At 51.4% G+C, this 230,686-nt stretch carries 221 protein-coding genes, 1 tRNA gene, 5 pseudogenes and 1 other annotated feature (2 of these 228 cut by a window edge); of the genes and pseudogenes, 170 read left to right on the plus strand and 57 right to left on the minus strand.

Annotated elements, in window-relative coordinates; genetic code table 11:
* From VK70_RS07215 to VK70_RS07255, 9 genes and pseudogenes are all read left to right on the plus strand, one after another.
* Nucleotides 1-504 carry the 3' end of a cell wall-binding repeat-containing protein gene (locus tag VK70_RS07215; protein WP_046723058.1) on the plus strand. It extends 690 nt beyond the left edge of the window, so 504 of the gene's 1,194 nt are visible here — the last part of the coding sequence; its start codon lies off the left edge, out of view; its stop codon occupies nucleotides 502-504.
* Between the two features lie 69 nt (nucleotides 505-573).
* The gene (locus VK70_RS07220) at nucleotides 574-843 is read left to right on the plus strand and encodes a hypothetical protein (RefSeq protein ID WP_025698230.1); all 270 of its coding nucleotides are present in this window, start codon (nucleotides 574-576) and stop codon (nucleotides 841-843) included.
* A gap of 786 nt (nucleotides 844-1,629) precedes the next feature.
* Nucleotides 1,630-2,994 (plus strand): GBS Bsp-like repeat-containing protein, encoded by a 1,365-nt coding sequence (locus tag VK70_RS07225; protein WP_052755986.1) that lies wholly within the window; start codon nucleotides 1,630-1,632, stop codon nucleotides 2,992-2,994.
* 258 nt (nucleotides 2,995-3,252) lie between these two features.
* Nucleotides 3,253-4,614, plus strand: coding sequence for a GBS Bsp-like repeat-containing protein (locus tag VK70_RS07230; RefSeq protein ID WP_233277781.1), 1,362 nt, complete (start codon nucleotides 3,253-3,255; stop codon nucleotides 4,612-4,614).
* A 58-nt stretch (nucleotides 4,615-4,672) separates the two neighbouring features.
* The gene (locus VK70_RS07235) at nucleotides 4,673-6,733 is read left to right on the plus strand and encodes a hypothetical protein (RefSeq protein ID WP_144415197.1); all 2,061 of its coding nucleotides are present in this window, start codon (nucleotides 4,673-4,675) and stop codon (nucleotides 6,731-6,733) included.
* A 172-nt stretch (nucleotides 6,734-6,905) separates the two neighbouring features.
* Nucleotides 6,906-7,793: pseudogene (locus VK70_RS29330) on the plus strand (RICIN domain-containing protein).
* A gap of 142 nt (nucleotides 7,794-7,935) precedes the next feature.
* Nucleotides 7,936-8,190: a hypothetical protein gene (locus VK70_RS07250; protein ID WP_144415198.1), complete on the plus strand. Its 255-nt coding sequence runs from the start codon at nucleotides 7,936-7,938 to the stop codon at nucleotides 8,188-8,190.
* A gap of 12 nt (nucleotides 8,191-8,202) precedes the next feature.
* Nucleotides 8,203-8,379 (plus strand): annotated as a pseudogene (locus VK70_RS29470) (discoidin domain-containing protein); the annotation flags it as partial.
* A gap of 27 nt (nucleotides 8,380-8,406) precedes the next feature.
* Nucleotides 8,407-9,276, plus strand: coding sequence for a discoidin domain-containing protein (locus VK70_RS07255; protein ID WP_025694740.1), 870 nt, complete (start codon nucleotides 8,407-8,409; stop codon nucleotides 9,274-9,276).
* Between the two features lie 21 nt (nucleotides 9,277-9,297).
* Here VK70_RS07255 and VK70_RS28245 read toward each other — a convergent pair whose 3' ends face one another.
* A complete protein-coding gene (locus VK70_RS28245; RefSeq protein WP_025694739.1) occupies nucleotides 9,298-9,603 on the minus strand; it encodes a hypothetical protein in 306 nt (101 codons plus the stop codon).
* Between the two features lie 241 nt (nucleotides 9,604-9,844).
* Here VK70_RS28245 and VK70_RS07265 point away from each other — a divergent pair, with 241 nt between their 5' ends.
* The 4 genes from VK70_RS07265 (at nucleotide 9,845) to VK70_RS07280 (ending at nucleotide 17,237) form a co-directional block, all read left to right on the plus strand.
* Nucleotides 9,845-14,869, plus strand: coding sequence for an RHS repeat-associated core domain-containing protein (locus tag VK70_RS07265; RefSeq protein WP_025694738.1), 5,025 nt, complete (start codon nucleotides 9,845-9,847; stop codon nucleotides 14,867-14,869).
* Between the two features lie 21 nt (nucleotides 14,870-14,890).
* Complete coding sequence (locus VK70_RS07270) at nucleotides 14,891-15,445, plus strand: hypothetical protein (protein WP_025694737.1); 555 nt, start codon at nucleotides 14,891-14,893, stop codon at nucleotides 15,443-15,445.
* A 129-nt stretch (nucleotides 15,446-15,574) separates the two neighbouring features.
* Nucleotides 15,575-16,198 (plus strand): helix-turn-helix domain-containing protein, encoded by a 624-nt coding sequence (locus VK70_RS07275; RefSeq protein WP_025694736.1) that lies wholly within the window; start codon nucleotides 15,575-15,577, stop codon nucleotides 16,196-16,198.
* 133 nt (nucleotides 16,199-16,331) lie between these two features.
* Nucleotides 16,332-17,237, plus strand: coding sequence for a hypothetical protein (locus tag VK70_RS07280; protein WP_025694735.1), 906 nt, complete (start codon nucleotides 16,332-16,334; stop codon nucleotides 17,235-17,237).
* A gap of 251 nt (nucleotides 17,238-17,488) precedes the next feature.
* On the opposite strand, the gene VK70_RS07285 is transcribed toward VK70_RS07280, so the two are convergent.
* Nucleotides 17,489-17,698: a helix-turn-helix domain-containing protein gene (locus tag VK70_RS07285; RefSeq protein WP_025694734.1), complete on the minus strand. Its 210-nt coding sequence runs from the start codon at nucleotides 17,696-17,698 to the stop codon at nucleotides 17,489-17,491.
* A 183-nt stretch (nucleotides 17,699-17,881) separates the two neighbouring features.
* Here VK70_RS07285 and VK70_RS07290 point away from each other — a divergent pair, with 183 nt between their 5' ends.
* From VK70_RS07290 to VK70_RS07340, 11 genes and pseudogenes are all read left to right on the plus strand, one after another.
* A complete protein-coding gene (locus tag VK70_RS07290) occupies nucleotides 17,882-18,679 on the plus strand; it encodes a recombinase family protein (RefSeq protein ID WP_025694733.1) in 798 nt (265 codons plus the stop codon).
* Nucleotides 18,676-18,933, plus strand: coding sequence for a hypothetical protein (locus VK70_RS07295; protein WP_025694732.1), 258 nt, complete (start codon nucleotides 18,676-18,678; stop codon nucleotides 18,931-18,933). Before VK70_RS07290 ends, VK70_RS07295 begins: the two co-directional genes overlap by 4 nt.
* 217 nt (nucleotides 18,934-19,150) lie before the next feature.
* Nucleotides 19,151-20,386: an IS110 family RNA-guided transposase gene (locus VK70_RS07300; RefSeq protein WP_046724136.1), complete on the plus strand. Its 1,236-nt coding sequence runs from the start codon at nucleotides 19,151-19,153 to the stop codon at nucleotides 20,384-20,386.
* A 114-nt stretch (nucleotides 20,387-20,500) separates the two neighbouring features.
* Nucleotides 20,501-21,166, plus strand: a complete 666-nt coding sequence (locus tag VK70_RS07305) for an RHS repeat-associated core domain-containing protein (protein ID WP_025693941.1) — start codon at nucleotides 20,501-20,503, stop codon at nucleotides 21,164-21,166.
* Between the two features lie 57 nt (nucleotides 21,167-21,223).
* Nucleotides 21,224-21,625 carry a hypothetical protein gene (locus tag VK70_RS07310; RefSeq protein ID WP_025693942.1) on the plus strand — a complete coding sequence of 134 codons (402 nt, stop codon included), beginning with the start codon at nucleotides 21,224-21,226 and terminating at the stop codon, nucleotides 21,623-21,625.
* Nucleotides 21,626-21,743: 118 nt separating this feature from the next.
* Complete coding sequence (locus VK70_RS26370; protein WP_025693943.1) at nucleotides 21,744-22,418, plus strand: helix-turn-helix domain-containing protein; 675 nt, start codon at nucleotides 21,744-21,746, stop codon at nucleotides 22,416-22,418.
* Between the two features lie 333 nt (nucleotides 22,419-22,751).
* Nucleotides 22,752-23,963 (plus strand): annotated as a pseudogene (locus tag VK70_RS07320) (IS110 family RNA-guided transposase); the annotation flags it as partial.
* Between the two features lie 167 nt (nucleotides 23,964-24,130).
* Nucleotides 24,131-25,168: a polymorphic toxin-type HINT domain-containing protein gene (locus VK70_RS28865; protein ID WP_233277783.1), complete on the plus strand. Its 1,038-nt coding sequence runs from the start codon at nucleotides 24,131-24,133 to the stop codon at nucleotides 25,166-25,168.
* Nucleotides 25,169-25,184: 16 nt separating this feature from the next.
* A complete protein-coding gene (locus tag VK70_RS07330) occupies nucleotides 25,185-25,733 on the plus strand; it encodes a CPCC family cysteine-rich protein (RefSeq protein WP_025693819.1) in 549 nt (182 codons plus the stop codon).
* A gap of 230 nt (nucleotides 25,734-25,963) precedes the next feature.
* Entirely contained in the window at nucleotides 25,964-26,428 is a 465-nt protein-coding gene (locus tag VK70_RS07335; protein ID WP_233277784.1) for a polymorphic toxin-type HINT domain-containing protein, read from the plus strand.
* A 29-nt stretch (nucleotides 26,429-26,457) separates the two neighbouring features.
* Nucleotides 26,458-26,832 carry a YxiJ family protein gene (locus VK70_RS07340; RefSeq protein WP_025693817.1) on the plus strand — a complete coding sequence of 125 codons (375 nt, stop codon included), beginning with the start codon at nucleotides 26,458-26,460 and terminating at the stop codon, nucleotides 26,830-26,832.
* 387 nt (nucleotides 26,833-27,219) lie between these two features.
* Here VK70_RS07340 and VK70_RS07345 read toward each other — a convergent pair whose 3' ends face one another.
* A complete protein-coding gene (locus VK70_RS07345; protein WP_036638052.1) occupies nucleotides 27,220-27,702 on the minus strand; it encodes a hypothetical protein in 483 nt (160 codons plus the stop codon).
* 154 nt (nucleotides 27,703-27,856) lie between these two features.
* On the opposite strand from VK70_RS07345, the gene VK70_RS07350 reads away from it, so the two are divergent.
* From VK70_RS07350 to VK70_RS07415, 14 genes are all read left to right on the plus strand, one after another.
* Nucleotides 27,857-28,738 (plus strand): DMT family transporter, encoded by an 882-nt coding sequence (locus VK70_RS07350; RefSeq protein WP_025693815.1) that lies wholly within the window; start codon nucleotides 27,857-27,859, stop codon nucleotides 28,736-28,738.
* Between the two features lie 234 nt (nucleotides 28,739-28,972).
* Nucleotides 28,973-29,635, plus strand: a complete 663-nt coding sequence (locus tag VK70_RS07355) for a GntR family transcriptional regulator (RefSeq protein WP_025693814.1) — start codon at nucleotides 28,973-28,975, stop codon at nucleotides 29,633-29,635.
* A gap of 169 nt (nucleotides 29,636-29,804) precedes the next feature.
* Nucleotides 29,805-30,551, plus strand: a complete 747-nt coding sequence (locus tag VK70_RS26380; RefSeq protein ID WP_025693813.1) for a 5-deoxy-glucuronate isomerase — start codon at nucleotides 29,805-29,807, stop codon at nucleotides 30,549-30,551.
* 93 nt (nucleotides 30,552-30,644) lie between these two features.
* Nucleotides 30,645-31,121, plus strand: a complete 477-nt coding sequence (locus tag VK70_RS07365; RefSeq protein ID WP_025693812.1) for a NanQ anomerase/TabA/YiaL family protein — start codon at nucleotides 30,645-30,647, stop codon at nucleotides 31,119-31,121.
* A 25-nt stretch (nucleotides 31,122-31,146) separates the two neighbouring features.
* Nucleotides 31,147-31,623, plus strand: coding sequence for a NanQ anomerase/TabA/YiaL family protein (locus tag VK70_RS07370; RefSeq protein WP_025693811.1), 477 nt, complete (start codon nucleotides 31,147-31,149; stop codon nucleotides 31,621-31,623).
* Nucleotides 31,624-31,668: 45 nt separating this feature from the next.
* Nucleotides 31,669-32,955: an MFS transporter gene (locus VK70_RS07375; RefSeq protein WP_036638050.1), complete on the plus strand. Its 1,287-nt coding sequence runs from the start codon at nucleotides 31,669-31,671 to the stop codon at nucleotides 32,953-32,955.
* Between the two features lie 81 nt (nucleotides 32,956-33,036).
* On the plus strand, nucleotides 33,037-33,798 hold the full coding sequence (locus tag VK70_RS07380; RefSeq protein WP_025693809.1) for an SDR family oxidoreductase: 762 nt from the start codon (nucleotides 33,037-33,039) through the stop codon (nucleotides 33,796-33,798).
* A 79-nt stretch (nucleotides 33,799-33,877) separates the two neighbouring features.
* The gene (locus tag VK70_RS07385) at nucleotides 33,878-34,855 is read left to right on the plus strand and encodes a 2-hydroxyacid dehydrogenase (RefSeq protein WP_025693808.1); all 978 of its coding nucleotides are present in this window, start codon (nucleotides 33,878-33,880) and stop codon (nucleotides 34,853-34,855) included.
* A gap of 309 nt (nucleotides 34,856-35,164) precedes the next feature.
* Nucleotides 35,165-35,878: a response regulator transcription factor gene (locus VK70_RS07390; protein WP_025693807.1), complete on the plus strand. Its 714-nt coding sequence runs from the start codon at nucleotides 35,165-35,167 to the stop codon at nucleotides 35,876-35,878.
* Nucleotides 35,868-37,277 (plus strand): sensor histidine kinase, encoded by a 1,410-nt coding sequence (locus tag VK70_RS07395; RefSeq protein WP_025693806.1) that lies wholly within the window; start codon nucleotides 35,868-35,870, stop codon nucleotides 37,275-37,277. The genes VK70_RS07390 and VK70_RS07395 overlap by 11 nt, the downstream gene beginning before the upstream one ends.
* Nucleotides 37,274-37,474: a hypothetical protein gene (locus tag VK70_RS07400; RefSeq protein ID WP_025693805.1), complete on the plus strand. Its 201-nt coding sequence runs from the start codon at nucleotides 37,274-37,276 to the stop codon at nucleotides 37,472-37,474. The genes VK70_RS07395 and VK70_RS07400 overlap by 4 nt, the downstream gene beginning before the upstream one ends.
* Nucleotides 37,475-37,595: 121 nt before the next feature.
* Nucleotides 37,596-38,312: a 5-oxoprolinase subunit PxpB gene (pxpB, locus tag VK70_RS07405; RefSeq protein WP_144415331.1), complete on the plus strand. Its 717-nt coding sequence runs from the start codon at nucleotides 37,596-37,598 to the stop codon at nucleotides 38,310-38,312.
* Complete coding sequence (locus VK70_RS07410; protein WP_046723064.1) at nucleotides 38,309-39,364, plus strand: 5-oxoprolinase subunit C family protein; 1,056 nt, start codon at nucleotides 38,309-38,311, stop codon at nucleotides 39,362-39,364. Before pxpB ends, VK70_RS07410 begins: the two co-directional genes overlap by 4 nt.
* On the plus strand, nucleotides 39,357-40,115 hold the full coding sequence (locus VK70_RS07415) for a LamB/YcsF family protein (RefSeq protein WP_046723066.1): 759 nt from the start codon (nucleotides 39,357-39,359) through the stop codon (nucleotides 40,113-40,115). The genes VK70_RS07410 and VK70_RS07415 overlap by 8 nt, the downstream gene beginning before the upstream one ends.
* Nucleotides 40,116-40,118: 3 nt before the next feature.
* Here VK70_RS07415 and VK70_RS07420 read toward each other — a convergent pair whose 3' ends face one another.
* Nucleotides 40,119-40,856 carry a spermidine synthase gene (locus tag VK70_RS07420; RefSeq protein WP_025694576.1) on the minus strand — a complete coding sequence of 246 codons (738 nt, stop codon included), beginning with the start codon at nucleotides 40,854-40,856 and terminating at the stop codon, nucleotides 40,119-40,121.
* Between the two features lie 163 nt (nucleotides 40,857-41,019).
* Here VK70_RS07420 and VK70_RS28510 point away from each other — a divergent pair, with 163 nt between their 5' ends.
* From VK70_RS28510 to VK70_RS07460, 9 genes are all read left to right on the plus strand, one after another.
* Complete coding sequence (locus VK70_RS28510; protein WP_169733332.1) at nucleotides 41,020-41,193, plus strand: hypothetical protein; 174 nt, start codon at nucleotides 41,020-41,022, stop codon at nucleotides 41,191-41,193.
* A gap of 209 nt (nucleotides 41,194-41,402) precedes the next feature.
* Entirely contained in the window at nucleotides 41,403-41,588 is a 186-nt protein-coding gene (locus VK70_RS07425) for a hypothetical protein (RefSeq protein ID WP_036639040.1), read from the plus strand.
* A gap of 235 nt (nucleotides 41,589-41,823) precedes the next feature.
* Nucleotides 41,824-42,405, plus strand: a complete 582-nt coding sequence (locus VK70_RS07430; protein ID WP_046724140.1) for a putative ABC transporter permease — start codon at nucleotides 41,824-41,826, stop codon at nucleotides 42,403-42,405.
* A gap of 185 nt (nucleotides 42,406-42,590) precedes the next feature.
* On the plus strand, nucleotides 42,591-43,385 hold the full coding sequence (locus VK70_RS07435; protein WP_025694574.1) for a lipid II flippase Amj family protein: 795 nt from the start codon (nucleotides 42,591-42,593) through the stop codon (nucleotides 43,383-43,385).
* A gap of 41 nt (nucleotides 43,386-43,426) precedes the next feature.
* Nucleotides 43,427-44,284 carry an SDR family oxidoreductase gene (locus VK70_RS07440; RefSeq protein WP_025694573.1) on the plus strand — a complete coding sequence of 286 codons (858 nt, stop codon included), beginning with the start codon at nucleotides 43,427-43,429 and terminating at the stop codon, nucleotides 44,282-44,284.
* A 72-nt stretch (nucleotides 44,285-44,356) separates the two neighbouring features.
* Complete coding sequence (locus tag VK70_RS07445; RefSeq protein WP_025694572.1) at nucleotides 44,357-44,758, plus strand: DUF4265 domain-containing protein; 402 nt, start codon at nucleotides 44,357-44,359, stop codon at nucleotides 44,756-44,758.
* A gap of 16 nt (nucleotides 44,759-44,774) precedes the next feature.
* Nucleotides 44,775-45,287, plus strand: a complete 513-nt coding sequence (gene lepB, locus VK70_RS07450) for a signal peptidase I (RefSeq protein ID WP_025694571.1) — start codon at nucleotides 44,775-44,777, stop codon at nucleotides 45,285-45,287.
* Nucleotides 45,288-45,758: 471 nt separating this feature from the next.
* On the plus strand, nucleotides 45,759-46,775 hold the full coding sequence (trpS, locus tag VK70_RS07455; protein WP_025694570.1) for a tryptophan--tRNA ligase: 1,017 nt from the start codon (nucleotides 45,759-45,761) through the stop codon (nucleotides 46,773-46,775).
* Between the two features lie 144 nt (nucleotides 46,776-46,919).
* Nucleotides 46,920-47,858, plus strand: a complete 939-nt coding sequence (locus VK70_RS07460; RefSeq protein ID WP_051504991.1) for a DMT family transporter — start codon at nucleotides 46,920-46,922, stop codon at nucleotides 47,856-47,858.
* Nucleotides 47,859-47,975: 117 nt separating this feature from the next.
* On the opposite strand, the gene VK70_RS07465 is transcribed toward VK70_RS07460, so the two are convergent.
* Nucleotides 47,976-48,974, minus strand: a complete 999-nt coding sequence (locus VK70_RS07465) for an acrylyl-CoA reductase family protein (protein WP_046723068.1) — start codon at nucleotides 48,972-48,974, stop codon at nucleotides 47,976-47,978.
* Between the two features lie 157 nt (nucleotides 48,975-49,131).
* Here VK70_RS07465 and VK70_RS26385 point away from each other — a divergent pair, with 157 nt between their 5' ends.
* Both VK70_RS26385 and VK70_RS07475 read left to right on the plus strand, forming a co-directional pair.
* Entirely contained in the window at nucleotides 49,132-49,335 is a 204-nt protein-coding gene (locus tag VK70_RS26385) for a hypothetical protein (protein WP_025694372.1), read from the plus strand.
* Nucleotides 49,336-49,497: 162 nt separating this feature from the next.
* The gene (locus tag VK70_RS07475; RefSeq protein ID WP_025694371.1) at nucleotides 49,498-49,980 is read left to right on the plus strand and encodes a hypothetical protein; all 483 of its coding nucleotides are present in this window, start codon (nucleotides 49,498-49,500) and stop codon (nucleotides 49,978-49,980) included.
* Between the two features lie 128 nt (nucleotides 49,981-50,108).
* On the opposite strand, the gene VK70_RS07480 is transcribed toward VK70_RS07475, so the two are convergent.
* Complete coding sequence (locus VK70_RS07480; RefSeq protein ID WP_046723069.1) at nucleotides 50,109-51,869, minus strand: ABC transporter substrate-binding protein; 1,761 nt, start codon at nucleotides 51,867-51,869, stop codon at nucleotides 50,109-50,111.
* A gap of 110 nt (nucleotides 51,870-51,979) precedes the next feature.
* On the opposite strand from VK70_RS07480, the gene VK70_RS07485 reads away from it, so the two are divergent.
* The 3 genes from VK70_RS07485 (at nucleotide 51,980) to VK70_RS07495 (ending at nucleotide 56,476) form a co-directional block, all read left to right on the plus strand.
* Nucleotides 51,980-53,497: a DUF4153 domain-containing protein gene (locus tag VK70_RS07485; protein WP_025693777.1), complete on the plus strand. Its 1,518-nt coding sequence runs from the start codon at nucleotides 51,980-51,982 to the stop codon at nucleotides 53,495-53,497.
* A gap of 124 nt (nucleotides 53,498-53,621) precedes the next feature.
* Nucleotides 53,622-54,542, plus strand: coding sequence for a cysteine synthase A (cysK, locus tag VK70_RS07490; protein WP_025693776.1), 921 nt, complete (start codon nucleotides 53,622-53,624; stop codon nucleotides 54,540-54,542).
* Nucleotides 54,543-54,916: 374 nt separating this feature from the next.
* A complete protein-coding gene (locus tag VK70_RS07495; RefSeq protein ID WP_025695888.1) occupies nucleotides 54,917-56,476 on the plus strand; it encodes an IS1182 family transposase in 1,560 nt (519 codons plus the stop codon).
* Between the two features lie 127 nt (nucleotides 56,477-56,603).
* On the opposite strand, the gene VK70_RS07500 is transcribed toward VK70_RS07495, so the two are convergent.
* The gene (locus VK70_RS07500) at nucleotides 56,604-58,553 is read right to left on the minus strand and encodes an NAD(+) synthase (RefSeq protein WP_233277785.1); all 1,950 of its coding nucleotides are present in this window, start codon (nucleotides 58,551-58,553) and stop codon (nucleotides 56,604-56,606) included.
* 77 nt (nucleotides 58,554-58,630) lie between these two features.
* Entirely contained in the window at nucleotides 58,631-59,506 is an 876-nt protein-coding gene (locus VK70_RS07505) for a LysR family transcriptional regulator (RefSeq protein WP_025695886.1), read from the minus strand.
* Between the two features lie 153 nt (nucleotides 59,507-59,659).
* Between VK70_RS07505 and VK70_RS07510 the strand changes: the two genes are divergently transcribed.
* Together VK70_RS07510 and VK70_RS07515 are read left to right on the plus strand one after the other, a co-directional pair.
* Nucleotides 59,660-61,453, plus strand: a complete 1,794-nt coding sequence (locus VK70_RS07510; RefSeq protein WP_025695885.1) for an ABC transporter ATP-binding protein — start codon at nucleotides 59,660-59,662, stop codon at nucleotides 61,451-61,453.
* The gene (locus VK70_RS07515; RefSeq protein WP_046723071.1) at nucleotides 61,450-63,189 is read left to right on the plus strand and encodes an ABC transporter ATP-binding protein; all 1,740 of its coding nucleotides are present in this window, start codon (nucleotides 61,450-61,452) and stop codon (nucleotides 63,187-63,189) included. Before VK70_RS07510 ends, VK70_RS07515 begins: the two co-directional genes overlap by 4 nt.
* 391 nt (nucleotides 63,190-63,580) lie before the next feature.
* On the opposite strand, the pseudogene VK70_RS07520 reads toward VK70_RS07515, so the two are convergent.
* A pseudogene (locus VK70_RS07520) lies at nucleotides 63,581-64,323 on the minus strand (formylglycine-generating enzyme family protein).
* 612 nt (nucleotides 64,324-64,935) lie between these two features.
* On the opposite strand from VK70_RS07520, the gene VK70_RS07530 reads away from it, so the two are divergent.
* Nucleotides 64,936-65,226, plus strand: coding sequence for a hypothetical protein (locus VK70_RS07530; protein ID WP_025695370.1), 291 nt, complete (start codon nucleotides 64,936-64,938; stop codon nucleotides 65,224-65,226).
* Nucleotides 65,227-65,321: 95 nt separating this feature from the next.
* On the opposite strand, the gene VK70_RS07535 is transcribed toward VK70_RS07530, so the two are convergent.
* Nucleotides 65,322-65,957 (minus strand): nitroreductase family protein, encoded by a 636-nt coding sequence (locus VK70_RS07535; protein ID WP_025695369.1) that lies wholly within the window; start codon nucleotides 65,955-65,957, stop codon nucleotides 65,322-65,324.
* 190 nt (nucleotides 65,958-66,147) lie between these two features.
* Here VK70_RS07535 and VK70_RS07540 point away from each other — a divergent pair, with 190 nt between their 5' ends.
* The 4 genes from VK70_RS07540 (at nucleotide 66,148) to map (ending at nucleotide 70,072) form a co-directional block, all read left to right on the plus strand.
* Nucleotides 66,148-67,734, plus strand: coding sequence for a peptide ABC transporter substrate-binding protein (locus tag VK70_RS07540; protein WP_025695368.1), 1,587 nt, complete (start codon nucleotides 66,148-66,150; stop codon nucleotides 67,732-67,734).
* Between the two features lie 16 nt (nucleotides 67,735-67,750).
* Complete coding sequence (locus tag VK70_RS07545) at nucleotides 67,751-68,377, plus strand: SGNH/GDSL hydrolase family protein (protein ID WP_025695367.1); 627 nt, start codon at nucleotides 67,751-67,753, stop codon at nucleotides 68,375-68,377.
* A 153-nt stretch (nucleotides 68,378-68,530) separates the two neighbouring features.
* Nucleotides 68,531-69,271, plus strand: coding sequence for a metallophosphoesterase family protein (locus tag VK70_RS07550; RefSeq protein ID WP_046723073.1), 741 nt, complete (start codon nucleotides 68,531-68,533; stop codon nucleotides 69,269-69,271).
* A 54-nt stretch (nucleotides 69,272-69,325) separates the two neighbouring features.
* Nucleotides 69,326-70,072: a type I methionyl aminopeptidase gene (gene map / locus VK70_RS07555; RefSeq protein ID WP_025694778.1), complete on the plus strand. Its 747-nt coding sequence runs from the start codon at nucleotides 69,326-69,328 to the stop codon at nucleotides 70,070-70,072.
* Nucleotides 70,073-70,118: 46 nt separating this feature from the next.
* Here map and VK70_RS07560 read toward each other — a convergent pair whose 3' ends face one another.
* Nucleotides 70,119-70,571 (minus strand): aminoacyl-tRNA deacylase, encoded by a 453-nt coding sequence (locus VK70_RS07560; RefSeq protein ID WP_025694777.1) that lies wholly within the window; start codon nucleotides 70,569-70,571, stop codon nucleotides 70,119-70,121.
* 174 nt (nucleotides 70,572-70,745) lie between these two features.
* On the opposite strand from VK70_RS07560, the gene VK70_RS07565 reads away from it, so the two are divergent.
* Nucleotides 70,746-71,165 (plus strand): Rrf2 family transcriptional regulator, encoded by a 420-nt coding sequence (locus VK70_RS07565; RefSeq protein ID WP_046723075.1) that lies wholly within the window; start codon nucleotides 70,746-70,748, stop codon nucleotides 71,163-71,165.
* Between the two features lie 110 nt (nucleotides 71,166-71,275).
* Here the strand turns inward: VK70_RS07565 and VK70_RS07570 are convergent, their stop codons facing one another.
* Nucleotides 71,276-72,028 (minus strand): MBL fold metallo-hydrolase, encoded by a 753-nt coding sequence (locus VK70_RS07570; protein ID WP_046723077.1) that lies wholly within the window; start codon nucleotides 72,026-72,028, stop codon nucleotides 71,276-71,278.
* Nucleotides 72,029-72,294: 266 nt separating this feature from the next.
* Here VK70_RS07570 and VK70_RS07575 point away from each other — a divergent pair, with 266 nt between their 5' ends.
* The 3 genes from VK70_RS07575 (at nucleotide 72,295) to VK70_RS07585 (ending at nucleotide 75,789) form a co-directional block, all read left to right on the plus strand.
* Nucleotides 72,295-74,307 carry a Na+/H+ antiporter gene (locus tag VK70_RS07575; RefSeq protein ID WP_046723079.1) on the plus strand — a complete coding sequence of 671 codons (2,013 nt, stop codon included), beginning with the start codon at nucleotides 72,295-72,297 and terminating at the stop codon, nucleotides 74,305-74,307.
* A 2-nt stretch (nucleotides 74,308-74,309) separates the two neighbouring features.
* The gene (locus VK70_RS07580; RefSeq protein ID WP_025698149.1) at nucleotides 74,310-74,825 is read left to right on the plus strand and encodes a GNAT family N-acetyltransferase; all 516 of its coding nucleotides are present in this window, start codon (nucleotides 74,310-74,312) and stop codon (nucleotides 74,823-74,825) included.
* A 112-nt stretch (nucleotides 74,826-74,937) separates the two neighbouring features.
* Nucleotides 74,938-75,789, plus strand: coding sequence for a DegV family protein (locus tag VK70_RS07585; protein ID WP_025698148.1), 852 nt, complete (start codon nucleotides 74,938-74,940; stop codon nucleotides 75,787-75,789).
* Between the two features lie 120 nt (nucleotides 75,790-75,909).
* Here VK70_RS07585 and VK70_RS07590 read toward each other — a convergent pair whose 3' ends face one another.
* From VK70_RS07590 to VK70_RS07605, 4 genes are all read right to left on the minus strand, one after another.
* Entirely contained in the window at nucleotides 75,910-76,332 is a 423-nt protein-coding gene (locus tag VK70_RS07590) for a threonine/serine exporter family protein (protein ID WP_025698147.1), read from the minus strand.
* Between the two features lie 23 nt (nucleotides 76,333-76,355).
* Nucleotides 76,356-77,117: a threonine/serine exporter family protein gene (locus VK70_RS07595; RefSeq protein WP_046723082.1), complete on the minus strand. Its 762-nt coding sequence runs from the start codon at nucleotides 77,115-77,117 to the stop codon at nucleotides 76,356-76,358.
* Between the two features lie 84 nt (nucleotides 77,118-77,201).
* Nucleotides 77,202-78,470 (minus strand): DNA polymerase IV, encoded by a 1,269-nt coding sequence (locus tag VK70_RS07600; RefSeq protein ID WP_025695348.1) that lies wholly within the window; start codon nucleotides 78,468-78,470, stop codon nucleotides 77,202-77,204.
* Nucleotides 78,467-78,832, minus strand: a complete 366-nt coding sequence (locus tag VK70_RS07605) for a YhjD family protein (protein WP_144415201.1) — start codon at nucleotides 78,830-78,832, stop codon at nucleotides 78,467-78,469. The genes VK70_RS07600 and VK70_RS07605 overlap by 4 nt, the downstream gene beginning before the upstream one ends.
* A 188-nt stretch (nucleotides 78,833-79,020) precedes the next feature.
* Between VK70_RS07605 and VK70_RS07610 the strand changes: the two genes are divergently transcribed.
* The 5 genes from VK70_RS07610 (at nucleotide 79,021) to VK70_RS07630 (ending at nucleotide 85,459) form a co-directional block, all read left to right on the plus strand.
* Nucleotides 79,021-82,140: an efflux RND transporter permease subunit gene (locus VK70_RS07610; protein WP_025695346.1), complete on the plus strand. Its 3,120-nt coding sequence runs from the start codon at nucleotides 79,021-79,023 to the stop codon at nucleotides 82,138-82,140.
* A gap of 41 nt (nucleotides 82,141-82,181) precedes the next feature.
* Nucleotides 82,182-83,477, plus strand: a complete 1,296-nt coding sequence (locus VK70_RS07615; protein ID WP_025695345.1) for a bifunctional DedA family/phosphatase PAP2 family protein — start codon at nucleotides 82,182-82,184, stop codon at nucleotides 83,475-83,477.
* A 112-nt stretch (nucleotides 83,478-83,589) separates the two neighbouring features.
* Entirely contained in the window at nucleotides 83,590-84,129 is a 540-nt protein-coding gene (locus VK70_RS07620) for an RNA polymerase sigma factor (protein ID WP_051505039.1), read from the plus strand.
* Nucleotides 84,126-84,611 (plus strand): anti-sigma factor family protein, encoded by a 486-nt coding sequence (locus VK70_RS07625; protein WP_025695343.1) that lies wholly within the window; start codon nucleotides 84,126-84,128, stop codon nucleotides 84,609-84,611. The genes VK70_RS07620 and VK70_RS07625 overlap by 4 nt, the downstream gene beginning before the upstream one ends.
* A gap of 17 nt (nucleotides 84,612-84,628) precedes the next feature.
* Complete coding sequence (locus tag VK70_RS07630; protein ID WP_155986897.1) at nucleotides 84,629-85,459, plus strand: hypothetical protein; 831 nt, start codon at nucleotides 84,629-84,631, stop codon at nucleotides 85,457-85,459.
* 81 nt (nucleotides 85,460-85,540) lie between these two features.
* Here the strand turns inward: VK70_RS07630 and VK70_RS07635 are convergent, their stop codons facing one another.
* Nucleotides 85,541-87,172 (minus strand): response regulator, encoded by a 1,632-nt coding sequence (locus VK70_RS07635; protein ID WP_025695341.1) that lies wholly within the window; start codon nucleotides 87,170-87,172, stop codon nucleotides 85,541-85,543.
* 5 nt (nucleotides 87,173-87,177) lie between these two features.
* On the minus strand, nucleotides 87,178-89,016 hold the full coding sequence (locus tag VK70_RS07640; protein ID WP_025695340.1) for a sensor histidine kinase: 1,839 nt from the start codon (nucleotides 89,014-89,016) through the stop codon (nucleotides 87,178-87,180).
* Nucleotides 89,017-89,200: 184 nt separating this feature from the next.
* Between VK70_RS07640 and VK70_RS07645 the strand changes: the two genes are divergently transcribed.
* From VK70_RS07645 to VK70_RS07670, 6 genes are all read left to right on the plus strand, one after another.
* Nucleotides 89,201-90,535, plus strand: a complete 1,335-nt coding sequence (locus tag VK70_RS07645) for an ABC transporter substrate-binding protein (RefSeq protein ID WP_025695339.1) — start codon at nucleotides 89,201-89,203, stop codon at nucleotides 90,533-90,535.
* An 82-nt stretch (nucleotides 90,536-90,617) separates the two neighbouring features.
* A complete protein-coding gene (locus VK70_RS07650; protein WP_025695338.1) occupies nucleotides 90,618-91,499 on the plus strand; it encodes a carbohydrate ABC transporter permease in 882 nt (293 codons plus the stop codon).
* 11 nt (nucleotides 91,500-91,510) lie between these two features.
* Nucleotides 91,511-92,332, plus strand: coding sequence for a carbohydrate ABC transporter permease (locus tag VK70_RS07655; RefSeq protein WP_025695337.1), 822 nt, complete (start codon nucleotides 91,511-91,513; stop codon nucleotides 92,330-92,332).
* Nucleotides 92,329-94,041, plus strand: coding sequence for a glycoside hydrolase family 66 protein (locus VK70_RS07660; RefSeq protein ID WP_025695336.1), 1,713 nt, complete (start codon nucleotides 92,329-92,331; stop codon nucleotides 94,039-94,041). The genes VK70_RS07655 and VK70_RS07660 overlap by 4 nt, the downstream gene beginning before the upstream one ends.
* A gap of 52 nt (nucleotides 94,042-94,093) precedes the next feature.
* Nucleotides 94,094-94,615 carry a hypothetical protein gene (locus tag VK70_RS07665; protein WP_025695335.1) on the plus strand — a complete coding sequence of 174 codons (522 nt, stop codon included), beginning with the start codon at nucleotides 94,094-94,096 and terminating at the stop codon, nucleotides 94,613-94,615.
* A 266-nt stretch (nucleotides 94,616-94,881) separates the two neighbouring features.
* Complete coding sequence (locus VK70_RS07670) at nucleotides 94,882-95,514, plus strand: C40 family peptidase (protein ID WP_025695334.1); 633 nt, start codon at nucleotides 94,882-94,884, stop codon at nucleotides 95,512-95,514.
* 42 nt (nucleotides 95,515-95,556) lie between these two features.
* Here VK70_RS07670 and VK70_RS07675 read toward each other — a convergent pair whose 3' ends face one another.
* Nucleotides 95,557-95,973, minus strand: a complete 417-nt coding sequence (locus VK70_RS07675) for a MarR family winged helix-turn-helix transcriptional regulator (protein WP_025695333.1) — start codon at nucleotides 95,971-95,973, stop codon at nucleotides 95,557-95,559.
* A gap of 191 nt (nucleotides 95,974-96,164) precedes the next feature.
* Between VK70_RS07675 and VK70_RS07680 the strand changes: the two genes are divergently transcribed.
* The 3 genes from VK70_RS07680 (at nucleotide 96,165) to VK70_RS29210 (ending at nucleotide 98,878) form a co-directional block, all read left to right on the plus strand.
* Nucleotides 96,165-97,643: an MDR family MFS transporter gene (locus tag VK70_RS07680; RefSeq protein ID WP_025695332.1), complete on the plus strand. Its 1,479-nt coding sequence runs from the start codon at nucleotides 96,165-96,167 to the stop codon at nucleotides 97,641-97,643.
* A 115-nt stretch (nucleotides 97,644-97,758) separates the two neighbouring features.
* Nucleotides 97,759-98,358: a hypothetical protein gene (locus VK70_RS07685; protein WP_051505037.1), complete on the plus strand. Its 600-nt coding sequence runs from the start codon at nucleotides 97,759-97,761 to the stop codon at nucleotides 98,356-98,358.
* Nucleotides 98,359-98,794: 436 nt separating this feature from the next.
* The gene (locus VK70_RS29210) at nucleotides 98,795-98,878 is read left to right on the plus strand and encodes a putative holin-like toxin (protein WP_219214875.1); all 84 of its coding nucleotides are present in this window, start codon (nucleotides 98,795-98,797) and stop codon (nucleotides 98,876-98,878) included.
* A gap of 347 nt (nucleotides 98,879-99,225) precedes the next feature.
* On the opposite strand, the gene VK70_RS07690 is transcribed toward VK70_RS29210, so the two are convergent.
* A tRNA-Val gene (locus VK70_RS07690) sits at nucleotides 99,226-99,297 on the minus strand.
* Nucleotides 99,298-99,609: 312 nt separating this feature from the next.
* Between VK70_RS07690 and dcuS the strand changes: the two genes are divergently transcribed.
* The 4 genes from dcuS to VK70_RS07710 all read left to right on the plus strand — a co-directional run bounded on the left by dcuS (nucleotide 99,610) and on the right by VK70_RS07710 (nucleotide 104,885).
* Complete coding sequence (gene dcuS / locus VK70_RS07695; protein ID WP_233277786.1) at nucleotides 99,610-101,232, plus strand: DcuS/MalK family sensor histidine kinase; 1,623 nt, start codon at nucleotides 99,610-99,612, stop codon at nucleotides 101,230-101,232.
* Nucleotides 101,225-101,932 (plus strand): response regulator, encoded by a 708-nt coding sequence (locus VK70_RS07700; RefSeq protein WP_025695330.1) that lies wholly within the window; start codon nucleotides 101,225-101,227, stop codon nucleotides 101,930-101,932. The genes dcuS and VK70_RS07700 overlap by 8 nt, the downstream gene beginning before the upstream one ends.
* A gap of 206 nt (nucleotides 101,933-102,138) precedes the next feature.
* Nucleotides 102,139-103,491 carry a 2-hydroxycarboxylate transporter family protein gene (locus VK70_RS07705; protein WP_046723084.1) on the plus strand — a complete coding sequence of 451 codons (1,353 nt, stop codon included), beginning with the start codon at nucleotides 102,139-102,141 and terminating at the stop codon, nucleotides 103,489-103,491.
* A 215-nt stretch (nucleotides 103,492-103,706) separates the two neighbouring features.
* Nucleotides 103,707-104,885 (plus strand): NAD(P)-dependent malic enzyme, encoded by a 1,179-nt coding sequence (locus VK70_RS07710; RefSeq protein ID WP_025695927.1) that lies wholly within the window; start codon nucleotides 103,707-103,709, stop codon nucleotides 104,883-104,885.
* Between the two features lie 56 nt (nucleotides 104,886-104,941).
* Here VK70_RS07710 and VK70_RS07715 read toward each other — a convergent pair whose 3' ends face one another.
* From VK70_RS07715 to VK70_RS07735, 5 genes are all read right to left on the minus strand, one after another.
* Nucleotides 104,942-105,766, minus strand: coding sequence for an ATP-binding cassette domain-containing protein (locus VK70_RS07715; protein WP_046723085.1), 825 nt, complete (start codon nucleotides 105,764-105,766; stop codon nucleotides 104,942-104,944).
* 1 nt (nucleotide 105,767) lies between these two features.
* A complete protein-coding gene (locus tag VK70_RS07720) occupies nucleotides 105,768-106,478 on the minus strand; it encodes a GTP-binding protein (protein WP_025695926.1) in 711 nt (236 codons plus the stop codon).
* Nucleotides 106,479-106,481: 3 nt separating this feature from the next.
* Nucleotides 106,482-107,474 carry an ABC transporter substrate-binding protein gene (locus tag VK70_RS07725; protein ID WP_025695925.1) on the minus strand — a complete coding sequence of 331 codons (993 nt, stop codon included), beginning with the start codon at nucleotides 107,472-107,474 and terminating at the stop codon, nucleotides 106,482-106,484.
* 240 nt (nucleotides 107,475-107,714) lie between these two features.
* Nucleotides 107,715-108,305, minus strand: a complete 591-nt coding sequence (locus VK70_RS07730; RefSeq protein ID WP_025695924.1) for a P-loop nucleotide/nucleoside kinase family protein — start codon at nucleotides 108,303-108,305, stop codon at nucleotides 107,715-107,717.
* Nucleotides 108,306-108,339: 34 nt separating this feature from the next.
* Nucleotides 108,340-109,263, minus strand: coding sequence for an AEC family transporter (locus VK70_RS07735; protein WP_025695923.1), 924 nt, complete (start codon nucleotides 109,261-109,263; stop codon nucleotides 108,340-108,342).
* Nucleotides 109,264-109,444: 181 nt separating this feature from the next.
* On the opposite strand from VK70_RS07735, the gene VK70_RS07740 reads away from it, so the two are divergent.
* From VK70_RS07740 to VK70_RS07750, 3 genes are all read left to right on the plus strand, one after another.
* The gene (locus tag VK70_RS07740) at nucleotides 109,445-109,678 is read left to right on the plus strand and encodes a hypothetical protein (protein WP_025695922.1); all 234 of its coding nucleotides are present in this window, start codon (nucleotides 109,445-109,447) and stop codon (nucleotides 109,676-109,678) included.
* Between the two features lie 113 nt (nucleotides 109,679-109,791).
* On the plus strand, nucleotides 109,792-110,235 hold the full coding sequence (locus VK70_RS07745) for a GNAT family N-acetyltransferase (protein WP_025695921.1): 444 nt from the start codon (nucleotides 109,792-109,794) through the stop codon (nucleotides 110,233-110,235).
* 80 nt (nucleotides 110,236-110,315) lie between these two features.
* The gene (locus VK70_RS07750) at nucleotides 110,316-110,552 is read left to right on the plus strand and encodes a DUF3892 domain-containing protein (RefSeq protein ID WP_025695920.1); all 237 of its coding nucleotides are present in this window, start codon (nucleotides 110,316-110,318) and stop codon (nucleotides 110,550-110,552) included.
* Between the two features lie 60 nt (nucleotides 110,553-110,612).
* On the opposite strand, the gene VK70_RS07755 is transcribed toward VK70_RS07750, so the two are convergent.
* A complete protein-coding gene (locus VK70_RS07755) occupies nucleotides 110,613-111,350 on the minus strand; it encodes an MBL fold metallo-hydrolase (RefSeq protein WP_025695919.1) in 738 nt (245 codons plus the stop codon).
* Between the two features lie 203 nt (nucleotides 111,351-111,553).
* Between VK70_RS07755 and VK70_RS07760 the strand changes: the two genes are divergently transcribed.
* A complete protein-coding gene (locus tag VK70_RS07760; protein ID WP_025695918.1) occupies nucleotides 111,554-112,111 on the plus strand; it encodes a hypothetical protein in 558 nt (185 codons plus the stop codon).
* 93 nt (nucleotides 112,112-112,204) lie between these two features.
* Entirely contained in the window at nucleotides 112,205-112,567 is a 363-nt protein-coding gene (locus tag VK70_RS07765) for a DUF1292 domain-containing protein (protein WP_025695917.1), read from the plus strand.
* 96 nt (nucleotides 112,568-112,663) lie between these two features.
* On the opposite strand, the gene VK70_RS07770 is transcribed toward VK70_RS07765, so the two are convergent.
* A complete protein-coding gene (locus VK70_RS07770; RefSeq protein ID WP_046723086.1) occupies nucleotides 112,664-114,139 on the minus strand; it encodes an aminotransferase class I/II-fold pyridoxal phosphate-dependent enzyme in 1,476 nt (491 codons plus the stop codon).
* 86 nt (nucleotides 114,140-114,225) lie between these two features.
* On the opposite strand from VK70_RS07770, the gene VK70_RS07775 reads away from it, so the two are divergent.
* Nucleotides 114,226-115,509, plus strand: coding sequence for an MFS transporter (locus VK70_RS07775; protein WP_025694120.1), 1,284 nt, complete (start codon nucleotides 114,226-114,228; stop codon nucleotides 115,507-115,509).
* Between the two features lie 99 nt (nucleotides 115,510-115,608).
* On the opposite strand, the gene VK70_RS07780 is transcribed toward VK70_RS07775, so the two are convergent.
* The gene (locus VK70_RS07780; RefSeq protein WP_025694119.1) at nucleotides 115,609-116,232 is read right to left on the minus strand and encodes a DUF1054 domain-containing protein; all 624 of its coding nucleotides are present in this window, start codon (nucleotides 116,230-116,232) and stop codon (nucleotides 115,609-115,611) included.
* A 283-nt stretch (nucleotides 116,233-116,515) separates the two neighbouring features.
* Between VK70_RS07780 and VK70_RS07785 the strand changes: the two genes are divergently transcribed.
* The 3 genes from VK70_RS07785 to VK70_RS07795 all read left to right on the plus strand — a co-directional run bounded on the left by VK70_RS07785 (nucleotide 116,516) and on the right by VK70_RS07795 (nucleotide 119,468).
* Complete coding sequence (locus VK70_RS07785) at nucleotides 116,516-117,112, plus strand: hypothetical protein (RefSeq protein WP_025694118.1); 597 nt, start codon at nucleotides 116,516-116,518, stop codon at nucleotides 117,110-117,112.
* A gap of 214 nt (nucleotides 117,113-117,326) precedes the next feature.
* A complete protein-coding gene (gene gndA, locus VK70_RS07790) occupies nucleotides 117,327-118,751 on the plus strand; it encodes an NADP-dependent phosphogluconate dehydrogenase (protein WP_025694117.1) in 1,425 nt (474 codons plus the stop codon).
* A 153-nt stretch (nucleotides 118,752-118,904) separates the two neighbouring features.
* Nucleotides 118,905-119,468, plus strand: a complete 564-nt coding sequence (locus VK70_RS07795; protein WP_025694116.1) for a shikimate kinase — start codon at nucleotides 118,905-118,907, stop codon at nucleotides 119,466-119,468.
* Here VK70_RS07795 and VK70_RS07800 read toward each other — a convergent pair.
* Nucleotides 119,465-119,776, minus strand: coding sequence for a rhodanese-like domain-containing protein (locus VK70_RS07800; protein ID WP_025694115.1), 312 nt, complete (start codon nucleotides 119,774-119,776; stop codon nucleotides 119,465-119,467). The two genes, VK70_RS07795 and VK70_RS07800, sit on opposite strands and share 4 nt — an antisense overlap.
* Before the next feature lie 113 nt (nucleotides 119,777-119,889).
* Between VK70_RS07800 and aroA the strand changes: the two genes are divergently transcribed.
* The 4 genes from aroA (at nucleotide 119,890) to ptsP (ending at nucleotide 125,481) form a co-directional block, all read left to right on the plus strand.
* The gene (gene aroA, locus VK70_RS07805) at nucleotides 119,890-121,182 is read left to right on the plus strand and encodes a 3-phosphoshikimate 1-carboxyvinyltransferase (RefSeq protein ID WP_046723088.1); all 1,293 of its coding nucleotides are present in this window, start codon (nucleotides 119,890-119,892) and stop codon (nucleotides 121,180-121,182) included.
* Between the two features lie 44 nt (nucleotides 121,183-121,226).
* A complete protein-coding gene (locus VK70_RS07810; RefSeq protein ID WP_025688493.1) occupies nucleotides 121,227-121,667 on the plus strand; it encodes a CoA-binding protein in 441 nt (146 codons plus the stop codon).
* Nucleotides 121,668-121,849: 182 nt separating this feature from the next.
* Entirely contained in the window at nucleotides 121,850-123,733 is a 1,884-nt protein-coding gene (locus VK70_RS07815) for a glucose PTS transporter subunit IIA (RefSeq protein ID WP_046723090.1), read from the plus strand.
* Complete coding sequence (ptsP, locus tag VK70_RS07820) at nucleotides 123,730-125,481, plus strand: phosphoenolpyruvate--protein phosphotransferase (protein WP_025697063.1); 1,752 nt, start codon at nucleotides 123,730-123,732, stop codon at nucleotides 125,479-125,481. Before VK70_RS07815 ends, ptsP begins: the two co-directional genes overlap by 4 nt.
* Nucleotides 125,482-125,545: 64 nt before the next feature.
* On the opposite strand, the gene VK70_RS07825 is transcribed toward ptsP, so the two are convergent.
* Nucleotides 125,546-126,211: a L,D-transpeptidase family protein gene (locus VK70_RS07825; protein WP_025697061.1), complete on the minus strand. Its 666-nt coding sequence runs from the start codon at nucleotides 126,209-126,211 to the stop codon at nucleotides 125,546-125,548.
* 218 nt (nucleotides 126,212-126,429) lie between these two features.
* Here VK70_RS07825 and VK70_RS07830 point away from each other — a divergent pair, with 218 nt between their 5' ends.
* Nucleotides 126,430-126,957: a sigma-70 family RNA polymerase sigma factor gene (locus VK70_RS07830; protein WP_025697059.1), complete on the plus strand. Its 528-nt coding sequence runs from the start codon at nucleotides 126,430-126,432 to the stop codon at nucleotides 126,955-126,957.
* Nucleotides 126,950-128,380 carry a DUF4179 domain-containing protein gene (locus VK70_RS07835; protein ID WP_025697057.1) on the plus strand — a complete coding sequence of 477 codons (1,431 nt, stop codon included), beginning with the start codon at nucleotides 126,950-126,952 and terminating at the stop codon, nucleotides 128,378-128,380. The genes VK70_RS07830 and VK70_RS07835 overlap by 8 nt, the downstream gene beginning before the upstream one ends.
* 65 nt (nucleotides 128,381-128,445) lie before the next feature.
* On the opposite strand, the gene VK70_RS07840 is transcribed toward VK70_RS07835, so the two are convergent.
* Entirely contained in the window at nucleotides 128,446-128,970 is a 525-nt protein-coding gene (locus tag VK70_RS07840) for a type 1 glutamine amidotransferase domain-containing protein (protein ID WP_025697055.1), read from the minus strand.
* A gap of 200 nt (nucleotides 128,971-129,170) precedes the next feature.
* Here VK70_RS07840 and VK70_RS07845 point away from each other — a divergent pair, with 200 nt between their 5' ends.
* The 4 genes from VK70_RS07845 (at nucleotide 129,171) to acsA (ending at nucleotide 133,847) form a co-directional block, all read left to right on the plus strand.
* The gene (locus VK70_RS07845; protein WP_025697054.1) at nucleotides 129,171-129,617 is read left to right on the plus strand and encodes a hypothetical protein; all 447 of its coding nucleotides are present in this window, start codon (nucleotides 129,171-129,173) and stop codon (nucleotides 129,615-129,617) included.
* A 424-nt stretch (nucleotides 129,618-130,041) separates the two neighbouring features.
* Complete coding sequence (gene ccpA / locus VK70_RS07850) at nucleotides 130,042-131,052, plus strand: catabolite control protein A (RefSeq protein ID WP_025697052.1); 1,011 nt, start codon at nucleotides 130,042-130,044, stop codon at nucleotides 131,050-131,052.
* A gap of 133 nt (nucleotides 131,053-131,185) precedes the next feature.
* Nucleotides 131,186-131,884, plus strand: coding sequence for a 5'-methylthioadenosine/adenosylhomocysteine nucleosidase (locus VK70_RS07855; RefSeq protein WP_025697050.1), 699 nt, complete (start codon nucleotides 131,186-131,188; stop codon nucleotides 131,882-131,884).
* 238 nt (nucleotides 131,885-132,122) lie between these two features.
* A complete protein-coding gene (gene acsA / locus VK70_RS07860) occupies nucleotides 132,123-133,847 on the plus strand; it encodes an acetate--CoA ligase (protein WP_046723094.1) in 1,725 nt (574 codons plus the stop codon).
* Nucleotides 133,848-134,029: 182 nt separating this feature from the next.
* Here the strand turns inward: acsA and VK70_RS07865 are convergent, their stop codons facing one another.
* Nucleotides 134,030-136,918, minus strand: a complete 2,889-nt coding sequence (locus VK70_RS07865) for a transglycosylase domain-containing protein (protein ID WP_025697046.1) — start codon at nucleotides 136,916-136,918, stop codon at nucleotides 134,030-134,032.
* Between the two features lie 133 nt (nucleotides 136,919-137,051).
* Nucleotides 137,052-137,323, plus strand: a binding site (T-box leader).
* A 65-nt stretch (nucleotides 137,324-137,388) separates the two neighbouring features.
* Here VK70_RS07865 and tyrS point away from each other — a divergent pair.
* Nucleotides 137,389-138,642 carry a tyrosine--tRNA ligase gene (gene tyrS, locus VK70_RS07870; RefSeq protein ID WP_025697045.1) on the plus strand — a complete coding sequence of 418 codons (1,254 nt, stop codon included), beginning with the start codon at nucleotides 137,389-137,391 and terminating at the stop codon, nucleotides 138,640-138,642.
* A 212-nt stretch (nucleotides 138,643-138,854) separates the two neighbouring features.
* On the opposite strand, the gene rpsD is transcribed toward tyrS, so the two are convergent.
* The gene (gene rpsD, locus VK70_RS07875) at nucleotides 138,855-139,454 is read right to left on the minus strand and encodes a 30S ribosomal protein S4 (RefSeq protein ID WP_025697044.1); all 600 of its coding nucleotides are present in this window, start codon (nucleotides 139,452-139,454) and stop codon (nucleotides 138,855-138,857) included.
* A 387-nt stretch (nucleotides 139,455-139,841) separates the two neighbouring features.
* Here rpsD and VK70_RS07880 point away from each other — a divergent pair, with 387 nt between their 5' ends.
* From VK70_RS07880 to VK70_RS07900, 5 genes are all read left to right on the plus strand, one after another.
* Complete coding sequence (locus tag VK70_RS07880) at nucleotides 139,842-141,821, plus strand: sensor domain-containing diguanylate cyclase (protein WP_025697042.1); 1,980 nt, start codon at nucleotides 139,842-139,844, stop codon at nucleotides 141,819-141,821.
* A 127-nt stretch (nucleotides 141,822-141,948) separates the two neighbouring features.
* The gene (locus tag VK70_RS07885; RefSeq protein WP_025697040.1) at nucleotides 141,949-142,791 is read left to right on the plus strand and encodes a hypothetical protein; all 843 of its coding nucleotides are present in this window, start codon (nucleotides 141,949-141,951) and stop codon (nucleotides 142,789-142,791) included.
* Nucleotides 142,792-142,889: 98 nt separating this feature from the next.
* Nucleotides 142,890-144,005 (plus strand): aminopeptidase, encoded by a 1,116-nt coding sequence (locus VK70_RS07890; RefSeq protein ID WP_025697038.1) that lies wholly within the window; start codon nucleotides 142,890-142,892, stop codon nucleotides 144,003-144,005.
* Nucleotides 144,006-144,111: 106 nt separating this feature from the next.
* The gene (locus VK70_RS07895) at nucleotides 144,112-144,375 is read left to right on the plus strand and encodes an HPr family phosphocarrier protein (protein WP_025697036.1); all 264 of its coding nucleotides are present in this window, start codon (nucleotides 144,112-144,114) and stop codon (nucleotides 144,373-144,375) included.
* Between the two features lie 147 nt (nucleotides 144,376-144,522).
* The gene (locus VK70_RS07900; RefSeq protein WP_025697034.1) at nucleotides 144,523-144,816 is read left to right on the plus strand and encodes an Fpa/YlaN family protein; all 294 of its coding nucleotides are present in this window, start codon (nucleotides 144,523-144,525) and stop codon (nucleotides 144,814-144,816) included.
* 85 nt (nucleotides 144,817-144,901) lie between these two features.
* Here the strand turns inward: VK70_RS07900 and cax are convergent, their stop codons facing one another.
* Entirely contained in the window at nucleotides 144,902-145,972 is a 1,071-nt protein-coding gene (gene cax, locus VK70_RS07905) for a calcium/proton exchanger (protein ID WP_025697032.1), read from the minus strand.
* Nucleotides 145,973-146,120: 148 nt separating this feature from the next.
* Between cax and VK70_RS07910 the strand changes: the two genes are divergently transcribed.
* The gene (locus tag VK70_RS07910; RefSeq protein WP_025697030.1) at nucleotides 146,121-146,486 is read left to right on the plus strand and encodes an Asp23/Gls24 family envelope stress response protein; all 366 of its coding nucleotides are present in this window, start codon (nucleotides 146,121-146,123) and stop codon (nucleotides 146,484-146,486) included.
* A 161-nt stretch (nucleotides 146,487-146,647) separates the two neighbouring features.
* On the opposite strand, the gene ftsW is transcribed toward VK70_RS07910, so the two are convergent.
* Nucleotides 146,648-147,868: a putative lipid II flippase FtsW gene (ftsW, locus tag VK70_RS07915; RefSeq protein ID WP_025697028.1), complete on the minus strand. Its 1,221-nt coding sequence runs from the start codon at nucleotides 147,866-147,868 to the stop codon at nucleotides 146,648-146,650.
* Between the two features lie 13 nt (nucleotides 147,869-147,881).
* The gene (locus VK70_RS07920; protein ID WP_025697026.1) at nucleotides 147,882-148,229 is read right to left on the minus strand and encodes a YugN family protein; all 348 of its coding nucleotides are present in this window, start codon (nucleotides 148,227-148,229) and stop codon (nucleotides 147,882-147,884) included.
* Between the two features lie 233 nt (nucleotides 148,230-148,462).
* Between VK70_RS07920 and VK70_RS07925 the strand changes: the two genes are divergently transcribed.
* From VK70_RS07925 to VK70_RS07975, 11 genes are all read left to right on the plus strand, one after another.
* Complete coding sequence (locus VK70_RS07925) at nucleotides 148,463-149,644, plus strand: amidohydrolase (protein WP_411431693.1); 1,182 nt, start codon at nucleotides 148,463-148,465, stop codon at nucleotides 149,642-149,644.
* A gap of 134 nt (nucleotides 149,645-149,778) precedes the next feature.
* On the plus strand, nucleotides 149,779-150,192 hold the full coding sequence (locus VK70_RS07930; RefSeq protein ID WP_081754925.1) for a CBS domain-containing protein: 414 nt from the start codon (nucleotides 149,779-149,781) through the stop codon (nucleotides 150,190-150,192).
* 99 nt (nucleotides 150,193-150,291) lie between these two features.
* A complete protein-coding gene (locus VK70_RS07935; protein ID WP_233277787.1) occupies nucleotides 150,292-152,013 on the plus strand; it encodes a DNA repair helicase XPB in 1,722 nt (573 codons plus the stop codon).
* Complete coding sequence (locus VK70_RS07940; RefSeq protein WP_046723096.1) at nucleotides 152,013-153,962, plus strand: helicase-associated domain-containing protein; 1,950 nt, start codon at nucleotides 152,013-152,015, stop codon at nucleotides 153,960-153,962. Before VK70_RS07935 ends, VK70_RS07940 begins: the two co-directional genes overlap by 1 nt.
* A 47-nt stretch (nucleotides 153,963-154,009) precedes the next feature.
* Nucleotides 154,010-154,447: a YlbF/YmcA family competence regulator gene (locus VK70_RS07945; protein ID WP_025699153.1), complete on the plus strand. Its 438-nt coding sequence runs from the start codon at nucleotides 154,010-154,012 to the stop codon at nucleotides 154,445-154,447.
* A gap of 40 nt (nucleotides 154,448-154,487) precedes the next feature.
* Nucleotides 154,488-154,751: a YlbG family protein gene (locus VK70_RS07950; RefSeq protein WP_025692128.1), complete on the plus strand. Its 264-nt coding sequence runs from the start codon at nucleotides 154,488-154,490 to the stop codon at nucleotides 154,749-154,751.
* Between the two features lie 349 nt (nucleotides 154,752-155,100).
* Nucleotides 155,101-156,066 carry a GGDEF domain-containing protein gene (locus tag VK70_RS07955; protein WP_025699151.1) on the plus strand — a complete coding sequence of 322 codons (966 nt, stop codon included), beginning with the start codon at nucleotides 155,101-155,103 and terminating at the stop codon, nucleotides 156,064-156,066.
* Nucleotides 156,067-156,162: 96 nt separating this feature from the next.
* A complete protein-coding gene (locus tag VK70_RS07960; protein WP_025699149.1) occupies nucleotides 156,163-156,600 on the plus strand; it encodes a hypothetical protein in 438 nt (145 codons plus the stop codon).
* A 107-nt stretch (nucleotides 156,601-156,707) separates the two neighbouring features.
* Nucleotides 156,708-157,604, plus strand: coding sequence for a selenium metabolism-associated LysR family transcriptional regulator (locus tag VK70_RS07965; protein WP_025699147.1), 897 nt, complete (start codon nucleotides 156,708-156,710; stop codon nucleotides 157,602-157,604).
* A gap of 40 nt (nucleotides 157,605-157,644) precedes the next feature.
* The gene (locus VK70_RS07970; RefSeq protein WP_025699145.1) at nucleotides 157,645-158,217 is read left to right on the plus strand and encodes a GNAT family N-acetyltransferase; all 573 of its coding nucleotides are present in this window, start codon (nucleotides 157,645-157,647) and stop codon (nucleotides 158,215-158,217) included.
* A gap of 19 nt (nucleotides 158,218-158,236) precedes the next feature.
* Entirely contained in the window at nucleotides 158,237-159,106 is an 870-nt protein-coding gene (locus VK70_RS07975; protein WP_025699144.1) for a PHP domain-containing protein, read from the plus strand.
* 144 nt (nucleotides 159,107-159,250) lie between these two features.
* Here the strand turns inward: VK70_RS07975 and VK70_RS07980 are convergent, their stop codons facing one another.
* A complete protein-coding gene (locus VK70_RS07980) occupies nucleotides 159,251-161,098 on the minus strand; it encodes an Rqc2 family fibronectin-binding protein (protein ID WP_046723098.1) in 1,848 nt (615 codons plus the stop codon).
* Between the two features lie 192 nt (nucleotides 161,099-161,290).
* Here VK70_RS07980 and VK70_RS07985 point away from each other — a divergent pair, with 192 nt between their 5' ends.
* The 5 genes from VK70_RS07985 to VK70_RS08005 all read left to right on the plus strand — a co-directional run bounded on the left by VK70_RS07985 (nucleotide 161,291) and on the right by VK70_RS08005 (nucleotide 169,193).
* Entirely contained in the window at nucleotides 161,291-164,134 is a 2,844-nt protein-coding gene (locus tag VK70_RS07985; protein WP_046723100.1) for a calcium-translocating P-type ATPase, SERCA-type, read from the plus strand.
* Nucleotides 164,135-164,200: 66 nt separating this feature from the next.
* Nucleotides 164,201-165,037, plus strand: coding sequence for a diaminopimelate epimerase (dapF, locus tag VK70_RS07990; protein ID WP_025695526.1), 837 nt, complete (start codon nucleotides 164,201-164,203; stop codon nucleotides 165,035-165,037).
* 176 nt (nucleotides 165,038-165,213) lie between these two features.
* Nucleotides 165,214-166,875 (plus strand): spore germination protein, encoded by a 1,662-nt coding sequence (locus VK70_RS07995; protein ID WP_025695525.1) that lies wholly within the window; start codon nucleotides 165,214-165,216, stop codon nucleotides 166,873-166,875.
* A gap of 5 nt (nucleotides 166,876-166,880) precedes the next feature.
* Nucleotides 166,881-168,077, plus strand: coding sequence for a Ger(x)C family spore germination protein (locus VK70_RS08000; protein ID WP_158454056.1), 1,197 nt, complete (start codon nucleotides 166,881-166,883; stop codon nucleotides 168,075-168,077).
* A 15-nt stretch (nucleotides 168,078-168,092) separates the two neighbouring features.
* Nucleotides 168,093-169,193 carry a GerAB/ArcD/ProY family transporter gene (locus VK70_RS08005; RefSeq protein WP_025695523.1) on the plus strand — a complete coding sequence of 367 codons (1,101 nt, stop codon included), beginning with the start codon at nucleotides 168,093-168,095 and terminating at the stop codon, nucleotides 169,191-169,193.
* On the opposite strand, the gene VK70_RS08010 is transcribed toward VK70_RS08005, so the two are convergent.
* The gene (locus VK70_RS08010) at nucleotides 169,166-169,423 is read right to left on the minus strand and encodes a hypothetical protein (protein WP_025695522.1); all 258 of its coding nucleotides are present in this window, start codon (nucleotides 169,421-169,423) and stop codon (nucleotides 169,166-169,168) included. The two genes, VK70_RS08005 and VK70_RS08010, sit on opposite strands and share 28 nt — an antisense overlap.
* 159 nt (nucleotides 169,424-169,582) lie before the next feature.
* Here VK70_RS08010 and VK70_RS08015 point away from each other — a divergent pair, with 159 nt between their 5' ends.
* From VK70_RS08015 to spoVM, 16 genes are all read left to right on the plus strand, one after another.
* Nucleotides 169,583-171,454: a bifunctional homocysteine S-methyltransferase/methylenetetrahydrofolate reductase gene (locus tag VK70_RS08015; protein WP_025695521.1), complete on the plus strand. Its 1,872-nt coding sequence runs from the start codon at nucleotides 169,583-169,585 to the stop codon at nucleotides 171,452-171,454.
* Between the two features lie 38 nt (nucleotides 171,455-171,492).
* Entirely contained in the window at nucleotides 171,493-172,386 is an 894-nt protein-coding gene (locus VK70_RS08020; RefSeq protein WP_025695520.1) for a YicC/YloC family endoribonuclease, read from the plus strand.
* Nucleotides 172,387-172,432: 46 nt separating this feature from the next.
* Complete coding sequence (gene remA / locus VK70_RS08025; protein ID WP_006209218.1) at nucleotides 172,433-172,693, plus strand: extracellular matrix/biofilm regulator RemA; 261 nt, start codon at nucleotides 172,433-172,435, stop codon at nucleotides 172,691-172,693.
* Nucleotides 172,694-172,711: 18 nt separating this feature from the next.
* Nucleotides 172,712-173,281, plus strand: a complete 570-nt coding sequence (gene gmk / locus VK70_RS08030; RefSeq protein ID WP_025695519.1) for a guanylate kinase — start codon at nucleotides 172,712-172,714, stop codon at nucleotides 173,279-173,281.
* A gap of 43 nt (nucleotides 173,282-173,324) precedes the next feature.
* Nucleotides 173,325-173,537, plus strand: coding sequence for a DNA-directed RNA polymerase subunit omega (rpoZ, locus tag VK70_RS08035; RefSeq protein WP_025695518.1), 213 nt, complete (start codon nucleotides 173,325-173,327; stop codon nucleotides 173,535-173,537).
* 318 nt (nucleotides 173,538-173,855) lie between these two features.
* Nucleotides 173,856-175,070, plus strand: coding sequence for a bifunctional phosphopantothenoylcysteine decarboxylase/phosphopantothenate--cysteine ligase CoaBC (gene coaBC, locus VK70_RS08040; RefSeq protein WP_046723104.1), 1,215 nt, complete (start codon nucleotides 173,856-173,858; stop codon nucleotides 175,068-175,070).
* Nucleotides 175,070-177,619, plus strand: a complete 2,550-nt coding sequence (gene priA, locus VK70_RS08045) for a primosomal protein N' (RefSeq protein ID WP_025693648.1) — start codon at nucleotides 175,070-175,072, stop codon at nucleotides 177,617-177,619. Before coaBC ends, priA begins: the two co-directional genes overlap by 1 nt.
* Before the next feature lie 48 nt (nucleotides 177,620-177,667).
* Nucleotides 177,668-178,153: a peptide deformylase gene (def, locus tag VK70_RS08050; RefSeq protein WP_025693646.1), complete on the plus strand. Its 486-nt coding sequence runs from the start codon at nucleotides 177,668-177,670 to the stop codon at nucleotides 178,151-178,153.
* 5 nt (nucleotides 178,154-178,158) lie between these two features.
* The gene (fmt, locus tag VK70_RS08055) at nucleotides 178,159-179,124 is read left to right on the plus strand and encodes a methionyl-tRNA formyltransferase (RefSeq protein WP_025693645.1); all 966 of its coding nucleotides are present in this window, start codon (nucleotides 178,159-178,161) and stop codon (nucleotides 179,122-179,124) included.
* Nucleotides 179,121-180,623 carry a 16S rRNA (cytosine(967)-C(5))-methyltransferase RsmB gene (rsmB, locus tag VK70_RS08060; protein WP_025693644.1) on the plus strand — a complete coding sequence of 501 codons (1,503 nt, stop codon included), beginning with the start codon at nucleotides 179,121-179,123 and terminating at the stop codon, nucleotides 180,621-180,623. The genes fmt and rsmB overlap by 4 nt, the downstream gene beginning before the upstream one ends.
* Nucleotides 180,624-180,790: 167 nt before the next feature.
* The gene (gene rlmN, locus VK70_RS08065) at nucleotides 180,791-181,831 is read left to right on the plus strand and encodes a dual-specificity RNA methyltransferase RlmN (RefSeq protein WP_025693643.1); all 1,041 of its coding nucleotides are present in this window, start codon (nucleotides 180,791-180,793) and stop codon (nucleotides 181,829-181,831) included.
* A 6-nt stretch (nucleotides 181,832-181,837) separates the two neighbouring features.
* A complete protein-coding gene (locus VK70_RS08070; RefSeq protein ID WP_046723106.1) occupies nucleotides 181,838-182,614 on the plus strand; it encodes a Stp1/IreP family PP2C-type Ser/Thr phosphatase in 777 nt (258 codons plus the stop codon).
* On the plus strand, nucleotides 182,611-184,833 hold the full coding sequence (pknB, locus tag VK70_RS08075; RefSeq protein ID WP_025693642.1) for a Stk1 family PASTA domain-containing Ser/Thr kinase: 2,223 nt from the start codon (nucleotides 182,611-182,613) through the stop codon (nucleotides 184,831-184,833). The genes VK70_RS08070 and pknB overlap by 4 nt, the downstream gene beginning before the upstream one ends.
* 111 nt (nucleotides 184,834-184,944) lie before the next feature.
* Nucleotides 184,945-185,850: a ribosome small subunit-dependent GTPase A gene (rsgA, locus tag VK70_RS08080; RefSeq protein ID WP_025693641.1), complete on the plus strand. Its 906-nt coding sequence runs from the start codon at nucleotides 184,945-184,947 to the stop codon at nucleotides 185,848-185,850.
* Between the two features lie 3 nt (nucleotides 185,851-185,853).
* Nucleotides 185,854-186,513, plus strand: a complete 660-nt coding sequence (gene rpe / locus VK70_RS08085) for a ribulose-phosphate 3-epimerase (RefSeq protein ID WP_025693640.1) — start codon at nucleotides 185,854-185,856, stop codon at nucleotides 186,511-186,513.
* 127 nt (nucleotides 186,514-186,640) lie between these two features.
* Complete coding sequence (gene spoVM / locus VK70_RS08090; protein WP_036592208.1) at nucleotides 186,641-186,721, plus strand: stage V sporulation protein SpoVM; 81 nt, start codon at nucleotides 186,641-186,643, stop codon at nucleotides 186,719-186,721.
* 84 nt (nucleotides 186,722-186,805) lie between these two features.
* On the opposite strand, the gene rpmB is transcribed toward spoVM, so the two are convergent.
* Nucleotides 186,806-186,994 (minus strand): 50S ribosomal protein L28, encoded by a 189-nt coding sequence (gene rpmB, locus VK70_RS08095; protein ID WP_025692533.1) that lies wholly within the window; start codon nucleotides 186,992-186,994, stop codon nucleotides 186,806-186,808.
* Between the two features lie 189 nt (nucleotides 186,995-187,183).
* Between rpmB and VK70_RS08100 the strand changes: the two genes are divergently transcribed.
* The 4 genes from VK70_RS08100 (at nucleotide 187,184) to VK70_RS08115 (ending at nucleotide 192,272) form a co-directional block, all read left to right on the plus strand.
* Nucleotides 187,184-188,962, plus strand: a complete 1,779-nt coding sequence (locus tag VK70_RS08100) for a DAK2 domain-containing protein (protein WP_025693638.1) — start codon at nucleotides 187,184-187,186, stop codon at nucleotides 188,960-188,962.
* Between the two features lie 31 nt (nucleotides 188,963-188,993).
* On the plus strand, nucleotides 188,994-189,854 hold the full coding sequence (locus VK70_RS08105) for a DegV family protein (protein WP_025693637.1): 861 nt from the start codon (nucleotides 188,994-188,996) through the stop codon (nucleotides 189,852-189,854).
* Nucleotides 189,855-189,867: 13 nt separating this feature from the next.
* Nucleotides 189,868-191,919 carry an ATP-dependent DNA helicase RecG gene (recG, locus tag VK70_RS08110; RefSeq protein WP_036637857.1) on the plus strand — a complete coding sequence of 684 codons (2,052 nt, stop codon included), beginning with the start codon at nucleotides 189,868-189,870 and terminating at the stop codon, nucleotides 191,917-191,919.
* 65 nt (nucleotides 191,920-191,984) lie between these two features.
* Nucleotides 191,985-192,272, plus strand: a complete 288-nt coding sequence (locus VK70_RS08115; protein WP_025693634.1) for a stage VI sporulation protein F — start codon at nucleotides 191,985-191,987, stop codon at nucleotides 192,270-192,272.
* A 114-nt stretch (nucleotides 192,273-192,386) separates the two neighbouring features.
* Here the strand turns inward: VK70_RS08115 and VK70_RS08120 are convergent, their stop codons facing one another.
* The 3 genes from VK70_RS08120 to VK70_RS08130 form a co-directional block, all read right to left on the minus strand.
* Nucleotides 192,387-193,631 (minus strand): cation:proton antiporter, encoded by a 1,245-nt coding sequence (locus tag VK70_RS08120; protein ID WP_025693633.1) that lies wholly within the window; start codon nucleotides 193,629-193,631, stop codon nucleotides 192,387-192,389.
* Nucleotides 193,632-193,634: 3 nt separating this feature from the next.
* Complete coding sequence (locus VK70_RS08125; RefSeq protein WP_025693632.1) at nucleotides 193,635-194,129, minus strand: cation:proton antiporter regulatory subunit; 495 nt, start codon at nucleotides 194,127-194,129, stop codon at nucleotides 193,635-193,637.
* Between the two features lie 63 nt (nucleotides 194,130-194,192).
* A complete protein-coding gene (locus VK70_RS08130) occupies nucleotides 194,193-194,570 on the minus strand; it encodes a hypothetical protein (protein WP_025693631.1) in 378 nt (125 codons plus the stop codon).
* Nucleotides 194,571-194,706: 136 nt separating this feature from the next.
* On the opposite strand from VK70_RS08130, the gene VK70_RS08135 reads away from it, so the two are divergent.
* Nucleotides 194,707-195,117, plus strand: a complete 411-nt coding sequence (locus VK70_RS08135; protein ID WP_025693629.1) for a DUF2500 domain-containing protein — start codon at nucleotides 194,707-194,709, stop codon at nucleotides 195,115-195,117.
* A gap of 50 nt (nucleotides 195,118-195,167) precedes the next feature.
* Here the strand turns inward: VK70_RS08135 and VK70_RS08140 are convergent, their stop codons facing one another.
* Nucleotides 195,168-196,091, minus strand: coding sequence for a C40 family peptidase (locus VK70_RS08140; protein ID WP_025693628.1), 924 nt, complete (start codon nucleotides 196,089-196,091; stop codon nucleotides 195,168-195,170).
* Nucleotides 196,092-196,417: 326 nt separating this feature from the next.
* On the opposite strand from VK70_RS08140, the gene VK70_RS08145 reads away from it, so the two are divergent.
* The 7 genes from VK70_RS08145 (at nucleotide 196,418) to VK70_RS08170 (ending at nucleotide 202,912) form a co-directional block, all read left to right on the plus strand.
* Entirely contained in the window at nucleotides 196,418-197,470 is a 1,053-nt protein-coding gene (locus VK70_RS08145) for an ABC transporter substrate-binding protein (protein ID WP_025693627.1), read from the plus strand.
* 63 nt (nucleotides 197,471-197,533) lie between these two features.
* The gene (locus VK70_RS08150) at nucleotides 197,534-198,463 is read left to right on the plus strand and encodes an ABC transporter permease (RefSeq protein WP_046723109.1); all 930 of its coding nucleotides are present in this window, start codon (nucleotides 197,534-197,536) and stop codon (nucleotides 198,461-198,463) included.
* A complete protein-coding gene (locus VK70_RS08155) occupies nucleotides 198,447-199,241 on the plus strand; it encodes an ABC transporter ATP-binding protein (protein ID WP_025695539.1) in 795 nt (264 codons plus the stop codon). The genes VK70_RS08150 and VK70_RS08155 overlap by 17 nt, the downstream gene beginning before the upstream one ends.
* Before the next feature lie 154 nt (nucleotides 199,242-199,395).
* Complete coding sequence (locus VK70_RS28250; RefSeq protein WP_155986905.1) at nucleotides 199,396-199,536, plus strand: hypothetical protein; 141 nt, start codon at nucleotides 199,396-199,398, stop codon at nucleotides 199,534-199,536.
* A 49-nt stretch (nucleotides 199,537-199,585) separates the two neighbouring features.
* On the plus strand, nucleotides 199,586-200,584 hold the full coding sequence (locus VK70_RS08160; protein WP_025695538.1) for an aldose 1-epimerase: 999 nt from the start codon (nucleotides 199,586-199,588) through the stop codon (nucleotides 200,582-200,584).
* A 35-nt stretch (nucleotides 200,585-200,619) separates the two neighbouring features.
* On the plus strand, nucleotides 200,620-201,288 hold the full coding sequence (locus tag VK70_RS08165) for a TraX family protein (RefSeq protein WP_025695537.1): 669 nt from the start codon (nucleotides 200,620-200,622) through the stop codon (nucleotides 201,286-201,288).
* 109 nt (nucleotides 201,289-201,397) lie between these two features.
* Nucleotides 201,398-202,912: a copper amine oxidase N-terminal domain-containing protein gene (locus VK70_RS08170; RefSeq protein WP_046723111.1), complete on the plus strand. Its 1,515-nt coding sequence runs from the start codon at nucleotides 201,398-201,400 to the stop codon at nucleotides 202,910-202,912.
* Nucleotides 202,913-203,024: 112 nt separating this feature from the next.
* On the opposite strand, the gene VK70_RS08175 is transcribed toward VK70_RS08170, so the two are convergent.
* Nucleotides 203,025-204,437, minus strand: a complete 1,413-nt coding sequence (locus VK70_RS08175) for a metallophosphoesterase (protein ID WP_025695000.1) — start codon at nucleotides 204,435-204,437, stop codon at nucleotides 203,025-203,027.
* A gap of 142 nt (nucleotides 204,438-204,579) precedes the next feature.
* Between VK70_RS08175 and VK70_RS08180 the strand changes: the two genes are divergently transcribed.
* Nucleotides 204,580-205,179 (plus strand): nitroreductase family protein, encoded by a 600-nt coding sequence (locus tag VK70_RS08180; protein ID WP_025694999.1) that lies wholly within the window; start codon nucleotides 204,580-204,582, stop codon nucleotides 205,177-205,179.
* A gap of 138 nt (nucleotides 205,180-205,317) precedes the next feature.
* Here the strand turns inward: VK70_RS08180 and VK70_RS08185 are convergent, their stop codons facing one another.
* Both VK70_RS08185 and VK70_RS08190 read right to left on the minus strand, forming a co-directional pair.
* Complete coding sequence (locus VK70_RS08185; RefSeq protein ID WP_046723114.1) at nucleotides 205,318-206,412, minus strand: peptidylprolyl isomerase; 1,095 nt, start codon at nucleotides 206,410-206,412, stop codon at nucleotides 205,318-205,320.
* Nucleotides 206,413-206,608: 196 nt separating this feature from the next.
* Nucleotides 206,609-206,947 carry a hypothetical protein gene (locus VK70_RS08190; RefSeq protein ID WP_025694654.1) on the minus strand — a complete coding sequence of 113 codons (339 nt, stop codon included), beginning with the start codon at nucleotides 206,945-206,947 and terminating at the stop codon, nucleotides 206,609-206,611.
* A gap of 189 nt (nucleotides 206,948-207,136) precedes the next feature.
* Between VK70_RS08190 and VK70_RS08195 the strand changes: the two genes are divergently transcribed.
* Nucleotides 207,137-208,234: a lactonase family protein gene (locus tag VK70_RS08195; protein ID WP_025694653.1), complete on the plus strand. Its 1,098-nt coding sequence runs from the start codon at nucleotides 207,137-207,139 to the stop codon at nucleotides 208,232-208,234.
* A 123-nt stretch (nucleotides 208,235-208,357) separates the two neighbouring features.
* On the opposite strand, the gene VK70_RS08200 is transcribed toward VK70_RS08195, so the two are convergent.
* Nucleotides 208,358-208,579 carry an RNA chaperone Hfq gene (locus VK70_RS08200; RefSeq protein ID WP_025694652.1) on the minus strand — a complete coding sequence of 74 codons (222 nt, stop codon included), beginning with the start codon at nucleotides 208,577-208,579 and terminating at the stop codon, nucleotides 208,358-208,360.
* Nucleotides 208,580-208,691: 112 nt separating this feature from the next.
* Here VK70_RS08200 and VK70_RS08205 point away from each other — a divergent pair, with 112 nt between their 5' ends.
* The 4 genes from VK70_RS08205 (at nucleotide 208,692) to VK70_RS08220 (ending at nucleotide 214,506) form a co-directional block, all read left to right on the plus strand.
* On the plus strand, nucleotides 208,692-209,339 hold the full coding sequence (locus VK70_RS08205) for a phosphatase PAP2 family protein (RefSeq protein ID WP_025694651.1): 648 nt from the start codon (nucleotides 208,692-208,694) through the stop codon (nucleotides 209,337-209,339).
* Nucleotides 209,340-209,432: 93 nt separating this feature from the next.
* A complete protein-coding gene (locus VK70_RS08210; RefSeq protein ID WP_025694650.1) occupies nucleotides 209,433-210,467 on the plus strand; it encodes an FUSC family protein in 1,035 nt (344 codons plus the stop codon).
* Between the two features lie 231 nt (nucleotides 210,468-210,698).
* Nucleotides 210,699-213,047, plus strand: coding sequence for an RNA polymerase recycling motor HelD (helD, locus tag VK70_RS08215; protein WP_025694649.1), 2,349 nt, complete (start codon nucleotides 210,699-210,701; stop codon nucleotides 213,045-213,047).
* Between the two features lie 169 nt (nucleotides 213,048-213,216).
* Entirely contained in the window at nucleotides 213,217-214,506 is a 1,290-nt protein-coding gene (locus VK70_RS08220) for a bacillibactin exporter BcbE (RefSeq protein WP_025694648.1), read from the plus strand.
* A gap of 86 nt (nucleotides 214,507-214,592) precedes the next feature.
* On the opposite strand, the gene fsa is transcribed toward VK70_RS08220, so the two are convergent.
* Nucleotides 214,593-215,252, minus strand: coding sequence for a fructose-6-phosphate aldolase (gene fsa / locus VK70_RS08225; protein WP_025694647.1), 660 nt, complete (start codon nucleotides 215,250-215,252; stop codon nucleotides 214,593-214,595).
* Between the two features lie 228 nt (nucleotides 215,253-215,480).
* On the opposite strand from fsa, the gene VK70_RS08230 reads away from it, so the two are divergent.
* Nucleotides 215,481-215,999: a GNAT family N-acetyltransferase gene (locus tag VK70_RS08230; RefSeq protein ID WP_233277788.1), complete on the plus strand. Its 519-nt coding sequence runs from the start codon at nucleotides 215,481-215,483 to the stop codon at nucleotides 215,997-215,999.
* Nucleotides 216,000-216,010: 11 nt separating this feature from the next.
* Here the strand turns inward: VK70_RS08230 and VK70_RS08235 are convergent, their stop codons facing one another.
* Complete coding sequence (locus tag VK70_RS08235) at nucleotides 216,011-216,208, minus strand: hypothetical protein (protein ID WP_025694645.1); 198 nt, start codon at nucleotides 216,206-216,208, stop codon at nucleotides 216,011-216,013.
* A gap of 81 nt (nucleotides 216,209-216,289) precedes the next feature.
* Between VK70_RS08235 and rpiA the strand changes: the two genes are divergently transcribed.
* From rpiA to VK70_RS08250, 3 genes are read left to right on the plus strand one after another with little or no spacing between them, the layout of a single operon-like run.
* The gene (rpiA, locus tag VK70_RS08240; RefSeq protein WP_025694644.1) at nucleotides 216,290-216,967 is read left to right on the plus strand and encodes a ribose-5-phosphate isomerase RpiA; all 678 of its coding nucleotides are present in this window, start codon (nucleotides 216,290-216,292) and stop codon (nucleotides 216,965-216,967) included.
* Between the two features lie 2 nt (nucleotides 216,968-216,969).
* Nucleotides 216,970-217,425: a VanZ family protein gene (locus VK70_RS08245; protein ID WP_025694643.1), complete on the plus strand. Its 456-nt coding sequence runs from the start codon at nucleotides 216,970-216,972 to the stop codon at nucleotides 217,423-217,425.
* 6 nt (nucleotides 217,426-217,431) lie between these two features.
* Nucleotides 217,432-217,869, plus strand: coding sequence for a GNAT family N-acetyltransferase (locus tag VK70_RS08250; protein ID WP_046723116.1), 438 nt, complete (start codon nucleotides 217,432-217,434; stop codon nucleotides 217,867-217,869).
* A gap of 423 nt (nucleotides 217,870-218,292) precedes the next feature.
* On the opposite strand, the gene VK70_RS08255 is transcribed toward VK70_RS08250, so the two are convergent.
* The 3 genes from VK70_RS08255 to VK70_RS08260 all read right to left on the minus strand — a co-directional run bounded on the left by VK70_RS08255 (nucleotide 218,293) and on the right by VK70_RS08260 (nucleotide 220,132).
* Nucleotides 218,293-219,189, minus strand: coding sequence for an RCC1 domain-containing protein (locus tag VK70_RS08255; RefSeq protein ID WP_046723118.1), 897 nt, complete (start codon nucleotides 219,187-219,189; stop codon nucleotides 218,293-218,295).
* Nucleotides 219,137-219,343 (minus strand): putative immunity protein, encoded by a 207-nt coding sequence (locus tag VK70_RS29475; RefSeq protein ID WP_411431694.1) that lies wholly within the window; start codon nucleotides 219,341-219,343, stop codon nucleotides 219,137-219,139. The genes VK70_RS08255 and VK70_RS29475 overlap by 53 nt, the downstream gene beginning before the upstream one ends.
* A 105-nt stretch (nucleotides 219,344-219,448) precedes the next feature.
* Nucleotides 219,449-220,132: a DUF6273 domain-containing protein gene (locus VK70_RS08260; RefSeq protein ID WP_025695831.1), complete on the minus strand. Its 684-nt coding sequence runs from the start codon at nucleotides 220,130-220,132 to the stop codon at nucleotides 219,449-219,451.
* A 155-nt stretch (nucleotides 220,133-220,287) separates the two neighbouring features.
* Here VK70_RS08260 and VK70_RS08265 point away from each other — a divergent pair, with 155 nt between their 5' ends.
* The 3 genes from VK70_RS08265 to VK70_RS26390 all read left to right on the plus strand — a co-directional run bounded on the left by VK70_RS08265 (nucleotide 220,288) and on the right by VK70_RS26390 (nucleotide 222,379).
* The gene (locus VK70_RS08265; protein ID WP_025695830.1) at nucleotides 220,288-220,992 is read left to right on the plus strand and encodes a MerR family DNA-binding transcriptional regulator; all 705 of its coding nucleotides are present in this window, start codon (nucleotides 220,288-220,290) and stop codon (nucleotides 220,990-220,992) included.
* Nucleotides 220,993-221,309: 317 nt separating this feature from the next.
* Nucleotides 221,310-221,654, plus strand: a complete 345-nt coding sequence (locus VK70_RS08270; RefSeq protein WP_025695829.1) for a PadR family transcriptional regulator — start codon at nucleotides 221,310-221,312, stop codon at nucleotides 221,652-221,654.
* A complete protein-coding gene (locus VK70_RS26390) occupies nucleotides 221,651-222,379 on the plus strand; it encodes a hypothetical protein (RefSeq protein WP_052755987.1) in 729 nt (242 codons plus the stop codon). Before VK70_RS08270 ends, VK70_RS26390 begins: the two co-directional genes overlap by 4 nt.
* A gap of 89 nt (nucleotides 222,380-222,468) precedes the next feature.
* On the opposite strand, the gene VK70_RS08280 is transcribed toward VK70_RS26390, so the two are convergent.
* Complete coding sequence (locus tag VK70_RS08280; RefSeq protein WP_036639350.1) at nucleotides 222,469-223,140, minus strand: tetratricopeptide repeat protein; 672 nt, start codon at nucleotides 223,138-223,140, stop codon at nucleotides 222,469-222,471.
* Between the two features lie 361 nt (nucleotides 223,141-223,501).
* Between VK70_RS08280 and VK70_RS28875 the strand changes: the two are divergent.
* The 3 genes and pseudogenes from VK70_RS28875 to VK70_RS28515 form a co-directional block, all read left to right on the plus strand.
* Nucleotides 223,502-223,600: pseudogene (locus tag VK70_RS28875) on the plus strand (sugar ABC transporter permease); the annotation flags it as partial.
* Nucleotides 223,601-223,879: 279 nt separating this feature from the next.
* Nucleotides 223,880-224,746 carry an RCC1 domain-containing protein gene (locus VK70_RS08285; protein WP_025694767.1) on the plus strand — a complete coding sequence of 289 codons (867 nt, stop codon included), beginning with the start codon at nucleotides 223,880-223,882 and terminating at the stop codon, nucleotides 224,744-224,746.
* A gap of 105 nt (nucleotides 224,747-224,851) precedes the next feature.
* A complete protein-coding gene (locus VK70_RS28515) occupies nucleotides 224,852-225,022 on the plus strand; it encodes a hypothetical protein (protein WP_169774233.1) in 171 nt (56 codons plus the stop codon).
* Between the two features lie 99 nt (nucleotides 225,023-225,121).
* On the opposite strand, the gene VK70_RS08295 is transcribed toward VK70_RS28515, so the two are convergent.
* A complete protein-coding gene (locus VK70_RS08295) occupies nucleotides 225,122-225,331 on the minus strand; it encodes a hypothetical protein (RefSeq protein WP_025694765.1) in 210 nt (69 codons plus the stop codon).
* Nucleotides 225,332-225,564: 233 nt separating this feature from the next.
* On the opposite strand from VK70_RS08295, the gene psiE reads away from it, so the two are divergent.
* On the plus strand, nucleotides 225,565-225,972 hold the full coding sequence (gene psiE, locus VK70_RS08300; protein WP_025694764.1) for a phosphate-starvation-inducible protein PsiE: 408 nt from the start codon (nucleotides 225,565-225,567) through the stop codon (nucleotides 225,970-225,972).
* A gap of 92 nt (nucleotides 225,973-226,064) precedes the next feature.
* Here psiE and VK70_RS08305 read toward each other — a convergent pair whose 3' ends face one another.
* Nucleotides 226,065-227,396: a DUF2252 domain-containing protein gene (locus VK70_RS08305; protein ID WP_025694763.1), complete on the minus strand. Its 1,332-nt coding sequence runs from the start codon at nucleotides 227,394-227,396 to the stop codon at nucleotides 226,065-226,067.
* Nucleotides 227,397-227,643: 247 nt separating this feature from the next.
* On the opposite strand from VK70_RS08305, the gene VK70_RS08310 reads away from it, so the two are divergent.
* Together VK70_RS08310 and VK70_RS08315 are read left to right on the plus strand one after the other, a co-directional pair.
* Entirely contained in the window at nucleotides 227,644-228,588 is a 945-nt protein-coding gene (locus tag VK70_RS08310) for a nucleoside hydrolase (protein ID WP_025694762.1), read from the plus strand.
* Between the two features lie 265 nt (nucleotides 228,589-228,853).
* Nucleotides 228,854-229,804 (plus strand): methylenetetrahydrofolate reductase, encoded by a 951-nt coding sequence (locus VK70_RS08315; RefSeq protein ID WP_036639346.1) that lies wholly within the window; start codon nucleotides 228,854-228,856, stop codon nucleotides 229,802-229,804.
* Nucleotides 229,805-229,945: 141 nt separating this feature from the next.
* Here the strand turns inward: VK70_RS08315 and thiE are convergent, their stop codons facing one another.
* Both thiE and thiD read right to left on the minus strand, forming a co-directional pair.
* Nucleotides 229,946-230,629: a thiamine phosphate synthase gene (gene thiE / locus VK70_RS08320; RefSeq protein ID WP_046723121.1), complete on the minus strand. Its 684-nt coding sequence runs from the start codon at nucleotides 230,627-230,629 to the stop codon at nucleotides 229,946-229,948.
* A protein-coding gene (thiD, locus tag VK70_RS08325; RefSeq protein ID WP_046723123.1) for a bifunctional hydroxymethylpyrimidine kinase/phosphomethylpyrimidine kinase crosses the window boundary here: on the minus strand, nucleotides 230,626-230,686 show its final stretch. The gene runs 764 nt beyond the window's last position; only the last 61 of its 825 coding nucleotides appear in the window; the start codon falls outside the window, past its right edge; its stop codon occupies nucleotides 230,626-230,628. Before thiD ends, thiE begins: the two co-directional genes overlap by 4 nt.

Genomic DNA, 230,686 nt, shown 5'->3' on the forward strand with positions numbered 1-230,686 from the left:
AAGGCGCTTGAGGGACGTTCCGGCAAGGCGTCCATTTATGTGCTCGGCCCCGAATCGGCTGTATCAGCCAAGGTTGAGGATGCGCTGAAGCAGTACGGAACGGTTACACGGATTTCCGGCAGCGATCCTTATCAGAATGCGATCGCTTTTGCCAAGTTCAAGGATTCTAGCAACGGATTCGGCTGGGGAATCACGACGCCGGGGCATAATTTCTCGTTCGTAACGACGGACTCCCCGGCGCTGGCCATTGCGGCCGCTCCGTTCAGCCATCTCGGCAAGCATGCACCGCTGCTGTTCACCGAGAAATCCGGCACGCCGGATTCGGTCATGAATTACCTGATGGAAGTAATGCCGAAGTTCCAGGACTCCCCGGCGGAAGGCCCGTATAACCACGCCTGGATTACCGGCGACAGCTCGGCCATTACGGCCAAGACGCAGAGCGAAATTGACGACATGCTGGAAATCTCCCCGGCATCCGGAGAGAACCCGCATTCCGGTCATTAGATCGGCGTCGGTAAGCAGTGGAATAAGAATTGCCGAAGTGTAGTTATAGGGAAAGGAGGCGAATAAGCGATGAAAAAGAAACTATGGATCGGCATCGGAGCAATCGTGCTGACGCTCGGCATCGGTACGGCGGTTTATGCCGCTGATGCGGGAAACTCTACTTTTCAAGAGTTGCTCCCCTTTATGAAAAAAATGCATCCGAACCTGTCCGAGCAGCAACTGAATGACATGCATAAATCCTGCGAAGAGCAGAACGGCAGCATGGGCACCATGATGAAGTCCGGTTCCGGGATGATGAAGAACATGGGAAGCATGATGAGCGGAAGTTCGATGATGTAATTGGTGCTGTGACGGGTAGAAAAATGGCGTGCGAATCGAGAGATTCGGCACGCCGTTTTTTTGTTTGGTCCGGGTGAAAGAGGTTGGCCCTTATAATAATATGGTAATAGTGCAACTAAAATCAATGGGGTACGACAGTGTTACAATTTATTATGAAACCCAGACCGTAAGCATTGTGCTTCGGATTGTTTGCGATTCCGGTGCTAAAGGATCAGCTTATGTAGATAACATCTACTTAATACAAGTTCCATAAGAAGGACTTTATCCGATAGTTGAATAATAACTTTGATAGGCCGCTGCTCTTGGTTTCGTTACAAGGAGTCAGTGGCTTATTGAATTTTTATCCAAAATATTAAATTTAAGGTCCTAATTTCTATTCGACACAAAAGGTTCATCTTAATTCGACAATTTACAAGTTTATCCGACATTATCTCCTAATGAAAATCAAGAAAAAATTAAGTTATATTTTAACAATAGAGTATTAGAAACATTGTGCTTAAAAAAGAAACATTGGGGGAAGACAGTTGAAAGTACATACATATGATTGGAAGAAGTCTGCCTGTGTCTTTTTGATCAGTGCAGTATTCTTGATGGGGTTCCTTAATCATTTTGTGAATCCTACTGCATCAGTGGAGGTTTCTGTTGGAAGCGGATTGAAAGGCGCTATCTATTTTATGTGATTCCTTTCCTATCTTATGATAAATCTACTGTTTTCTGTGAATATATCTATATTTAGAAAACTGAATTTAAAAAAGCAGTTTAATCCAATATTTGGAGGTTCCCTAATTGTTATATTATTTTCGCAATAACCTTAAAATCATTTGCTGTATTACAGGCTTTTTGCTACTTCTTTTCGTAAACCCTGATGTATTACAAGCAGCTAGCTATAACTATGATTCTCAATCTGGAAGACTCAGCAGTGTGGTTAATGATGATGGATCAATTATAATATTCCATTATGATAATAATGGAAACCTCGTTTCTAAAAAAAGTATTAAGAGTCCTATGGTTCAAGCACCAACGGAGGCTAATCTTTTAGATAACTCCTACGAGGTTTACGCCTACGGAGTAAGCAAGGGGGCCATTAACGTAACGTTTCCAACGTGGACCGAACATAATGGGAATGACGATTTGGCTTATCCGTGGGTTGCGGGTCAAAAAGTAGCAGATGGAATCTGGAAAGCTGTAGTTCCCTTTAACAAACATTTTAATGAAACTGGCCTATACTACAATGATGTGTGGGTGGATGGGACCTATTTTGGGGGAAGTCAAACTGTTGTACGGAGAAATACTGTCCGCATTCCTGAAAAAGTAAGCTTAAAGGATGGTAGCTACGATATTATCGTGGAAGGTATTCCTGAGAATATTAATAAACTTACCTTCTATACATGGACAGAGGCAAATGGACAAGACGACTTAAGGCAAAGCGGAGGACAAAAATTAGACTCAAATACATGGAAGATAACCATTCCATTTAATGAACACAACAATGAAACAGGTGTTTATATTACCCATATTTACACGATTGATTCATATGGCAATAGTACGGGAATCGGAGTTAGTACAATGGCTGCTTCTTTTGTTCAAGCACCAACGGAGGCTAATCTTTTAGATAACTCCTACGAGGTTTACGCCTACGGCATAAGCAAGGAGGCCATTAATGTAACGTTTCCGACGTGGACCGAACATAATGGGAATGACGATTTGGCTTATCCGTGGGTTGCGGGTCAAAAAGTAGCAGATGGAATCTGGAAAGCTGTAGTTCCCTTTAACAAACATTTTAATGAAACCGGCCTATACTACAATGATGTGTGGGTGGATGGGACCTATTTTGGGGGAAGTCAAACTGTTGTACGGAGAAATACTGTCCGCATTCCTGAAAAAGTAAGCTTAAAGGATGGTAGCTACGATATTATCGTGGAAGGTATTCCTGAGAATATTAATAAACTTACCTTCTATACATGGACAGAGGCAAATGGACAAGACGACTTAAGGCAAAGCGGAGGACAAAAATTAGACTCAAATACATGGAAGATAACCATTCCATTTAATGAACACAACAATGAGGCAGGTGTTTATACTACTCATATTTACACGATTGATTCATTTGGCAATAGTACGGGAATCGGAGTTCAAACTACAGCGTATTAATATTGTTTTTTAGTAATCAACTACAAATCTAAACAAGGAGTAAGGAGAAAAGACTTTAAAGGGAATTAATGTTAGTAAAATAAAAATAATACTCTTAGATGACTTGTTGTACAATAATTTGCTTGATTATATTTTACAAATTCATTCTATGTTAGCTCGGGAGTCCGGCTGTTTGTAAAGACAAGCAATTAAGAGTTTTTGGGAGTGATAATATCAATGAAGAGAATTAGGCGGGGGTTTATATTCACGAGTGTACTGATGGCTGTATTATGGGGAGGAATGACCAACGCTTTAGCTCTGGAGGCCTATTCCAGCTACATTATGATTGATATGGGAGCAACCACACAGAGGCAAACCGTCTATATTTATAACCAGGGGCGTTTGGAAACGGAGATTAGGCCAGATAATTCAATGCTTCAATACACGTATGACAAAAGCGGCAACCTGCTAAAACGAAGCCGGGGCTATTCATCCGAGCCTTACCTATTCAGTACTACGGCACAATCGTATGATGTCTATCTCAAAAGTGTTCCCGAGAGTACCCAGAAGGTGGAATTCCCGACTTGGACAGCGCAAGCCGATCAAGATGACCTTGAATGGATTCCGGGAGAAAAAGTAGGGAACGGTGTCTGGAAAGCTACAGTCATGTACAGTCGGCATGGAGGACAGAAAGGCACCTATATCACCCACATCTATGCAGATGGTAAATATGTTGGTGGCACATCCGCACAAGTACAGGATAGTCAGAGAATTATTGCGCCGCAGGAGGCGTCTTTGGCGGACGGATACTATGAAGTGAGCGTTGAAGGTGTGGCTCGTACAGTGCAAGAAGTTCGTTTCCCCAGCTGGACCGCAAACAACGATCAGGATGACCTTGAAAATCCGTGGATTATCGGAGAAAAGATAGACGATACCACTTGGCGCATTCGCGTACCCTTCAGCAAACATAATTTTGAAACCGGAAATTATTTTACCCATATCTACTCTTTTGACAAGTACGGGAACATAGGAGGAGTTGGAGGTACAGTGGTTAACGTCAAAGGAGGTGCTGGTGGCTCTACGGAAACCGACCTTTCCGGCGTTTCCTATGATGTATTTATGTATGGTGTAGACCCACAGGCGCAGCATGTTTATTTTCCGACTTGGACAGCAAATCAGGATCAAGATGATATCGAATGGATCGAGGGTGTAAAGGTTGCAAATGGAGTTTGGAAAGGAACGGTTGTCTATGCCAAACACCAATCTGAGACAGGGAATTACATTACCCATATTTATACAGATGGCAAAATGATAGGATATTGGAGTTTTAACGTTACTAATACGGTAACAGTTGAAGCGCCGAAGACGGTCATGTTAGGCAGTCTGTTCTATGATGTGACCATCTCGGGAGTTCCCTCAAATGTAACTGATGTCAAGTTTCCGACGTGGACGGACAGTAATGGTCAGGATGACATTCAATGGACGAGCGGAGAGCGTATCAGCCCTACAAGCTGGCGTGTTCGAATTCCGTTCTATATTCACAATAATGAAACAGGCACCTATATTACACATATTTATGCCTATGATGCATATGGAAACCATCGTGCAGTAGGTGGGATGACGGTAAATGTAGGGAATTAAGGGAGTCAGATGTCAATTGAGGGATAATATTAACTCTTGTTTTGAAGAAAGGAAAGAGATGATTAACAAAAAATATTCTAAAGCCTATATGATAGTTTTTTTAGTAATTATAATTTCGTTAGCGACGATGTCACCCGTGTACAGCTTTTCTAATGATAATAAGAACTACACCTATGATGCAAATGGCAGACTTACGTATATCGATTCCAGAAGTGATAGACTAAGTCTCCAGTACGATCTGCAAGGAAACCTGACTTCTAAAATTAATGAAACTAATTTAAACGGAAGATACAGTATGAAGTCTACGGGCATTACCTCGTATGGAGAACAAGATTATAGCAGTGTTCAAGGTCAGGCAAACTGGTACTACCAACAGTGGGATGGATCAAATTATACGAATCTTACCTATAAAAACGGTCAGTGGGAAGGACAAACACCATTTACGATCATTTATAAAAATTTCCAACATCCGGATCAAACGGATTCTGTCCGTAAATGGGTCGCTCCCAGATCGGGAATGATTCGAATTACAGGTAATGTAGCTAAAAACAATCCCGGCGGCGGCGGCGACGGTGTAGTTGCAAGCATATTAAAGAATAAAACAAAACTATGGATCAAATCGATCGCTTACAATGACACAGCGGGGTATGATGTGGAACTAACAGTGGGAGTCAGATCCGGGGATGCCATTTATTTTATCGTTAATAAAAATAAAGAAAGCACCTATGATGGTACGGTCTGGAATCCGGCAATTGACTTTATTGAATCTTATTCGGCAGAAGAAGAATTTAGCAGCGTCCAAGGACAAAATAACTGGTACTACCAACAGTGGGACGGATCAAACTACACGGATTTAACGTATATGAACGGCCAGTGGGTAGGGAGAACCCCGACAACCATCGTTACAAAAGATTTTCAGCATCCGGATGAAACGGATTCCGTCCGAAAATGGGTAGCTCCCAAATCGGGAATGATTCGGATTGCAGGTAATGTAGGGAAGGAGAATCCCGGCGGTGGTGATGGAGTAATCGCAACCATAGTAAAGAACAAAATCAAACTGTGGACGAAAACTATTACTTACAATGACATGGTAGGTTATGAAGTGGGTTTAACCGTAGGTGTCAGCGCTGGGGATGCGATTTACTTTATCATTAACAAAAATGGGGATGGGGCTTATGACGGTACGAAATGGACACCGGTGATTGCTTACATGGGGTCACATTCGGCGGAAGAAGAATATAGCGACATTCAAGGACAAAATAACTGGTACTACCAACAGTGGGACGGATCAAACTACACGGATTTAACGTATATGAACGGTCAGTGGGAAGGAAGAACTCCGACAACTATCGTTACAAAAGACTTTCAGCATTCAGACCAAACAGATTCTGTCCGAAAATGGGTAGCTCCCAAATCGGGGATAATTCGGATTGCAGGAAATGTAGCGAAAGAGAATCCTGGCGGCGGGGATGGAGTAATTGCCAGTATAGCTAAAAACAAAGTCAAGTTATGGACTCAAACCATTGCCTATAATGACATGGCGGGCTATGAAATTGGACTGACGGTAGGAGTCAGCGCCGGGGATGCCATCTATTTTACTCTGAACAAAAATGGGGATGGGGCTTATGACGGTACGAAATGGACACCGGTGATTGCTTACATGGGGTCACATTCGGCGGAAGAAGAATATAGCGACATTCAAGGTCAAAATAACTGGTACTACCAGCAATGGGATGGATCAAACTACACGGATTTAACCTACAAGAACGGTCAGTGGGAAGGAAGAACTCCAACAACTATCGTTACAAAAGACTTTCAGCATCCGGATGAAACGGACTCAGTGCGAAAATGGGTAGCTCCCAAGTCAGGAATGATTCGGATTGCAGGAAATGTAGCGAAAGAGAATCCTGGCGGCGGGGATGGAGTGATTGCCAGTATAGCTAAAAACAAAGTCAAGTTATGGACGCAAACCATTGCCTATAATGACATGGCGGGCTATGAAATTGGACTGACGGTAGGAGTCAGCGCCGGGGATGCCATCTATTTTACTCTGAACAAAAATGGAAATGGAGCCTATGACGGTACAAAGTGGACGCCGGCAATTGCTTATATTGATTAGGGGGGGCGTTATGAAAAAATTTATTCTACTCATTCTCATTGCCGTAATAACAATTCTTCATTCTTCCACGGTAGAAGCTATGAAATACACGTATACGAAAACGGGCCAGTTAGCAATGATTACCGTTTCACCAGGAAAATACTTAAATTTTCAGTATGATCGCAACGGAAATATGATTGGCAGGAAAAACTTAACGTGTCTAAATCAAGAATACAAGCTGATTAATGTAAATAGCGGCAAAGCGTTGGATGTCAATGCGGGGAATACGGAAAACGGAACAAAAATCCAGATTGAAACCGATAATGGAACAGACGCCCAGAGGTGGTTGATCTGCAATGCTCCCAATGAATCTTATAAACTTATAAATGTAAATAGTGGCAAGGCGCTTGATGTAAGCGGCGGGAAGACGAATGAAGGTACCCCTGTGTGGCTCTGGAACGATAACGGAACGGAAGCTCAACAATGGCGTATGGTGAACAACGGCGACGAAACATACACGTTCATAAATGTACATAGCAATAAAGCCCTGGATGTAGCAGGGGGAGGGGTTACTAACGGGACACCTTTACAAATCTGGACGAATAATGGGACAACGGCGCAGAAATGGAGGTTGGTAAAATCTTTTCCGAATGGATACGAGATTAAGATTACGCATACGGTCAGCGGTAAAGCACTGGATGTCAGGTGGGGCGGTACGTCTGACGGAATGCCAATCCAATTATAGACAGATAACGGGACCACCGCACAAAGCTGGCGTATTTACGATACGGGCGGGAATCGATACAAATTGATTAACATCAACAGCGGCAAGGCTCTTGAGGTTGCGGGCGGGAACACTTCCAACGGCGCTGTCGTACAAATCTGGACAGATAATGGAACGACATCTCAACAATGGACAATAAAAGAGAATGAAGATGGTTCTTATACATTAATCAATGTGAACAGCAACAAGGCACTTGATATACCTGGTGGAAATAGTGACGATGGAACCCCATTACAAATCTGGACAGACAATGGGACAACATCGCAAAAGTGGTTCTTTATTTCTAATGGCAACTAAAAAATGCAGAGAGGAATGAGGGTGACGAAATCCATTCATGTCAGATACCTGGTTTTATTGGTCATTCTGCTTCAAGCAAGTTTAATTTATGCCACACCCGGAAATGCGGAAAATGCACCAGCAGGCAGTATTTCTTATCATTATGATCGAGCAAGCCATCGCTTGGAATATGCCATTAACCATTTTAGGAAATGTCACTTATTACCTATATGACCGTAATGGAAATCTGAAACGAAAACTTGCTTCAACAAGCTTTCCGGTCTTTGCGTCATCCAGCCTTGAAGGCTGGGAAACTTATAAATTGGGAGACAGCAATGTGGGAACGGTATGGTCTTCTGAAGCGCAAGGAACGGAGAATGATGTACAATGGATCGCCCTAGATGGCGGACATTCCTAAATCTTTGGAGGAATTACCTTAACTCCTCGGGCCCAGTTATCTTTTCCGCTAGATTTCAAGATTCAATCCAGTAGCGATGCTGTCACTTGGACCGATATTCCAGAGCAATCTTACAGCAATTATGGAAATGACGGCTCATCGCATACCTTTACGTTTAAGAAACCGGTAATTGCCAGATACATACGCGTCTATGCCACGAAATTGGGAAGAGATGATATGGGAGGATACTATTTTCAGCTAGCCGAAGTAAAGGCTCATCTTTCTGCCGCAGCTACCTCCTCCAGTTTAGACGGTTGGGAAGCGGCTAAATTGACCGACGGCAATCCGGGAACCGGCTGGTCCAGTCATGGGCATCCAGAAGAGAATGGCACCGAATGGGTAGCTTTGGATTTGGGAAGCTCACAGATGGTTGGCGGAGTTCATATGTATCCTCGGGCAACATTGGGCTTTCCCCAGGATTTTAAAATTCAATTCAGCAACGATGCATTGAACTGGAGCGATATTCCCGGACAGTCATACACCCATTATGTCAATGACGGATCGATGCATACTTTTACATTTGTTAATCCGGTTATCGCTCGTTATGTGCGAGTGTATGCGACCAAGCTAGGTGCCGATGACATGGGGAACTACTATTTCCAATTGAATGAATTACAGATTGTACCATCCAAAGTTGCGGCTTCCTCCAGTTTGGAGGGTTGGGCAGCGTCCAAGTTGATAGATGGTAATACGGGAAGCACGTGGTCCAGTCATGGGCATCCGGAAGAGATTGGCATCGAATGGATAGCCATTGATCTGGAAACCGCGAAGAACATAGAGGGAGTCCGTTTAACTCCTCGGGCGACATTGAGCTTCCCCAAGGATTTTAAAATCCAAAGCAGCAATGATGCATTAACCTGGACGGATATTCCTGAACAGTCCTACAGCAATTATGTAAACAATGGGTCTGTTCAGATTTTCAACTTTCAGACTCCGGTAAATGCCAGATACTTGCGGGTTTATGCCACAAAGTTGGGAAGAGATGATATGGGAGGTTACTATTTTCAGTTGAATGAAGTGAACATTGTGTTTCCTGCATCTCGTTAGCCGATGTATAACTATCATGAATTAACAGATAAATGAAATTAGTTTACAAAGACAGGGGAGTTTTGGTTTGAAGCAAATGAAAAAGTTAAACCCGTTCTTATCCGTCATTCTTTCTATCGCCTTATTATTCGGCTGCTTTCCCAACACGGTGGGAACTGCAACAGCCACTGGAAGCACAGGGAGCGCTTCCGCTAAATCCGCTGCAAGGACAACAGGCCTCAAACCCCATCCGACTGCGCCGTCAGACATTATACCTGAATCTGAAAACTTTCCAGAACCACCGACGGACAACGCTAAGATCAAGGCTAAAGCCTCTTTAAAACCCAATTTACCGCCTCTCGACGAAGTCGCTTCGGTAAAGGGAGCTGTATACGGTCAGAAAGACCCTTCGGTCATCCCATTCCTTAAAGCCCGAACGCTTGAAAAGCAGGGTCTTCTGGGTTCGGCATCGTCACGTCGCTCAACTGCAACTGATAAGATATTATCACAAGATCTAACTCAACCCGAAATTGAGGATCTGGCACGGGCTGGAGCATCAAAGGAAGATATATACTGGATTAACTTCCTCATGCTGGACTCGTCCAAGCGAACCCCTCTCGAGCTTCTGAAATGGAGGCAGCAAGGGAAGCTGACCTGGGAAGAGATTCAGCGCGAACTTGAAAAAGAGCTTACCGTGAAAGGGGAAGAGGCATCGGTTCAAGATTCCGTGTATGGAGAGAAGGAAGAAAGCCTCTCCCTCCATCAACGCCAAACCGTGACCTCGCAAGTATATAATGAGGAGCCGAGTACTACCAACCAACTAGAAATGGCCGCCTCCATGAATACCGCTTTTGATATGACTGTGGCCAGCGTGTTGGAGGGAGCAGTCAGAGAGGCGCAAATCAATCAAACGAATAAACCCCAGTTTGAAGACCGCAGCGCCACGAACGAAACGGTTGATCCTGTTTCCGGATCGCTAACCTGGAAGAAAAACATGATCCATTTGCCCGGACGGGATGGACTCGATCTGGATATTGGGCTGATGTACAACTCCAACGAGGTGTATCCCTTCAGAAGAGAATATAACGATTGGAGCGGCTATCATACGAGAGGGAGCTACAGCCGTCTGGGAACGGGGTGGTCCTTTCAATTTCCATCTGTACAAAGTTTTGGCGATTATCAGTATTATAATAATGGAAAAGGAAGCGTCTACCGGACAGAGAGATATTGGGGGGGGTGGGATCCGCTAGTACAGTATACCAAACTAGTGAATTACAAAGGAAAGGACATGCAGTTTGTATATGATGATTCCCATGTTTTCAGTAACGGTCAAAAGAGCTCAGACTACTATATGGAATATGCAGATCAAAAGCGTGAATATTTTTCATATAATGGCTTATTACTCGGAATCGTGGACCGCTTCGGTAATACCATCACCTTTAAATATGAAATCCAGACCATGTACGATGGGTATCAACCTGAATTACTCACGTCAATAACGGATACGTTGGGCAGAGAGGTGACGTTCACTTACGAGAACACCTTGAACATGCCAGAGCCCTTCACGGGGGAGAATGTCTACATTCGTGTCTATGAAGGAGGCAACGAAGTCCAAAAGGTGACGTTGACCAAAGGACGGGTTCAGACGACCGTTAATGAATTGCAGACGTATGTCCCTAGGCTATGGTCCATCACCGATCAGGCCGGGGAGACTACCTACTTTGACTACAGATACGAATTTGCGAGATACAATCCGCATTCTCTCTATTATGGTGAGCAAGATTATAACTATTACTCACTGCTAAAAAAGGTGATGTATCCGAATTCCACAACCGACTATGAATATAACGGGGCCATCCGTCATATCGGATATTATGAGACGGTTGAAGAATTTCAGGTGTCCTCCAGAAGTGATCATACGGGCACCAAAGCCTATAATCAAATCGGGTACAGCTATATCGGGAATTACACGGGAGAAAATCTTTGGGATTACCCAGAATTACCTGAAAGCTATCACTACAGTTCAACGGCTACACTGCAAAGCGATACGAGCACAAACGGACAGAGAACCACCCGAACCTTTGATGGTAAAGGCCGATTAATTTCTACCGATACACAGGCAGCCAACGGAGAACGGCAAGTGGTAACCAATACTGCTTTCCATGATCTCTTCCTGTATTCACCGACTAGAACGACGATATCAGATTATGGGGCCGGTGACAGCGAGGCAACGGCCAACCATTTGTATACGGAGACGAGCTATACGGACTGGGGGCTGGTGGGAACTCAAACCGAGCCGTTGACCGGTGATCAATTTAACAATCCCAATATTAAGCAGCACTATACGACCACGCTGACGTATGAACCGAACTATCGTATGCTGGAGTCGAAATCATGGTATCAAAAAGAAACGGATGCAAGCCCGTTAACGGAGCGCTATACCTATACGGGAGAAGGCCGTTTATCTACCTTTACCAACGCTAAAAATGAACAGACTTCTTACACGTACGGCTACATCAATGGCTTAAAACAGATTCATCAGGTGACTGCCGAAACCAGGGCGGATAACAAGCTGGCAGCCAAAACGGTGACCAACTATGGAGCTGACTACCAATATGCCTATCCGACGGAACAGCAGCAATGGTTTAATATCGGTACAGCGGAGCAGAAGATCGTTAAGAAGACCATGGCTTACGATCGGGGGACGGGCAGGCTGATCCGGGAAAGCGACGGCAACAATCAGTCGGTCTCTTATGAGTATGACCCAGTAGGAAGGCTAAAAAAAGAAACACATCCGGTAAGATCCAACCAAAATGGAGAATCATACAGCGAGGTTGTGGAATATAACTATTACCATATGACCTCTGGGAACTTTGATGCGGTCAATGCGGGAACCCCTGTATTAAAGGTGGATTCCATCAAAACCGTAACCCAATTGTCCAATGGCTATACCGTTAAAACGTATGCCAATACGCTCTATAACGGAATGGGACTGGCTCTTTTAGAGGAACATTGGGATGAGAATGCCGGAAAATGGATTTTCACTCAATACCACTACGACGATTTGGGACGGCCGGTCTATCAGAAAGATGGGCTGGGCAATGAAATAACAGTCGGTTATGATGCCTGGGGCAGACAAAATCGAGCGACGGATACTTACGGAAATGTCTATGTGACGGATCATGACTTGAAGCAGCGGAAATCGACGGACTACATGGTGGCTGCCGATACGCAGGAGAAGCTAAACTATCTGGAAACGGCATACGACCCTAGGGGCCGGGTCATTTCCAAGCGGACGTATAAAGATTGGCCGAGCCAGTCGCAGCCGATCGCCGAAAGCTACCAATACGACATCAGTGGCAATGTGATTGGTTACACCGACCCGATGAATCACCGGAATGACGGCGGTGTGACCACTGCCTATAGCTATGATGCCCTAAACCGGCTGATCGCCGTGCAGGATGCGCTGAACCAAACGACCCGCTACAGCTATGACGGCAACGGCCAACTGTCTAAAGTGACGGTGCAGGCCAAAGGCGGAGCGGAGCAAACGCTGAATTCGAAGAACTATAACGAAATCGGGCTGCTGGCCTCGAAGCAGGACGGCGCGTCAAGAAGCGAAAGCTTGTCTTATAATACGCTGGGTCAATTGACGGGCCGGACGGATCGCAACGGCACCGTGTTCGGATATAGCTACGACGAGAGCGGCCAACTGAAAACCAGCACGGTCAGTGGGACGATCAATAATGCGCCGCAGACGCAGGAGATCCAAACGATCTTTGGGGATGGATCCCCGCGATATCAATCGATCAAAACCTACATCAATGGAGCCGAAAAAGCCACGCAGAGGCTGCAACTGGATAGCCTGGGCCAAGTACGAAATAACTATTCCATTGCCTATTCATCCAATGGGTCGGGAAACCATTCCGCCTATATTCTGAATCAGCGAGACGCGCTCGGACGGATCACTCAGCTTAACGATAACTACCTGAACTTCTATGTGAATTACCAGTACAATAAGCAACGACTGGACAAAGTGCAGACCAACGGCAGCTCCGCCGTCAACGGCGATGCCTCGGCCAATGTACAGTACAGCTACTATGCCAATGATCTGGTGAAATCGATCACCTATCCGCCGCTGACGGACGGCAGTATCCTGAAGACAGAGTATACGTATAACAAGGCACTGGGCTGGACCGAGACTGTGAGGAATACGAAGGGCGGCAGCGTGCTTTCCAGCTATAGCTATAGTTATGATGACAACGGCAACATCACGGCTGTAAGCGAAGTCCGTAACGACGGAGTGGCGCAAACGACGAGCTATGGCTATGACGCCTTGAATCGTCTAGTGTCAATTACCCGTCCAGATGGCGGCAGCACGACGTATACGTACGATGTGCGGGGCAATCGGCTGACAATGAGTGATACGGTAAGTACCAGTATGGACCTGGCGGATACGAGCTACAGCTACGACTTACTGAACACGTTGACCTCGGTCACCAAGGACGGCAGCACGACGAGCTTTCAATATTATGCCGACGGTTTGCGCTATCTTAAAAGCACCGGCAACACCCACACCCAGGTGAACTATGATTTTAACGGCCAAGTGATTACGGAAGAGAAGCTGAACGGCGGAAGTATCGTAGAGCAATCGACGTTTGTAAGAGGCGACCGGGTACTGGTAAAGAAGGACAAGACAGCAGGAAAAGATTACTATTACTTGTACAACGGTCACGGAGACGTGGTACAGATCGTGGATACGAGCGGGAATCCCGTCAACAGTTACGCTTATGACGCCTGGGGGAACATTACGAGCCAGACCGAAGGGACATCTAACTCGTTCAAGTATGCAGGAGAAGTGTACGACGCCGAAACCGGACTTTACTATTTGCGGGCACGGTATTATGATCCAAGTATTGGGCGGTTTTTGAATGAGGATACGTATGAGGGGCAGATTGATAATCCCCTGAGTCAGAACTTGTATACGTATGTGGAGAATAATCCGTTGATTTATACAGACCCGACAGGACATTATACATTTAAAGATGACCCAAGCCAGCCAGCAGTAGTTCAGGGTTACGTAGTTAGCACAGACATGCATGCTAGTGACAAACTAGTTGAGTTTCTTAAAACATATGAAACTTTCTCTGCGCAATGGTATTATGCAACCAAGGAAGAAAAAGAGAGAAATATAAAGACGATAGGTTATGGGCATGTAATTCAACCTGGAGAGGAAAAATTACTTAAAGGAATTACCGAAGAGCAAGCACTATCTTTATTGAAGTCGGATATTCAGAACAAAGCCGAGAATTATATAAATGACTGGGCAGACCGTAATGGTATCGTTTTTACACAGCAACAGTTTGATGCTCTTGTTAGTTGGAAATTTAATGGAGGTGATTTTTTAAATCGTGATCCAGGAAAAATGCTGAAAGAAGGTGATTTTTCATCTTCTGAGTTTCAAAATGAATTTAAAAATGAAATGCTTTTATGGGTAAAAGGTAGTGGAAAGAAGCTGCCAGGATTATATATGCGTAGATATGATGAATGGGAAATGTTTGTAAATGGTGATTATACTAGAAATTACAACAGAGTGCTTCCCAAGGGGTTTTAAACTAAATTAAGTGGTGATAAAATGAGAAATTTATCAAAGGTTGTTATTTTGATTATGTATTTGCTATTGATTACAGCATGCGGAACAGAAAAAGGAAATGTTGCACAGACGGTAACTTCAGCTAAAGCTACTACTAATACTACTGTAGTTCCTGATAATTCAAACTCTCAACTAATTGAAAGTTTAATAGGGAAGTGGAAAATAGACAGTCTGTATGCATATGGAGTTGGTGGTTCAAAGAATGACGAAGCAGAAATCAAAAAGTTAATCGGAACAGAAATTATATTTTCTTCTGATTCTATTAAATTTGGTAATGAAGCTGAAGAAAAACCTATTTTCTATAAAGTAAGCAAATTTTCTGATGAAAGTTTCTTATCCGATATTGATTGGATAAAAGAAAGCACTATGGATACAGATTTAAATCCTCAAACTCTAAAAGAAATAAGCCTATATGAAGATGAACAATATGAGAATTTTTATTATGGTGATGGGAATATTACTTATTACACTGATAAGGGAGAACTTATTTTAGATCAAGATGGGGATTTGTTTTTATTGGTTAAAATGGAAAATTGAATGTGTGTACAATTAATTCAGATAGAACCACATGGCAGTTAAAAACTCCATGTGGTTTTTTCTTTGGGAAAAAAGTTTTGACATTCTGGGTATGTCAAGATATAATCAAACTAGTAAGGCATACTAAGTATGGCGGTGATTGAGATGATTGGATTACAATTTATAGCTGACACATTTCACATGGAGTACAAATCGGTAGCAGAAGCCATTGGTGTTTCGAAGCAAACATTTCAGGACTGGATCAAAGAAAGACGGAAGATACCTGAACCACGTCTTGAGCAGTTGTCTGAGTTATTCGGGATCGAGGATAAAACGTTATTTCAGAAGGAGTTGCTTCCATCCGAAAATTCGGAAGTTTTGATGATTTACTTAACCAGAACAGATGAACATGAAGAAATCGAGCTGACAGGCGTTGATGATGAAGGATATGAATATACAACAACCGAGCATTATTCGCATAATAGACAGCTCATTGACTATATCCATGAAGAGCAGAAAAAAGAACGATTGATTGAACAGTTGGAAGTATTGGTCAATAGCGAAGAAAATGAAAATTTTAAACGGCTCGAAGATGTAGTAGCGGTATTCCAAGAACAGAATCGTAATAAAAAGGCAGTATTGGAATTGGTCTTATATTATCTCGTTCACCGAGATAACGAATGGGGAGTCCATCCAGATTATGCGAAATACGAACAGAAACAGTTCTTTGAGAAGCTAGACAAGCTGCTTGAGGAAACTGGGATTAGACCTTGATAGGTGGTGAATACAATGAAAAAGATAGACACGAGTTGAACAATAAACCAACTCCAGCTGTTGATTCCCGTTCTTATAACATCTCCAATCCCATCCAATATTTTAGACTACTAGAAATGAAGGAAGGTTCCTTATGTTTGACACTATCATAATGAAAGCAAGACCTATTCCTATTGATCCAGATATAATGAATCAGTATAACGCTAAGTCAACTACATTCTATAGCGAAGAAACAGGTGTATTGAACACAAGCTATACGATAAACGATGAAAAGTTGCCATACATGAAGTATATCGAGGGTAGCCAAACACTCACAGTACAAGTATCCATGCCGAAGTTTCTATATGGAGACAACGTTACTATGCTCACAGAAGCAGACATCCCCTTGTTCTTTGAACAATTGCAAGAGAGGCTGCTCCAGCTCTTTGATGTGTATATTCCATACTCTGAATGGATAATAAGCCGATGTGATGTCTGTTGCAATTTTCAAGTAGGTAAGAAGGTCAGTGAATTTGTGCGGATGTTAAGTAGGCAGCAGCATGCTTACAAGAATACAATAGTGTACAACCAAGACCAGACCGTTGAATACCGAAACAAGAGCAGCAGAATTATGTTTTATGACAAGCACAAGCAGACCCGTAAGGAAGAAGAATCAAAAGAGATTATTGAACGTTCTAAAGGTATACTGCGACTAGAAGTCCGACCTAGCGACAATGATCTGAGAAGATTCTCGACAACGAGGAAGGCAGTAGAATTACTCCAAAAACCATTCTTTGACTTTATGATGGAGAGGACACTTGCACAGATTGAGTATCCAGAGGAAGTCAACGATATGGAGTTGTCTTGGCTAATGGAGAACAGAGAGAACTTATCCAAGATCGAAACTGTTCTTGGTTTCCAACTACTGCAAAGCATATTCGATGAGTCCGTATTAAGGCAACTTTATACTTCATCTACGTATGCCAATCGCAAAAACTTGGCAAAAAAAATAGCAATCCCCCAAGGGAACTGCCTAGATCGTCTTGCTATAAAAAGCTAAAAGACACATCCTCACCGATGGACACGTTATTTTCCCGATAACGATAAAAAGTCCAATATGCTGGATGAAATAAAAATAATATAGTCTCTATTGTAATTGAAAATAAAGAGATTTCAACCCCTACCTTCCGGGAAATGTTCACCATTACGATAGGAAAATACCCGGGGGTGGTTTACATCAAAAAGCATGATTCTTATTGAGGAATAGGGCGTAGCACATCCAGCGCCCGACCCAACTTACATTTAAGCACCTTAAGCTTCCGAATCTTCAACAATCAATTCATGGATGGAGATGTCTAGGGCTTCACATATCGCTTCCAGCGTTCGGATATAGACTCTGTCTACTGAATCGGAACAGAGATGATTGATGGTTGCGTAGCGAATGTTCATTTGCATAGAGAGTTGACGTTGAGAAATTCCTTTCTCAGCAAGTATTTCTTTCAAGCGAATCTTTAATTTCATAGGAAAATAATCCTCCAACGTAAAAACGTACTATTAACCGTACTATATCACATTGTGTCCAATTTAGCATTGATATATACGCTTAAAGGTACTATAATCACTATATACTCTTAAAGGTATATATAGGCGTGTTACAGCAATTCTAATTCATGTAACGCTAAGGTGATTGGGGGAGGTAAACCTATGAATGTCATAGGCTATGTGCGGGTCAGTACACAAGGTCAGGTGAAGGATGGCTACAGCTTATCCTACCAGCAAGACGAGATTCAGTTGTACTGTGGGCAGCAGGGATGGCATCTGGTTCATGTCTTTACAGACGAGGGTATCAGTGGAGCAAAAGTAGACGAGGAAGCCTTAGAGGTCGAACGAGAAGGCTTCCAAGACATGCTGACCTATGTATCGAGTCAGAAGGTAGATTACGTTGTTGTCCTGAACACAAGCAGATTATGGAGAAGCGATATTGTCAAAGTCCTTGTCCATCGGGAACTGAAAAAGCGCAATATTGACATTCGGAGTATTGAACAACCAACCTATAGCATTTTTAAGAAAGACCCGTCTGACTTCCTAATTAACGGTTTGATGGAATTGTTGGATGCTTATCAGCGGCTGGAGATTGCTATGAAGCTGGGACGTGGACGAAACAAAAAGGCTTCAGAAGGCAAGTTTGCAGGCGGGGGTATTCCTTATGGTTACAAAGGAAAACGGGGATCAAAGCAAATGTTCATTGACGAACAGCAGGCATCTACGGTTCAGCGGCTATTTCAATTGAAAGAGCAATACCCTATATGGTCATTGTCGGCTTTAGCCGAGAAGCTAAATGAAGAAGGATTTACAACGGAACAAGGGAAGAGGTTCACCAAAGTACAGGTGAAACGAATCTTAGACCGTAAAGCGTTTTACCAAGGAACATATCGTTATGGGCAGATCGAAGCAGACGGTAAACATCAAGCTATTCTACAGTCTGGGGGCATGTGCTTGTGACGATATTACAAGACAAATATGAGTTGGTGGTCGAGCAAGAAGCTCAGCTTCTTACAAGTCTCCGGACAACTACCGCTTATGAAAATGCCATTTTTCAAATTACACATAAACAAGCTGCGGAGATTGATTTGCCGACGGCGGAAAAAATCATAGATAAGATTCACGAGTATGCAGAAGAACTGCGGCTAGACCTGCTTTATGTACGTCTGGAGAAGTCACATGTTGCTGGGATGTTAAAACTTACAGCTTTGTAAGCACTAGGTGAACAAGAGATTGCTAACGTATCTTTGCGGCACAGACCGCTCGAACTGAGGATGCAAACTTGTTTATCTAAGATGTTTTCACCACTCGTTTGAGTGGTTACTAATGGGCTGGATAAATACAGATCAAGTGATAAGGACAGCAATGATTCTTGAATGCAACGAATCGAATCCATTAGTAACAATTCAAATACAGAGGGAGCAAAAGAGTATGATTGAACAGCAGAATCTAATCTATGTAGGGGTTGACCTGCATAAACAGCATCATACAGCCGTCATTATTGACTGCTGGAGTAAGAAGCTGGGAGAACTAAAATTCGATAACAAACCGTCTGCCTTTCCTTTGCTGCTCAAGGAACTGAAGAAGTATACCAAGAAGGGCTTGTCCGTTGTCTATGGACTGGAGGATGTTGGAGGTTACGGCAGAGGACTCGCCGTCTATCTGAAGGACAATCGTTGCTGGGTGAAGGAAGTAAACGCAAAACTCGCTAACGCCAGAAGAAAGAGCCATGTGACTGTTCAGAAGTCGGATAGCTGGGATGCGGAATGCGTTGCCAGGGTACTCAGAGACGAGTTGGAGCGACTTCCAGATGCGAAGCCCGTTGACCTGTATTGGGCGATTAGCCAGCTTGTGACGCAGCGAAGATGGTTGGCTAAGAGTTTAACAGAAACAGTGAAAAAGCTGCACCAGCAAATTAGCTATTCCTATCCCAGTTATAAAAAGTTTTTCTCCGAAGTAGAGGGCAAAACGGCACTTGCTTTCTGGAAAACATACCCATCACCCTATACCTTGAAGGACATGTCTGAGGAAGCCCTTGCTGCATTTTTACGAAAGTACAGCAACAATGGATTATCTCACAAGAAGGCAAATGAAATCCTTACTCTCATTGATGCAGATGGAGATACGTATAGAGACTTCCAGCAATCACGTGATTCAGTAGTGGTGAGTCAGGTGAAATCAGCCCGCTTTTTTCAGAAGGAAATGGCTAGAGTGGAGGACGAGATTGAGCTATTAATGAAAAAGCTTGGCTTCCAGCTTGAATCCATGACAGGTATAGATGTGGTGACAGCAGCGCAGCTTGTGGCAGAGATCGGAGATATTCACCGATTTTCATCCCCCGATAAGCTTGCCCGATTTGCTGGCATTGCTCCCGTAACGGTAGGTTCAGGAAACAAATCACGAAACTATAAGAGTAAGCAGGGCAATCGAGAATTACATGATATCATCAAGAACCTTGCGATTCGTCAGCTTGGGGTAACCCGCACCAAGAGAGAGCCGAAGAATGCCTTTTTTCATTCGTACTATGAGCAAAAGCTGGCAGAAGGAAAAACAAAACAACAAGCGGTTGTCTGTTTAATGAGGAAGCTGGTAAACATCATCTATGCCATGATGAAGACGAAATCAGCCTATGTGATGCCGAGTACACCTGTACGGCAAGCAGGATGATAGAATGGGTGGTAGCTGGGAGTGCTTTCTCAGTTGCCACCTTCTTTACTCAAACTCCGCTTTATAAACTAGGATACGTATGAGGGGCAGATTGATAATCCGCTGAGTCAGAATTTGTATACTTATACACTGAACAATCCAATTAATAGAATTGATCCTAGCGGACATGATAGTTATGTATTTTATGAACCCAAAGACTGGTCTGGTCAGGCGAAATCTGAGGAGCAACGGTTAACGAAACTTTATGGTACACCAGTTCATTTGATCCCAATATCAAATACTAAAGAATTTAAAGAAAATTGGAATCAGATGGGCTATGATTCGGATGGGAATAAAATAAAAATAGAAGGTGTATCTTTGCTTTTCCATGGGCATCCAACAACTATTATTATTAATGCAGAAACTAAACAATATGTCACTACAAATCCAGAAGGGAAAACCTATGAATCGGGAACTACAGCATTATATATCGGAAGTCTAAATTATAAGACGTTACTTGAATTGAATGTTCTAACTTGCAATGGCGGGAATATTAATTACACGAATAATACAGCAATTACTTTCTTAGAGAACAACAATATTAACAAAGTCACTGCATGGGATGGTGAGCTTGGTTATACAAAAAAAGGGAGTACGTACACCCCAAGATTAGGAGGAAATCAATGGTCATTTTTCACAAAATGGATGAAGGGTGCTATTCGGCTTCCAGTAGGAGAAGTGACATATACTAAAAATTCAAAGGGTTATATTACTGTTTATTACAATTCGCCTGAATCTTAAAGGAGCATAACGAAACGAAATAATTTAGGGGGAGTAGCTATCAAAAGAAGACTAATAATGTTAATCAGCTGTTTGGTGATTATCTCAGCAATTCTTTACTTCTACGATTATGTAAAGAAAAATTATATAGACTTAACTTTAATTAGTGAAGTGCAGACTGATGAAGAGTTACCAGGTACTTGGTGGGGGTTTGTCTTTAATGCTGAAGGGAATAGTTTGGTTGAACATTATAACTTAGTATTACCAGCAACGGACTATAATGAAAATATATTAATAGTCTCTGGAGGGAGAAAGCTGGATAGTCTTTGGTATAGGAAATATAGTAAATTACTAACAAAATCGCATCATAATAATCCTTATCTTGGAAGTGTGAAACTAAATAAATCTCTACACTCACATACCATATACATCTATAAAATAAAGAAAATAAATATTTTAGATGATGAATATGGTTACTAAGATATAATTCAAAAGAAAGTTGATAATTTTATGAAGCTACATTATCTGTAATAAAACTTTTTATTTAAGCATGTTTAAATACCATTGTATAAAAGCCACATGAGGATTATACCTTCATGTGGCTTTTTCTTTTGAAATAGCGTTTGACATCCTGAGTATGGCGGTGAGCGAGATGATAGGATTACAATTTATAGTAGATACTTTTCACATGGAGTACAAAACGGTAGCAGAAAAAATCGGTGTTTCCAAGCAAACATTTCAAGATTGGATCAAAGAAAGACGCAAGATTCCACAACCACGTCTTGAGCAGTTGTCTAAGTTATTCGGAATTGAGGATCAAACGTTATTCCAGAAGGAATTACTCCAGTCTGAAGAGTCAGAAATTCTGATGACGTATTTAACAAAAATGGATGAACACGAGGAAATAGAAATTACAGACATTGATGACCACGGCAACGAATACACAACAACGCAGCACTATTCGCAGAATAGGCAACTTATTGAGTACATTTATGAAGGACAAAAAAGGGAACGATTGATGGAACAGGTGAATGCATTGTTGAATGCTGATCCAAACGAAGAAAACGAAAATCTTAAACTGTTTGAAGATGTAGTTACGGTAATGCAAAATACGAATCGTAGTAAAAGCACAGCAATGGAAATAGTCTTATATTATCTCGTCCACCGAGTTAATGAATGGGGAATGCATCCAGATTATGCGAAATATGAACACAAACAGTTCTTTGAGAAACTTGACAAGCTGTTTGAAGAAACAGGAATTAAATCTCAATAAGGTGGTGAACACGATGAACAAGATAGACACACGGTTACACGGAAGAACTGCGGCTAGACCTGCTTTATGTGCGTCTGGAGAAGTCACACGTTGCTGGACTATTAAAACAAACAGCTTTCTAAGCGTTGAGGTAAATAAGATATTGCTTACGTATCTTTGCGGCATTGACCGCTCGAACTGAGGATGCAAACTTGTTTACCAATGATGTTTTAGCCACTTATTTGAGTGGTTACTAATGGGCTGGATACATACAGAGCAAGCGATGAGGGCAGCAATGATTCTTGAATCGAATCCATTAGTAACAATTCAAATAATAGAGGGAGCGACAGAAGCATGATAGAACAGCAGAATCTGATCTATGTAGGGGTTGATCTGCATAAACAGCATCATACAGCCGTCATTATTGACTGCTGGAGTAAGAAACTAGGAGAAATAAAATTCGATAACAAGCCGTCTGCATTTCCTTTGCTGCTCAAGGAATTAAAGAAGTACACCAAAAAGAGCTTGTCCGTAGTCTATGGGCTGGAGGATGTCGGAGGTTACGGCAGAGGACTCGCCGTCTATCTCAAGGACAATCATTGCTGGGTGAAGGAAGTGAATGCAAAGCATGCCAACGCCAGAAGACAGAGCCATGTAACGGTTCACAAGTCGGATAGCTGGGATGCGGAATGCGTTGCAAAGGTACTTAAAGACGAACTGGAGCTTCTTCCAGATGCCAAGCCTATTGACCTGTATTGGGCGATTAGCCAGCTTGTGACGCAGCGAAGATGGTTAGCTAAAAGTTTAACTGAAACGGTAAAAAAACTGCATCAGCAGATTAGCTATTCCTATCCAAGTTACAAAAAGTTCTTCTCCGAAGTGGAGGGAAAAACGGCACTCGCCTTCTGGGAAGCCTACCCTTCTCCACATACCTTGAAGGACATGTCAGAGGAAGCCCTTGCTGCATTCTTGCGAAAGTACAGCAACAATGGATTATCTCACAAGAAGGCAAATGAAATCCTTACTCTCATTGATGCAGATGGAGATACGTATAGAGACTTCCAGCAATCACGTGATTCAGTAGTGGTGAGTCAGGTGATATCAGCCCGCTTTTTTCAGAAGGAAATGGCTAGAGTGGAGGACGAGATTGAGCAATTAATGAAAAAGCTTGGCTTCCAGCTTGAATCCATGACAGGTATAGATGTGGTGACAGCAGCGCAGCTTGTGGCAGAGATCGGAGATATTCACCGATTTTCATCTCCCGATAAGCTTGCCCGATTTGCTGGCATTGCTCCCGTGACGGTAGGCTCAGGAAACAAATCACGAAACTATAAGAGTAAGCAGGGCAATCGAGAATTACATGATATCATCAAGAACCTTGCGATTCGTCAGCTTGGGGTAACCCGTACCAAGAGAGAGCCGAAGAATGCCTTTTTTTATTCGTACTATGAGCAAAAGCTGGCAGAAGGAAAAACAAAACAACAAGCGGTTGTCTGCTTAATGAGGAAGCTGGTAAACATCATCTACGCCATGATGAAGACGAAATCAGCCTATGTGATGCCAAGTACACCTGTACGGCAAAGCAGGATGATAGAATGGGTGGTAATTGGGAGTGTTTTCTCAGTTGCAACCTTCTTTGTTCAAAGCTCCGTTTTATAAACTAGGATACGGTTGAAGGGCAGATTGATAATCCGTTAACTTTAAATTTGTATACGTATGTCGGGAATAATCCGTTGATTCGTTTTGACCCAAGCGGTAATTCATGGATAAGTGACCAGTGGCATGCGTTCGTAGTTCAGATGAAGTCAGTTCACGCATCATGGGAAACAGCAATGAGTTATTGGACATTGGGTTTTACTGATCCATTTTTTACATCAGCTAAAGTTCCAATGAACTCAAAAGAATATTGGTTAGCTCAAGCAGAGGTCATTTTTAATACAGCTACATTGGGAGTCGGAACGATTGAGAAACAAGGAATTAAGCAGGCAAGTAAGGAAGTAACCTCTGTTGTAAGGTTGACCAAAAATGCATGTAACTGCTTTGTAGCAGGAACTAAGGTTCAAACAGACGAAGGGGAGAAGAATATCGAAGACATTGAGGTCGGAGATAAGGTTCTCTCGAAGAATGAAGAGACTGGTGAGCAGGCTTACAAGGAAGTAACGCATCTTTATCGAAATGATAAGGAGATCACCTATGAACTTACGGTAGGAGATCAAATTATCGAAACAACCGAAAACCATCCGTTTTGGGTTGAAGGAAATGGTTGGGTTCTCGCGGCTGATTTACAGGTGGGGGATAAGCTACAACAAAGTAACGGGAATACCTTGAAAATCGACAAAATCAACAAAGTAATACATGATGAGTTGGTTAAGGTATACAATTTTACAGTTGCTGATTTCCATACGTACTATGTAAGCAGTTTGGGAATATGGGTTCATAATATCTCATGTGCGGAGATAAACTGGAAAGGGTTTAGTAACGGACAGTTAAAAACGCATTATGAAAAGCACGTACTTAAACAGAAGGAGTTTGGTGCCATTACTCAAAATGAGTATTTAAAACTTGCTAAAGGATTTGCCGCTGAAACAAATTCTACTTTCAAAGAACAGGTAGTGGGTAATTTTCTAGTAAAATACGATCCTTCAACTGGACGTGTACTTGTAGGCCATATTAAAGATCGACAAATCAGAACGTTTTATAAAGATGACGGTAGATCTGACAATCCATTCCAAGCCGCAATAGATCTTGCAAAATCACTCGGTGGCGGTTAATAAGTGAGGTGAAAAAATGAATCGAGAAGAAGCAATATCTATTATCTTAAAATCAGCGATTGAAGATTTGTCTAAGGAAGAACGGGAAGAAATCCTGATTGATTGGTGGGGAATAGACCAAGACGATCCCGAATTTGATAAGTTGCCTGAAATATTACAATTAGAGATGCTCCAATTTGATGAACCTCAGAGAGATGCAATGGATGAAGTTTACAATGCATTGTTATTTGTAGCTTTAAGAAAAAAGTATCTTGGGGTCAGAAATGAGTATTTATCGAAGAGAGTATCAGTAATCCTGCACTTTAATCAGGAGGTTGAGGGTTTACAGGAAGAACTTTATAGTTGTCCGTGTTGTGAATTTAAGACACTTCCCACAAAAGGTGAATACTATATTTGCCCAGTATGCTTTTGGGAAGATGACGGAAACATAGATCCAAATTATTATAGTTCACCTAACCAAATGACTCTTGCTCAGGCTCGTGAGAACTTTATTGAGTTCGGTGCTGTGAATGAGTCTTCGTTACGATTCCTTACGTCAGATAGACTTGAGTTGTTTAGTAAATAAATGAGGATGTAATACATGTTTAGCCTTGAGGGATGAAACCTTCAAGGCTTTCTTTTTAAGCCACCCAGTGCCGAATGAATGGGCGGCTACGTCCATAAGAACTTAACCCTCATCACCCCCGTATGATATTCCTCCAATATGCCTGTACGCACATGCAATGTTTGAAAAATATAATCTTTTACCATAATCCTCCAACTTCGCAAAAGCCCATCACGTTGCCTTACCTATATATGTCAACTGATGGTAAGGGATGGACGTATGTCAAAGACCTCAAGGTTGGAGACTTGCTTGTTCAAAGTGACGGGAATACACTCAAGATAGACAGCATCGAACTGTTGCATAAACAGGTAACGGTTTACAATATGACGGTTGATGAGTTCCATACGTACTTTGTCAGCGACCTTGGGATTTGGGTGCATAATACAAATTGTAATTTTTCAGTATGGAATAAGGGAAGTTTTGATGATATCGAAAGTTCCGCTGAATATCATTTTAAGAAACATGGCATAGAAGTAGGGGCGGAGGATTTAGCACAGTATCTTAGGAAGGCTGAAGACTTCGCAAGAACTGTCAAAAAGGGTTCTACAAAAAGTTATGTAGATGGAGCAGTTAAGGGTACAATTCGTTATAAAAAGAACGGGAAATATGTTGATATCGCACCGGATGGGACGATAGTTTCTTTTGGTAAGTCCTAATATATTTATCTAGTTGGAGGTCTTCGGATTTGAATAAAGAAGAAATTTTATCAAAAATATCAAATATGCAAAAATTCATAATGGTAAACCCCTGTCCATATGAGGGAACAAGCAAAATAAAGATTGATTTTGAAAAGGATTTTGCAATGCTTGAAGATGAAAGTTTAAATGCTGACTTTAATGACTATTGTACTGTGATTGTTGGAACGACGAGTTATCTCTTGAAGGGTAACGTTGAAAAAATCCCAAATAGGCAAATTGAATTGTTGAATAGGGGGTTTTTTGAACGGTTTCCTCAGTACAATTTTTTTGAATCAAGTCTGGAGAAATACCCTGACTTTCAGAATGAGTACAACAATCATGAGAAATTAAGGAAGTTAGTTCTTAATTTTTTGCACAGTTAATGTAAATCAAATTCTTTTCAGACCTTGAGGATATTCTCAGGGTCTTTCTCTTCCCCACCCAGTTCCGAATGAATCGGGTGGCATGCTCTGTTAGAACTTAACCCTCATTACCCCCCCGTATGATATCAGTTTTTAATATGTCTGTGCGCACATGCATTGTGTTGAAAAATATACCCTTTTACCACATTCCTCTAACTTTATAAAAGCATCAATATCATCGGATACTATCATGTTTTACTCTAAAAACCTTATCTTCGTTTTCTCGCGGATTTCTGAAATAAGATGAAATACGCAAAATTGCATCGCAACTCTTGTTGGGTTCAATTTGAAAGGCAAAACCACATGCGGTTCAGCGTGTGGATTCTTTATGGTTCTTTTCACATATCATTAACTTATCCAAGTAGTGTCTGCTTTGGTAACTTGCCATTTTCCGTTGCTGTATTCAACAATGACTTTCATTCCGATTGCTCCGTCACCAGATCTAAACTTAGAGCCTTCGATCACCATTTGATTCTCTGAAATTTCAGTCTTTTCGACACGCAGCAGCACACCATTGAGCACCATTGTCTGGGGGTCATATAATCCCTTGTCTTTTAGCTGCTCATAACTCGCTTCCATTACCTCGACATTGTATTTATCAAAATACTTTAGAATTTGTTCCTTGTCTGTTTCATCAATATCCTTAAAATTACTCATGTCAATCGCAATAAATTTCATACCGCTGTTCAGGCCTTGATCAATGGGCATGTATGCATCTAGTGCCAGACTATACAATTCTCCCATATCTTTTGCATGATTGGTGTTCGTGCATGCGGTTATTAACATGGCGCAGAGCAGAATTAACCCCCAACACAGTTTCTTAAATTTCATTGTCATTCCCCCCTTACTTTATCAGACGGTACATATTCTGGTAATGTTTCAAGTATGATATAGAACCAATCTCGCTGCCCCTCTTGCCCCCGTATATTATAATATATGGAGGCTTTTTTTCATTTTCAAAGATAGAAAGAGGCGAGCGAGGATTATGGGCAAGTACCGTACTTATCTTTTTTTAATTATGGCTAATCTGTTCTGGGCGGGGAATTATGTGTTCGGCAAATATGTGGTGGCGGAGATGACGCCGGTGCAGATGACGTTCTCGCGGTGGCTGATCGCGGTGTTTCTGCTGTTTCCGATTGCGCATTTCGTGGAACGCCCCGACTGGAAAAGCGTCCTGAAAGAGTGGAAAATCTTGCTGCTGATGTCCATACTGGGCGTGGTTGGCTATAACTTCCTGCTGTACGAGGCGCTGAGGTTCACAACCTCCATGAATGCCGCGCTCGTCAATGCGATGAATCCGGCGCTGATCGTGCTGTTCTCTTCCTTTTTTCTTCGGGAAAAAATCTCGCTCGCCAAAGGCTTGGGCCTGCTGGTGTCGCTGCTCGGCGTGCTGCTGGTGCTGACCAAGGGGCAGCTGCAGTTAATTTTTCAGACCGAGTACAATCTCGGCGATCTGCTGATGCTGGCCGCGATTCTCGTATGGACGTTCTATTCGATCCTTGGACGGAAAATGAAGGGTTTGCCTCCAATATCGGCTACGGCGGTTTCCGCCTTGATGGGGCTGATCCTCACTCTTCCTTTCTTCCTGGCTTCGGGCATCCATCTTCCGCTTAGTCCCAAGGCGACCATGGGCATTTTGTATATCGGCATTTTTCCTTCGGTGGGGTCGTTCATTTTCTGGAACGCGTCGATCCGTGAGATCGGGGCCAGCCGGGCGGGGATTTATCTAAATCTGATCACGGTGTTCACAGCCATTCTCAGCATGCTGCTCGGCAATCCGGTCACGTTTGCGCAGGTGCTCGGCGGACTGCTTGTATTTGCGGGGGTATACATAACCGGGAAAAAAGACAAAGGGATAAGAAGCTAGCTAAATTGAATTTCGGAAGGAATGAGAGGCGGAGCGGCGAAGAGGAAGCTTGGAAGTGGAAAAAGCGGTCCTAATCCAGGAAATCTGAAAACAACAGCGACCGGAACTCCAAGCATTTCTCGTAGCCCGCGACAATCCTCATTTAGAACAAAAGCTCAGTTTATATAGCGCTTTTCTTATGCGTTGTGATACACTAAACCTGTATGTCGACATGTATTTTAAGGAGTTAATCTGATGATTGATCCGAAGCTTAACATAGGGTTGGGAGAACAACTGACCGATATTTTGCGGATGAAGATCGTTGGCGGCGGGTTGGAGAATGGGCTGAAGCTGACGGAAACCGCGATTGCAAGCGAATATGGATTAAGTCGCGCTCCGGTGCGGGAAGCGTTCCGCAATCTGGAATACGAGGGTCTGCTAGATATTACGAAGCAGGGGGCTGTTGTAAAGGTCCTTACCGAAAAAGAAGTCAGCGAGTTCTACAACGTCCGCTACATGCTGGAATCGTTTGCGCTCAGCCACATTCCGCCCGAAGCGCGGGATTCTATTATCCGCTTCCTGGAGACTTCCGTCGACAGGATGGAGCTGGCGCTGGGCCACAAGGATGCCGACGAGTTCGCGGCGCAGGATATCGCGTTCCACACCAAGGCGTTCGAGGTGATTGACCACAAGTTCATCAAGCTTTTCTGGGCGAACATAGACAGGCTGTGCCGGGCGATTCTGATTGTGGGAACGCGCCGCCAGTTCGACAAGGGAGAATTTGAATACAAGCGCCAGGTGGTCGATAAGCACCGGCAGATTGTCGCCGCGCTGAAGGAAGGCGGCAATGAGGAAATTCTGGCCGCGCTTCGCAATCACTTTCACTACAACAGCTGGATTGATAAGAAAGAATTCTGACGCAAAAAAATTCTGGCCCAAACCGTTCCCCTGAGCCGATAGTGCTTGGGGGATGTTCTTTTGTCTATCATTGTCGACAGAAATACTTGTTGACAATTATGCGCTTTCATTTTAAAATTCGGATGTAAGCAATTGCTGAGCAGTCACAAGCTTGTTCGAGGAGGAGAAGATGGAGCTGAAATTTACTGCCCCAAGCGCGCCGGGATTGCACCGGATCGTCGGACCCGGGAACAGCCAACTGGAAGTTCTGGAGCTGTTCGTGCTGAATCTGGCTTCAGGCGGGGCACAAACCATTGAGCTGGAGGGCAGCGAGGCAAGCCTGGTCTGCATCGAAGGCAAGCTGCGGATCGCGGCTGCAAGCAGTGAATACATGCTGCTGCCTGGGGACGGCCTGTATGTTCCGAGAGGTCAAACTGTGAGGATTGAGGGCGTCTCTGAACAATCCAGGCTCGTTATGGCAAAGGCGGAAGCGTGGAGCGACGGGGAGCTGATTTATGCCGATTATGGCAGTGCATACCGGGAGAAGGAAGTCCACGGGAGGTATAACTATACCCGCGATATCGTGAACCTGCTGACCCGCTCCGACCGGGCGAGCCGCATCGTAACAGGCATCACCACAGGGCAGGATGGAGCCTGGACCAGTTGGCCGCCTCATCATCATTCCGGCACACTGGAGGAAATCTACTTCTATTTTGACATTCCCGCAGACGGCTTTGGCATTCATGTGGGAATGCTGATGGACGGAACCGAGCAGGCGGAAATCGTCCGTTCGGGCGATGCGGTCATTATTCCGAATGGCTATCATCCTACGGTAGCGTCTCCGGGTACCCGGATGAAATACATCTTTTTTCTGGGAGCCAAGGGCAGCGAGGAAGATCGCCGTGCTCCGTCCGAGGATCACCCTAACTACAGGTGACGATGGTTTGGTTGAAAGTGCGAACATCAATCTTTTCCCTAACCGGCTAATTAGCAGCTCGTTAAGCTGGCGAAGGAAACGGGAGGGTCAGCCATGTATTTCGGTAGTATTGAAACATTAGAACTAACGAAGCGCCAGTATCCGCCGGCTATTGCAAGAGCTCTGCAGTATTTGAAGGACAACCGTGAGCAATTTTTGTTCATGGATGCTGGAATTTATCCTATTGAAGGACAGCAAATTTACGCTCAAGTCGTATCCTTAGAGACCAAGAAGAAGGAGGATACCCGGCCGGAGGTGCACCGGAAATACATCGACGTGCAATTTTCTGTGGAAGGCAATGAACGGATCGGGTTTGCGGCGGACACGGGAAATAATATTGTGGATGAGGATTTGGCGGAGGAGAAGGACATTATTTTTTATAAGCAGGCGGAGAATGAAATGGAGCTTCTGATGCAGCCTGGGCAGTTCGCCGTCTTTTTTCCCGAGGATGTTCATCGTCCGGGCTGTGAGAATGGAGGCGGCGCGGCATTGCGCAAGGTGATTGTAAAGGTTGATACAGCTATCTTGTGAATAATGAAGAGAGGCGTGAGCGGCCATGATCTTTTCTAACATTGAGAGCAGGGAACCGATTGAGAAAAAATATACGGAGCCTGTGATCAGGGCGGTCCGGTATTTGCAGGAGCATCAGCATGAGTTTCAGCATATGGAGACGGGCATCTATCCGATTGACGGAGACGATTTCTTCGTCCAGGTCTTCGATGTCACAACTCGGCAGAAAGAGGAGGCCAGACCGGAAGTCCACCGCAAATATGTTGAAGTACACTACTCGGTGGAAGGCAAGGAACGAATCGGCTTTGCGGTCGATTTGGGCAAGAACACGGTGACGGAGACGCTGCTAGAGACCAAGGATGCGATTTTTTATGCTGGGATCGACAGGGAGACGGAGCTTGTGCTGGAGCCGGGGGATTATGCGATTTTTTTCCCCGAGGATGTTCACCGGCCGATCTGGGAGCATGGCGGCAAGACATCGATCCGCAGGGTGGTCATTAAGATCAACGAAGCCATAATGTAGGTCTATTCGCTTGAAAACTTCTTATAACAAGGGGTGTCAGTGATAATGATCAGCGAAACTCGAAAAATACCAAACAGCCGTTGGAAACGGATTTTGCCTCCGCTGTTGATTGTCTGCATTATTTCGTTCATGGACCGTGTCAACGTGAGCTTTGCCATATCCGGCGGGATGGACAAAGAACTCGGCATGACTGCCGGCATGGCCGGATTCGCGGCGGGAATATTCTTCTTCGGGTATTTGTTTCTGCAAATCCCTGGCGGACAAATCGCCGCCAAGAGCAGCGGCAAGAAGTTCATTGCCTGGGTGATTCCCTTTTGGGCCGTTGTCTCCATATTAAGCGGCTTGGCAACAAGCACGACTGAGCTGCTGGTGCTTCGGTTCTGTCTCGGTGTTGCGGAAGGCGGCATGCTGCCGGTTGTCCTGACGATGTGCAGCAACTGGTTCCCCAATGAGGAAAGAGGCCGGGCGAACGCCATCGTGCTGATGTTTGCGCCCATTGCTGCCATCATCACCGGTCCCATTTCGGGGTTCATCATTTCCGTTGCCGGCTGGCGTGAAATGTTCATTATTGAAGGAATTGTTTCGCTGGTTGTGCTTATCCCCTGGCTGCTCATGGTCAGCGATCGCCCGCAGCAGGCCAAATGGATCAGCAAGGAAGAGCAAGCTTACATTGTCGGCAGGCTGGAAGAGGAGCAGCTGGCGATTGAGCAGGAAAATCAGGTGAAGCAGGCATCGATTAAGGATCTGCTGCCGAACAAGTCCATGTGGAAGCTTATTGCCCTAAACTTCTGCTATCAGTCGGGCGATTACGGGTTCTCCATGTGGCTGCCGACCATGCTAAAGAAATTGACCAACAGCGGAATGGGCATGGTGGGCCTGCTGTCCAGCTTGCCGTGGATCGCTTGTATTGCAGGCATGCTGCTGTTCTCGGGCCTGTCCGACCGGACTGGACGAAGAAGGGAATTCGTCATTATTCCGCTGCTTGGATTCGCGCTATGCCTGCTGCTGTCTGTAACGATACACGGGAATATCTGGTTCTCCTATGTCTTCCTCATCGGCGCGGGCTTCTTCGTTAAAGCCGCAGGGGTAGTGTTCTGGGCGATTCCACCGCGCTTATTCAGCAAGGAAGTTGCAGGCGGAGCACGGGGAGCCATCAACGCGCTCGGGAATTTGGGCGGATTCTTTGGACCCTATATTGTCGGATTTCTGATTCAAATCTTCAATTATAATGTGGGTGTCTACAGCCTTGTAGGTCTGCTGATCGTATCTGCGCTTATCACCGCCACGCTGCCGGGGTCGGTTCAAACGAGAACGAGCAAGAAAGCGGCCTGATGCATCATAAAGAGAGCGGCGGCTAAGAATCGCAGCTTAGTTCATGCCGCCGCATAATACAGGAGATGGAGGAACTTTACTATGGATTTATCCGATTTTTCATTGGAAGGCAAGCTGGCGGTCGTTACGGGAGGCAACAGAGGGCTTGGGCAGGGCATGGCGATCGCGCTGGCCAAGGCCGGAGCGGATATCGTATCCGTTCAGCGAAGCGGGGAGTGCCCGGAAACTGCGGCTTTGGCGGAAGCGCTGGGCCGCCGCTGTTATGCGGTCGCCTGCGATTTGGCGGAGCTGCAGACAGGCGAAGAACTCGCCGCCGCGATTGAGGGGCAGTTCGGTCCGGTGGACATTCTGGTCAACAACGCGGGGATTCAGCGGCGCCATCCGGCAGAAAGCTTTCCCATCGAAGAATGGGATCTGGTCATGCAGGTTCAGCTTCGCTCGGTGTTCATGCTGTGCCAGGCGTTCGGGAAACGGATGCTCGCAAGGGGCTACGGCAAAATCATTAATATCGCCTCCTTGCTGTCCTTCTCCGGCGGCTTAACCGTACCCGCCTATGCGGCGGCGAAGGGAGGGGTTGCCCAGTTGACCAAGGCATTGGCCAATGAATGGTCCTCCCGTGGAGTGAATGTCAATGCCATTGCGCCCGGGTATATGGCAACGGAGATGAATACAGCCCTGATTAACGATTCGGTCCGCAGCGGGCAGATTATGGACCGGATTCCGTCCAAACGCTGGGGTTCGCCGGAGGATATGGGCGGGACGGCAGTCTTTCTCGCTTCCGAGGCCGCGCGTTATATTCATGGACAGATTATTTGTGTGGATGGAGGCTGGATGGCAAGATAGCTTGCGGCCCCGCCTGCGAAATAACTCAGCATTTTGCTAAAATCTCAAATTCAAAAATACCAAAAGGAGTGGATCATTCATGTCCAAAGCCCGTGTGTATGTTACATATCCGCTAGAGGATCATATTTTGGCTCTGCTGCGCGAACAATGTGAAGTGGTAATGAATCCCGAGGAGCGGAGCCTCAGCCCGGAAGAGCTGATTGAAAATGCCCGGGGTTTCGACGCTGTGCTGACTGTTTCGGTAGGAGTTAATGAGGATGTGTGCCGGGCGCTTGCTTCGGATTGCAAAATCTTCGCCAACTACGGCGTCGGCTACAACAATATTGATGTCGAGGCCGCAACAAAACACGGCATATACGTCAGCAATACACCGGACGTTCTGACGGATGCCACCGCGGACTTTGCCTTTGCCCTGCTGCTGTCCGCCGCCCGGCGGGTTGTGGAATGCGACACGTATGTGCGGGCCGGCAAGAAGAGCTGGGGGCCGATGAATTTGATTGGCGCCCAGGTCAGCGGCAAGACCATCGGGATACTCGGCGGAGGCCGGATCGGCAAGGCCGTGGCGAAGCGCGCCCAAGGCTTCAATATGCGGATACTGTATAATGATCAGCGGCCGAATCCCGATTTTGAGGCGGAGACGGGCGGAGTCTTCGTTGATAAAAACACGCTGCTGAGAGAATCGGATTTTGTATCCGTTCATGTGCCGCTGCTGCCTTCCACCCGCCATCTGATCGGAGCGGAAGAGCTGGGTCTGATGAAGCCAAGCGCGATCCTGATCAACGATTCACGTGGGCCCATTATCGACGAGCAGGCTATGGTAACCGCTCTTCGTGAGAATGTCATTGCCGGAGCGGGCCTCGACGTGTTCGAATCCGAGCCGGAGCTTGCGCCGGGACTGACCGAGCTGCCGAATGTGGTGCTGGCTCCCCATGTGGGCAGCTCCACCACCGAAGCCAGGGTAGCCATGGGCGAGCTGTGCGCCCGGAATATCTTCGCGGTGCTTGGCGGAGGCACGCCGATTACCTGTGTAAACCCGGAAGTTGGCGTAAAGGCCTAAGCAGGCTGCGCCTGGGGTTGGCGGAATCTTTCCTGTAAACTGCCACATTCGGCAACGGACAGAAGCAGAAATCTTCCATAGCGAGAGGCGGATTAGCGGCTGCCTGCGGCAAACTAATAGCCATCCCGAAAGTCATCCCGAACCAGGGATGGCTTTTCTTATGGTAATGCCTTCTTGATTGCATATTCAGGATAACCGATAATGAGAAGACGGCTGGCCGTCAGCGGAGCCCACATATTTTCCACATATCCGGTGCTTATAATAAGCGCATTCTATCAAGACATATCGTAAAAAAAGAAGGTGAAGATAATGGCGCAGCTGCGTGTGCTGGTTGTTGACGATGAATGGAATATGCGAAATCTGCTGCGCATTTATTTGGCGAAGGAAGGCTTCCAGGTCAGCGAAGCATCGACGGGGCGGGAGGCGCTGAAGCTTATCGGCAGCGGGAATTTTGATATTGTCCTGCTGGACGTGATGATGCCTGATATGGATGGCTGGCAGGTATGCGAGGCCGTCAGGGCGAAGGACAGCGTGCCCATTCTGATGCTGACCGCCCGCTCCGAGACGAAGGACAAGGTCCGGGGACTGGAGATCGGGGCGGATGATTATTTGACCAAGCCGTTCGAGCCGGAGGAACTGACCGCCCGGATGCATTCGCTGATCCGCAGAGCGTCTTTGGCGCAGCAAGCGGTCCCCAAGGAGCGTGTACTGGAGTTTCCGGGGCTGATTATCCGTCCGGATGCGCGTGAGGTGTCCGTTCAGGATACCAGGGTCGAGCTGACGCCGAAGGAATTCGATCTGCTGGCCGTTCTGTCCGGGAATCTCCAGCGCGCCTTCAGCCGGGATGAGCTCGTGGAGCGGCTGTGGGGTATGGACTTCGAGGGTGAAACACGGGTAGTGGACACCCATATCAAAAATATCCGCGAAAAGCTGCAAAAAGCCGGCCTCGGCTACAACCCGGTTCAGACCGTTTGGGGCGTGGGCTATAAATTTCAGGCGCCGGTGCAATCCCATGAAAAATAACGTAATCGGCCTGAAGCTGGGCATTGTTATTTCCGGTCTGTTTCTCGTGGTGCTGCTGTTTCTGGGCGTGGCGGTCGACCGGATGTTCACCAGCTTTTATTCGGCCAATATGAAGACGGAAACCGAGGAATTGGCCTCCCATTTCACCGTTATGGCCGAATCCTCGGAGGGCGGCACCAGCGAAATGATAGGGACGTTCGCCGAATTTTCGGCTGTCAGCATATATAATGTACGTCAGGACGGAAGCGTTATTATGCATTCGGGTGTACAAGACCCGGCATATCAGTCTTTTATCCGCATCTCGGATGTGAATAGGATTTTTTCCGGAAAAAAAGTGAATTTTCTCTATGAGGACCCGGCAGGCGGGCGGTATTTCGTCTCGGGGCAACCGATAGTAAAGGGAGGAAAAGTCGCCTCTGCTCTGTATCTAATGGCCTCCACAGAAAGGATGGACCGGTCGCTGGCAGGGGTGCGGAGTCTGCTGGTACTTTCCGGAATCGGAGCATTCCTGCTTGCTTTGGGCAGCACTTGGATTATCGCCCAGTTACTGTCCAGGCCGCTCCTGCAGATGCAGCAGGCTACCCGGAAGATTGCCGCCGGAGAGCTGGAGACGAGAGTGGATATCGGGAGCAGGGACGAAATCGGCGCGCTTGCCGGAGCGATTAACGATTTAGCCGTCGATCTTCAGCGTTACCGTGACTCGCGGCAGGAGTTTTTTGCCAATATCTCGCATGAGCTTCGGACGCCGATTACCTACCTTGAGGGGTATGCGAACGTTGTCAAAGAGCGCCTGTACGAGACGGAAGAGGAAAAGGACCGGTATCTTGACATCATCTACATGGAAGCGCGGCGGATTCAGCATCTGGTGGACGATTTGTTCGAGCTGGCCAAGATGGAGGAAGGCAAGATTAGCCTTGCGCCGGAATGGGTCGATTTGGCGGAACTTGCGGGGCAGGCGGTCGAAAAGGTGAGACTAAAAGCCGAGGACAAAAATCTGGAACTCTACTGCACTGTCGAAGGAACGCCGCAAACGATGTATACGGACGGAGCCCGCATGGAGCAAATTGTGCTGAATCTGCTGGAAAATGCAATCCGGTACACGGAGCGGGGATCGGTCCGCCTCCGTTTGTCGTTCCAGCCGGGGGTGGTGAAGCTTGCCGTACAGGATACGGGGATCGGAATCCCCGAGGACGAGCTTCCTTTTATATTCGAGCGGTTCTACCGGGTAGAGAAATCGCGTTCCCGCATGCATGGCGGCACCGGCCTTGGGCTATCCATCGTGCATAAGCTGGTGGGGCTGCTCGGAGGAACGATAACCGTTGCCAGCAGGCCGGGAGAGGGAACCTGTTTTGAACTTTATTTTGATCTGCGGCTGAAGCCGGGGGAGGATCGCGCATGAAAAAAATCGAATGGCTGATCGCGATTCTCCTGATCGGTATGGGTATGCTGTGTATGAGCGTCTCGGCGTTCTCCTTCCGCAGCATGCCCCTTATGCATTTTGGGGAGCGGATGATGGGGGTGTTCGCCTGTGTCGGGACGATGGCCGTGGTTCTTCTGCTGTTCCTCGGATGGATGGCGTTCAAGAAGAAGCGTTAATTTCGGCTTGAATAGGTTTACCCGGCTGTACTCATCCCTTATCCTTAAGGAACAAGCCGGCGTGATTCGTTTGACTACGGTACGGACAATAGCTGTCTATGAAAAAGGGGTGGAGCTGGCGATGGCCTGGTCTTTTTACCCTCTGGGAGACTCGGCGGTATTGGCCGAATTTGGCCAGAGCATTAGTTCGAAGATTCACAAAGAGATTAGAGCGGCTGTACATCGGATTGAGCAAGATCCCTTCCCCGGGTTTATTGAATGTGTTCCTTCCTTTACTGCGGTATGCGTATTTTATGATTTGGCGGCGCTGCGTATTCCGGAACGGAATCGGACGGCATATGGCCATGTATGTTCTATCCTGCGCGACAAGCTGATGTTGACGGAAGACGGCCTGCGGGCTGAAAGCTCAAGGATCATTGACATTCCGGTCTGTTATGGAGGGGAATTTGGCCCGGACCTTGGGTATGTGGCGGAATTGAACGGTCTATCCAAGGAGGATGTCGTTTCGATTCATTCCGGAGGACAATATCTGGTGTACGCTATTGGCTTTGCGCCGGGATTTCCGTACCTGGGAGGCATGCCGGACACGATTGCCGCGCCGCGAAAAACAACACCCAGACTTCGCATTCCCGCAGGCTCGGTCGGTATTGCCGGCTCGCAGACCGGGATCTATCCCATAGAGACACCTGGAGGCTGGCAGATTATCGGCAGGACGCCGCTCGAATTGTTCCGGCCAGGCGACTCGCCGCCGACGCTGCTTCAGGGCGGGGATTATATCCGGTTCTGCCCCATCGGACCGGAAGAATACCGGAGATTGCGGGGGATGCAGCCATTATGAGTATAAGAATCCATAAGCCAGGCCTGCTTACCACCGTGCAAGATCTTGGAAGAACGGGCTATGGAAAATACGGCGTTATCGTCTCCGGAGCGATGGACTGCTCCGCCCATCGCATAGCGAACTGGATTGCCGGGAACGACGATAGCGCGGCGGTGCTTGAGATTACGCTCTCGGGCTTTGCCGCCGAGTTCGGGCAGGATCACTGGATTGCGATAACGGGAGGCCAAATGACTCCCGTTATCGATGGAAGGGACGTGCCGATGTGGCGTCCCGTGTTTGTGCGTAAAGGGAGCAGGCTCGTCTTTAAGCGGCCGGTTTCCGGCTGCCGGGCGTATCTGGCGGTGTCCGGCGGACTGGATGTCCCTGTGGTGATGGGCAGCCGCAGCACCTACCTGCGCGCGGGAATCGGCGGATTTGAGGGGAGAGCGCTTAGAGCGGGAGATGAGCTGCCCGTAGGCCCTGCTCCGCTGCGGAACCCCCATCCATTTCCGGGGGAGCGGGAGAGCAGGCAGAGCAAGGCGTCGACGATTTCAGGGGCGGCGGGGGAAGACGGCTCCTTCTATGCTGTCTCCTGGGCCGTACCCTGGTCGGTTATTCCGGCCTACAGTCCAAACCCGGAAATCCGGTTCGTCCGGGGCCGCCAATGGGACGATTTCACTCTCCGCAGCCTTCAAGCTTTTGTGGAGTCCTCCTACAAGGTAACTCCCCAATCGGACCGGATGGGCTATCGTTTGGCCGGACCGCCACTTATGCTGGAATCGCCGCGCGAGTATCTTTCCGAGGCCGTAGCGCTTGGAACGGTTCAGATTCCGGCGGACGGTCAGCCAATTGTATTGATGGCCGACCGCCAGACGCTGGGCGGCTATCCGAAGATTGCGCAGGTCATAAGCGTGGATCTCCCCGTAATGGCCCAGGCTGCGCCGGGAGAACATGTCGCGTTTCGGGAGGTTTCGCCGGAGGAGGCCGAATCCTTGTACCTGCGCGGAGAACGCAAGCTGAAGCGGCTTGAAATGATGATCAGGCTGAAGCAGAAGGAGGGTTATCATGCTTGAGGTGGATTTGAACTGTGATATGGGGGAGAGCTTTGGCGCTTACACCATCGGCGCGGATGACGAACTGTTACAGGTGGTCACCTCGGCGAATATTGCCTGCGGGCTTCATGCGGGCGATCCCTCCGTCATGCGCAAGTCGGTCCGGTCCGCACTTGCATTAGGGGTAAGTATCGGAGCCCATCCGGGCCTGCCCGATCTTGCGGGCTTCGGGAGAAGGAACATGGACATTTCTCCCGATGAAGCGTTCGATCTCGTCACGTACCAGATCGGAGCACTGGAGGCCTTCGTCCGGCAGGAGGGAGGGAAGCTTCGGCATGTCAAACCGCACGGCGCTTTGTACAATATGGCCGCAGCATCCCGTCCGCTTGCCGCCGCCATCGCCGCCGCTGTATCCCGATTCGACCCGTCCCTGGTGCTGTACGGCCTGGCCGGAAGCCAGCTGCTTGCCGCCGGCCGCGAGGCGGGGCTGTCCACGGCCAGCGAAGTATTCGCGGATCGGACCTATCAGCGTGACGGGTCGCTGACCCCGAGACGCCAGCCGGACGCGGTCATTACCGACATGGAACAGTCGGTCCGCCAAGTAATCCGCATGGTAAAGGAAGGCGCGGTTGCCGCTGTGGACGGCACGGTAGTTCCGCTTGAAGCGGAAACGGTCTGCATTCACGGCGACGGGGCGGGCGCCGCCGGTTTTGCCGCCGAGCTGCGCCGCCGGTTGAAAGCGGAAGGGATTGCGGTGAAGGCGAAGCGATAGCTTTTAGTCCGTCAGGATATGCCCCGGAGGGAGTGTCGTCCCGGTAAAGCCCGCCAGATGGCGGGCTTTGAAGCCGATCGGCCGACCGCTGCCGGCGAGAATGATATTTTTCAGGCCGGAGGCGCCTTTTTCGGGGAGAATGAACGCTTCCGTATGGGGGAATACCGAAATGAGTGTCGTGTGAACCGCCTGGATCAGCCGGTCATTTCCGCCTTTTCCCGTCAGGTTCATCAGCATCATTCCGCCGGTATTAAGCTTCGTTCTGACCAGGCGGAAGAACTCCTGCGAGATCAAATGCCGGGGCGTGCCTTTGTCGCTGAATGCGTCCAGAATGATATAATCGAAAGCCCCGTCCCTCTCTTGTTCAAGCGTGCGGCGTCCGTCGCCGATCCTCACCGGATCCCCGCTGTATCCGAAATACGTTCTGCTGATTTCCGCAATCTGGGGGCTGACCTCTGCGGTTATCATTTTTTTGCCGGATAAATGGCCGGAAATCGTCCCGACCCCATGCCCGATGATGAATACGTCCTCAAATGCCGGATTGTTCCACTCCATCAAATGAAGGATCGCTCTCGGATACTCGAACACGATCCGCTCCGGATGATTCAAGTCCACCGCTCCTTGAACCGCCTCCTCCGAAAATTGCAGCAGCCGGAAACGCCCTTTCTCGCCGTACCATTCATCCGTATCGTATACCTCAATATCATGCCCGTCTCCGCGCGTCTTATAAAGCAGCTTCAATCTTCCCGTCCCCTTGCCGTCCTTTTTCTTTTCATGATAAGGGATAACGGCCGTGAATCAAAGTGTCGGCTCCAGAGAACATTTAGCATGTTTGTAAAAGGCATTACCGGGCAACTATAACTATGAGGCAAATAAGTAAAACTTTAAGAAGGAGGAGATAAGCATGGCCGATCAAATCCAAAACGAAGCGGACATCCGCAATCGGGAAAATAGAAAGGGAGACTCGCTCGCCGAGATCAAGAAGATGGAGAACGGGGTAGATATCGAACCCGAAGCGGACGAGTGGGAAGCCAAACCTGCTCCAACCGCCCATCCCGACCCTGTGCCGAAAAAATAAGGCTCCGTCGTTAGAATATAAATCAAGGCATAGCGAGAAGCTAAAACTTTCTTAAATTTTAAGAAAAATGGGCTTTCCTTTGGAACAGCCTGTTTTTTTGTGCCCGCTCATCTTGTATACTGTTAGTACATACCGGAATTTCCAACCTGTTGTTTGGTGGCGCACTTTCTTGATCTGTAACCCATTTTGCCTTAGGGAGGAAAATGCAAATGCGTGATCGGAATCGAAACGCCCGTTACCGGCAAAAGCGGCAGGATGTTCTTGCCGGAGTCGTGCTTGAGAAGAAGTATGGTCCTTATTTCGGAGTCCACAGCGATATGAAGCTGGAAACCCTCCGAAAGCTGAATGACAGCCCGCTCCAGTCTCCATCGCTTAAAGAGCAGTACCCCAAATAACGATGCGGTGCATGCAGGCCGTATATTCGGGCATAACCTTCAGAGTTGTGCCTATTTTGTTGTGATTCCAGCCCTTTCGAATTTGAGAATATCTGTTGTCGCAACGTACCTACGTTTAAAAAGACGCCGTCAGGCGTTTCTTCTTATGCGCATATTCCGCTCTCCCGGATGGCATACTATGCCCGATTTCAGGAAAAATGGATATTCCATCGGACAGGAAGGCGGGAGCTATAGCATGTCGGGATTGTTGTCTTGGGGCCGGGAGGCGGCCCACAGTGTGCCGGGAGAATATTTTTTTTATTTTATCGTCTATTCGATATTGGGCTGGTTTATAGAGGGTATGTATAATTGGTACAGCGTCGGGACGTTCCGCAAAGAGGGGCTTATGAAAGGGCCGTATAAACCGATGTACGGCTTCGCTCCACTGCTGCTGCTGGCTTTAGGCGGTACAGCCATGCCGCTTCCGTTGTTTCTAGCCGCGACATTTGCCGTACCGTCGGCTGTGGAATATGTCACCGGGGCACTGCTGAAGCTCCTGTTCCGCCGCCGGTGGTGGGATTACTCGGGCCAAGAGTATCAGCTCGGCGGGCATATCTGTCTGCTGTTCTCTCTATACTGGTGGGGATTATCGGTTGTATGCCTCATTGCCGTTCACCCGCTGATGATTCGTCTGTACACGCTGACGGCGGATATCTGGAGTGTGCTGCTCCCCGTGGCTGTCCTTGGCTTTGCCGCCGATCTTGCCCTGACCTTCCGCATTCGCCGCAGGGAAACGGCATTGCCGATGCTTGGGGATGAGACTGGCGGATCGTACTGACGTTGATCAATTAGCTTTCGCTGCAAAAGTTTAACAGGCGGTTCCATTACCAGTGGACCGTCTGTTATTTTTTTTGCCAAAGACTTGACGACTTCCGTATGTTAGAATGTTGGATGGATGATATACCCAATCATGGAAAACTCCGCGAATATCTGCGGATAGTCGGGGCCTTGGGAGGAACACAGATGGCCGGAAGTCTGCTTGTCGTTTTTCTGCTTACGATGATTATACATACCGCCGAGACGCTGTCGTATTCGGTCCGGTATGCCGGAGTAAAATTGAATAAAATCGCGATCTCGCTATCCCTGACCGGCATTATTGTACTGGTATCCAGGACGGCCAATCTGATTCAGGCTCCGCTGACAGCCAAGTTTGTGGATGTGGCGAAGCACGATCCGAGTTTTAGTCTGCTGAATTATTTAAGGATTATCCTGCTGGGCGGCTCGCTCGGTACGCTGATCGCGATCGGACTATTTCCCACCTTTATCGGGCTGTTCGCGCGCATCATTTCCAAGCTGGAGATCCAAGGTTCCATACCGAAGCTGCTGGCCAGCGTCACCATCGGACAATTGAAAAATACCCGTAAATATGTCAGACGGCCGAAAATCCGGCTGTACAATTTCCGGTATCTGGATGTTCCGAAACGGTTGATCGTGCTGAATATTTTCGTTACGGCCTTCTATACGGTGGGGGTCATGTCGTCACTGTACGCGGCCCATCTCATTCCGAAGTACAGCACGACCGCCTCCCAGGCCTCGGGGATCATTAATGGGATGGCGACGATCCTGCTGACGATCTTCATCGACCCGCAGCTTGGGCTGATTACCGACAAGGCGACGGCCAGCGAGGAACACCGCAGACGGCTGGGCAAGGTATATGTACTGCTCATGGGCTCCCGGTTTCTGGGCACGCTGCTCGGTCAGCTCGTTCTCGTTCCCGCAGCCTATCTGATCAGCATGATCGTTGGGCTGATAGTGTAAGAGGCAAGGAAGGGTATTTTTGCATAAAAGGAGAGGATGCATTGAGTCAATCGGAGAACCGGGGCACGGAAGCCGTTGCCCTCGTCACGGGGGCTTCCAGCGGCTTCGGAATGCTGACGGCGGTTAAGCTGGCGGAGCAAGGCTTCAGGGTCATTGCGGCGATGCGCGAGCCGTCGAGGAAGGAAGAGCTGGAGCGGCGGGCGGAGCGCTCCGGCATCATGGAACGCATGCATGTGATGCGGATGGATGTAACCGACGCCGCCGCGATTGAAGAGACAGTGCAGGCTGTGCTGACCGCTTACGGCAAGATCGACGTGCTGGTCAATAACGCCGGCTATGCGGCGGGCGGCTTTGTGGAAGAGGTGCCGATGGAGGAGTGGCGCCGGCAGCTGGAGACGAATTTTTTCGGCCTGGTCGCGGTAACGAAGGCAGTTCTTCTGCAGATGCGGGAGCAGCGGAAGGGGCTCATTATCAATATCGGCAGCGTCAGCGGTCTGGCTGCTCTTCCCGGCTTTGCGCCTTATGCGGCTTCCAAGTTTGCCGTCGAGGGCTTCAGCGAAAGCCTGCGGCATGAAATGTCGTCGTTTGGAGTGAAGGTCGTTCTGTTGGAGCCGGGGGCATACCGTACCGCCATATGGAACAAGGGACTGTCGCAGATTGCTTCCGCCGAGGACTCGCCTTACCGGGCTCGTCTGGATGCCGTGCTGAAGTATTCGCGCAAGGCTGCGGAGACGGCCCCCGATCCGCAGGAAGTGGCCGACCTGATCGGCCGCATAGTACGGATGCGCTCACCCCGTCTGCGCTACGTGCTTGGCAGAGGCTCCCGGGTGCTGATTGGAGGCAGGAATTTGCTGCCGTGGAGCTGGTTCGAGCGGATCGTCGCCCGGGCGCTGAAATAATGGCATGTTTGAATTTTGCCGTATAGTAGTCTATTGTAGAGCTAGGTACATAACAGTGATTGGAGGCAACCGATGCCTGATTTTATGGAGTTCCAGCTTTGTTTCGATGAAGCGGGACGCGAAATTGAAATTCTCGATGTAACCCGCATCGGCGAGAATGAATATCGGATCGAAGAGACGCCTGTATTCAGACCGGACTTGTCCTTGGGAGACATCATCAAAGTGAAAGAAGAACGCGGCGTCTATTACTACGTGGAAACGGTGGGGAAATCGGACTACGTGAAAATGGTAAGGCTGCTCAGCCGGGAAGCCGCGCATTCGCCGGAGCTTGCTGCATTCAAGGAGCGGGTGCTGAAATGCGGCGGGAAATGGGAGACCGTATTTGGCGGAGTACTTATCATTCACGTTCCAAAAGAAGCGGAGAAACCTTTGAAGGCTGAACTTGAAAAGATTGCCCGTACATACGGAATTTGAATGGAGGTTATTAAAAGTGAACAAACTCACCAAACTGGTTAAAGACTGGGTGCCGACCCTTCTAATTGCCATTGTCCTTTCATTGCTGGTTCGCAGCTATGTCGCCGAAGCGATGAGCGTTCCGACGGAATCGATGGACCCGACCATTCAGGTAGGAGACAGGGTAATTGTGGAAAAAATGCTATGGGCCACCTCGCTGAAGCATGGAGACATCGTCGTGTTCCATCCTCCCATCGCCGGCGAGACGAAGCTGTTCGTCAAGCGGCTGATCGGACTGCCGGGAGATATTGTACAGATTAAGGATGGCGTACTGTACCGAAATGGGGCCAAGGTGGACGAAACCTACCTTACCGTTAAGATGGATTACTCCTATGGACCGGTTACGGTTCCGAAAGATCATTATTTTTTCCTGGGGGACAACCGGAATATTAGCTTCGACGCGCATTTATGGGACACGCCCTTCGTCGCGAAGGATAAGCTGATCGGCAAAGTCGTGCTGGAGATTCCCCTTCATAAGCTGCGGCATTGACCTGGGGAAGGTATTCAATTACAATAAATTGCAGAATGGATCAACGAAGACGAAGGGTAAGTAGACGTATGATAGGAATTTGCAGAGAGCCGGCGGTGGCTGCGAGCCGGTGTTCCGCATACGATTGAATGGCCTTCCGAGTTGCTGTCCCGAGCCCGGTGCGCCGGTCGTAGGGATATGCCGGGGTTCCCGCCGTTATCAGAGGGAACGGTATCGAAGAGGCGTGAACCGCCGATTCCGCACCGTCTAGCGAGGACCGCTTTATTCCGTGCAACCATGCCCGGGAACCGGTCCATTTAAGGTGGCACAACGAGCAGTCTCGTCCTTATAAGGATGAGGCTTTTTTTGTTGTTATAGGTTGTAGAGACGATTCTTCACTCTGTGGGGAAATTTGAAAGGGGGTGATGGCCTTGGATGGCGGCTGGTGGCAATGGTTAAGGTTGACAACATACCGAAAAAGGAGAATGAAAAATGAATCAAGAGAGAGTATTAACCGGGGACCGCGTGACCGGAAAGCTGCATCTGGGCCATTACGCGGGAACCCTTAAGAACCGGGTGGAGCTTCAGCACCGGTACGACACCTTCATTATGCTGGCTGATGTTCAGGCGCTTACCACGCATTTTCATCAGCCCGGGCTGATCCGCACGCATCTGCGGGAGATTGCCCTGGACTATTTGGCGGCGGGGATCGACCCCGAGCGGGCGACCATTTTCGTTCAGTCGATGATTCCGGAAATCGCCGAGCTGACCCAGTTCTATTCGATGTTCGTTACCGTGAACAGTCTGCGCCATAACCCGACCATAAAATCGGAAGCGCAAAGTGGCGGCGGAGACGAGATGTACTATGGATTTCTCGGTTATCCCGTCAGTCAGGCGGCGGATATTACATTCTGTAAGGCGACGATCATTCCGGTGGGCGAAGATCAGCTGCCTCTTATCGAATTAACCCGCAAAGTCGTCCGTCGCTTTAACGAACTGTACCGACCCGTGCTGACCCTGCCCCGGGCGCTTGTCGGTGATACGCCCCGGCTTGTGGGTACGGACGGCAGCGCCAAGATGAGCAAGAGTCTTGGCAACGCGATTCTTCTCGACTCCTCCCGAGAGGAGTTGGAGTTGAAGATGCGCAAGGCGGTGACCGACCCCTCGCGCGTGCGCAAGGGTGATCCGGGGCATCCGGATATCTGCCCGGTCTATGCGTATCACCGCTGCTTCCGGGCGGAAGGCGCGGAGGAGATCGGCGAGGAATGCCGCAAGGGGGCGATCGGCTGCGCGGAATGCAAACGGCGCTCCGTGGAAGCCATCGCGCAGCTGCTTGAGCCGATGGCGGAGCGCAGGGCCTATTATGCGGCCCGTCCCCGTGAAGTGGACGATCTGCTGATGAGCGGCACGTCCCGGGCCCGCGCCATTGCGCGCGAGACGATGCTGGAGGTGCGGGAGGCGATGGGGCTGGACTATTTTAAAACCGGAATTTCCCGAGAAATAGGCTGAACCCGTATCCTAAATTTTGGTTGACCTAATAAAGGCAGTGTAGTATGTTGGTAGACGTTCCGTATTGATGAGAACAATAGAAGAGCGGATTCATCCTGTCTCTTAACGAGGCAGGATTTTTTTATAGAGAGGAAGAGTACATCAATGAAAATGACAAAACCCACGGCAAATATACTGCTATTGTTCATTTCTTTGCTCTGGGGCTCGGGGTTCGTGGTAACCAAAATCGCGTTGGACGCCAACGTTTCCGCAGGATTCATCAACTTTTTTCGAGGCTTTCTCTTTGCGCTGCTCGTGCTTATTTTCTTCAATAAGAAAATATTTAACATGACCTTTAGGGATTTTAAAATAGGCTTGATTGCCGGATTGCTCAATTTTGGCGGATTCCTTACGCAAACGATTGGCGTCAAGTATACCACTCCATCAAATAACGCGTTTATTTCGGCCACGTATGTCGTGTTGATCCCTTTCATAGCCTGGGCCCTATACCGGAAACCGCTCCGGCTCAAAAGCTTCATCTCCATCTCGTTATGCATGCTGGGCATGGTAATACTGACAGGGGTATGGAACAAAGCGTTAACGATAAATATTGGCGACATCTACTCTTTGATTTGCGCGCTGTTTTATGCCGGCTCGATTGTATATCTCGGGTATGGGGCAAGAAAGGCCGATGTGAGTATAGTGGCTTTTATGCTTGCAATGGTACAAGCAATCGGGGGATTGATCTTTTTCCTCAGTGTAGAGAGAGAACCGCTTGCAGAAATCAATTGGTCAGCTGCCATAGTACCATTGCTGTATGTAAGTATCCTGTGTTCCTTTGTCGCGCAGACGATTCAAATTACAGCCCAAAAGCATACCTCCGCGACATCTGCCGGATTAATTATGATGCTTGAAGGCGTTTTTGGGAGCGTCTTTTCCGTTGCTTTTGGGTTTGAGGCATTTACGGTTAATCTGTTTATTGGCGGAATGCTGATTATGCTTTCTCTTATACTTATGGAAGCCGATTTTCAGCCGTTGCGGGTCAAGATTCTTGGCAGCGCCAAAGGCCGGATGACAAAGACAGAGCGCAGGAGGGCCGGGTAATTGGATTTGGATGGAAGCTGATCATGTAAAAAAGAGATGTACAACGAGCCTGCTCCCTAAATATGGAAGCAGGCTCGTTGTTTATGAAGCGTGATAACCGGCAATTCAGCGGTTCATTTAGGACACCTTCACCAGCACCCGGCCGCGTGTGTTCGATTTCAAAATATCGGCGAGCGCCTGCGGGAGTTCGTCCAGCGTTATCTCACGGTCGACAAGGGCTTCAAGATTAGCAGGCTTCAGGTCGCCTGCCATCCGTTCCCATACCTTGAGCCGGAGATCGGCGGGGCAGAAGACGGAATCGATGCCGAGCAGATTTACGCCGCGCAAAATGAACGGCAGCACTGTCGCCGGAACCTTCGTACCGCCCGTCAGCCCGCTGACGGCGACCGAGCCCCGGTACTCTATTTTGCTGAGTATAGTCGCGAGCTGATTTCCGCCCACTGGATCGACGGCGGCCTGCCACAGCTGCTTGTCCAGCGGTCTTTGCTTCGCTTCGGGGTCATAGATCTCTTCTCTTGAGATGACCTCGGCCGCGCCGAGCCGCTTCAAGTATTCGCTCTCCGATGTGCGGCCTGTGCCTGCGACAACTTGGTAGCCGCGCCCCGCCAGCATCGCGAGTGCCGCCCCGCCGACGCCGCCGGATGCGCCCGTGACCAGCACTTTTCCTTGATCCGGCGAGGCTCCGTTATCTTCGAGCGCTTGAATAGACATGGCCGCCGTAAAGCCGGCGGTGCCGTAAATCATCGCTTCTCTAAGCGACAGGCCGTCCGGCAGCGGAACGACCCAGTCTGCGGGAACGCGGGCGTATTCGCTGTAACCGCCGAAATGGGACACGCCTAGCCCGTACCCGGTAACAAGCACAGGCTGGCCTTTTACAAAGCGTTCATCTTCGGAGGATTCTACCACGCCGGACAAGTCAATGCCGGGCACAAAAGGATACGATTTGACGATATTGCCATTCGGGATGGAGGCCAGGCCGTCCTTGTAATTTACGCTGGAGTAGGCGACCTTGATCACCACTTCTCCTGCGGGCAGATCGTCTAGGGATAGCGGTTTTACGCCGACGCTGAACGGTTCCGTATTGTCTACGAACAGGGCTTGAAAGGATGAGGACATAATGATACGCTCCTTATTAATGAAATGTGAAACAGTTGAAGGCGGATTGTTGTTCAATAGTTGTTGTTTATATTTTTTATTCTGACTGGTCAACTTTTTTCTGTCAATGATCCAACGTACATTTTAAAAAAATGATGAATATACAGGTGGGAATCCTATGGTCCGTTACAAAAAATCCGAGGAAAAACGCAAGCAAATTCTGTACGCCGCCTACCGGGAAATCAACAGCCGGTTCTATGACAACTGCGCGCGGATCAGCGCGGAAATTGTGGAGCTTGGCCAACGGGAGGGCGTATTCGACCCTCGTTTGCCAAGCGGGAGACCGCCCCGGTCATCCGCTCCATCATCGACGGTTGCCTGATCCAATGGCTGATGAATGGGCAGGACGAGCTGCATTCCGTATACAGGGACTACTGCCGGAAGGCGGTCATTAAGCTGCTGGGTTCAGAGGCAGGGGAAAAGTCATAGGCGGCAGACGGATAAAATGTTAAATTATTGAAATCTGCTCTGGGAGGCGATTTCAATGATAACAATCAAGCGGCTAGGAAGCATCGGAGCTCTAAGTGTCACACTAGTGATGGCAAGCTGCGGCTCCATTGACGACGGCAAGGACAAAATGTACGGAAGCAGCGCTGATATTGTAAAGGAAGGCGACAGTTTTTCCTATATTTCACGGACCGGTTCAACCACTGCCCGGATTGCGGACCGTGAGTTTAAAGGGTTCTCCGGCATGGAGACGATTTGGACTCTGGATGTGGAGAAGAAGGCTGACCTTAGAATCGATTATTTCCTGACTGTTAACAAGGGAGAATTCAAGGTAATGCTGGTAACATCGGACGATCGCGCGGTAACGATTGTGGAGGGAAGCGGCAACGGCACCACCACGGTAATGCTGGACAAAGGCCGGAATCGTATTAAATTTGTCGGCGCACGCACAGCGGGCAAGGTAGAAATACATCTTCAGGCCGGAAAAGCCATCAAGATCACGGCCACATCAGATGAGTAGCACTTCCGAGGCGGCATCAAGGCGATGAACACGCCGGTCGGTGGGGCCGTGTTCATCATGAAGTTGGAGCTTGATTCCCGGCCCGGCGCGGTGTGACGCATATTGATATGATTCAAAGAACGCAGCCTTCACTGCTGCGGAAACCACACATGCCGCAGATCGATCCAGCCCTGGCTGTTGAACCGGACTCCCCGGACGGACGGCAGGTAGGCGGTTTCCACCGGCTTCTCATATAAAATATGCAGCTCACGCTCCTGTATCAGCCGGTCTTCGATCCGGCGGAACGCCTCGGCTCTTGCCGCGTGGGTGGGTTCGCGCGCGATCAGATGCAGTCCGGCCTCGATCTCCGACCGGACCTGCGGTGTAACATGCTCCGCCAGTGTCTGATACAGGTCGAACAGCCGCAGCTGCTCGTCACGGTCGCGCACAAGGGAGAACAGGATCAGGTCGGATTCCATCCGGACCGGTCCCTTGAACTCTTCGGGCGGTACGGAGACGATCGCCGCCGAAATGCCGCGCCGCGCCAGTCTCATGGCGACGAGCTCGGCGTCCGCCGCGTACTGCGGAATCGTGGCAATCCGTAGGGATAGCCAAGGCGATGGAGCGGTCTTTTCGGGCGCGGTGAGATGGTGAGGAACAGGGCTGCCGGACACGCCGGAACAGCCAGGGACTTCATCCGGACCGGAAGCGCCGATGCCATCGTCCGGTTCATAGATTCCGTCAAGACAAGACAGAATGTCCGCTCTGACGGCGGGATCGCTTAGCGGTCCCGCTTTTTTGGTGTTGCAGGTGATGAACTTGCGGACGAATGTCTCGGTGTGAGTCCGGCTGAGAGAAGCCGATTCTTCCGGCAGGGGATTCTGAATGATGTGAAAGGGAGAACCCGAGTCCGCCGCAGACGGTTCTGCATCCCAAGGAACATGCAGGATTTCCACCCGGTCCAGCTGTGCCCTTCCCTGAAAATAATGCGGAAAAGCCTCCAGCACGCAAAATTCTCTATTCAGTTCCGCAATTTTGAACGGCCCGGTTCCGATCGGCTTGTGGACGAGGCCGCTTTCCCCGGTCCGCTCCGGTTCGCGCGGCACAATGGCTGCCCGGCTCGTGCACAGGAACGAAAGAAACAGCTCGTTCGGAGCCTTGAGCCGGATGCTGACCGTCAGCGGCCCCATCGCCGTAACCTCAATAATGTCCCGCAAAATAAAGCTGTACAGCCTTCCCCGGGGCGCCCGGATCAAGCGGGAGAAGGAGTAGACGACATCGCCCGCGTCAAGGATCGCGCCGTTATGCAGAAGCACCTCCTTGCGGAGATAAAAGGTCCAGTTCGTCCGCGTCTCGTCGGTCTCCCAGGCATGCGCAATGCCGGGGAGGATCTCCTCGCTGCCCGCTCCTCTGCGGACAAGTCCGTCGAACACATGACTGGAAACGAAGGATTCGGCGAGCAGATTCATGTGCAGAGGATCGATCGTATGGAGAGGCTGGCGGATAGGCAGACGGAGCGTATCGATGACGCGGTCCTTACGCATTTCGGCGTGGTGGCCGGAATAGGCCAGCAGCCAGCTTTGCAGCGTGTCCTGAAGCGCCGAGACTCCCGCATGGGAACGGATTTGTTCCATCGCTGCCGATACGGCGTCCCGGCGTTCCATCGCCAGCATCATCGACTGGACGGCGATATCGTCCCGGGGCGCCATAAAGCGCAGAAGGGAACGGCGTCCCCGCCCCCGGCTTGGCGTCCAGACCACCCAGCCATGGCGCGCCATTTTGCCCAGAATATTCAGGGCGTTCCGGTGTGTGCAGCCGAGTATCGCGGCAAGCTCGTCCAGAGTGGCGGAGACTTCATCCGTGCTGCCATAATGGGCGCGAAGCCGAATGTATTGTCCGTGCAGCTTCATTTGCTCTATCCCTTCGTAAAATAGGAAATAAACGAATATTTATTTCTCTTTATCTTCTTATTTTATCATCTAGAATAGGGAGCAGAAAGTAAGAATATGGAGGGATATCCATGAACGAAGAAGTTTCATCCGGGTGGACGCGTTCTCTTGCGCTGCCTGCCGCCGGTTTTTCGCTGGCCGTTATTCACCAGTATCTGTTTCTCGACAACCGCTATGGTGTGTCGTATCCGCTGTTCACTGTACTTTTTTATGCGTACATGCTGTACTTTGCTAAAGACAAAATCCGGAAGCCTGCGGCGGCGGCATATGCCGGAATGGCCTTTATCTTTTTACTCTCCTTAACCTACGGCCTGTTCGCTAACGGATTTTTTCACAATTTGAACAAGCTTGTCATCCCGATCGCGATCCTGCTTCATCTGGCTTATATGATCGGCGACGACAGGCCGGCGTGGGACCGCTTCTCCCTGGTCTTCAGCATGCTGGATCATCTGATACCGCAGAATTTGCGGCAGTGGCCCCGGATCGCCGATGTCTTCAAGAGAGCTTCGGGACAACCGGAGGAAGGGAAGAGCAGGCGGGTTCTCGGCAAGGTGCTGATCGGCCTTTGTGTTTCTTTCCCGCTGCTGGTGATTGTGCTCATGCTGCTGTCTTCGGCGGACGGTGTGTTTCACAGCGTGCTGTCGGAAATCCCGGTCTGGCTGAGCAATGTATCGCTTATTGAGGGCTTTATCCGGACGGTGTGGGCGCTGCTGCTCGGGATGTTCTTCTTTGGGTTTGTGCGGGGATTTCTGTTCCCCCATAAAGAAGAGGACGTGCCGGGGAAATGGAAACGGCCGGAGCAGGAATCCGCAGAGCTTCCCGATTTTCGGGTAGATTCGATCATTGCCGCAACCGTCTTGACTGCGGTTAACACCGTCTATTTGCTGTTTGTCTATGTGCAGTTCTCTTATTTGTTCGGCGGCTGGCAGGGCGTGCTGCCCTCAGGTGAAACCTATGCCGAATATGCCCGCAGGGGATTTTTTGAACTGATCATGGTCGCGGGGATTAATTTTATCATTCTGCTCGGTCTGCTGCTGCTGGACACCAAAGGAACAGAGAAGATGAACAAGGCGATTCGCGGACTGCTCTATCTGCTGGCGGGCTGTTCGGCGGTGATGCTGTATTCCGCTTATACCCGGCTGGCCCTCTACGAAGAGGCTTACGGCTATACGACAATCCGGTTTCTCGTGCATGGCTTTATGATTTTCCTTGGGCTGCTGCTGATCGTGACTGCGCTGCGCATCGGCCTTCCGCGTCTTCCTTTGGCAAAATGCTATATTGTGCTGGGTACAGCGGCTTACTTGATCATGAACTATATCGGGATGGACGTCATTATTGCAGGTAATAATATTGCGAGGTATGAAGTGAGCGGCAAGCTCGACGCGGCTTATCTGTTTACGCTGTCGGACGACGCGGTTCCGCGGCTTATCGAGTTCAGCCATAACCGGAACGGAATGCTGGATAACGGCCTGTGGCAGAAGCGGCAGGATCAGGTACATACGAACGATAAGTGGCCTTCCTTCAACCTGTCGCGTTACAGGGCGGCGGCGGAACTGGATCAGTATTTGGAGAAGCAGGGAGGTGCTTGATAAGCCAGGAATCATCATCATGCTGCAAAAATGGTCGGCTCCGGTATCCCTTATTCGACAGAGCCTTTCAGACACGGTACAATGTTCCCAGGTATGTTCCGCGCAGGAATCAAGGAGGTCTGTTATGTCAACGAGAGTGGTAAAGAATATTACGGAGCTGATCGGAGATACTCCGGTTGTTCGTCTGAACCGTATAACCGGGCCGAATGATGCGGAGCTATACGTTAAGCTTGAGCGGTTCAATCCGAGCGGCAGCGTTAAGGACCGGGCGGCGTATAATCTGATTCTGCAGGCTGAGAAGGATGGGCTGCTGAAGCCGGGCGGCACCATCATCGAGCCGACGAGCGGCAATACGGGAATCGGACTCGCGATGAATGCGGCGGCCAAGGGCTACCGGGCCATCATGGTCATGCCGGACAATATGACGAAGGAACGGATTAATCTGCTTAAAGCGTACGGAGCGGAAGTTGTGCTTACGCCGGCCTCCGAGCGGATGCCGGGAGCTATCGCCAAGGCGCTGGAGATCGGAAAAAAAACCCCAGGAAGCTTTATCCCGCAGCAGTTCGAGAACAAGGCCAATCCCGACATCCACCGTACGACGACAGCGGTTGAGATTCTGGATCAAATGGAGGGGAAGCTGGACGCATTCGTGGCGACTTCGGGTACCGGCGGAACCATTACGGGTACGGGAGAGACGCTGCGGGCGCATCTCCTAGGTCTGCGCGTTCTTGTTGTCGAGCCGAAGGGCTCGCCGGTATTGTCCGGCGGACAGCCGGGCCCGCATAAGCTGGTCGGCACAAGCCCCGGATTCGTGCCCTCTATTTTGAATACGGAGGTATATGACGAGATTGTGCAGGTGTCCGACGAGGACGCTTTGAATACCGTTCGGGCGATGGCGGCCAAGGAAGGAATCCTGATTGGCCCGTCCGGCGGCGCGGCGGTATGGACCGCCATGAGAGAGGCCGAAAGGCTGGGGAGCGGTAAACGCGTGCTTTGCATTGCCCCGGATTCGGGGGAACGATATTTGAGCATGGGGATTTTTTGACGCGGTCAGGGCGGGCTGATCATAGAAATCTTCCATGCTTTCCAGTAAGCTATCCATCAAAAAGAGGAGGGTGTCCCAAAAGCCATGCAATGGCTGCTTGGGACACCCCTTGTTTTGGAGTAGTATCAACTTGAGCACTCGGTATGGACGCTGCGCGAACGGATCGTTGTTCCAATCGCTGTTGTGTCCGGATTTTTTGAATCTCTCTTTGCAGTTAAAATCCGGACACAAAGGCGACCGCTGCCGCTTTTCCACAATCGTTCCGTCCTCTCCGCTGCTTTAAGCGGGAACAGTTTCTTAAAAACGTAAAAAAAGAAATCGCTCTTTTGGTAAAATGGAGGTACCACCCAACCATTTCAAAAGGAGCGATCTCTTTGTACATTCAATATACCATGGACCAACTTTGCTTGCCAATGGATCTGGAAGAAGACATTCCAGAACATCACCTCGTTCGTGTCGTTAACGCAGCCGTGAATCGACTCGACGACGCCATCTTTGACGCTGCCTATCCCGGCGGTGGCCGCGACAGCTACCACCCTAAAATGCTTACCAAAGTCATTATCTATGCCTACGCCCAGCGAATCTATTCGTCTCGTCAAATCGCCAAAGCTGTGCGGGAGAACATTCCTTTCATGTGGCTGGCCGGACGGCAGCGACCAGACTTCCGCACCCTTAATCGCTTCCGTTCCCAGCGAATAAAGAACGTCCTCGAAAAGGTATTTACCGCCGTGCTTCAGTTTCTGGCTGACGAAAAATACGTTTCTCTGGAGCATTACTTTGTGGACGGAACCAAAATCGAGGCGAACGCCAATCGCTACACTTTTGTATGGGGCAAAGCTGTCAGCAAACACAAGGCCAAACTGCAAGAGAACGTACATGCCCTGTTCGCTGACATCGAAGCGGCAGAGAACCAAGAAGAACGCGAATACCAGGGAAGAGACCTTGCTGAACTCGGCGAGTCTTCCGAGATGAGCAGCGAGAAACTAGAACAAGTAGCGCAGAAACTTGAAGCCCAGCTATTGGAGAAACCCAAAGACAAGCCTCTGAAAAAAGCCGTTCGGAAGCTTCGAAAGGATTTGCTGCCAAGGCTGCTGAAGTACGAACGGTACCAAACACTACTTGGCGACCGGAATAGCTTCAGCAAGACAGATCCGGATGCAACTTTCATGCGGATGAAGGAAGACCACATGCGGAATGGTCAACTCAAACCCGGCTACAATGTACAGATTGGGACCGAAAATCAGTTTATTTTGGCCTACAGTCTCCACCAAAGACCGACAGACACTCGCTGCTTCCAGTCGCATATGGAAAAGGCAAGGCAGATGCTGGGGAAATTCCCACAGACGGTCATTGCAGATGCAGGCTACGGCAGTGAAGAAAACTACGCCTACCTGGAAAAGGAAGAGATTCAAGCTGTGGTGAAATACGGCAGCTACCATAAAGAGAAAAGTAAAGCCTGGAAAGAGAATATCGGAAAGATTGAGAACTGGACGTACGACGAAGCCGAGGATAGGTGGACGTGCCCCGCCGGACAAACGCTGCATTTCCGCAGAGAAAGCAAGGAAAGTTTAGAGAGCGGTTATGAAATCCGCAAACGTCATTACCGAAGCCAAAACTGCGACGGTTGCCCGCTGAAGGAACGTTGTACAAAAGCGGCAGGAAATCGGGAAATGGTCGTCAGTTTGGAACGACTGCGGTATCAGAAACAGGCTCGGGAAATTCTGCGAAGTGAGGAAGGTTACGCCTTGGCCGTACGTCGAATGACGGAGCCCGAAAGTGTATTTGGACAACTGAAAAATAACCGGGGCTTCCGGCGATTTCTGCTTCGCGGCATGGAGAAAGTGACGCTTGAGGTCGGGTGGCTTTCCCTTGCCCATAATGTACTAAAACAAGCCGCAGTGGACCAAAAACGCAAAACAGCGATTCTCCAATAACCGGAGAATCGCTGTTTTGCTGACTTTTTGCGTTTTCTAGAATGAAGAAGAACTGTCTCTGACTTTGAAAATCTACTTATGGGACAGCTCCCTCTTTTTTGCCCCAAATGCTCTCTTATTACGGGTATTACAATTCTTCCACTTCCCGCAGCCACAGCGAGGCGGAGGCGTCGCTTGGCATGCGCCAGTCTCCGCGCGGCGACAGGCTGACCGTGCCGACTTTCGGGCCGTCCGGCAGGCAGGAGCGTTTGAACTGCTGGGTGAAGAAGCGGCTGTAGAACACGCGCATCCACTGTACTAGATGCTCTTTCGTGAAGCGATCGCCAAAAGCATGCTGTGCGAGATACAGAATTTTGGCGGGCGGAGCGCCCGTTCTGAGCATGTAATACAGGTAAAAATCATGCACATCGTATGGGCCCAGAATGTCTTCCGTGAGCTGGGCGATCTCGCCATCCGGTGAAGGCGGCAGCAGCTCCGGACTGATTCCCGTGTCGATGATGTCGTACAGAAACTTGCTGGCGGTCTCGTCCGCTTCATGGTCGGCGTACCACTGGACGACATATTTGATCAGTGTCTTCGGAATCCCCGAATTGACGCCGTACATGGACATATGGTCACCGTTATAGGTGCACCAGCCGAGAGCCAGCTCGGACAGGTCGCCGGTCCCGATGACGATGCCGCCGTTCTTGTTCGCCAGATCCATCAGAATCTGCGTACGCTCTCTGGCCTGAACATTCTCGTAAGTCAGGTCGTGCACGTCCTTGTCGTGACCGATGTCCGCAAAATGCTGGAGGCAGGCGGCCTTAATATCGACGACCATCATCGAAGCCCCCAGCGCCTTGATCAGGCCGACGGCGTTATCGTAGGTCCGGTTCGTCGTTCCGAACCCGGGCATTGTAACGGCGAGCACGTCGCTGGCCGGACGGCCGAGCAGCTCCATCGCCCTTACAGCGACAAGCAGCGCGAGCGTGGAATCAAGCCCGCCGGAAATGCCGATCACCGCCTGCTTGGTACCGATGTGACGTATGCGCTTCATCAGGCCGGAGGTCTGAATCGACAGGATTTCCTGGCAGCGTTCGTCCCGCTTCAGCGGGTTGCCCGGGACAAAGGGGTTCGGGGCCACTTCGCGGGCCAGCTCCCGGGGGAAATCGCTCTTGCGGACGGGATTCTCGAACGAAATCTCACGGTAATCGCCGCCGCCCCGGCCGCCCCGGAAGGTCCCCATCGCCATGCGGGAATAATGGAGTCTTGGAATGTCGATATCGGCGATAGTGATCCGGCTCTCATGGGTGAAGCGGTCCGATTCCGCCAGCATTTGTCCGTTCTCGGCGATAAGCGAGTGGCCGCCGAAGACGACGTCCGTTGTCGATTCGCCGGTATTGCTGCCGGCATAGACGTATCCGGCAACGCAGGAAGCGGATTGCCCCGAGACAAGCTGCCGGCGATAATCCGCCTTGCCGACAAGTTCATTGCTGGCGGACGGGTTGAACAGCAGCACCGCTCCCGCCTGGGCCAGCCGGCTGCTCGGCGGAATGGGAACCCACAGATCCTCGCAAATTTCCACGCCGAAGGCCAGGTTGGAATTGTCGTCACATACAAACATCAGATCGCTGCCGATCGGGACTGCGGCTCCGCCGATACGCAGCTCCGTAGTTTCCAATTCTTCGGCTCCGGCAAACCAGCGGGGCTCGTAGAACTCACTATAACCGGGAATGCAGGTCTTGGGCACAATCCCGAGAATGCTTCCGCTCTGTATAACGGCGGCACAATTATACAGCCGACCTCTGATGTCGATAGGCAGACCGGCAATTACAACCATGCCCAGGTCTGCAGTTTTGGCGGCGATAGCGAGCAGAGCCTCCAAGGCTGAATCAAGCAGTCGGCGCTGCATGAACAAATCGGCGCAGGTATAGCCGGTGATGCACAGCTCCGGCAGAACAAGGTATTCCACCCGCTGCTTGTCAGCTTGCTCAATCACTTCAATAATTTTATTGGCATTAAACGCACAGTCGGCTACCCGAAGTTCAGGGGAGGCGGCGGCGACTCTTGAGAAACCGAAATTCAGCAATGGGTTCACCTATCCTCTTTATATAAGTGTAATTTCTTTGTCATAAATTTAGCACAATAAGGAATCGTGTCAATATTGGTCACTTTTTAGCGCTCCCCTGGGCGAAAGCTCTCGAAGAACTTCGTCGCCAGGGTGGACGCATATTTTCCCTTCATCATAATCGCGGCAATGCGCGTGCGCAATGTGTCGCTGCTGATTTCTTTGCAGAGCAGATTGCCGCTGCTCACAAGCCCAAAGGCGGATTTCGGGATAATACCGATCCCAAGGCCTGCGTTGGCCCACAGCAGTGTCGTCCGGGCATCGTCGTTCATACAGAACAGCAGCGGTTCGAAGCCGTGCTCCAGGCAGGCATCGGTAATGAGCTGCTCGAACCGGCGGTAGATAATGAGAGGCTTGTCCTCCAGTTCGCCTAGATCGATCATGGCATGACTGGGTTTAAAGTCCAGCTCACGGGTCATGACGGCAATCATGGGTTCGGAATCGGTATAGCGGCATTCGAGATTGGCCGGATTGAACGGTGTGCGCACGATGCCGAGCTCCACAATTCCTTTGCTCAGCAGATCGATAATCTTGAATGTATTGCCTTCATGAATCTCGAACTTAACTCCCTCATAGGTCTGGTGGAACTCGCACAGCCGATTCTGCAGCAGGACGGAGCCCGATGAGGAGACTGTTCCGATGGACAGTGTTCCCGTCAATCCTTTGACGTAATCGCCGATCTCCCTTTTTGTCGCATCGGCCAAATCGAGAATTTGCTGTGCCCGGTTCCGCAAAATCACTCCCGCGTCAGTCAGATGAATGCTGCGCGGACCCCGTTCGACCAGCTTGACGCCAAGCTCTTCTTCCAGCTGCTTTAACTGCTGGCTAAGCGGCGGCTGCGCCATTTGCAGCTTCTTCGCGGCCGAAGTAATCTGACCTTCCTCGGCGATCGTCAAGAAATATTTGAGCTGTCTGATGTCCATTTTGAATCCCCGTCCCATGGAATATGACTATCGTATCGGAGTGATACGAATCCAATATTTTTAATATGGATGCAGTTATGACATAATCATAACTGTTCATTTTATATTTGTGAAATATTTTACGTATTTCTTTGAATGGATGTGACTGCTGCAATGAATAAAATTAGTGTATTTCTGAAGCCCTACCGGAAACAGCTCATTATCGGCCCGATTTTCAAGCTGCTGGAGGCGATCCTCGAACTGCTGCTGCCGACCATCGTCGCGCTGATGGTAAACAGAGGTATTGGATTGCATGACTCCACTTACGTGTACCGGATGGGAGGACTGATGCTGCTGATGTCCATCCTTGGCTTCGCCTGCTCCATGGTATGCCAGTATTCGGCGTCCCGGGCGTCCCAGGGATTCGGGACCAGGCTGCGAAATGCGATGTTCCGGCATATTTCTTCACTGTCGTATGCGGAGCTTGACCGGTTCGGCACGCCTTCGCTGATCAATCGGATTACCAATGACGTGAATCAGCTGCAGCTGGCGGTTGCCATGCTGATCCGGCTTGTCATCCGTGCGCCGTTTATCGCTATTGGAGCGATCATCATGGCCATGATTCTCGATTTTCGCTTGTCGCTTGTGCTGCTGGCGGCCGCGCCGGTCTTTGCTGTACTGCTGTATTGGATCATTTCGCGTTCATCGCCGCTGTACCGCAAGTACCAGCAGAAGCTGGACTCAATCGCCCAGGTGCTGAGCGAGAATCTGTCCGGCATCCGGGTCATCCGCGCTTTCGCCAAGCGGCGCAAGGAAAGGGAACGCTTCGGCGCCGCCGCAGACGATGTGACGGCGACGGCTCTGCATGTCGGCCGGATTTCCGCTCTGCTCAGCCCATTGACCTCATTGGTGGTCAATGCGGCCATCCTCGCGATTCTATGGGCGGGAGGCATTCACATTAATGCGGGCCGGCTTTCGCAAGGGGAAATCATTGCTTTTATCAACTATGTTACCCAAATTTTGCTGGCGCTGATCGTTACCTCGAATTTGGTGATTATCTTCACCAAAGCCAATTCGTCACTCTCCAGAGTAAACGAAGTGCTGGCGGTTTCAAGTTCGGTTGCGGAGCCGGAGCATCCGGTCATTTCACCGTTAGCCGAAACCCGAGAGTTTCTTGCCATGCAAGCAGGGCGAACCGATGGTTCCGAACCGGCCGTTCAGGTTCCCGCCATTGAGTTCGACCATGTTTCTTTCGGATACAGCAAGGCCGGAGAGCTTGCGCTGGACGACATTTCCGTGAAGATCTGGCGGGGCGAGACCGTAGGTCTGATCGGCGGCACAGGCTCAGGCAAATCGACATTCGTCAATTTGATCCCCCGCTTCTATGACGCCTTCTCGGGCGAGGTGCGGGTGGACGGAGTGAACGTCAAGGATTATCCGCTTCTCCGGCTCAGAGAATCCATCGGCATCGTCCCGCAGAAGGCGGTGCTCTTTACGGGCACGATCGCCGATAATATCCGCTGGGGGAAGACGGAGGCGACCGAAGACGAAATCCGCGCAGCGGCGGCTGTCGCGCAGGCGGAGGAGTTCATTTCCAAGCTGCCCGAAGGGCTTAATACGGAAGTTTCCCGCGGCGGATTGAACCTTTCCGGCGGGCAGAAGCAGCGGCTCACTATCGCGCGGGCGGTGGTCGGCCGTCCGGACATTCTGATTCTGGACGATTCCTCCAGTGCGCTCGATTTCGCCACCGATGCGGCGCTGCGCCGCGAGCTGAAAGAGAGCCGCGCCGGGATGACGACGCTTGTCGTCTCCCAGCGGGTCGGCACCGTCCGGCAGGCCGACAGAATTATCGTGTTCGAAGACGGCCGGATTGCCGGAGTCGGCCGGCATGAGGATTTACTGCACAGCTGCGAGGTATACCGTGAAATCTGCAACTCCCAGCTGTCAAGCGAGGAGGCGGCTTTATGAGCGGCAAACAGGTTTGGAAAAGATTGATCATCTATACCGCGCAGTTTAGAACCCCCGCCATTCTGGCGGTGCTCTGCGCCATCCTTAGCGTGGCGGCCAGCCTGATCGGGCCGCTGCTGATCGCCCGGGCGGTCGACTATATGATGGGACCCGGGAAAGTGGATTTTGACGCGCTGCTAAGGATCATCCTAGAATTGGCGGTTGTATTTCTTGCCGGAAGCCTGTGCGGCTGGCTGCTGACCTACCTCACAAACCGGATCGCCTATCACACGGTAAACCGCATGCGGAATGATCTGTTCGACAAGCTGAACGTCCTGCCGCTGAAGTTCCATGACAATCACCCGCAGGGCGATCTGATCAGCCGGTTCGTGAACGACATGGACGCCGTATCGGACGGTCTGCTCCAAGGCTTTCAGACTCTGCTTACCGGCGTCGTTACGATCGTCGGCGCGATTGGACTGATGCTATATATCAGCCCGCTCATGACCGTGGTCGTGCTGCTGTCCGCGCCCGCTTCGTACTATATGGCCCGCTTCATTACGACGCGCTCGCAGCAGCTCTTCCGCGACCAGGCCAAAATTCTCGGCAGCCTTAACGGTTATGTGGAAGAAGTGGTCGGCGGGCAAAAGATCGTTCAGGCTTTTCACTATGAGGACAAAACTTATGAGCGGTTCGAGGGACTGAACGGGGAACTGTACCAGGCCGGCGTTCATGCGCAGTTCTACGGCTCTCTTTCCGGACCGACGACCCGGCTGGTTAACAACATTACGTTTTCCGTTATCGCGATCATCGGCAGCATCGTCATTATCGCGGGCGGGTTGACCGTCGGGGATTTGTCCGGCTTTCTGATCTATTCCAATCTGTTCGCCAAACCATTTAATGAAATAACCGGCGTCATTACGCAGCTTCAGTCGGCGACCGCTTCGGCCCAGCGTGTCTTTGCGGTTCTGGACCTTGAGCCCGAACAGCCCGACGCTCCGGATGCGTTTGACCCTGAGCCGGGGCAGGGGACGGTTGTATTTGACAAGGTCAGATTTGCTTATCATCCCGAACGTCCCTTGATTACGGATTTCAGCCTGGAAGTCAAACCGGGCACTCGGGTCGCCATTGTCGGACAGACGGGAGCAGGCAAGACGACGCTGGTTAACCTGCTAATGCGTTTTTATGATGCAGGCGGCGGCGCAATCCGAATCGGAGGCGTGGACATCAAGGATATGACGCGCGACAGCCTGCGCCGCAATTTCGGCATGGTGCTGCAGGATACGTGGCTGTTCGGCGGTAGCATAAGGGATAATATCGCTTACGGCAAGCCGGAGGCGACAGATGAAGAAGTCATTGCCGCCGCCAAGGCCGTGAGTGCGCACAGCTTCATCAAACGTCTTCCGGACGGCTACAATACCTTGATCAGCGGATCAGGCGACAATCTGTCCCAGGGACAGAAGCAGCTGCTTACCATTGCGCGCGTGCTGCTGGCCGACCCGCCGATGCTTATTCTGGACGAAGCGACGAGCAGCATCGACACCCGGACTGAAATCCGCATCCAGCGCGCTTTCCTGAAAATGATGGACGGACGCACCAGCTTCGTCATCGCCCACCGGCTGTCCACGATCCGCGAGTCGGACCTTATTCTGTTCATGAAGGACGGCGATATTGTGGAAAGCGGCACCCATGAGCAGCTTCTCCGCCTGGGAGGCTATTACGCCCGGCTGTACAACAGCCAGTTTGCGGCGGTTTGAGCGGTAGCCGGCCCATTTTATGCACCTTTAAGCATCGAGGATTATATAATATCCCTGACCCCCAAAGATGTCACTTGACCCCGCCGGATGGCGGGGCTTTTTTGTGCGACGGGCAGTCACAACTTTAGCGAAAATCGCTAGAGCAGGCCGATACAGGCAGCGGTGACGTTACTGAGGTAAAAACGAACCGCGAGCCTAGAAGGATGCTTTCACGCGGGTGAAAGTCCCGCCTCTACCGCGCTGGCCTGAGTAGGGAAGCCTAATCTAGGGCGGCCACCGTGAGGAGGTCGTCTGAAGGAGATGCGGACCATCGAGAGACCCGCAGGCGGACGAGCAGACTCAAATGATTAAAGCGCCCGATAATGGAAGATCGTTCAACCTTATTAAATTTTCAAACGATTGATCTAGCAATTCTAAATCCAATATCATCTATATAAAAATCAGGCATACTCTTTCGACGGCAAGTAGCTCCACATCCACGTTCTTCTTCTGCCCAACTTCCTCCGCGAATTATTCGGTAATTACCAAATGTCTTTTCATCGTATAAGTCCCAACACCACTCCCAAACATTTCCGATCATATCATACAAGCCCCAATCATTAGGTTTTTTCTCACCAACTTCGTGTACTCGTTCGTTAGAATTATCTTTATACCAAGCGATTTCATCAATTTCACCATACCGATATCCTTTTGATTTTGCCTTACATGCATATTGCCATTCAGCATCTGTCGGTAAACGAAAACCATTAGTATTATAATTACAAATAACTGATTTACCTTCATTATTTAAATCATAAAACTTGTCATAACCCAGTGCATCAGATAGTAAGTTACAAAAATTCACTGCATCTATCCATGAAACATTAACAACTGGTTTTCGAGCCTCGGTTGTTGTTAAAAATTTCCTTCCCATAATAATCGCATAAAGTTCTTCTGTCACCGTATATTTGGCAAGATAAAATGGCTTAATCTCAACATTATAACTTCTGTTAAATTTTTTCTAAAACCCGGCATTCCAAATTTATAGTTTGAACTAATCCATTTTTGCTCGTTTCGAAAATCTCGTAGGCGGATTTCTCCTTCAGGAATATAAACCATTAAATCTTTTATGTAGTCGTTTAAGTTAACTAACATTGCCCTCTCCTAGTCTGAATTAATATTTGACACAACTAATTAGTATTTCTTCACAATCTCATACCAACTGGATTTAGGTCAATATCTTGAACACAAAAAAGTTAAGTATTAAGCAGATTGTCGAATAGAAAGGCAGAGGAAAAGTCCATGTAACGGTGAAGATTGACCTCTTCCTTTTTGAAGATGGCATGAAAAGACTCGATGCAAGCATTGTCATAGGGACAGCCTTTTTGGCTAAGACTGAATCATTCCAAGGGATTGAGCGTATTCCATGTAATCTTTACTTGTATACTCGGAACCAAGGGCATAGTGAAGAAGCACCCCTTTTTGCTTCAAGATATGATGGATTTTCGGTGCACCATACCGTTCCTCGCTATCCTGATGGATGACCTTTATTTCCTCTGTCCATTTTGTATTTTCCCGTTCCATTGGGATGGTGTTTTTTGCAAAGACTGGTAATAGGGGCTTCTTGGAACTTGTAACACTTGACACATCATGGTAATTAGGGGGCCTAAGAGTTACAACCAAGCAACTGCAACATTATCTGGAAAAGGTTCGTCATTTAAGAAAATAATGTTGGTTAAATTTCTTTAAGGAAGGGGCGGCGATGAGGTGGGTAAAAATGTTGCTTTCATATTCGTTGTTATATTAGCAATTTTAAGTGGGTGTCAAAGCCCTCCAACAACAAAAGTTGTCCAAATATCAGCGGAACAAGCCAAATCCGTTGTCCAGCAGCATCATAAGAAAAACAGCAATTTTGGTGAAGCCGAAATAACTTCGATAAAACACATAAATAATGAGTACAAAGTAACATGGGAAAGAAAAAGCAATTGCGAGAGCGGAACAGATTATGTTAATGACAAAGATGGGACTATCACAAGAAGCGAGGCCTCGATCTGCTAAGCGAACCTCCAATCAGAGTCTCTCAGATATGTAGCCATAAAAAATGCCCTCCGGCTTGCCGCGCAAGCCATGAGAGCAGCTTTTTCGTGCCATACTTACATAAAATCGACGAACTCGCCCACCGGCTTGCGGTAGCCGCGCGGTCTGATCTTGCGTTGGTCATCCTTGCCGATAGTAATCAGCATCACGGGAACGAGATGGTCCGGCAGCCCGAGAACGTTCTTGACGGCTTCCGGATCGAATCCGATCATCGGGCATGTATCCCAACCCTTGTCTTTGGCGATCAGCATGAACTGCATGGCCGACAGTGAAGCGTTGCGGATCGCTTCGTCGCGTTGAAAAGCCTCTTTGCCTATGTATGCCTGATTGATTGCGTCGATCACCCCGTCATATTCATCCTGCGACATCGCCCCCAGCATTTTGAGACCACCGTAAATTTCCGGCGCCTGCTCGTAGGCATGCATATCCCCCAGGACGGCAATGACAGCGGAGGCGGTATGAATTTTGTATTGTCCGTAGGCGCTCTCGCGAATCTGTTCTTTAAGCGCTGGGTCTGCGATTACTTTATAGCGGGTGTGCTGTAGATTGAAAGCTGAAGGAGCGAGTCTGGTATGGGAGAAGATTTCTTCGAGCTCGCTTTGCGGAATTTTGACGCCCTCCACAAAATTCATGGCCGATCGGCGGGCTTGGACAACCTCTAAAAAAGGGTTAACGGCTGCTTGTGTACTCATTGATATTGCCTCCATCCAATGATTAAAAATTAATTAATTTATTAAATAAATATACTTACTATTAGTTACTTAATAATATATCACGGCTTCAATCATCCGTCAATGATGCCATGAATTTTGGGATTGCCAATAATTCCAAATCGTAATAGAGTCTATGATTAGAACGGTTACAACCGGAAAGGAGCTATATATGAAGAAAAAGATCATGATCCCCGCCGCGGTATGCTTTCTAGCCATTTCGATTTGCTTGGTTTCTTTGGCTTGGGGCGCGCCGAGGGAGCAAATTTTCCGCTTTAATCTGTATACTAATCCGATTTCGCTGGACCCTGCTTTGTCGTACGACAGCACAAGCGACGAGGTGCTAAACGGGGTTTTTGAAGGGCTGGTGCGCACTAGCAGGAACGGCGGAATTGAACCGGCCATGGCGAAATCGTGGACTGTCTCGCAGGACGGCAGAACGTACACCTTCAAGCTCAGAGGTGATGCGGCATGGAGCAACAAGCAGAAGGTTAAAGCTTCGGATTTCGAATATGCGTGGAAAAGAGTGCTGAATCCCGCCACCTCGTCACCCCATGCCTATATGCTGTACTATCTTGCGGGCGGAGAGGCCTATCATAACGGGACGCTGAAAAACGCTTCGAAGGTCGGTGTTCAGGCCGTGAACGATACAACGCTCAAAGTGACGCTCAGGAGCCGGACCCCCTACTTTTTGCAGCTGGCGGCTTCCCGGGCTTATCTGCCGGTCAATCCGTCTGTGGTGAAGAGCAATAAGAATTGGGCTATGTCTGCCAAAAGCCTTGTCGGCAACGGTTCGTTCACTCTGACGAAATGGGTGCCTGACCAAGAAATCGTGCTGTCCAAGAACAGATTCTATCCCGAAGCGAAGAAGATTCATTTTGACCAAATAAAGATGGGTATCATCAATGATCCGGTTCGAGAATTGGCCATGTACAAACAGGGTCAACTGGACTGGTCAGGGCCGTCCGAGACGAACATCAATGTCTTCAAGCTGGATAAAGCAACAAAAAAGGACGTACACACCTACAATCCCGCCAGTACATACTATTACGTGTTCAATGTGACCAAGCCTCCGTTCGACAACGTAAACATCCGCCGGGCGCTGGGCATGGCGATTTCAAGAGAGATGCTGACCCATGGAACGCCGGCCTATGCCTTTGTTCCGCCGGGTATCCGGGGTGCCGGTAAGACGTTTCGGGAGGAGGCTTCCGGAGCGCCTTATTTTAAGGAGGATGCGGACAAGGCGCGGGAGCTGCTGAAAAAAGGCATGAAAGAGGAAGGATTGAGCGCGTTCCCGGAAACGAAGCTTATTTTTAATGAGGGGCATGAGTATATCTCATCTGCGGTTACCTCGATGTGGGCGGATAATCTGGGCATTGACGTATATGCCGAGGTTCAGCCCTGGGAGGAACTGCTGGATAACCGCATGGCCTTGAACTTTGAGATCGCGAGAGCGGGCTGGACGGCGGATTATAACGATCCCGCTTCTTTCCTTGAAATGTTCGCTTCCTGGAGCACGGATAATGACAGCGGCTGGCATAACGCGGAGTATGATTCCTATATCCGCCAGGCGCAGCAGACGGGAAACGATGCGGTACGCATGAAGCTGTACCATCAAGCCGAGCGCCTGCTGATCGATCAGATGGTCATCATCCCGGTTCACTATTTTAAAGAATTCACTTTGCAGAAACCCTATGTGCACGGTGTTTATAAAGACTATTCAGGTGCTCTCGTTTACCGGGACGGATATTTAAAATAAAGGAGGACTTCCGAAGATGCTTTTTAAAGAAAACGACGTGATTTTGTTCCAGGGTGACAGCATTACCGATGTTGGCCGCAACCGCTTTGACGCTTATTCGCTGGGAAACGGCTATCCCCTGATGGTTGCCGGACGGCTTGGCCTGCTGTTTCCGGAGAAAAAGCTTGCGTTCTACAACCGGGGCGTCGGCGGCGACCGGGCCGCCGATCTCGTGCGGCGCTGGGACAGGGACTGCCTTGCGCTGAAGCCGACCTGGGTATCCATCTATGTCGGCATCAACGAGAGCTGGTACCGGTACGACAGCGGCGAGGAGACGACACCGGAAGCGTTCGAGGCGCAGTACCGGAATTTGCTGGACCGCACGCGGCAGACTTTGGACGCCAAGCTGATCCTGATCGAGCCGTTCGTCCTGCCGGTTCAGGGGCTGAACCGCGATTGGCGGGAAGATCTGGACCCGAAAATCGCCGTTGTGCGGAAGCTGGCCCGCGAGTATAGGGCGCTGCTGGTGCCGCTTGACGGCCTGTTTGCAGCCGCTTCGATAAAGGCCGACCCGGCCTATTGGACGGAAGACGGCGTTCACCCGACCCCCGCAGGGCATGCGCTGATTACCGAAGCGTGGTTGAAAGCGGTTGGAGTGAACTGATTCATTGGCTTTTTCCCGCTGAGAAAGGATGCCTTTGGCTGCTTTAGGCCAGGCATCCTTTTATTTTTCCAAGAGGCGGCGGAGTCCCTGATTTCTCCAGTTTCGGTTTTGCTGTTATAATATAGAGAACGCGTGTTTCGGGAGGGATTCGGATTGACCTGCACGATAGCGGTAATTTCGGACATACATAGCAACGCACCGGCGCTGGAGGCGGTTCTGCAGGACATTGACCGGAGCGGCGCCGATCTAATCGTCAATCTGGGGGACAGTTTATTCGGTCCGGTAGATCCGCTCGGAACGGCGCGGCTACTTAGGCAGCGCGACGATATCGTCAACACCATGGGGAACTGCGACGAGATTCTGTTGGCGAAGGACAGCGGCTCGCTGACGTACCGCCATGTCAAGCCGCTGCTTAATGCCGATATGGAAGCGTGGATTGCGGACCATTTAGCCGTATGGCGCTATGAGGACCTGCTGTTCTGCCACGGAACTCCTTTTGATAATAGACGGTACCTGCTTGAAGAAGTAACTGAAACGGGCGTATTTTACAAAAAAACAGAAACGCTGCAGACGGAGCTGCACACTATACAGGAGCGCGGTATTTTCTGCGGACACAGCCATGTATACCATACCTTAGCGCTGCCGGATGGCAAATGGCTTGTCAATCCGGGCAGTGTCGGCTTGCCCGCTTACGAGGATGAACTTCCTTTTCCCCATGTCATGGAATCGGGCACGCCTTGCGCAAGCTTCTGTATGGTCCGTAAGGCGGAAGGAACAGGCTGGAACGTAGAGCATAAGCTGATCCCATACGATTGGAATACGGCAGCTGATATTGCGGAACGAAACGGCAGACCCGACTATGCGATTGCCATCCGCAGCGGGAGAGCGCGGTAATGCACCGCTGCACCATCCGTTTGCCGATTTAACTAAGAGAGGAATGGACATCTCATGATAAGTGATACAGAGCAAGATTTGGAAGGGTTGAAGGCGGCGGGGAAGGTCGTCGGGTTCACGATCGCTGAGATGAAAAAAAGCGTAAAGCCCGGCATGACGACGCTGGAGCTTGACCAAATAGGAGCGGAAATTCTGAAGCGTTTCGGGGCGAAGTCGGCTCCGAGGGAAGTGTATGATTTTCCGGGCGATACGTGCATTAGTTTGAACGAAGAAGTGGCGCACGGCATTCCGGGCCGAAAAGTGATTCGTGCCGGTGACCTCATCAACATCGATGTATCCGCCGAACTGAACGGTTACTACGGGGATGCCGCAGTATCGTTTCAACTGCCTCCGTATAACCAGAAGCTGCTGCGCCTGTGCGCCAGCGCCGAAGAAACGATGATGAGCGTGATTTCCCATTTGCGCGCCGGAATGCGGGTCAACGAAATCGGCAAAGTGATGGAAGCGGAGGCCCGCAAACGCGGCTACAACGTGGTGCGGAATCTGTGCAGCCACGGGATCGGCAAAACGCTGCACGATACGCCGCATGAAATCCTGCCCTATTACAACCCCCGCGAGACAACCGTTCTGAAGCCGAACCAGGTCATAACGATTGAGCCGTTTCTGTCAACTGGCGCGCAATACGTCGAGCAGCAGCCGGACGGCTGGACATTGACCGTACCCGATAACAGCCGGGTCGCGCAGTTTGAGCATACGATCATTGTGACCAAGGGACGGCCCATCATCTTGACAGGCGCCTGAAATCTAATTTCGGGCGCTGCCCGGAGGCTGTATAGGACATTCCGCTTTAATCCAGATAGGCGACGACCTCATTCAGTTGTTCCAACGCTTGCGGCGATATTTTCAGGGTGGAACCGGGCTCTCCCGTACCTCCGTAGATGAAAGGATAGCGGAAGAGCCTCCGGTCCAAAATGCAGGGGAGCGGAAGCATCAGTGATACACTGCCCACTTCATATCCGGTAAGCTGCAGAACCTGCTTGGGACTTGCCATTTTTAGGGAATCATGTCCGAGCAGAGCGGCCGCATCTGCCAGGTTGACGCGTCCGCGGTCGCCGGAAACGATCATAGCAAAGTACTCATTTCCGGCTCTCAACACCAAAGCGGGCGCGGTCTGTCCGATTTCGATTCCCAAAAAGGCTGCGCCTTCCTGCGCCGTTTTAATGGGGCCTTCATGCTTAATGATTTCGTACTTGACTCCTTTTTCCTGTAACTGATGTTCCAATTGTTCTAATTGATTCATGAGCGCCTCCCAGCAATCTTTTTCCATATTATAACTTAATTTGTGAGAGGATCGAATGAAGATCTTACAAAAGGTTCAGGCCTATCTCGCCATAGTTGACAATGACCGCAAAGGTAACTATGATAGTTACAACTAATTGCCTCTTCATACTGGGCGGCAAAGGAGAGACATCATATGAACATTAGCACGCGATTTGCGGTTGCCATCCATATCCTGGCCCTGCTTGAGATCGATAAAGAGAGCAAGAACACCTCCGAATGGATCGCCGGAAGCGTGGGTACGAACCCGGTAGTGATCCGCCGGATTACAAGCATGCTTGGCAAAGCGGGTCTCATCGATGTTCGGCCGGGGGTCGCGGGCGCCAAGCTGGCCCGAGCCGCCGAAGAGATTACGCTGCTCGATATTTATTTGGCGGTCGACGCCGTCGGACAGGATTCCCTGTTCGCCGTTCACGACCACCCGAGTCCCGACTGCCCCGTCGGCCGGAATATCGCGGGGGCGATCATTCCGGTGTTTTCGCTCGCCCAGCAGGCGATGGAGGACGTTCTCGGCAAGGTGACGCTGGCGCAGATTGCCTCACAAATCCCGGTCTGACGGCAGGCGGTCTGTCTCCAAATCGCCGCAGCCCGGACTGCTTGGCGGGAGTCTGATACGGACAAGCATGGCAGGTATCATGGATATCGCGAGGCAACAGCGAACCTTTACTAAACCCCTTCCGCCAGTTCGGCGATGCGCCGACCTGCATCCCCTCGGTACAGCCCGCCGTGGTAGCAGATGACCGTCTCGATTGTATAGCGGGCAAGCCTCCGCAGGCTTGACAGCGCGGTGTCCATATCCGGCGTTACCCGGGGATCGGGACCATGCAGTTCGCCGTCTTTCACCATCAGGCTGTCTCCGGCGATGAGGGTGCGGCTGGCCGGATGATACAAGCAGATATGCCCCGGGCTATGGCCGGGGGTCTCGATGACCATTACGCCGCCTGCGACCGGCAGCTCCTGGCCGTCTTCGACCAAGGCGTCCACTTTTGCTTTGGGGGGATGGGCGAGAACGTGCAGAAAGGCCCGCCGCCATTCCTCCGGTACATGAGGCGGGAGCATAGCTTCAGCTGCGGCAATCGCTTCCGGCGTGTGCTTAAGCAGCATCCGTTCCCCTTCGATATAAGGCTGTTCGATGGGATGCGCCAGCACCTTAATCGTCCCTTGCGACTCGCCGAGGATTGCGGGAAGCCCGCCAATATGGTCAATATCCTGGTGTGTAATCATTACGGTGTCAAGTTTGGACCAAGCCACGCCCGCATGGGCGAAAGCTTCCTTAAACTTACCGAGCAGCCCGGGGTATCCCGTGTCAACCAACACCGCATGATCTTCATCCCACAACAGGACAGGATACAGGGTATCCGTTCTTCCCATCACTTCGGCTGTAATCTCCAGCATCTCAATTCCTTGGGCGATTTGCATTGTACTCCTCCTAGACGGATAATCATTGCAGTGACTATCTTAGTCGAAGAAATGATATTAATCAACGATAAAATAATCTATTATATCATAAATAAATATTTTTGTCAAGTGGTGATATAGTGCGTGTGTAGCTGCATGTCGCTGTAATTCATAATTTATTGCCCTTTGGTCTGCATTAACGGACTTTATCCGCTTTTTTCTGCTTCTGTATGAAGATTTACCATTACGATATAGTGATGTAAAAAATATATGGGGGGGCTGGTTCTTTGGAGACATTTACTGCAGTGCTTGTCCTTCTCGGTCTTATCGGCCTATCCAAAATTGTTAACCGGTTCATTCCCTTCGTACCCGTACCGCTTATCCAGATCGGCTTCGGGGTTATTGCCGCCGCCTTTTCTTGGGGCATTCACTTGACGCTGGAACCGGAGCTGTTCTTTGTCTTGTTCATCGCTCCGCTTCTGTTTAATGACGGAAGACGAACCCCGCGGGCCGAGCTTTGGAATCTGCGGGCTCCGATTCTGCTGCTGGCGCTTGGACTGGTATTTGCAACCGTACTGGTGGCGGGTTATGCCATCCACTGGATGATTCCGTCGATACCGGTTGCGGCGGCGTTCGCACTCGCAGCGATATTGTCGCCGACGGATGCGGTCGCTGTAAGCGCCCTGGCTGGGCGGGTCCATCTGCCGAAGAGCATCCACCGCGTGCTGGAAGGCGAGTCGCTGATGAATGACGCTTCCGGCCTCGTTGCATTTAAGTTTGCGGTCGCGGCGGCAGTCACCGGCGTGTTCTCTCTGCCGCAAGCGATCGGCAGCTTTATTCTTATCGCCGCCGGCGGTCTGCTTGCCGGAGCCGCGCTGTCCTTTCTGCTGATTCGCTTAAGCGTGTTTATCCGGCGGCTGGGGATGGAGGATGTCACGGTTCATGTTCTGCTGCAGATTCTGACCCCGTTCCTGATCTACCTGGTCAGTGAAGAGTTAGGAGTGTCGGGCATCCTGGCCGTGGTGGCTGGCGGCGTCGTTCAGGCGATTGAAAAAGACCGGACCGATTCCCCCCAGTACAAGCTCCAGCTCGTATCGGCAAGCATATGGTCGGTGCTGTTGTTCATTCTGAACGGCATGGTATTCCTCATTCTCGGTATTTCGATTCCGGATGTGGTGTCGGTAATATACCGGGATACGGCTGTCGATAACCTGACGGTGGTCCTATACGTACTGGCGATCACGGCTCTGCTGATTGTACTGCGCTTCCTCTGGGTGTACTTGATCTGTATAGGGGGCTGGCAGTTTAAGAACGGAAGCAAGCCGTCGATGAGGTCGCGGGTGCTTACCTCGGTTTCGGGCGTACGCGGAGCGGTTACCCTGGCCGGTGCTTTCTCCATTCCGCTGGTGCTGGATGACGGCTCGCCGTTTCCGCAGCGCGATCTGATTATTTTTCTGGCTGCTGGCGTCATTCTGACTTCCCTGGTGGTTGCAAGCGTTCTGCTTCCGCTCATCGCCCGGAGAGAGGAAGACAGCCGGGAAGAATCAGAGCAAGCGGCAAGATCAAGAATTATGGAGGCCAGCATGGCGATACTCCGCGGGGCGATAGCAGAGGACAGCCGAGCCGCTGTCATTTCGGCTGCGCCAGGACTCCCGGATACGCTGCCGGCGCTGCCGGAATTACAGGATAACCGGGTTATTAACAATCCGGAGGAGGAATACGGCAAGCGGTGCGCGCTGAAAGCGCGGTTGACCGGACTGCAGGCCGAGCGGAGGGAGCTGAACGGGCTTATCGCAGGCGGGTCCATTCCTTCTGAGGCGGGACAGGTGATGATGGAGCTTCTTGATCATAAGGAAGCATTCCTGTCCAAAGGACTGGATTCACAGCTCAAACTATCGCTTGGCAAGCTGGGCCGGCTGTTCTCCGGCATATTCTCGAAGCTTCCACAAGGAGCCGGAGGTTCCGGCGTTCTTCCGGACGGATGCGTTCGGGATGCCCGGATCGGGATGTGCCGCGCCGCAATCGACGCCATCCAGAAGGGGATGGACGATGATAACCGGGACGGTTACGAACGCGTGGCTGCCCGCTACGGCTTGATGCTTGACCGCCTGGAGAACGGTCCGGCCGCCGTGAATGTGGCGGAGCAGGAGGGCCGGCAGCTCGAATGGAAGCTGGAAGCGATCCAGGAGCAGCGCGACGCGGTGCAGCGGATGTATGAGGACGGAACTTTGCGCCGCAGAGCGACCGCTCAATTGCGCTGGTTCGTGGATGAGCTGGAAATGTCGATTTGGGAGGATTAGAGATGAACCGCGAAGAGCTGTCTTTCGTCGAGATCGGAGAAGAGCATCTGGCCGAAGCGACGGAGATTTATAACTACTATGTGCTGAATACAACCGTGTCGTTTCACACCGACCGGCTGACGGTACAGGATATGAAACGGAACATGCTGACCGGCGATCCCCGGTTTAAATCCTACGCGATCATGCTGGGAGGGGAAATGCAGGGATATGTATTGATTACGAGGCACAAGAACAAGCAGGCTTATGACGTGACCGGTGAAATCAGCGTATACCTGAAGCCGGAATGTACGGGCAAAAGAGTGGGAAGGCCAGCATTGGCCTTTATCGAGCGGATGGCCGCCGAACACGGTTTCCATACGCTGGTAGCTACGGTATGCTCGGAGAATAACCCCAGCCGTTCCTTTTTCGAGAGCTGCGGTTATGAGCAGAGCGCCTACTATAAGGAAATTGGCCGTAAATTCGGACGCTGGCTGGACATCGTCGTTTATCAAAAAAGAGTCGAAGGCATCACCGCATAAACCGTTTAGTTACTATGTATAGGGCGAGGTGCGTCATTGGTGCAAGACTTTTGTTGCCCTGCCTCTCCGGCAGTATCATTTACAACTCCATGAATGAGAGAAGGAATTCACGATGAAATCAATCGCTTGGGTAACGGACAGCACCAGTACGCTCAATCCCGATTTTGCAAGAGATAACCATGTGTATATTATCCCTCTGCGGCTCATTGCGGGCAACGAGTGCTATAAAGAAAATATTGAGATAACGGCGGAGCAGTTCTATGAAAAGATGCGGCAGCTCGAACGAGTCGGCAGCTCTCAGCCGCCGATCGGCGAATTTATCGAACTGTACGAATCTCTGAAGGAAAAATATGATCATATTATCGCGGTCCACTGTTCCTCTGAGCTGAGCGGCACTTTCAATACGTCCTTGCAGGCGGCTGAAATTGCCGACACTCCGGTTACGGGTATCGATTCTAAGGTTGGGGCCTATCCTCTGCGCGAAATGATTATGAGCGGCGTTCACTGGCAGCAGATGGGCTGTACGGTGAAGGAAATCAAGGAAAGAATCGAACAGATGATTAACAATATGTCCTTTTATATGCTGCCGACCAGCTTGACCCAGCTTCACCGCAGCGGGCGGGTATCGGGCTCTCAGCTTGTGCTCAGCCAACTGCTGCGCATTCATCTGCTTCTTCGTTTCGACGGAGGCAAAGTGTTCGTGGCGGAGAAGATCCGTACGTTCAAGAAGACGAAGCAGAAGCTGCTGGAGATTCTGAAAAAAGATGTGGAGCTCATCAAGGACGTATGCATCATGCATGCCAACAATGTGGAGGAGGCGCGCAAACTGGATGAGGAAATCAAAGATATGGCGCCTGCGCTGCGCACCGAAATCATGCCTTTTATCCCGGTAGCCGGACTCCACGCGGGCGAAGGTACGCTCGCATTAGCCTGGATCCGAAATCATCCCGCCGCTCTAACTTAAATGCGAGCAAGGCCGTCCCGCCCTGGGTCAGAATCCAAGGCAGGACGGCCTTGTTGTTTTCAGAGCGGTCGTCATCAGCACCGGCTGCTCCGCCCGGCGCTTGGCTTTCCGCGAAGAGCTTTAGCTCTTGCTGCGGCGGAACATCTGCCCCAGCACCTCGCTGAGGACAAGTCCGGTGGCGATGGCCCCCGAGAGCAGGAGAGCCTGAACGGCAGTCTGCAGCGCGGTCGTGTAATCGTCCTCGACGAATCTGCGCATGGCATCATAGGCGAGGCCGCCTGGAACAAGCGGAATAATGCCGCCTACGCTGAAGATGATGACCGGCATTTTGAACGATCTGGCAAAAATTTGGCTGACTACCCCAACGACGACCGTGGCAAAGAAGGTGGCCACAACGGATTTCCAATGGGGATCGAGCAGCAGGTATACCATCCAGCCCAGCATTCCGGCGATTCCGCATTGAAGCAGCGTACGTCTGGGTGTATTAAACAGGATGCAGAACATGGCGGAGGCGATAAAGCTCGCAATAAGCTGTAAAATCATGATAGTTCTCCTCTTAAGCAGGGCTATGAAACGAAGGACAGCACAAGTCCGATCCCGGTTCCGATGGCAAAAGCAGTCAGGAACGCCTCGGCTCCCTTGGACAGTCCCGATATAAGATGGCCGGCCATCAGGTCTCTGACGGCGTTCGTAATCAGCAGTCCCGGAACGAGCGGCATGACGGAGCCGATGATAATCTTATCCGTCTCCGCGCCGATGCCGGCTTGAACGAACAGGAAGGACAGCAGTCCAATCAGAGCAGACGCAGTGAGCTCGGCAAAAAATTTAACCTGGACCAGCCTTTGAAAATAAACCGCCGAGGCGTAGCCGAGTCCCGACACGAACAGCGCGGGCAGGGCGTCCCAGAAGCTCCCCTTGAATATGATGGTGAAGCAGCCGCCCGCCAGGGCCGCCGCCATAATCTGGAGCCAGGCCGGATAGGCATGCGCCGCGTCATCCACCAAGGCCAGCCGCTCGCGCGCCTGCGCCGACGTGATCTGCCGCTGGCTGAGGCAGCGCGAAATGTCGTTGACCTCCGCAACCTTTTGCAGATCGGTCGTACGCTCCTCGATGCGGAACAGCTTGGGCTGTTCCGTCCGGCTGGTCGTAAACATGATGACGGTCGGCGTTACGTAGCTGTGCGCCCCCGGGAATCCGAGAGCAGCGGCCATGCGCGTCATCGTATCCTCCACGCGGTAAGTCTCCGCGCCGTTTTGGAGCATGATTTTTCCGGCCAGCAGGCATAAATCTATAATTTCATAGGTTGTCCCCGATTCGGCATTGTTCAAACCTTCGTAATCCTCCCCTTGAATGTTATATATTTGATTGTGCCTGCATCGGGCCAAAAGATCAAGCGCCAAAATATGAATCCGCTATTTATAGTGCCCGCCGATTTTTTGCGACCTGTCCTTTGCTTGCCCAGCATCGGTAAGGGATGAGGCTCGTATAATCGCGTCGCTGCCGTATCGATTTTTTATGCTGTCCGTAGCTTCATCCAAGGCTCTGTGCTTTACCTGATCCTCAAAGAGAGTGAGCTGGTAAGTCTGATCGTCCACGAGCTGGCTTAAGGTCACGCCGACACGGCGGACGGGCATTTTATCCCAGTATTTATAAAACAGCATTCTTACGGCTTTAATTACGGTATTCGTGTGGTTCGTAGGATCCTGCATCTTCATTTGGCGCGAAAATCCGGTCGGTGATTCATAGGGGCTGCACATGCAGCTGACGCTTACGACAGAGCCCATATATCCTTTGCGGCGGCAGTCGCGGCATACTTCCTCTGTGAGCTCAAGCAACACCGTATCGACTTCCCGCGACTCGGCATAATCTCTGGGTAGAGTCATCATATGGCCGACTGATTTAGGCGGTGCAACAAATGTTCCGGGTTTCACCGGACTATCATCCAGACCGTTCGCCGTCCGCCACATCACCTCTGCATGAATATCCGATTGCTTGCCAAAGCGGGCGCGAAATTTATCTTTTAGAAGGGGTAGGGGCGTTCTGGCGATATCTCCGATTGTACCCATTCCAAGACGGGTAAAATGTGCGGTCATACGCGAACCGACGCCGAACATTTTATGGACCGGCTGCGGCCACAGCAGGGTTTCGATTTCGGACTCAGGTAAAGTAAAGATGCCACTTTCATTCTTTTTCGCCCAAATATCCGTTGCGATTTTAGCAAGCACTTTATTGGAGCTTATGCCGATCCTTACTCGCACTCCGGTCTGACTCAGAACCTTTTGCTGAATGGATTTGGCAATCGTTAGAGGATCACCGAAGATAGGCAGGCTTGCCGTGATGTCCAAAAACTGCTCATCAATACTAAATATTTCAACAAGGTCCGTAAACTCCTCATAAATCTTCGTTATCATCAGGGAGATATCAATGTAATGCTGCATCCGGGGACGGATGACAACGAGATCGGGACATTTATGTAAAGCCTCTCCGAGACGCTCTGCGGTAGTGACTCCATATCCTTTCGCAATCGGACAGGCCGCTAAAATGATGCCGGATCTGCGGGCAGGATCGCCTGCTACAGCAACGGGCTTATCTTTACATTCCGGGTGATCGGCTTTTTCAACACTTGCATAGAAGCTTTGGCAATCTGCCAGAAATATAATCCGTTCATGTTTCTCGCTCAACCTAACCGCCTCCGCATATTCATCAGCATGGTCATCAGTTCTGCCTTAACCAGACTACGCAGCATCGTGAAATGGTGGATATACCCGCGAACTTTATACTCGACATGGATACCCTGTGTATTCATTTCTGTATTCAAAATCCGGATATCCCGTGTTCTCATCTTTCTCTTGGCATTCTGCAGCTCGGGATAAACCGCATGTTCAATTTCTTTCAGATACATAAGGACATGATTATAAATGATTTTGTCCTTGTACTTCTTCAGCTCATTCATGTCTCTTGCCAGCATATCCAGCAAAATCGGCAGTAACGTGTACTCCTTGATAATTTGAAAATCCTCTTCTGTTTCAATTCTTGAATTCATATCCATAATTACACCACCATAAGGAGAACGCATATTCGTATTTTCTATTATATACCGAACACTAGTTCGTTATGCAAGCGGGATTTTTTGGATGGAAGAATATCTAATAAAAAAATAAATATCCGGGGATGAACAAATAGGCGATGTATGAAGTCTTTCCCTTTATAGACTTGAGAGGAGACTTCGAAATGAAGCGAATGATTGAATCGGTAATGCAGCGGGCGACGATTATTCTAGTGTGTGTCGTACTGCTATTGGCGTGGGGAGCGGTTTCGGCCTTCCAAATGCAGAGGGACTACCTTCCAGGCATCAATAACACTACTTTAATGGTGTCCCTGCGCGCATCGTCCTACCAAGCGGATCAAATGAAACGGGACATCACAACGCCCTTGGAGGAAGCGATCCATAAGACCGGCGGGTTAACCAGCCTTGAGACGACCTCGTACGATGGCGGACTGCTGATGAATCTCTATTACCCGATGGATTACGATATGGTAAAAGCGGAGAACCTAGTTAAACAAGCGTTAAACGATGCGGCATTGCCGGATGGGGTTAACAAGCCTGCCGTAACAAGATTAACATCGAGCACGTTTCCTATTCTGAGTTACAGTCTGACTGCAAAAAATAACCAGGTGGATGATCTAACCCTGCAATCTACCCTGCAAACAGGCATCGTCAAGCAGCTAAAATCCGTCCCCGGTGTGGCGGATGTCCAAACCGTTGGCGGAGCCAACAGGGGATACGTCGTTGTCCTGCGCATGAAAGATCTGGCGGCTAACGGCCTGACGGTGGACGATTTTAATAAATCCATCACGGCGGATGTGCCCAGCCTGCAGGGAAATATTGCGAATGTTAAAGCCTCGTTTCCCATCAGAGTGGAGGGCTGGGACCTCACCGGGCAGCAGCTGAACAATCTGGTCATCAAGAACAAAGACGGTCATAGTGTGCCCTTATCGGCCGTTGCGTCGGTATCTCAATCTCTGACCGATGTGAAGACGGTCTCCAGAACCAATGGCCGAGCAAGTGTTATAATTAACGTCATCAAGACGCCTACGGCAAACATTACGGATGTCGCGCAGCATGTAAAAGAACGCGTCTCCGGCATCGCTGCGCTTCGCAGCGGCAACCTGTCTATGACTCTGCTGACCGACCGCGCGCATGATCTGAACAGTTCTCTGAAGGGGCTTGTTCGCGAGGGTTTACTGGGCTGTGTGTTCTCCATGCTCTGCGTTCTGTTCTTTTTCAGAAATGTGCGTTCAACACTCTTGATCGCCGTAACGCTTCCCATTTCCCTGCTGGCAACAACAGCTATTCTGAAATCAATAGGCGTTACGTTAAATATTTTGACCGTTTCCGGATTAATCGTGGCTATGGGCCGCATTGTGGATGACGCGATCGTAATCCTGGACAACATGTATCGGCGGGTTCAGGAAAGTAAAGGCATGCCGGTCCTGAATGTGTTGGCTTCCGCGGTCGTAGAGATGCTGCCGGCCATTTTCGCTTCCACCGCGACTACAGTCGCCGTCTATGTTCCGATTGCTCTAGTTGGCGGCATTATTGGCGCGTCGTATGCCGGGTTTGCCTGGTCGGTTGTCATCGCGCTTCTGGTATCGTTCTTCGTCGCTATGCTGGTGATTCCGGCATTTGCATTTATGGGCTGGAGAGAGCCTAAGGCTGAAGCGGTAACGCTCGAGCCTTTAATGAAGCCTCTTCTTCAGTCGGCGCTGAAGCATAAGAAGACCGTGGCTACCATCTCGCTAATCCTATTTGCTGCCGCCGCGCTGTTCGCATCACAGCTTCCATTTAGCCTGCTGCCCAGCGCGGCGAGCGGCCAGGTAGCTGTAAAAGTTGAGCTTCCGAAGGGAACGCCGCTGTCTGAAGTGGACAAGGAAGTAAGGAAAGTGGAAGACGTTCTGCATAGCAACACCAAAATTGCTGCATATTCAGCGACCTTCGGATCTTCGTTTACGCCGCAGGCAGACGATGTATTCGACCAGGGCGGAGGGTTCATTCAGCAGCCGAACGTGGCCAACCTGTCCATCCAATTAAACAATCCAAAAGAAGTTCAATCATTCATACCGGCGTTACAGTCTGATTTGGACAAAGTTTCAAACCGCGCTGCCATTACGGTAACCAATCAAAACATCGCAGGCGATGATTCAACGATTAAAATTATGCTAACCGGCGCGGATCAGCAAACATTGGAGAATGCAGCCCAGCTTGTACGCACGAAACTGGCTCATATTGAAGGTCTAAGCGTGGCAGGGAAGACAGATCTGACGAACGGAATTCCCAAGTACGCTATAGCCATTGACAAGGAAAAGGTTGCCAAGGCTGGAATCAAGCCGGACGATATCAATAAGCTGTTAGCCCGTTACATGGCAAAAGGAAAAGATTTTGACATTTCAACATCCACAGGGTCCGGTACGATTCCGGTCGACGTGTATGTCGATTCTGTCAGGGCAGGTGCGGTAAACGATAAGGCGCTGCCTGTTTATTCACCGGAACAAGTGCTGGCCTCGCTTGCAGCCCAGACCATCACCGGCAACGGGGGTCAGTCCTATCGTCTGGACCAATTGGCATCGATTCATAAAAGTGCTGCCGTGTCTTCCATTCAAGAGCGTGACGGTCAGCCATTCTCTGTCGTAACTGCGCAAATCACCTCCAGCGATCTAAGCAAGGTGTCAAGCGCCGTAGATCAGACCTTGAAAGACATGCAGCTTCCAGCCGGAGTGACGTATTCGCTGGGCGGCATTACAGAGCAGGTTACACAGATGATTATTGAGATAACGATTGCGGTCGTCGTATCCATATTGCTCGTCCTGCTCATTACAAGCTTCGTATTCAAAGGGTGGAAAGCGCCGTTTGCTGTATTGATCAGCATCCCCCTTGCCTTATCCGGTGTTGTGCTCGCCTTATACGCGATCCATGGCCAATGGAATCTCGCCGCATTCATCGGGGTGTTGATGCTTACAGGCATCGTGGTTACAAACGGGATCGTCTTGATTGATAAAATCGAACGTAACCGCAAAGAGGGATTAAGTCTTCGGGGAGCCGTGGTACAAGGCAGTCTCTCGCGGGTTCGGCCTATTTTCATGACCGCAGGCACGACGGTGTTTACCCTGATTCCTCTTGCCTTATCCCATAGCGCCGATACCGTCATTTCACAAGTGCTTGGGATCGTAGTGATTGGCGGGATGATCACCTCCACACTGAACAGCTTTGTGATGATTCCGATTATTTACGAATGGATGCAGGGGAAGGCGATGCGAAACACTGGCCTAACGAACAGCGCTACAGAGGTGTAATACCACGATATGTATAAATTAAAGGAAGAGGAGGGTTTTCGTTGAACACGTTGACAGCATGGCTTGAACATTACGGATACGGACTGATTCTATTGGCCTTATTCTTTGAAATGCTCGCCTTACCCCTTCCTGGTGAGATGCTGATGAGTTATACAGGCTTATTCGTTTATGAAGGAAAACTGAGTTGGCTGCTCAGTATTCTATCAGCGAGCGCCGGCGCCACAGCCGGCGTTACGCTCTCCTACTGGATCGGTTACCGGCTGGGCAAACCGTTCGTCGTCAAATATGGGCATCGTATTCATCTGGGTGAAGAGAAGCTGAACCGCATATCCTTATGGTTTGAGAAATATGGTGATAAGCTGCTGTTCATCGCTTTTTTCATACCCGGTGTCAGGCATATCACAGGATACTTCTGCGGGGTAACCCGTATGCCCTTCCGCCGCTATGCCGTCTACGCCTATTCCGGTGCGATTTTTTGGGTCAGCTTATTCATTTCACTCGGCAGAGTGCTGGGGCCGAAATGGGAAGCCTATCATCGAACGGTGAACCGCTATATGATCATTTTTGGGATTGCCTCGGCTGTGTTGTCCCTGCTGGTCTATTTCTACCGGAAGCACAAACGGCGTGTTCTTGCATCGCTTATGGCCCTGTTGAACCAAGGGGTACGCCATTTCAACTCATTCGGCAAAGTGAGATTTCTGGTGCTGGCTTCATTTGCGGCATTAGTCGTATTCGTCTCTCTGATGCTGGGGCTGATTCAGGATTTTTTGGCGCAGGAATTTAGTCAATTCGACGAGGTTGCCTCGTACGTCGTTCACACCGTATTTGGACCCGAATGGCAGGATGCAATGAACGGCTTTGCGAAGTTAGGCTCCTTATATCTTTACGGGCCTCTTATCGTGTTAACCGCTCTTTGGGTCGTTCTCAGGGGCCGTGACCGGCTGCTGGAGCTTTCCTTTTTGCTCTGGGTAGTGCTTGGAGGGGAACTGCTTGATTCAGGGCTGCGCATGCTGTTTCATCGTCCTGGGCCTGTTGCGGCCGGGGTTCAAGTATTTAATACCTTTCCTAGTGAAGAAACCCTTACTTCTTTAACCGTATGCGGGTTCTCCGCATTTTTACTGCTTCGGCATTATAGTGAGAGCTTGATCCGCATTTCGGTAACTTTAACTGTTATTCTATTGTGCCTGCTTGTGGGGGTCAGCCGCATTTATTTTAACGTGCAATTTCCAAGCGATGTCGCGGCAGGATATGTCTTCGGCGGGGTATGGATCAGCTTAAACATCATTCTGCTTGAGGTCTTAAGGCTGCTGCGGAATAACGAAGCCATTGCTGCCTGATTGAGGCTGTTACCGGTGCGATATGGGGTATTGGGCATCTTGTTATATAATGTGATGTGATGACACAACAGGCATGATGGTGTGCAAGCTTCCGTTCTGGTAGGAGTTGAGGGTGCGAGTGGTGGACGAGGAACTAAATCAGATCATTCATCGGGCTAGGCGTGGTGATAAAGAAGCATTTGCGCAGCTTGTCAAACGGTATAAAGGCCATGTATATCGATATGCTGCCGGTATGCTGGGGGACCGGATGGATGCGGAAGACGTCTCTCAGGAGGCGTTCATTAAAGTGTATTATTCATTATCCGGCTTGGACAACGCATACGCGTTCTCATCGTGGATCATCCGAATTGTCTCTAACCTGTGCAAGGATCGATTGAAAAAACGCGCAAAAGAACAACGGCTCCGTGATGAGCCCGATGAGACGATAGCGGATCAGCATTTGCCCGACCCTCTGGAGAAGCTGTCTATTGAGGAAGCTATGGCCAGGCTTACTGTCGATCATCGGGAAATCCTGCTGCTGCATGAAGTGCAGGGGTATCGATATGAAGAAATTGCGGATATCCTTGAAGTCCCCCTGGGGACGGTGAAATCCCGGCTGTTTGCCGCCCGAATGGCGCTGCGCAAAGAATTAGGAAAGGAGGACCGGGGATGATTGAACATCTGGAGGATCAATTGTCGGCTTATCTCGATGGCGAGTTGAATGCTGACGAAAGGCAGCGTGTGGAAGACCATATTGAGGAATGCGAGTCCTGTCAGGCGCTTCTGGAAGACCTATTAGTCATGCAAAGCGACCTTGCGCAGACATTCCATCGGATGCAAGCGCCGGCTCATTTAGAGGTTCGGGTTCTCCAGTCCATTGCAGAAGAAAAAATCCCGGCAGCTGCTGAAAAGGGCTGGGCATTTGGTTTTCTTATGATGGTGTTGACATTTGGCGTCTTTTGGTTCCTGAGCGGGTCAGTATTAGTGAAGCTGATTCATGGATTATTGAAACTTACGGCAGCTATGGTCTATGCGGCGTCGCATTTCATCCTCAGTGTGCCCGTGTTAACCGGGCTAACGGTTGTGCTCTCATTAGTTATCCTTGCGGCATCCGTGTACTCGCTCAGGAGACTGCTGCAAACGACAGCCAATTGAAAGGGATGAAAAATGGATTGAGAAAGATATTTTACACATTAAGCTGTTTCATACTCCTGATGTCCCTCATCCCTGGCTTGGCATCGGCGCAGAGTATCTTCGAGCGTCAGAATACAACCGTGCCCGCAGGGCAGACCGTCGACGACGTATATGTTGTCGGGGGCGATGCGGATGTGTTTGGCCAAGTAAACGGTGTGGTTGTCGTTATTAATGGTAGCCTTCGCCTTGGCAGCACCGCCCATGTAGAAGGCGTTGTCGTTGTGGTCGGGGGACAGGTAAAGCAGGACCCGAAAGCTGTATTGGGTGACGATGTATACACTATTTCACTGGATAACGCAACGCAAAATAGCCTGCTGATTGGCGGCGGACTTGTCCTGGGGTTGTGGGTGCTGCAGCTCGCGGGCAGTCTGCTGATGATTCTTGTGCCTGTCCTCATTAGAATCATTGGAAGGACGAAAATAGCCGCCTTCACTGACCGGTACCAGCGTGAATCCATCGGACGATTACTTTACATTGGTTTCCTAAGCGGATTGATGATCACGGCGCTAAGCGCGTTGCTGCTTGTCACGGTTGTCGGCATTCCGATCTTAATCCTTATTCTGTTAGCTGTGCTCGTCGTCGTTGCTGCGGGCATCACGGTGATGAGTTCTCGCATTGGCGAATGGTTTCATGGACCGACCCCAAGCTCAGATTGGGTGAAAGTGCTGATCGGCGCGTCGATCATAGCCGCGTTCGCGAATATCCCTTTAATAGGCTGGATTGTTATGTGCCTTGTCGTCTTGGTGTCTATGGGGATTGGCACACAGTGGATAGCCCAGAAGATGAAGAGGAATTCGAAGACTGTATAGAAGACTGTATAAAAAAGGAAGTCCGCGAACATTTCGGCTGGGCAGCATTTTGGCCTGAGCGTTCGCGAAGAGAGCGCCTGATTAAAGTGACGGCCATTCCGCACCGCTCAAGTGCTTCTCCTGATATTCGCCCGGGGGCATATGATGAAATTGTTTAAATACATGCGAAAAATGCTTTACGCTGACGTAACCGACCTTCTCCGAGACATCGTATACTTTCACGGGAGGATTTGCCTTCAGCAGCTTTGCGGCCTGCTCCATCCGGACCCGGGTCAGAAATTTGATATACGATTCCTGCATCGTTTTGTGGAAGATGCTGCTTAAATAGCCCGGCGAGATTCCCATCTTTTCGGCGAGCAGGGCAAGGCTTAACGGTTCCGCATAATGGGAGTAGATATAAGCTCTGACCCGGCTGACAATGTCCTGTTCATTTTCGTGGACAGGCTCTTCCGGGCCGCCTTTGGTCAGGCAATGAAAGATTTCCTGAAACAATCCGAGTACCGCTTGGATGGACAGCTCGGACGGATTCCGATGCATCTGCTGGAGATGATGATAGGCGCTTTCCACGAATCCGCTCTGGCGTTCCAAAGGCCCGTTCGCAAGCTGCCTTAGCAGATGAAACCCGAACTTCATGACATGAACGGAGCTAATATGCGGCAGACTTTCAAAAAAACGCTTCACCGCCATTAAAAAAACAGCTTCATTCCGATCCGGGATAGCCAATTGCACAGAGGTTAACGTTTGCTCCAGAATGGCAAGACGCTGAAGCTGCCTGCTCTCATGCTGTTCATTGAACAGGAAAGGTTCTTCCAGGAACAGGCGATGGTTAAGGGTCTCGGCTGCTTTAGCATAGGAGTATTGCAGATGAAACAGCTCGGATTCAAAGGTTCCGAGGGCGCCGGAGACGGTAATTCCGGTATTGGCGAGCATGGCGGAAGAGACTTTCTCATAAAGCGAACGGCATTTATGCTCGATATGATTCTTGTCTTCGCCCGTCACCAGCACGCAGGTATGCTGATCTTCGTCCAGAAAGACGAATCCGGAGCCGCTTGCTTCAGACAGCTCGCCTGTCATTTGATGGAGAATGAAGCGAAAGACGGAAATGTCGCCGTAAGGTATCCCTTTTTGGGCCAGCCGGTCTTCATCCAGATCCAGCACCATAATTAGACCTTCGGTTTCGATCAGCTGCACTTTCAAGCGGAAGACGAGGGGATAAAGGGCCTTGATCTCCACGCTGTCGTCGCTTACAAGGGCCTTCAGGAATTGCCTGACGACCTGCGCCTGGCTTTCCTTGGAGACCTTTCTCATAGCCAGAGCGGCAAGCTCGTCATGGAATTTACGGTCGAGCTGCGCGGTAACCTCTGCCAGAGCTTCTACCAATTCATCATGGACTACGGGCTTCAGCAAATAATTCTGCACCCCGAAGCGGAGCGCATCCCGGGCAAGCGAGAATTCATCAAAGCCGGACAGAATCAGAATAATGGGCGGATTCTCCGATTGGGACAGCCGTCTGCACAGCTCCAGTCCGTCAACGACAGGCATTTTAATGTCGGTAATGACCAGATGGACCCGCATCTCCTGCAGCATTTCCCAGGCTTCCTGACCATCCATGGCTTCTCCCGCGACCTCCCAATCCGGATGGTTGGAGGCGATATGCATCCTCAAATACTGGCGTACGAGCGGTTCGTCATCCACAAGCAGCACTTTATACATTCTCATCACTCCTTCCCCAATCCGGTTTCCGGCAAAAGAACAAATACAGCCGTTCCCTGTCCCAGCACACTGTCGACTTTAATTCCATACCCGGAACCGTATTTTAATTTAATTCGTTTATTCACATTAACCAGGCCGATGCCGGTTCCCGTCCGAGAGGCGCTGTCCAGGTTCTGATCTCCAGCGGACGGATGATCCGGCTGAACCTGCTCCAGCTTGCCGCGAAGCTTCTGCAGCGTTTCCGGGCTCATACCTTGCCCGCTGTCCCGGATCGTGAACAGAACCTCGCCGCTCGCGGTCTTTTCTCCGAATATAACAATACGGGTCTGTCCGCGCTTGGCTTCGCAGCCGTGAATTACCGCATTCTCGACGATCGGCTGAAACAGCAGGGCGGGGATGGGCATGTCATGCAAAGCGGGATCAACTTGCAGCTCGTACTCCAGCCTGCCTTCGTAACGGCTGCTCTGGATGCTTAAATAAGCTTCAAGCAAATCCAGCTCTTTTTGCAGGAGAATGTCTTTATCCATCCGGGTCATGCTGCGGAGCATGCTGCTTAATTTATGGAGATGGTCGATGGCCTTGTCCTGCTTGCCCGTCTGCATCTGCATGGATATCAAATTCAGCGTGTTGAACAGGAAGTGGGGCCGAATCTGATTGTATAGGGCCTGTACCTGGGCTTCCTTCTGGAGCAGCTCCTTCTCGTATACCTGCTTAACCAGCTGGGTATTTTCTTCCAGCATTTCACGTACTCTGGACACCAGACCGTTAAAGGAGGTGCCAAGATACCCCAGTTCATCATTCCGGTGCGCGGGAAAAGAAACCTGCAAATTCCCCTGTTCCACCTCTCTCATCAATTTCACGATATGCAGCAGTGGAGCCAAAAAACGGCGGACAAAGAAATACATCAGGATAAAAGCGAGCAGCGAGCAGGCCAGTGCGATGAAGAAGCCAAAATTTCTCGTTTCCGTCGCTTTTTGATTTAATTCCTTGATGGAGCTGACAGCCACAATCGTCCAATTGGAGCGCGGGAGCAGCGTTGAATTAAGCAGGTAGGAGGTGCCGCTCTGATTAATCGTCATGGTTGGTTTGCCGCTTGCTTGGACTTGATTGAACAAGGATACGGCGTTTAACCGGTCCGTACTCCGGTAAATCACATTGCGGTTATTATCCAGAATGAATAAGCCTCCGCCCGAGCCCATATCGACTTTACTGCAAATGACGGCGATGCCGTTATAGTTGGCGTCCACCTTGATGGCCCCGAGTATTTTCTCTGTATCCCGAGTGCTCCGGAGCTGCTTCACGATGGAAAAAACTTTAGGACCGCCGTTTTTCACCATCTGCTGCGTGTGCGTAGGCACAAAAATGGAATCCTGCGTATTCATCGCCTGCTTATACCAATCGAATTCCTGAAACCGGCTGTCGTAATCCACGCTGATGGGCATGCGCCCGACCGTATAGATTTCATCCGTCAAAATAAAGACCCGATTGATATCTTTCCGTGGATAAATCATCATCTCTTCGAGATAATTGTCAATGAAGCGGCGCTTTTTCAACTGGGCCAATTGGGAATTCTGCACATCTTCCTCCAAGGTCTGCATCACGCCATCGTTCATATAGGGCGACAGGGTAAGGCGGAACAGATCATCCAGATAGGTGTCGATATTATAGGAGACCTGGGCGATAATTTGCTGCACCTGCTCGGAGGACTGCTGTTCAAAGTCCATCGTGTATCTGGAATAGGACAGAATGGAAGCAAGAAAGACTGAACCCAGAATGAACAATACGGAGAAAAAGAGCAGCTTTTTTTTGATGCTCCAATATCGGTAGCGCTTCCATTTGTGCATGTTCACTCCCCCCAACACCAGTGTAGCGATTTATTGTATGCGCTTCAATTTGTTTTTCGGGAATCTGCAAAAACCGCACCCTTGTGTAAAAATACGGTGTTTTGCGTTCGCGCATTCCCCCTTATGATGAGACTGTAACAAGGAACACAGGTCAGAGGAACAGCCAACAAAGGGAGGCGTCAATATGAGAAAAAAGAAACTGGGCTTGCTGCTCACAGGCGTGATGATGGTCGGCTTACTGGCAGGCTGCGGCGGAAAAAGCGAGGATTCGCCAAGCCCAAGCGGCAATGCCGCAGGCACGGCTCAGGAAACGGCCCCCAAAGAAACCGTGAAGCTGAAGTTTTTTACCGGAAAAGTGGAGACGGTCGATTTAATGAACACCCTGATCCAGAAGTTCAATTCGGAAAATCCGGGGATTGAAGTGGAGCAGGAATACCAGAAGGACGCAAGCAATGTGATTAAAGTGAAATTCGCTTCCGGCGACATTCCCGACATTACCACCGTGGTAGAGCAGGATTATATCGATCAGGGCAAATACCTGGATCTTTCAAATGAGCCGTTCTGGCCGAGAGTGCTGCCGGCGGTCAAAGAGCTGTCAACGGACGTGAAGAGCGGCAAGCAGTATCAGGTGGCGACGAACGTGACGATGGCCGGCATTTTTTATAACAAAAAAATATTCCAGGAGCTGGGCCTGAAAGAAGCATTGACCTGGGACGAATTTAAAGCGAATCTGCAGGCGATCAAGGACAAGAAGCCGGATGTGACTCCGCTGTTTATCGCCGGAAGGGAGTCATGGACGCTTGGACATCTGATCGAGTTCCTGGCTCACGGCATTATCAAGCAGGATTTGGGCGTAAAAAGCTCCCGCGAAGCCTTCATCAACAATGAGTCGGATAAACTGAAGTTCGATCAGGAAAACGGGCCAATTGACACTTTCGCCAAACGTCTGCTGGAACTGCAAGCTGCCGGCTTGATTAACAAAGACGCTTTGACCGCGACATACGACAATCAGAAAGAAGCGTTCGCAACAGGCAAAGCCGCGATGATCAGCCAAGGAATGTGGGTTGTGGCAGATTTGCTCAAAATTAGCCCCGACTTCCAGAGTGACCTCGGGTTCAGCCCTTACCCGTCCATTCAGGATGGAACGAAGCCGGTCGTCCTTTCCGCTGACGATTCCAGATATGCCATTACCGCCGAGTCCAAGCATCCGGAAGAAGCGAAGAAGTTCCTTGAATTCTTGCTGCAGCCGGAAAATCTGAAGACCTACAGCGAGTTCCTGAAATCGCCTCCGGCGTTTACGGATGTGACCGCGGATTGGGGACCGCTTAAAGAACAGGCCAATCAGGCCCTGAGCAGCGGCGTTAACATCGCTTTCACGGATTCACCGTCGGGCTTCTCGGGAGACGATGCAGGCCGAATGGTGCAGGAGCTGCTGGCGGGCCAGTATGCCAATTCTCTTGATTTTGCCAAAGCTTACAAAGACGCCTGGGATAAAGCCTGGAAAGCAACCCACAGATAAAGCGTATGATTACACCGGAACCCGGAAGAAAGAAATCGTATGATACGGCCCGGGTTCCGGCAATGGATTGGAGAGAAATCGGATGAATCTGCTGCGTAAGCTATGGAATAACTTGCATCTGTTTATGGCACTGCCGGCCATCCTGCTGTTTGGACTGTTCTTCATTTATCCGCTGGCGCAGGGTATCGGGATCAGCCTCACAGATTCCAACGGCATGGCCCCGCCGCGTTTTATCGGATTGCAGAATTTTGTGGATTTTTTTCATGATGCCCGGGCGAAGAAAGATGTGTACAATACCGTCTTCTTTGCGATTGGAAGCGCTCCCCTGCTTAATGTATTCGGCTTTTTGTACGCGCTGATTCTGGATCGTCCGTTTAAGGGAAAAGGCTTTGTGCGTGCGGTCGTCTATTTGCCGGCGGTCATCAGCCCGCTGATTATGGGGTATGTCTGGTATTTTATCCTGCAGCCGGACCGGGGCTTTCTCTATCATTTGCTGGCGAGCCTGCATCTGGGCACCGGTGGAAGCGACTGGCTGGGCAACGCGAACTCTGCGCTCATTGTGCTCGTGTTCATCAATGTGTGGCAGTTCGTGGGGATGACGATGATTATTTATCTGGCGGGGCTGCAGTCCATTCCGAAAGAGCTGTACGAGGCCGGGGAAATCGACGGCGCTGGGTATTTGAAATCGCTCTGGTATATTACGATACCAATGGTCGTTCAGTCGATCAAAATCAATGTCGTCACCAACATTATCGGGTCCCTGTCCGTCTTCGAGGTCATCGTCGCGCTGACGGACGGAGGGCCGGGCTACAGTACGGAATCACTGAGCATCTATATTCTTCGCATGCTGTACGGCAGCTTTACCGGCTATTCGACAGCGGTAGCGATGATTCTGTTCGTCATGATCATCATTCCCGTCTTTCTCTTTATGAGATATATCAATAAGAAAGAGTTTGAAATGTGAGGGCCGCCGCTATGAAAAATACGCGAACAATCGGTAAATACGCCTTGGTAGCGGGCATGACGCTGCTGTCCTTGATCCCTTTTTACATCCTGCTGTATTTGGCGCTGAATAATCCCTCCCGCACGTTATTTAACGGCCTGTCGCTGCTGCCCGATTTCAACTTCTCCAACTTCTCGGAGGCGTGGGAATCGTCCAAAATGGGACTCGCTACGCTGAACTCCCTGATTATCACTGTCGGAGGTGCCTTTCTGATTATTCTCGCGGCAAGTTCGGCGGGCTACGCCATCGCCAGGTACAGCAACAAATTTCACCAATCGGTGTTCAACCTGCTGCTGATCTGCATGATGATTCCGGCGATTATTATAACCGTGCCGCTTTACACGCTGATGAAATCGATTGGCGGCATCAATACGCATTGGGCGATGATTTTGCTTATGGCGTCGAACGGCATTCCTTTTTCCGTGTTCCTGTATACCGGCTTCATTAAAGTGCTCCCCCGGGAAATTGAGGAGTCCGCGATTATCGACGGGTGCACGCCGTTTACGGCCTTTTGGAGAGTCACGTTTCATTTTCTGCGTCCGGTTACGGCGGCGGTCGTCATTTTGCAGGGGCTGGCGATCTGGAACAATTACGGCCAGGCCGTATTTTTCCTGCAGGGGCAAGATATGAGAACGATTCCGCTGGCCGTCTCCATGTTCTTTCAGCAGTACGGCGCGCAGTGGAATCTGATGGCAGCTGCGGCCGTGATCGGGCTTGCGCCCGCTGTCCTTGCTTTCTTGGTCTTCCAACAATATTTTGTCAAAGGGATAACCGCCGGAGCGGTGAAAGGATGAACCGTATGTTTCCAACGATTAAAGACGCTTACCCTAATAAAGCCCAGTATCTGACCGGAGAACCGGTATGCATTAGGGTTGAACTGGATAATCCGCTCCAGCACGAAGTTACGGTTCGGCTAACAGCGGAAATACTATGTGTGAATCGCGTGTTGGACAGCCAGGCCTATGATATCGTCATTCCTCCGGGCGCCGTTATAACGCATCTTCTGGATTTTGGCCCGCCGGATGAAGCTTTTCGCGGATATGGTGTCGATTTGCTGCTTGAGCAGGACGAGGCGGAGCCCGTGCGTTTCTCGACCGCCTTTGATGTCGTTTCGAGCTGGCGGCAGTCGCCGAGGTACGGGTTTTTAAGTGATTTTCATCCGCGTGAGCTTGGGGATGCCAAGGATGTGGAGAGCCTCAATAAGCTCCATATTAATCTGGTGCAATTTTACGATTGGATGTACCGCCACGACGACCTCGTTCCGCCGGAGGATACTTTTACCGATCTGATGGGGAGAGAGCTCAGCCTTCAAGTTGTGAAGGAGAAAATCGCGCTCTGCCGCTCCTATGGCATGAAGACGATGGCCTACGGAGCGGTTTACGCCGCCAGCCAGGATTTTTACCGGAAGCATCCGGATTGGGCGCTGTATTACGGCAATGGAAAGGTCATCGATTTCATCGATATTTTTACGATAATGAACATCAGCGAAGAGTCGCCCTGGCATCGTCACATCATTGGGGAGTACAAAAAGGCGATTGAACAGGTCGGCTTCGACGGCATCCATATGGACACGTACGGGTATCCGAAGACGGGCATTTCAAGACTTGGCGGCGTGAAAAAGCTGGAGCGGCTGGAGCAGCAATTCCCGGTTCTGATCGAGAACACCCGCAAGGAACTGAGCAAGTCCAAAGAGGACATCGGCCTGATCTTCAACAATGTGGGCAATTGGCCGGTGGATACGGTCGCGGCGGCATCGCAGGATGCCGTATACATCGAGGTATGGAATCCGTATGAAAAATACCATCATATTCAGCAGATTATTGCCTGGGCACAGCAGTTCGGCCATGGCAAGCCGGTCATTCTTGCGGCCTACTTGAAGCCTTTCCGGCTGGAGCCAGCGGAATCCATCGATAGAGCCCACGCTGCCGCGCTGCTGCTGTCGGCGGTGATTTTCTCCCACGGGGCATATCATCTGCTGCTGGGGGAGAAGGGCGGAGTGCTGACTCAAGGATATTACGTCGATTATTCCGTAGCGGGCGATGCCTTCATGTGCGAAATCCGGAATTATTACGATTTTATGGTCCGCTACGTTCATCTGCTGTATGATCCGTCTTTGCGCAATGTCTCAATGACGCATGTGGAGGGTGACAATCTGGAATACGTATTCGACGGTGCACCTTATTCCACATACGGCGAACCCGGCAAAGTCTGGACCGTGGTCCGGGAGAATGAACAGTTGAAATTGATCCAGTTCATCAACCTGACGAATAACACCGAGGATTATTGGAACGAAGGAAAGAACCGGCCGGCGGAGGTGAAAAATCTAACTGTTCGCGTTCAATTGAGCGGTCCGGTCCGGTCCGTATTTACGGCGAGCCCCGATATCGACATGGGCAGACCGAAGGAGCTTGAATATTCCATTGAAGAAAGTGATCGGGGATATGTGCTTTCCGTTACCGTGCCCAGCGTGTATCAGTGGAGTATGCTGGTGATTGAGCATTGAACGGCGCAGTGGAAGGTAAGGATTGTGGTATTATGTGGAAAGGAGGGATTTTATGGCATTAGCGGTAATGAGCAAGCGTGAATTCGAGTCGTTGGAGGATGAAAGACTAGGCAGGGCGTGCATGGAGCCGACCTTTAGTCAAATCCGGGCCAAGGATATGGCGGTGAAGGCCAGGGTCATCTCGGGTCTTTCCGAGGGACAGCGGGCGCTGTGCATGTTCAGAGTCTTTTACGATCACGCGAAGAATTCGGAGATGGAGTATTACGGCTGGATTTCCCAGCTGCTGCAGAATCCGGACATGTGGTTCGGGGTGACGAACGGATTAAGCTTTTTTGGCGATATGGAGATGTCCCGTCTGCTGGAAGAAACGAAAGAGGTTCTGGAGACCCGAAACCGCAGGCTCGGCTTGGAGTGGAAGGACGCCGTAATTACGGACCTTGATCATGATAAGGAATTGAATGCCGAGGTAGAGCGGTTATACCGGCGGTTTCAGCTTGTTTCAAAGGAAAGCTTGAAGACAATCGCCGCCCATATCCGGGCTAATGCCGATGAATTTGTGAGGTTTGAGGAGTAACCTGAATACACCAAACTAACGTTTGAGCGTCCGCTGTGCGGGCGCTTTTTTCGTTCATTTCCGCAGTGCGGTTCTCTTATCCTTTACCATTTAGCCGTTGTATTCCTAGCCGCTGGCCGAAGAAGGTCCCGCGACCAAAGTCCAGAACGAAACTAAACTCCGGACAGTTACGGCGAATTTAGTCATTTGCTATCCTGTTTTTAGTAGATAAAGGTATTGCCATATTAAGCAACTTGGTAGATTTTTTTAGCAGTGGGGTGAACACAATGATCTACAATACAGATGGAGACAATGATTCCGAGAGCAGCATCTATGTGTTGTTGACCGATACGGGCACTTTGTTCACAACATTGATCAAAAGCTTCACCGCCGCTCCATATAACCACGCCTTCCTGGCGCTCGACGCGGAGCTGAATGATGTATTCAGTTTTGGCCGCAAATGCCCAAGGAAGCCTTGGGCTGGAGGGTTTGTCGAGGAAGATGTTTATGAGGGAACCTTCCGTCAATTTCCCGGCACTCGCTGCGCACTGCTCCGTTTGCGGATTTCGAAGCAGCAGCGTGACGCTGCTATTCGGACCGTCCGGTCTTTTCAGAAGGAGAAGCATGTCTATCGCTACAATCTGATCGGATTATTAGGCGTGCTGATGAACCTTGACATTGAGACAAAAAATGCTTACTTTTGCTCCCAGTTTGTATCCGAAGTGCTGCGTAAAAGTGGACTTTCCCTATGGGATCGGCCATCCACACTGGTAACGCCCAATGATTTTCTTCACCATCCTGCATTCGACATCGTTTACGAGGGTCTTCTGTACGATTACCCGCTTCTCAACCGGGACAGACTAAAATACATACAAAATGTGGAAGAAGTGGCAAGCGAATTGGAGGAGCAGGCGGTTTAATGGATGCAGTGCAGCTGATGCAAACGGCGGCAGAAATCGGCGCTATTCATCAAGTGTGCGGTTAAGTCTCGCCAGCATGTCACCGAAAGTTCGGCATTCCTGGGGCGACCAGTCTTTAAATATTTGCTCGTATCGGTCCAACCTGATTTTTCTCGCCTCGGCAAGCTTCCGTGAGCCCGCCTCAGTGATCTGAAAATAGCTCGACCGTCCATCCTGCGGATCAGGTATTCGCTCTATGTATCCTTTTTGTTCAAGCACACTGGTCTGTCTGCTGATCGTGGAGGTGTCCAGGCCGAGTCCTTCCGCCAGAGCCTTAACCCCAATGTTGCCGTGTTTGGACAAATGGCACAGCAAGGTATAGCTAGAACGATCCAGCCCGCCATGCTTCTTGTCCAGGGAGGCGCGGCGAATCAATGTCATCATCTCATTGCTGATGAAATCCAAATTTTTATCTTCCATAGCTCTTCCGTCCTTTAGTTCATACTCTTCTCCATATTATATGTGAAAATACCCAGCCACAAGTGAAAATACATAACCCTGGATGAAAGTAACGTGAAAAAAGTAATATTGATTTTCAGCATAATAGTTGTATCATACACCTATATTAAATTGATTGTATCATACACCTATATTTTAGAGGAGAGAAAGCATTGAATAATCTAACCGCCAGGAATTCTTCCTTCTGGCTCATTATTTTAGCGGTTTTTTTCGGGAATTTCATGACCATCCTGAGTTCCACAACGATTAATGTGGCTTTTCCGGTGTTCATGAAGGATTTTCATGCGGAGGTCGGTTCGGTTCAATGGATGATTACCGGCTATCTGCTGGCAACCGGGGTTGTCGCTCCGGTCGTCGGCTATTTTGGCGATAAGTGGAGCTATAAGTACCTGTATGTGTTTGCTTTATCTGGGTTTACCCTCTTTTCCGGGTTATCCACGATCGCTTGGAGCATTCATTCTTTGATTGCCTTTCGCATCCTGCAGGGGGTGTTCGGCGGCCTAATCATTCCCACGACGATGACGATGATCTATCAGTTCATTGAAAAGGAACGGCAGGCCTTCGCCATGAGCTTATGGAGTCTTTCCGCCATGCTTGCCCCGGCATTCGGGCCTACACTTGGCGGCTGGCTGACCGGGTATTTTGGCTGGCAGTCCCTGTTTATCATCAACCTGCCCGTTGGAATCATTGCGATTATTGTAGCGCTTAAATGTCTGCCCTATCACCGCCAGCCGAGCAAGCTCAAAACCTTTGATTTACCCGGCTTCATAACCGTTATTCTTAGCAGCGCGCTCATTATCCTGGCTTTCAGTGAGGGGAATTCCTGGGGCTGGACTTCGTGGCGGACGTTATCCTTGCTGGTGGCAGGGGCGTCCATTTTGACCTATTTCATCCGCAGAGAGCTCTCCCTGAAGGAGCCGCTGCTCAATCTGAAGGTGTTCCGGCAAAAGCGCTTTACGTACAGCTTAATCATCAACTGCACGATTACCATCTCATTATATTCCGGATCGTTTTTAATTCCGATTTTTCTGCAGGATATTCAGCAGTCTACTCCGCTATTAACCGCCCTGGTGCTGCTTCCGGGCTCGCTCGTGATGGCGTTTCTATCACCGGTGGTTGGCAAGCTGTATTCCAAGATAGGTCCGTTCTGGCTCATTCTTAGCGGTATCCTGCTGCTGGTCATATCAACTTGGGAGCTCAGTCATCTTACGCTGGCTGCTACCCATGTCTATGTGGCCTCATGGATGACGCTGCGTTATGTGGGCATTGCCCTTGCTTTTATGCCGGTTACCAATGCCGGGATGTCCGCCATCTCCAAGGAATATACCGGCCATGCTTCATCCGTAACGAACTGGGTGCGCCAAGCCACCGGAGCGCTGGCCATTGCGATCTTCAGCTCCTTGCTGGCTGCGAGATCCGCGACCCATCTAAAAGCGCTGGCCGGGGGAGGGAAGGCAGGCTCTTCTCTGCTAAAAGCTCAAGGCATGGCGATGGGCGTTCAGGATGTGTTCCTGGCCGCTACATTGATTGGCGTTGTTGCGATTCCGTTAACTTTTCTGCTCAGGTCGAGAAAGGGAGTGGCTGCCGACGTTCCTAAAAGCTCAGTGGTGGAGCGCGAAGCGAATGGTTGAGATCATAAAGGCTGATTAATATGAAGAGTTTCGGATACTCAAGAGCTGACCCATTTGGTCGGCTCTTTTTTATCGTACTTAAATAAATTGGACAAACACGCAGAATTAATTTATATTGCACAATTATTATTATACTTTTAATAACTATTATCAAAAGTCGCTGGAGGTGAATGAAATCAATCAGATTGCCAATAATTCCATTCGGGTTAAAGAGATCAACCGGGAACTTATCCAGCAAGCTTTGAAAGCGATGAAGCAGGGAACGAAATCTATAATTTCACAGGCAACCGGCCTAAGCATCGCGACCTGCGGAAATGTTCTCAATGAACTGCTTGAGACCGGCGAGGTTATCGAGACTGAACTGGAACAATCAAGCGACGGCCGTCCGGCAAGGCGGTTTGTTTACAACGCCGATTTTTCCTATATTGCATGTATCTATGCCAAAACGGGAGACGGTCTGCTTTCCTTGACTTATGCGGTGGCCAACTCCGTTGGCGAGCGTGTAGACGGCGGGTACATGGAGGTGATGAGGGTCCTCGACGCGGCAGCTATTGATCACTTGGTCGGAACGCTTATTGAGAGGTATGACCAAATCAAAGCGGTCGGGATCGGCATCCCGGGATTCGTCCATCAACGGGTTATCAATATTTGCGATATTAAGGAATTGATCCATGTCCCTCTGAAAGCACAGTTGAGAGAGAAAATACGGAATTGAAGTTACTGTGGAAAATGATATGAACCAAAGATGTTCCGGATAATACTGTTGTCGGCGATAATCCGGCCAAAATAATTAAAAATATTGTACTCTGATATGAAGGGATAATGTGTCGAGGGATATAACGGACGTAATATGAACGGATATTCATGGATGGGTAGCGGTGCGATCGGAGATTGGAATACGGAGAATCCGGCAGCAGTCTGTACAATTATTGATTCCTCATTATGCTTATTACCGCGCGCTTTGCAATCCATTCACATCGTTTTGCACATCAGATTCACATTAATTTCGCATCACCGAGAAGAAGGCGGGAAGACGTAAAATAAGCGATCTTGTTCGCCTATTCAGGCAGCTTGCTACCATGGTATAATGGCGGAGCAGTAGAAAGGCTTGCAAGGGCGGCTGGCTAATCTCCCGGAAGGGAGGTGATGCCATGGAGGTTTATCAAGCGTTGTCGTTAATGTTCATGTTCGGCATGTTCATTATTGCTCTGCTGAATTACCTCAAAAAGAAATAGGCCGCCCTCTGACCGGGACGCGACCTATTTCTGTAGGTAAACCGAGTTAAAGCCGCCGCCCTTAAAAGCGGCTATTGCGTCGGGAGTCGTGTTACCAGCACGGCTCTCTTTGCATTGTACGTCTTTTCTAACCACACTATACCACATTTTGATTTATAAAAGTAAAAATAATTATATGTGCAAAATGCTTACGATTTTATACTTGCTGTGGGGGTGGCATAACCTACAAAAGTTCCGTCCCCAATCCGTCCCCAACCCCAAATTTCCGGGTTTTTTAAATCACATAACAGCAACGGGTAAAAAGAAAAAACCCTTATAAATCAAGGATTTTTTAGAGGATATTCGTATAGGACGGATGGGGATCGAACCCATGACCCCTACCCTGTCAAGATAGTGCTCTCCCGCTGAGCTACCGTCCTGCAACGAGATTTATAATACCATAAAGCAGGGTGGAGATGCAAATGTTTTTTTAAAAGAGAAGGAGGCTGAGAGAATCTCAGCTTGGCGAGGAGCGTTGCGTAGCCGGAATGGTTACGCCGATCGTATAGCATACACTTGAATACTTGAATGTTTACGTAAAACGGCGGCTTTCCCAGGGAGGAAGGCTCGGCTGCTTTTTGTTTTGCCGCGATAAATGGATGCCGCCTTTTATATTAATGTTAAAGCGGGTTACTGCATCCTTTTCCAAATATGATATAATATGGGCTCCTAATCCAAGTCGAGTTTGAAGGGTGATTCGGTTGAAAATCGGCAAGCGGATATTGCGGCTTCAAACGACGATATTTCTGATGATTTGCGCGGTTGTGGCGATGGTGCTGATTGTCGTCTATGCGATGTTCGGCATACAGGTTTCCCGGCAGACGAAGGAATCACTTGAAAATAAAGCCATCTCCATTTCGCGAACCTTATCCCGTACATCGACGGTAATCGAGAGTCTGAGCGGAGCGGGCGATCCGGAGGCTGTTCAACGTTACGCCGAGCGGATTCGGTTGGCTAACGGGGTGGAATTTGTGGTTGTGCTGGATATGAACGGCATCCGTCTAACGCATCCGGACCCGTCGAAGATCGGAAAGCATTTTCTGGGAGGGGACGAGATGAAGGCGCTGCATGGACAGGAATCCGTCTCCCAGGCCAAAGGTTCGCTCGGCAACTCCGTAAGAGCGTTCTCGCCCGTCTTCGGCAAAGGCGGCCGCCAACTGGGAGCTGTAGCCGTGGGTGTTTCCCTGAGCAGCGTGCAGACGGCCATCGGGCAAAATGAATGGATTATTTATTGGGGAGTTTTTATCGGCGCCTGTTTGGGCGCGGGTTCAGCCTTTCTGCTGGCACGCAAAATCAAACGTATGCTGTTCGGCATGGAGCCCGGGGAAATTGCCAATCTGCTTGAAGAGCGCAACGCCATGCTTCAATGTGCTAAAGAAGGCATCCTCGCCATTGACGGACAGTCTCGCATCACGCTGGCCAACGCGGAAGCGATGAGGCTGATGAGGGCGGTCGGACTGAAGGAAGAACCGGTCGGACGCCCGGCGGGCGAATTCTGGCCCGCTTTGCGCATGAACAAGGTGCTGGATACCGGCATACCTCTTCAGGACATGGAAGTGGCGCTGAGCGGCCTTACTCTGTTGGTCAATGTGGCTCCTGTCAAGGTCGGAGGAAGAATAGAGGGCGCTATCGCGACTTTTCGGGACAAAACCGAAATCGGCCTGCTGATGGAGAGACTTTCAGGGATATCGCTGTACGTGGAAGCGCTGCGGGCGCAGACCCATGATTTTATGAATAAGCTGCATGTGATTATCGGGCTTGCGCATATGCGCCGGTATGATCGGCTGGAGGAGTACTTAACGGGAACGATTGAGCGCATTCAGGCGGAAACGGGTACGGTTGTCCGGCAGATCAAGGACCCGGTAATGGCGGGATTCCTGCTTGGCAAACTGAGCCGAGTCCGCGAAGCGGGAGTACGGCTTGTCATACGGGAGGACGGAATACTGCCGGAATCCGCAAATCCTGAAGTTTCGAGGGAACTGGTCACTATCATCGGAAATTTGCTTGAGAATGCAATTGAAGCTCCCGCAGGCGAAGCGGACAAAATGATACGGATCGGCTTTTTGTACAAAAATCGCATGCTGACCATTACCGTCGAAGACAACGGCACGGGAATTTCCGAGGAGAACGGCAGGCATATTTTCGATCAAGGTTATTCGACCAAAGGCAAGGACAGAGGCATCGGTCTATATCTCGTCGGGCGGAGCCTAAGCAAACTGGGCGGCAGTATAGATTGGGGAAGTCAGCTAGAAGAAGGTACGCTGTTCACTGTAAAATTACCTTATTTGGCAAAGAGTGATGACCAGCATGATTAATGTTCTTATTGTGGAAGACGATCCGATGGTAGCGGAAATGAACAAGTTTTATTTGGAAAGCGTCGAAGGCTTCTGCGCCCAAGGGTGGGCCCGTACCGCCGGAGAAGCGCTCCAAATGCTGGAGCGGCGCACGTCCGACCTGATCCTGCTTGATATCTACATGAAGGAAATGAACGGTTTGGAGTTATTGTCGGAGATACGAAGCAGAGGGATGCGGGTAGACGTTATCGTAATTTCGGCGGCCAGCGACAAGGAGAGTATACAGAAGGCGCTGCACAACGGGGCGGTCGATTATTTAATCAAGCCGTTCGAGTTCGCCCGGTTCCGCGTCGCCCTTGCCGCATACAGGGAACAAAACCGGTTGTTCAAGCGCCAGGACCGGCTGAATCAGGAGGAGCTGGACCGGTTATCCCGGTTCAAAAGGGAACAGGGAGCGCGCGCGGAGCTTCCCAAAGGTTTTACAAAACCTACGCTGCATATGGTCTGGAAAGCGATAGAGAACTGCTCGGCCCATCCCTTCACGATTGAGGAAATAGCGTCGCTTACCGGCATTTCCCGCGTGACTGTCGGCAAGTATCTTGCCGGGCTGGCGGAAATGGGCGTGCTGGAAATGGATATGATATACGGAACGGTCGGAAGGCCCGTTCAGAATTACAACATGCTCCCGAAAGGAAAGGCGCTTATCTCACCGTACTTGTAAGCTTCTTTGGCGAAAATATCCGCACCGGCGGCCTAAGGACTCCTTTGCAGATCAACTGCGGCGGAGTCTTTTTTTACGCAACCTCTAGTAGAGCGTCTGCTTAAATAACTTTCATAACCCCATCAATATTTACGAAAAAACAAAACGGTATTCACCTGCGCTATGATGAACTTGTAAATAATCCCAAATAGAAGGAGGCCTGAGAAATGCAAAAAACGTTTCAATCCGCCGGGGCCCGCGACGGAACGGCGGTCATCAGAGGGGAAAAGAAAAGCCTGCTTCGGCGGCTGACGGGACTTAAAGTCGGTGTACTCCCGCTTCCTCTTTATCTTGCATTCGCACTGATCGTTCTGTCCTCGGCCCAGTTAGGGGATCTCCCGAAGGACATGATCGGCGGGTTCGCAGTTATTATGGTCATGGGTATTCTGCTGAGCGATTTGGGGTTTAAACTCCCGATTCTGAAGAGCATCGGCGGGCCGGCCATCCTCTCTCTGATGATTCCTTCGTTTCTGGTATTTTGGAATCTGATCAGCCCGGAAGCGATGGACTCGGTTAATATGCTGATGAAGACGTCGAACTTTCTGTATCTCTACATCTCCTGTCTGGTAGCGGGAAGCATCACGGGAATGAACCGGAAGACGCTGATCGACGGCTTTATCCGGATATTCGTCCCGATGCTGGCCGGAACTTTAGCCGCCGTAGCCGCCGGTGTAGGGATGGCCCTGCTTCTCGGTTACAGCGCGCACCGGGCGTTCTTCTACATCGTGGTGCCGATTATCGGCGGCGGTGTCGGTGAAGGCATACTGCCGCTGTCCATCGCTTTCTCGCAGATTCTCGGCGGAGAGTCGGGCAGTTACGTCGCGCAGATGATTCCGGCCGCCGTGATCGGCAATGTATTCGCGATTATCGGGGCCGGGCTGCTGAAGCGGTTGGCCGAGAAGAAGCCCGAATTGACCGGCAACGGCGTGCTAGTCATGGAAAAGAACGGCCAAAAGTTGGGCGGAAGCGCTTATGACGGCGAACCGATCAATTTCCTGCTGATGGGCGCGGGACTGCTCTTTGCCTGCACGCTGTTTATCTTCGGGCATTCCCTTTCGCCTTACGTCGGGATTCCCGGGCCGATCCTAATGATCTTTGCCGCCGCCGTAATCAAAATCGGCAGGCTGCTTCCGGCCAAAATCGAACAGGGGGCTTATCATCTTTATAAATTCGTCTCCGGCAGCCTGACCTGGCCGCTGATGGTTGGCCTCGGCATGCTTTACATCCCGCTTAAGGATGTCACCAAAATGATTTCGATCCCGTACATCATCGTTTGTGCCACGGTCATCGCGGCGATGATCCTGACCGGATTTTTTGTCGGCAAGCGAATCCGGATGTATCCGGTGGAGACGGCGATTGTAACGGGCTGCCGCGGCGGCTTGGGCGGGACGGGCGACGTAGCTATCCTGTCGGCTTCCGGCCGGATGGAACTGATGCCGTTCGCGCAAATCTCCACGCGGATCGGAGGAGCAATTACCGTCGTCGCGGCCGCTTTTTTAATAGTGATATGGCAGGGTTGATCATGGCAGGCTGAAGTCCCCGGGTAAGTTCCGGGTTTTATCCGGCTTGGTGTGACGCATGTGGCGGAAATGTTCCCTTGTAATGTGATTGAATTAAGAATTATAGACAAAATACCGAATTAATGATCAGGGATGACGCCCATCCCAATTCAGGATAGTATAGAACAAGACCTGAATGGACGAATACGGTCAGCCAATTAACAGGAGGTATTCCCATGAATGTGGAGGAAATCATGCTGCTTCATCAAGGCGGCAAACTGGAGACAACATTGAAGCATCCGATCGAATCGATGGAGGACTTGGCTAAGGTCTACACGCCAGGAGTAGCCAAAGTATGCCAGGCCATCGCTTCAGACCAGGATAGAGCATATGAGCTGACCACCAAAAAAAATACGGTGGCGGTCATCAGCGACGGTACAGCGGTACTGGGACTTGGCGATATCGGCCCGAAAGCCGCAATGCCCGTTATGGAAGGAAAGGCAGCCCTGTTCAAGCAGTTCGCCGATGTGGATGCGGTGCCGATCTGCCTGGATACGAAGAATACGGAAGAGATTATCGCGATTGTCAAGGCACTGGCCCCTACTTTTGGCGGCATCAACCTGGAGGACATTTCTTCTCCCCGCTGCTTTGAAATTGAGCGACGTCTTAGAGAGGAACTGGATATTCCGGTGTTCCACGACGATCAGCACGGAACGGCCATAGTGGTACTGGCAGGTCTGCTTAATGCGCTAAAGGTGGTAGACAAAGACATAAAGGATGTCAAAATTGTCGTCAACGGCTGCGGGGCGGCAGGCATATCGGTGGCTAAAATGCTGCTGGGCGCGGGCGCCAAGAATCTGATTGGCGTGGACCGGGATGGCGCCATCAACCGGCTGAACGTATATGACAAGCCTCATTGGACGGAATTCGCCCAGATCAGCAATCCCAATCTGGAACAAGGCTCTCTATCCGATTGCATCGTCGGTGCGGATGTATTTGTAGGCGTTTCGGCGCCTAATGTGCTGAAGGTCGAGGATGTCCGGAAAATGGCCAAGGACCCGATCGTCTTCGCCATGGCTAATCCGACCCCGGAGATTGATCCCGCGCTTGCCGCTCCATACGTAAAGGTTATGGCAACGGGACGCTCCGATTATCCGAACCAGATTAACAACGTGCTCTGCTTCCCGGGCATCTTCAGAGGCGCTCTCGACTGCGGCGCCACCGACATCAATGATGCAATGAAGCTCGCGGTAGCGGAAGCGATTGCCGCGTCTGTCGATCCCTCTGAACTGAACGAACAGTTTATTATTCCGAACGCTTTCGACAAGCAGGTCGTTGAATGCATCCGGAAGGCGGTGGCCGAGGCGGCGATCCGAACCGGTGTTGCGAGAAAAATGCTTATTAGCGTAAACTAATCCTCTTTATCTAAAAAACGAACCGGCCAATCCTCCGTTGGCCGGTTCGTCTGTTGTTAAGCCTCTAATATACCGTTAGCCGCTAACTCGGCGTAATTAAATGCGGACCCTGCCAGCCGCTCGCCTCTGCGCAGCTTCTCGCGTACGGCCAAGATGGCGGCGTCCGCTTTTTGCAACTCCTCAAGCAGCGCCGATTCGTCCTGATCGCTCTCCAGCACGTCTGCAATGCCGCCGCTCTTCAGCACAATTCGGCTGTGGGCGAGCAGGGCTAAGATCGGATCATGGGTCGCCATCAGCACAATCTTCTGATTTTGCACCAGAATATCCAGCGCCTGTCTGCGGTCAATCCCCGCGTTCTCGATCTCGTCAATTAGGACGATCGGGCTGTCGGATAAAATCGCAGTATCCGCAATCATCAGGGAGCGTGATTGTCCGCCGCTCAGCGCGGTCAGCGGGGTATCCGGCACAATCGGCTCTCCGGTCAGCCGGTTTGCCTGAGTGACGACGCTGTGAATCAGCTCCTCCAGCCCTGTCTCGCCAAGGTTGGTGTCGCGGCATTCCGCGTGCAGCGTAATAAACTCCGCAACTGTGGCGTCCATGACAAAGTTCATATTCTGCGATAACTGGGCAATCAGCTTCCGTCCCATGTCGAATCGGATCTCGGGTGCGGGCGGCTGATCGTTAATCAAGATGCAGCGGCCGCTCGGTGTATCCCGCTGGGCGATATATTCGATATCCGCCAGCAGCCTGCTCTTGCCCGAGCCTGTCGGTCCGACCACCGCAACGAGGTCGCCAGGCACAAGCCTTAAGGCGACATCCTCCGCTTCACCGGATTTGGAGTGGCCGCCAAGGATCGTAATGGATTGAATATCCTCCATCATGTCAGCTCACCTCCGGGCGGGGAACGTCCGGAATAGCGATGCTCTTGACGTTGCCCATCTGGTAGTCGTGCCCGATTCTCGTCTCACCCAGGCAGTAGGAGCAGACCGCAGCCGGCATTGAGAACCGCAGCTTCCGCCCGTCCAGATTGTCGATATCTTCAGCCTGCGCAAGCAGGGCGCCGAGCCGTTCCTTGCCCTGGCCGGTCAGGCCGTTGATGTGAAGAATCTCCGCCCGGGTGTTTACTTTGCGGACTTGATACTGAAACACCTCGCGCTCGGCCTGGGAGACAATGTCGCCCTTTGTGATAGCCACGATATCGGCTTGCTTCAGCAGCGGCCCCATCTTGGTCGGGGTATTCGCTCCCGATAAATTATCAATGACACAGACCGCCAGGGCATGGCGGATAAAAGGAGAACAGCGGTTGCATAGACCGGCGCTTTCGCTGATTAGAATATCCAGTTCCAGCGATTGCCCCCAGCGGGCGCAAGCCTCGATATTGGTAACAAAATAATGGTCCGGGCACAGGTTGCCGGCAAGACCGAGAAGCACCGGCACTCCTTTGGCGCGGTAGCGCTCATCATCCTTGGAGGCAACGCAGTCGAATTTCACGACCCCCGCTTTCAGTCCCTGCTCCTTCAGCCAATCAATCACACGCAGAAGCATGGAGGTTTTGCCGCTCGACGGCGGACCCGCCACGGTTATGAGCTTCATATCTTAGTCCTCCTGTTCAAACCCTTTGTTAAAGGCCGCGTTCACGGCATCCGTCTTTGCCTGAATATCGCTGTTCCAGACGAGATCCCAGCCCATCCACAGCAGCTTGCGCTGCGTAAGCCCGGATGCCGCCGAAGGATGAGGCGATGGGAAGAAGGCCTGTTCGCACAGCTGCGCCGTTTCCTCGCTAGTGAAGAAGGAAGCCAAACGGCGCCCGCCCTCCGTCGCATTCTGTTTAGCGAGCAGGAATACCGGGCTTGCGATCGCGCCTTCCTCAGGCCAAATAATATTGATTTTATCCTGCTTGCGGATCATATTCGCATAAAAATACGGCATCACGTATAAAGCCGTTCCGGCTTCGTTATCGGTTCCCGCCAGCTTTGCCATCTGGCCCGGATGAAGCCCCTGGCGAACAGACCGACCGAGACCGGTCAGTATATCTTCGCCGTACTTCTCGCCTAATGTCAGCAGCACCGTTTCGCAAAAGGTGCCGTTATGTCCTCTCATCGTTACCTGCTTCCGGTACACGGGATTCAGCAGGTCGCTCCAGGAGCGCGGCTCGGGCGTATCCCCCAGACGGGCTGTATCGGCTACGATGACCAGCGGATTCACGCACATTAACGTAACCCGGCCGGTCGGGTCCTGCATGCCGATCTCCGCAAACCGTTCATTCGGAGCATAGCCTGCTGCATCGGCGAATACATCCTGATCGAGGAACCGGGTACGGAAATCACGATGGAAGAAGCTGCTGATTCCCGGCGTAATTACGATATCCGGCAGTTCGTCGGCGGATTGAAACTCATTTACTGTTTTATAGAAGTCGCTCTGATTCGCATTGCCCTCGAATTCCAATTCCTCCGGGTCGAGATCGGTCCAAAGCCCCGAGCTTTGCTGATGAAGAAACGTTTCTTCAATAGGCACCTTAAGCGGGCAGGGCAGCATGGCAAGCAGATGGCGGGGCAATCTTTCCTGTTCTTGGGCCGTTCCGGTATTCATATTTATTCATCCTCTCGTCGCCTTTTTTTGAAAATACGCTAGTAAGTTACGTTTAATTATAAATAGTTGTGATTTGATTCACAATTTACGAAAGACCGAAAGTTTGACAATACTACAAACATTCCCTCATCAGTATAATTTAGACCCGCTAGCATACTGGAAAAAGGGAAATTCATGAAAAAATGCAACTTTAGCGCAGGATAGACGCGAGGCGGGTGTATAGCGGGACAGGAAAGGGAGCTATGCCTCCGGATAGACGAAACGTTCGACTGTGTCCGCCGCCAGGGCCGGATCATTTCCGGAATTATCAAAGTATAGGATGGAGGAGGGGGGAAGGGGCCATTTTACGGTGCGGCTGACAAGCGACGAACGGAAATCGTCCCAATGGCGCAGCTTCCAGTCGTCCAGCTTCGAGCTTCTGGCCATAATTCTTTCCTTATAAAGCTTCTCATCGGACAAGCTGACGATGACCGCTTTTACCTCGACGTCGAGCAGTGATCGGCCGATCCGCGACAATTCGCGCGCAATCCACCCTTCATCTGCGGCTTCTTTCGTAAAAGGACCGACCACGATGCTGTCCACATCCAGGTTGACGTTATCGAGCACGGCATCCATCGTAATCCGGTATCCCAGGTCACGGCACAGCCTCTTGTAATCTTTAGAGTCCCGGTCGGAGGGGTCAAGTCCATGGAACGTCATTATCGCTTCCGCTGCCGGACGGAGAAGGATATCCATATCGAAGAAGGCGGCTTTTCGTCTGGATGCCAGCGCTTTTGCCAGCGTGGTCTTACCAGCGCCTGCTCCCCCGAGGAAAAATACGAGCTTATTCATTAGCTATTCCTCCTTATGTGTGGTTGCTCTGAGGTTACCCTAGTGTATGGGCCAGTGTAATTAAACCGGTTATCGTAATGACATTCAGCAGCGTCGAAACCAGCACGGTCTGGGCCGCGAAGTCCGGCTCATTGTTATATTCCTCGGCAAGCAGCGAGGCGTTAACGCCCGTCGGCATGCCGGAAGCGATGATCAGCGCCTGCGCGGGTATGCCCTTAAGTCCAAGCGCAAGCACGAGCAGAATGCCGATCGCAGGAGCGGCGAGCAGGCGAAGCAGGAGACTTAGATAAAGATCGGCCCGGGCCAGCCGGAGCGGATATTTGATGATCTGCGCCCCCAGCGTCAGCAGCGCGACCGCAACCATCGATTCCTGGGCATAGGTGAGCGGTTTGGAGATGAACAGAGGCAGCGGCACGGAGAAGGCGTGGAACGCTAATCCCAACACCAGCGCGTAAGGAACGGGCATTTTCAGAAATCCGATAATGACGATCCGGTAATTGCCCTTAAGCTTGGCCCGCTGAATGGAAATGACGCCATAAGTGAAGGTGAGCAGGCTTTGCAGCGCCATAATCAGCGATTGAAGCGAAGCGGCGAGAGCATCTCCGTGAAAGGCCAGATCATTAACCGGCATGCCGTAGTTGCCCGCGTTATCCAGCAGCACGCTATTCGTAAATGCGGCCTTCATGCCTGTTTTATATTTTAGCGAACGTGTAAGAATAAAGGACAATATATAGAGGATACCGATGTATAGCGCGTAGAAACCGACTACCATGCCGAGCAGGGAGGGCGACATTTTCGAGAGGTACATACTCATAAACACGGCGGCGGGCGTTATGTAGTAGAAGTTGATTTTTGCCATCGTATACAAATCCAGCCGAAACAGCCACTGGAGCAGCGAGCCGGCGCCAATCAGAATAAAAACCGGAAGCACAACCTGAAGCAGAATCTCACCAATCATTGAACCCTCTCTTTTCAATAGTAAAAGTATTTGTTCTATTAATATGTAACCATAGGGTCAAACGTAGTTCATTATAGCATAGTTTGTCTTCCGGCAGAGCGCTTGGTTATAAAACATTCCGGCTTCGTTAAAACTGCTACAAGAACCTGCATTATGTGAATCGAGAGAAAGGAGCCGGACTATGATAAAAAGACAACTGGGATTGCCGGCAGTCTTCAGCGCGCTGCTGCTTGCCGCCGGCTGCATGCCCGGAAACGGAATATCCACGGAGACCGCACGTCCCGCTTCCTTAGATATGACAAGTCTCACAAACCCCGGGAGGGGGCTTGGGGAAGAACGCGATCCGCTGGCTCCGATTATGAAGGATGTCTATTCGAAGTCCATTCCGGATGAAGTCTATTCGGACGGACTGTAGCGGCCTATAACCTTCTAACGCTGCCCATTTCCGTTATCCTTTCGGCTATACAGCCAGAACGATATTCAGTATAATAGATCAACTTGATAATAGAGAGAGGAGCATTCGGAGGAATGGCGGCGGAAATTGTGCGCGTTACTACAGAGGAGCAGCTGCAACAGGGGCTGGATATCCGCAAAAAGGTATTTGTAAAGGAACAAAACGTTCCTATGGAAGAAGAAATCGACGATTTCGACAAAATTGGACCGGACGTGCATCACGTGCTGCTGATTGACGATGGGATTTCCGTTGCCACGGGAAGATTAACCTATTACAGAGAGGGAACCGCGAAGATGCAGCGGATCGCCGTGCTGAAAGAGTACCGGGTCAAGGGCTACGGCCGGGTGCTGCTGCTTGCGCTGGAGGAGCTGGCCCGGGAGCTTGGACTTGAAACGTCCATTCTTGACGCGCAGTGCCGGGCGGAAGAGTTCTACCGCAAGCTTGGCTATGAAGTGATCTCAGAGAAGCCGTTCTATGATGCCGGGATACTGCATGTGCGCATGCAAAAAAAATTGTAGAACCGCATATCCGTCCCGTCCGCTGGACATGCTATGATGTGCCTTGTATATGGCAAATCTGGATTTAGGAGCGTGTTCATATGATGGGCGGAGAACGGGAACGTTTTGTGGCGGTTCGGAAGAACGGTGACGGCGATCTTACCTCATTTCAGACCTCAACGGGCCGCGTACTAAGCTATGAGCAGGCGCTGCAGGAAGTTCAGACGGGAGTTATCGCCGGTGTCAATGTGTTCAAAGGGAAGGACGGAGCCCCCCACATCCGAGGGGATGCCGACGGCGATCCGACCAATAATCTTGATCAACTGCCGCAGTTTTAACTGCAGCGCTAAGGTAATGGACTATCCGAGAGGCCGAAAAAGCCCGGGATAGTCCTTTTTTTATAAATAATACACCACATGCTGCTCCAAAAAATCCATTCCCGACGTCCGCCCGACGTAGTCCGGCTTTTCGTCGCCGTAATGCATCAGGGAGATCCGGCTGCGGATATCCTCGGGAAGACTTTTCAGTTCCTCCAGGGTGGTATGAACGACGCCTGCGCCTTCCAGCTGGCAGTCATGATAAATTTTTCGGCAGCCCCCGCTTCGCACGAGACTCGTCAAGAGCTCCGGCTCAAACGTCATGTCGGCGCTGTAAAATATCTCCTCGTTCAGCATGAGCGAATAGCTGTCTTTACCCGGAATATGCGGTGTCTGGATCAGGCGGACGGTGATTTCCGGCGAGAGGGAATACACCGTATCCGGCTTCAGCGGACGGACATGAAACGCGTCATCCAGCGAAGTAATGATGCCCTTCTGGTACAGCCCGCCCATCAAAGTATGCTCCCATAGAGGATCAACGAGCGCTTCGGGGAGCAAAAGAGTCATTTTGCGGCCGGTTGTATGGAGAAGTGTCAATGCAAGCTCTTCCAGCCCGCCGGCATGGTCGGCATGCAGATGTGTAATCAGCGTCGCTTCGACCTCCTCGAAGGAACGCCCCAGCTCATGCATGGCCAGCGGAGCGGTGATGCCGCAATCGATCAGCAGAGTATAGCCGCTGTCCATCAGGAGGGCATTATTGTTGAAATAGTTCTTGGTGAAGGCACTGCCCGTTCCGAGCATTTGCAATTTGACAGTCATTATTGATTACCTCCCGGGTTAGCCGTCTAATATATAATATCAAACGTTTGTAAACGCATGATGAAGCTATTGTCCTTCTTTTTCTCCGAAGCGAACGCCCCGCGATATGCTGACCCCAACAAAAACTTGTCCCGGAAGCCGCAACTTGCTCCTGCGGGTGAAGTATATATTAACAGCATGAATTAGTATGGAGGTCCAAGGCTATGAAAAAAAGATGGAGAAAAGTTGCGGTTTGCGTAATGATCTTTTCCCTAATGGGGGGTTCATTGTTATTTGCCGACTCGGTCTATCAGAAAGTGCGGGTGTGGAGTAACGGCAAGGAGCTTTCGGACGGCGGGTATTTAATCGATGGGAAAACCTATGTTCCCGTGCGGGAAATCGACGGGTTGATCGTTTGGAGCGATTCCGGCAAGGTGAAAATCCTTAAACCGAATGTGCACATATCCTTGTTCAAAGGTGATACCATTTTTGGCAAAGTCAAACTGGGTAAGCTGAAGTTCAGGGTGCTGTGTCAGGTGGACAGTCTGACCGACAATATTGCGAGTGTCAAGTTGTCGATTACCGATCCTTCCGGCAACGTCAAGGAACTCGATTCCAGTGATTTGGGCAGCGAACAGGAGGATAATTTCTGGTTCTCTACGAAGGATATTACTTACGATTTTAAAGAAAGCGGTAAATACCGTATCGGTTTCTACATGAAAGTGACCCGCAGCGGGGATTACTCGCTCGTGTCCGAGAAGGTCATCACCGCGCTCAATTAATGCTGTTTGCGGGTGCCTGTAAATTGACCTGAACTTGCCTTACGTGTTAACATACCAAATGTAGGATAATTCAATTCAAAGCGAGGTATTTTAATGAGCGATCACAAACATGAGCATGGCGGAGAATGCTGCGGCGGACATGGCCATCATCATGGACATAGCCATGAGCATGGCGGATGCGGCTGCGGGCACGACCACGACCATGAGCACGAGGAGTTTGTGCTGACCTTGACGAACGAGCAGGGCGAAGATGTTGAGATGGTGCTAGTGGAGACATTCGACGTAGCCGACAAGCTCTATGCGCTGCTGCTGGAACGCGAGAACCCGCAAGCCGACGGCATCATTCTGCGCATGGAAGAAGAAGACGAAGAAATGGTGCTTTACAATATCGAAGACGAAGCGGAATGGAAAGCTGTGGAAGAAGCTTACAACGAACTGCTTGCCAAGCAGGGATAGATTCGGACAAGATATAGAGGTCGGATCTGCTGCTTCAGCCGCCGACTGAAAGAAAACCCGATACCTTATGACCAGGTATCGGGTTTTTGTATGAGCCTAGAATATCGGGTCGGCCTCGACGATTACCTTAACATGGGTTAGCGTGCGATCCTCCGGCCCTTTGACGGGCAGGCCGATCTCCACATGGTCGAGGATATAATCGATGTTATCCTGTGTAATTACTTCTCCGGGAAGCAGTATCGGAATACCCGGGGGATAGACATATATGAATTCTGCGATAATGCGGTCGGCCGATTCCTTGAACGGTACAAGCTCCGTATCCGCATAGAGTGCGTCCCGCGGAGTGAGCGCTAGCTGCGGGATTTCCGGAACCTGTACTTTAAGCTCGTAGATGTCGCCTTTGCCGTAATGGATAGCTGACAATACCCGCAGCGCCGACAATAGTTTGTCTACAGATTGCTGGGTATCTCCGGGCGTAATTAGGCAAAGAATGTTATACATGTCGCTCATTTCGACTTCGATATTATATTTCTCACGCAGCCAATTCTCCGCTTCCCAGCCCGTAATGCCCAGATGGCGCACATGGATGCTCAGCTTGGTAGGGTCGTGATCGAAGGTGGCCTCCGTGCCAAGGATATCGTTGCCGAAGCTGTACAGGCCTTCGATTTCATTAACCGCTTCTCTGGCATATTTAGCCAGTTCAATTGCATGAGCCGCCATATCATGGCCGTTCAGCGCGAGATGGCGTCTGGCCGTATCAAGGGAAGCGAGCAGGATATAGGAGGTTGAAGTTGTCGTCAGCATGCTCATCATCGTCTGCACACGCTGCGGGTTAAAGAGGCCGGTGTCGGCATTAACATTGAGCACCGAACTCTGGGTCATGGAGCCGCCGAGCTTATGAACACTTGTGGCGGCCATATCCGCACCCGCCTGCATTGCCGACATCGGCAGCTCCTCGTGGAAATGGATCAGAACGCCGTGAGCCTCGTCTACCAGAACGGGAACGCCGTAGCTGTGGGCAAGCTCTACAATCGAGCGGAGATCGGCGCATACCCCGAAGTAAGTCGGGTTGATGACGAGCACCCCTTTGGCATCCGGATGACGCTGCAGGGCGCGTTTAAGAGAACTGGTCGTAATGCCGTGGTCGATGCCGAGGTTCTCATCCTGCACGGGGGATACGAAGATTGGCTTGGCTCCCGAGAAGATGATGGCGGACATGACCGATTTGTGAACGTTGCGGGGGACGATAATCTTCTCCCCGGGAGAGCAGACCGACAGAATCATCGTCATGATGGCTCCGCTTGTGCCTTGAACGCTGAAATAAGTATAATCCGCTCCGAACGCTTCCGCCGCCAGGTTCTGCGCCTGGGCGATCACGCCTTTGGGCTGGTGCAGGTCGTCGAGCGGTGCAATATTGATCAGATCTATGGAAAAGGCGTTATCACCGATGAATTCCCGGAACTCGGGATCGGTTCCGGCCCCTTTTTTATGACCGGGAATGTGAAATTGCACCGGATTTCCGGCAGCGTGCTTTTTTAGAGCCGTGAAGAGAGGGGTAAACGATTGATCCATTAATACTCCCACAACCTTTCTACAAGTAAAGTCGCAAACAAGTGAAGTATAACAAAACCATGATCATAATACTAGGATGTGATTTAATGCCCTCCAAAACCGAGCAGCGGATGCATATCAATCTGGCATCGCCGTTTATTATCGAGATGTGGATTATTATTTTTTTGGTTGAATTTGTGAAAGGGTCGCTGCTTGTCGCGCTGCTGCCCGTCTATATGGAGAATACACTCGGACTGTCCGTCACGGTGGTCGGTCTGGCCTTCGCGCTGCAATACTTGGGCGATAATCTGTTCCGCAGTCCTTCGGGATGGGTCATGGAACGGATCGGGTACCGCTGGACCATGACCGGAGCGCTGCTGCTGATTACGGTGGCCGTCATCCTGATTATTATTGCCACAGACGCGGTGTCTCTGTCACTGGCCTGCCTGGTCTTAGGGATAGGCGCGTCCCCGCTCTGGCCTTGCGTGATGACCGGCGTGACGGAGCTGGCCGGCTCCACCAAAAGCGGAAGCAGCGGCGCGGCCATGGGGGCTGTGGAGATGGCTTCCATGGCCGGGACGGGCATCGGGCCGATCACGGTCAACTTCCTGATGGAGCATGGCCATCAGAGCTACCGCGCCGTATTCTTCGTGCTGCTGGCCTTCGCCGTATCCGTGGTCGCAGTCGCCCTGCTGCTGCCTGCCCGGATTACCCACGGGTTCCATGCCGTAAGACATGGAGGGGATGAGCCGGGAACGGCTCATCCGAAGCTGTCCCCGCTAAAGAGCCTGCAGCGAAAGCTGCTTCAGGTGAGACAGTCGCTGAAGGTCAGCCGGCTGCTGTACCCGGCGCTGTTCCTGCAGGCATTCGCAATCGGGCTGATGACGCCGGTCGTTACCCTGTTTACCCGGACGGAGCTGAATCTGACGCCGTCCCAGTTCAATCTGCTGCTGATTGCCGGAGGCGGCATTACCGTACTGGCTCTAATTCCGGCGGGCAGGCTGGTGGATCGGATTGGCACGAAGGGTTTTTTGAGTGTCGGCTTCCTGCTTGCAGCGGTTTCGCTCGCGGCTTTCTCCATGGTTCGCTGGCTTCCGCTCGTGTTTGTTATAGTCCCTCTGGTCGGAGTCGGCTATGCGTTTATTTTGCCGGCTTGGAACGCTTTCCTTGCCAAGCAGGTCCCCAAAGGCGAGCGCGGTACGGTATGGGGATTATTTCTCACCTTGCAGGGCTCCGGGATGGTAGCCGGCCCTATTGTTTCCGGCAAGCTGTGGGATACGGTCGGCCATGGCGCTCCCTTTGTGGCGAGCGCATGCGTCATGGTGCTGCTGTTCATCCTGCATCTGATCATCGTGCGCCGCACGAAGCTGAGAACCGGGGAGTCGCACTAGGCGATTGCCGGTCACAATAAAACCGCCCGTTCTCCAGATGCTTTGGAGAACGGGCGGTTTTGCCTTGTGCGGGAAGGGATGCACCCGTAACCGGCCCGGTTAGAACGACATCCGGTATAAGGGAAGCAGCGTCTCGAACGTCTGTTCAATGACTTGAAGAAGCGCTTGTCCATCCCTAAGAACCGGATCGTCATTTCCGATGCGCAGTCCGCAGGTAACTTCCGCTTTCTTCACTTCCTTAAGACGGCGCGCCAGCTCGGCGAAACGGTCATCGTCCATGTCCGATTGCGGTATTCCGTGCGGGTCCAGATGGTCCGTGGACCAGAAATAATGACCCGGCAGCCGCTCCAAGGCCGAAGGTAAGCCGCCGGATAGCGCATCGGCGAAAATGGCTTTGTTCGGGCTCTCGTAAATAATCGCGAACACGATGAATAGATGGCTCCGAAACAGGCCGGTCTGAAAATGAGGCAGCGCTTTGTAGCCCCTTTTGCCGGGCCCCCAGGCTACCCAGGTATCATTCGGCGGGTGCACCGTACGCCGGGCGTGCTTGGCTACATGAGGGAACATCTCCTCCCCGCACAGGGCGGAAAGAAACGGGGCGACTTCGCCGCCGAGCGCCGTCAGCTTTGGCCGTACCTTGGCGATTAGAGCATCCATCCGGGGCTCGAGACCGTCAATGCCAAATACTTCAAAATCTTCTGCTGCAAATCCGTTGAACGACATATAGTGTAGTGTCACCTCTTAGTAGGATGTACTGGATTCATCATGCCGCGCGGCATTGTCCGCGAAACAGGCGTTTTGAATGATGGCGCAGCGGGTAAAAATAGTCAATAAACCAAGTTCCCGCTACATAAACTGAAGTATAAAATAAGTGTAGGATGAACGCAAAGATCATCACTGCGCCCTGGTTTTCTTCTCGGCTGCAGTCACGACTCCCGCAAGGGTAGAGACGCCAACGACAAGTGTGCCGGTTTTGCTATTTGCAAAACGTAAAGGAGGGAGTGCCGTGAATAAGAACGACGAGGTGGAGTATTGCAACCTGGAGCTCCGGTTTGACCGGATGCATATTCAGAATTTGATCAAGGATCTGATTCAGGAAGGCTATTCCTTGTATTGGAGCGAGAGCGACAGCCTGTTTGTCATATCGGTCCGTACCGGGCGCAAGCTTATCAAACTGCGGTTTCAACGGATTAAAGACGGCTACAAGCTGGTAGGCGATTACATGATACGCGACGCTCGCCTGTCCGAGTGGATGGAGAAGCTGATTGGCGATATGCGCGGCCATGCCGTCGTCAAGCGATTTCGCGACCGCCAGATCATCATCGAAAATATTTTGTTCGGCGAAGTGATCCGGCTCGTGGAAATATCGGGCTATCAGCAGAAAGTGCTCTATCAGAAAGGACCTTTGCTGTCGGATCAGGAGCTGACGAAAATGTTCTACTCGACCCTGGGCGAAGAGCGCGTCCGCGATCGCAGAATGGAAGTCGACGAGGAATTGGACCGGCTGAGTGACGCTTTGGCCCGGGGGGATAAGCAGCAGGTGAGGCTTTCCAAGGAAAAGCTTATGTTTTTGAGGAAGGAATTAATGAAGTTGGAATGGTAAATCCAGTGGGTATAGGCAAAGATTAGACACCTCTCTGGGAAGGGGTGTCTTCGATTTGCAAGGCAATTTTCCGTAGGGGTTCACTTCTGCTGCAAAAAGCGTTAAAATAGTTACATTGCGGGTCAAATTTCGTAATAGATGCATTTTGTCAATGAAATTGATCTCTTAAATGTTTCACAGAAAATAAAAAAACGTGCAAAGGGTGGAGGACTAGATGGCAAAACAACAAATCGGAGTTATCGGCCTGGCTGTAATGGGCAAGAATTTGGCACTTAACATCGAGAGCAGAGGCTTTACCGTATCCGTATTCAACCGTTCCCCTGAGAAGACCCATGACCTTCTCAAAGAAGCGGAAGGCAAAAATCTCACCGGCACTTTTACTATTGAGGAATTCGTTCAGTCGCTGGAAACTCCGCGCAGAATTCTGATCATGGTTCAAGCGGGTAAAGCAACCGATGCGACCATAGAGCAATTGATTCCGCATTTGGATCAAGGCGACATTATCATCGACGGAGGCAATGCCTACTTCCCGGATACGATCCGCCGCAACAAGGAACTGGAGGAAAAAGGCTTCCGCTTTATCGGCACCGGCGTATCCGGCGGCGAAGAAGGCGCGCTGAAAGGGCCTTCCATCATGCCTGGCGGTCAGGAAAGCGCGTATGAACTGGTAGAGCCGATCCTCACAGCGATCTCGGCCAAAGTGAACGGAGAACCTTGCTGTACATATATCGGACCGGACGGAGCGGGCCATTACGTGAAGATGGTGCATAACGGCATCGAGTACGGCGACATGCAGCTCATCTGCGAAGCGTACCAGCTCCTGAAAGACGTTGTGGGCCTTGATGAAAAAGAACTGCATGCGACTTTCGCCGAGTGGAACAAAGGCGAGCTCGACAGCTATTTGATCGAGATTACGAAGGATATCTTCGCGCAGTATGACAAAGAAACCGGCAAGCCGATGGTCGACGTCATCCTCGACGCCGCAGGGCAAAAAGGCACCGGTAAATGGACAAGCCAAAGCTCGCTGGATCTGGGCGTACCGCTGTCCATGATTACGGAATCCGTATTCTCCCGCTTCCTCTCCGCAATGAAAGAGGAGCGCGTAGAAGCAAGCAAAGTGCTGAGCGGACCGGCTGCCGTCGCGTTTGACGGAGACAAAGCCGAGTTTATCGAGAATGTACGCAGAGCGCTGTTCGCGAGCAAAATTGTTTCCTACGCCCAAGGCTTCGCACAGCTGCGCGTCGCTTCCGATGAATACGGCTGGAATCTGAAATACGGCAATCTGGCCAAGATCTGGCGCGGCGGCTGCATTATCCGTTCCCGCTTCCTGCAGAACATTACCGATGCTTACGAGAACAATCCGGAGCTCAAGAACCTGCTGCTCGATCCGTTCTTCAAAGACATCATGACTTCTTATCAGGATGCATGGCGCAAGGTGGTTGCCGAAGCCGTAACCCGCGGCATCCCGGTTCCGGGCTTCGCAAGCGCCCTGGCTTACTACGACAGCTACCGCACGGAGCGTCTGCCGGCGAACCTGCTGCAGGCGCAGCGCGACTACTTCGGCGCGCATACATTTAAGCGCGTGGACAAGGAAGGCGTCTTCCACCACGAGTGGATTGCCGAAGCGCAGTCGGAATAACGAGCCCTTCTTGCTTTCACGGCCCGGAAGAGCCCGCCTTCAGGCGGTTTTTCCGGGCTTTTTTAAATAAAAGCCGACATTGGGCAGAGCAATTATTGTGCTGTGTTTTCGCCCTGTGTTATGATAAGTCCAAAATATTGAGTAGGTGAACGTATGTCTGGAGACGAGATACTGCCAAAGACCGGGCCCGCAAATTCCGGCAATCTGATTCTGATTGGAATGATGGCAACAGGGAAATCGAGTGTAGGCGCTATGTTAGCCGAGCAGCTAGGTTATGAGCTCGTGGATCTGGATCATGTTATTATCCGAAAAGAGGGACGGAGCGTGCCCGACATTTTTGCGGAAGATGGGGAAGCATACTTCAGGGCCGTGGAGACGGAAGTGCTGCGGGAGACGCTGCGGGGCGGCAGGAAGGTAATCTCCACTGGCGGAGGCGCGGTGCTTGCGCCGGCTAATAGAGAAATGATGATGGAGAATGGTATCGTAGCGGCGCTCAGCGCCACGGCAGAGGCTATTATATCCCGGGTAGCCGAAGACAACAATCGGCCGCTGCTGGCCGGCAATACGGAAGAACGTGTAAGGCGGATTCTGGAAGAACGAAAGGACGCCTACAGCTTCGCGCATTGCACGGTCGATACAACGAACTTGACAGCGGCACAAGTGTGTCATCATATTTTAATGCACTACCGCGTTTTAGCTTTTAAGCATGTAGGCTAGTTTTCCAGCAGTTCATTCCATCCGATCATACCGCCGCTCAGGTTGGCAACGCCGCTATAGCCATGAGCATACAAGTATTCGCATACCCGCTGGCTGCGGGAACCGGAACGGCATATAAGAATAACCTCAGCATCTTCAGGGATCTCTGAGGTACGGTACGGAATATCGCCCATGGGAATATGCGCGGCGCCGGAGATCATACCGAGAGCTACTTCATCGGCTTCTCTGACGTCGATCAGAACCAATTCTTCACCGGATTCAATGCGCTGACGCAGCTCCGGGGCTGTGATTTGGGGAATACCATTCATGGATATGACCTCTTTCCTTGACAAGAATGGTTTAATGATAACATAAGGGTAGAACACCCTGTCAAACCAAGGGTACCCGGCATCTAATATACAACAATAAGGAGAACTGGAATATGGACGTTATTGTAAGGCCTACGCCGGAACTACACGGGGAAATCGGAGCTTTGTCCTCCAAAAATTATACGACGCGTTATCTGCTGGTAGCCGCGCTGTCAGAAGGCACGAGCACGATCTATCATCCGGCGCACAGCGAGGACAGCGACGCTATACGCCGCTGTATCCGCGACCTGGGGGCGGAGCTTACGGAGGACGACGAGAAGATCGTCATCAAGGGCTTCGGCCGCCGCCCCAAAGATGTCAAGGAGCTCAATGTGGGCAACGCCGGCGCGGTGCTGCGCTTCCTGATGGCGGTTGCCTCCCTGTGTCCGGAAGTGACCTTTGTGAATACATACCCGGACTCGCTCGGCAAGCGTCCTCATGACGACCTGATCGACGCTCTCGGCCAGCTTGGCGTGGAGGTCAAGCATAATGAAGGCCGCCTGCCGATCACGATCCGGGGCGGAAACCCGAAGGGAGGCCGCATCACCGTCTCCGGCGCGGTCAGCTCCCAGTATTTGAGCGCCCTGCTGTTCCTGACGCCGCTGCTTGAGGAAGACAGCGAGATCATTGTGCTGAATGATCTGAAATCGAAAGTAGTCGTAGGCCAGACGCTGGAGGTGCTGGAGCAGGCCGGAATCGTCATTCACGCGGCCGACGACTACATGTCGTTCAAGGTGCCGGGCGGGCAGTCTTATGAGGCCAAATCGTACACGGTGCAGGGGGATTACCCCGGTTCGGCGGCCGTACTTGCGGCAGCGGTCGTTACGAAGTCCGACGTAAAGATTCAGCGTCTGGCCGAGAACAGCCGGCAGGGCGAAAGAGCAATTATTGATGTGCTGCGCATGATGGAAGCGCCGCTCACCCATGAGAACGGGACGGTGCATGTGCAAGGGAACGGACGCCTTAAGGCCGTGGAATTTGATGGGGACGCGGCTACGGACGCCGTGCTCGCGATGGTTGCCGCCGCTGTGTTTGCGGAAGGGACCTCGAGGTTCTATAATGTGGAGAATCTGCGCTATAAGGAATGCGACCGGATCACCGATTATTTGGCCGAGCTGAGCAAGGCTGGGGCGAGGGTTGAAGAACGGCGGGACGAGATCATCGTGCATGGCAGACCGGAAGGCGTCGAAGGCGGCGTTACGATCAACGCGCACTTTGACCATCGCGTCATTATGGCCCTGACGGTCGTCGGGCTTCGCGCTGCGAAGCCGCTGCTGATCAAGGATGCGCATCATGTCGCCAAATCGTATCCGCAGTATTTTGACCATTTGCGGGCGCTCGGCGCGGATGTCGAGTGGGTAAAATAATTGCGCCACCGATAATTTATATAAGACAAAGGAGGCTGAAATCCATGGCTTTTGAGAATCCATCCAGGGAACAGATCGGGGATATTCTGGCCTCCGCCGGCAATATCGCCGTGGTGGGACTGTCCGACAAGAGCGACCGGACGTCCTATATGGTCGCCTACGCCATGCAGCTTAAGGGCTACCGGATCATTCCGGTTAACCCGTTGGTGAACGGCGAGATCCTTGGGGAGAAGTGCTATCATTCGCTCGCGGAGATTCCGGAGCCGGTTGACATTGTCAATGTGTTCCGCCGCAGCGAGTTCTGCGCGGAAGTCGCACGCGAGGCCGCGGCTATCGGCGCCAAGGTGCTATGGCTGCAGCAGGGGATTGTCAGTCCCGAAGCTGCGGAAATTGCCGCAGAGGCTGGCATGACGGCCATCATGGACCGCTGCATCAAGGTCGAGGAAGCAATAACGATGAACGGACGGAAACGTAACGTAAAGTAAGGATAAGGCACTTAAGAACGTCCTGACCGAAAGGGTAGGGCGTTTTTTAGCGCGTATGCATCCAGGAACAAATGGACTTGAAATGGAATATTTTGCTATTATGAAAATGTGCTAGCTTATTCTTTTGACAAAACGGAACACAGGCCGTACCATTCAATATAGTAAGAAAGGGGAGATACATCTTGAACTGGCTCGGATCATTGCAGCAGCTTGGGAGAGCCATCATGCTTCCCACCATGGTGCTGCCGGCGGCGGCCATTCTGCTCAGCCTGGGGAGCCTGCCATGGTCTGCCTGGGGGCTGGCTTCGGTTGCCGAAGCAGCGACCTATGCGGGTCAGGGGATTTTTTACTATATGCCTTATCTGTTTGCCGTCGGGGTCGCACTCGGATTATCCAATCAAGCCGGACCCGCCGGGCTTGCGGCGCTGGCGGGAATGTTCACCTATGACCGGATTGTGATGAAGCTGGGAGACGGCGCACTGCAGCCTGCGACGCTGATCGGCATTCTGCTCGGAATTGTCGCCGGCATTGCCCATAACCGGTTTAAAAATATCAAGCTTCCAGAGGCGATCCAATTTTTCGGAGGATCGCGTTTTGTTCTGCTCTTCATGGGATTGTTCTCCGCGCTGTTCGCCTGGCTCATGCTCGGCGTCTCTCCGCTGATTCAGTATGGCCTTGACGGTCTGCTGCAGTTCGTCGACCGGACGGGAGGCTTTGGGCTGTTTGTATACGGCGTATTATACAGGGTGCTGACAGCCTTTGGGCTGCATCACATTTTGAACAACGTATTCTGGTTCCAACTGGGAACGTTTACGACGCCGGATGGCACAGTTGTTCAGGGAGATCTTCCTCGTTTTTTTGCCGGCGATCCTACAGCGGGCAGCTTCATGGCGGGACTATTTCCGATCATGATGTTCGCGCTGCCAGCCATTGCGTTTGCCATTATTCAGGAAGCCCGCGAAGATTTGAAGCCCCAGATCAAGAAGACGTTTCTGCGGGCAGCGCTCGTCTGCTTCCTGACAGGCGTGTCCGAACAGATCGAGTTCGCCTTTCTGTTCGCCTCTCCTTATCTGTTCGCTTTACATACGATCATGTCCGGTCTCGCCATGGCCCTGACGGCCGCGCTTGGAATTTATCACGGCTTTTCTTACTCGGCAGGGGCTATTGACTTTATATTGAACCTTCATTTAGCCCGGCGCGCCTGGCTGCTGATTCCGATCGGCCTCGTGTACGGAATGGTCTATTACCATCTGTTCCGCTGGGCGATCCGCCGATTTCAGATTCCGACACCAGGCCGGGAGGAAGGCTCTGAGCTTGGCGACTGGGCCGGTAATATACCGTACCAGGCACCGCTTATTTTACAAGCGCTTGGCGGCAAGGAGAACGTTGTGCAGGTCCAGGCTTGCATTACAAGGCTGAGGCTTACAGTGCATAATGACCGCCAGATCGATACGGGCGCGCTCAAGAGCCTTGGCTCCGCCGGCATCATTAAATTGGGCGGGGGGAATGTGCAGGTTGTCTTTGGGACCTACTCCGAGCTGATCCGCGAGGAAATCGACAAGCTGATGCTGCGCGATCTGCCGCAGGTGCTCTTTGGCGCCCCGATGCAGGGCAAAATGCTGCCGATTGAAGAAGTGCCCGATCATATTTTTGCGCAAAAATTGGTCGGCGACGGGGTTGCTTTTATTCCGGACAAGGGAGAGTTGGTCTCACCGGTATTCGGCAAAGTGATGCACATTTATCCCACGATGCATGCCATCGGCATTGCCACGCCGGAAGGGCTGGAGGTGCTCATGCATATCGGTATCGATACATCTCAGCTAAAGGGCCCGTTCCAGTCGGAAGTCAAAGAGGGGGATAGCGTCGAGCCCGGTCAGCTGTTGGTTAGGTTCGATCTGGACTACTTGAAGGAGCATGCCGCTTCGCTGGCCACCCCAATGGTTATTACCAATCCCGAACGCGTCAAATCCTGGAGCTACGCTCCGTTTAAGAATGTGAAAAAAGGACAATCCTCGGTGATGTCTGTCGTATTGCACGAAAGCAATGTTGGAGGGGTAGAATCATGATAACAGGTATAGGGGCCGCAGCAGGTGTTGCCATTGGAAAGGCCTTCGTTCTGCCGAACTGGGAATGGAGCATGCCGGAGACGCAAGTCAACCCGGTAGATCTGGCTCAAGAATTTGAGCGTTTGTATGAAGGAATCCGTACCTCCAAGGATGAGATTGAGTTTATTAAAAAAGAATTCAGAGAGGTTGTCGGTCCCGAGGAATCGAGTATTTTTGACGCTCATCTGGCGATTTTGGAAGACCCGGTATTCATGAGCGAAATCCGCGGAATTATAGAGAGGCAGTACAAAGCGGCAGAGGTGGCGGTTAAAGAGGCGATCGATCATTTCGTGGCCATGTTCGACCTGCTGGACGATGAATATATGAAGGAGCGGGCGGTCGATATCAAGGATGTCGGCAACCGGCTGCTGAAGCATCTGCTGGGGGCGCCGGAGGTTACGCTGCCTTCGGATACAAAGCCCTACATTCTGGTGGCGAAAGAGCTTTCCCCTTCACAACTGGCCCATCTGAATCCTAACTATGTGCTCGGCATAATAACGATGGCGGGAGGCAAAACGTCGCATTCCTCCATTATGGCGCGGGCGCTCGGCATTCCGCTGGTGGCTGGCCTGGAGAATAAACTCCAAAGCCCGATCCAGACCGGGGACTTCCTGATCATCGACGGGGATAACGGCAATCTGATCATTAACCCTGATAAAGCCACAACCGAGCATTACAGCGTTGTGCGCGACAGACAGCGGGAGAAGAGGGCGCAACTGGAGCTATTGTCCTCGGTGGAGGCAATGACCAAGGATAGAGTTCGGATGCGGCTCGCAAGCAATATCAGCTCCGTGAAGGAACTGGATATGGCATTAAAATACGGGGCCGAGGGCGTCGGTCTGTTCCGGACGGAATTTCTGTATATGGACAGGAAATCCTTTCCGACCGAAGAGGAGCAGTACGAGGTATACAAGCTTGTGGCGGAGAAGGTTGGCGAACATCCGGTTGTCATCCGCACCCTGGATATCGGGGGAGACAAGCATTTGGACTATTTTCAGCTTCCGGAGGAGGAGAATCCTTTCCTCGGCTACAGGGCCATCCGTATTTGCCTTGACCAGAAAGAGATGTTCAAGACGCAGCTGACGGCGATTCTGCGCGCAAGCGTACACGGCAACATCAAACTGATGTTTCCGATGATCTCTTCAATTGAAGAGGTAAGGGAAGCCAAGGCCCTGCTGGAGGAAGTAAAACAAGATTTGGACCGCCAGGGAATTCCATACGACCGCAAGCTGCCGGTTGGCATTATGATTGAGGTGCCGGCCGCGGTGATGATCGCCGATTTTTTGGCGGAAGAGGTGGACTTTTTCAGCATTGGGACGAATGATTTGGTGCAGTATGTGCTTGCGGTCGACCGGATGAACGAGCAGATTGCGCATTTATACCATCCGTATCATCCGGCAGTGCTGCGTATGATCCGCACAACCGTGGAATCTGCGAAGGCAGCAGGCATCGGCGTCAGCGTCTGCGGTGAACTGGCCGGCGACGAGCGTTCTCTCCCGCTGTGGCTGGAACTCGGTGTAACCGACCTTAGCATGTCGCCGCAGGCGCTGCTGAAGGTCAAGCACCGGACGCTGAATACGACGGCCTCTGAGGCAAGGGAAGTCGCCAAGCAGTGCTTCCGGAACCGGGAAATTGCGGAGAGCGAGAAGCAGCTCACTCAGTTTCTCGACAAACACATCATTCATTATGTGATGAAGAGCGACGCATAACCATTCGCAGATATAGAAAAAAATGGGGGCCTGGTATCGTTGCCGGGCTTTTTTTCCTTTAGCTTCATTCAATCAATCCAAGGTGTATATAATCGTGATACCCGGCAACGCCGTCAACGGGCAGTCCATGCTTCTTTTCATAATCTTTTAGAGCGATTTCGGTTGAGCTATTGAACTTGCCATTGCATTCACCATTGTAAAACCCTGCGCTTCGCAAACGGTATTGAATGATTTGAACGTCGCCGCCGCTATCTCCTTTAGCTAAAGTTCTGGGATTCATATCAAGTTTTCCAAATACATGGCCCCCGAAGCTTATTTTAGTCCCCACCCGTACAAATTCGTATAACTCCTCAACATCGTGGTTGTGCATTCGTATGCAGCCATGACTCGCATTATGGCCTATAGAATAGGGCCTGTTAGTACCATGAATACCGTAAAATCCCCACGGCACATTCAGTCCGATCCACCTGGTGCCAAACCCTTTCCCCCAATTTTTATGTTTGTTAATTACGGCATACTCGCCCACAGGCGACGGCGTTTCTTGTTTCCCCATAGCAATGGGATACTTCTTAATAAGCTGGCTATTTGAAAATAAAAGGAGTTGGTTCTTTTGAGGATCAACCCTTATCGATATGTTGTCTTTGTTAGGAACAGGTTCTGCAGCCGTAATTGGAATTGGATTGAAAATGTTTAATAAAAGGATAATTAACAATACCTTATGCACAGTCATACTCTAATAAATCCTCCCATTCCGAGATCGCATCATATTCTGCTACTTATAATGTCAAATCACATAAATTCTATCCATAATGTCCAAATGCATTGGGAGGGGATGAAACACACTTTACAAGTTGATTTCAAAAAAATAAAACCGTTTGTGCCGACGCGCAGTCTTTATTATATAGAGATAGGAGATGCCGGCGCATACATAAAAAAGGGGGGATGGACGTGGAGAGCCTGATCAAAGAAGAGTCCGTCATTCTATCGGATGAAGATAGCTTCTTCGGGCTTGTGGCGGAGAACAAAAGAACGTTATACGGCATTGCCTACAGCTATCTCCGCAGTGAATCGGATGCGCTTGAAATGGTGCAGGAGGCGACCTGTAGGGCTTGGGTCAAACGCAATAGCCTAAAGGATGAGGGCCGGTTCACCCCGTGGCTTATCCGAATTCTAATTAACTGCTGCAACGATGAACTGAAGCGCAGAAAACGGGTGATTCCCTCTGAAATACAAGGGAGCGAGTCCGGTGTAATTGAAATGGCGAGTGACCGCAAGCTGGACATGGAGCGGGCGCTGGACGGCGTGAAGCCAAAGTACCGGCAGGTGCTTGTTCTGAAATATTACCGGGATATGACGCTGATTGAAATTGCGGAGGTGTTGGGGAAACCGGAAGGAACTGTAAAGACATGGCTGAACAAAGGCTTGAAGCAGCTCCGGGACAAAATGAAAGGGAAGGGAGATGACCGCTATGTTTGAACGTGAAGAGAAGCTGGCCCGGGATTATTTTCACGCTGCTGACCGGCAGTCGTCGCTAGTATCCGAGCAGGAGCTGGATGCAGCGATTCATGCCGGTATCGCCGAAGGGACCCGCAGAGGTAAGAACGTCCGTAGACGTTATGCTTTCACAACCGCGGTTATTCTGACCGTCGCCCTGTTGTTCATCATCTCGTGGCTGGGGGGACCCGGTAGTCAACAGATGACCGCGGTTCAGCCCAAGAACTGGGGGGAGTTTGAAACGTACCGTTCAATCGCGAAGAACAATATCACTATAAAAACGGCGCTGGACGCCGGACTGGTCATACCTCTCCACATTTCAACGCAGGAGAAAAACGGCTACAGAATTACCCTGGACGGCATGATCGCCGACCGGCGGGGTATGATGCTGCTGTATACGTTTGAGAACCGGAGTGCGCAAAAGGCGACGGTCACCCATTTTTCGTTGAAAGGCCCATCGAACTATTCTTCCACTTCCTATTGGGCCGGCGGCGACGGAAGCCCGGGAATCACCCATAATTACTTCCAGCTCACTTTGGAAGAAGGACAGAAACTGTCTGAAAGGCTGACGGCTGAAGCGATTGTAATACCGGATACTCCTGAGGCTCAACTTTCCAGCTCGAACAAATTCAGAACCTCACTGACCGCCGGTTTTACGGTGGATACCGCGGAGATTGAAAAGTCCGGCCGTGATATCGACATCGGCAAAACAATGACGGTCAGCGGTCAGCATATTCATATCGAAAAAGCCTATATCGGACCGACAGGAATATACTTGAATGCAGTATATGACGATCAGAATGCCAAACGTATATTCAGTGTGATTGAGCCGACGATTATGTCCGGAAAGGGAGAAAAGGAAACAGCTCTGACTTCCTACATGACGCAGAGTGTGAATACTCCGCTGCAGACGATGGTTTTCCACAACAATAATATGGATGCCAAAGGGCCGCTGAAGTTTACGATCAAGGGAATCCAGGCTTTAGATAAATCTGATCTTAAGCTTGTCGTCGATACGGAGGCCCAAAAAATAATCAAGGCGCCTGACGACCGATTAACGCTATCCGACCGAAGCACCGATATCAGGACCGAAAGCAGTTCGGGCGTTGAGGGGAGAGCAAACTCCAGTCAACTTGTACTCCAATTAAGTACCAAGCCTACTACGCATGACGAAATGACTCGCCTGTCATTTGATCTGGACGACAGCTTTACGGACGGCGAGGGAGTGAAGCATTCGATTTACCGGAACGAAGGAACTTATTGGGAATCCGGAGGCAATTCGGAGGGATGGACAGATACTGGTATTTTCAATCTAGGGTTCGCCAAGCTTCCGCAGCCGCTTACCTTTACGATTAGCAGCTACACGAACCCTATACTTGAGGAGCAATCCGTCCGAATCCGTTAATAATTATTCCAAAAAGCCGCCTCCCACCCGCTTTACAATCGTGGGCCAGAGGCGGCTTTCTTGGCTTATTTCCCGGCAAGAGCATCGCAGAACGCTTTGCCGTATGGCGGGAGATCGGGTGGACGGCGGGCGGAGATGATATGGCCATCGACAACGACAGGCTCGTCCTTCCAGATTGCTCCGGCGTTCTCCATATCGTCCCGGATGCCTGGCGTGGAGGTTACCGTAACGCCTTCCAGAATTTTTGCGGAAATCAGCACCCATCCGGCATGGCAGATCTGCCCGATCGGTTTCCCGGCTTCGTTGAAATCGCGGATGAGCTGCAGCACAGCGGGATAACGGCGGATCTTATCCGGAGCCCAACCGCCCGGAACCAAGATGCCATCGTAATCGGCCGCGTTCAGTTCATCCCAGGAGTATTCGGCGATCGCCGGTACGCCGTACTTGCCGATATAGGTTTTGCCTTTTTCAAGCCCGGTCAGATGCACCTCCGCGCCTTCCTCCCTGACCCGGTATACCGGATACCAAAGCTCTAAATCTTCAAACTCGTCGTCTACGAGCGCGATAACTTTTTTTCCGGCCAGTCTCAATTGGCTGCAGCTCCCTTCGAAGTAAGTAGTCCCGTTTATTTTAGCAAATACAAAAATTGAAGTCACCCCTCATCATGAACAAATTATCATATATGGTAAATTAATCATTTTATGCAAACGAGAAGGTTTTTTTGCAGGAGGAGCGAATATAAATTTAAAATAACTTTTCTAAATTTAATTCATTCTTTTGAGGTGCAACTATGTGCAATGAAAACCAGCTTTCTCAAATCTGCCGCTGCGGCGGCGAGATGACTATACATATACATACGCTGATTTATAAAGCTAAAGTGAAAATCGCGGGTGTGCCTGTATTTATGTGCCGTTCCTGTTTCCATTATGAGCCGCATCCGGCCGTTAAGCGGGATTTAAGCTTAGTCATTCAGGAGCTAGGCAGTGAGCCCCAAAGAAACAGCTTCTCTTTTGCCGAACGCAACGAGTGGGCCTCCGTTCTGAATGATACTTTTACTATGTTTAAAGACGAGGAAGGTGATCTGGAGCAGGTTGTTCAGGAGGCCATGGGCGACAGGATTGATCTGCTGCTGGATCTGTTCCAAATTGCCGCTGCGGCGGCTGATCCGGAATGGACGGGGGAGATCGAGAGCAGGCTGCTCAAGCTCATTTGCCATACGGCCTCTAAAGTGTCGTGATTTTTTCTGCAAAAATAATGAAAATGTTTCAGAAACATTGGATTTTTTCGTCGATATTTGTTACCATAAGAAAGAGGTTACATTCCTGTGAAACCGGGTTGTAAACTTACGGACAAGTCCAGTCTTATATGCGGAAAAGTCCAGGCAGCTCCGTCGCCTTGCGCACTGGTTGAAGCTATTCAGTCCTATAGCGTGCCAGGCGATGACGCGAGAAACTGGGTATCCGGTACCAGCCGCCCGGGCAATTTTTTGTCAATAATGGGTAGGTGGTATGGATTATGTCCTATTTTCGTATAACCGCTTCGATGTTGAGATGACTTTTGAAAGGAAATTGAAGCGTTATCATTGCACAAAAATACAAATTATCGTATCATGATTTTTAACTAGGTCGAACGATAAAATTTATCGCAATGGAGAGAGTAATTTGACGGTAACCATTTACGATGTAGCGCGTGAAGCAGGCGTATCTATGGCAACGGTATCACGGGTTGTGAATAACAATCCAAATGTGAAACCGCAAACCCGCAAGAAAGTGTATGAAGCGATTGAGCGTTTAGGGTATCGTCCCAACGCCGTGGCTAGAGGTCTTGCCAGTAAGAAAACGACGACCGTTGGCGTTGTTATTCCAGACATATCCAATTCCATTTTTGCGGAAATCGCCCGCGGAATCGAAGATATTGCCAACATGTATCACTATAATATTATTTTGTGTAACGCCGACAAGCGCAAGGAGAAGGAAATCCGCGTCATCAACACTTTGCTGGAGAAGCAGGTGGACGGGCTCCTCTTCATGGGCGGCACGGTGACGGATGAGCATATTCTGGCTTTCCAGACGTCCTCCGTTCCGATTGTTCTGTGCGCGACGAGTGATGAGAAGGGTGTGTATCCTTCCGTCGATATCGACCATGAGACTGCCGCATTCGACGCGGTCAATACTCTGATCCGTCACGGTCACCGCGAAATTGCGATGATCAGCGGCACGCTGCAGGACCCGGCCAACGGCTATGCGCGATTCCATGGATATAAGAAAGCGCTCGAAACGGCCGGAATTGAGTACCAAGAAGATCTTGTACGTATCGGAAATTACCGTTATGAATCCGGCGTTGAGGCTATGAAATACTTCCTGGGTCTTAAGAAGAAGCCAACGGCAGTCTTTGCCGCAACGGATGAAATGGCCATTGGCGCGATCCACAGCATTCAGGACGAAGGTCTGAAAGTGCCGGATGATTTCTCGGTTATCAGTGTGGACAACATTCGTATGGCATCGATGGTCCGTCCGCTGCTTACGACGGTTGCACAGCCGATGTATGACCTTGGCGCGGTAGCCATGAGGCTTCTAACCAAGCTGATGAAGAAAGAGACCGTGGAGAATCCGCGAGTCATTTTGCCGCATGAGACCATTCTGCGTTTGTCCGTTAACCATCTGAACAAATAATTTCGACATCACCCATTAGGGCTGCTGCGGGCTGCTTCGTAACCCGGTGTAGAAGAATATGAGTCGGCGTATAAAGCTCCGTCACGGGGCTTTTTATGTTTTTATTTATTATTTTTAACTGGAGGTCAGCCTAATGGAAGCTGTAAGCGGCATTATTGGAGCTATGGATGAGGAAATTAAACTGCTGCTGGAGCAAATGGAGCACAGTGAAGCGGTTGTCAAAGCAGGAATTACATATTATAAAGGCTCAATCGCCGGGAAGTCCATCATCGTCTGCAAATCGGGAGTGGGAAAGGTGAACGCCGCCGTCACTACGCAAATTATGATTGATGCGTTCGGCGCGCAAAAAATACTGTTCACGGGAGTGGCCGGAGCGCTGCATCCGGAGCTGGAAGTCGGGGATATCGTCATATCTTCGGAATGTATGCAGCATGATATGGATGTTACGGCGCTTGGCTACGCCCGCGGCATTATTCCGTATCAGGAGACGTCGGTCTTCCCGGCTGATCCGGAGCTTGTACAGTTTGCGGAAAAAGCCTGCCAGGATTTGGGAGTCCGTTATTTAAAGGGAAGAATACTTTCAGGCGACCAGTTTATTGCCAGCCATGAATCGGTCGTCATGCTCCGGGAGCAGCTCGGTGGAGCCTGTGCGGAAATGGAAGGTGCGGCTCTGGCCCAGGTGTGTCAGATGAACGGTATTCCGTTCGTTGTTATCCGCTCTATGTCCGATAAGGCCGACGGGTCGGCGAAAGTCAGCTATGCGGAGTTTACGGAAATCGCATCGCGGCAGTCTCATCAAATTCTAAGCGTCATTTTAAATGAATTGCTATAACCCTTGAAGGCAGTTCGTAGCCTGGGAGAAGGTTTTCAGATTATCTGCGGCGTACCCAATTAGATCGACTACGCTTCATCAACCACGATCATAGGACGGTACGCCCGGGTATTCAGGCTGCTGGCTTAATTCAGGATGGATTGTAAGCGCTTGCTGTGATATACTTTATTTTGACATAAAAAGTTCACATTTGCTAGCTTGACTTCATATCCATGAAGCACGAGAGGAGGCAAGGATAATGGGGAAGTTTCATGATGAAATTTTACCTCGCCGGATGTACAATTCCAATTTGGCTGATTACGGTCAGGCTGTCGCCCATTTCAAGTGGGAGGATGTTGAACGACAGTTCACCTGGTACGAAACGGGTAAAGTTAATATGGCGTATGAGGCGGTTGACCGCCATGTGGAGGAAGGCCGGGGCGAAAAGACGGCGCTGCTGTACAGTGATCCGATACGTGAAGAATCCTATTCTTTTGCCGATTTGAAAGAAAAGTCGAACCGATTCGGCAATGTGCTGCGTAAATACGGGATTGGCAAGGGGGACAGGGTATTTCTGTTCATGCCCAGGCAGCCCGACCTGTATTTCAGTCTGCTGGGCATCTTGAAGATAGGCGCTGTCGCAGGACCGTTGTTCGAAGCGTTCATGGAAACGGCGGTCAAGGACCGGCTTGAGGACAGCGGGGCGGTCGCGCTGGTAACTACGCCGGAGCTGCTGCAGCGGGTGAAGCGGGAGGAGCTTCCCGACCTGCGTTATATTTTTCTGGTAGGCGGGGATTCGGACCCTGAAAAAGGACTGATCAGCTATGATTTGGAAAGCGCTTCCGCATCTGCGGAGCTTGAACCGGAGTGGCTGGGCCTTGAGGATGGGCTGATTATGCATTACACATCCGGTTCGACCGGTAAGCCGAAAGGCGTATACCATGTGCAGCTTGCGATGGTTCAGCACTATTATACCGGAAGAGTCGTGCTTGATCTGCGGGATGATGATATATACTGGTGCACGGCCGACCCGGGATGGGTTACAGGCACGTCGTACGGGATTTTTGCCCCGTGGCTTAACGGCGTCACCAATGTCGTTCGCGGCGGACGCTTCAGTCCACGTGATTGGTACAATACGATTGAACGCTACAAAGTAACGGTATGGTACAGTGCTCCGACGGCGTTCCGCATGCTGATGGGGGCGGGGAAAGAGAGTCTGAAAGGTGTTGATTTGAGCAGTCTGCGCCATGTCCTCTCCGTTGGCGAGCCGCTCAACCCGGAAGTCATTCGCTGGGGAAACAACGTATTAGGTCAGCGCATTCACGACACCTGGTGGATGACAGAGACGGGCGGACAGCTGATCTGCAACTATCCCGGAATGGACATTAAGCTAGGGTCTATGGGACGGCCGCTTCCTGGCATCACCGCCGCAATTCTGGATGATCAGGGCCATAAATTGCCTCCGTATTCCATGGGCAATCTGGCGATCAAGACGCCGTGGCCGTCCATGATGAACCGGATTTGGAATAATCCCGCCAAGTACGAGGAATATTTTCACATTCCCGGCTGGTATATCTCCGGAGATTCCGCGTATATGGATGATGAAGGGTACTTCTGGTTTCAGGGGCGGGTTGACGATTGTATCAATTCCTCGGGTGAAATGATCGGACCTTTCGAGGTGGAGAGCAAACTGATTGAACACCCTGCCGTTGCGGAGGCTGGAGTCATCGGCATACCGGACGCCCTGCGCGGAGAAATCATCAAAGCCTTTATATCGCTGCGCGAAGGATATTTGCCTTCGGATGAGCTGAAGGACGAAATAGCGGCGTTTGTAAAATCAGGGCTTTCCGCCCATGCCGCGCCAAGGGTAATCGAGTTCAAGGATAAACTGCCGAAGACCCGCTCCGGCAAAATTATGCGCCGGGTGCTCAAAGCCTGGGAGCTTCACCAGCCCGCCGGAGATCTATCGACAATTGAGGATTAGGCATAAAAAAGACGGTTGACCACTCGCCCGCATCCGGGCGGCTGTCAACCGTCTAATTCGTTCTATAGACTGCTACGGTAACGAAGTGCCATTGGCCTAATGAACGATACGCTTCCCTCTGGTATTCACCTTGTTACTTCTGCCTTGCGCCTTGTTCTGGCCGCTGTGTTCATTGGGCTGAATCAGGGCCGCCCAGGATCAACGGCGGTCCCAGGATCTATGGCCGTCCCGGAATCAACGGCCGTACTAGGGGACGTACCTGGTCCATCAGACGTACCGGGAGACGCGCTTGGACTCGGCACAATGTCCACTCCAGGTGTTGTTTCAATACCCGGTAAGAGGATGTCTTCCGGACTTGGCGACGGCTCGGGCGTCGGCGCGCCACCGCCGACACTGCCTGAAGCCGTTTCATTTCCGGCCACATCAACCGCTGCAACATAAAAAACAGCATAATCGCTTGCCGAGTTATCCGCAGTGAACGATGTGCCATCCCCGGCTAGGAGTACATCTACTTTTTGGAATGGACCTCCGTTCACGGAACGGTAAAGCCGGTAACCGACGACATCGGGTGAGCCGCTCTGCGTAAAGCGGATAACCGCTTTGCCGCTGCCATAGGAGACTTCTACATTCCGCGGCGCCGTTGGAGCGCTGCCGTTGTCCTCGCGAGGGTCCACCTCCGTCGGAACGCCTGTCTTAGCATCCGCCGGCAGATAGTACCCCAGCGGTTCATGCTCCCTCATGGATGGAAAGGCTGCCTTCAGTTCCTTGATCAGTTCCTCAATCGGCTTCTCTCTGGAGACAACGATCCTTTCCTTCAGAAAGTCATCCGGTGTTCCGTCACGCGGGATATAGTTCACTCCGCCGTAAGTAATGTATTTGGCATGTGAAATCCCGTCGTCACTATCCTTAGGCACAAATTTTTTGTTGAAAATATCGGTCGTAAACTTATCCGTAAGCGAGGTTGGCTGCTTGCCGCTGTATGCCGATACGGTTTCTTTGACGATGCCGTCCGGCTGATCAAATTTCTGCGTAGGGAACAGGTCCGGTTTTTTCTCAATAACCGCGTTCATTACCTTAGCCCACAGCGCCTGTGCCTGTTTCCGCTGCGTTTTGGTTGTAAGTGTATTGATCTGCTCCTTATAGCCGACCCACATCCCCAGCGTAATGTCAGGCGAGTAACCCATGAACCATACGTCCGCATAATTCTGGGTAGAACCCGTCTTGCCGACAACCGGGATATCCTTGAAATGCTTGTAATTGCTCCTAACCGTGCTCCCCGTACCGTTGGTAATAACGGTGCGCAGCATATCCGTCATTAAATAAGCGGTCTGCTCGGAGAATACACGCTCCGGATTAGCCTTATGCTGATAGATGATTTTTCCCTTCGAATCGACGATTTTCTCGATCATGTATGCATCGTTAAATACGCCTTTGTTGGCAATGGCGGAATAGGCATTGGTTAAATCTTCAACGGACACGCCGTATTTTAACCCCCCAAGAACCCCGGTCTGTGCGCTATAGTCTTCGTCCTGTATGGTTGTAATTCCCAGCTTTTTAGCAAAAGCCCAGGCATTCTTGATCCCAACCTTTTCATCGAACAGCTTAAGCGCCGGCAGGTTCAAGGAGTTGTTGAGCGCATATCTTGCCGTCACGAGGCCCTGATAACGGTTATTGGCGTTCTTGGGAATGTGAAAGCCCTTCGAACCGTCCTTCAGAATAATCGGCGCGTCGTCCAGGATGCTTGCGGGTTGAATCAACCCTTCCTCTAGAGCGGGCAGATAAGCGGCGATCGGTTTCATTGTCGAACCGGGCTGACGGACCATCTGGGTGGCGTAGTTCATGCTTTCGACATTAAAATCGCGTCCTTCGATCATTCCCAGAATCGCGCCGGTCTTGTTGTCGATCATCATGCCGGCGGTTTGTTCGAGACCTTTGGTCTTGCTTTTCTTGGTAAAATTGCTGCTGTCCTCGGAGATGCTGTGCATCGCGCTGTATACTTTTTTATCAATCGTTGTATACACCCGGTATCCGCCTGTCAGCAGCTGCTGGCGAGCCTCTTCAAGCTGTGAAGCGCCCTTGGAGCTGTCCTGGTTATTGTTCGCCAGAGACAGCAGGATTCCCGCCGCCTGGCGCTCCGTTTCCATCATGAGATAAGGAAAAGTAACGTAAGCTTTCTTGGTATGCGGAGCCAGAGATTTCTTGATGTCAAAGGCCAACGCTTCCTGGTATTGGGGAGGCGTAATTTTGTTCTCCTCCAACATACGCCGCAGGACAAGGTGCTGGCGGTCGAGCGCGCGGTTAAACGCAGCCTCATTGAATTCCCCATACCCGTTGAACGCCGAGTAGGCGGAAGGAAGCTGGGGGAGGCCCGCCAGATAGGCTGCCTGGGCGATATTCAGCTTATCCAGATCGTCGATGCCGAATAATCCTTTGGCCGCCGCTTTGATGCCGTAGACGTTATAGCCGTTCGCTCCGTTGCCGAAGGGGACCTTGTTCAGGTAAGCCGTTAAAATTTCATCTTTGCTCAAAAAGCGCTCCAGCCGCAGTGACAGCAGGATTTCCTTCACCTTGCGGTCTTCCGTCTTATCCAAGCTTAAAAATACGCGTCTGGCAAGCTGCTGGGTAAGGGTGCTGCCGCCGGTCTGTACGGACTCGTTCAGCAGTTTTTGCTTGACGGCGCGCATCGTGCCGCTGATATCCACTCCATGATGCTCGTAAAAACGGTTATCCTCTATGGCGAGAACAGCGTCAATAATGATTTGGGGAATATCCTTAAAGGCGACTAGCCTGCGGTCTTCCTCCGTCCGGAGCTGGCCGATCGGCATGCCATCGCGGAAATAGGCGAATCCTGTCACGACATTCTCGCCGATTCTCTCCTGAATGGTCTGCTCGGAGCGGACAGGGTCATCTTTTACTATGGAAGCGACAAGTCCTCCTACGGCGCCGCCGGCGAACAGGACGCCCATTACGCCAAGGATGAACATCCATTTCACGACGGAACCGACCCTGCGCAACCAGGACCTTCGCGGGCGAATGTCCGTCGCTGTTTTTTTCATATTTTCCTGAGCCATCGACATCCTCCTTTTAACGGAATTTATTATAGCACAATTTGGCTTATTTTGAATGCGCTTGTAGGAGATGCGGTTTTACGGACATTGACTTTTCAAAAGATCATGTGATATAAATAAATTCAATTGGATATTTCTAAAGGCGGAGAAGGGCATCAGTAAAAGGGAATCCTTGGTACTCAGAGAGTCGGTGGATGGTGCGAACCGATGGCGGGACCTTTTGAATTACAGCCTGGAGCCGTCCGGGGGAACGGATAAAAGCATCAAGCCTTGTCCCAGTAGTCCGGCACCGGGTACGATAAGCGCCCGTTATTTGAATGAAGCGAAGGCTCTGAAGCGTCCTGTTATAGTTTGGCGGCGAAGAGCTTTAACTAGGGTGGTACCGCGAGTCTCTTTCTCGTCCCTTGGGATGAGGAGGAGGCTTTTTTTTGTGCGTTATTTAGGAAGTATCAACATCAAAAGGGGTTGCTATTATGAAGTGGGAAGAATTAACGCCGGAGCAGCAGCTTGAGACCGAGCGCCAGCTGGAGATTATCAAGCGCGGCGTCGTGGAAATTGTACCGGAAGAGGAACTGAAGCGGAAAATCATGAAATCGGTCGTCACCGGTGTGCCGCTTAATGTCAAGCTGGGTCTGGACCCGTCCGCGCCGGATATCCATGTGGGCCACACGGTCGTTATGCATAAGCTGCGCCAATTTCAGGAGCTGGGCCATCAGGTGCAGCTGATTATCGGGGACTTCACGGGGCGGATCGGGGACCCGACGGGCAAATCGGAAACGCGCAAGCAGCTGACTGAGGAGGATGTGAAGCGCAACGCGGAAACGTACAAGAAGCAGCTTCATAAAATCCTAGATCCCGAGAAGACAAAAGTATTCTACAATTCGGAATGGCTCGGGCCGATGACCTTTGCGGATGTTGTGGGATTGTCCGCCAAAGTGACCGTTGCGCGCATGCTGGAGCGTGACGATTTCACCAAGCGGTACCAGAGCGGACAGCCGATCAGCATCCACGAGTTCTTCTATCCGCTGATGCAGGGGATGGACTCCGTGGCTCTGAAAAGCGACGTGGAGCTCGGCGGAACGGACCAGAAATTCAATCTGCTGATGGGACGCACGCTGCAAAAAGAATACGGCGTCGACACCCAGGCTGCCATTATGACTCCGCTGCTTGAAGGCCTTGACGGCGTACAGAAGATGAGCAAGAGTCTTGGCAACTACATCGGCATTGACGAAGAGCCGAATGAAATTTACGGCAAAGCGATGTCCGTCCCGGACGAGCTGATGCTGAAATACTATTCGCTTGCGACCGACATCGGTAACGAGGAATTGAAAGAGCTGGAGAAAGGACTGGAGTCGGGAGCGGTTCATCCGCGGGACGCCAAAATGAAGCTGGCGCATACATTCGTCAGAATGTATCACGGCGTTGATGCGGCAGGTGCCGCGCAGCAGCACTTTGTGACCGTATTCCAGCAGCGGGCGCTGCCGGACGATATCGAGACGGCGGTTCTGCCAGCAGCGGAGCTAACGGACGGCTCCATTCGGCTGATAAATCTGCTTACGCTGATCGGTTTTGCCTCATCCAACGGGGAGGCTAAGCGCAGCATTCAGCAGGGGGCGGTCAAGCTGAACGAACAGAAGCTGAGCGACCCGAATGCGGACATCGTTCCCCAGGATGGGGATATCATTCAGGTAGGCAAGCGTAAGTTCGCTAAGCTGACTTTGGAATAGGTAAGACGCACGTGTTATTAGCATAGGCGAGCATAATAAGGAGGAGGGTGAACGGAGCAATCCGGATCACCCTCTTTTTGGCGTACCTGCGAGAGGGCATATGCGGATTCGTGCAGGAAAAATTGGCGGAAGAAGCCATCGGCAAAATGATTTGGTGATGTGCGTGCAACGTAAAGAAGCCTCCGGAAGTTCCGGAGGCTTCTGCCAGACGATTAACGGTTGTAGAATTCGACGATTTGTTTCTCGTCGATGTCTTGGGAAAGCTCAGCGCGCTCAGGGAAACGGATGAACTTGCCTTCCACTGCAGCGTCGGAGAATTCCAGGTAAGCTGGCAGATGAGTGCGGTTAGTCAGTGCTTCCTTAACGGAAGACAAGCCGCGGCTTCTCTCACGAAGGCCGATAACGTCGCCGGTGCTTACGAGGTAAGAAGCGATGTCAACCTTTTTGCCGTTAACCGTTACGTGGCCGTGGGATACCAATTGACGCGCTCCTGCACGGGAGTTGGCAAAGCCAAGACGGTAAACGAGGTTGTCCAGACGGCTCTCAAGCAGGAACATGAAGTTCTCGCCCGCGATCCCTTGCATGCTGTGCGCTTTGTGGAACAAAGTGCGGAATTGTTTCTCGCCCAAGCCGTACATGTGACGCAGTTTTTGCTTCTCCAGAAGCTGTTGACCGTAGTTGCTTACTTTTCTGCGTTGGTTAGCGCCATGCTGTCCCGGAGGGAAAGGGCGTTTCAGGTCTTTGCCAGTGCCGCTCAGGGAAATGCCCAGACGGCGGCTGAGTTTGAATTTAGGTCCGGTGTAACGTGCCATGTTATAGTAGACTCCTTTTTAATTGTGATTTCATCAGGGCTCTATTTGCGCCGCTGTTTCGTAATTGCGACAGACCGAATTGGCGCCGCGCTGCCGGGAAAGTTCAGCCGCTGCCCCATGCAGACGAAAAGCGTGAGGGTGACACAACGTTACGCCCAATTAGAAGACTTGTTACAGTCTTGTTCAACAATATATATTATATGAAAATGTCATTCAAAGTCAAGGATGAATAGCGAAGTTTATGATATTTTTCGTATTTGGTTCTTTATACCTAAAAAATTCCTGGTTTTTCTCAAAAATTGATGCAGGACAGTTGAAAAAAGAGTAAAATAGTCTTATTGCAATGGCTGCGGATTTTTATTCGGGGCGCAAAGGAGGTGCTTCTTTATGTCAGAACAGGAAGCTAACGGCTGGATGGACGGCCATGAACGGATACGAAACGCCCAAGTTTTGGGCCGCGGCCTTAAGGATCCCGTTGAGTGGCTTGGGAGAATGGACATTAATCGGCACGACTTTCCTTATGCTTCAGGCTTGATTGCGGACAGTTTTCATGAGTGGTGCAAAAAGGAAGCCGCGCTGTCTTTTACAGAGTCGTGGAACTGGTGCGTATTTGATTATGCGGGTAAGTGGCTGGCTGGCAGCGGCGGAGCAAGCGCGCCGGACAGCCACTTATGGGAGCAGATTGCGGCTGTCAGTTTACAGACGGCTCGTGAGTGCACGCTCCAAATTGAAGAAAATGGAGTGGAAACGGCTTTTTTCGCGCTGCCGGTGATTACCAGGTCTAACGGGGAGATCTTTGCCCTGCTAGGATGCGCAATGCCCGCAGAGCAGTTCGCGAAAGGCGAACGCAATGCCGCCGAGGCAATGGCCAAGCATTTCAGCACATGCTTCTACAGGCAGTTCGAATATATGTTTGTGACCGATCTTGCAAGCGTACATATTCACGAAGAACGCGAGAACAGCCGCCGTTCGCTGCTGTTTCAGATTGTGCAGCGGATGTATGACAGCATCGACGTAGACGCTGTGCTGACTGAAGTAATTGCCAGTATTTCCGCGATGTATCCGGGCGCTGAGCTTACGCTCTACATGTCACAGGATCACCGCAGCGCGCATCCCAAGGTGAAGCCGCTCCCGCTTCAATGGAATCAGGATGAGGTCTGCGGAAAGGCGTTTAAGAGCGGACGAGCGGCCCTGCGGACGATAAATGCGGATCACCAGCTTGTAGAGATTGGATTGCCTCTAGGCGGCAAGCAGGGCGTATATGGTGTGTTTCATCTAGTGATACGGCTTCCGGCCCATCAGACCATGGATAACATGGATATGTCTTTTCTGTCGATGGTGGCGAGCACTGCGGGAACCGCCTTTGAGAATGCGAAGCTGTATGAGCGTTCCAACCAGCTTATACGCGAACTGCGGATGAGCAATGGGTTGACCGAACGCTTGAATCAGAGTCTTCAGCTGGGAGAAACGTTTGAAGCGGCTTTTGAAGGACTGCTGGAAATTTTTGAGGCCGACTACTGCTGCATTCTCCATTACAGCGAAGACAAGGGTGGACTCGAGGCGGTTCTGTGCAATCACCCCAGCCTCTGCAATGAAATGATCGAAGCCGGCAGGGGTATCGGAGGACAGGTATACTCCTTGGGGGAACCGGTCATTGTAACCGAGTATGACGGGTCGGGTACAAGATCGAAGCTAATGGACTTTACGGAGTCGCAATCGCTTATCGCCACTCCACTAAGCGTAGGCGGGGAAGTGCGCGGAGCGATTATGCTGGCCCACCGGCGGCCGCACTATTTTTCCTATGATAATTTCAGGCTGCTTCAAGCGCTGGCGGGTCAAATCGGCCTTGCCGTAGGCAATGCGCTTCTGCATGCGGAGGTGCATCGGCTTGCGAACAGAGACTCGCTGACCGGGCTGCATGCAAGACATTACCTCGATCAATCCATCAAGGAAATGCAGACCTGCGATTTCTGCGGAACTCTCGTTGTTGTCGATATAGACCATTTCAAATCGGTGAACGATACGTACGGACATCAAAAAGGCGACCATATTCTGAAGCAAGTGAGCGATATATTACGTGCATCAATCCGTCAGGGAGATCTGGCGGCAAGGTGGGGCGGCGAAGAGCTGGCGCTTTACCTGCCGCAGCTAAACGCAGAGCAGGCCTATATTGTGGCGGAGCGTATCCGGCAGCGGGTTCAGGAAGAGACGAGCCCTTCCGTTACCGTTTCCTGCGGTATTGCGGACTGGGACTTAACAGACAAGGACCGGCCGAGCGCGGATACTCTCTTTTACCGGGCGGACATGGCGCTGTACGAGGCAAAGAATAACGGCAGGAACAAAGTAGTGGTAGATCTTAAGGCATAGCAGAGAAGCACTGAGACTGACAAGAGGCTCCTAAGGAGGGATATTCCCGGCTTGGGAGTCTTTTTGCATAAGCTCCTTGAACATGGAAACGATAAAGCTACAACTGTGAAAAGAGGGTCTTGACTCTATGATGATACTGCTTGCGAAGAGGACGTTCACGGTGCTGCTGGCATTGTGCTGCTGCGGTCTGGCCGGAGGCTGCGGCAGGGAGAACGGAAAGACGGCCGGGGAGCTGCTGGATCTGGCTTTAGCCGGCATGACGGGAACCGACGGGGTGACATTTGAGGGAGAGACGGCGCTGCGTGTGGATGGCAGGCAGCTGCCGGAGGCATCGATATATTACGGCGGGGAGCTGATCAACCATAAATCGCTCCGGATTTATAAACTGCTGCCCGACTCGGCGAAGTCTCAGGAACTCCCGGGCGATCTGACGCAGCAGGCGGCAGGGCCGAATCTTTACAGCAGACTGGAGAAGAGCGGCGGGCAATGGAGGGTGGTGCCTCTGAACGAAGATCAAGGGGGCAGTCCGCTCCCGGGACTGAACCCCATCCGGCAGCTTGAGGAATTGAAGACAATGAATAAAACGGTGACGAGAGAAGCTGGGGCGGGAGGAAAAGTGCGGCTGCTGAGAATAGAACTGGACCCTCGGCAGGCCCATGATCAGCTAGCCGCCGAGCTCGAAGCGGAGATGAGCGCGCTCCGGACGTCTTCGGCAAGCGAAAAAAGCCCGGTTGCCCGGACGGCGGCCGGGGTTTCGGCATTAGAGAGACTGTGGGAGCAGGAAGACGGAGAACTGCAGCGCAGGCTTCGGGATGCCAAGGTGGCGACCGTTTACCATCTGGAGGTGGATGCAATGCGAAATCTACCCAAAAGCTTGTCCAGACAGCGGACGATTACCTTCCTTTCTTCCGACGGAAGAACGCGCCGGGAAACGTTTGTTTCCAGGGTTGATTTTTACGGATACCGTTAAAAAGCCCTCGCTTTGATGACGCTCTTTCCGCTTCATTCCGGTCGTGCTACAATAAGATAGCATGCTTATTTTTGCCAAAAAGGAAGGAAGAACAAGAGATGAAAGATCCGCGAATTCAGAAATTGGCCGCAAATCTGGTCGGCTATTCCGTAAACGTGCAGCCGGGAGAGAATGTGCTGGTCGAAATGGTCGGCAGCGAACGCGATCTCGTTAAAGCTATTGTAGAGGAAATCGGGAAGGCCGGTGGACATGCGTTCGTGCAGCTGATCGACCGAACCGTACTGCGCAGCATGCTGTTGACGGCTACTGAGGAAAGTCTGCGTACTTGGGCTGAGATCGATTTGAACCGTATGAAGCAAATGCAGGCATATATCGGCATCCGCGCCGGCGACAATGTCAACGACTTGTCCGACGTGCCGGAAGAGAAAATGCGTCTGTATAATTCGCTGTATTTCCATCCGGTACATAGCGAGCAGCGGGTGAAGCATACGAAATGGGTGGTTCTGCGGTATCCGAACTCTAGCATGGCACAGCTTGCCAATACGAGCACGGAAGCTTTTGAGGATTTCTACTTCAACGTCTGTAATCTGGATTACGCCAAAATGGATAAAGCCCAGGACCCGCTTGCGGAACTCATGAGCAAGACGGACAAGGTGCGGATCACGGGTCCGGGAACGGATATTTCCTTCTCCATCAAAGGCATCGGCGCTCAGAAATGCTCGGGTCACAGAAACATTCCGGACGGGGAAGTATACAGCGCACCTGTGCGCGATTCGGTTAACGGTACGATCAGCTATAATGCGGCAACCTTGTACAACGGCGTCACGTTAGAGAACATCAAATTTACTTTTGAAAACGGCAAAATTGTCGAAGCAACCAGCAACGATACCGCCCGCCTTAACGAGATTCTGGATTCGGACGAAGGTGCGCGCTATATCGGCGAGTTCGCCATCGGCCTCAACCCCTACATTCTGCATCCGATGAAAGATATTCTGTTCGATGAAAAAATCGCCGGCAGCCTTCATTTTACGCCGGGTCAAGCTTACGAGGAGACCGACAATGGCAACCGTTCCTCCATTCATTGGGATCTTGTGCTGATCCAGCGGCCGGAATACGGCGGCGGGGAGATTTATTTTGACGACAGACTGATCCGTAAAGACGGCCTGTTCGTCATTCCTGAACTCGAAGCGCTTAACCCGGAGCAATTGAAATAGAAGGACAAATATTAGATAAATCCTTGCACCGGTAAGCGGCTTCAATGTATCATGGAATTGTTTATACAGCATATAATTTCTTAAATTTAGTTGCGGAGGGATTCACATGTCCAGTAACAGTAACAGTAACAGTAACAATGCAGCCATTGTGGAAATTGCTCAAACAGCGAGTAAGTTCGCTTCCTCGATCGTCCTTCAGGCCGACAACAAGTACATTGACGTAAAAAGCATCCTGGGTCTGTTCACAACTCTGGTATCCAGTCAGAATTATGAACTACACGTACACGGAAGCGATGCCGAAGAGGCGAAGAAGGCGATGAGCGAAGTCTTCGCCAAGTACGACTTGAAATTTACAGTTGTAGAGGAATAATACCGGTTTTAGTAAAGGCTCTGCCGCTTTCGGCAGGGCTTTTTATAGTGACTGGAGAACTGTATTCTTGTATTGGCAACCAATTTCGACTAATATTAAATATAATAGCGATGAAGCTGTAAAATTTGGACATGGGGGGGAAGATGCATGACTTCGTCGGAATTGCAGGAACAATTAAATACCTTAGCAGTCACTCTTCTGCAAGAAGATGCCGATAAGATTCAGAAGCTCATCGAAGTGCAGATGGAGAATCTGGCTACTCGATACTGCCCTCTCTATGAGGAAGTGCTGGACACCCAAATGTACGGCTTCTCCAGAGAGGTCGACTTTGCGGTCAGAGCGGGCCTGCTGCCCGAGCTTACGGGCAGAGAAATTGTAAGCAAGCTGGAGCGGGAACTGGCTGTATTGTATGAAGCGCTGAACGAAAAGGCGAAACAATAGAACGGATCTTTTTCGTTACACAACCGGACAAACCCGTAATAACAAATCGCGCCTGGGATTCCAGGCGCGATTTTTGTGCTGCGAGTTAAACGAGGTAGAAGGAAACGCCAAGGATAACATATACGCCAAGCAGCAGCAGTCCTTCGTACCAGTTGGTCGCGCCGTCCTGGGTGATGGATCTGGCGATGAAGACCGCTACTGCGATCGCCACCAGCTCAATCGTGGTAAAGACAATGTCCATCGTATTGCCAATAAAGTAGCTGGCGAAAATAAGCACAGGCGCCACGAACAGGGCAATTTGCAGGCTGCTGCCGACCGCGATTTCCACAGCCGCGCCGATTTTGTTCTTCATGGCGAGCAGGATGGCGGCGCTGTGCTCCGCCGCATTACCAATAATCGCAACGAGGAACGCGCCCACGAACAGCTCGCTGAGTCCAAAGCGTTCAGTCAGGCTCTCGAGCGTGCCAACCAGCCATTCACTGACAAAAGCGACCATTACAGTGGCGAGAATCAGGTACAGAATCGATTGGCCCCTTGACCATGAGGGCGTGTGCTCGTTCGGCAGCTCTTCCTCATTGTCTTCGGTAACGTCGTCCAAATATTGTTTATGCGTAATCATCGAGAAGAGCAGCCAGGCGATATAGGCGATGATCAGGACCCCGGCTACAACCAGGCTGAGCGTATCCGTCTCCCCTTCGGTTATCGAATGGGTATTCAGGAACATGGCCGGAACGAACAAGGCAATTACGCCCACAATCATCAGCGAGCCGTTCATCCCGGCAAGTGTAACATTGAAACTCTGCACCTTGTACTTTAAGCCACCCGCGAAGATGCTTAGTCCCAGCACAAGCAGCAGGTTGCCGATAATGGACCCGGCCAAACTTGCTTTTACCATGTCGAACAACCCTTCTTTAACAAGGAAAAAAGCGATAATCAGTTCGGCGGCGTTGCCGAAGGTAGCGTTAAGAAAGCCTCCCAGCCGTTGACCGGCGTAATGGGCGACGCTCTCCGTGGCCCTGCCGAGAAATCCGGCTACGAATACAACGGCGATGGCGGACAGCACGAATTGAAGCGTATGATCCCAGTTGGCGTAATGTCCGATGGCGCTAAGTACGAAGGTGATAACGAGCAGCGATGGAGAAATCCATTTCTTCAAAGTAAAGCACACTCCAATCTTCTTATTATGTACGTAACTCAATATACCCAAATTGTTCCGGTATGTAAACGAACATGCATCACTCATTTGCATTTTAGCCTGTTTAGGAATTACAATAATTGATAACGAATGTAGGAGGGAAAATGGCATGGCGGAACAACTTCAACTGGAAATGGGAAATATACGAATCTCTAATGACGTAGTCTCAAAAATTGCCGGTATGGCTGCCTTGGAGACTCCAGGAATCGCAGCCATGTCAGGAGGGTTGTCTGAGGGCTGGGCCAAGCGTCTTAGCGGTAAAAACGTGCAAAAAGGCGTAACCGTGGAAGTGGGGCAGCTGGAGGCGGCGGTAGATTTGCGGATTATCGTGCTGTACGAAACGCCGATCCACGAGGTATGCCGGATGCTGCAGCAGAACGTCCGCGAAGCGATCGAGAGCATGACAGGCCTGCGCGTCGTCGAAGTGAATGTCAAGGTGGAAGGCGTTGCTTTCAAGAACGATGAAATTTCGTAAGCAAATACTGTGAATGCGTGTGTTTCCGTAAGTAAGTCATAAAAAAGGGTGCTCCTCCGTACCGTCAGGTATGAGGGAGCACCCTTTTGTTCAAATATAAGAAAGTATAAGCTTCGCGCTTAACAGGACGGCGCAGCAGTTTCTTCTTGTGTATGCGGTCGTTAGCGGGAGACTGAACTGGTGATTCTGACCGACTTTGTATGCTCTTCTTTTATTGGCCGGGAGTTTTCCCGCGAAATATTAAGAATAATGCCCATCGACAGCATCGTGACCAGAAGCGAAGAGCCGCCGTAGCTGATAAATGGAAGCGTAACACCAGTCAGCGGAATGGTCTTTGTTACCCCGCCGATATTGACAAATGCCTGAATCGCGATAAGTCCCATGACACCAATGCCGATCAACGTTCCGAAAGGGTCCTTGCACCTAAGCGCCACGAGAATGCCTCGCCAGATAAAATAGAGATAAACCAGCAGAAACAGAAGCGTGCCGGCAAAGCCGAGCTCCTCTCCGATGACGGAAAAAATAAAATCCGTATACGGGTATGGCAGATAGTGCAGCTTTTGCACGCCTTTGCCGATACCGGAACCGCCCAAGCCTCCCTGTCCAAGCGCAGTCAACGATTGAATGATGTTAAATCCTGCGCCTTCGGCGTCCTGGGTCGGGTCGATAAAAGCTTCGATCCGTCCTTTTCGGTAATCCTGATTCACCGCTGCCTGCTCCGAATGGGGAGAGAGCGAGTCAATCACCATTTTTCCGCCTATGACCAGACCCGCGCCCAATACGAGCAGTACGATGGACACCAGGATATGCTTAAGGCTTGCTCCTCCGGCATAAATAACCAGTCCGCTTGTGGCGACGAGAATAAGGCAGGAGCCCAAATCGGGCTGAAGCATAATCAGTCCCGCTACGATACCGACGATGACCATGACCGGTATATAACCTGACCGCAGATCACGCAGGCGTTCGCCTTTTTTGGTAATCAGGGCGGCCAGATACAGGATAATCGATAATTTGGCAAGCTCCGTCGGCTGGATGCCGAGTCTGCCAATGCTCAGCCAGCTGCTTGCCCCGTTGATCCGTTCGGTGGAGGCTACGAACAGCAGCAGAATAAGCGTAATAACAAACAGCGGCGCATACCACTTCTTGAACTTGCTGTAGTGAATATTCATGGCCGCAAACATGGCAACCGTTCCGAGCAGAACCCAAATGATCTGCTTTTTCACAAAATACAGCGGGTCGTTACCGAATTTCTCGCTGACCAAAGTGAGAGCTGAACTTGAACTGAAGACCATAATGAGGCCGAATCCCACGAGCAGCAGCGTCAAAATTAATAGTTGAAAATCGGGTGTGCCCTTTCTTGGGCGATTGTCGTTATCTTTCATTCCTTCATCCCATTCATGCCTCAAGTAGTGTTTTTAATTCAATGATCCGTTCTCCGGCAATGTCCAGCACAGACTGTGGAACAGTTGACTCGTATTCCAGACCGTGGGGAAAGGTCGCTTTGCCCAGGTAAACGGCTTCAATCGCAAGTACCGCGTCCGGCTTCTCCAGTTTGCCCTCGACAGCGCGAGTGTTGATCCGCAGAAAGTAATCCCCGCCGCCAGCAGCGTCTTCGATTTTACAGTCATACGTAGCCCGGTAGTACTCCCACTGCCAGCGGATGAAACCAGCCTTTTCGGCGCTCTCGTCCAGATACTGAAGATCGCTTTGCAGCCCTATAAGCCCCGTATTCTCAAAAATCATTGGCGTGCCAACCCCCTTATGAAATAAATCAAATAAAGGTAACCATTTGGCCCAATACCGTATTCTACCTCATGATATTATGTTTAACAGGGCTATGCAAGACTGAAAGCGGGATGGAATACCCCGTTTCTGCCATTTCTGATACAATAAAAGAATACTGCCGCTTCAGGAAGGACAGCCCTTACGGGCGATTCTTCTTTTGGGGAGCGGATTAGGCGAAGGGAATGGATAATATGGAGCAAAAACCGATTGAAATGCTGCAGCCGGATATGGTGGAGTGGCGCCGTTATTTGCATCAGCATCCCGAGCTGTCTTACCAGGAGCGGGAGACATCGGCTTTTGTGGCTGAGAATTTGGAAAGCTTCGGGATTGAAGTGAGGAGAAGCGAGTCTGGGTATGGCGTAATTGGAATATTAAAAGGTGTACAGCCGGGAAAGACGGTAGTCCTTCGGGCGGATATGGACGCTCTGCCCATTCAGGACGAGAAGGAATGCGACTATGCTTCAAAAAAATCCGGCGTGATGCATGCTTGCGGGCATGACGGGCACACCTCCATCCTGCTGGCTGCAGCGAGTTATTACAGCAGCCGCAGGAATGAGCTGCGCGGCGAGGTGCGGTTCCTATTCCAGCCTGCAGAAGAGGTATGCCCGGGCGGAGCGCTTGGCCTGATCGGCGAAGGGGTGCTGGAAGGAGCCGACGCCGTGTACGGGCTGCATCTGTGGACGACGCTGCCGGTTGGAACGGTGGCAAGCGCGCCCGGTCCGCTGATGGCGTCGGCGGACGAATTCTTTATCGATATTATCGGCAAGGGAGGACATGCCGGCATGCCGCACCGGACGATCGACAGCATTGCGGCGGGAGCGGCGCTCGTCACGCAGCTTCACAGCATTATCAGCCGCTTCGTTGACCCGCTGCAACCGGCCGTCCTAAGCGTAGGCACCATTCAGGGCGGATATGCGCAAAATGTTGTTGCGGAACGGTGCCGGATTACCGGAACGGTCCGGGCATACAATACGGAGACCCGGGAGCTGCTGAGACGCAGAATCGAAGAAATGGTGGCATCCGTTCCCGCGGCCTACGGCGCGGAATCGAAGCTGGATTATTTAATGGGCTATCCGCCGCTTGTTAATGATGAAGGGGAGGCGGCCCGCTTTTTCCGGGAAGCGCCTGCGGCGCTGGGCAGTTCGGTACGGGTTGAACGGATCGAGAAGCAGATGCCGGCCGAGGATTTTGCCTATTATGTAAATGAGATTCCCGGGTGTTTCATGTTCGTGGGGGCTGGAAATCCCGAGAAGAACGCGTCATATCCGCATCATCACGCGAAATTCGATTTCGACGAAGAAGCGATGCTGCACGGACTTAAGCTGCTGGTCGCCATGACGGATTCCTGTCTAAACGAAGCGGCGGCCGAATAATTTTACGGTAACCGGAGAACCTATTTACGTAATACGGATGCCAATGCGCCTTCGGCGTTTATCGCCGGCTGTCGGCTGTGTCATCCGTAAAGCGAAAGGAGGGTTCTTCATTGAAGAAAACAGTTCAGGAAGTTATGACCACCCAGCCGGTTACGGTGACCCTGCAGGACAATATTTATGAAGCGGCCGTCAAAATGCGAGATAATGACACCGGATTTATTCCTGTCGTTGATTTTTCCGACGGCAATACGCTCATCGGCGTCGTTACCGACCGCGACCTTGTCATCCGCGGATATGCCGAGAAGCATTCGGGATCGACATCGGTGGAGAGAGTAATGACTACAGGGATTCGCTGTGCTTCGCAATCCACGTCAGTCGATGAAGCCGCCGAATTGATGGCTTCGCAGCAAATCCGCCGCCTGCCGGTAACGGACGGCAAGAAGCTGATCGGAGTCGTGTCCCTCGGCGATTTGGCTGTGCGCAATATTTTTGCCGATAATGCCGGAGCCGCGCTGTCCGATATATCCGAGCAGCATGGCCTGCACTAGAACTGTTCTTATCTATGAGCTCATTCCCGGGTTGCCGGGATGGGCTTTTTCCTATTGCAGCAAAATAGAGAAGAAAGGATTTGCAAGAAGGAGATGGATGTGATTAATAAGGGTCCTTGTCTAGTGCGCAGAGACCGGACAGTACTGCTGGATTGCAGCCACCCGGAGTTCGAAGCGGCCCGGGACCGTCTGCCGATGTTCGCGGAGCTGGTCAAGAGTCCTCCGCTTTATCATACATATCGGATAACTCCGCTGTCGCTGTGGAATGCGGCCGCGCTGGGAGCCTCGGCGGACGGAATCGCGGAATGCCTTGAACAGCTGTCCGGGCGCGGGCTGCCTTCCGGGCTTGCGGAAGAAATGAAGCTGCTGATGTCGAGATATGGGAGACTTACATTACATTCGGCAGATGGAGCGGAGAGGCTGCTGCTGCGCGGCGACAGCGAAGAGCTTCTGAATGAGCCGGAGGTGGGAGCGGTCGCAGCCGCCTGCGGGTTTCACAGAACGGGTCCGCTTGAAATGACCGGTAGCGCAGCCTGCCGGGGAATGCTGAAGCAGGAGCTGGCCCGGGCCGGATACCCGGTGCTGGACAGCGCCGGGTACCATCAGGGCGAAGCGCTGGATATCAGCTGGAAGAAAGCCGATGCTTCCTTCCAGTTGAGGGATTACCAGCGGGAAGCGGCTCAACGGTTCGAGGCTTTCGGCGGCAGCGGGATTATCGTTCTGCCCTGCGGCGCGGGCAAGACCATCGTCGGTCTGGCCGTGCTGGAGGCTTCACAATGCGAGACGCTGATCCTTACGTCCAATGCGACCTCGGTTCGCCAGTGGACCGAGGAGCTGAAGATGCGGACCAATCTGGCTCCCGAATCTATCGGTGAATATACCGGCGAACGGCGGCAGGTGCGGCCGGTTACGGTCGCGACCTATCAAATGCTGACGCACCGCGTTTCCAAAAGCGAAGGGTTTAAGCATATGGGGCTCTTCAACGAACGGAATTGGGGGCTGATCGTGTACGATGAAGTGCATCTGCTTCCCGCTCCGGTCTTTCGGGCAACAGCCGAAATTCAGGCTACACGCCGTCTCGGCCTTACCGCTACACTGGTCAGGGAAGACGGGCGGGAGGGAGATGTTTTCTCCCTGATTGGTCCCAAAATCTATGACTGCCCCTGGAAGACGCTGGAGCGCCGGGGTTGGATCGCCGCCGTACAGTGTCTGGAGGTTCCGGTTCCGATGGAACCGGAGCTGAAGAAGCAGTATCTGTACGGAACGGCCAAAGAAAAGTTTCGTCTCGCTTCAGTCAATCCCGTCAAAGCGGAAATGGCGGCGAAGATCATCAAGGCACACAAAGGAGCGTCCATCCTGGTCATCGGCCAGTATCTTGACCAGCTTGCGGAGCTGGCTGCAGTCGTCGGAGCGCCGGTCATTACCGGGAAGACACCGCAGCAGGAGCGGGCTAAATTGTACAATGCATTCAATGAAGGCATTTTGCCGGTACTGATCGTATCCAAGGTTGCCAACTTTGCGGTCAACCTTCCGGATGCCTCGGTTGCCATCGAGGTGTCGGGCGCGTTCGGCTCCCGTCAGGAGGAAGCGCAGCGGCTGGGCCGGGTGCTGCGCCCGAAGCGGGGAGACAACCGGGCTTATTTCTATACGCTGGTAACGGAAGACAGCAGAGAGCAGGAGTTCGCGCTCAGGCGGCGGCTGTTTTTGACGGAGCAGGGCTATGAGTATACCGTGATGCCTAATTTCGGCGAAGAAACTTTGGCAAGGTTTGAAGAACCGAAATGCGGGAACCCGCGCCAAGAGGAGGCTTCAGGATCATAATGACGATGAATGACCGAGGAATCAGCGGTGGAGATGCGGAGCTTCAGAGGCTGTCCGGCGATGCATGCAGCGTGCTGAAACGAATCTGCGCGGCGCACGCGGACCATCCGTTTCAGGAAGGAAGGGAAGATTCGCTTCGTCCGTCTGAAATGACCCGCGCCGAATTCAGATTGGCGCTTTCGGAGCTTTGGCGGGAGGGATGGCTCGCAGCGGTGCGGAAAATCGGGGGGGAGAGAATATTCTATATTCCGTCTGGAAGATGGGAGACTGCGCAGAATCACTTTTTCCCTATAACTCCTCCTACCTTGAGTTCAGACGGGATTCATTTGTCCGCCCAGGCGGACCCGGGGCTCGCGGGAGAACTGTTCCGCGCACTGCTGTTTGCGGCGGAGGAAGGACTGCCTCTGACCGCCAAAGGGGCCGTCCATAAAAAATATGTTAACTTGCTCGCCGCTAAGCTTCAGCTGAACGAGCGGCATTTACAGGGGCTGGGCCTGCGCTCGCCTTATCCGGAAGACTATCCTCTCCCTGCAATCTTGGCTATGGATCTGCTGCTTCATCTGGGGCTGCTTGAACGGGGTCAGCAGGCTTATTCGCTCGCGGCCCCCTCGGTGGAGAATTGGCTGCGCCTCGATGACAGCGAGATGTTTGCGCTGCTTCTGAGCGCAGTCTCCCGGCGATACGGCCGCCGGACGGCCGCCGACCGGCATTTCCGCTGTCTGATCGCTCGCCCGGCATATCTTCCGGGACGATGGTATTCACTGAAGGATACGGTCGGCTGGATGGAGGCCCAAGGGCTGTCAGCGCCCGGGGATAGAGCCGCGCTTATGGAGGCGTCCGTCGCATGGCTGAACGGCCTTGCCGGATTCGGCTGGTGCGAAGCCGGCGTCACCGCTGAAGGAAGTCCTTGCTTCCGCTGGACTTCCGTGAAGCCGCAGGCGGAGCAGCCTATAAAGAAGGCGGGTCAAGCTGCGGAGCGGATTATCGTACAGCCGGATCTTGAGGTGCTCGTACCGGAGGAGACATCATATAGCCTTCGCTGGAGTCTGGCGTGCTTCGCTGAGCTGGATCAGTGCGATGGCATGTGGAGCTTCAGGCTAACCAGGGAGCGGCTGGAGCGGGCATCCGGCAGAGGGATGTCTCCGCAAGAGATCATAGCCTGGCTGGACCGATGCGCGGATCACGGTCTGCCTGGCGAGGTCAGAGCCGTACTCGGCCAATGGAGCCGCGATATCGGCCGTACGGCGCTTGCAGAGACGCTGGTGCTCTCCTGCAGAAACGAGCAGGATGCCGATTTAATTGCCGGGCATCCCCGGCTGCTGGGCAGCCTGGAAAGGCTCGGCCCCCGCCATTTCGGGGTGAGCCGCGACCAGGCTAACCTGGTCCGCAAGGAGCTCGCTTCAGCCGGTATGGCTCCGCTGGAAGGGCTGCCCAGCCGAAGCGATGAAGCGAAGAGCGCTGATGGATTGTTTCGTCTAAGCAGCCCCCCATCCGGGGAGAGCGAACCTGGCCTCCAATTTACGCTGCCGTCCGATCCCGCCGCAGGGCTGTGGCGCGGCGATGATTATGCCGCCGCCCTGCCGCCGGAGATGCCGCCGACGCTAGCGTCACCCAAGGAGCTATGGCCGGATTCGGCGGATGTGCCGTCCATGTGGATCAAAGAAAGGCGCCGATACCACGCTTCAACTGCCCGTCTGATTATGGAACAAGCCATGAAATGGGGGACGAAGGTAAGGCTAACCATGGAAGAACAGACATGTGAATTTATTCCCTCCCGCATTTTGCCGGGAGCGTGGAAGGTATCCGGATATTTACTCGGCGAATCCGGCGAGACTTCGCAAGAACGGGAGCTTTCCGATGAGGACTGGGACAAGATTCAGCTCGTCGTTCCCTCATTTCCCGCCGTTCCCCCTTCTGCTCCGGGCGGCGGTTGTGGTATGATGGGATAGTCCACCCGAATAGTGGAACACCCATTACGGAAGTCGAGATGAAATTCATGAGCGTAGCGGAATATAATACGGTCGATATGGCCGAAGTGCTGACGGGCGCCTATGAATTGGGCGATATGATTAACCAATCCGCTGAAGTAGCGGATTATTTATACTGGAAGGGACGGGTTGCCGCCAATTCTGATATCCAGAACTTGGTCGGAAAGCTTCGGAGCAAGAAAGAACTTTTCGAGGAAACCGAGCGTTTCGGCCACTTCCATCCGAATTATCATGCAGCCAAGGAAGAGGTTGGGGCGGTGGAGGCCGAATTGGATGAATTCGAGGAGGTTGCCCGCTTCAAGCTGGCGGAGAAGGCGCTGGACGATATGCTCCATTCCATGTCGGAGACGATTGCCTATGCGGTTTCGGACAACATCAAGGTTCCCGGCAATGATCCTTTGCCTAAAGGCGGCTGCGGCAGCGGAGGCAAATGCTCCTGCGGCTGATCCGCCAAAGGAAGCCCAATACAGAAAGGCGGAGTAGCGCATGATTGCGGAACGCACAGGTTATATCATTTGGGTCAGCGACGTAAAAGCTGCGCGCAATTTGGAGAAATACGGCACCCTGCATTACATTTCACGGAAAATGCATTACGCGGTCATGTACGTAAATGCGGATCGTGCGGAGGAAATTATGAAGAACGTGCGCAGACTGTCTTACGTTCGCAAGATCGAGCGTTCATACCGGAATGAGCTGAAGACGGAGTACTCCGGCAGCGAACCGGACAAGACCCGCTATTACGGACTATAAGCCATAGCTGCTCTTCAGGCAGATAGCATACTCTCTTTAACCAAAAAGGAAGAAAGTCCCCTTCGGACCTCTTCCTTTTTTTTGTAACGGGACTTGGTTCTTAATAATTAAACTTATACGAATTATTCTTTGGGAAAATATTCCCGGATTTTACTGACAGTTAATAGTATAGTCCTATTATAAAATAATAAAGTGACTTGATGAAGCGGACAACAGCTGCGAATTGGCGGCGAAGACTAAGCAGGCGTCACTATATTCCTGATTGTGAATAGCCCAATATTCTACGGGAAGCGAACCCTTCTGCAACTGGATCGGTCAGCCGCTTCTTCTTGGAAAGGAGCTTAGGTTGATGCAGAATAAAGTTGGAGAAATAAGCCAGGTGATTCCGAGTATCGCTCCCGGAACCCGATGTGAGCGTGTAGACCGGATTTTCAAGGAAAATCCCACGCTTCATGGGGTGGCTGTAACGGAGAATGATTACCCGATTGCTCTGATTATGAGAGTGAGATTTTACCAGAGAATCGGGACCTTATATGGCTACACGCTGTATATGGAAAGACCTGTACAGCTCATTATGGACCCTGATCCTTTGGTGGTTGACTATGATTGCCCCATTACTGAAGTCAGCAAGCTGGCAATGGGACGTGACAAAGAGAAACTGTATGACGATGTGGTGGTCACTTGCGGCGGTCAACTGTACGGCGCGGTCAGCGTCAGGGATTTGCTGCTCCATTTTGCCGAAATTCAAGCCGAGACAGCAAGTTTTATGAATCCACTTACCGGACTTCCAGGAAATGTGAGTATTAGCGAGTGGTTAAAGGGGGCGCTGGGACAGGAGCACTACAGCGTGCTTTATTTTGACCTAGATAATTTCAAAGCTTATAACGATACATATGGGTTCAAAGAAGGAGACCGGCTGCTTCAGTGGACGGCGGATCTGATCAAAAACGGCATGGGTCCCACGGGAGGACTTGTCGGACATATTGGGGGCGACGATTTTATCGTCGTTCTGGATCATCATCATTATGGAGACTCCTGCCGGTCGGTTCTGCGCGCGTTCGATGAGACGATCAGAGGCTTCTACTCCGAGGCGCATTTTATGAGACAGTCTGTGCTGGCCGAGAACCGCTCTGGAAAAATGGAAGAAATCCCGCTCGTGTCGCTATCGGTTGCCGTTGTAACTAACCGCTTTCGCAGCTTCAATTTAATAGAAGAGATTGCTGCTGAAGCTGCAAGCCTGAAAAAAAGATGCAAGCTGCACAAGGGCAGCTGTCTGATCGACGACAGTCATTTGGAGCCCCGGGCTTATGTATAGCTCCTAAGGGTCAAACTTGTATATCCCGCTCCTGTGGTGGTAAGATGACATCAATACATGCGCGCCAAGACCCTTTATGGTTGGAGTGTGATAACTATGCGCGATAATAAGACTGGCAGCTGGGGCGCTCACGAGCCGTTCTATGTTATGCTGAATGAGTACAGAATCGCCGACCTTGTGATCACAGCCCATGCAAGAAGCCGTTATGAGGGACGGGGCCAAAGCGACGGACAGCCCGGCAAAGATGCCGCTTACTGGCTGTGGCAGTGTCTTAAGCAAAAAAGGGTGCGGGCGCATTCTCCGGCGGAGCCGGAAATGTATGTAGTTGATAATGATCTGGTGATGGCGGCGCGCATTGTGGAAATTCCGGACGAGTCCGATCTTTACGGGAATCCGCTCTACAAGCTGATCGTCGTTTCGTTTCTCGGAAAAATGTCGGAAAATATTGATCTTCGGGATCTGAAGACTTATTATGCCCGGCAGCAAAGTTCACGGCGGATAACTCTCATGCAGAGCGGCCGGAAGAGGCGGTAGCAGAAAGTAAACCATAAGGCGAAGAGGCATGCGGCTGAGCCGCATGTCTTTTTGAAATCTGAGAGCTCGATGAACATAAGTCTTAGTGATAATAGGAGTGTACGAGCATGAATTTTCACCAGCTGCACATTTTTTATACGGTATCCGAAAAAGGAAGCTTCTCCGCTGCGGCCCAGGCGCTGCATATGACGCAACCGGCTGTGACGATGCAGGTTCAGGCGCTGGAGGATTATTTCGGGACGAAGCTGTTCAACCGTTCTACCAAGAAAATTATGCTTTCCGATGCGGGAAGGACGCTGCTTCCGTTTGCGCTGCGCAGCATGGAGCTGATGCGGCAGACCGATCAGGCGATGGCGGCCTATACGCATATGCTCGAAGGGCGGCTGCTGCTTGGATCAAGCCTGACGATCGGGGAATACGTGCTGCCCCGGCTGCTGGCGCCTTTTGGCCAGGCGTATCCGAATATTTCCGTGATGCTGAAGATCATGAACACGACGCAAATCATGGAAGAAATCACGAAGCACCAGCTTAATTTCGGACTGATTGAAGCGGAGGTCACCCACCCGGATATGGTGATCGAGCCGGTGATGGAGGACGAGCTGAAGCTGATTGTGCCAGGTGGCCATGAGCTGGCCGGGAGAAGCGAAGTGCTGCTTGAGGAGGCGCTAAGGTTTCCGTTCGTGCTGCGCGAGCAGGGGTCCGGGACACGCCGCGTGATGGAAGAGCAGCTTCTGTCCAAGGGGATGGATCTGGACGAATTGCAGGTTGTCATGGAGCTTGGCAGTACGGGGGCCGTCAAATCGGCGGTAGAGGCGGGGCTCGGTATAACGATGCTGTCTCCATCTACAGTGCGGCATGAAGTCGCCCTCGGTCTGCTGAAGATCGTGAATATCTCAGACGCTTCGTTCAAGCGGCAGTTTTACGCAATTCATCAGAAATCGACGCTGCTGCCGATTCACGCGGTCACGTTCCTGACTTTTCTGCGGCAGCACGCAGAGGACTAGGAAGTATGGACTGGGATAATGAAAATTGGGGGAGAGTGGGATGACGGATTTTTTGGCGGGAAAAAAGGTTGTTCTGCGCGATATCACAGAGGCCGATATTCCGAAGCTGTATTATCATTATTTTAAATCGCCCGACCGGGAGCATCTGAACTGGAATGATCCCTATCAGCCGCTGGAGCCTATTACCTATGAACATTTTCTGGAGCAGCATAGGACGGCTCTGGAGACGGTCACGACCGATAAGACACGTTCCTGTCTGATTATCGAGATTGGCGGCGAAGTGAAGGGAAAGGTCGGCAGGTACTGGGTGTCAGAAGTTACGAACTGGTTTGAGATCGGCATTGTGATTTATGACTCAAGCTATTGGTCAGGCGGTTACGGTACCGAAGCCTTTCAAATGTGGATGGATTATTTATTTACAAATCTGGATACTGTCCGTCTTGGCATCGGCACATGGTCCGGCAATGAACGGATGATGCGGCTTGCCGCCAGATGCGGAATGGTGAAGGAAGCCCGTGTCCGCAAGGCGCGGATTGTCCAAGGACAATATTATGATGCGATCAAGATGGGGATTCTGCGCGAGGAATGGGAAGAAATGAAGAACTTCGGATGAAAGGGGAGGGATAAGCGGCATGGAAAAAGAATTTCGGGATGCCGGGGCCGCGCCAACCGGACGCTGTGACCTGCATACGCATACCCTTGCGTCCGACGGCATGCAGCCTCCGGCTGAAAATGTGCGTCTGGCCAAGGAGAAAGGCCTGGCTGCGGTCGCCATTACGGATCATGATACGGTGGCAGGGATAGCTGAAGCGCTGGCGGCCGGGGAACAGTATGGCATTACCGTCGTTCCCGGCGTTGAGATCAGCACCCGTGACGGCGGTAAAGACATCCATATTTTGGGATATTATGTCGATTATCGGGATGAGCTGTTTCTAAAGCGGCTGGCTGCGCTGCAGGAGACCCGCGCCGCGAGGAATGAAGCCATCATCGAACGGCTGCGGGGACTGGGCATCGAAATTACGATGGAGGGGGTTATTCGCGGGATTGGCCGGGAGCTAAGGCCGGATGAGAGCGTCGGCAGGCCACATATCGCGGACGAACTGGTGCGGCTCGGAGCAGCAATCGACATGCGTGACGCATTCAATAAGTATTTGGCCGAGGGAGCCGCGGCCTTTGTCTCGCCGCCGCGTATCTCTCCCGGGGAAGCATGCGTCTGGATCGCCGAAGCGAAAGGGAAGGCGGTGCTCGCGCATCCCGGGCTCTATGGCGACGATGAATTGGTGTGCGGCATTCTTGAGGGCGGGGGGTTCACCGGTGTCGAGGCTTATCATTCCGATCACGGCCCCGAAGATGTGGACCGCTACGTTGAAATGGCGCGGGAGTATGGCCTGCTTGTTACGGGAGGCTCGGATTTTCATGGCGCCAGGGGCGGCGTGATCTTTCACGGCGATCTCGGCAGCGTCACGGTCGGAGCGGAAGTGCTGGAACGGCTAAAGGCTTAGAGGGTCATATTCCATATCACCATATACGCAAATAAAGAAGCTTTCACCAAACGGCATGACTGCCGGGTGGAAGCTTCTTTATTGTGTCTGGCAACAGCAGATTAATCAAATGGATTCGTATATGCGCCGCTTTCCATATGAGTCTCAGCTCTTCAGCGTGCTAGGAAGGCGTTTGATCATGTCCTCATCCGGCGTTACGAACAGGGTCCGCTGATGATCATAAATGACAAAGCCGGGCTTGGAGCCGCTTGGTTTGCGCACATGCCTGATCAGCGTGCAGTCCACCGGCACGCTGCTGGATTGCTTGGCTTGGCTGAAGTATGCCGCCAGCTGCGCGGCCTCATTAAGGGTGGCGTCACCGAAGTTCTCGCCGCGTATCACGACATGCGAGCCGGGAATATCCTTCGTATGAAGCCATGTATCATTCGATCCGGCAAGGCGGTTCGTCAGGTACTCATTTTGCAGGTTGTTCTTGCCTACATAAATCTCCAGGTTTTCCGAGGAAGTAAACACCTGAAGCGTCGGGCCGGTTGGCTTCTTTTTCTTTTTGCCCTTTTTATTGCGGTCCCGGAGATACCCGCCGGCGACAAGCTCATCCCGGATTTCCTCGATGTCGTTCAGGGAGGCGTGATCCAGCTGCTGAAGCAGGCTCTCCATGTAGCGAATTTCCTCATGCGTCTTCTCAAGCTGCTCTTCGATGACCGCCAGGCTGTTTTTGTATTTATTGTATTTTTTAAAATAGCGCTGTGCGTTATCTGACGGCGTAAGCAGCGGATCAAGCGGGATAACGACCTCCGCCTGATTCTCATCATAATAATTGATCAGGCGCGCTTCCTTGTCGCCCTTAGACAACGTGTGGAGCGACGCGAACAGCAGCTCGCCGCGGATTCGGTACTGCTCGGCGTCGCCGGCTTCCTCAAGATCGGCCTTCAGATTGGCCAGCTTCTTGACATTTTTGCTCCGCTCGTTCGTCAGGAAGCGGATCAGATCGCTTACTTTCTGCTTGACCGTGTCCCGCTCGGCCTTGTCGCCGAAATAGTCCTCCATACAGCGGCTGATAGTGTCATAATGCTTCGTCTTGCCGGTCAGGAGCATTAGCGGGACCGCCGAGAACACGAGCTTCCCCTTGGCATTCGTGCCGGATACCGGGTCGAACCGGTTCTCTCTGACAGGTGCCATGACGGATTCGAAGGCATCCGCCAGCTTACCGGCTTGGTTCGCGTCCGCTGAAGCTGCGCCGGATTCTCCGGCGCTTTGGCCTTCCTTTGCGCGCAGAACGATTTCCTGCGCAATCTGCGGACTGATGCCGCTGAAGGTATTAACGATCCAGGCCGCGGGATCTTGGGAGGGCGGCTTTCGGTTGCTTTTTTCCGGATGCTCCGCTTCCGTTCCTGCATCCGCTTCATCATTTAGCTCTCCAGGTCCGGTCTCGGCAATGTTGTACAACTCCAAAAATCCGTTCCGCGATATGTCCAGCGGATTATGCTTGTTCTGCTCTGGAGGCTGCGTATACGCAAAGCCGGGCATGACGATCCGGTAGCTGCTGATGGCGGGCGTAACATGATGGATGCCGTCGATAATCGTACCGGCCAGAGCATCGGTGAGGATGATATTGCTGTGCCGTCCCATAAGCTCGATGATTATTTTTTTGGCGGACACGTCTCCCAGCTCATCCCTTTGCCGGATATCGATGTGAATGATCCGCTCCATCCCCACTTGGGTAATGGCCTCGATTACGCCTCCCTCGCAGTGCTTGCGCATCAGCATGCAGAACATCGGAGCCTCAGGCGGGTTCAGGGTGCTTCTTTCCGTAAAATGCAGGCGCGGATAGGTCGGATTTGCCGATAAGAGCAGCTTGCCGCCTCCGCCCGCGCCTCTAAGTGTAAATACAAGGTCGTGATCGCCGGGCTGATATATTTTACTGATCCGCTGGCCAATGCAAGCTTGAAGCTCAGCCGCAATGGCGCGGGTCACGATGCCGTCTAGTGCCATGATTCCAATTCTCCTGTCGCTGGTAAAATTTCTTTCCTCTCTATGATGCCATACTTTTGCCGTATTGCGCAAAATGAACAGGATAAGCCCGGGTGATAATTCGGGACGACCCCGAATACATTGGTCATGAACGGGTGGAAAAGCACTAACGCCGCCGGAAGTCAGAAACGACCGGGAGGGGAATGGAGAGTCATGGAACAAAAAAGTTGGCACCGGCTCAGCAGCGAAGAGCTGCAGAAGATATTCGCGGTTTCGCCGCAGCGGGGCCTTGGCGATGAGGAGGCTGAAGAAAGACTCAAGGAGAAGGGGCTAAACGAGCTGTCGGAGGGCGAAAAAATATCCCCGCTGACGCTGCTGCTCAATCAGTTCAAGGATTTCATGGTCCTGGTGCTGATGGGGGCAACGCTTGTATCGGGGCTGCTGGGCGAATATCTGGATGCGGTCACGATTGTCGCCATTATCGTCCTAAACGGGGTGCTCGGGTTCGTCCAGGAGTTTCGCGCGGAGCGCTCGCTGCGGGCGCTCAAGCAGCTGTCCGCGCCTTCGGCAAAAGCGCTGCGGGGCGGCACCGTACAACATATCCCGGCGAAGCTGCTCGTTCCCGGCGACATCGTGCTGCTCGAGAGCGGCGACCGGGTTCCCGCCGATGTGCGCTGGTTCGCATGCAGCGCGCTGTACTGCGAGGAATCCGCATTGACCGGGGAATCGCTGCCGGTCTCCAAACATTCGGAGCCGATCCATGCGGAGGAAGTTCCGCTGGGCGATCAGAAGAACATCGGCTTTATGGGCACGATGGTAACCCGGGGAACGGGCAGGGCGATTGTGGTCCGTACCGGAATGGATACGGAAATGGGCAAAATCGCGGGCCTGATCCAGAGCACCGACACTCAGGAAACGCCACTTCAGCGTCGGCTGGAGCAGCTTGGTAAAATTCTGATCTACGTCTCGCTCGCCCTGACCATAGTTGTTGTGATCGCCGGGATCTTGCATGGCCAGCCGGCGGTGTCGATGTTTCTGGCAGGGGTCAGCCTTGCGGTTGCCGCGATTCCTGAGGGGCTGCCCGCGATCGTCACCATCGCGCTTGCTCTCGGTGTGCAGCGGATGATCAAGCGCAAGGCGATTGTGCGCAAGCTGCCCTCGGTGGAGACGCTGGGCTGCGCGTCCGTTATCTGTTCCGACAAGACTGGAACACTGACGCAGAATAAAATGACGGTAACCCGCGTCTGGAGCGGAGGGCGCAGCTTTGATGTCACTGGTGAAGGGTATGCGCCGATTGGGGCAATTCTCGACAAGGGCAAGCCAGCGGATCTAAAGCATGATCAGAGCCTGCGAAGATTGCTTCAAATTGGCGCGTTGTGCAACAATGCGGAGATTTACGAGACGGCTTCTGCCGAGACGAGGAGCAAACGTAAAGATAAAGCCAAGGGGAAAGGCGGCGAAGGAGAGACGAAGCCGTCCACAGCCCAGGTTTGGGAGCTCAAAGGCGACCCGACTGAGGGGGCGCTTGTAGCGCTGTCCGCGAAGATGGGGTTGACCGCATCGGCGCTGGCCGTAACTTTCAACAGAGACAAGGAATTTCCGTTTGACTCCGAACGCAAGCTGATGTCGGTGACCGTGACCCATCCCGGCGGCCGCATGGTCTGCACCAAGGGAGCGCCCGATGTGCTGCTGAGCCGCTGTTCGTATATGCTGTGGGAGGGCCAGGTTGTACCCTGCACACCGACCCTGCGGCAAAAGGCGCTGGCCGCGAACGAAGCGATGGCTTCGGACGCCCTCCGCGTGCTCGGTCTGGCTTACCGGGAGCTGCGGTCTAATGAGCAAGCTAATTCAGAGAAGGATGCCGAAAGCCAACTGGTCTTCGCCGGGCTCGCCGGCATGATCGATCCGCCGCGCCGTGAGGTGCGGGATGCGATCAGCGTCACCCGGCGGGCGGGCATCAAGACGGTGATGATCACCGGCGATCACGGCACCACCGCCGAGGCGATTGCGGGTCAGCTCGGCATCCTTCAGCGCGGGGGCAAAGTGCTGACAGGCAGCCAGCTGTCGCGGCTGGACGACGATGCGCTCGACAAATTGTCGGATAGTGTTAGCGTATACGCCCGCGTATCGCCCGAGCACAAGCTGCGCATCGTGAAGTCGCTGCAGCGTAACGGCCATGTCGTCGCCATGACGGGCGACGGAGTGAACGACGCTCCGGCCATCAAGGCAGCGGACATCGGCATTGCCATGGGCATTACGGGAACAGATGTAAGCAAGGAAGCCTCGGCGCTCGTCTTAGGAGATGATAATTTCTCGACCATTGTGTCGGCAATAGAGGAAGGCCGGAGTATTTATGAGAATATCCGCAAATTCATCCGGTATTTGCTCGCTTCGAATGTCGGCGAGATTCTGACGATGTTCTTTGCGATGATGCTCGGTCTGCCGCTTCCGCTTGTGCCGATTCAGATACTATGGGTCAATCTGGTCACGGACGGCCTGCCCGCCATGGCGCTTGGCGTTGACCAGCCCGAGAAGGATTTGATGGAACACAAGCCGCGCGGGGCGAGTGAGAATATCTTCGCCCGCCGGCTCGGCTGGAAGATCATCAGCCGCGGCATTCTGATCGGGCTGTGCACGCTGGTAGCCTTCTGGCTGACACTCCGCGTAGCTCCGGCTGATCCGGCCCGGCTTGTCCAGGCGCAGTCGGTGGCGTTCGCGACCCTCGTAATGGCCCAGCTGTTTCATGTATTCGACTGCCGGAGCTCGCGCTCCGTGTTCCACCGGAACCCGTTCCAGAATAAATACCTGGTGCTCGCGGTGCTCTCATCCGTATTGCTCATGCTGGCGGTGATGTACATCCCGGCGCTACAGCCTATATTCAAGACCGTGCCTCTCGGCTTCAGAGACTGGTCGCTGTGCCTGGTCGCCTCCGGCATTCCGACCTTCCTGATGGGCGCGGCCAGCGTCCTCGGCGGGAAGCACAGCCGGAAGCGTCTCCGCGCTGGCGGCGCCGGCGGCGGACGGAGCCTGCCGAAAAGTACAAAAATTTCGGCATAAAATTAATAGCTTTGTCCTCGTCCTTGCGGTATGCTTGTGGCAATTAATCGAAGGAGTGGACGAAGCATGGAATTTACCAAAATGCACGGACTCGGCAATGACTTCATCGTCGTATTCGGCGAGAAGTCGCTGCCGGACAACGCGGCTGAGCTGGCCGTTAAATTATGCAATCGGTTCTTCGGCATCGGAGCAGACGGACTCGTATATATTCTGCCCTCGGAACGCGGGGACTACATGATGCGGATTATCAATTCCGACGGCTCTGAAGCGGAGCAGTGCGGCAACGCCATCCGTTGCGTCGCGAAATATGTGTACGACCACGGGTATGTGAAATCGGAGCAAATCGTCATAGAAACGATCGGCGCGGGCGAACAGAAGGTTAAGCTGCAGGTGAAGAACGGTAAAGTCGAGACGGTAACAGTCGATATGGGCGAGCCCGTACTGGCTGGTCCCAAAATTCCCGTAAACATTGACGCCGAGCCGGTGCTGGGCCAGCCGATCGAGACGGACGGACAGGAGTTCACTTTTACTGCTGTGTCGATGGGCAACCCGCACTGTGTGATTTACGTAGAAGACGCTGTTAACTTCGATCTGACGACCTGGGGACCTAAGCTGGAAGTTCATCCCCTGTTCCCCCGCAAGGTAAACGTTGAATTTGCCACCGTAAAAAATCGCGGATGGATCGACATGCGCGTATGGGAACGGGGAGCCGGCCCTACACTGGCCTGCGGAACCGGAGCCTGCGCCACGCTTGTATCTTCCGTGCTTAATGGAGTGAGCGACCGTGCGGCATGGGTAAGCCTGAAGGGCGGCGATCTGTACATTGAATGGAATGAAGAAGACAATCATGTGTATATGACAGGCCCGGCCGAAGCGGTTTATACGGGTACTGTTGAAGTGTAATACCCCTAAACTTCAAAAGCTGGGGCCGGAATTTATCCGGCCTCAGCTTTTTTGCTCTGTATGTAAGCGCGACCAATTTCCGCTGATTCGCTTCTGAAAGGAATGGACAGCCGTTCCGCATAAGGTTGGGGATATCCGCAAATAATGGAAAGAGCACAGACAAAGGGGTGGAAAATATGAGCGCGGAGAAAACAACAAAGCGCGGTAAGCCGGGCGGCGGAACGGGCGGCGACGCTCCACGCGCCGGTGTTGTCCGCGCGATATCCGAAGAGCTGACCGAAACCCTTGACCGTATTGAAGGTGAGCTTGGAGGGAGCCCTGATCTGAAGATACGGAAGCTGGTGATAGGAGCCGAACTGCCAATTCGAGCAGCAGTCGTTCATATAAGCGGGCTGGCGGATGACAAAACCATTAACGATTTCGTAATCGGCTCATTAACCCGTGTGAATCAGGCCTCGGGGCAGGTACCGGACGACGGAAGCGAATCGCTGCTGGAATTTGTTATGGAACGGGTGCTGGAGTCGGGCGATGCCGAAATCAAAGAGGATTGGAATGACATTGTCCTGGCGATATTGTCGGGTGATACGGCCATATTGCTTAACGGATGCGCGAGCGCCATCTTGTGCGCGACGCGCGGCGGCGAGAACCGCGCAATCGCTGAACCATCCATGCAGCTTGTGCTGCGGGGTCCTAAGGACAGCTTCGTGGAGTCCATCGGTACGAATATCAGTCTTGTCCGCCGCCGAATCAAGACGCCGAAGCTGTGGATGGAGCATTTAACCGTCGGGGACGCAAGCAAGACTCATGTTGCGATGTTGTTCATACAAGGGACAGTCGATGACAAACTGGTCGATGAGGTCCGAACTAGAATAAACAAAATCAAAATCGATGCGATCCTGGAGTCGGGATATATCGAGGAACTGATAGAGGACAAGACATTCTCGCCTTTTCCTACCATTTACAATACCGAGAGACCGGATGTGGTGGCAGCCAATCTTCTTGAAGGCCGTGTGGTGCTCATCGTTGACGGGACGCCCTTTGCTCTGATACTGCCTGCGGTGTTTACTCAATTTTTTCAATCTCCGGCAGACTACTCCCAGCGGGTCGATATAGCGATCCTGATGCGTCTTATCCGTTACGGCAGCTTTCTTATTCTGCTGTTCGGGCCTTCCATGTATATTGCTTTGACTACTTTTCATTATGAAATGATCCCCACCGTGCTGTTAATCAGTCTGCTGGCGCAGCGTGAGAATGTCCCGTTTCCGGCGTTTGTCGAAGCTCTGCTAATGGAAGGAGTGTTTGAAATATTGCGGGAGGCAGGCATTCGCATGCCTAGAGCCGTAGGCCAGACGGTGTCTGTGGTCGGAGGTCTAATTCTGGGCCAGGCGGCGGTGGAGGCCGGTTTTGTCACTCCCGCTATGGTAATCGTAGTAGCACTGACAGGGATCGCAAGCTTTGCCATTCCCGCCTACAACATGTCCATTGCGGGAAGAATTGTAAGGTTTGGCTTTATGCTTCTTGCAGGCATGTTCGGATTTTACGGAATAACCTTAGGCATGATCGTGACGATTGCCCATATGAACAGTCTGCGATCCTTTGGCATTCCCTATTTGTCGCCTTTTGTTCCTTTGTCAATCCGAGAGCAGCAGGATGCCGTGTTAAGGCTTCCACTGTGGTTTATCCGGCCGGGAACCGTCTCGCCCGCCCGATCCGGAGAAAATCAAACGGAGAAGGGCAAGCTGATCGATTCAGGCCATGAGGACAATCTTGCTCCGGCTATTCAGACCAAGGGGGAGACAGGTCTTATGGATTCACAGGAACCTGAGAAGGGGGGATGAGGAAGGTGAGACTACAGCGGATCATTGCGGTTATTGCCGCAGGCTGCCTTCTGCTGCTTACCGGCTGTTGGGACAGCGTAGAACTCAACCGGCGCGCGATCGTTGCCGGAGTGGCTATCGACAAAGGCCCGTCCCCTGAGAAGAAATACATGCTTTCGTTTCAGGTCATTGTGGCGGATGAGACTACCGGGAAGAACTCCAGGGGGAATTCTCCTGTAGTTCTCTATACCGGAACGGGCCGTTCCATGTACGAAGCTCTCTCGAGCGCTTCCCGGCAGGTCGCGCGATTTTTATCGTTAGGACATATCCGGGTGATAATCATTTCCGAGGAGTTTGCCCGCGAGGGAATCAAGGGAATCATGGATACTCTGGAGCGGGAGAGCGAGGCGCGGCTGACCAGCCTGATGTTCGTATCAAGAGGACAATCGGCCAAGGAATGCATGTCATTAATGACCGCGCTTGGCAGAATTCCGGCTAATGATCTGGTAGGCAAGGTTGAGAACACATCCAGTACCTTCGGTTATAATTTTCGGATGGAGGTTGACGACATTATTCGCGGAATTCAGGTTCCCGGAGGCGGGGCGCTGATGAACGGTGTCTTGGTATCGGGAGACAAAGAAAAGGGAAAATCCAATGAGAATATGAAGAAAATTACACCATCTGCCATATTGAGGATATCGGGAATAGCCGCATTTAAAGGAGATAAATTGGTGGGCTGGCTTGATAATGGTGCGGCGAAGGGACTTGCTCTTATTCAGCACAGGCTTACTCAGTCGCCTACAGTTATTAGGAAAGGCGACGAAGTCATCGTCTTTAATGTATTTCAGAATAAACTTAATCTCAAGACGATAGCTGCTGATCCGGAGCATCCGGCTTTTATTATCCGCGTTACACAACAAGCTTCAATTAAAGAGTTGAATGGCAAGATTGATCTAACGAATCCGATCGCACTGAGAAAAGCAGAGGCTCAGCTGGAGGAATCCACTAAATCAGATATTATGGAAGCTGTTAAAATGGCACGCAGCATGCATAGTGACTATCTGGGCTTTGGAGAGGCGGTGGAACGGACCAATCCCAGAGGATGGAGGAAGGTTAAAGACCACTGGGATGATGCTTTTGCAAGATGCAAGGTGGAAGTGGAGGTAAAGGCGGTAACACAGAGTACCGAAATGAGAAGCCGGTCTATGCAGATGCCAGAATAAAAAGGAGATTCAGCCATGAGCGAGGTAAAGATCGGAATCTTTCAGTGCTTTACATTGACTCTATTATTCGATTTGGGTACGGCGATGGTGGTAAATCTGGGGGTGGATACCGGCAAAGACGCCTGGCTAGCCGTTCTGATCGGTGGAATTGTCGGAATTTTGCCGTTCATGGGATATGTATATCTGTATAAGGCATACCCCAAAGATCCATTAAGCCGATATGCGCGTAAACTTTTGGGAAAATATTTGGGCGGGGTGGTCGCGCTGCTATTTATCGTGTTGTTCCTGATGATGGCAGCCCGCGATTTGCGCGACGGCAGCACCATGCTGGTAATGGCGACAATGCACCGTACCCCGCTCTTTTTTGTCAGTCTGCTGATGGTTTTGTCCTGTGCCTATGTTGCCCATAAAGGTGTGGAAGTATTGGCGCGCACTTCGCTGCTGTTTGGGATTCTAGTCATGCTGATCGGGGGCTTCTGCGGTCTGATGATGTTATTTTCGGGCAAGATCAATCTGCTCAGAATCCTCCCGCTCTTTCAGAATGGAGTCATGCCGGTTATCCGGTCCATACTAATTCAAAACTATATGTTCCCTTTCGGGGAGATGATCTGCTTCACCATGCTAATGCCTTATCTCATGGACAGTCGGAGAGGGCCTTGGATGATAATAGGCGCCATGCTCTTTTCCACCCTGCTGCTTAGTTTAACAACGGTCTTGAACCTTTCGGTGCTGGGTGTCGATATTGTCGCCCGTTCGCCTTTGCCGTTAATGCCTACCATCAGCAAAATATCCATTTCCGACTTCATTCAGCGCTTGGATGTATTGGTGGTGATGGTGCTGATCATCGGGGTCTTTTTCAAAATCACAGTTTTTTACATAGCCGCGCTGGTCGGTATTTCCGATCTGTTCGGTCTGCCTTATCGGACGATGGCATATCCTGCGGCGCTGATTATCCTAGTTATGTCCATGCTCAACGCGCGCGGCTTTACCGAACATCTGGACGAGGGCAAGCGGCTGTTGTATACGGTGTTTCCCGTTTTTGTACTGGCAATTCCAGCGTTGCTGATTATTATCACAGCGGTCAAGCGTCACCGTTCGGCTCCCCGCTCGGATTGATTGCCGGTAATGAAGTGGATGATGTCCGGGATAATCATGCAGCACAGCATAGCCGCCGCTGACAGTTTCTCCGAGGTGGAATATACCAAGTAATTCATAATGAAGCTGATATTGTTCAAGCCGTATCCGAACATCCAGTCTATGAGATACAAGTATAGGAGTCCAAGAGCGCTCAGCAGTACAATTACGGCGTATTTTTTTAGGATCAGCTTTCGAGTCTTTTTTTTCATTGATTTTATCTCCTTGGCTTTTAACCCTAGTATGAGGCAAGGAGGGGCCGCCCATTCGCAAAATACTGAATCTTGCTGCCGCTTTTGCCGGAAAGCTTATCTTTCCTTACGATTTATGTTACATTAGTATGAAACTAATGTCAGGGGAGGGGCTGCTCTGTGAAGCTGGATTTGCGGTCTGCCTGGGCCGCCAAAGTGCTGGTCGGCGACGGGGCAATGGGAACCTTTTTGTATCAGAAAGGATTTCCCGTCGGCATTTCATATGAAGAATTGAATCTGACCTCGCCCGAGGTTATCGAAGAAGTGCATCGCAGCTATATTGAGGCGGGGGCGGAACTGCTGGAGAGCAATACGTATTCGGCCAATTACGATAAACTGTCCAAGTTCGGTCTGGAATCCAAGGTGGAGGAGATTAACCGGGCCGGCATCCGGATCGCCAGACAGGCCGCCGGCAGCACCGGATATGTTGTGGGCGCCGTAGGGTCGATCCGTGCAGGCAAGCGCGCCAGTCTGTCCGCTTCCGAATTAAAGAAATACTTCGGCCAGCAGATCGGCGCGATGCTTGAAGAGAATGTGGACGGTATCCTGCTCGAAACGTTCTACGACTTGGAGGAACTGCATCTGGCGCTCCGAACCGCGCGCAAGTTAAGCAATCTGCCCGTCATCTGCCAGTTCGCTGTCGATGAGACGGCGATGACGATGGACGGGCTTACGCTTCCGGAGGCATTCCGTATTCTCGAAGACGACGGCGCGGATGTTATCGGCTTCAACTGCCGCACAGGTCCCATAGGCGTCAAAAGAGCGCTCGGCACTCTCCAGGGCAAGCTGACGCTGCCGGTGTCGGTATATCCGAACGCGGGAATGGCCGACTATGTGGACGGTCACTACAAATACGGCGCATCGCCTGAATATTTCGGCGAGATGGCGAGCGTATTCGCCGGCATGGGCTGCCGGATCATTGGCGGCTGCTGCGGAACGACGCCGCAGCATATCGCCGAAATTTCGGCGGCGCTTACAGGCTACGAACCGCTCCCGCTGCCGGAGCCGTTGCCGCGGGAGAAGATAAGCGTCCGCATACAGGAAAGTCTTGCAGATGATTCCTTTGCAGACGGGGGAGAACCAACCCTTATCGATCTTGTGATGGAACGGCATACAGTGATCGTGGAGCTGGACCCGCCAAGGGACCTTGATATATCGAAATTCATGAAGGGTGCGGAAGCGCTGCGCAGGGCGGGCGCGGATGCGCTGACCCTCGCGGACAACTCGCTGGCTGTCACCCGGATGTGCAATATGGCGCTCGGCTCCCTGGTTCAGCAGAAGACGGGTTTGCGCCCGCTCGTGCATATCGCCTGCCGGGACCGTAATCTGATCGGCACCCAGTCGCATTTGATGGGCCTTGATGCGCTTGACATTGACCATGTGCTTGCCGTAACGGGCGACCCGGCGCGGTTCGGCGATCTGCCAGGTTCGAGCTCGGTGTATGATCTGACGTCATTCGAGATCATTCGGATGATCAAGCAGCTCAATGACGGCATTGCTTTTTCGGGGAAGCCGCTTAAGCAGAAGGCCAAATTTGTTACCGGGGCGGCGTTTAATCCTAACGTGAAGCACTTGGGCAAGGCAATCGAACGTCTGGAAAAGAAGATCGCATTCGGAGCCGACTATATCATGACCCAGCCGGTATATGACAAGGAATTGATTCATAGCATCGCAGATAGCACGGCACACCTGAACATCCCGATATTCATCGGCATCATGCCGCTGGCCAGCGGACGGAACGCCGAGTATCTTCATAACGAAGTGCCCGGCATTCAACTGTCCGAAGAAGTGCGCAGCCGGATGAGAGGGCTGGAGGGCGAAGCGGGAAGGGCCGAGGGCGTAGCGATCGCCAAGGAACTACTTGACGCTGCCACGGAACGCTTTAATGGCATTTATTTGATGACTCCATTCATGTTCTATGATATGAGCGTTCAACTTATGGAGCATGTATGGGCGAAGTCGGGACGCCAATTATCCCCCTTGTTTCGCTAGAAAGAATCATTTACAATAGTGTAACGGATGTGATACCGATGTTATTTAGCATGACCGGATACGGTCAATCGTCGAGGCAATATGGCGGCAGCAAGATCGTTTTCGAAGTCAAATCGGTGAATCACCGTTACTGCGAAATCGTGCTGCGGATGCCTCGGGAGTGGAACGGATTTGAGGACACGCTGCGAAGGACAGTCCAGCAATACGTCAGACGCGGCCGGGTGGATGTGGTTATCAACAGGGAGCACGAAGAGAACGCAGGCGGGCCGGTTCTGAACCGCATGGCCGTGAAATCCTATCTGGCAGCGGCGGAAACGCTGAAGAAGGAATTTGGCGTGAGCGGAGAGCTGGGTCTCGCGGATCTGCTGACTCTGCCCGGAGTTATGGAGAACGGCGAGAGCGCCCTGGGCACATTGCCGGAGAATGGCGATTCTTTTCAAGAGCTGCTTGTAAACGGATTGGAAGAAAGCGTTAAAGCCCTGGTAGAAATGCGTGCCCGGGAAGGGCGTTTTTTGGCTGCTGACATTGTAGAACGGCTGAGCAGACTGGAGGAATTGCACGGCGCAATGAGCGCAATGGCTCCTGCCACCGTGATTGAATTCAGGGACAAGCTTCGGCAGCGGCTGGAAGCACTCCAAGACGGCACCCTCCCTTTTGACGAACATAAATTCGGAATGGAAATCGCTATTTTCGCAGACCGTTCCAATATCGATGAAGAGCTGACCCGTCTGCGCAGCCATTTTGAGCAGTGCAGGATTTTGCTGGCCAGCGGGGAGCCGATTGGCCGGAAACTGGATTTTCTCATTCAGGAGATGAACCGGGAAACGAATACGATCGGGTCCAAATGCAATCATGCCGGGATCAGCAGTTGCGTTGTTGAGATGAAGGCGGAGCTGGAGAAGATCCGCGAGCAGGCTGCCAATATGGAATAGCGACTGGGCAAGCGAAGATGTAACTAATGGGGGGAACAACCGGAACATGGCAATCAAACTCATCAACATCGGCTTTGGGAATATAGTATCGGCCAATCGGATTATTTCCATAGTCAGCCCGGAGTCGGCTCCGATCAAGCGGATTATCCAGGAAGCGAGAGACCGGCATATGCTGATCGACGCAACCTATGGAAGACGCACCCGTGCAGTCATCATTACGGACAGCGATCATGTCATACTGTCGGCCGTTCAGCCGGAGACCGTGGCCCACAGGCTGTCCAGTAAAGATGATGATAATGACGAATAAAGATTAATGGAGTGTACTATGTCAAAAGGATTGCTGATCGTATTGTCCGGCCCGTCCGGAGTTGGTAAAGGAACGGTATGCACCGCATTGCGCCCGACAATACCGGAGCTCATCTATTCCGTATCGGCGACCACGCGGAAGCCCCGCGAGGGAGAGCAGGATGGAGTGAATTATTTTTTCAAATCCCGGGAGCAGTTTATTCAGATGATTCACAACGATGAACTGCTGGAATATGCGGAATACGTGGGTAACTTTTATGGTACGCCGCGTGATTTCGTGGAACGGACGCTGGAAAGCGGAAAAGACATCATCCTCGAAATCGAAGTGCAGGGCGCGCTTAAAGTCAAAGAAAAGTTTCCCGAAGGCATCTTTGTCTTCCTTCTTCCTCCTTCGATGGATGAGTTGAAAGACCGTATTCGCGGACGGGGCACGGAGCATGATGACATTATCAATCACCGTATGACGGTCGCGGAAGACGAAATCAGCCTGATGCGGCACTATGACTACGCAGTGGTTAACGATAAAATCGATCTTGCCTGCAAACGAATAGAAAGCATTATTATTGCCGAACATTGTAAAATAAGATAGGCTGGGCTATTAATAGAATAAAATGAATTGAAGAGGTGTCCCTGTGTTATATCCATCGATTGATGAAATGATGAACAAAGTCGACAGCAAATATTCGCTTGTTGTCGCCGCCGCAAGACGCGCAAGACAGCTTCGCGAAGGGAGCCATTCTGAACTGAAGTCTCCGAAATCCCACAAACAGGTCGGGATTGCGCTTGAAGAAGTATATAAGGACATCATCACCGTATCCCCGGCAGATGATAAGACCAACGATTAAGCTTTGAATAGCAGTATCTTGTGTGTGACGATTGGCGCTGCGGCTCTTTATTAGAACGGAGGGCTGCAGGCGCCGATAGCGCCCCGTGCGCTTGAACTATATCTGCATGTATAGCCCGGACGGGGCTGTTCCTGACAACCGGAAGGTTGTTATTTTTTTAAAATATAAGACTTTATAAGCTTCGCGCCTATCGTTTGGTCTTATATTTCTACGAGAAACGGATGCCCTCCTCCTGCGAGGACGGCGCAGCCGTTTCTTCTTGAAAATTCTCTTCAAACCGGATTCTTTCCGTGTACACGGGGAGCAGGAGGGACGGAAATGTTGAAAGGCAAAACGATATTGCTTGGCATCACCGGCGGAATCGCGGCGTATAAAGCGGCCGCCCTGTGCAGCAAGCTTGTACAAAAGGGTGCCAAGGTGCATGTTGTTATGACGGCTTCGGCCAAACAATTCATTACTGAACTGACATTGCAGTCATTGTCAAAACAGAGGGTGTACAGCGATACCTTCCAGGAGCGCGACCCTTCCTCTATTTCACATATTGATTTGGCCGATTCGGCCGATCTTGTGCTGGTGGCGCCAGCAACGGCAAATATTATCGCCAAAATGGCTCATGGCATCGCTGATGACATGCTCTCCACCGTGCTGCTTGCGGCGACAGGGCCCGTAATGGTCGCTCCGGCGATGAACGTGCATATGTACCAGCATCCGGCCGTGCAGAACAATTTGGATATTCTTGCCAAGCGAGGCATCCAATTCATCGAGCCCGGTGAGGGGCTGCTGGCATGCGGTTATGTCGGCAAAGGACGGATGGAGGAGCCTGAGACCATCGTAAGCTGTGTAGAGGCGTATTTTGAGCAGGAGGCCGGGAGTCGTAAATTGGCCGGCAAAAAAGTCGTGATAACAGCTGGAGGCACGGTGGAACGGATCGACCCTGTCCGCTATATTTCCAATGACTCTTCCGGCAAAATGGGCTTTGCTTTGGCGCGCGCAGCCAAGGAAATGGGTGCAGAGGTGACGCTGGTAGCCGCTAGGACGGATGAACGGCCGCCGCTGGACGTGAACGTTGTGCGCGTTCAATCCGCCGAAGAGATGTATAGCGCCGTGTCTGCCGTCTGGGAGGACTGCGATATTCTGATCAAAGCTGCCGCCGTGTCGGATTACCGCCCGAAGGAGAGAGCCGATACCAAAATTAAGAAAACTGGCGACACCATGACCCTAGAGCTGGTAAAGACCGTTGATATTCTGGAAACTTTGGGTCAGCGCAAACAGCATCAGCTTCTGATCGGTTTTGCAGCGGAGACCGGCAATGCTGAAATGTATGCCAAAGACAAGCTGGTTCGCAAAAATCTTGATCTGATCGTAGCTAACGATGTGGGTGTGCCGGGAGCGGGGTTCAGCGTTGATACGAATATTGTCTCGATTTATGACCAAAGAGGTCTTGTGGAGGAACTGCCGCTGCTCTCTAAGGATGAGGTGGCCCGCAGGCTGCTTGCCATTGCAGCGGACCGGCTGCCGGAAGAAGGCCTGTAATGGACATCGCTAAGGTGATCGTCGATGTTCCCGTGCGCAGCACCGACAAAACCTTCGATTATAAGGTACCGGAATCTTTAAAAGTATGGATTGAGGTAGGCAGCCGGGTGGCTGTTCCTTTTGGGCACCGAACCGTTCAGGGCTTCGTCGTTTCCCTGGAGTATGGCGATGTGAAAGCGATCAAGGGAATCAAGCCGATCCAGGAAGTACTTGATCTCATTCCTCCGCTTTCGCCGGAGCTAGTGGAGCTGGCGGATTGGATGAGCGAGCGATATGCCTGCCGCCGGATTTCGGCGCTGCAGGCAATGCTGCCGACGGCGCTTAAGGGCAAAGCCGAACGGCTTATTTCGCTTGGGGCCGCTGAGCCTGAACCGCGGAATGAAGAGGGAACGCTGTTTCCCGATGAGGAATGGTTTCCGGTCTTCCAAGGGACCGGCCGGGAGGAACGGGAAATTACTGAATTTGTGCGCCGCGCAGGTGAGGTGTCGATGAAGCAGCTGTCCAGGGCTTTTCCGGACGGGGCGGAAACGGTCAAATTCATGCTTCGGCGGGGCGTGCTGAAGGAAAGCCAATCGATCAAGGACAAAATGGGCAAGAAGAAGCTTAAAGCTGTCGATCTGACGATGGAGCCGGAATCCGCGCGGGAGGCGCTGAATAATCTGCCCGCGAGATCCGCCCGCCAGAAGGAAGTCCTATCGTTTCTAATCGAAATGGAGGCGATGCTTCCAATGCCGCTCAAGGACGTGTTGTCCGCTCTGCAGGTGACCGCCGGAGCGGTGAAAGGATTGGAAGACAAAGGGTTGATTGAGATTTCGGAGGTGGAGGTCTACCGCGATCCCTACCGTGGACGCGACTTCAAACCGAGTGCGCCGCTTCCGCTTACCTCCGAGCAATCAGCGGTTTATGAACGTATTGTGAGATCTATTGATGAGCAGCGGCATGAGACCTTTTTGCTTCACGGCGTAACCGGCAGCGGAAAGACGGAGATCTACCTTCAGTGCATACAGCACTGCGTCGAGCAAGGCCGGCAGGCCGTTGTGCTTGTTCCCGAAATATCGTTAACCCCTCAAATGGTGGAACGATTTAAGGGGAGATTTGGCAGCGGAGTTGCGGTTATGCACAGCCGTCTGTCTTCCGGAGAACGCTATGACGAATGGCGCAAGATCCGCGAAGGCAAAGCGTCGGTTGCCGTCGGCGCGCGCTCGGCGATATTCGCTCCGTTTGGCAATCTGGGTCTGATTATTATGGATGAGGAGCATGAAACCTCCTACAAGCAGGAGGAAAATCCGAAATACCATGCGCGCGATGTGGCGGTCCGCCGGGCGCTGCTCGGTGACGCGGTCGTCATTCTGGGATCGGCGACGCCATCACTTGAGAGCTATTATGCCGCCAGATCGAAAAGCGACGAGAATTTCTCGCCGGTACTGCTGGAAATGCCAAGCCGGGCGCTGGGAAACGAGCTTCCGGCGGTTCAGGTGGTGGACATGCGCGAGGAGCTTAAGGAAGGCAACCGCTCCATGTTCAGCCGGGGACTTCACGCAGCGCTTCAGAGCAGGCTTGAGCGAGGGGAGCAGACCGTGCTTCTGCTGAACCGCAGAGGCTTCTCGACTTTTGTGATGTGCCGCAGCTGCGGCTATGTCGCCGGCTGCCCCGAGTGCGATATTTCGCTGACGTACCACAGCCGGAGCAATAATCTGCGCTGCCATTACTGCGGTCATGCCGAGCCGGCTCCTGAGGTCTGCCCGGAATGCGGCAGCGAGCATATCCGGTTTTTCGGAACGGGAACGCAGCGTGTGGAAGAAGAGCTGGTCAAGCTGTTTCCGGGAATGAGGGTTATCCGGATGGATGTCGATACGACAACCGAGAAAGGCTCACATGAGAAGCTGCTGGGACAATTCAGGGACAAGAAGGCCGATGTGCTTCTAGGAACGCAAATGGTAGCCAAGGGGCTTGATTTTCCCGACGTAACGCTTGTGGGTGTCATCACAGCGGATTCGGCGCTGAACCTGCCCGATTTCCGGGCTGCCGAGAAGACGTTCCAGCTTCTTACACAAGTGGCAGGACGGGCAGGACGGCATAAGCTTGCCGGAGAGGTGCTGGTTCAGTCCTACACGCCGGACCATTACTCCATCATTCACGCCAGCCGGCATGACTATGCCTCGTTCGTAAGGGAAGAATTGAAACATCGAAAAGCGCTCCACTATCCCCCATACTGCCGGCTGATTCTTGTGACGCTGTCGCATGAACAGATGCCGGTGGCGCTGCGTATGGCTGAGAACTATGCGATGAGCATTCAGGGAAAGGCAAGGCAGCGCCGGTGGTTCGGAAGTCTGGACAAGCTGACTTCGGACGGGCTTGATCTGCTCGGACCCGTAGCCTCCCCGCTGCCCCGGTTAAAGGGTCGATACCGGTTCCAATGCATGATCAAATGGCGGGGAACCATTGATGCTATCGGGCTGGCCCGCGAGGTGTCGGAAGAACTGGAAGATTCGCTTCGCGATCCGGTGCTTCAAATCAGCATTGATGTCGATCCCCAGATGCTGATGTAACGCCGTTTTGGCATAACATATATATAAAACCAGGAAGGTGATAGCGAAATGGCGATACGTTTAATAGTGAAAGAGCCTGACGAAGTGCTGCACAAGACCGCTAAAGCGGTTACGAAAATTACTCCGAATGTGCAAAAACTGCTGGATGATATGGCGGACACAATGTATGACGCCGAGGGTGTCGGCCTTGCCGCTCCGCAGGTGGGGATTCTCAAACGGCTGATTGTGGTGGACGCCGATGAAGAACACGGTCTGATCAAGATGGTCAACCCGGAAATCATTCAATCCGAAGGCGAACAGTTCGGCCCGGAAGGATGCCTGAGTATTCCGGGCATCAACGGTGACGTTCGCCGCGCGGAGACAGTAACCGTCCGCGGACTTGACCGTGAAGGCAATGAGATTACCATAACGGGAAGCGGCCTGTTGGCCCGGGCATTCCAGCATGAAATCGATCATCTGAATGGCGTGCTGTTCACGGATATTGCCGAGAAGGTATACGATATTAATACGGAACACAGCCAGACCGGGGAGTGAATGAAATGAAGATTGTGTTCATGGGCACACCCGCTTTCGCGGTGCCATGCCTGCAAATGCTGGTCGATGAAGGCTATGAAATCTCAGCCGTCATCACCCAGCCCGACCGGCCGCAGGGGAGAAAGAAGATACTGACGCCATCGCCTGTCAAAGCGGCAGCGGAGGCGCTGGGCCTTCCGGTTCTGCAGCCTGAACGCATGCGGCGTCCGGAGGCGGTAGCAGAGCTTGCCGCCTATGAACCGGAACTGATCGTTACGGCCGCTTATGGACAGATTCTGCCCAAAGCCGTTTTGGACCTGCCTGCCCGGGGATGCGTGAATGTACACGGATCGCTTTTGCCCAAATACAGGGGAGGGGCGCCAATCCAGAGAAGCATTATTAATGGCGAAAGCGTAACGGGCGTGACGCTAATGTACATGGCCGAAGGGCTGGACACGGGAGATATGATCGCAAAGGTTGAAGTCCCGATCGAGGATGACGATACGTCAGGCACCCTATTTGAAAAGCTGAGTCTGGCGGGCCGGGATTTGCTGAAGGAGCAAATGCCTCGTCTGCTTGCCGGGCCCGTGCCTGCGGAGCCTCAGAATGACAGCCAGGCCACTTATGCGCCGAATTTAAGCCGGGACGATGAGCGGATCGATTGGAGCGCGGGCTCGCGAGAAATCTATAACCGAATCCGTGGTCTGGTTCCCTTTTCGGGCGCGTTTACACTCTGGAATGGCGAGACGTTCAAAATATGGGCTGCGGCTTCACCTGAAACGGGCGCTGCCGCCCAGGCTTCCGGCGCTTCTGCCCATGGCGATGGACCCGCACCGGGAACCGTGCTGTCCCTCGGACAGGCCGGCATTGTGGTCAAGACCGGTGACGGCAGCCTTCAGCTGCTTACCGTCCAGCCTGCCGGGAAGAAGGCGATGGCCGCAGGAGACTTTACACGCGGTGGAACGATGAAGCCGGGCACGGTGCTGGCATGAGCGGGCCTAAAGGACGGGGAACGCCTTCGGGCGGAAACCATCTGAACGGCCGCGCAGGTGCGGAGCGAAGCGGTAATGCCGGGTCCAAAGGCGGCAGGCCCGGCAGAGGGCGCGGTTCCGCAGGCGGGCCGAGAACCGGCGCCAAGGGCGTTTCGGCGAGAGAAACAGCCCTTGACGTATTGGTGCGGGTTCAGCAGGAAGGGGCATACAGCAATCTGCTGCTGAATGCGAGTCTGCAGAAGGCAGACTTGTCCCGTGAGGACGCGGGACTGGCCACTGAGCTGGTGTATGGGACGATTTCGCGTCTGAATACGCTGGAGTATGTACTAAAGAGCTTTGTGAGCAAAGGTCTGGACAAGCTTCAGCCGTGGGTTCGCAGCCTGCTCTGTTTAAGTCTTTATCAGATTATGTACCTTGATCGGATACCGCCTCACGCAGCGGTGAACGAGGCTGTCAATCTGGCTAAGCGTCGCGGCCATCAAGGCATCTCGGGAATGGTGAATGGCGTCCTGCGGAATGTCCTTCGCGCGGGGCCGCTGCCGGTCATCCCGCAGGAAATTTCCTGGGAAGAGCGGACCGCTCTGATCCATTCGCATCCGCTGTGGATGGTTGAGCGGTGGAGGGACGAGTTCGGAGCGGACACGGCCGAAGCGATCTGCAAGGCCAATAATGAGCCGCCTGCCGTTAGCGTCCGGGTGAATACGACGATGACCAGCCGCGATCGGCTGCTTGATGAGTTGCTCGGTCAGGGAGTCGATGCCCGGCCGTCCGAACTGAGCCCTTATGGAATCGTGGTGAGAGGAGCAGGCAATCTGGCGCTCACATCCTGGTACCGGGACGGTCTTCTGTCTATTCAGGATGAAAGCTCCATGCTTGTGGCTGAGGCCGTTAATCCTCTGCCCGGCATGAAGGTATTGGACTGCTGCGCCGCTCCCGGAGGCAAAACGACGCATATGGGCGAGCTGATGAAGGATCAAGGCTCTATTTATGCCAATGATCTGCATCCGCATAAAGCCGCCCTGATCTCCGATCAAGCCAGGCGCCTTGGTCTTGAATGCATCGGCACCGGAAGCGGAGACGCGCTGGAACTCGGGAAGAAATTCGCCCCTGCTTCCTTCGACCGGATTCTGCTGGACGCCCCTTGCTCGGGATTGGGCGTTATCCGCCGCAAACCGGATTTGAAATGGGCCAAGCAGCCGGAGGATGCGGCGGCAATTGCCAAGCTGCAGTCCGAACTATTGGAATCTGCCGCAGCTCTGCTGAAGCCGGGCGGGGTGCTGGTGTACAGCACCTGTACGCTGGACCAGTTGGAGAACGGTAATATCGTTCATTCCTTCTTGGAACGGAATGAAGAATTTCGCTCTGTGACATTTTCTTCACCGCTCTGGAACCGTCTTGGCAACAGCGTTCTTGCCAGTGGTCAAGGGATGCAGATCTTACCCCAACATTACGGAAGTGACGGCTTCTATATCGCCATTCTAGAACGGCTCCGCCAGTAGAGCCGCTGATTGGTTCTAGATTGTCTTAACCCCCGCCAGGCCAGCCTCGGCGGGTTTTCTTTTACCCTCTGTGAGATTTGTGTTAAAATAGGCAGGATGAGAAATAATATGAATAACTATCCTATACGTTCAGACATCATTAAGAAAGCACAGGTGCGATTACGATAATGAAACCTTTAATATATGATTTAACTCTCGAAGAGTTGGTAGAGTGGTCCAAGGATAACGGAGAACCGGCTTTTCGGGGCGGACAGATTTTTGATTGGCTGTACGTCAAGCGCGTCAGCGACTTTGACTCGATGAGCAACCTGCCGAAGTCTTTGCGGGAGAAGCTGAATGAACAGTTCTCCATTAACGCCCTTTCGGAAATTACCAAGCTCGAATCGAAGGACGGAACGGTGAAGTTCCTGTTCGGTCTGCATGACGACCATGCCATTGAAACGGTTATCATGAAGCATAATTATGGCAACAGTGTGTGCGTAACGACCCAGGTAGGCTGCCGGATTGGCTGCACCTTCTGCGCTTCGACTCTTGGAGGGCTTAAGCGGGATTTAACGGCAGGTGAAATTGTGGCGCAGGTCGTGCGCTCACAGCAGATTCTGGATGCCCGCGGCGAGCGCGTCAGCAGTATTGTCATCATGGGCACGGGCGAACCGTTTGAGAATTACGACGCCACAATGAGATTCCTCCGCCTGATGATCCACGAAAAAGGATTAAATATTGGGCAGCGGCATATAACGGTATCAACAAGCGGGATTGTCCCGAGCATTTATAAGTTTGCTGATGAGGATACCCAGATCAACCTGGCGATCTCCATCCATGCGCCGAATGACGCACTTCGTTCGAAGCTGATGCCGGTCAACCGCCGTTATCCTTTTGACGAAGTGATGGAATCGCTGCGCTACTATCAGGCAAAGACAGGACGGCGCATCAGCTTCGAATATGCGCTCATCGGCGGCGTAAATGATCAGCCGGAGCATGCGGAAGAGCTTGCCGGAGTGCTGAAGCATATGCTGTGCCATGTTAATCTGATTCCGGTTAACCATGTGCCTGAACGCAAATATGTGCGCACTTCACGAAATGATATTTTCCAATTTCAGCGGATTCTGGCCGATCAGGGAATCAATGTGACGATTCGCCGCGAACAGGGCCATGATATCGCCGCCGCATGCGGACAATTGCGCGCCAAACATATGGAGTTGAGGTGAGGTCTTTTGATCAGAACAGTTCATGCCAGCGACATTGGACGGGTACGTTCCGTCAATGAGGATTCGGTCTGGACCGGTGTTACGAGCCAAGGGTATACGCTGGGTATTATCGCCGACGGAATGGGTGGGCATCTGGCGGGCGATACCGCAAGCCGCCTGGCGCTAGAATCAGTCCGGGAGGGGCTGGGCGGAATTGCGTCCGGTCTTTCCGGAGAAGACTTAAGCGCCGTTTTGTTAGACGCGATAATGAAAGCAAATGATACCGTCTACAAGCAAGCGGCCAGTGACGAGCGTTACCATAACATGGGGACGACTGTCGTGTCTGCGCTGCTGTCAGGTCGGTCGGGCTACATTGGCCATATCGGCGACAGCAGAGCTTACATAATTCAGGATGGTAAGGCGCGGCAGCTGACCGAGGATCATACACTGGTAAACGAGCTGTTCAAGAACGGCCAGATTACGCTCGAAGAGCTGGATACCCATCCGCGGCGCAACGTTCTCATACGCGCTCTAGGAACGGATGAGGACATCAAAGTCGATTTGATTCCAATTACGCTTGAACCAGGTGAAGTGCTGCTGCTGTGCAGCGATGGTTTGAGCAACTTTGTCAGTGCCGAGCATTTGGGGAAGATTGCCGGCATGCAGGAAATATCGCTTAAGGAAAGAGCGGACCGTTTGCTTCAGCTGGCTCTGCTTGCCGGTGGCGGCGATAATATAAGCGTCGCCATGCTGGAACATCATGAGGAGGCCGCTGTGCCCGAATCAAAGGAGTGGGAGAGATGATCGGTCACGAGTTGGGAGGCCGTTACCAAGTCATCGAGCGGATCGGTGGGGGCGGAATGGCGCTTGTATATAGGGCACATGATATTTTGCTCAATCGAAATGTCGCTATTAAAGTATTGCGGAACCAATTTGTACATGATGAGGAATTTATTCGCCGGTTTCGGCGGGAAGCGCAATCTGCTGCATCGCTTTCTCATCCCAATGTGGTCAGCATTTACGACGTGGGACAGGAAGATGAAATTCATTATATTGTCATGGAGTATGTGGAAGGCAAGAATCTGAACGAAATTATCAAGGAGAGGGCGCCGCTGCAGGTAGACGAAGCGGTGAGAATCGCCACCCAAATCTGTGACGCGCTCGATCATGCCCATCAGAATCAGATTATCCATCGGGATATCAAACCGCATAACATACTTATTGGCCGCAACGGCCGAGTTAAAGTGACCGATTTCGGCATCGCCCGCGCGGTGACGTCGACTACGATTACACAGACCGGTTCGGTCGTCGGTTCGGTACACTATTTTTCTCCGGAACATGCCAAGGGAGTCGCCACCGGCGAAAAATCGGACCTGTATTCACTCGGCATCGTGATCTATCAAATGCTGACCGGCAGTCTGCCTTTTCTGGGCGAGAGTCCAATCAGTGTAGCGCTGAAGCATCTTCAAGAAGAGTTCGAGGAGCCCCGGAAGCTGAATCCGATGATCCCCCAAAGCGTGGAGAACATCATCCTTAAATCAATGCGCAAAAATCCTGAGGAGCGCTATCAGTCCGCTAAAGAAATGCTTCAGGATCTGGAAACCTGTCTGCTGCCGGAGCGCCGAAGCGAACAGAAGGTATCATTTATGGACGATGATGAGGACAGAACCAGGGTGATGCCGGCCATCAAGCCGATTCCCAGGAGCAATGGCTCGCGCAACCGTGGAGAGGATAGAATGACCCGTGAGGAAGATCCCCCGTCAGCCAAGAAGAAAAAAGATTGGGGAAGACCCGCGCTGTGGATCGGGCTTACGCTGCTGCTCCTGCTGGCGATGACAGGGGTAGTATGGTATGTGAACGCGAAGCTGGTCGTTCCTGAAGTTAAAGTTCCGCAACTGGTCAATCTTTCGCTGGACAATGCCAAAGCCAAGCTGACCGAAGCGGGACTGGTTCTGGAGGAGCCGGTAACGACGGAGTATAACCCTAACTTTGCCGAAGGGATTGTCTTCGAGCAGAACAAGGAGCCGGATACGACAGTAAAAGAAGGAACAACTATCGCACTTAAGGTAAGCATCCCCAAGCCGCTCCCGTCAATGCCGGATTTATCCGGAATGACTTATGACGAAGCGGTGAAAGCTCTGATGGCGCAAGGTGTGGAGGAAAGCCGAATTACACAGGACAGCGAGTTCAGCAAAGAAATTCCGGAAGGCGAGGTATTCCGGCAGAATCCGGCAGCAAGCAGCCAATATGATCCGGATACTGCTGCTATCTCGCTCACTGTCAGCAAAGGCCAGGAGAGCATCACGATGCCGGATTTAACGGGCCTCACCGAATCGGAAGCGAAAGCCAAGCTGGAGGAGTTAGGTCTTGTGCTCGGTGATGTGAAGAGGGAATCCAGTTTCTCCATAGAAAAGGGCAAGATAACGAAGCAATGGCCGTATGAAAAAGGCGCAGCGGCGCTGCCTGGCGAGAAAATTACCATATACATCAGCGACGGCTATCCGCCTGAAGCGCTGGAATACACATTCAATCTTCCAGTATCTCCGGTGCAGGAAGGGAAGAAGACCAAGATTCGGATCGAATTTGTCGATGCGCGCAACAATGGCGAGAAACAGGATTGGGGAACCCGCACGATCAGCAGAACTCAGGTGCTGTCGGTGAACCTTATCCTCGCTCCAAATAAGGAAGGGGCTGTCATGGTGTACCGGGATGGAGAGTTCTTCGATACGTATTCCGTCTCGTACATGGATGCAAAGAACGGTACGGTGCCAATTCCCGAGCCATCGCCGGTCAATCCGCCATCGCCGTCTCCGACCGAAACGCCGGCCGAGACACCTGCCGGCGCTGAACCGTCTGCAGATCCGGTCACCGCACCCGGAACGGATGGCGCTACGCCGCCGGATACCGGGGGCGAGCCGGGAGTCAATCAGACGGGGGACGTTGCGAGTGGTACGCAAATCATATCCGGCAACAGTCAGGACACCGCTTCCGGCCCTAAACATAAAGGTAAAGATAAGAAATAATCGCAAAAACCAGTCAAAGACAAGAGCGGCCGCTTAAACTGCCGCTCTTGCAGCAAACGGGGAGACGATTGCCATCGAACCCGCCGAATCAAAGAGAGGAAGGCTTCGTTCATGCCTGAAGGTGTAATCGTTAAGGCTTTAAGCGGTTATTATTATGTGAAACCGCTCCGGGAAGGAAAGATCTCTCCGGAGGATGAAATCGTTCAGTGCAGAGCCCGTGGTATTTTTAAGAAGAGAGGCCAGTCTCCTCTGGTCGGTGACAGGGTCATTTATTCCTTGACCGAGAATGGAGAGGGGACGGTAGATGAACTCCACCCCCGCGATTCCGAACTGATTCGTCCGCCCGTGGCGAATGTTACGCTGGCGGTGCTGTTGTTCTCCGTCCGGGAACCGGACCTGAATCTGCAGCTTCTCGATAAATTTCTCGTGCACATCGAGCATTCCGGATTGGACACGATCATCGTGCTGACCAAACAGGATTTGGCGGAAGAGGACGGGAAGAGCATCGCTCATGTTAAAGAACTGTATGAGCGGATTGGTTATGAGGTGATGGTGACAAGCTCGCGGACGGGCTCGGGCAGCGAGGAACTCCGGAAGCGGCTCGCAGGCGCAATCAGCGTATTCGCCGGTCAATCCGGCGTAGGCAAATCTTCGCTGCTTAACCGGCTGGTTCCCGGTCTTTCTCTGGAGACCAGCGAGATCAGCATGCGGCTGGGGCGGGGACGGCACACGACGCGGCATGTCGAGCTGATGGATATCGGCGATGGAGGTTATGTGGCGGATACGCCCGGCTTCAGCCAGTTGGATTTTCTGGAGCTTGGAGTGGAGGAGCTGTCTTCCTGCTTCCGCGAGTTTGTTCCATTTGCGGCGGAATGTAAATTCCGCGGCTGCAGCCACCTTCATGAACCGGGCTGCCGAGTAATCGAGGCCTTGGAGGCCGGAGAGATTTCGGACAGCCGCTATGAGCACTACAAGCTGTTTTTTAATGAAATGAAAGACAAGAAGCGGAGGTACTGACCTATGATCAAAATTGCTCCTTCCATACTATCGGCGGACTTCGCTGCACTCGGCGCCGAAGTGGCCGAGGTTGAAGCCTCCGGTGCGGACTGGATTCATGTGGACGTGATGGACGGCCATTTCGTGCCTAATATTACACTCGGTCCGCCAATCGTCAAGGCGGTATCAGCCCATACCTCCCTGCCGCTCGACGTTCACCTTATGATAGAGAAGCCGGAACGCTACATTGCCGACTTCGCGGCGGCCGGAGCGGCGGTCATTACCGTCCATGCCGAAGCCTGCGTTCACCTGCACCGGGTGATTCATCAGATTAAGGAGTATGGCCTGCTCGCCGGTGTGGCGATCAATCCGGGAACGCCCGCCTCCGCCGTGAGAGAGGTACTGGCGGATGTCGATTTGGTCCTGGTCATGACCGTGAACCCCGGCTTCGGCGGACAGGCATTCATTCCTGGAACCGTGCATAAAATCCGGGAAATTCGCCAATGGGCGTCTGAGATCGGCCATGATCTGCGTATCGAGGTGGACGGAGGGATTGCTGAAGCGACGGCGGGTGTCGTATCCGAAGCTGGGGCGGATGTATTGGTCGCCGGTAATGCCGTCTTCGGCCAAAGCGACCGGACGGCGGCCATTTCCGCGATCCGGGCGGCGGCTGCAGCTCGCTAACAGGAGTAAAGGTTCTGGAGGTTATAGGCCAAGTTACGGCCGCATAAATATGGTTACATGAGCAGAAATCTCATGTAGCCTTTTTTGTGTCTTAATGAGGGCTGCAGCATTGATCGGAGGGTGAAACATGAAATTTTATACATTTAAGCTGCCGAAGTTTTTAGGAGGGGTTGTCAAGGCGATCTTGAACACATTTCAGAAGAGCTGAGGGCCGTACGGGAAATCATGCAGCATGAAAAAAAGCACCTTACTGATGTAAAGGGTGCTTTTTGTTTGAGATTAAGTTTGGAAACTAGACGCGCTCTACTTTACCGGACTTCAGAGCGCGGGTGCTTACGTATACACGCTTCGGTTTGCCGTTCACCAGAATGCGGACCTTTTGAACGTTAACTCCCCAGGAGCGACGGTTACGGTTGTTGGCGTGGGATACGTGGTTGCCGGTGCTCGGTTTCTTGCCAGTTACAGCACATTTACGGGACATCATTACACCTCCTTGTTGCGTTCACCTGCATAAAACAATACTTAAATATAATATCACAGTAAAAAATGCCCCGTCAACCGGTTCAAAAACATTTATTTCTGAAGTTGCTTATAGTACAATATAGATTAGTGCATTGTGTCTAGTTTGTGTTAGCTACAAGAGACATGAAGGCAGGAAGGGGAATTTTCATTGAGTAAGCGTTCTATAAACGGAATAGATTTTACAGCGATGGTACTGGCCGGCGCTAATAAGCTGCAGCAGCATGCGGAGCACGTGAATTCCCTGAATGTTTTTCCGGTTCCGGACGGGGATACGGGGACCAATATGAACTTGACGATGACCACAGGGGTGGGTGAATTGCGGAAAAATCATTCTGCTTCCATTGGACAATGTTCCGGCGTTCTGTCCAAAGGTCTGCTGATGGGCGCGCGCGGTAATTCCGGCGTTATCTTGTCCCAACTGTTCCGCGGATTCGGCCGTTATGCCGCAGCATACGAAGAATTGAATTCTCAACAGTTTGCGGCTGCGCTGCAATCAGGTGTGGATACCGCGTATAAAGCGGTAGTCAAGCCGGTGGAGGGGACTATCCTGACTGTAGCCAAGGAAGCTGCCAGACATGCCGTTTTTCTGGCGCGGCGAACAACTGATATTAATGAACTGATGACCGAAGTGCTGGCCAAAGCCAAAGAGGCGCTTGCGGGAACGCCAGATCTTCTGCCGGTGCTCAAGCAGGTGGGAGTTGTGGATTCGGGAGGTCAAGGTCTAGTTTATATATATGAAGGTTTTTTAGATTCTTTATTAAATGGGCAGTTCGCGGATTCCGGACAGGGACAAGCCGCCCGCGAGCCGGTTCATGCAGGGCAGGCAGTAATGCTGACCAAGTCGGAGGTAAAATCGGCATATGTGCCTGCATCGGCCCAGTCGCAGCTGTCGACGGAGGATATCGAGTTCTTATATGACATGGAGTTCTTTATCAACCGCAAGTTGGGAGGCCCCCAGGCTGAGGCGTTTGATGAGGATCAATTCCGGAAGGCGTTATCGCTGAATGGCGATTCCATTATCGTCATTTCTGACGATGACACCATTAAGGTACACGTTCACTCCAAGGCTCCGGGTGAAGTGTTGAATCTCGCGCTTCTCTATGGGGAGATTACCCAAATTCATATTTTGAATATGCGCGAGCAGCATCGCGATTTATTGATAGCCGGGATCGATATCGCCCCGAGTCCTGAAGTATTTGCAGATATTCCCGAAGAAAAAAGCAGCGTAGAGGCACCCGCGGTACCCCCGGCAGATGATTTGGCGCCGTATGGTTTTATCGCGGTTTCCTCCGGCGACGGGATTACTGAAATTTTCAAAAGCTTGGGCATTGATGTAGTGCTTGCAGGCGGCCAGACGATGAACCCGAGTACAGAGGATTTTGTAAATGCCGTCACGTCAATTTCAGCGAAGCATATCTATATTTTGCCGAATAACTCCAATATCGTTCTAGCCGCTGAGCAGTCCAAAGAGCTTCTAGAAGGCGAACGTGAAATTACGGTTATCGCGAGCAAGAGTATTCCGCAGGGCATTGCCGCTGCGTTCGCTTTCCAAGAGGAAGAGTCGGTAGACAGCAATACCGAAAGAATGTTGGAGGCCATTAACCGGGTGAAATCGGGACAGGTCACCTATGCCGTGAGGGATACCAAATACGAGGAAATGGACATTAAGGCGGGACAGTATATCGGTATTTCCAATTCCAAAATCGTAGCCGCCGCTGAGGATCTGCTGTCTGCCAGCCAGGCGCTGCTGTCCAAGATGCTGAAGAGCGGAGACGAAATCATTACTATTTTGACAGGGCAAGAAGCCGATCTTCGGGATACGGAAGCGTTGGAGGGTTGGCTCGGAGCGAATTATCCCGATGCGGAAATTGAAATTCACGAAGGCGGTCAGCCGCTGTACTATTATTTATTCTCGGTAGAAGCTTAAGCCCAGTAATGATGCGAAGGGGAGGTTTACTATGAATCATACCGTTATCGTCACCGACAGCACATCTGATATCCCTCCGTCCATGGTGGAAGCTTACGGCATCCATGTCGTACCGCTTACCCTCATGTTCGGGGAGGAATCTTACCGCGACGGGGTCGATATGACGCCGGAACAGTTCTATGAGCGACTTCCCCGTTCTCCGCAGCTGCCGACCACGTCACAGCCATCGCCGGTCGAATATATGGATGTGTATAGAAATATTTTGGAGCAGTATCCGGATAGTCCGATATTGTCTTTCCATATTTCTTCTGGACTGAGCGGAACCTACCAATCCGCGCTGCTCGCCAAATCGATGCTGGAGGAAGAAGGCGGCCGGATCACCGTATTCGATTCCTTATCCGCTTCCTACGGATTCGGTATGCTGGTGGTTCATGCGGCCCGTTTGGCTGCCGAAGGGAAAGGCCCGGAGGAAATCTTGGAGTCGGTCGAACGGCTTCGCCGCTCGCGAAAGCTTTATTTTCTGGTGGATACGCTAGAATACTTGCAAAAGGGAGGCCGGATTGGCAAAGCTTCGGCTTTCCTTGGCACACTGCTCAATATTAAGCCGATTCTGTCAATCGACGACGAAGGCATTATCTATGCAGTAGAGAAAGTCAGAGGACGAAAAAAAGCGGCGGCCCGTATGATCGAGCTGTTCAAGAGCGATCTTCAGGGCACGGACAAAATCAATGTAGCTGTCGGACACACCGCTCAGCCAGCTGCCGGTGAAGAATTTCTGCAGGAGCTCTCCGCGTATTTTACACTGGAGGAAAAAGTGCTGACTAACGTAGGGCCGGTTGTCGGAAGTCATGTCGGCAACGGCACGCTTGCCGTATTTGTGTGGCCCGCGTAGATGAGGGATGAATATGATTCTGTCTTTGGATACAACCATGGTTAAACAAATTAGTGGCGTGAGCGCTCAAAAGCAGGCTGAGCTTCACGCCTTTGGCATATTTTCGGTGAAAGATTTGCTGGAGTATTATCCTTTCCGCTATGAGGACTACCGGCCGAAATCGCTTAGCGAAGTGAAGCACGGGGATAAAGTAACGGTCGAGGCCAAAGTTATGGGCGTCCCGGTGCTTCAGCGGTTTGGCGGGAAGTCGCGTCTCAGCTGCAAAATGATGACGGGATCGTGGATGTTTACGGCTACCTGGTTCAACCGGCATTATGTGCGTGAGCAGCTGACGGCGGGCCGTCAAGTTGTCATCAGCGGAAAATGGGATCAGAAGCGGTCGCAAATTACAGTCGCCGATTATGAATTTCCGGATCGCGGGGAAGGAAAGACCGGAACGCTGCAGCCTGTGTACTCGGTCGGCGGCAAAATTACGCAAGGCTGGCTCCGCAAGACAATTGCCCAGGCGCTGCTGCAATTTGGGGATATGATCCCCGAAATTTTGCCGCAGCCCATTATGCAAAAATACGATTTTATGCCGCGTAAACGGGCAATCGCCACGATCCATCAGCCCGAGGATTCACAGGAAGGCCAACAGGGACGCAGAAGGATGGTCTATGAGGAACTGTTTCTGTTCCAACTGAAGGTTCAGGCTTTCCGTACGCTCAATCGGGGCAGGATGGACGGTATGGTGCATACGGTGGACAATGCCACGGTTCGCCAATTCGTACGCAGTCTTCCGTTCGAGCTGACCAATGCCCAAAAGGCGGCGGAGCTTGAGATTTTGCAGGATATGCGTTCTCCTTACTGCATGAACCGGCTGCTTCAAGGCGATGTGGGTTCCGGCAAAACGGCGCTCGCGGCAATCGCGCTGTTCGCGACGGTCCGTTCGGGCTTTCAGGGAGCGCTCATGGTGCCGACAGAGATTTTGGCCGAACAGCACAGCAGATCGCTTCAGGCGATGTTCGAGCCGTTCGGCATTTCCGTAGCGCTGCTGACCGGCAGCGTGAACGGCCGCAAGCGCAAGGATCTGCTCGCCTCGCTGCAAATGGGCCTCGTCGATGTGGTCGTCGGAACGCATGCTTTGATTCAGGAGGACGTGTTCTTTAGGGAACTCGGTCTCGTTGTAACGGATGAGCAGCACCGGTTTGGGGTGAATCAGCGCAGTATTTTGCGGCGTAAAGGCTACAATCCGGATGTGCTTACGATGACGGCGACCCCGATTCCGCGGACGCTGGCGATAACCGTCTTCGGGGATATGGATGTCTCCACCTTGTCCGAGCGTCCGAAAGGACGTATTCCGATCTCTACCTATTGGGTGAAACCGGACATGATGGAGAGGGTGCTGAATCTGGTCCGCCGCGAGGTGGGGCAAGGGCGTCAAGCATACATCATCTGTCCGCTGATTGAGGAATCGGACAAGCTGGATGTGCAGAACGCGATTGATCTGCATATTCAGCTGTCCCAGGCTTTTCCCGATTACCGGGTAGGCCTGCTGCATGGCCGGATGACGCCTGGGGAGAAGGACGAGGTCATGCGCGCTTTCTACGATAATGAAGTACAGGTGCTCGTATCGACGACTGTTGTCGAGGTAGGCGTCGATGTGCCGAATGCGACCCTGATGATTATCATGGACGCCGACCGGTTCGGACTGTCCCAGCTTCATCAGCTTCGCGGGCGCGTCGGGCGGGGAGAGCATGCTTCCTACTGCGTGCTGGTGGCCGATCCGAAATCGGAGGTCGGACGCGAGCGCATGGCGGCGATGACCGAAACGGACGACGGTTTTGAAGTCTCGCGGCGCGATCTTGAGCTGCGGGGGCCAGGGGATTTCTTCGGCACGAAGCAGAGCGGTCTGCCGGAGTTTCGCCTCGCGGACATGGCAGCTGATTTTGCCGTTCTTGAGCAGGCGCGCGGCGATGCCGCCGAATTGCTGCAGGATGGCAGCTTTTGGACATCCGCCGAGTTCGCGCCGCTGCGAAGCTATCTCCAGAAAGAACAAATTTTTCAAGGCGATCTGATCGATTGAGGCACATGAAGACACGTCCCGTCATATACTGAGAAAGATTGGATATGACGGGAGGTGCGTCAAGCTTGAGTTATCAGCAATATGGAATCAGTCCTCAGCTGGTGGAGCGGATCAAGACGAAGATGAAAAATCCGGCGGTCAAGGAACGGATCAAGAATTTGATTAACGGCGTCAGCAAGCAGCAGCTTCAGGACCCTGGCGTGGTGCGCAGACTGGTGCGGAATGCTTCAGCTATCCTGGGGGAAAGACTCAGTTCTGATCAGGAGGACAGCATAGTCAGATTCGTCATTGCCCAAAAAATCGACCCGAATAGTACCTTCCACTTGATTCGCTTATGGGGGATGTTCCGTTAGCCGTTTTCAGCATTCCGATGAATGCAAAGGCAGACTTCCCGCAAAGCGGACATAAAAAAGCGTTCCGGCTTCAAGGCCAGAACGCTTTTTTGAGGCGGATCAACGCTCCAAAAGCTATTGTTCCTCAGAGGCAGGGGTGCGCTTCTGGGCCATTCGCTTAACGTGCCTGCTCTCAAATTTAAATACTTTATCAAGCACCCTATAAATCCATTTGGATTCTTTGGTCAACAGTGGTCCGAGAATCGCCAGGATCAGCACATACATGGCGGCGAACGGCTGCAAAATGGCGAGCAGACCGCCCGCTTTGCCAAGATTGGCCATAATGATGGAGAATTCGCCGCGCGACACGATGGTAAGGCCGATATTGGAAGATGCCCGCGGGCTCAGGCCGGCGCTGCGCCCGGCAAGCAAGCCGGCAATGAAATTCCCCAGCAGCGTAACGACCACGGCAGCCAGCGAATACCAAAGGGCTTCTCCGCCGAGAGTGCGCGGGTCGATCGTGAGACCAAAGCTGAAGAAGAAGATGGCTCCGAAAAAATCGCGGAACGGAATAATCAGCTTCTCAATCCGCTTGACATGTTCCGTCTCAGCAAGAACTAAGCCGACCAGCAGCGCTCCAATCGCTTCCGCAACGTGAATCGTCTCGGAAAAGCCCGCCACCAGGAACAGAATGGCGAATATGACGAGAGCGAATAGTTCGCCGGAGCGGATATTAAGCGCCTTGTTAATTACGGGGACCAGCTTTCGGCCAATGATAAGGAGGCCCAGCATATAGGCCAGCGCAATCAGAGCCGACAGCAATACTCCGCCAAGGGAGGAGGAGCCGCTGAGCACCAGGCCGGAAAGAATGGAGATGTAGACCGCCAGAAACACGTCCTCGAACATGATAATGCCCAGAATCATTTCTGTTTCCGGGTTGGCGGTCCGCTTCAGGTCTACCAGAACCTTAGCTACGATTGCACTGGAGGAAATGGTCGTAATTCCTGCTACCACCAGAATTTCCTCGAGCGGGAAACCGAGTCCCCAGCCCAGCACCAGACCAAGGGAGAAGTTAATCAGAATATAGATTGTTCCGCCCATTGCAATCGATTTTCCCGCTTTGACCAGCCTGCCCACGGAAAATTCCAGCCCGAGATAGAACAGTAGGAACAGGACGCCGATCCTGCCCATAAATTCAATCAGAGCGGCGCTTTCGATAAACCGGAAGTCCAGATGCCAAATATGAAAAGCATGCGGTCCGACCGCCATACCGATCAGAATATAAAACGGAATGACGGAGAAGCGCAATTTCGCAGCGAGTAATCCGGACAGCGCCACAAGCGCTATCGCCAGTCCGACTTCAAATACGATATGGCTCATCGATCAACCACATCCATTCCGCAAAATATGCCTAAATTGTTTATGCTGTTCTCTCTCTCCTGCAGCAACAATGAGGCAGTCCGCCGGCAGTCTAAGTTCGGGGCCGGGACTGAGATGTTTGGTGTGATTTTTTTCGATGACCGCTATTATAGTCACACCGGAACGGGCGCGGATATCAAGCTCGCCGATCGTACGGCCCACAGAACTGAACCCCGGCTCCAGACGGTACCACTCAATAATCAGATCGTCCAGCGCAACCTCAATGGATTCAAGCGACCTTGGCTTGTATGTGACGCCCCCGATAATAGCCGAAATGTACCTGGCTTCTTCGTCGTCCAGTGTAACCATGGAAATACTTTGATCCGGATCGTCATATTCAAAATGATACAGCTCCCGCCGTCCGTCATCATGTACAATAATAGCGAGCTTATCGCCGCTGCGGGTCTGCAGCACAAATTTTCTCCCGATTCCGGGCAAATCACATTCTCTAAAGTTCATAATAAATCCAGCCTCCAATAACTCGGATGTATTCGTAAGTTTACTATTTCGTCCACAATGTATTCAGCCGCCGAATGGGAAAACCACATAATTTGAGGTAAATTTAAGCGGATACAGAAGCAAGCGCTTCAACAGATTATAGATAAGCGGATAAAATAATGCGAACAGCAGAGGCAAAAGATAAAGCTCCAGCGAGGCGTGAGCGGTTAGTTCATAGGGAAGACGGGATAAGGCGTAGGGAACATGCTGCGGGGGATGCAGGCGTGCGGACGATACCGCAAAATGGCGTTCCTGATGTTCGATTCCTTGTGTCCCTTTCTCTTCAGCTGTCTGACTGCTCCATACCATGAAGGCAGATACGGGCAGGGCACATGCAAGGATGATGGCCAATGCGAGCCGAATTAGCCTGGTTCGCGTTCTTAGATCTATATATTGAGTCAAAAGGGGACCTCCTTAGCCGATCTAGTATATAATGATAACATAGCGGCTGCTCAGATCCAAATGAGCGAGGCGAGGCGCAACCCTTGCCGTGCATTTTGCGTACATAAATGTAAACAATTGGGCAGGAGGAATGAATATGAGCGAATGGACCGGGGTAGCTACGTTTGAGCAGCCCAGTGCTTTTGAACTCTTTTGGCATGATATGCCGGTATTCTTCAAAATCTTTCTCTTGGTATTTTTCTCTATAATTATTTATGTCATCTTTAAAGGAATTAAACAGTGGATGGCTAACAATGCAAGCGAAGTGCTTACGGTTTCCTGTACGGTCGTTGCCAAACGCTTCCGGGTGAGTGGAGGTTCGGGAGACTCAAGCGCAAGCACGAATTATTATGTAACCTTTGAAACGCCAAGCGGCGACCGATTGGAGCTTGGAGTGCCTGACAGGCTGTACGGATTGATTGTTGAAGGCGACCGGGGAGACCTGACCTATCAAGGGACGAGATTCAAAGGGTTCGAGCGGGCACCCGGACGGGACATGATGAGATAAGCGGCTGGCCGATTTTTTTAGTTTAGTGAAAAAGCACATGCAGGCTCGTCCTAAAGGACGCGCCGCATATGCAAAATGACGTTGCTCCAATATCCGCTGTCCAGCTTGCTGATCTGAACTCCGGGATCGCCCCAGGTGTGTATAAATTCTCCATTCCCGATATAAATGCCGACGTGGCCGGGAATAGTGTCTTTCTCGAACCTGCCGGGTACGGTAAAGAAAATCAGATCACCGGGCTCAAGCTGCTGCCGGCTGACGGATGTTCCGACATTATCCTGATCTCTAGCCAGACGCGGCAAATCGACACCAAACTTCTTGAAGACATGGCGGGTAAATGAAGAACAATCGAATGTCTTGGATTCCTCGTAAGGAGCTGCCCCGAACTCATAAGGAACGCCCAGAAATTTCTTGGCATAGGAGATTAGCTCATTGGCTTGTGACGAGGATAGGCTCTGAATGCGGAACGGTTTGTCTGATTTAACCGCTGTGTGCTTCTCTTCCGTGCTTTGTTCTTTCGGGGGGGCGATGGAAATCTCGCCGCTTCCCGGATTCCAACTGACTTTCGTATTGAATAATTTTGAAAGTGCGTCAGTTGTCATGTAAATTTTATCATTTTGCCGTTTAGGCGCATCCGGGAGGGTACAGCCTTTACCCAGCGAGAAGGCGCTTGCCGAGCCCGGGCGCACTCTGTACATTACATCGCTGTATCCAATTTTGGCATAACCGCCGCCGCCGGGTTCTTCTTCAATACGGTAGCCAAGCGAATTGGCCGCTGCCTCCAGAGCGACCCATGTTTTTCCGGATGGATCAGTTACTGGAAGATTTTCGATATAACTTCTTGAATGAACCGAAGGCTTTACCGCATTTGTGCGGAGCTGTCCGTCATTTCTAACGCTTCCACAGGCTGATGCGGCCAGAACGGCTGCAGACAGTGCGGAGGTCAAAAACACTATTTTTTTTCGATTCTCGAACATCTCTCACGCTCCATTTTCAAAATTGTAAACTCAGTATGCTCCGCTGCCATCTTTTTATGTGGCCGGGTTTCAGGAAATGGCTGTCAGGAATAATCAGGATGAATTGCCGCTGAACTGGGGAGCATGCGGGTACCCGGGAGTGACGGGGGTGTTATTTCGGATTGACGGAAATTGAACCTACATATAATATGGTTTCATAGATAGCTGGTACGGTCGTGGTTTGCCGCCTGCTTTTGCTTTATTGCTTTTATCTGTAAAAGCGATGGACTACGGCGTACGATTCGTTGCAAGCACTGAAATACTATAAATGGAAGAGGGGTTTCTACATGAAGAGAAAGAAAATTTGGCTGGGGCTCAGTTTATGCGTCATGCTCGCAGCGGCAGGCTGCGGTAACAATAATAATACGGCGAATACTGGCGCCGCGGCCTCCCCGGGCAGCACCGCACAGAGCACCGATGCCAAAACTTACAAGATCGCCGTATCGCAGTATGTTGAGCATCCGTCGCTTGATGCGACGTACGACGGCATTATAGCCGCACTTAAGGATGCGGGGATCGTCGAAGGACAGAACCTTACTATTGACTTTGAGAACGCTCAGGCGGATGCAGCCAACAATTTGTCCATCGCCCAGAAAATTGCGAGCGAAGACAATGATCTGACGATCGGAATTGCAACGCCGTCCGCTCAAGCGCTTGTGCAGGCGGTCAAGAACGATACGCCGGTATTGTTTGCAGCCGTAACGGACCCGCTTGATGCCAAAGTGGTCACGAATCTTGAACATCCGGGAGGAAATGTGTCAGGGGCGTCGGATACGAACCCTGAGGCGATTGTCAGACTGATGGATTTCATCGCCGCTCAATTTCCAAATGTGAAGAAGCTGGGAATTATTATCAATGAAGGCGAACCGAATGCCGTTTCAATGGCGGACAAAGCCAAGGCTGCACTAGATAAGCATGGGATCGAGCTGGTTAAAGCTCCGGTGGCTAATACTTCTGAAGTCAAACAAGCCGCCGAATCCTTGGTTGGACGGGTGGACGCGCTCTACATTACACTGGATAACTCGGTTGTAAGCGGGGTTGATTCCATCATCCAGGTAGCCAATGAGAATAAGCTTCCGTTCTTCTCGAGCGACCGCGACACTGTCGAGAGAGGCGCTTTTGCCACAGTCGGCTTTAAATACTTCGACCATGGATACCAAGTCGGACAAATGGCGGTTGAAGTGCTCAAGAATGGCAAGAAAATCGGCGATCTTCCTGTGACGGTGCAGCAGAAGCTGGACGTTATCCTTAATCTGAAGGCCGCCGCCGCTCAAGGCATTGAAGTAACAGACGCCATGAAGAAAGAAGTAGTTGACCAGACCAACGATATCATCCAATAAAAAAGATTTGAACCGGGGCGTTTTCTTACAGGCGCCCCTTGCCGTTTGAAGGAGGAAGTCATCATGTGGAATTCAATGCTTGGAGCGGTGGAACTGGGGCTGCTTTATGCTTTAATGGCTTTAGGTGTATATATTACGTTTCGGATTTTAGATTTTCCGGATTTGACGGTTGATGGCAGCTTTGCCACTGGCGGCGCTATTGCCGCCGTTATGATCACCCACGGCTATTCGCCGTGGCTGGCTACGCTCGGGGCGCTCGCCGGCGGTATTCTTGCCGGACTGTGCACTGGCCTGCTGCATACTAAAGGGAAGATTAATGGACTGCTGTCGGGGATATTAATGATGATCGCCCTTTATTCGATTAATTTGCGGATCTTGGGCAAGCCCAATGTGTCGCTGATGGGCGAGACCACGCTGATTTCCTTGATGAATCCGCTGTATGTCATGCCGTTCGTCGTTCTCGCCGTCAAGCTGCTGATGGATGTGTTCCTGCGCACCGATCTGGGACTTGCTCTGCGGGCGACGGGAGACAACTCGCGGATGATTCGCAGCTTCGGTGTGAACACGGACAGTACAACGATTCTCGGCATCAGCCTGTCGAACGGGCTGGTGGCGCTCTCTGGAGCACTCATTGCCCAGTACCAGGCCTTTGCCGATTCCTCAATGGGCATCGGGATGATCGTTATCGGCCTTGCCTCCGTTATTATCGGCGAAGCAATCTTTGGCTCACGCAGCGTGTTCCGCGCGACGCTGGCGGTTGTGCTTGGCTCGATTGTGTACCGGATTGTTGTCGCACTTGCGCTGAGGGTGGAATGGCTTGACGCCTCTGATCTTAGATTGATAACGGCTATTATCGTAATAATCGCCTTGGTGTTCCCATCGGTGCAGCGCTTCCTCAAGCAAAAGAACAACGCCCGCAAGCGTACGGCTGAGCTGGCCGAGCAAGCCTTGAAGGGTAAGAGAGGGGGTGCTGCTGATGCTAAAGCTCGATAACGTATCCAAGCTGTTCAATCCGGGCACGCCGGACGAGAAAATTGCGCTGCTCGGCCTCGACCTGGAGCTGAATCCGGGTGATTTCGTAACGATCATCGGCAGCAACGGAGCCGGGAAGTCGACGATGATGAATATTATTTCCGGTGTCATGAAGCCGGATCTCGGCGAGGTCCTCATCGAAGGAAGCTCGATCAGCCATTTGCCCGAGCATCAGCGCAGCCGCTGGATCGGGCGGGTCTTTCAGGATCCGATGGCCGGCACGTCTCCCCATATGACCATCGAAGAGAATCTGGCAATGGCTTACAAGCGCGGCAAGAGCAGAGGTCTGTCCATCGGCGTATCCTCCTCGAAGCGGACGTTGTTCCGCGAAGAGCTTCAGCGGCTTGGCATCGGCCTGGAGAATCGTCTGCGGGCGAAGGTGGGTCTCTTGTCGGGAGGAGAAAGACAGGCGCTCAGCCTGCTGATGGCCACCTTTACGAAGCCGCAAATCTTGCTGCTGGACGAGCATACGGCTGCCCTCGATCCAGCCAGAGCGGATCTGATTACGCAGCTGACTGAATCCATTGTCCGGGAGATGAAGCTGACAACGCTGATGGTAACCCATAATATGGAGCAGGCCATCCGGCTAGGCAATCGGCTTATTATGATGGACAAAGGACAGATTATCCTTGATATCGACGAGAAGCGTAAAAAGGACCTGACGGTAGAACGTCTTCTAGGTGAATTCGAGACCATCAGCGGACACAAGCTGGCGGACGACCGAATCGTGCTGGGCTAAGCCAGTCAGCTTCACTGCAACTCGGATGCTTGTTCCGGATTACCGGTACATGCATCCTTTTTTTCTTTCCATCATAAGGAAATAAAATCGAAAATCGGGTAGGATATAGTAAAGACAAGACAAAAGGAAATTCCGTAAAAGAATGGTCCGGCGGATGAAAATCAAGGACTTAGATAACGGAAGACAAATGATCGATATGGTGCTGTCCGCTCCCGACCGCGATTTTTGCACCGAAATCTATTATGATTTAAAGGATATTGAGTACATCTTGAGCGTCGAAGTGGAGCAGTTATAAGCTATCATTAGTGAAAGCAATTACATTATTTAGAAACCGGGGTGATCCAGTGGATATTGAGGCATATGAAGGACAATTTGAGGGAGAAGATGCGGTATGGCTCAGAGTCGGGCGTTATGAAGCGGCGGTGCTGCCGGGGATCGGCGGCAACTTGATTGCGTTCCGTGATACCCAGAGCGGTTATCGCTTCCTGCGCGAACCGGGAACGGAAGGTATGGATGCTTTTAAAGAAAGCCCTGGAGTGTACGGGATTCCCGTGCTGTTCCCGCCGAATCGGTATGAGGACGGAAAATTTCCTTGGAACGGACAAGTATATCGTCTGCCGATTAACGAGAAAGCAACCGGCAACCATATACACGGTTTTTTATATACGGCGGCTTGGCAGGTGGAAGACTTCGGGACCGGGAAGAACGAGAGCTATGTTACCGTAGCGGTAAAAGTGGACGAGAATCATCCATCTTACACATATTTGCCGCATCAATACACCGTTAAGCTGCGCTACGGCCTGTCGGAAGCGGGACTGTCCCAACAAGTCCTGATTCACAATAACGGGGATGAGGCAATGCCGTGCCTGCTGGCCTTCCATACGGCGGTCAACGCTCCGTTTGCCCGGGAAAGTGCCGCGAGCGATTACCGTGTGAAGTTAACGATCGGTGATCGGTGGGAGCTTAATGAGCGAATGCTTCCGACGGGGAATTATCAGCCTCTAACGCCTAAAGAGACAGAGCTTCGGGAAGAAGGCGTATACCCGTTCTTTGCTCCGCTTGACAACCATTATACAGCCGTCCCGCAAAATGGGCGCAACCGGATGGAGCTTACTGATACCAAACTCGGCGTGACCCTGGTGTATGATGTGGGCACATCCTACAAGCAGTGGATGATCTGGAACAACGGGGCGACGGAGGGCTTTTTCTGCCCCGAGCCGCAGATTAATCTGGTCAATGCGCCGAATGTGCAGCTGCCGGGCGAAGAAATCGGCTTGTTCAGTCTGCAGCCGGGCGAGTATTGGGAAGAAACCGCGAGATTGTATGTAAAGAAAACAATATAACGGATTTTAGCTCAAGAACTATTTGGAGGAATGACATGCAGCTTATTGCCATGCTAACTATGCTGATTGATCATATCGGATATATCTTTTTTCCCCAGGATCTTGGGTGGCGGTATATCGGAAGAATTGCGTTCCCCATCTATTGTTATGCGCTTGTCCAGGGGCATCTCTATACCTCCTCCAAGTCCCGATACGTGCTGCGGCTGCTCATTATCGCGCTGATCGCGCAAATTCCGTACAATTTGGCCCTTGATCCGGGAGGACTGAATGTCGTCTTTACGCTGCTTCTTTCCGAGCTCGTGCTAATTGCGCTGGACAAGCTGCCCAAACTGTGGATGGGCATTGCGGCTGCAGCTCCGATCCTTTGGGTAATGGACCATTATCCCCTTGATTATAATGCGTACGGGCTGCTGCTGGTGCTGATCTTCCGCTATGCCCGTTCGTACAGGCTCGTGCTTGCGCATCTGGCGCTGAATGTAATTTATATGTTCTATTATGGCTGGACGATTCAAATGTTGAGTCTATTGCCGACCCTGGTGATTGCATACGGCCCCGAGCTTTGGGTATACCTGCAAAAGCGTCGCGTTCCGCGCTGGGTTTGGTGGTCATTTTATCCGGGGCACTTGGCTGTACTTGCCATCATCCGGCTGTTATATTATGGCGAATTACCGGAAATGGACTGGAGAAGTATTTTCGTTATGTAAAAGTATGTAAAATCGGTATGCCCTATCCATTTACAGAATATCCCTCACCTGAGATAATAACTTTGCATGTCTAAAGCATGTCTAAATCAAAAGAGAGAAGAGGGATTCAATGAGAAATGTGAAAAAAAGAGCGAAGTGGCTGCTGCCAATCTTGGCGCTGCTGCTTGTGCTTGCGGGATGTCAAACGGTAGGCGGCCTGGATTTAAATAAGGCGCTGCTCGGCAATCTCGACGTAAAATCGGCGGAGGAGAGCGTGTCCTTCTCTCTGAACGCGGTCCCGGCACCGGGAATCAGCGCCGAAGATCAGAAAATCATCGACCTTATCAATTCCTTCACATTAAACGTAAGTCATTTGAAGCTGCAAGAGGGCGGGGATATTTCTGCCAGCGGGACACTTGGCTATAAGCAGGCCAGCATTCCATTTACTTTTTACATGAGCAAGACGGTGCTCGCCTTGAACGTTGAAGGAGCCAAGAAACCTTTCTATTTCCCGATGGAGGGTTATAATCAGGAACTGACGGCTGCCGGACTTGATGTAGAGAAGGCGGAAGGTCTCAACAAGCTGATAAGCCAGTTTGTAATCAAGAATCTTCCCAATCCGTCCGCAATCAACGTAACCCCGGTTAACGAAGCTGTGTATGGCGAATCTTTGAACCTGATGAAGGTGCATGCCGAAGTAACGGGAGAAGAGCTGCCTGGACTGTTAAAAGCTTTCCTGAAATCCGTATCAAAGGATACGGAGGGCTTTACCGAACTGATCAGCGGTCTGTACGATTATTTGCTGCCGGTGCTGAAGCAGGAGTCGACAACGGATATGCTGAGCAGCATTGGGCTGGGTGACGTTCCGATAGAAAATAAAGCGGAGGTCGTTACCGTGCTTCATGATGCGGCCAAGCTGGCGGTCGATACGGTTCTTCTGGTGTATGACAAGCAGCTCAACAAGCTGTATGAATCGGCCCCCGAAATTAAGACCGTTCTTAGCAAGGATACGAAGCTTCAGGCTGATCTGTTCGTGGACAGCTCCCTGCACGTTCGCAAGCAGAACCTGAGTCTGAATGTGGCACTGCCGAACGACGTAGGCATTCCAATCCGGAGCATTTCCTTCAAGACGGAAACCCAGGTATGGAACATTAACGGTCCGGTCAAGGCCGACCCGATCGCAACAGAGGGCGCTTTGAACGTTATGGAGACGGAGCTTACACCGGGCGTGGTTCTGCGCAATTTTGGTACAGATTCCACAGCTTACCGTGTACTTAAAGACGATCTTGGCATTACGAAAAAATCGGTTGTGATTGACCCGGAAACGGATTATTCCGATGCCGTTGTTAAAGGGACGACGACGATGATTCCCCTTCGTTATTTGGCCGCCGAGCTGGATGCCCAGGTAGAATGGGACGCGGCATCCAAGCGGATCACAGTTACCGACGATATTTATGGAACGACGATCGTCCTGAAAGCAGGCTCGAAGGATGCCGTTATAGACGGTGCGAAAGTCAAGCTGCCCCAGCCGGTTTATTTTGACCAATACGGCAGAGGCTATGTGCCGCTGCGCAGCGTAGCCGAGGCTCTTCATGCCCAGGTGAAAGTGGACGACGAAGGCCTGATTTATATTACGCGCGATTAGACTTTCATATCTGTACTGAATAAGCCCTGCCGCTTCCTTAACGCAGTATGCGTCGAAGCGGCAGGGTTTTTGATTTTAGGTGAAGCAGCCCCGGCGATACAGGCAATAAGGCTTAAGGCTGCTCGCGGTTCAGAATAATCTCAAGAGAGGTATTGCTCAGCGCTTTAGGCTGGGCCATGCTGCGGATGTAGCGCGGAAGAAAGCCCTTATTGACGGTTGACCACAGCTTAAATCCATGGAGCATCAGCAGATCGCCGCTGCCGCTGCCTGCTGTTCCGGCAAAATACCGCACGTTGAGCCGGGCCATCGCATCTGCCATTTCCCGCTTGTCCCGATCGCTGAACTTACTGTCCCTCAGACTCTTATAGGCCTTCTTATATGAGCTTCCCATGAAGCTCTGCTCCGCATATTTCTTGAACGACAGCAACCGGGGATCGGTGAGACCGGCAGATGAAGCCCAGCCTTCCACATCTACAGGCGTTGATTGGTAAGTCGTCCTGCCGGTCATCGGATCGAAGGTCATTGCCCCGTATTGATGCGGATTGACCGCCAAGGCGCTTGTTGCTATATCGTATACAGCTTTTTTGTCCGCAATTTCGGAGTCGCCGTCCGTAAGCTTTCGCCGGATGTCCTGCATATGGATATGGCCGGATAATACGAGGTTTAGTCCGTTTTTCTGCAGATTCTTCAGCACCTGTCCGCTGTTATTGACCTTGAATCCGGGAATATTGATATCGCTATGATCGAGTATATTGTGGTGCATGACCGTAAGAACTCTGGCGTTCTCCTCCGTTGCCGTTTGCACGCAGCTGTCGATCCAGGCAAGAGTGGAGGGGAGGACACGCCCGTCCGTCTGCGGATGCCCCAGCCTCCGGTTATTATCATATTGGATGCTGTCAATCATAAGCAGCCAGAGACCGGGAGCCGCTCTGACCGCATAGCTCAGGGTTTGCCGGTCGCGGGACAAGGCCTCATCGTAACCAAAGCGCCTATAAATATCTGTAAAATCTTTATCCGTAATACTTTCCGTCACGACTTGCCGGTCACCCTTAAAAGCCCTGGCCCATGGATTGAACAAATCGTGGTTGCCCGGTATAACGTAAACGGATGTGCCTTGTTCCTCGATTCGCGCCAATTTTCTTGCGAGCGATTTATGGCTTGCGCGTTCCCCATTATTAGTTAAGTCACCGCTTAAAATAATGAAATCCGGTTTCTTAATTCCCGCTTCATATACAAAAGCATCCAGAATTTCATCTATATAGGGAAGCTGTTTACCGTCGCCCGAAGATACGAACGATTGAAAAGCAGTTCCGTCGTCATGAAGGCTTTTATCATGATAATGCAGATCCGTGGCCTCCCAGAACTGAACGGGGCTCAGAGGTCCGTCGGCAGGAATAGCCGCATGGTTCTTCATGGTTCCGCCTTCGCAGCCATTCAATGACACGGAGAGCAGAAGAATGGGAAAGCAGAGGCAGTACAGCCGCCAATTTCTTTTATGCCGAACAGGGATTGAAGAATAGAACATGTGGTAACCTCCAATAATGTAACGTAGTTGTATTGTATCCGAATTTCCTATTTCAAAAAATAAACGGAAGCATTGCATTGCCGGAAGAAATGTATTAAGATATAGAAAAGTAAGCAACTAAAAAAATGGAGGAAATAATCTTATGTCTAATAATTACTTTGATGCTGTGAAAAAAAGACGCTCCGTATACGCAATCAGCAAGGAACTGCCGGTATCCGCGGAAAAAGTACAAGAAATCGTAGAGCAGGCGGTTCTGCACAGCCCGTCCTCCTTTAACTCCCAAAGTGCCAGAGCCGTTGTCCTGTTCGGCGAGCAGCACGACAAGCTGTGGGACATCACTTCCAATACGCTGCGCCAAATCGTGCCTACCGAGCAATTTGAAGGTACTGCCCAGAAAATGGCTGCATTCAAAGCCGGAGCAGGTACGGTTCTCTTTTTTGAAGATCAGGCCGTCGTTGAGCAGCTGCAAACAAACTTTGCTGCCTATGCCGATAATTTCCCGATCTGGTCCAACCAGTCTTCCGGTATGCTCCAGCATGTCGTATGGACCGCTCTCGCAGAAGCCGGCGTAGGCGCTTCCCTGCAGCACTACAACCCGCTGATCGACGAAGAAGTGAAATCGACATGGGAACTCCCGGCAAAATGGAAGCTGATTGCTCAAATGCCTTTCGGCGGCATCGTGACCGCTCCCGGCGAGAAAGAGTTCCAGCCTGTTGAAGACCGTGTAAAGGTGTTTAAATAAGACGGTTCCATGTCCTCGCGGGAAGAAAATCGGTAAGAGCAGCATAGATTAAGTCCCCCGCTTAGGATCTTCTTCAATGTAAAAAAAGCAAAAAGGACAGGCGACGGATCGCTTGTCCTTTTTGTCCAGGCTTGCTTATTATTGAGCAGCGGCGCTTGCTTCCGGCTTAGCGGAGGCTTCCGGCGCTGCAGAGGCATCCGGCTTCTTGGCGTCGGCCAGAGTGTTCGTAATTTTCGCTCCCGAGGTCAAAGTCTGCATCCAGGTGCCGGACATTTCATTGACTTTCTGGGAAATCAGCGTTTTGCGGATTTCTTCCTTGGATTTCTCCAAAGTTGGTGTAACAGCGTCCTTGTGGTCCGTTACTTTGATGATGTGGTAGCCATACTGACTCTTGACAGGCTCGCTTACTTCGCCGACCTTCATTTTGAAGGCCGCGTTCGAGAATTCGGCAACCATATCGCTGCGTTTGAAGAAACCTAGATCGCCGCCTTTGTCCTTGGAGCCGGGATCTCCCGACTTCTCCTTGGCCAATGCCGCGAAGTCTCCCCCGGATTTGAGCTGCTTCTCGATCGCATCGGCTTCTTCTTTCGTCTTAACTAGAATATGGGAAGCGCGAACTTGTTCTTCCGAACCGAGCGATGCTTTGTTTTCATTAAAGTACGTTTGGATATCTTTATCGGTAATCTTGACTTTTGGCTCAAGCAGCTTGCGAATCTTAACCTGAAGCGGCAGCTGCTCCTTGAGAACGTCCATCGTCATACCGCTTTGGGAAAGTGCGGAATTCAGTCCTTCTTCGCCGCCGAACTGCTTCTTGAGGTCTTCGATTTCATTATTAATATCGGCATCGGTAACGGTAATTTTGGCTTTCGCGGCTTCCTGATCAACAAGCTCCTGGGTAATCATAGATTGCAGCGTCGACTCGCCGCCGGCTTGCACCAGCTTGTCGTACAGCTCGTTCTTGGTAATATCTTGGCCGTTTACGGTGGCGACTGCAGCTTCACCGTCGGCCTTCTGGAACGTCGGATAAATCAATACAACAACAAGCGCGGCCGCCAGCACAATCGAGGCGATCATCCAGCCTTTGCCTCCCTTGGATTGGGCCGGTGCGTCCGCCGACGGTACGCCAATCTTGTCCATAACAGGGATTTCCTGTTGAGTATTTTCGACTGCGGCTTCCTCCGATTTCGTGGGGATATCCTGGTGCTCTCTCTCGTTCAAATTCTTCTCATCCATTGTAACAATGACTCCCTTCAGTTATAGGTGTTGCCTGTCTGCATACAACTTTACCAGAATTCAGCCCTCCAAACCTTAAGAAGACATAAAAAAACGGATATTCTTTTTAAGAAAACCTTAATTAACGCCAAAAAAGCCGGAAAATCACGGTTTCCCATGATTTTCCGGCTTCAAGAGGTTAAATGCGGCAGCTGCTTCAAGAAACCATGCCGCCAAGAAGCTGGCGAATGGACTCCTGCTTTCTTTTAGGGATGCGTACCCGCTTGGCGTATCCGCCTTTTTCCCCGAAATAGATGCAGTCGTCCTCGATGGAGCTGATCTTCTTCAGGTTGACATAAACTCCGCCCTGAACATGAAAATAGCTCGAAGATTTCAGCAGCCGGTCGAGCTGCTCGGCAGACATTCTCTTTTTAATATTATAGTTTCTGCCGTGAAAGATGACCAGGTCATGATTGCCGACCTTAAAGAACAGAACGTTCGTTTCCACCTCGAAGTCCTCATATACGTTTCCGGCTTCCAGTAGAATGCTGTTCATTCCTGTTCCCCCTTTAGACATTATGTTAGCGCTTCCATTATAACATGAGGTTCTTTTCCTGAGAAGGTTAATTTTTAAAATAATTTTTTAAAATAATTGTTGTAATAATACCCATACGATTTGTCATGGACAAAGAAAAAATGTAAATTATAAAAAGCACAGCTTAAAGCAAAGAGGAGGAATAATAATATGATCGAACCATCCAAGCTGCTCCTGTTCACAGGATCTTATTCCGGGGCCGGGGAGAGCGGTATTCATGTGTTTCAAATGGACCCGAGCGGAGGCACCCTGACATTGCTTGACGAAGTAAAGGGGATTGCGAACCCGACATTCGTCAATGTTAATGCGCAGGGACATCTTCTGTATGCCATTGGTGACAAGCTGAACGGTGAAGGAGTAAAGGAAGGGGAAGTGGCTGCATATGCAATCGACCCGGCGTCCGGGGTGCTGACGGAGATCAGCCGAACGGGAACGATGCCCGCCGAAGGAAAGAAGCAGACGAGCACCTGCCATATTACCCGGGATGCTGGTAGCCGGTATCTCATCGTCACGAGTTATCATGGCGGGAACATTGGGCTGGTCTCCCTTGACGGCGAAGGACATACGGTACGGCTGACCGGCAGCGCCGTCCATACGGGGCATGGTCATCATCCGGAAAGGCAGGACCGGCCCCATCCGCATTCGGCGACATTCAGCCCGGATGAACGGTTTCTGTTTGTCTGCGACTTGGGGCTGGACGTGATCAGGGCTTACACGATTAATTATGAGAAGGGAACGTTAGAACCGCACGGGGACACCAAGCTTCACCCGGGAGCCGGCCCCCGTCATTTTGCTTTTCATCCGGACGGACATTCCGCGTATGTTATCAATGAAGTGGATTCTACGATTACTTCCTTTACATATGAAGCCGGAAGCGGCACGCTTAGAACGGTTCTCACCGTGCCTACACTTCCGAAAGACTTCGCCCTGGAAAATACGTGTGCGGAGATCGCGCTGTCACCCGACGGGCGGTACCTGTACGGATCAAATCGCGGGCATGACAGCATTGTCGTATTTGCGGTCAATCCGGCAACGGCAGAGCTTGACTTTGTTGAGCATGTGTCCACCCGCGGCGGCCATCCGCGCCATTTTGCGCTGACGCCTGACGGCGGCTACCTCATCGTTGCCAACCGGGACGCCAATAATCTGGTCGTCTTTGCACGGGACAATGAAAGCGGGCGGCTGACGTTTACCGGAAACGAGGCGGCGGTGTCAAAGCCCGTCTGCATTAAACCGGCTTTGTTCTAAGAAATCTGCCAATCATGGGCAGCGGACGAGAACAACGGAGAAAACGCCGGGCTACTAAGACCGGCGTTTTCTGCTGAAACAGTAGGAAAGGGCAGAAGAAAGCAAAATGGCACGCAAGCAACACTACCTTAGTGATACCGGCCTTAACGGCACAATGGTGGATACGGCAGATTTGAACAGCACATTCTGTCTGCCGTCGCTTTGACCCTGCAAGGTTAACGTGTAAGCGTCATACGCGGTCATAATGCCCTGGATTTTTACTCCGTTCGTTGTAAAGATTGTTAGCGGAATCTTGGTCTGAACGAATTGGCTCAGCATGCGTTCCTGCAGCTTTTGAATTTCCACTTTGGCAGCACTCCATCTTTTTATAGTTGACTACTTTACCAAGTATAGCATGGAGAAGGTATCCTCTGGAAACGGGCTCTGTTCGTAATATGTACTCAGGAGGCAATAGAGAATGATTTCTTGGCATTGGTCCAGGGGTTTCAAGCTTTTCCTGCTGTTTGCGGTCATCTTCGGGCTGATCGCCGTTCTGGTCGCATATAATTACACGGCAGCGTTTGATGAGCGGATTATTCATCTTGTCCAGTCCGCCGAATCGCCTGCGCTTACGTCTGCAGCCAAGACGCTGTCCTTGGTCGGGTCGTCCAAGATCGTCATCGGTCTGTCGCTCGTTATTATGGCTGCTCTGTTTCTGTTTTTTAAGCACCGTTTGGAGCTGCTGCTGTTTCTGTGGGTAGGTGTGACTTCAAATATGCTCAACACCGTACTAAAAGACTCTATTCACAGGGAGCGGCCGAACATTCACCGGATTATCGAGGAGCCCGGCTTCAGCTTCCCAAGCGGCCATTCGATGGCCGCCTTCTCGGTGTATGGCGCGCTGACCTTTCTGCTATGGCGCCATTTGCATTCTTCTGCCGCCAGGGTTCTGCTGGTCGCCGCCTGCTTCCTCATGACGGCTGCAATCGGCTGGAGCCGGATTTACCTCGGCGTGCATTTTCCGAGCGATGTAATCGGCGGATACGCCGCAAGCTGCGCCTGGCTGATGCTGTCCATCGCTTGGTTCGAGTCTTTGCGCGCTTTCCTGAAGAAGCACAAGAAATAAGACGCGAAAAAGCCGGATACCCCGGGAAGGATATCCGGCTTACATTTTCAGTATTTCCCAAATTGATATAAGAAACAATAGGAGGGATAGGCCGTGAATTTTGGCGCCCGCGTACTAAAAACGGGGCTTGCGGTAACACTTGCCCTATATCTCGCCACGCTGCTGAAGTTCCCCTCGCCGACAGGCGCGGGTATAGCGGCCATATTCGCATTGCAGCCGTCGATCTACAGATCCTGGCGGCATTTTCTCGACCAGATTCAGACCAGTACAATCGGTGCGGTTATGGCGCTGCTTGGCGGCATGCTGCTGTCCAATCAGCCCATTGCGGTGGGGATTGTCTCCATTCTGGTTATTATGCTCAGCATGAAGATGAACCGGGCGGACACCATCGGGCTGACCCTGGTCACAGTCATATCCGTGATGGATGCATCCGGGCAGTGGCAGTTTGCGCTTAACCGGTTTTTGATGATCATGACGGGGGTTGTGTCCGCTTTCTTCATTAACATCCTGGTAATTCCTCCGAAGCCGCGGAAGCAGTACATCAATCAGATTGAGAATGTCTTTTCCAGCCTGTCCCTGCTGCTGCGGACCGCCGTCTCCCATGAAATGAAAGAGAGCGTGTTCCGGGACGAGAAGAACTCCCTTGAAGGCTCAATCCGCTCACTGGCTGACAAATACGCCCTCTTTGAAGAAGAACAAAAAAAGCTGCGAAAGCCTAAGTACAGCGAGACCAGGCAAATGGTAGTTTACAAAAATTTGCTTTCATCCTTGCAAAAAGGCTACGAAGTACTGGATGCGATAGACCGGCATTACTTTCAAGCGGAGCGCAGCCAAGAGACCAACGCAGTGTTCGACCGGCATCTGGAGCTGCTGATCAAATACCATGAGCATATTCTGCTGAAGTTCCAGGATAAGATCAAACCGGGCATTTCGGAGACGGGGCCGCTGGAAGATGATAATGACAGCTTTCTGGAGTCGGTGGTTCAGGGCTATGAGCTCGGTAATCCAAGCCGGCTTCGGCTGGCGGTTGTCGCAGGCGCGGTCTATGATTACGGCTATCAGCTGGAACGCCTCGACAGGGTTGCGGATCAAATTAACCGAGGCTCTGAGGAAAAAGACAAGCTGTGACCCCGCGAGAGCAGCTTATACTATGCTAAATAAAAATCCGGTTCCCCTCGGGAACCGGATCACTTGGCTTATATAGGAGAATATGCTGTAGTACAATAACTTGATTAGGACAGTAAAAATTGTTAAAATGAAAAAATGCCATATAAAGCAAGAGTTATTTTACATAAATACTCCTAAAGATTATAACATGCTTTATATGTGGTGTCAACCTATAAAAGGGGATGAGTTGCAGTGTCCATTAACGAAACCGAATGGAAGGAAGAGCAGAATCGGGTAGACCGCGTTACCGGCCTTCTGAAGCGTCATATCCGGGCCCTCTCCGAGGAGCTGGGACTGCACCGCAGCGATGTGGTTGAGCTTCGCAAAGATTTCTGGGAAGAGGTAACCGTCAACTTCAGCAGCCCCGACGATCTTGGAGAGACCTCCACAAGTCTGCGGCAGCAGGCTCAAGTCCTGTCGGAACGCGAACGCCATCATTTGCAATCCAGCAAAGCGCTGAAAAAATATAAAAAGCTTGTCCTGTCTCCTTACTTCGGACGGATCGATTTCGCCGACGCGCCGGAAGGGGAGACGGAACGGATTTATCTGGGCATTGGCTCCCTTATGGAAGACGACGGCACTTTTCTGATTTATGACTGGCGGGCGCCGATTTCAAGTCTGTATTATGACGGCGCGCCGGGAGCGGCATCGTTCGAGACCCCGTCAGGGACTGTAAGCGGAGAAATGAGTCTGAAGCGCCAGTTCGTCATCCAGGACGGAGAGATTGAGGTAATGTTCGATACCGGCATGACGATCGGAGACGAACTGCTTCAGCAGGTGCTGAGCCACAGCGCAGACGACCGGATGAAGAATATTGTGGCCACCATTCAGAAAGAACAGAACGCCATTATCCGCAACGACCGCAGCCGAATGCTTGTGGTCCAGGGGGCTGCCGGGAGCGGCAAGACATCGGCGGCGCTTCAGCGGGTCGCCTATCTGCTGTACAAATACCGCGATACCCTTCAGGCGGATCAAGTGCTGCTGTTCTCGCCCAATCCGCTGTTCAACAGCTATGTGTCCACCGTTCTTCCCGAGCTGGGCGAGGACAATATGCAGCAGACGACGTTCCAGGTGTATCTGGAGCACCGCCTGGGCCAAGAATTTCAGCTGGAGGATGTATTCACCCAGACGGAAACGCTGCTGAACAGCGCGGAAGGCCCCGAGACGGACGCCCGGAGGGACGGAATCGCCTATAAATCCTCGGTTGCGTTTCTTGATGCCATCCGCAGCTATGCGTTCAGGCTGGAGCGCGAAGGGATGCTCTTCAAGCCGCTCATGTTCCAGGGCCGGGCTATCGTAGGCAAAGATGAGATGGAAAGGAAGTTCTACAGCTACGACCCTTCCATCAGGCTGGCGAACCGGATCGACCTTATGACCGGCTGGCTGCTGAAGAAGATCGCCCTGTTCAGCACCGAAGAGCGGCGTGCGGCCTGGGTGGAGGAACAGATCGAGCTGCTGGACTCCGCTGAGTACCACCGTGCGTATCAGATGATGAGGCGCAAGCAGCGGGGCAAGGCGGAGACGTTCGACGATTTTGACTTGGAAAAAGAAATGCTCGCCCGCTACGTGGTCAGCCAGCGTCTCAAGCCGCTGCGGGGTTGGGTTAAGCGCGGCCGTTTTGCCGACGCCAAAGGGCTTTATTCCCGGCTGTTTCAGGACAGGGAACTGCTCGAAAGCCTGAACGGCGGCACTCCGCTTCCGGATACCTGGAATACTGTAAGCAGGCAGACGATGAATACGCTGGCGGATGGCAATCTTTCGTACGAGGATGCCACCCCTTTCCTTTATCTAAAGGAGCTCACCCAGGGCTTCCATACCAATACATTCATACGCTATGTGTTCGTGGATGAGGTACAGGATTACTCGCCGTTCCAGCTCGAATTTATGCGGCGCATGTTCCCAAGAGCCAAAATGACTGTGCTTGGTGATCTCAATCAGGCGATTTATGCCCAGGGAGAGGCGCTCGGCGAGCTGGCGGGACTGGTAAGCATTTACGGGGAGGAAAATACGGAAGTTGTGTCCCTGACGCAAAGCTACCGTTCCACCTATGAAATTGTGGAGTTTACCCGTTCGATGATTCCCGGCGGGGACCGGATTATTCCATTTAACCGCAGAGGGGAAGAGCCTCTGTTAAGGGAAGTATCAGGCCGCGAAGAGCTGATCTCCCGGGTGGAAGAGGATATTCGGGATCTGCACTCCAAAGGCTATCATTACGTTGCAGTGATCTGCAAGACGGCTGAGGAAAGCTCCCGGATATATGACGTCCTTAAAGATAAGCTGCCGATACAGCTCGTGACAAAGGATACGCCGAATTTTCAAAAAGGAACGCTGGTTCTGCCTGCTTATTTGGCAAAAGGCGTTGAGTTCGACGCGGTAATCATCTGCGACGGCTCCGAGGAAAGCTATGGCAGAGAGAGCGAGCGGAAGCTGTTCTACACGGCCTGTACGCGGGCGATGCATATCCTGCATATTTTTCACCTCGGGAAACCGAGCCGGTTCATACCCGTCAAAGCGCTGAAGACCGGTATTCATGCTCAATAGACCGGGGCTTCCTGGCAAGCTGTACAAGAAGGCTGTTCCTGATTAATCGGGGACGGCCTTCTTGCTGCTGCAGGGTCCTGCTATATGCTCTCTTTTGCAATATGAATAATCGGGGCGGAACGAACCACAATAAAGAATATTATGAACCAAGAGCAAAGGTGGTCCGTAGATGAAAGATAAAAAATGGGATCTGCTGGCGCTGGCGTCTATCCCTCTGATCATGACGCTTGGAAATTCGATGCTGTTGCCCGTACTTCCTCAAATATCCCGAAAGCTGGCGATCAGTTCTTTTCAGGTCAGCATGATCATAACGGTATACGGCGTCGTCGCGATTATTATGATCCCCGTTGCCGGCTATCTTTCCGACCGGTTCGGACGCAAAGCCGTTATTCTTCCCAGCCTAATCATCGCCGCTCTCGGCGGAGGCGTGTCTGCGGTCGCCGCATGGTTAATGGAAGGGATCTCCGCGTACTGGGTGATTCTGGGAGGGCGTTTATTGCAGGGAATTGGAGCGGCGGGGGCATTTCCGATCGTGCTGCCTTTTGTCGGAGATATGTTCAAGGATGAAGAGGAGGTAAGCAAAGGGCTCGGACTGATCGAAACCTCCAACACCTTCGGCAAAGTGCTCAGTCCGATTCTCGGCGCTTTCCTGGGAACGCTGTTGTGGTTCCTGCCGTTTATCGCCATTCCTGCGCTCTGTCTGATTTCTTTTTTCCTGGTCCTGTTCTTGGTCAAAAGTCCCAAGCTAAAAGAAAGCGAAATCTCCACTGTTCCGCAGTTTCTCGCGGGCATCCGAACCGTGCTGCATGAAAAAGGCCGCTGGATGTACGCCATATTTGCCGTTGGCTGCATCTGCATGTTCGTCACATTTGGCGTCCTATTCTACCTGTCGGAAACGCTTGAATCGGTGTACCGCCTGCGCGGCGTGTTGAAAGGCCTTGTGCTGGCTATTCCGCTCGCGCTGTTATGTCTGTCCTCCTATGGAGCCGGAAAAATAATCGGCAAAAACAAAAACTTGATGAAATGGATCGGATTTGGAGGTATGGTGCTGGTCACGGCCTCTATGGTAATCACGGGCTTTTATAAGGGGATTTACTACATGGTGGGATTTCTTGGACTAGCCGGAATCGGCATCGGCGCCGCACTTCCCAGCCTGGATGCGCTGATTACCGAAAGCATTGAAAAAGAGAACCGCGGCACCATAACTTCCCTGTACAGCAGCATGCGGTTTATCGGGGTGTCTTTAGGCCCACCGGCAGTATCCCTGTTGATGAATGCCGGTCACTGGACGCTGTTCGGCACGATGGCGGCAGTCGGAGCTGCAGGAGGACTGTTAACCTTATTCGCGATCAAGCCGAGTAAAGGGGAAGGGGAAAAGGGAGAGAAGCTCTCCCGTTACAAGGCCGGTCCTGCCGTTCCGAAGGCCGCCTTCGGGCATAAGGACCGGTCCCCGGTCTAACCTTCAGGAAAGGTACATTGCGAATCCGACGAAAAAAGCTCTTGCCCGGCGGTTCGGGCAAGAGCTTTTTGGAGTGCGGTCAGAAATTATTGCGGCTTGGCAACCTGGGGAACCTTTTCCCAGTCTTTCAGGAAACGCTCGATGCCATTGTCGGTCAGCGGATGCTTCCACAGAGAAGGCAGCAGCGAACCCGGAATCGTGGCGATGTGCGCTCCGGCGAGAGCTGCCTGCTCAACGTGAGCGATATTTCTGATGCTGGCGGCAATGATTTCAGAGGAAAGACCATAATTGGAAAGGATGGTCTTCAGGTCTTTAATCAGCTTCATGCCATCCACGCCGATGTCGTCCAGACGGCCGACGAACGGGCTGATAAAGGTAGCGCCCGCCTTGGCGGCCATAAGACCCTGGGCGGCGGAGAAGATCAGAGTCACGTTCGTTTTGATGCCCTTCTTCGTGAGCTCATAGCAGGCTTCCAGACCATCTTCCGTCATCGGCAGCTTGATCACGACATTGGAGCCCCATTCGGCGATTTCGTAAGCTTCTTCAAGCATTTCCGCCGCTTTCAGACCGATAACCTCGGCGCTGACAGGTCCGGGAACGATTTCAACAATTTCTTTGATAACGTCTTTAAACAGTCTGCCTTCCTTGGCGATGAGCGATGGATTTGTCGTAACGCCGTCCACCAAGCCAAGGCGTGTAATCCGCTTTATTTCATCAATATTTCCGGTGTCCAAGAAAAATTTCATTTTCTGTATCCTCCTCTGAGTTCCAGATAAATTGTAAAGCAGTTTGGATAACTACATTATGAGACATGGCAGTGAAAGATTCAACTGTTAATTTGATTATCTCAAACTAACTTTTATAGTATAGGGATCATACGGATGTTCAAAAAAGCACTTTTTTTGCAGAAAAAAATCGCTGTTTGACATAAGAGGCATTTTCCCCCCGGGCTTGACGTGTTAAGATTAATCGGCATGACTAATTCCGTTAAAGAGACGGCGGAAAGGAAGATGGAAGTGATTAACACCGAAGTGGAATATGTAATTGTGGACTCCGGTAATCCCGACCTGCGGCGTTTGGTCGCCAGGCTTGACGAGGAGCTTATGGAAAGATATCCGAAGGAGCGGATTTACGGGGTCGATTTCGATCATCCCGATGTCCGCAGAATAACCTTTGTTATCGCGTGCCGCCAGGGTGAAGCGATTGGCTGCGGAGGAATCCGGCCGCTGGAAGGCGCGGAACCGTCAGCGGCCGAGCTGAAGCGGTTCTTCGTGGACCGAAGCTGCCGCAAGCTGGGAATTGCCGCCGGCATGCTGAAATACCTGGAAGACCGGGCGCGTGAGGCTGGCTTCCGCGAAATGCGGCTGGAGACAGGCAGCGAGCAGCCGGAAGCGATAGCGCTATACATGAAGCACGGCTACCGGCCGATTAACCGGTTCGGCATATATGCGGATGATCCGGCTAGTCTCTGCTACGGCAAGAGCCTGGCTTGATTCTTAGACCGTCAGGCGTGATATTTGCCGACCGGCTCGTTCAGAACCCATTCCAGCATCATGATCATATCGTCCAGCCGGGCAAGCTGTGAGGTTAGACCCGCACGCCCCGGATCATCTTCCTTCAAGGGAGCGATTCGCGATTCCAAGGATCTGCGCTGGAGTGTCATCTCGTTAATTTTGGATTTAATCTGATTTTCGGTTCTCATCCGGAAATCCTCCTGAAAGTAATGAAATTAGGAAATACTCAGATACTAAACTATTATAACGGCAAATAGGGGTGTAACCAAATGAACGCGAAGCAGTTGGCGGCGGAAGCGGCGGTTGATTATATACAGGACGGTATGAAGGTCGGACTCGGCACTGGGTCTACGGCCTATTGGGCTATCCGCAAGCTGGGTGAACGCGTCGCCGAAGGATTGAAAATAACTGCGGTCGCAACTTCACGCGCTTCGGAGCAGCAGGCAAGGGAGCTTGGCATCCCGCTCGTGTCTTTTGGCGAGATCTACCGCCTGGACGTGACGATCGACGGTGCGGACGAACTGGACGGAGAGCTTCAGCTCATCAAAGGCGGAGGCGGAGCGCTCCTGCGGGAGAAGATTGTGGCAAAAGGCAGCGACCGGATGATTGTAATCGCCGATGAAAGCAAGGTGGTCCAGACGCTCGGCAAATTTCCGCTGCCGGTGGAAATCGTGCCGTTTGCCTGGGAATGGACCGTGGCGGATTTGGCAAAGCTCGGCTGCGTTCCGGAGCTTCGGCAGGGCGGTGCAGACTTGTATAAGAGTGATAATGGAAATTACATAGCGGACTGCCGGTTTGAAATCATTAAATCAGCTCCCGAGCTGGCTCTGGCTCTTCAGTCTATTCCCGGTGTGGTCGAGCATGGCCTGTTCATCGGGATCGCGGATATGGCGATAGTCGGAAAAAGCGACGGAAGTCTGCAAATCATCCATAGCGGAACAGCATAAGCATGTCCATCCCCCGTAAAGTCTGGATAAGGAGGATTGCGGCGGCATGTCTTATCGTGTATTCCGCCTGCCTGCTTTACTGGATGTTCCTCGGCTTTGGCCGGACTGAACGCCATAGCCAGCCAATGCAGTACAATCTTGTCCCGCTGAGAACGATATGGTATTATCTTTCGGCCGGCGGTGAAATCCCTTTAATCGTCCGGCTGGTCAATTTGCTGGGCAACGTCGCCGTCTTCGTTCCTTTTGGCATACTGATACCTGCGGTCACTAGCAGGCTGCGGTCGGCCGCCGGTCTGGCCGTCCTGTGTATCCCGTGCATTACGGCGCTCGAGATTCTGCAAATGCTGCTGCGCGCCGGGAGCTTTGACGTCGATGACATCCTGCTTAATCTGCTGGGAGTGTGGGCCGGCTTCGGACTGCTTCGGCTGTCTTACATAATGAGAAAAAGGAGATTATGAATAGAGATGCTTATCGATATTAAATCCAAGCTGGATTCTTCTGAGGTGGAGGAGTTATTGTCTTACGCCGTCATATCCGATTCCGGCGAAGCCGAATCAGCCCGAGCCGAATACAGGGCGGAAGCCGCCCTTCAGCTGTACGGCTGGGAGGATGAGGAACTGCTGGTCGGTCTGATCGGCTTTGAAGAGACCGAGGACGGTTCGATCGATATCCGGCACATTGCCGTACTTCCGGAGAACCGCGGAAAAGGCTATGCGCGCGGGATGATTTTGGAGCTGCTGACAGACCGCAATCCCCGGTATGTGATCGCTGAAACCGAGGACGAGACGGCGGCTGATTTTTACCGCAGTCTGGGCTTTATGGTTTATTCTTTGGGAGAGAACGGTTCCGGTATCGAGCTGCTTCGCTGCGTGTACGAGGTGGAGGATTCGGAGGACGAATAATAAGGTTTAGGGGACTTCCCGCATGTCATTGGGCGTCAATCCGCCCCCCGACGGTACACGCTCCAACAACTCTATCGACGGGTCGTGCGCCCCGAGATGACCCGGGGGGCCGTCCTCGAATCCTATTGCGTCCCCCGGGTCTACGGCAAGCGCTGGGCCATTGAGACCATTTTTCAAGATGGCGAAAAGTCTCCTGGGTGTACCGCGCGAATACCAAGGCCGGGCTTATAAAGGCGTGGTGGCCCACCTGACTATCGTCTGTCTCCGATATCAGTGACTCGCGCTGGAGGCACGGACGGCAGAAGATGTTCGGACCCTGGGCGAGCGGTTCTATGTCCAATGCCACGAACTCCAAGATATGGAGTTTGCCTGGGTCGTCGATCAGATTTTGGCCGCGTTCGCGGCCACACTTAATATTGAAAACTAATTGCCGGGCAGTTGGATGCCGCGCCAGCCGCTTACATCGCATTGGCCATAATCATTATCACCCACAGCAACCACCGTGCCGTCCGATTTAAGCCCGATGGTATGAGCGCAACCCGCCGCAACCGCCACAATATCGCGCCAGCCACTTACATTGCATTGGCCATGCTCATTCCAACCCACAGCCGCCACAGTACCGTCCGATTTAAGGCCGATGGTATGATTACTACCCGCCGCTATCGCCACAATACCGCGCCAGCCGCTTACATCGCATTGGCCATGCTTATTCCAACCCACAGCCGCCACCGTGCCGTCCGATTTAAGCCCGACGGTATGAAGGTAACCCGCCGCTGCCGCCATTATGTCGCGCCAGCCGCTTACATTGCATTGGCCATACCGATTATTACCCACAGCCGTCACCGTTCCGTCCGATTTAAGCCCGACAGTATGCCAGTCACCCGCCGCTACCGCCACCATATCACGCCAGCCGCTTACATTGATTTCACCTTCATTGTTTCGGCCCACAGCAACCACCGTGCCATCCGATTTAAGCCCAATGGTACGACGCCAACCTGCCGCAACCGCTACAATATCGCGCCAGTCGTTTACATTGCATTGGTCATGCTTATTCCAACCCACAGCCGCCACCGTGCCGTCCGATTTAAGACCGATTGTATGAGCATTACCCGTGTTCGTCGCCATATGAACATTACCCGCCGCAACCGCCACAATATCGCGCCAGCCGCTTACATCACATTGGCCATATTTATTATCACCCACAGCCGTCACCGTTCCGTCACATTTAAGACCAATGGTATGGCGACGACCCGCCGCTATGGTATCTTTAGGCCACCGTTTCACCTTTAACGCCGCTTCTTTCGGTGAAATGTAATCCATGTCTTACCTCCTTGAAAACAAGACCTATTTTATTATATAAATTCATGCACCATATACTTCTGTATTCAACCGAAAGAGATTGGCGCGGACGGTCGTCATTTGGTTGTGCTTGCTCGAAATAATGTAGCACATGTTGTGCGCAATCGGCCGCCATATTGCAAGATGATGATGATCCGTATCTTGCAAGGTACCGCCGCGACGCATAGTGACAAACCTAGGGTCTCGGATCTCGCTGAAAATCATTCGTTTTCCATCTTTATCATGAAAGATTCATGTTTAAAGCAGGAAGCACACCATAACCGTCTATACTGTTATTCCCATAGCTGCGAATACTGCAACCTGGACCTACAAAAAACGCACGTGAAGGCTTGTTTCCTTGTGTTCGCAGCCACCACCAGGAACAGCCAACTTCTTCGCCGTCTCTGATGACATAGTTATCTTTGTTCGTTTTATCATATACATATAAGCTGCATCCATCGGGCTTTTTCGTCTTGGCAAAATCGGTTCCAACAGCGCGCCTCAAATCCTTGCCGTGGATCTCAGATAAATCTTTTATCTCGGCAACGCTAAGCAGAAAGACCTTGTCCTCCGTATCCGGGCAGCCCTCTCCGTTGTCCGTGCAATGAGTCGTCTTTATGAATTGCTTTTCGGCGGCACTGAATGCGGTGTTATAGAATTCTTCATTCAGCCACTCGCGCAAATCGCAGTCAGGCCACTTAATTTCCATGCAATCACGCCACTTCAGATCCGCGCTCTTACCGTGATACCTCTTGCAATCCAAAATATACTCACTCAAAACAAACAGCTCGCTTCCTGAATTTTGAAGAACACGCCATTTAATCGCCAGTTCTTTACCGTCTACAGACTGCGGATACGTGCCGAACGTAATGAATTCGCCGGGCTTTAGGTTCCGGTACGTTAAAGCAAAATGCCCCTTTTCCATTAAATTTTCCTCCTCGATTTTTTATTCCAACTTCGATCATATAACATTCATGCAAGATTTCATTTGATATACCAAGAATCCTTGTGTGGACGGCCTTTGTCTCTTATAATGTTGTTGCTGTACTTTAGAGTTTGACTTTAAGGAAGGTGTCGCAGGTGGACAAAACCTATACGCCGAAACAGATGGCCAAGAGACTTCATGTCAGCACCACAACCTTGCGAAGATATGAAAGTCTCGATTTGGTGCCTGACGTACCTCGGACAGCCAGTAATAGAAGATATTATACTCCGTTGCATGTCCAAGCTTTCCTTGCTTTACGGTCCTTGATCAAAGGATTCGATCTGCCTATCGCCTACGCTGTCATGAACTTATTAAAAAAAGGTCACATTGAACAAGCACTTTGGATGATCAATTTACAACAGTACAACATTCAGGTAGAGAAGCAACGAGTCGAGGAGGTCATGAGCCTCATTCATCAAACTGATTTCTCCATGTATAGGAATATTCAGGTTACGGATGAAATGAAAATCGGGGAGGTCGCCGTTATCGCTGGTGTAAACCCATCCGCTATTCGACATTGGGAAATGGAGGGGCTTATTCGCGCTAAGCGGAATCCGGAAAATGGATATAGAGTCTTTACATCGCGGGAATTAAAAAAGATTATTGTGCTAAGCAGTTTAAGGAAAACCGTCTTTTTCATTGAAAGCATGAAACAGTTGCTTGAAGCTTTAGAGACACATGATCTAACTACGATTGAAAGCTCCTTCAAAGTGGCTCTTCAGAAGCTGAATGAGCAATTGGAAAAGCAAATGAATGGCATATCAGAAATGATGAGATATATACAATTTTGCAAAATATAACCGCAAAGTCCGATATAACAACACAATGCCTGTCATGGTCAAAATATTCGGTCGAGCCAATTGGTGGCCGTTCGGAGTGAAGGAGCCGGAGGGAGCGCAAGACCGTAATATCATGATGTAAGTTCGGCTTTAGCCAAAGTTTCATTTGCGCCGTCGCTAAAGCGGTGGATTCAGCCAGCCTTCGGGCTGGCTTTTTTCGTTGCTACCTGTGTGTTTGATGTGAATCCGCTACCCGGAAATCGCATATTGACATTGGAATAAATTGCGTGCAGACTATACTTAGTAATACTAAATAATAAGGTTAGCAAGGTGATGTAATGAGCGATCCGGCAAGCCAACTTAAGAAGGGGGTTCTGGAGATCCTGGTATTGCATTTGCTAAGCCGCAGAAATTTGTACGGATACCAGTTGATCAGCGAATTGGATGAAAGAAGCGACGGATATTTCAAGCTTAAAGAAGGGACTCTGTACCCCGTGCTGTACCGTCTGGAAGACTCCGGACTCGTGGAGAGCTACTGGGAGCAGGACACCGGCAAGCGCGGAGTTCGCCGCAAATATTACCGGGTCACCGCAGCGGGTCAAGCTTGGCTGCGGGAAATGACCGGAGAGCTTGCGCTGTTTTATCATTCCATTTACAAGATTATGGGAGATGAGAGGTTATGAGCCAACGTTTGAAGCTCTACGTTAGCGAAGTAATGGCGGGGATTGATGCGGACCCTATTACGAAAGGAAGAATTGCGGAAGATTTGCTCACTTCATTAACGGAAAGGGCGGAGCGCAGCAGCGTTGAACGAGTGCTGGCCGAGTCGGGAGCGCCCTGGGAGATGGCTAAGGATTATATGAACGGACTGTACGGAGCTGAAGCTGGTCCGGGATATGCCGATAATGAGGCGCCTTATTATGGTTACGATCCGGTTTCCGGCGATTATTACGAATATAAATCGCCGTTGACCGTGTTTGATCTGCCTTTAGTGCATATTAAATTCCGCAGACGGGGCTGGTTCTTTGGAGGTGCGCCTGCGGTCGCCAAAGGAATTATTGCTATCGGCGATGTGGCGCTCGGAGTTTTTGCCGTTGGGGGAGTCGCGGCAGGCGGAATCAGCATCGGAGGCTTGTCTGCCGGGCTACTCGCGATGGGGGGAGCGGCTGCCGGAGCCATTGCGGCGGGCGGAATCGCGGCGGGCGTCCTAGCATTCGGAGGAATGGCGGTTGGGGCGGTGGCGCTGGGAGGTCTAGCTATTGGCAAGATCGCCATCGGCGGCAGCGCCATAGGAAGCTATACGTTCAGCGCCGCCGATTCCGGCGCCTTTAACATAGAGCAGTTCCGAAGAATGCTGGAGGAAGCCTTCCCGCGTGCGGCTGACTGGCTGCGCAGCTTTATATCCTAGCCGCTCTGGCCGATGACGAACAAGAACCTACGCTGATGCCTTGAGAGAGAGGCAGCGGAGGTTCTTGTATGCTGTACCGGATTTTCGGGCTAGCTTATTCTTCCGAAGAAGCTGCGCACCGCCCAGCCGCGCTCTTGACGCTTCTTGTATCTCGGCAGCGAACGGTAGACTTCGATGGACTCGGTAAAAGCCTGCTTAGCTTCGGCACTCTGGCCGAGTGCCTTGTACATCGAGCCGAGTAAATAATACGCTTCGCTCGAGGAAGACTGAATCTCCTTGAACTCGTGCAAATAATGCAGCGATTTATCGCGGTCACTCTGCCGGAAGCCTTCCGCAAGCCGGAGATAAGGCTGACCGTACTGCACTCTCTGGTTGATCTCCAGTCCGCGCAGCATCTGGCTTTCCCCTTCCTCCAGCTGTCCAAGCTTTATATTCGCATATCCCAGATCGACCCAATATTCGGCGGACTGCTCGTAGCGGTCCCCTATTTGCAGCAGAAGCTCTTGCGCTTCCCGGAATTTCTTACGTTCGGCCAATAGACGGGCCAGCTCGAACTTGGAAGAAACATCATTAGGGTTAAGCGAGATTTGCGTGCGTAGTCTGGAGCTTTGTTTTGCTCTGCGAAAAGGCCGGACGATACTCGGGAAGATCCCCACGTAACGGCGGTCGATAAAATACAGCACCGCAAGCAGGATAATCAGCGCGAGAAACGGATTCCCCACCAAATTCCACAGAAGCATAAAACCGATAAATTTAACCATGATTCCCCTCCAAAAAATAGTGATGCCCGTATGCCTGCAATAGGCAATAATTCACATTATTATATCATTCTTTTCAGCGGCAGAAAATGGTAAGCGTAATTGCGGTCAAAGCCTCGATTCGAACCGCAGCGGGGAACGATGGGCAGGATACTGCAGAAAAGACCTGCAACGGTGCATCTTTTTTATCGTCTTCAACCCCCGTCCGGATCATATGCCTGAAAAAGTGCAGTTTTTTACACAATCACCTTCAATTTCAGTTACAACAGCCTCAAATGCCTGCACGATAGCAGGAATCCTCTGATCACTAACGATTTCGATGAAAAAACCTGCACTATAGCTGGTTTGTATGACACTGCGCTTGCTCGTGCTGCGGACGCCGGAGACGAAGACGCTGGCCGTTGGGCTATTCGATATGATCAATTCACGGCAGGCTACGGACTTTACCGGCTTTGCGGCCGGATATAATCGCGATAACTTCACATCGCCCCCTTTACGCCAAAGTTCCGTTATTTCGGGTTAGGACCTCTACTCATACAAATGTACCATTTTAGCCTGTGATAACTTACCCTCACAAAAATCCGCATCCCATGACTCTGACTATTGATCGTAGTTCATTTGTCAGCTCGTGATAAGCCGAAAGAACGGTTTTGGGCCGACCCGGGAAACTTTGTTCCGCTTCGCCACGTCTATAGACTAAAGCAATTCAGGCTGTAGGGGCATAAGGAAGGAGGGGGCGCAAATGTTTATAAAGAGACAAATGAAGCATCTGTCGGGTCTGCTGCTTGCCTCTGCCGTAATATTTGCTGCATTGCCGACTTCTGCAAAGGCGACTCAGTCTCCGGCGTACTCCCTAGCAAAGCTGCCAGGGATCAAGGAAATTGCAGCGAAGCCCGGCTTCTGGGGCGGCAGCGCCTTTGCTCTTGGTAAAGACGGCACAGTCTGGTCATGGGGAAGCAATTATTCCGGTCAATTTGCGAATGGAACCGCAGGGCCGGTGAATTGGAGCAATGCGCCGCATAGGGTCGCCGGACTTGAAGGGACAAAGAAGCTTGCTCTTGGCGGAAATTACTATATGGCGCTCAGTTTGGACGGCAACGTGAAGGTATGGGGCGCTTTTCTGCGGACCGGCGGATGGAGCGCGGCGGCAGCGGACGGCAATCAATGGGCGATTCCGCTGCCGGAAACGATCGATGGTTTAACCGGCATTACGGATATTGCCGCGGGAGAGAATTCAGCGCTGGCCCTGCGTAAGGACGGCAATGTGATAGCGTGGCTGGCTCCAACAGCCTCGTCGACTGGCGGTATTTCATCGGACGACGCTGCAAGTTCCCAGGAAGCATCGCATGATGAGGCGGCCATGCTCCCGGCTGCCTCAATGGTGCCCGGGCTAACGGGAGTAAAGGCTGTTTACGGCGACGGTGGAAATCTTTTCTCAACGGTCAAGAAGGACGGGCGGGAAAGCTGGCGCAAAGCTTGGGTTCTTCGCTTAAATGGGACAGCAGAAGCTATGAAATTTCCTTTACTAATCCCAGCGCACAGTAACATCACACCGCTCAGGACAGAGGGTCTAGGACTCGCGGGACAGGCTGCAATGCGGTGTCTGTGACTATACAGCTATTTTTCCGGAAACCCACAAAAAATGTTTAAGAATGGAAAGGATCGGGTAATAAGAACGCAAGCAAAGAGCGAATAACAAAGGAGGCCGAGGGCAATGATCTTATCGGTACATAACATTATGACATTCAATGAGCAGTACTTCAGACCACATCCATCTGTCACCCAAAAGCGGGAAATCGATAATGAAAAAAGCCGGAGCTTTCAGGACATCCTCAATGAGAAGATGAGCTCCGGCGGTGCGAATTTGAATAAAAATAATCGGTAAACTCAAAAAATAGGCCGGTGACCCGTCGTGATGGCGGACCGCCGGCTTTTTGCTGTCCAGCACATTATTCGCAGACCGCCGGACCCTTTCATGCATAAACTATCTTACCTCGAAGAACTCGCAGTCTTTTCGCGAGTAGTAGGTCAGGTCGCTTACTCTTGACTGGATGATAACGTCCGTATCGGTGAAACGGATCACCGTCGCGCCTGAATTGATCAAGTGATCATTCTGGAACACGCGGACGGGCAACTGCCGTTCCATCGCCTCCTGAAAATCGCGGTCGGTGATCAAAGGTCGATTAATCGGCATAAATAAAGTTCCCCTTTTGGCGTAATAATGGGCAATTGAAAGGTATAACCAGTATACCCGCGAACGGTCCGCAATGCCAGTATACCCGCAAGCAGCGCCGCAAACCCGCCGTAACCGCATGAGAAAAATTCATATCTAGAGCCCTCTCATAATTTCCGCCTGTGAACATAGACTTGCTTTGAAAACGAAATCTCCAGTATACTTGTGGAAACTTTCAGGCGGGAGGTGATCTTGTGAAGACAAAAAATAATATCGCGTACATTCCGATTATTCTGCAATGGGCACTTAATGCGGCGCTGGTCGTATTAGCACTCATCCTTGTCATCCTGCTTGGTAAGGAGACGATTTATATTTTCGGCTTTATCAATGATGGCGAGCATCTGACCAAAATAGACTTGCTGGAGGCTCTGCTGATTTATTTTTTGTATTTCGAGTTCATTGCCCTGATTATCAAGTACTTTGAAGCTCATTATCATTTCCCGCTCCGTTACTTCGTCTATATCGGCATTACGGCGATGATCCGGCTCATTATTATTGATCATGAAAGCCCGTCGGACACTTTGATTTATTCGGGGGCCATTCTGCTGCTGGTGATCACGCTGTATATCGCCAACAGCAATCTGCTTAAGAGGGAAAGCTGACGAGACATTATGATCACCACTTAATTTGGAACAGAACGCTTACCGGATAGGTAAAACGTTCTGTTCTTTTTTATACCGAGTCATTCCCTGATTCAATAGCCGCCCGTTTCCGCCCATTCCTTGAACAGCTTATAATCGATCTCTACCTGGTCGGCATAGGCGGCGGCCCAGTGCGATATATGGCGGGCGAGAGGATTGGGGTCCGGGCCCATTGCTCTGGCGATTTCTTTCTCGCTGTGATAGGGGAGAAGACCTTTGTTCACGTCGGCGTCCGCCCTGGCGTGCAGCTTGGCTGTAAGCCGGGCCATGATTGTAAGTGTGCGCTCCATGTCCTCGAACGAATCGATTTCCTCAAGCTTAATTCTTTTTTTGTATGGCGAACGCTCTCTGACATAGAAATGCCGGTCATCCATTGTGAAGAAGCCGAGGTAGGGGTCCGCTTTATGATGCATGGCCTGCTGGGTTGCTGTGACACGCTTGCCCTGATGCCCGAAATAATGCCAGAAGGATTCTGAATACGGCATGAAATAAGCCGGAATCGGGACGCGCACCTCTTTGGCCTCTAGAACCGCGTCCTCCGCGCCCTTTTGCCCTTCACCCTCGATCAATATGTAGTAGCGGTCCAATCCGATTGACGCCGTCCCTGAACCGTGCTTCACCGCGATATCCTTGATTTTGTAATGTTCGGGAGCTTTTTTACGGGAATTCAGCGTATCCTGATAGAACGGCCAAGCATGCTCCAGCATCTCCTGTTCGGCCGCGCCGGGCACTTTCAGCTCCTCTGTTTCAAGGAATATCCGGTCATCCTGTATGAGCGAGGTCACTTTGTCTAGAAAATGAGCGCTTTTTCGTTTCTCCAGCTTCTTCAGCAGCTTCTTCACCGGTCCTTTGGCCGAATCCTCATCAATGATAAATTTGCCCGGATCATCCTTTTCATCGCAAAAATTCTGAATCTGCTTGTAATAGTCCTTTACATACGTTTCGATGCAGTTCCACTGTTCTTCAAGGCTGTAGCCGAGCTCCCGGCAGACTAGCGAAATGCTGACGGACATCCGCAGGAGGTCGTAGAGGTAGGAGCCCACATAGCCTTCATCAAAATCATTGACGTCATAGACGAGATTCCCGTCCTCGTTTCGAAAAGCGCCGAAGTTCTCGAAATGCAAATCTCCTTGAATCCAGGTCGGACGCTCGGGAGAGGAGTGGTAGGGGAAATACTGGCGTGTGGCGTCAAAATAGAACAAATAGGCGCTTCCGCGATAAAAGGAGAACGGACTCAGCAGCATTTTAGTGTATTTTTCCCCTCTATTGCCGTTGCCAAGCTTCATAACCTTGCCGTCAAACTCATTAAAAACTGAGATCAGCGCTTGCTGCCGCAGCTTTGTGCGTGTGCGAATGACTCCCTCGGTGATGTTTTTGTCGATCATACGGGACCTCCTGACAGTTATTTGAATCTATCGTCTATCGTAACCTGTTTGTTTTCATTTCGCAAAAAGATAGAGGATGCTATATAATCTCACATCTATTTAATTTTTAAGCAAAAAAGTTTATAAACTATTCGTTCCTTGCTATAATAGGCTTCAATTGAGCAGAAATTCATAGAATTATCCGTAGTAAATGTCACATTTTATTACAGGAGAGCTGCTGAAATTAGACAGACGGAGTGATGATCTTATGGAAAAACGTAAAATACTGATGATAGACACCGATACGGCAGGCGATGATTGCACCGCTCTGCTGCTGGCGCTTCGCTGGCCGGGAGTGGAGGTCAAGGCCATTACAACGGTTGCGGGCAACATCCCGCTGCACCTGTGTACGCGCAATGCGCTGACCACACTGGAGACGGCGGAGCGTCCCGATGTGCCGGTGTATCCCGGCGCGGTCAAGCCGCTGATGCGGGGGCTGTTCACCGCCGAGCATGTTCATGGCCCGGACGGGATGGGCGGCTCGAACTTTCCCGAGCCTTCCCTTAAGCCTCAGGAGGAGCATGCGGCCACCGCGATTGTCCGCCTGATCAACGAGCATCCGGGAGAGATCGAGATGATCGCGCAGGCGCCGCTGACCAATCTGGCGCTCGCCTATTCGCTTGATCCGTCCATTGCCGGAAAGCTGAAGCATCTGTGGGTGATGGGCGGAGCGAATAATTATATAGGCAATGACAGCCCGGCGGCGGAATTCAATTTCCTCGTCGATCCGGAAGCGGCGCATATCGTCGTTCATGCCGGTTTCAATCTGACGATGGTCGGCTGGGATGTGTGCTATCGGCAGCCGGTCATGGCGGAGGAACATCTCCACTTGATCGAAGCGCTGGATACCGAATTCGCCCGCTTTTACATGAAGGTGCTGCGGACCAATATGGAACGGGGGCTTAAGCAGCACGGATATCGCCGGCTGTCCCACCCGGATACGCTTACAGTAGCCATGGCTATCGACAACCGGGTCATGGCCCGGTCGAATCGCTTCTACATCGATGTGGAGCATAAGAGCGAGCTGACCAAAGGCTACAGTCTTGTCGACCAGAATAATATTCTAAAAAAAGAGCCGAATGCCGAGGTGTGCCTTGAGGCCGACCTTGAGCTGTTCCGGGAGATGGTATTTTCGCTGCTGAAGCAGCGGTGAAATATAAAAGGATTTAAGATAATGACATCAGGGTAAGGAGTAACGAAGGGGAAGTTTGGAACTGTAGGAGCGATAGCGACCGCCCGAAAGCTTTCCGGAGGAAAGCTCGCTTCGAAAGCATAGGCTGTCTCCGGATTTCATCCGCGAAGAGCGGTTAAAATCAAGAAATCTGGAGACAACAGCGGCCGGAAGTCCAAACATTCCTCGTAGTTACGACTGACATCTGATGAGAAATATATAATCAAGAGATTGGCAGGTTAAAGATATGGAGAATAGGCTGAAAGACAAAATAAGGAATAAAGCGACCGGCATTTTAACATATGGAATGACACCGCCGAAGGCAACCCACCCCCCGGAAAAAATTGCGGAAATTTCACAAAAGCAATGTGAAAGAATTAGGGATCTGGACATAGACGCCTTAATTCTTTACGATGTTCAGGAAGAAGCGGATCGAATGGAACAGGAAAGACCGTTTCCCTATTTACAGACCATTGATCCGACCACGTATAGTAATGTGTATCTAAGTCAATTGTCTGTTCCAAAAATTATTTATCGCTGCGTAGGCAAGTATTCGGAAGCACAGCTGGCGGATTGGATTAAATCCGATACGGATCAGGACAGGTTCTCTGTGTTTGTGGGGAGTTCTTCCAGTCAGCAAAAGGTGAAATTAGATTTGACAGAAGCCTATCGTTTAAGCAACCAGCATAATCGGAATTTAACCTTTGGGGGAGTTGTCATCCCCGAGAGACATATGAAAAAGAATGACGAGCATATGCGGGTAGTCAATAAAGTACAAAGCGGATGCAGCTTTTTCGTATCGCAGGCAACTTATGATGTAGAGGCGTCGAAAAATTTCTTGTCCGATTATTTTTACTACTGCACAAATAACGGGCTGGAAATGGTACCTATTTTATTTAATATCGCGCCTTGCGGTTCTCCAAAAACGCTGGAATTTATGAAATGGCTCGGCATAAGTATTCCGAAATGGCTGGAGAACGACTTGAAATACTCCAGTGATGTATTGGACAAGTCGTTAGGGTTGACTCAAAAAATCTTTGCGGAGCTATTGGAATTTGGATTGGAGAAGGGAATACCTGTCGGATGCAGTGTAGAGAGTGTCTCGACAAGGAAAGTAGAAATAGAAGCATCAGTCCAACTGGTTAAAGATATCAAATCGATTTTGGATAAAAAGCTGAGCCAGGCCGCTGTAATCTAGGCTGGACAAGCCGCGACAAAACGCAAAAATGACATTCAAACCGTTGTTGGTTGGAATGTCATTTTTTGTCTAGTTATAGTTCTTAGCTAGAGCGAAGCAAATGGAAGACGAATGATCCGCTGCGAGTCTGCCGGGCGCGGCTTACCGGGCGGCAAGCCGGGCAAACGCCGCCGCTGCTTCCTGCGGATGATCGGCCCCGGCAATGGCCGAAATGACCGAGACGCCGTCCGCGCCCGCCGCAAAGACGGGGGAGGCATTCTCCGCTGTGATCCCGCCAATGCCGACTAGAGGAATGGTAATTCCTTCTTTGCGCAGGTTCTGGATCAGAATCGTGCCCTGTACCGGTCTGGCGTCGTCCTTAGAGGAAGTAGGATAGACCGGGCCGATTCCGAGATAGTCGGCCCCGTCATCAATGGCCTGCCGGACTTCCTCGGGCGTATGCGCGGACACGCCGATGATTTTACGGCTGCCCAGCTTCTCGCGAAGAACCCGTGCCGGCTCGTCGTCCTGGCCGACATGCACGCCGTCCGCGTCAAGCCGGGTAGCCAGATCAATATCGTCATTGACGATAAAAGGCACGCCGTGGGCGCGGCATATCCCTTGAAGCTCCCGTGCAAGATTAACCTTGGCTTCGCCGGTGAGCGCGCCGGGACCTTTTTCGCGGAATTGAAAGATTGTAACCCCTCCGGCAATCGCCTCCGTAAGCACTTCGGCTGCCGGTCTCCGGCTGTTAACGCTGCCCATGATGAAGTATACCCGAAGATGTTCCCGCACCGCTTCACTGTCCAGCCTGCCGTCATTTGAGATGGCGTCCCGTTCGCTCATCGCTTCTCAGTCCCTTCCGCGCGCAGTCTGCGGCCGTACGCAAAATGATTGGTCGGC

It is taken from the genome of Paenibacillus durus ATCC 35681 (assembly GCF_000993825.1).
GTDB classification, from domain to species: Bacteria; Bacillota; Bacilli; order Paenibacillales; family Paenibacillaceae; genus Paenibacillus_AQ; species Paenibacillus_AQ durus_B.

Bases quoted from the DNA above. Each gene is read 5' to 3' on its own strand.
- VK70_RS07220 (WP_025698230.1), top strand. From the start codon at position 574: ATGAAAAAGAAACTATGGATCGGCATCGGAGCAATCGTGCTGACGCTC.
- VK70_RS07230 (WP_233277781.1), top strand. From the start codon at position 3,253: ATGGCTGTATTATGGGGAGGAATGACCAACGCTTTAGCTCTGGAGGCC.
- VK70_RS07235 (WP_144415197.1), top strand. From the start codon at position 4,673: ATGATTAACAAAAAATATTCTAAAGCCTATATGATAGTTTTTTTAGTA.
- VK70_RS07250 (WP_144415198.1), top strand. From the start codon at position 7,936: ATGATCGAGCAAGCCATCGCTTGGAATATGCCATTAACCATTTTAGGA.
- VK70_RS07255 (WP_025694740.1), top strand. From the start codon at position 8,407: ATGGGAGGATACTATTTTCAGCTAGCCGAAGTAAAGGCTCATCTTTCT.
- VK70_RS07265 (WP_025694738.1), top strand. From the start codon at position 9,845: ATGCTGGACTCGTCCAAGCGAACCCCTCTCGAGCTTCTGAAATGGAGG.
- VK70_RS07270 (WP_025694737.1), top strand. From the start codon at position 14,891: ATGAGAAATTTATCAAAGGTTGTTATTTTGATTATGTATTTGCTATTG.
- VK70_RS07275 (WP_025694736.1), top strand. From the start codon at position 15,575: ATGGCGGTGATTGAGATGATTGGATTACAATTTATAGCTGACACATTT.
- VK70_RS07280 (WP_025694735.1), top strand. From the start codon at position 16,332: ATGTTTGACACTATCATAATGAAAGCAAGACCTATTCCTATTGATCCA.
- VK70_RS07285 (WP_025694734.1), bottom strand. From the start codon at position 17,698: ATGAAATTAAAGATTCGCTTGAAAGAAATACTTGCTGAGAAAGGAATT.
- VK70_RS07290 (WP_025694733.1), top strand. From the start codon at position 17,882: ATGAATGTCATAGGCTATGTGCGGGTCAGTACACAAGGTCAGGTGAAG.
- VK70_RS07300 (WP_046724136.1), top strand. From the start codon at position 19,151: ATGATTGAACAGCAGAATCTAATCTATGTAGGGGTTGACCTGCATAAA.
- VK70_RS07310 (WP_025693942.1), top strand. From the start codon at position 21,224: ATGTTAATCAGCTGTTTGGTGATTATCTCAGCAATTCTTTACTTCTAC.
- VK70_RS07330 (WP_025693819.1), top strand. From the start codon at position 25,185: ATGAATCGAGAAGAAGCAATATCTATTATCTTAAAATCAGCGATTGAA.
- VK70_RS07335 (WP_233277784.1), top strand. From the start codon at position 25,964: ATGTCAACTGATGGTAAGGGATGGACGTATGTCAAAGACCTCAAGGTT.
- VK70_RS07345 (WP_036638052.1), bottom strand. From the start codon at position 27,702: ATGAAATTTAAGAAACTGTGTTGGGGGTTAATTCTGCTCTGCGCCATG.
- VK70_RS07350 (WP_025693815.1), top strand. From the start codon at position 27,857: ATGGGCAAGTACCGTACTTATCTTTTTTTAATTATGGCTAATCTGTTC.
- VK70_RS07355 (WP_025693814.1), top strand. From the start codon at position 28,973: ATGATTGATCCGAAGCTTAACATAGGGTTGGGAGAACAACTGACCGAT.
- VK70_RS26380 (WP_025693813.1), top strand. From the start codon at position 29,805: ATGGAGCTGAAATTTACTGCCCCAAGCGCGCCGGGATTGCACCGGATC.
- VK70_RS07365 (WP_025693812.1), top strand. From the start codon at position 30,645: ATGTATTTCGGTAGTATTGAAACATTAGAACTAACGAAGCGCCAGTAT.
- VK70_RS07370 (WP_025693811.1), top strand. From the start codon at position 31,147: ATGATCTTTTCTAACATTGAGAGCAGGGAACCGATTGAGAAAAAATAT.
- VK70_RS07375 (WP_036638050.1), top strand. From the start codon at position 31,669: ATGATCAGCGAAACTCGAAAAATACCAAACAGCCGTTGGAAACGGATT.
- VK70_RS07380 (WP_025693809.1), top strand. From the start codon at position 33,037: ATGGATTTATCCGATTTTTCATTGGAAGGCAAGCTGGCGGTCGTTACG.
- VK70_RS07385 (WP_025693808.1), top strand. From the start codon at position 33,878: ATGTCCAAAGCCCGTGTGTATGTTACATATCCGCTAGAGGATCATATT.
- VK70_RS07390 (WP_025693807.1), top strand. From the start codon at position 35,165: ATGGCGCAGCTGCGTGTGCTGGTTGTTGACGATGAATGGAATATGCGA.
- VK70_RS07395 (WP_025693806.1), top strand. From the start codon at position 35,868: ATGAAAAATAACGTAATCGGCCTGAAGCTGGGCATTGTTATTTCCGGT.
- VK70_RS07400 (WP_025693805.1), top strand. From the start codon at position 37,274: ATGAAAAAAATCGAATGGCTGATCGCGATTCTCCTGATCGGTATGGGT.
- pxpB (WP_144415331.1), top strand. From the start codon at position 37,596: ATGGCCTGGTCTTTTTACCCTCTGGGAGACTCGGCGGTATTGGCCGAA.
- VK70_RS07410 (WP_046723064.1), top strand. From the start codon at position 38,309: ATGAGTATAAGAATCCATAAGCCAGGCCTGCTTACCACCGTGCAAGAT.
- VK70_RS07415 (WP_046723066.1), top strand. From the start codon at position 39,357: ATGCTTGAGGTGGATTTGAACTGTGATATGGGGGAGAGCTTTGGCGCT.
- VK70_RS28510 (WP_169733332.1), top strand. From the start codon at position 41,020: ATGGCCGATCAAATCCAAAACGAAGCGGACATCCGCAATCGGGAAAAT.
- VK70_RS07425 (WP_036639040.1), top strand. From the start codon at position 41,403: ATGCGTGATCGGAATCGAAACGCCCGTTACCGGCAAAAGCGGCAGGAT.
- VK70_RS07430 (WP_046724140.1), top strand. From the start codon at position 41,824: ATGTCGGGATTGTTGTCTTGGGGCCGGGAGGCGGCCCACAGTGTGCCG.
- VK70_RS07435 (WP_025694574.1), top strand. From the start codon at position 42,591: ATGGCCGGAAGTCTGCTTGTCGTTTTTCTGCTTACGATGATTATACAT.
- VK70_RS07445 (WP_025694572.1), top strand. From the start codon at position 44,357: ATGCCTGATTTTATGGAGTTCCAGCTTTGTTTCGATGAAGCGGGACGC.
- trpS (WP_025694570.1), top strand. From the start codon at position 45,759: ATGAATCAAGAGAGAGTATTAACCGGGGACCGCGTGACCGGAAAGCTG.
- VK70_RS07460 (WP_051504991.1), top strand. From the start codon at position 46,920: ATGAAAATGACAAAACCCACGGCAAATATACTGCTATTGTTCATTTCT.
- VK70_RS07465 (WP_046723068.1), bottom strand. From the start codon at position 48,974: ATGTCCTCATCCTTTCAAGCCCTGTTCGTAGACAATACGGAACCGTTC.
- VK70_RS26385 (WP_025694372.1), top strand. From the start codon at position 49,132: ATGGTCCGTTACAAAAAATCCGAGGAAAAACGCAAGCAAATTCTGTAC.
- VK70_RS07475 (WP_025694371.1), top strand. From the start codon at position 49,498: ATGATAACAATCAAGCGGCTAGGAAGCATCGGAGCTCTAAGTGTCACA.
- VK70_RS07480 (WP_046723069.1), bottom strand. From the start codon at position 51,869: ATGAAGCTGCACGGACAATACATTCGGCTTCGCGCCCATTATGGCAGC.
- VK70_RS07485 (WP_025693777.1), top strand. From the start codon at position 51,980: ATGAACGAAGAAGTTTCATCCGGGTGGACGCGTTCTCTTGCGCTGCCT.
- cysK (WP_025693776.1), top strand. From the start codon at position 53,622: ATGTCAACGAGAGTGGTAAAGAATATTACGGAGCTGATCGGAGATACT.
- VK70_RS07505 (WP_025695886.1), bottom strand. From the start codon at position 59,506: ATGGACATCAGACAGCTCAAATATTTCTTGACGATCGCCGAGGAAGGT.
- VK70_RS07510 (WP_025695885.1), top strand. From the start codon at position 59,660: ATGAATAAAATTAGTGTATTTCTGAAGCCCTACCGGAAACAGCTCATT.
- VK70_RS07515 (WP_046723071.1), top strand. From the start codon at position 61,450: ATGAGCGGCAAACAGGTTTGGAAAAGATTGATCATCTATACCGCGCAG.
- VK70_RS07535 (WP_025695369.1), bottom strand. From the start codon at position 65,957: ATGAGTACACAAGCAGCCGTTAACCCTTTTTTAGAGGTTGTCCAAGCC.
- VK70_RS07540 (WP_025695368.1), top strand. From the start codon at position 66,148: ATGAAGAAAAAGATCATGATCCCCGCCGCGGTATGCTTTCTAGCCATT.
- VK70_RS07545 (WP_025695367.1), top strand. From the start codon at position 67,751: ATGCTTTTTAAAGAAAACGACGTGATTTTGTTCCAGGGTGACAGCATT.
- map (WP_025694778.1), top strand. From the start codon at position 69,326: ATGATAAGTGATACAGAGCAAGATTTGGAAGGGTTGAAGGCGGCGGGG.
- VK70_RS07560 (WP_025694777.1), bottom strand. From the start codon at position 70,571: ATGAATCAATTAGAACAATTGGAACATCAGTTACAGGAAAAAGGAGTC.
- VK70_RS07565 (WP_046723075.1), top strand. From the start codon at position 70,746: ATGAACATTAGCACGCGATTTGCGGTTGCCATCCATATCCTGGCCCTG.
- VK70_RS07570 (WP_046723077.1), bottom strand. From the start codon at position 72,028: ATGCAAATCGCCCAAGGAATTGAGATGCTGGAGATTACAGCCGAAGTG.
- VK70_RS07580 (WP_025698149.1), top strand. From the start codon at position 74,310: ATGAACCGCGAAGAGCTGTCTTTCGTCGAGATCGGAGAAGAGCATCTG.
- VK70_RS07585 (WP_025698148.1), top strand. From the start codon at position 74,938: ATGAAATCAATCGCTTGGGTAACGGACAGCACCAGTACGCTCAATCCC.
- VK70_RS07590 (WP_025698147.1), bottom strand. From the start codon at position 76,332: ATGATTTTACAGCTTATTGCGAGCTTTATCGCCTCCGCCATGTTCTGC.
- VK70_RS07605 (WP_144415201.1), bottom strand. From the start codon at position 78,832: ATGAATTCAAGAATTGAAACAGAAGAGGATTTTCAAATTATCAAGGAG.
- VK70_RS07610 (WP_025695346.1), top strand. From the start codon at position 79,021: ATGAAGCGAATGATTGAATCGGTAATGCAGCGGGCGACGATTATTCTA.
- VK70_RS07625 (WP_025695343.1), top strand. From the start codon at position 84,126: ATGATTGAACATCTGGAGGATCAATTGTCGGCTTATCTCGATGGCGAG.
- VK70_RS07635 (WP_025695341.1), bottom strand. From the start codon at position 87,172: ATGTATAAAGTGCTGCTTGTGGATGACGAACCGCTCGTACGCCAGTAT.
- VK70_RS07640 (WP_025695340.1), bottom strand. From the start codon at position 89,016: ATGCACAAATGGAAGCGCTACCGATATTGGAGCATCAAAAAAAAGCTG.
- VK70_RS07645 (WP_025695339.1), top strand. From the start codon at position 89,201: ATGAGAAAAAAGAAACTGGGCTTGCTGCTCACAGGCGTGATGATGGTC.
- VK70_RS07650 (WP_025695338.1), top strand. From the start codon at position 90,618: ATGAATCTGCTGCGTAAGCTATGGAATAACTTGCATCTGTTTATGGCA.
- VK70_RS07655 (WP_025695337.1), top strand. From the start codon at position 91,511: ATGAAAAATACGCGAACAATCGGTAAATACGCCTTGGTAGCGGGCATG.
- VK70_RS07660 (WP_025695336.1), top strand. From the start codon at position 92,329: ATGAACCGTATGTTTCCAACGATTAAAGACGCTTACCCTAATAAAGCC.
- VK70_RS07665 (WP_025695335.1), top strand. From the start codon at position 94,094: ATGGCATTAGCGGTAATGAGCAAGCGTGAATTCGAGTCGTTGGAGGAT.
- VK70_RS07670 (WP_025695334.1), top strand. From the start codon at position 94,882: ATGATCTACAATACAGATGGAGACAATGATTCCGAGAGCAGCATCTAT.
- VK70_RS07675 (WP_025695333.1), bottom strand. From the start codon at position 95,973: ATGGAAGATAAAAATTTGGATTTCATCAGCAATGAGATGATGACATTG.
- VK70_RS29210 (WP_219214875.1), top strand. From the start codon at position 98,795: ATGGAGGTTTATCAAGCGTTGTCGTTAATGTTCATGTTCGGCATGTTC.
- VK70_RS07700 (WP_025695330.1), top strand. From the start codon at position 101,225: ATGATTAATGTTCTTATTGTGGAAGACGATCCGATGGTAGCGGAAATG.
- VK70_RS07705 (WP_046723084.1), top strand. From the start codon at position 102,139: ATGCAAAAAACGTTTCAATCCGCCGGGGCCCGCGACGGAACGGCGGTC.
- VK70_RS07710 (WP_025695927.1), top strand. From the start codon at position 103,707: ATGAATGTGGAGGAAATCATGCTGCTTCATCAAGGCGGCAAACTGGAG.
- VK70_RS07715 (WP_046723085.1), bottom strand. From the start codon at position 105,766: ATGATGGAGGATATTCAATCCATTACGATCCTTGGCGGCCACTCCAAA.
- VK70_RS07720 (WP_025695926.1), bottom strand. From the start codon at position 106,478: ATGAAGCTCATAACCGTGGCGGGTCCGCCGTCGAGCGGCAAAACCTCC.
- VK70_RS07725 (WP_025695925.1), bottom strand. From the start codon at position 107,474: ATGAATACCGGAACGGCCCAAGAACAGGAAAGATTGCCCCGCCATCTG.
- VK70_RS07730 (WP_025695924.1), bottom strand. From the start codon at position 108,305: ATGAATAAGCTCGTATTTTTCCTCGGGGGAGCAGGCGCTGGTAAGACC.
- VK70_RS07735 (WP_025695923.1), bottom strand. From the start codon at position 109,263: ATGATTGGTGAGATTCTGCTTCAGGTTGTGCTTCCGGTTTTTATTCTG.
- VK70_RS07740 (WP_025695922.1), top strand. From the start codon at position 109,445: ATGATAAAAAGACAACTGGGATTGCCGGCAGTCTTCAGCGCGCTGCTG.
- VK70_RS07745 (WP_025695921.1), top strand. From the start codon at position 109,792: ATGGCGGCGGAAATTGTGCGCGTTACTACAGAGGAGCAGCTGCAACAG.
- VK70_RS07750 (WP_025695920.1), top strand. From the start codon at position 110,316: ATGATGGGCGGAGAACGGGAACGTTTTGTGGCGGTTCGGAAGAACGGT.
- VK70_RS07755 (WP_025695919.1), bottom strand. From the start codon at position 111,350: ATGACTGTCAAATTGCAAATGCTCGGAACGGGCAGTGCCTTCACCAAG.
- VK70_RS07760 (WP_025695918.1), top strand. From the start codon at position 111,554: ATGAAAAAAAGATGGAGAAAAGTTGCGGTTTGCGTAATGATCTTTTCC.
- VK70_RS07765 (WP_025695917.1), top strand. From the start codon at position 112,205: ATGAGCGATCACAAACATGAGCATGGCGGAGAATGCTGCGGCGGACAT.
- VK70_RS07770 (WP_046723086.1), bottom strand. From the start codon at position 114,139: ATGGATCAATCGTTTACCCCTCTCTTCACGGCTCTAAAAAAGCACGCT.
- VK70_RS07775 (WP_025694120.1), top strand. From the start codon at position 114,226: ATGCCCTCCAAAACCGAGCAGCGGATGCATATCAATCTGGCATCGCCG.
- VK70_RS07780 (WP_025694119.1), bottom strand. From the start codon at position 116,232: ATGTCGTTCAACGGATTTGCAGCAGAAGATTTTGAAGTATTTGGCATT.
- gndA (WP_025694117.1), top strand. From the start codon at position 117,327: ATGGCAAAACAACAAATCGGAGTTATCGGCCTGGCTGTAATGGGCAAG.
- VK70_RS07795 (WP_025694116.1), top strand. From the start codon at position 118,905: ATGTCTGGAGACGAGATACTGCCAAAGACCGGGCCCGCAAATTCCGGC.
- VK70_RS07800 (WP_025694115.1), bottom strand. From the start codon at position 119,776: ATGAATGGTATTCCCCAAATCACAGCCCCGGAGCTGCGTCAGCGCATT.
- aroA (WP_046723088.1), top strand. From the start codon at position 119,890: ATGGACGTTATTGTAAGGCCTACGCCGGAACTACACGGGGAAATCGGA.
- VK70_RS07810 (WP_025688493.1), top strand. From the start codon at position 121,227: ATGGCTTTTGAGAATCCATCCAGGGAACAGATCGGGGATATTCTGGCC.
- ptsP (WP_025697063.1), top strand. From the start codon at position 123,730: ATGATAACAGGTATAGGGGCCGCAGCAGGTGTTGCCATTGGAAAGGCC.
- VK70_RS07825 (WP_025697061.1), bottom strand. From the start codon at position 126,211: ATGACTGTGCATAAGGTATTGTTAATTATCCTTTTATTAAACATTTTC.
- VK70_RS07835 (WP_025697057.1), top strand. From the start codon at position 126,950: ATGTTTGAACGTGAAGAGAAGCTGGCCCGGGATTATTTTCACGCTGCT.
- VK70_RS07845 (WP_025697054.1), top strand. From the start codon at position 129,171: ATGTGCAATGAAAACCAGCTTTCTCAAATCTGCCGCTGCGGCGGCGAG.
- VK70_RS07855 (WP_025697050.1), top strand. From the start codon at position 131,186: ATGGAAGCTGTAAGCGGCATTATTGGAGCTATGGATGAGGAAATTAAA.
- acsA (WP_046723094.1), top strand. From the start codon at position 132,123: ATGGGGAAGTTTCATGATGAAATTTTACCTCGCCGGATGTACAATTCC.
- VK70_RS07865 (WP_025697046.1), bottom strand. From the start codon at position 136,918: ATGGCTCAGGAAAATATGAAAAAAACAGCGACGGACATTCGCCCGCGA.
- tyrS (WP_025697045.1), top strand. From the start codon at position 137,389: ATGAAGTGGGAAGAATTAACGCCGGAGCAGCAGCTTGAGACCGAGCGC.
- rpsD (WP_025697044.1), bottom strand. From the start codon at position 139,454: ATGGCACGTTACACCGGACCTAAATTCAAACTCAGCCGCCGTCTGGGC.
- VK70_RS07880 (WP_025697042.1), top strand. From the start codon at position 139,842: ATGTCAGAACAGGAAGCTAACGGCTGGATGGACGGCCATGAACGGATA.
- VK70_RS07885 (WP_025697040.1), top strand. From the start codon at position 141,949: ATGATGATACTGCTTGCGAAGAGGACGTTCACGGTGCTGCTGGCATTG.
- VK70_RS07890 (WP_025697038.1), top strand. From the start codon at position 142,890: ATGAAAGATCCGCGAATTCAGAAATTGGCCGCAAATCTGGTCGGCTAT.
- VK70_RS07895 (WP_025697036.1), top strand. From the start codon at position 144,112: ATGTCCAGTAACAGTAACAGTAACAGTAACAATGCAGCCATTGTGGAA.
- VK70_RS07900 (WP_025697034.1), top strand. From the start codon at position 144,523: ATGACTTCGTCGGAATTGCAGGAACAATTAAATACCTTAGCAGTCACT.
- VK70_RS07910 (WP_025697030.1), top strand. From the start codon at position 146,121: ATGGCGGAACAACTTCAACTGGAAATGGGAAATATACGAATCTCTAAT.
- ftsW (WP_025697028.1), bottom strand. From the start codon at position 147,868: ATGAAAGATAACGACAATCGCCCAAGAAAGGGCACACCCGATTTTCAA.
- VK70_RS07920 (WP_025697026.1), bottom strand. From the start codon at position 148,229: ATGATTTTTGAGAATACGGGGCTTATAGGGCTGCAAAGCGATCTTCAG.
- VK70_RS07925 (WP_411431693.1), top strand. From the start codon at position 148,463: ATGGAGCAAAAACCGATTGAAATGCTGCAGCCGGATATGGTGGAGTGG.
- VK70_RS07930 (WP_081754925.1), top strand. From the start codon at position 149,779: ATGACCACCCAGCCGGTTACGGTGACCCTGCAGGACAATATTTATGAA.
- VK70_RS07940 (WP_046723096.1), top strand. From the start codon at position 152,013: ATGACGATGAATGACCGAGGAATCAGCGGTGGAGATGCGGAGCTTCAG.
- VK70_RS07945 (WP_025699153.1), top strand. From the start codon at position 154,010: ATGAGCGTAGCGGAATATAATACGGTCGATATGGCCGAAGTGCTGACG.
- VK70_RS07950 (WP_025692128.1), top strand. From the start codon at position 154,488: ATGATTGCGGAACGCACAGGTTATATCATTTGGGTCAGCGACGTAAAA.
- VK70_RS07955 (WP_025699151.1), top strand. From the start codon at position 155,101: ATGCAGAATAAAGTTGGAGAAATAAGCCAGGTGATTCCGAGTATCGCT.
- VK70_RS07960 (WP_025699149.1), top strand. From the start codon at position 156,163: ATGCGCGATAATAAGACTGGCAGCTGGGGCGCTCACGAGCCGTTCTAT.
- VK70_RS07965 (WP_025699147.1), top strand. From the start codon at position 156,708: ATGAATTTTCACCAGCTGCACATTTTTTATACGGTATCCGAAAAAGGA.
- VK70_RS07970 (WP_025699145.1), top strand. From the start codon at position 157,645: ATGACGGATTTTTTGGCGGGAAAAAAGGTTGTTCTGCGCGATATCACA.
- VK70_RS07975 (WP_025699144.1), top strand. From the start codon at position 158,237: ATGGAAAAAGAATTTCGGGATGCCGGGGCCGCGCCAACCGGACGCTGT.
- VK70_RS07980 (WP_046723098.1), bottom strand. From the start codon at position 161,098: ATGGCACTAGACGGCATCGTGACCCGCGCCATTGCGGCTGAGCTTCAA.
- VK70_RS07985 (WP_046723100.1), top strand. From the start codon at position 161,291: ATGGAACAAAAAAGTTGGCACCGGCTCAGCAGCGAAGAGCTGCAGAAG.
- dapF (WP_025695526.1), top strand. From the start codon at position 164,201: ATGGAATTTACCAAAATGCACGGACTCGGCAATGACTTCATCGTCGTA.
- VK70_RS07995 (WP_025695525.1), top strand. From the start codon at position 165,214: ATGAGCGCGGAGAAAACAACAAAGCGCGGTAAGCCGGGCGGCGGAACG.
- VK70_RS08005 (WP_025695523.1), top strand. From the start codon at position 168,093: ATGAGCGAGGTAAAGATCGGAATCTTTCAGTGCTTTACATTGACTCTA.
- VK70_RS08010 (WP_025695522.1), bottom strand. From the start codon at position 169,423: ATGAAAAAAAAGACTCGAAAGCTGATCCTAAAAAAATACGCCGTAATT.
- VK70_RS08020 (WP_025695520.1), top strand. From the start codon at position 171,493: ATGTTATTTAGCATGACCGGATACGGTCAATCGTCGAGGCAATATGGC.
- remA (WP_006209218.1), top strand. From the start codon at position 172,433: ATGGCAATCAAACTCATCAACATCGGCTTTGGGAATATAGTATCGGCC.
- gmk (WP_025695519.1), top strand. From the start codon at position 172,712: ATGTCAAAAGGATTGCTGATCGTATTGTCCGGCCCGTCCGGAGTTGGT.
- coaBC (WP_046723104.1), top strand. From the start codon at position 173,856: ATGTTGAAAGGCAAAACGATATTGCTTGGCATCACCGGCGGAATCGCG.
- priA (WP_025693648.1), top strand. From the start codon at position 175,070: ATGGACATCGCTAAGGTGATCGTCGATGTTCCCGTGCGCAGCACCGAC.
- def (WP_025693646.1), top strand. From the start codon at position 177,668: ATGGCGATACGTTTAATAGTGAAAGAGCCTGACGAAGTGCTGCACAAG.
- fmt (WP_025693645.1), top strand. From the start codon at position 178,159: ATGAAGATTGTGTTCATGGGCACACCCGCTTTCGCGGTGCCATGCCTG.
- rsmB (WP_025693644.1), top strand. From the start codon at position 179,121: ATGAGCGGGCCTAAAGGACGGGGAACGCCTTCGGGCGGAAACCATCTG.
- rlmN (WP_025693643.1), top strand. From the start codon at position 180,791: ATGAAACCTTTAATATATGATTTAACTCTCGAAGAGTTGGTAGAGTGG.
- pknB (WP_025693642.1), top strand. From the start codon at position 182,611: ATGATCGGTCACGAGTTGGGAGGCCGTTACCAAGTCATCGAGCGGATC.
- rsgA (WP_025693641.1), top strand. From the start codon at position 184,945: ATGCCTGAAGGTGTAATCGTTAAGGCTTTAAGCGGTTATTATTATGTG.
- rpe (WP_025693640.1), top strand. From the start codon at position 185,854: ATGATCAAAATTGCTCCTTCCATACTATCGGCGGACTTCGCTGCACTC.
- spoVM (WP_036592208.1), top strand. From the start codon at position 186,641: ATGAAATTTTATACATTTAAGCTGCCGAAGTTTTTAGGAGGGGTTGTC.
- rpmB (WP_025692533.1), bottom strand. From the start codon at position 186,994: ATGTCCCGTAAATGTGCTGTAACTGGCAAGAAACCGAGCACCGGCAAC.
- VK70_RS08105 (WP_025693637.1), top strand. From the start codon at position 188,994: ATGAATCATACCGTTATCGTCACCGACAGCACATCTGATATCCCTCCG.
- recG (WP_036637857.1), top strand. From the start codon at position 189,868: ATGATTCTGTCTTTGGATACAACCATGGTTAAACAAATTAGTGGCGTG.
- VK70_RS08120 (WP_025693633.1), bottom strand. From the start codon at position 193,631: ATGAGCCATATCGTATTTGAAGTCGGACTGGCGATAGCGCTTGTGGCG.
- VK70_RS08125 (WP_025693632.1), bottom strand. From the start codon at position 194,129: ATGAACTTTAGAGAATGTGATTTGCCCGGAATCGGGAGAAAATTTGTG.
- VK70_RS08135 (WP_025693629.1), top strand. From the start codon at position 194,707: ATGAGCGAATGGACCGGGGTAGCTACGTTTGAGCAGCCCAGTGCTTTT.
- VK70_RS08140 (WP_025693628.1), bottom strand. From the start codon at position 196,091: ATGTTCGAGAATCGAAAAAAAATAGTGTTTTTGACCTCCGCACTGTCT.
- VK70_RS08145 (WP_025693627.1), top strand. From the start codon at position 196,418: ATGAAGAGAAAGAAAATTTGGCTGGGGCTCAGTTTATGCGTCATGCTC.
- VK70_RS08150 (WP_046723109.1), top strand. From the start codon at position 197,534: ATGTGGAATTCAATGCTTGGAGCGGTGGAACTGGGGCTGCTTTATGCT.
- VK70_RS08155 (WP_025695539.1), top strand. From the start codon at position 198,447: ATGCTAAAGCTCGATAACGTATCCAAGCTGTTCAATCCGGGCACGCCG.
- VK70_RS28250 (WP_155986905.1), top strand. From the start codon at position 199,396: ATGAAAATCAAGGACTTAGATAACGGAAGACAAATGATCGATATGGTG.
- VK70_RS08165 (WP_025695537.1), top strand. From the start codon at position 200,620: ATGCAGCTTATTGCCATGCTAACTATGCTGATTGATCATATCGGATAT.
- VK70_RS08170 (WP_046723111.1), top strand. From the start codon at position 201,398: ATGAGAAATGTGAAAAAAAGAGCGAAGTGGCTGCTGCCAATCTTGGCG.
- VK70_RS08175 (WP_025695000.1), bottom strand. From the start codon at position 204,437: ATGTTCTATTCTTCAATCCCTGTTCGGCATAAAAGAAATTGGCGGCTG.
- VK70_RS08180 (WP_025694999.1), top strand. From the start codon at position 204,580: ATGTCTAATAATTACTTTGATGCTGTGAAAAAAAGACGCTCCGTATAC.
- VK70_RS08185 (WP_046723114.1), bottom strand. From the start codon at position 206,412: ATGGATGAGAAGAATTTGAACGAGAGAGAGCACCAGGATATCCCCACG.
- VK70_RS08190 (WP_025694654.1), bottom strand. From the start codon at position 206,947: ATGAACAGCATTCTACTGGAAGCCGGAAACGTATATGAGGACTTCGAG.
- VK70_RS08195 (WP_025694653.1), top strand. From the start codon at position 207,137: ATGATCGAACCATCCAAGCTGCTCCTGTTCACAGGATCTTATTCCGGG.
- VK70_RS08205 (WP_025694651.1), top strand. From the start codon at position 208,692: ATGATTTCTTGGCATTGGTCCAGGGGTTTCAAGCTTTTCCTGCTGTTT.
- VK70_RS08220 (WP_025694648.1), top strand. From the start codon at position 213,217: ATGAAAGATAAAAAATGGGATCTGCTGGCGCTGGCGTCTATCCCTCTG.
- fsa (WP_025694647.1), bottom strand. From the start codon at position 215,252: ATGAAATTTTTCTTGGACACCGGAAATATTGATGAAATAAAGCGGATT.
- VK70_RS08230 (WP_233277788.1), top strand. From the start codon at position 215,481: ATGACTAATTCCGTTAAAGAGACGGCGGAAAGGAAGATGGAAGTGATT.
- VK70_RS08235 (WP_025694645.1), bottom strand. From the start codon at position 216,208: ATGAGAACCGAAAATCAGATTAAATCCAAAATTAACGAGATGACACTC.
- rpiA (WP_025694644.1), top strand. From the start codon at position 216,290: ATGAACGCGAAGCAGTTGGCGGCGGAAGCGGCGGTTGATTATATACAG.
- VK70_RS08245 (WP_025694643.1), top strand. From the start codon at position 216,970: ATGTCCATCCCCCGTAAAGTCTGGATAAGGAGGATTGCGGCGGCATGT.
- VK70_RS08250 (WP_046723116.1), top strand. From the start codon at position 217,432: ATGCTTATCGATATTAAATCCAAGCTGGATTCTTCTGAGGTGGAGGAG.
- VK70_RS08255 (WP_046723118.1), bottom strand. From the start codon at position 219,189: ATGGATTACATTTCACCGAAAGAAGCGGCGTTAAAGGTGAAACGGTGG.
- VK70_RS29475 (WP_411431694.1), bottom strand. From the start codon at position 219,343: ATGGCGGCCGATTGCGCACAACATGTGCTACATTATTTCGAGCAAGCA.
- VK70_RS08260 (WP_025695831.1), bottom strand. From the start codon at position 220,132: ATGGAAAAGGGGCATTTTGCTTTAACGTACCGGAACCTAAAGCCCGGC.
- VK70_RS08270 (WP_025695829.1), top strand. From the start codon at position 221,310: ATGAGCGATCCGGCAAGCCAACTTAAGAAGGGGGTTCTGGAGATCCTG.
- VK70_RS26390 (WP_052755987.1), top strand. From the start codon at position 221,651: ATGAGCCAACGTTTGAAGCTCTACGTTAGCGAAGTAATGGCGGGGATT.
- VK70_RS08280 (WP_036639350.1), bottom strand. From the start codon at position 223,140: ATGGTTAAATTTATCGGTTTTATGCTTCTGTGGAATTTGGTGGGGAAT.
- VK70_RS08285 (WP_025694767.1), top strand. From the start codon at position 223,880: ATGTTTATAAAGAGACAAATGAAGCATCTGTCGGGTCTGCTGCTTGCC.
- VK70_RS28515 (WP_169774233.1), top strand. From the start codon at position 224,852: ATGATCTTATCGGTACATAACATTATGACATTCAATGAGCAGTACTTC.
- VK70_RS08295 (WP_025694765.1), bottom strand. From the start codon at position 225,331: ATGCCGATTAATCGACCTTTGATCACCGACCGCGATTTTCAGGAGGCG.
- VK70_RS08305 (WP_025694763.1), bottom strand. From the start codon at position 227,396: ATGATCGACAAAAACATCACCGAGGGAGTCATTCGCACACGCACAAAG.
- VK70_RS08310 (WP_025694762.1), top strand. From the start codon at position 227,644: ATGGAAAAACGTAAAATACTGATGATAGACACCGATACGGCAGGCGAT.
- VK70_RS08315 (WP_036639346.1), top strand. From the start codon at position 228,854: ATGGAGAATAGGCTGAAAGACAAAATAAGGAATAAAGCGACCGGCATT.
- thiE (WP_046723121.1), bottom strand. From the start codon at position 230,629: ATGAGCGAACGGGACGCCATCTCAAATGACGGCAGGCTGGACAGTGAA.